The organism is Streptomyces orinoci (genome assembly GCF_003121295.1).
Taxonomy (GTDB): domain Bacteria; phylum Actinomycetota; class Actinomycetes; order Streptomycetales; family Streptomycetaceae; genus Streptomyces; species Streptomyces orinoci.
Genome location: NZ_PHNC01000010.1, coordinates 114,050 through 279,300, shown reverse-complemented (window position 1 = coordinate 279,300; position 165,251 = coordinate 114,050). Strand labels below are relative to the sequence as shown.

At 70.7% G+C, this 165,251-nt stretch carries 129 protein-coding genes, 7 pseudogenes and 5 riboswitches (1 of these 141 cut by a window edge); of the genes and pseudogenes, 80 read left to right on the top strand and 56 right to left on the bottom strand.

Translation table 11 applies throughout. The features are described 5' to 3' along the window. Window positions 1-337: 337 nt before the first annotated feature. From CV755_RS08575 to CV755_RS08565, 3 genes are all read right to left on the bottom strand, one after another. A complete protein-coding gene (locus CV755_RS08575) occupies window positions 338-1,996 on the bottom strand; it encodes an NRAMP family divalent metal transporter (protein ID WP_109279562.1) in 1,659 nt (552 codons plus the stop codon). A 301-nt stretch (window positions 1,997-2,297) separates the two neighbouring features. Then, window positions 2,298-2,471, bottom strand: a riboswitch (M-box (ykoK) riboswitch). A gap of 125 nt (window positions 2,472-2,596) precedes the next feature. Beyond that, window positions 2,597-3,964, bottom strand: coding sequence for an ABC transporter ATP-binding protein (locus CV755_RS08570; protein ID WP_109279561.1), 1,368 nt, complete (start codon window positions 3,962-3,964; stop codon window positions 2,597-2,599). A gap of 34 nt (window positions 3,965-3,998) precedes the next feature. Continuing rightward, window positions 3,999-5,675: an ABC transporter permease gene (locus tag CV755_RS08565; RefSeq protein WP_338323631.1), complete on the bottom strand. Its 1,677-nt coding sequence runs from the start codon at window positions 5,673-5,675 to the stop codon at window positions 3,999-4,001. A 343-nt stretch (window positions 5,676-6,018) separates the two neighbouring features. On the opposite strand from CV755_RS08565, the gene CV755_RS08560 reads away from it, so the two are divergent. The 6 genes and pseudogenes from CV755_RS08560 to CV755_RS08530 all read left to right on the top strand — a co-directional run bounded on the left by CV755_RS08560 (window position 6,019) and on the right by CV755_RS08530 (window position 10,959). Beyond that, window positions 6,019-7,347 carry an NRAMP family divalent metal transporter gene (locus tag CV755_RS08560; protein ID WP_161968621.1) on the top strand — a complete coding sequence of 443 codons (1,329 nt, stop codon included), beginning with the start codon at window positions 6,019-6,021 and terminating at the stop codon, window positions 7,345-7,347. 103 nt (window positions 7,348-7,450) lie between these two features. Beyond that, window positions 7,451-7,624, top strand: a riboswitch (M-box (ykoK) riboswitch). 519 nt (window positions 7,625-8,143) lie between these two features. Further along, window positions 8,144-8,368 (top strand): hypothetical protein, encoded by a 225-nt coding sequence (locus CV755_RS08555; protein ID WP_109279586.1) that lies wholly within the window; start codon window positions 8,144-8,146, stop codon window positions 8,366-8,368. An 87-nt stretch (window positions 8,369-8,455) separates the two neighbouring features. After that, the gene (locus CV755_RS08550) at window positions 8,456-8,737 is read left to right on the top strand and encodes a hypothetical protein (RefSeq protein ID WP_109279558.1); all 282 of its coding nucleotides are present in this window, start codon (window positions 8,456-8,458) and stop codon (window positions 8,735-8,737) included. Window positions 8,738-8,780: 43 nt separating this feature from the next. After that, window positions 8,781-9,461 (top strand): winged helix-turn-helix domain-containing protein, encoded by a 681-nt coding sequence (locus tag CV755_RS08545; protein WP_109279557.1) that lies wholly within the window; start codon window positions 8,781-8,783, stop codon window positions 9,459-9,461. 8 nt (window positions 9,462-9,469) lie between these two features. Then, window positions 9,470-9,712 (top strand): annotated as a pseudogene (locus tag CV755_RS35920) (ArsR/SmtB family transcription factor); the annotation flags it as partial. Between the two features lie 68 nt (window positions 9,713-9,780). Beyond that, window positions 9,781-9,958, top strand: a riboswitch (M-box (ykoK) riboswitch). Between the two features lie 599 nt (window positions 9,959-10,557). Next, a complete protein-coding gene (locus CV755_RS08530) occupies window positions 10,558-10,959 on the top strand; it encodes a VOC family protein (RefSeq protein ID WP_241561055.1) in 402 nt (133 codons plus the stop codon). An 88-nt stretch (window positions 10,960-11,047) separates the two neighbouring features. Here the strand turns inward: CV755_RS08530 and CV755_RS08525 are convergent, their stop codons facing one another. Then, window positions 11,048-15,499, bottom strand: a complete 4,452-nt coding sequence (locus CV755_RS08525) for a cation-translocating P-type ATPase (RefSeq protein WP_109279583.1) — start codon at window positions 15,497-15,499, stop codon at window positions 11,048-11,050. 200 nt (window positions 15,500-15,699) lie between these two features. Continuing rightward, the gene (locus CV755_RS08520) at window positions 15,700-16,161 is read right to left on the bottom strand and encodes a hypothetical protein (RefSeq protein ID WP_153068613.1); all 462 of its coding nucleotides are present in this window, start codon (window positions 16,159-16,161) and stop codon (window positions 15,700-15,702) included. Window positions 16,162-16,292: 131 nt separating this feature from the next. Next, window positions 16,293-16,471: riboswitch (M-box (ykoK) riboswitch) on the top strand. 254 nt (window positions 16,472-16,725) lie between these two features. Between CV755_RS08520 and CV755_RS08515 the strand changes: the two genes are divergently transcribed. After that, on the top strand, window positions 16,726-17,010 hold the full coding sequence (locus CV755_RS08515) for a hypothetical protein (RefSeq protein ID WP_109279555.1): 285 nt from the start codon (window positions 16,726-16,728) through the stop codon (window positions 17,008-17,010). Between the two features lie 97 nt (window positions 17,011-17,107). Here CV755_RS08515 and CV755_RS08510 read toward each other — a convergent pair whose 3' ends face one another. Further along, window positions 17,108-18,859 carry an NRAMP family divalent metal transporter gene (locus CV755_RS08510; RefSeq protein ID WP_109279554.1) on the bottom strand — a complete coding sequence of 584 codons (1,752 nt, stop codon included), beginning with the start codon at window positions 18,857-18,859 and terminating at the stop codon, window positions 17,108-17,110. Window positions 18,860-19,188: 329 nt separating this feature from the next. Next, a riboswitch (M-box (ykoK) riboswitch) is annotated at window positions 19,189-19,365 on the bottom strand. A gap of 934 nt (window positions 19,366-20,299) precedes the next feature. On the opposite strand from CV755_RS08510, the gene CV755_RS08505 reads away from it, so the two are divergent. The 4 genes from CV755_RS08505 to CV755_RS08500 all read left to right on the top strand — a co-directional run bounded on the left by CV755_RS08505 (window position 20,300) and on the right by CV755_RS08500 (window position 22,810). Beyond that, window positions 20,300-21,472 carry a hypothetical protein gene (locus tag CV755_RS08505; RefSeq protein WP_109279553.1) on the top strand — a complete coding sequence of 391 codons (1,173 nt, stop codon included), beginning with the start codon at window positions 20,300-20,302 and terminating at the stop codon, window positions 21,470-21,472. A gap of 560 nt (window positions 21,473-22,032) precedes the next feature. Further along, window positions 22,033-22,164, top strand: a complete 132-nt coding sequence (locus tag CV755_RS36655) for a hypothetical protein (RefSeq protein WP_277751789.1) — start codon at window positions 22,033-22,035, stop codon at window positions 22,162-22,164. Continuing rightward, entirely contained in the window at window positions 22,161-22,301 is a 141-nt protein-coding gene (locus CV755_RS34550; RefSeq protein WP_161968619.1) for a hypothetical protein, read from the top strand. Before CV755_RS36655 ends, CV755_RS34550 begins: the two co-directional genes overlap by 4 nt. A 47-nt stretch (window positions 22,302-22,348) precedes the next feature. Then, window positions 22,349-22,810: an SRPBCC family protein gene (locus CV755_RS08500; RefSeq protein WP_109279552.1), complete on the top strand. Its 462-nt coding sequence runs from the start codon at window positions 22,349-22,351 to the stop codon at window positions 22,808-22,810. Window positions 22,811-23,196: 386 nt separating this feature from the next. Here CV755_RS08500 and CV755_RS08495 read toward each other — a convergent pair whose 3' ends face one another. Both CV755_RS08495 and CV755_RS08490 read right to left on the bottom strand, forming a co-directional pair. After that, entirely contained in the window at window positions 23,197-23,661 is a 465-nt protein-coding gene (locus tag CV755_RS08495) for a tyrosine-type recombinase/integrase (protein ID WP_109279551.1), read from the bottom strand. A gap of 182 nt (window positions 23,662-23,843) precedes the next feature. Continuing rightward, complete coding sequence (locus CV755_RS08490) at window positions 23,844-24,830, bottom strand: pirin family protein (RefSeq protein ID WP_109279550.1); 987 nt, start codon at window positions 24,828-24,830, stop codon at window positions 23,844-23,846. Window positions 24,831-25,367: 537 nt separating this feature from the next. On the opposite strand from CV755_RS08490, the gene CV755_RS08485 reads away from it, so the two are divergent. The 19 genes and pseudogenes from CV755_RS08485 to CV755_RS36900 all read left to right on the top strand — a co-directional run bounded on the left by CV755_RS08485 (window position 25,368) and on the right by CV755_RS36900 (window position 47,932). After that, window positions 25,368-26,531: a phage tail sheath family protein gene (locus CV755_RS08485; RefSeq protein WP_109279549.1), complete on the top strand. Its 1,164-nt coding sequence runs from the start codon at window positions 25,368-25,370 to the stop codon at window positions 26,529-26,531. A gap of 39 nt (window positions 26,532-26,570) precedes the next feature. Beyond that, a complete protein-coding gene (locus tag CV755_RS08480) occupies window positions 26,571-28,106 on the top strand; it encodes a phage tail sheath family protein (protein WP_109279548.1) in 1,536 nt (511 codons plus the stop codon). 35 nt (window positions 28,107-28,141) lie between these two features. After that, window positions 28,142-28,582 carry a phage tail protein gene (locus CV755_RS08475; protein ID WP_109279547.1) on the top strand — a complete coding sequence of 147 codons (441 nt, stop codon included), beginning with the start codon at window positions 28,142-28,144 and terminating at the stop codon, window positions 28,580-28,582. 36 nt (window positions 28,583-28,618) lie between these two features. Next, a complete protein-coding gene (locus CV755_RS08470) occupies window positions 28,619-29,035 on the top strand; it encodes a hypothetical protein (RefSeq protein WP_109279546.1) in 417 nt (138 codons plus the stop codon). Continuing rightward, entirely contained in the window at window positions 29,032-29,190 is a 159-nt protein-coding gene (locus tag CV755_RS35070; protein WP_164503275.1) for a DUF6760 family protein, read from the top strand. The genes CV755_RS08470 and CV755_RS35070 overlap by 4 nt, the downstream gene beginning before the upstream one ends. A gap of 969 nt (window positions 29,191-30,159) precedes the next feature. Next, window positions 30,160-30,627 (top strand): hypothetical protein, encoded by a 468-nt coding sequence (locus tag CV755_RS08465; protein WP_109279545.1) that lies wholly within the window; start codon window positions 30,160-30,162, stop codon window positions 30,625-30,627. A 56-nt stretch (window positions 30,628-30,683) separates the two neighbouring features. Next, a complete protein-coding gene (locus tag CV755_RS08460) occupies window positions 30,684-31,115 on the top strand; it encodes a phage tail protein (protein WP_109279544.1) in 432 nt (143 codons plus the stop codon). 14 nt (window positions 31,116-31,129) lie between these two features. Then, window positions 31,130-31,837, top strand: a complete 708-nt coding sequence (locus CV755_RS08455; protein ID WP_109279543.1) for a CIS tube protein — start codon at window positions 31,130-31,132, stop codon at window positions 31,835-31,837. 6 nt (window positions 31,838-31,843) lie between these two features. Continuing rightward, the gene (locus CV755_RS08450; RefSeq protein WP_109279542.1) at window positions 31,844-33,559 is read left to right on the top strand and encodes a VgrG-related protein; all 1,716 of its coding nucleotides are present in this window, start codon (window positions 31,844-31,846) and stop codon (window positions 33,557-33,559) included. A gap of 36 nt (window positions 33,560-33,595) precedes the next feature. After that, the gene (locus CV755_RS08445; protein ID WP_109279541.1) at window positions 33,596-34,012 is read left to right on the top strand and encodes a GPW/gp25 family protein; all 417 of its coding nucleotides are present in this window, start codon (window positions 33,596-33,598) and stop codon (window positions 34,010-34,012) included. Beyond that, complete coding sequence (locus CV755_RS08440) at window positions 33,993-35,555, top strand: baseplate J/gp47 family protein (RefSeq protein ID WP_109279540.1); 1,563 nt, start codon at window positions 33,993-33,995, stop codon at window positions 35,553-35,555. The genes CV755_RS08445 and CV755_RS08440 overlap by 20 nt, the downstream gene beginning before the upstream one ends. Before the next feature lie 31 nt (window positions 35,556-35,586). Beyond that, window positions 35,587-39,147 carry a phage tail protein gene (locus CV755_RS08435; protein ID WP_109279539.1) on the top strand — a complete coding sequence of 1,187 codons (3,561 nt, stop codon included), beginning with the start codon at window positions 35,587-35,589 and terminating at the stop codon, window positions 39,145-39,147. Then, a complete protein-coding gene (locus CV755_RS08430; RefSeq protein WP_109279538.1) occupies window positions 39,144-39,923 on the top strand; it encodes a Pvc16 family protein in 780 nt (259 codons plus the stop codon). The genes CV755_RS08435 and CV755_RS08430 overlap by 4 nt, the downstream gene beginning before the upstream one ends. After that, window positions 39,920-42,049, top strand: coding sequence for an ATP-binding protein (locus CV755_RS08425; protein WP_109279537.1), 2,130 nt, complete (start codon window positions 39,920-39,922; stop codon window positions 42,047-42,049). Before CV755_RS08430 ends, CV755_RS08425 begins: the two co-directional genes overlap by 4 nt. Then, a complete protein-coding gene (locus tag CV755_RS08420; protein WP_109279536.1) occupies window positions 42,024-42,371 on the top strand; it encodes a hypothetical protein in 348 nt (115 codons plus the stop codon). Before CV755_RS08425 ends, CV755_RS08420 begins: the two co-directional genes overlap by 26 nt. Window positions 42,372-42,378: 7 nt before the next feature. After that, window positions 42,379-44,763 carry an eCIS core domain-containing protein gene (locus tag CV755_RS35915; RefSeq protein ID WP_422070521.1) on the top strand — a complete coding sequence of 795 codons (2,385 nt, stop codon included), beginning with the start codon at window positions 42,379-42,381 and terminating at the stop codon, window positions 44,761-44,763. Then, window positions 44,745-45,399, top strand: a pseudogene (locus CV755_RS35540) (dihydroxyacetone kinase subunit DhaK); the annotation flags it as partial. The gene CV755_RS35915 and the pseudogene CV755_RS35540, both read left to right, overlap by 19 nt. Window positions 45,400-46,102: 703 nt before the next feature. Continuing rightward, window positions 46,103-46,780: a phosphatase PAP2 family protein gene (locus CV755_RS08400; RefSeq protein ID WP_109279535.1), complete on the top strand. Its 678-nt coding sequence runs from the start codon at window positions 46,103-46,105 to the stop codon at window positions 46,778-46,780. An 864-nt stretch (window positions 46,781-47,644) separates the two neighbouring features. After that, on the top strand, window positions 47,645-47,932 hold the full coding sequence (locus tag CV755_RS36900) for a PadR family transcriptional regulator (RefSeq protein WP_338323633.1): 288 nt from the start codon (window positions 47,645-47,647) through the stop codon (window positions 47,930-47,932). Window positions 47,933-47,948: 16 nt separating this feature from the next. Here the strand turns inward: CV755_RS36900 and CV755_RS08385 are convergent, their stop codons facing one another. From CV755_RS08385 to CV755_RS08360, 6 genes are all read right to left on the bottom strand, one after another. Next, window positions 47,949-48,890 (bottom strand): LppY/LpqO family protein, encoded by a 942-nt coding sequence (locus CV755_RS08385; RefSeq protein ID WP_153068611.1) that lies wholly within the window; start codon window positions 48,888-48,890, stop codon window positions 47,949-47,951. Between the two features lie 115 nt (window positions 48,891-49,005). Continuing rightward, the gene (locus CV755_RS08380; RefSeq protein ID WP_109279533.1) at window positions 49,006-49,503 is read right to left on the bottom strand and encodes a DoxX family protein; all 498 of its coding nucleotides are present in this window, start codon (window positions 49,501-49,503) and stop codon (window positions 49,006-49,008) included. Between the two features lie 109 nt (window positions 49,504-49,612). Further along, the gene (locus CV755_RS08375) at window positions 49,613-50,890 is read right to left on the bottom strand and encodes an APC family permease (protein ID WP_109279532.1); all 1,278 of its coding nucleotides are present in this window, start codon (window positions 50,888-50,890) and stop codon (window positions 49,613-49,615) included. A 660-nt stretch (window positions 50,891-51,550) separates the two neighbouring features. Continuing rightward, on the bottom strand, window positions 51,551-52,357 hold the full coding sequence (locus CV755_RS08370) for a tetratricopeptide repeat protein (protein WP_109279531.1): 807 nt from the start codon (window positions 52,355-52,357) through the stop codon (window positions 51,551-51,553). A 126-nt stretch (window positions 52,358-52,483) separates the two neighbouring features. Then, entirely contained in the window at window positions 52,484-54,391 is a 1,908-nt protein-coding gene (locus CV755_RS08365; protein ID WP_109279530.1) for a lactonase family protein, read from the bottom strand. 195 nt (window positions 54,392-54,586) lie between these two features. Continuing rightward, window positions 54,587-55,042, bottom strand: coding sequence for a hypothetical protein (locus tag CV755_RS08360; protein ID WP_109279529.1), 456 nt, complete (start codon window positions 55,040-55,042; stop codon window positions 54,587-54,589). A 968-nt stretch (window positions 55,043-56,010) separates the two neighbouring features. Here CV755_RS08360 and CV755_RS08355 point away from each other — a divergent pair. The 11 genes from CV755_RS08355 to CV755_RS08310 all read left to right on the top strand — a co-directional run bounded on the left by CV755_RS08355 (window position 56,011) and on the right by CV755_RS08310 (window position 77,134). Then, window positions 56,011-56,835, top strand: coding sequence for a lipase family protein (locus CV755_RS08355; RefSeq protein WP_193553373.1), 825 nt, complete (start codon window positions 56,011-56,013; stop codon window positions 56,833-56,835). A gap of 787 nt (window positions 56,836-57,622) precedes the next feature. Then, complete coding sequence (locus CV755_RS08350; protein WP_241561052.1) at window positions 57,623-63,346, top strand: type I polyketide synthase; 5,724 nt, start codon at window positions 57,623-57,625, stop codon at window positions 63,344-63,346. Window positions 63,347-63,352: 6 nt separating this feature from the next. Next, a complete protein-coding gene (locus CV755_RS35905; protein WP_241561051.1) occupies window positions 63,353-65,539 on the top strand; it encodes a type I polyketide synthase in 2,187 nt (728 codons plus the stop codon). A 315-nt stretch (window positions 65,540-65,854) separates the two neighbouring features. Next, window positions 65,855-68,548: an aldehyde dehydrogenase family protein gene (locus CV755_RS08345; RefSeq protein WP_241561050.1), complete on the top strand. Its 2,694-nt coding sequence runs from the start codon at window positions 65,855-65,857 to the stop codon at window positions 68,546-68,548. Then, window positions 68,545-70,242, top strand: a complete 1,698-nt coding sequence (locus tag CV755_RS08340) for a thiamine pyrophosphate-binding protein (RefSeq protein ID WP_109279527.1) — start codon at window positions 68,545-68,547, stop codon at window positions 70,240-70,242. Before CV755_RS08345 ends, CV755_RS08340 begins: the two co-directional genes overlap by 4 nt. Then, window positions 70,239-71,480, top strand: a complete 1,242-nt coding sequence (gene fabF, locus CV755_RS08335) for a beta-ketoacyl-ACP synthase II (RefSeq protein WP_206608398.1) — start codon at window positions 70,239-70,241, stop codon at window positions 71,478-71,480. Before CV755_RS08340 ends, fabF begins: the two co-directional genes overlap by 4 nt. A 10-nt stretch (window positions 71,481-71,490) precedes the next feature. After that, entirely contained in the window at window positions 71,491-73,461 is a 1,971-nt protein-coding gene (locus CV755_RS08330; RefSeq protein ID WP_206608397.1) for a condensation domain-containing protein, read from the top strand. Further along, window positions 73,458-74,705 carry an aminotransferase class I/II-fold pyridoxal phosphate-dependent enzyme gene (locus tag CV755_RS08325; RefSeq protein WP_109279524.1) on the top strand — a complete coding sequence of 416 codons (1,248 nt, stop codon included), beginning with the start codon at window positions 73,458-73,460 and terminating at the stop codon, window positions 74,703-74,705. Before CV755_RS08330 ends, CV755_RS08325 begins: the two co-directional genes overlap by 4 nt. Before the next feature lie 41 nt (window positions 74,706-74,746). Further along, window positions 74,747-75,004, top strand: a complete 258-nt coding sequence (locus tag CV755_RS08320) for an acyl carrier protein (protein WP_109279523.1) — start codon at window positions 74,747-74,749, stop codon at window positions 75,002-75,004. After that, window positions 75,001-75,762, top strand: a complete 762-nt coding sequence (locus CV755_RS08315) for an SDR family NAD(P)-dependent oxidoreductase (RefSeq protein WP_109279522.1) — start codon at window positions 75,001-75,003, stop codon at window positions 75,760-75,762. Before CV755_RS08320 ends, CV755_RS08315 begins: the two co-directional genes overlap by 4 nt. Before the next feature lie 115 nt (window positions 75,763-75,877). Next, window positions 75,878-77,134: an MFS transporter gene (locus CV755_RS08310; protein ID WP_109279521.1), complete on the top strand. Its 1,257-nt coding sequence runs from the start codon at window positions 75,878-75,880 to the stop codon at window positions 77,132-77,134. Window positions 77,135-77,256: 122 nt separating this feature from the next. On the opposite strand, the gene CV755_RS08305 is transcribed toward CV755_RS08310, so the two are convergent. After that, window positions 77,257-77,673, bottom strand: coding sequence for a VOC family protein (locus CV755_RS08305; RefSeq protein ID WP_109279520.1), 417 nt, complete (start codon window positions 77,671-77,673; stop codon window positions 77,257-77,259). 9 nt (window positions 77,674-77,682) lie between these two features. Further along, window positions 77,683-78,138 (bottom strand): helix-turn-helix domain-containing protein, encoded by a 456-nt coding sequence (locus tag CV755_RS08300; RefSeq protein WP_161968617.1) that lies wholly within the window; start codon window positions 78,136-78,138, stop codon window positions 77,683-77,685. Window positions 78,139-78,266: 128 nt separating this feature from the next. On the opposite strand from CV755_RS08300, the gene CV755_RS08295 reads away from it, so the two are divergent. After that, window positions 78,267-80,654, top strand: coding sequence for an ATP-binding cassette domain-containing protein (locus CV755_RS08295; protein ID WP_109279580.1), 2,388 nt, complete (start codon window positions 78,267-78,269; stop codon window positions 80,652-80,654). A gap of 244 nt (window positions 80,655-80,898) precedes the next feature. On the opposite strand, the gene CV755_RS36650 is transcribed toward CV755_RS08295, so the two are convergent. Next, window positions 80,899-81,924, bottom strand: a complete 1,026-nt coding sequence (locus CV755_RS36650; protein WP_109279519.1) for an Lrp/AsnC family transcriptional regulator — start codon at window positions 81,922-81,924, stop codon at window positions 80,899-80,901. A gap of 148 nt (window positions 81,925-82,072) precedes the next feature. Between CV755_RS36650 and CV755_RS08285 the strand changes: the two genes are divergently transcribed. Then, on the top strand, window positions 82,073-83,656 hold the full coding sequence (locus CV755_RS08285) for an MFS transporter (RefSeq protein WP_109279518.1): 1,584 nt from the start codon (window positions 82,073-82,075) through the stop codon (window positions 83,654-83,656). A gap of 70 nt (window positions 83,657-83,726) precedes the next feature. Here CV755_RS08285 and CV755_RS08280 read toward each other — a convergent pair whose 3' ends face one another. Next, on the bottom strand, window positions 83,727-84,647 hold the full coding sequence (locus CV755_RS08280; protein WP_109279517.1) for an NADP-dependent oxidoreductase: 921 nt from the start codon (window positions 84,645-84,647) through the stop codon (window positions 83,727-83,729). A 230-nt stretch (window positions 84,648-84,877) separates the two neighbouring features. On the opposite strand from CV755_RS08280, the gene CV755_RS08275 reads away from it, so the two are divergent. Further along, window positions 84,878-85,471: a putative immunity protein gene (locus CV755_RS08275; protein ID WP_109279516.1), complete on the top strand. Its 594-nt coding sequence runs from the start codon at window positions 84,878-84,880 to the stop codon at window positions 85,469-85,471. Window positions 85,472-85,685: 214 nt separating this feature from the next. Next, window positions 85,686-86,186 (top strand): SRPBCC family protein, encoded by a 501-nt coding sequence (locus CV755_RS08270; protein WP_422070520.1) that lies wholly within the window; start codon window positions 85,686-85,688, stop codon window positions 86,184-86,186. Between the two features lie 68 nt (window positions 86,187-86,254). Here CV755_RS08270 and CV755_RS08265 read toward each other — a convergent pair whose 3' ends face one another. After that, window positions 86,255-86,890 (bottom strand): hypothetical protein, encoded by a 636-nt coding sequence (locus tag CV755_RS08265; protein WP_109279514.1) that lies wholly within the window; start codon window positions 86,888-86,890, stop codon window positions 86,255-86,257. Then, window positions 86,887-88,326 (bottom strand): alkaline phosphatase family protein, encoded by a 1,440-nt coding sequence (locus CV755_RS08260; protein ID WP_109279513.1) that lies wholly within the window; start codon window positions 88,324-88,326, stop codon window positions 86,887-86,889. Before CV755_RS08260 ends, CV755_RS08265 begins: the two co-directional genes overlap by 4 nt. A 452-nt stretch (window positions 88,327-88,778) precedes the next feature. On the opposite strand from CV755_RS08260, the gene CV755_RS08255 reads away from it, so the two are divergent. Next, the gene (locus CV755_RS08255) at window positions 88,779-90,383 is read left to right on the top strand and encodes an ABC-F family ATP-binding cassette domain-containing protein (protein WP_193553372.1); all 1,605 of its coding nucleotides are present in this window, start codon (window positions 88,779-88,781) and stop codon (window positions 90,381-90,383) included. A gap of 105 nt (window positions 90,384-90,488) precedes the next feature. On the opposite strand, the gene CV755_RS08250 is transcribed toward CV755_RS08255, so the two are convergent. Beyond that, entirely contained in the window at window positions 90,489-91,085 is a 597-nt protein-coding gene (locus CV755_RS08250; RefSeq protein WP_109279512.1) for a dihydrofolate reductase family protein, read from the bottom strand. A gap of 108 nt (window positions 91,086-91,193) precedes the next feature. Beyond that, a complete protein-coding gene (locus tag CV755_RS08245; RefSeq protein ID WP_109279511.1) occupies window positions 91,194-91,985 on the bottom strand; it encodes a LysR family substrate-binding domain-containing protein in 792 nt (263 codons plus the stop codon). 57 nt (window positions 91,986-92,042) lie between these two features. Here CV755_RS08245 and CV755_RS08240 point away from each other — a divergent pair, with 57 nt between their 5' ends. After that, on the top strand, window positions 92,043-92,441 hold the full coding sequence (locus tag CV755_RS08240; RefSeq protein ID WP_109279510.1) for a DUF5997 family protein: 399 nt from the start codon (window positions 92,043-92,045) through the stop codon (window positions 92,439-92,441). 162 nt (window positions 92,442-92,603) lie between these two features. Here CV755_RS08240 and CV755_RS37090 read toward each other — a convergent pair. Then, window positions 92,604-92,855 (bottom strand): annotated as a pseudogene (locus CV755_RS37090) (cytochrome P450); the annotation flags it as partial. Between the two features lie 140 nt (window positions 92,856-92,995). Between CV755_RS37090 and CV755_RS08230 the strand changes: the two are divergent. Next, window positions 92,996-93,529 (top strand): annotated as a pseudogene (locus tag CV755_RS08230) (phosphotransferase); the annotation flags it as partial. 22 nt (window positions 93,530-93,551) lie between these two features. Here CV755_RS08230 and CV755_RS08225 read toward each other — a convergent pair. Continuing rightward, on the bottom strand, window positions 93,552-93,812 hold the full coding sequence (locus CV755_RS08225; protein WP_109279509.1) for a hypothetical protein: 261 nt from the start codon (window positions 93,810-93,812) through the stop codon (window positions 93,552-93,554). A gap of 110 nt (window positions 93,813-93,922) precedes the next feature. Then, a complete protein-coding gene (locus tag CV755_RS08220; RefSeq protein ID WP_241561049.1) occupies window positions 93,923-94,246 on the bottom strand; it encodes a toll/interleukin-1 receptor domain-containing protein in 324 nt (107 codons plus the stop codon). A gap of 87 nt (window positions 94,247-94,333) precedes the next feature. On the opposite strand from CV755_RS08220, the gene CV755_RS08215 reads away from it, so the two are divergent. Continuing rightward, complete coding sequence (locus CV755_RS08215) at window positions 94,334-95,527, top strand: ArsB/NhaD family transporter (RefSeq protein ID WP_109279508.1); 1,194 nt, start codon at window positions 94,334-94,336, stop codon at window positions 95,525-95,527. Between the two features lie 159 nt (window positions 95,528-95,686). Here CV755_RS08215 and CV755_RS08210 read toward each other — a convergent pair whose 3' ends face one another. From CV755_RS08210 to CV755_RS34915, 3 genes are read right to left on the bottom strand one after another with little or no spacing between them, the layout of a single operon-like run. Then, window positions 95,687-96,271 (bottom strand): TetR/AcrR family transcriptional regulator, encoded by a 585-nt coding sequence (locus CV755_RS08210; protein ID WP_109279507.1) that lies wholly within the window; start codon window positions 96,269-96,271, stop codon window positions 95,687-95,689. A gap of 9 nt (window positions 96,272-96,280) precedes the next feature. Next, window positions 96,281-97,654: an amidase gene (locus CV755_RS08205; protein ID WP_109279506.1), complete on the bottom strand. Its 1,374-nt coding sequence runs from the start codon at window positions 97,652-97,654 to the stop codon at window positions 96,281-96,283. Continuing rightward, the gene (locus CV755_RS34915) at window positions 97,641-97,829 is read right to left on the bottom strand and encodes a hypothetical protein (RefSeq protein ID WP_109279505.1); all 189 of its coding nucleotides are present in this window, start codon (window positions 97,827-97,829) and stop codon (window positions 97,641-97,643) included. The genes CV755_RS08205 and CV755_RS34915 overlap by 14 nt, the downstream gene beginning before the upstream one ends. Before the next feature lie 158 nt (window positions 97,830-97,987). On the opposite strand from CV755_RS34915, the gene CV755_RS08195 reads away from it, so the two are divergent. Further along, window positions 97,988-98,887: an MBL fold metallo-hydrolase gene (locus CV755_RS08195; protein ID WP_109279504.1), complete on the top strand. Its 900-nt coding sequence runs from the start codon at window positions 97,988-97,990 to the stop codon at window positions 98,885-98,887. Window positions 98,888-98,928: 41 nt separating this feature from the next. Here CV755_RS08195 and CV755_RS08190 read toward each other — a convergent pair whose 3' ends face one another. After that, window positions 98,929-99,420 (bottom strand): MarR family winged helix-turn-helix transcriptional regulator, encoded by a 492-nt coding sequence (locus CV755_RS08190; protein WP_109279503.1) that lies wholly within the window; start codon window positions 99,418-99,420, stop codon window positions 98,929-98,931. Window positions 99,421-99,543: 123 nt separating this feature from the next. On the opposite strand from CV755_RS08190, the gene CV755_RS08185 reads away from it, so the two are divergent. Together CV755_RS08185 and CV755_RS08180 are read left to right on the top strand one after the other, a co-directional pair. Beyond that, window positions 99,544-99,957, top strand: a complete 414-nt coding sequence (locus tag CV755_RS08185; RefSeq protein WP_109279502.1) for a hypothetical protein — start codon at window positions 99,544-99,546, stop codon at window positions 99,955-99,957. 23 nt (window positions 99,958-99,980) lie between these two features. Beyond that, window positions 99,981-101,201, top strand: a complete 1,221-nt coding sequence (locus CV755_RS08180; protein WP_109279501.1) for an FAD-dependent oxidoreductase — start codon at window positions 99,981-99,983, stop codon at window positions 101,199-101,201. 5 nt (window positions 101,202-101,206) lie between these two features. Here the strand turns inward: CV755_RS08180 and CV755_RS08175 are convergent, their stop codons facing one another. Continuing rightward, entirely contained in the window at window positions 101,207-101,593 is a 387-nt protein-coding gene (locus tag CV755_RS08175; protein ID WP_109279500.1) for a hypothetical protein, read from the bottom strand. A gap of 87 nt (window positions 101,594-101,680) precedes the next feature. Here CV755_RS08175 and CV755_RS36895 point away from each other — a divergent pair. Next, a pseudogene (locus tag CV755_RS36895) lies at window positions 101,681-101,959 on the top strand (winged helix-turn-helix transcriptional regulator); the annotation flags it as partial. Window positions 101,960-102,204: 245 nt separating this feature from the next. Here the strand turns inward: CV755_RS36895 and CV755_RS08165 are convergent. From CV755_RS08165 to CV755_RS35365, 3 genes and pseudogenes are all read right to left on the bottom strand, one after another. Next, window positions 102,205-102,765, bottom strand: coding sequence for a cysteine hydrolase family protein (locus CV755_RS08165; protein WP_109279499.1), 561 nt, complete (start codon window positions 102,763-102,765; stop codon window positions 102,205-102,207). A gap of 159 nt (window positions 102,766-102,924) precedes the next feature. Next, window positions 102,925-103,069 (bottom strand): annotated as a pseudogene (locus CV755_RS35885) (alpha/beta fold hydrolase); the annotation flags it as partial. 193 nt (window positions 103,070-103,262) lie between these two features. Next, entirely contained in the window at window positions 103,263-103,448 is a 186-nt protein-coding gene (locus CV755_RS35365; protein WP_193553371.1) for a hypothetical protein, read from the bottom strand. Window positions 103,449-103,541: 93 nt separating this feature from the next. Here CV755_RS35365 and CV755_RS37085 point away from each other — a divergent pair. Further along, window positions 103,542-103,670: pseudogene (locus CV755_RS37085) on the top strand (helix-turn-helix domain-containing protein); the annotation flags it as partial. A 528-nt stretch (window positions 103,671-104,198) separates the two neighbouring features. Here the strand turns inward: CV755_RS37085 and CV755_RS08145 are convergent. The 7 genes from CV755_RS08145 to CV755_RS08115 form a co-directional block, all read right to left on the bottom strand. Continuing rightward, a complete protein-coding gene (locus CV755_RS08145; RefSeq protein WP_241561048.1) occupies window positions 104,199-105,368 on the bottom strand; it encodes a GDSL-type esterase/lipase family protein in 1,170 nt (389 codons plus the stop codon). 122 nt (window positions 105,369-105,490) lie between these two features. Beyond that, window positions 105,491-106,072 carry a papain-like cysteine protease family protein gene (locus tag CV755_RS08140; protein WP_109279497.1) on the bottom strand — a complete coding sequence of 194 codons (582 nt, stop codon included), beginning with the start codon at window positions 106,070-106,072 and terminating at the stop codon, window positions 105,491-105,493. 251 nt (window positions 106,073-106,323) lie between these two features. Continuing rightward, on the bottom strand, window positions 106,324-107,313 hold the full coding sequence (gene sbnA, locus CV755_RS08135) for a 2,3-diaminopropionate biosynthesis protein SbnA (RefSeq protein ID WP_109279578.1): 990 nt from the start codon (window positions 107,311-107,313) through the stop codon (window positions 106,324-106,326). Between the two features lie 35 nt (window positions 107,314-107,348). Continuing rightward, the gene (gene sbnB / locus CV755_RS08130; protein ID WP_109279496.1) at window positions 107,349-108,422 is read right to left on the bottom strand and encodes a 2,3-diaminopropionate biosynthesis protein SbnB; all 1,074 of its coding nucleotides are present in this window, start codon (window positions 108,420-108,422) and stop codon (window positions 107,349-107,351) included. After that, complete coding sequence (locus tag CV755_RS08125) at window positions 108,419-109,417, bottom strand: TauD/TfdA family dioxygenase (protein ID WP_109279495.1); 999 nt, start codon at window positions 109,415-109,417, stop codon at window positions 108,419-108,421. The genes sbnB and CV755_RS08125 overlap by 4 nt, the downstream gene beginning before the upstream one ends. Before the next feature lie 37 nt (window positions 109,418-109,454). Continuing rightward, a complete protein-coding gene (locus CV755_RS08120) occupies window positions 109,455-112,628 on the bottom strand; it encodes a non-ribosomal peptide synthetase (protein WP_109279494.1) in 3,174 nt (1,057 codons plus the stop codon). Next, entirely contained in the window at window positions 112,625-115,144 is a 2,520-nt protein-coding gene (locus CV755_RS08115; RefSeq protein WP_422070519.1) for a Pls/PosA family non-ribosomal peptide synthetase, read from the bottom strand. The genes CV755_RS08120 and CV755_RS08115 overlap by 4 nt, the downstream gene beginning before the upstream one ends. A gap of 928 nt (window positions 115,145-116,072) precedes the next feature. On the opposite strand from CV755_RS08115, the gene CV755_RS08110 reads away from it, so the two are divergent. Next, window positions 116,073-118,292 carry an NADP-dependent isocitrate dehydrogenase gene (locus CV755_RS08110; RefSeq protein ID WP_109279492.1) on the top strand — a complete coding sequence of 740 codons (2,220 nt, stop codon included), beginning with the start codon at window positions 116,073-116,075 and terminating at the stop codon, window positions 118,290-118,292. A 100-nt stretch (window positions 118,293-118,392) separates the two neighbouring features. Further along, window positions 118,393-120,810, top strand: a complete 2,418-nt coding sequence (locus tag CV755_RS08105) for a sensor histidine kinase (RefSeq protein WP_109279491.1) — start codon at window positions 118,393-118,395, stop codon at window positions 120,808-120,810. Here CV755_RS08105 and kdpC read toward each other — a convergent pair. The 5 genes from kdpC to CV755_RS08080 form a co-directional block, all read right to left on the bottom strand. Then, on the bottom strand, window positions 120,804-121,454 hold the full coding sequence (gene kdpC / locus CV755_RS08100) for a potassium-transporting ATPase subunit KdpC (protein WP_109279490.1): 651 nt from the start codon (window positions 121,452-121,454) through the stop codon (window positions 120,804-120,806). The two genes, CV755_RS08105 and kdpC, sit on opposite strands and share 7 nt — an antisense overlap. Before the next feature lie 20 nt (window positions 121,455-121,474). Further along, a complete protein-coding gene (gene kdpB, locus CV755_RS08095) occupies window positions 121,475-123,541 on the bottom strand; it encodes a potassium-transporting ATPase subunit KdpB (protein ID WP_109279489.1) in 2,067 nt (688 codons plus the stop codon). Further along, entirely contained in the window at window positions 123,541-125,205 is a 1,665-nt protein-coding gene (gene kdpA, locus CV755_RS08090) for a potassium-transporting ATPase subunit KdpA (RefSeq protein ID WP_109279488.1), read from the bottom strand. The genes kdpB and kdpA overlap by 1 nt, the downstream gene beginning before the upstream one ends. Then, window positions 125,205-125,294 carry a K(+)-transporting ATPase subunit F gene (gene kdpF, locus CV755_RS08085; RefSeq protein WP_109279487.1) on the bottom strand — a complete coding sequence of 30 codons (90 nt, stop codon included), beginning with the start codon at window positions 125,292-125,294 and terminating at the stop codon, window positions 125,205-125,207. Before kdpF ends, kdpA begins: the two co-directional genes overlap by 1 nt. Window positions 125,295-125,703: 409 nt before the next feature. Continuing rightward, on the bottom strand, window positions 125,704-126,507 hold the full coding sequence (locus tag CV755_RS08080; RefSeq protein WP_109279577.1) for an SAM-dependent methyltransferase: 804 nt from the start codon (window positions 126,505-126,507) through the stop codon (window positions 125,704-125,706). 266 nt (window positions 126,508-126,773) lie between these two features. Between CV755_RS08080 and CV755_RS08075 the strand changes: the two genes are divergently transcribed. Next, on the top strand, window positions 126,774-127,877 hold the full coding sequence (locus tag CV755_RS08075) for a PP2C family protein-serine/threonine phosphatase (RefSeq protein ID WP_109279486.1): 1,104 nt from the start codon (window positions 126,774-126,776) through the stop codon (window positions 127,875-127,877). 31 nt (window positions 127,878-127,908) lie between these two features. Next, window positions 127,909-128,811, top strand: a complete 903-nt coding sequence (locus tag CV755_RS08070) for a phenylalanine 4-monooxygenase (RefSeq protein ID WP_109279485.1) — start codon at window positions 127,909-127,911, stop codon at window positions 128,809-128,811. Here the strand turns inward: CV755_RS08070 and CV755_RS08065 are convergent. Both CV755_RS08065 and CV755_RS08060 read right to left on the bottom strand, forming a co-directional pair. Continuing rightward, the gene (locus CV755_RS08065) at window positions 128,798-130,849 is read right to left on the bottom strand and encodes a phosphocholine-specific phospholipase C (RefSeq protein WP_109279484.1); all 2,052 of its coding nucleotides are present in this window, start codon (window positions 130,847-130,849) and stop codon (window positions 128,798-128,800) included. The two genes, CV755_RS08070 and CV755_RS08065, sit on opposite strands and share 14 nt — an antisense overlap. A gap of 235 nt (window positions 130,850-131,084) precedes the next feature. After that, on the bottom strand, window positions 131,085-131,786 hold the full coding sequence (locus CV755_RS08060; protein WP_109279483.1) for a lysophospholipid acyltransferase family protein: 702 nt from the start codon (window positions 131,784-131,786) through the stop codon (window positions 131,085-131,087). A 187-nt stretch (window positions 131,787-131,973) separates the two neighbouring features. Here CV755_RS08060 and CV755_RS08055 point away from each other — a divergent pair, with 187 nt between their 5' ends. Continuing rightward, complete coding sequence (locus CV755_RS08055; RefSeq protein ID WP_109279482.1) at window positions 131,974-132,675, top strand: metal-dependent hydrolase; 702 nt, start codon at window positions 131,974-131,976, stop codon at window positions 132,673-132,675. Here CV755_RS08055 and CV755_RS08050 read toward each other — a convergent pair. Continuing rightward, window positions 132,644-134,863, bottom strand: coding sequence for a HelD family protein (locus CV755_RS08050; protein ID WP_241561057.1), 2,220 nt, complete (start codon window positions 134,861-134,863; stop codon window positions 132,644-132,646). The two genes, CV755_RS08055 and CV755_RS08050, sit on opposite strands and share 32 nt — an antisense overlap. A 309-nt stretch (window positions 134,864-135,172) precedes the next feature. Here CV755_RS08050 and CV755_RS08045 point away from each other — a divergent pair, with 309 nt between their 5' ends. The 3 genes from CV755_RS08045 to CV755_RS08035 all read left to right on the top strand — a co-directional run bounded on the left by CV755_RS08045 (window position 135,173) and on the right by CV755_RS08035 (window position 138,726). Next, window positions 135,173-135,628 carry a cyclic nucleotide-binding domain-containing protein gene (locus CV755_RS08045; protein WP_109279480.1) on the top strand — a complete coding sequence of 152 codons (456 nt, stop codon included), beginning with the start codon at window positions 135,173-135,175 and terminating at the stop codon, window positions 135,626-135,628. Between the two features lie 203 nt (window positions 135,629-135,831). Beyond that, the gene (locus CV755_RS08040) at window positions 135,832-138,216 is read left to right on the top strand and encodes a phosphoketolase family protein (RefSeq protein ID WP_109279479.1); all 2,385 of its coding nucleotides are present in this window, start codon (window positions 135,832-135,834) and stop codon (window positions 138,214-138,216) included. A 108-nt stretch (window positions 138,217-138,324) separates the two neighbouring features. Then, the gene (locus CV755_RS08035) at window positions 138,325-138,726 is read left to right on the top strand and encodes a hypothetical protein (protein ID WP_241561047.1); all 402 of its coding nucleotides are present in this window, start codon (window positions 138,325-138,327) and stop codon (window positions 138,724-138,726) included. Window positions 138,727-138,753: 27 nt separating this feature from the next. Here CV755_RS08035 and CV755_RS08030 read toward each other — a convergent pair whose 3' ends face one another. After that, window positions 138,754-139,095 (bottom strand): hypothetical protein, encoded by a 342-nt coding sequence (locus CV755_RS08030; protein ID WP_109279477.1) that lies wholly within the window; start codon window positions 139,093-139,095, stop codon window positions 138,754-138,756. A 216-nt stretch (window positions 139,096-139,311) separates the two neighbouring features. On the opposite strand from CV755_RS08030, the gene CV755_RS08025 reads away from it, so the two are divergent. From CV755_RS08025 to CV755_RS08010, 4 genes are all read left to right on the top strand, one after another. Beyond that, window positions 139,312-140,076, top strand: a complete 765-nt coding sequence (locus CV755_RS08025; RefSeq protein WP_109279476.1) for a polysaccharide deacetylase family protein — start codon at window positions 139,312-139,314, stop codon at window positions 140,074-140,076. 24 nt (window positions 140,077-140,100) lie between these two features. Continuing rightward, on the top strand, window positions 140,101-141,114 hold the full coding sequence (locus CV755_RS08020; RefSeq protein ID WP_241561046.1) for an ArsR/SmtB family transcription factor: 1,014 nt from the start codon (window positions 140,101-140,103) through the stop codon (window positions 141,112-141,114). A gap of 141 nt (window positions 141,115-141,255) precedes the next feature. Next, window positions 141,256-141,945 carry a serine hydrolase gene (locus tag CV755_RS08015; RefSeq protein WP_206608396.1) on the top strand — a complete coding sequence of 230 codons (690 nt, stop codon included), beginning with the start codon at window positions 141,256-141,258 and terminating at the stop codon, window positions 141,943-141,945. A gap of 291 nt (window positions 141,946-142,236) precedes the next feature. Beyond that, the gene (locus tag CV755_RS08010) at window positions 142,237-143,019 is read left to right on the top strand and encodes a hypothetical protein (protein WP_153068609.1); all 783 of its coding nucleotides are present in this window, start codon (window positions 142,237-142,239) and stop codon (window positions 143,017-143,019) included. On the opposite strand, the gene CV755_RS08005 is transcribed toward CV755_RS08010, so the two are convergent. Beyond that, window positions 142,998-143,333 carry a helix-turn-helix domain-containing protein gene (locus CV755_RS08005; protein WP_109279473.1) on the bottom strand — a complete coding sequence of 112 codons (336 nt, stop codon included), beginning with the start codon at window positions 143,331-143,333 and terminating at the stop codon, window positions 142,998-143,000. The two genes, CV755_RS08010 and CV755_RS08005, sit on opposite strands and share 22 nt — an antisense overlap. Window positions 143,334-143,740: 407 nt before the next feature. On the opposite strand from CV755_RS08005, the gene CV755_RS08000 reads away from it, so the two are divergent. The 6 genes from CV755_RS08000 (at window position 143,741) to CV755_RS07975 (ending at window position 150,698) form a co-directional block, all read left to right on the top strand. Next, a complete protein-coding gene (locus CV755_RS08000; protein WP_109279472.1) occupies window positions 143,741-144,394 on the top strand; it encodes a DUF4360 domain-containing protein in 654 nt (217 codons plus the stop codon). Between the two features lie 240 nt (window positions 144,395-144,634). Further along, window positions 144,635-145,216, top strand: coding sequence for an ATP-binding protein (locus CV755_RS07995; RefSeq protein WP_109279471.1), 582 nt, complete (start codon window positions 144,635-144,637; stop codon window positions 145,214-145,216). A gap of 120 nt (window positions 145,217-145,336) precedes the next feature. Next, on the top strand, window positions 145,337-147,421 hold the full coding sequence (locus tag CV755_RS07990) for a SpoIIE family protein phosphatase (RefSeq protein WP_109279470.1): 2,085 nt from the start codon (window positions 145,337-145,339) through the stop codon (window positions 147,419-147,421). A 311-nt stretch (window positions 147,422-147,732) separates the two neighbouring features. After that, window positions 147,733-148,410 (top strand): DUF4956 domain-containing protein, encoded by a 678-nt coding sequence (locus CV755_RS07985; RefSeq protein WP_109279469.1) that lies wholly within the window; start codon window positions 147,733-147,735, stop codon window positions 148,408-148,410. After that, window positions 148,407-149,231 (top strand): polyphosphate polymerase domain-containing protein, encoded by an 825-nt coding sequence (locus CV755_RS07980; RefSeq protein WP_241561045.1) that lies wholly within the window; start codon window positions 148,407-148,409, stop codon window positions 149,229-149,231. Before CV755_RS07985 ends, CV755_RS07980 begins: the two co-directional genes overlap by 4 nt. Window positions 149,232-149,324: 93 nt before the next feature. Beyond that, complete coding sequence (locus CV755_RS07975) at window positions 149,325-150,698, top strand: cryptochrome/photolyase family protein (RefSeq protein WP_109279468.1); 1,374 nt, start codon at window positions 149,325-149,327, stop codon at window positions 150,696-150,698. A 26-nt stretch (window positions 150,699-150,724) separates the two neighbouring features. Here the strand turns inward: CV755_RS07975 and CV755_RS07970 are convergent, their stop codons facing one another. Together CV755_RS07970 and CV755_RS07965 are read right to left on the bottom strand one after the other, a co-directional pair. Continuing rightward, window positions 150,725-151,588 (bottom strand): DUF72 domain-containing protein, encoded by an 864-nt coding sequence (locus CV755_RS07970; RefSeq protein ID WP_109279467.1) that lies wholly within the window; start codon window positions 151,586-151,588, stop codon window positions 150,725-150,727. Between the two features lie 252 nt (window positions 151,589-151,840). Continuing rightward, on the bottom strand, window positions 151,841-153,250 hold the full coding sequence (locus CV755_RS07965) for a short-chain fatty acyl-CoA regulator family protein (RefSeq protein ID WP_109279466.1): 1,410 nt from the start codon (window positions 153,248-153,250) through the stop codon (window positions 151,841-151,843). Between the two features lie 339 nt (window positions 153,251-153,589). Here CV755_RS07965 and aceA point away from each other — a divergent pair, with 339 nt between their 5' ends. From aceA to CV755_RS07950, 3 genes are all read left to right on the top strand, one after another. Beyond that, a complete protein-coding gene (aceA, locus tag CV755_RS07960; RefSeq protein ID WP_109279465.1) occupies window positions 153,590-154,876 on the top strand; it encodes an isocitrate lyase in 1,287 nt (428 codons plus the stop codon). 208 nt (window positions 154,877-155,084) lie between these two features. Then, window positions 155,085-156,674 (top strand): malate synthase A, encoded by a 1,590-nt coding sequence (aceB, locus tag CV755_RS07955; RefSeq protein ID WP_109279464.1) that lies wholly within the window; start codon window positions 155,085-155,087, stop codon window positions 156,672-156,674. Next, a complete protein-coding gene (locus tag CV755_RS07950) occupies window positions 156,671-157,564 on the top strand; it encodes a 3-hydroxybutyryl-CoA dehydrogenase (RefSeq protein ID WP_109279463.1) in 894 nt (297 codons plus the stop codon). The genes aceB and CV755_RS07950 overlap by 4 nt, the downstream gene beginning before the upstream one ends. 242 nt (window positions 157,565-157,806) lie before the next feature. On the opposite strand, the gene CV755_RS34545 is transcribed toward CV755_RS07950, so the two are convergent. Continuing rightward, window positions 157,807-157,959, bottom strand: a complete 153-nt coding sequence (locus tag CV755_RS34545; RefSeq protein ID WP_161968616.1) for a hypothetical protein — start codon at window positions 157,957-157,959, stop codon at window positions 157,807-157,809. A 367-nt stretch (window positions 157,960-158,326) separates the two neighbouring features. Here CV755_RS34545 and CV755_RS07945 point away from each other — a divergent pair, with 367 nt between their 5' ends. The 3 genes from CV755_RS07945 to CV755_RS07935 are packed head-to-tail and all read left to right on the top strand — an operon-like array spanning window position 158,327 to window position 160,358. After that, window positions 158,327-159,037, top strand: a complete 711-nt coding sequence (locus CV755_RS07945) for a DUF4142 domain-containing protein (protein WP_241561044.1) — start codon at window positions 158,327-158,329, stop codon at window positions 159,035-159,037. Window positions 159,038-159,058: 21 nt separating this feature from the next. Further along, a complete protein-coding gene (locus CV755_RS07940) occupies window positions 159,059-159,685 on the top strand; it encodes a class F sortase (RefSeq protein ID WP_109279462.1) in 627 nt (208 codons plus the stop codon). A gap of 40 nt (window positions 159,686-159,725) precedes the next feature. Further along, complete coding sequence (locus CV755_RS07935; protein WP_109279461.1) at window positions 159,726-160,358, top strand: hypothetical protein; 633 nt, start codon at window positions 159,726-159,728, stop codon at window positions 160,356-160,358. A 54-nt stretch (window positions 160,359-160,412) separates the two neighbouring features. On the opposite strand, the gene CV755_RS07930 is transcribed toward CV755_RS07935, so the two are convergent. Further along, on the bottom strand, window positions 160,413-162,005 hold the full coding sequence (locus CV755_RS07930; RefSeq protein ID WP_241561043.1) for a carboxylesterase/lipase family protein: 1,593 nt from the start codon (window positions 162,003-162,005) through the stop codon (window positions 160,413-160,415). A 341-nt stretch (window positions 162,006-162,346) separates the two neighbouring features. Here CV755_RS07930 and cynR point away from each other — a divergent pair, with 341 nt between their 5' ends. Next, window positions 162,347-163,255 (top strand): transcriptional regulator CynR, encoded by a 909-nt coding sequence (gene cynR, locus CV755_RS07925; RefSeq protein WP_109279460.1) that lies wholly within the window; start codon window positions 162,347-162,349, stop codon window positions 163,253-163,255. 446 nt (window positions 163,256-163,701) lie between these two features. Continuing rightward, window positions 163,702-164,118, top strand: a complete 417-nt coding sequence (panD, locus tag CV755_RS07920; protein ID WP_109279459.1) for an aspartate 1-decarboxylase — start codon at window positions 163,702-163,704, stop codon at window positions 164,116-164,118. Window positions 164,119-164,131: 13 nt separating this feature from the next. On the opposite strand, the gene CV755_RS07915 is transcribed toward panD, so the two are convergent. Both CV755_RS07915 and CV755_RS07910 read right to left on the bottom strand, forming a co-directional pair. Next, on the bottom strand, window positions 164,132-164,872 hold the full coding sequence (locus CV755_RS07915) for an alpha/beta hydrolase (RefSeq protein WP_109279458.1): 741 nt from the start codon (window positions 164,870-164,872) through the stop codon (window positions 164,132-164,134). Next, window positions 164,869-165,251, bottom strand: the end of a protein-coding gene (locus CV755_RS07910) for an MFS transporter (protein WP_109279457.1). The gene runs 997 nt beyond the window's last position; 383 of the gene's 1,380 nt are visible here — the last part of the coding sequence; its start codon lies beyond the right edge, outside the window — the gene reads right to left on this strand; the stop codon is at window positions 164,869-164,871. The genes CV755_RS07915 and CV755_RS07910 overlap by 4 nt, the downstream gene beginning before the upstream one ends.

The following is a 165,251-nucleotide window of genomic DNA, read 5'->3' as shown; positions in this document are numbered from 1 at the left end:
TCGACGAACTGGGCGGTTCAGGAGGCTTCATGGCGCTGCTGCGCGAGGAGATGGGCCAGGTGTGCGTACGGGTCGTACACGGCATGCTGAGCCACTGCCGCCGGGTAGCCGCACGGATCGTCGAGCAGGTACAGGCGCTCGGTCCGGTAGTGCAGGATCAGGGGTAGGTGCGGGCACGCGCGGTCGCGGGTACGGACACCCGTCCGGTGTTGTGGCCGGTGGGGATGGTGAGTTCGGCGAGGAGACGCATGAACATGCCCTCCCTGGTTCTCGAGTGGGTGTCGGGGTGGCCCCCGGGCGGCGGGAGGGGAAGACAACCGCCGCCCGGGGACGTCTGTCAGTGGCCGTGACCGGTCGCGAGCTGGACGACGTGGATGATCACCAGGACCATGGCGACGACCAGGTAGGCGCGCAGGGCGGACATGCCGATCTTGCGGCCGGTGGACATGACGGGCTTGGGGAGTTCCTCCAGCGGGGGCATCCGCCAGTTCTCCTTGCCCGTGCGGTCGATCGGGGCGGCGAGGGCCCAGCCCGTCTTGCGGCGGCGGACCTCGGCGTAGCCGATGGCCAGGATGCCGGCGACGCCGCAGACAGCCATGATGTCGAGGATCGCGCCGGAGGTGATGTCGGGGAAGGCCACCGCCGCGGTCAGGATGATGGACAGGACGACGAGGATGCCGACGACGAGCGAGGTGAAGGCGTTGGTCCAGCGGCCGTTGGCCCAGGGGCCGAGGACGGCCTTGTCGTTGCAGAGGAGGAGCAGGAAGACGGTGGCGGAGGGCAGCAGTACGCCGGCCAGGGTCTGCACGCCGGTGGTGATCAGGCCGAGCGGGGAGCCGGGGATGATGACGATGACCGCGGCGAGCAGGATGACGCCGGCGAAGATGGCGTAGAAGCCCTTGGCGCCGCGCACCCCGTGGTGCAGGGAGTGCTTGAGGCCGAGGACGTCGCCGAGGGCGTAGGCGGTGGACAGGGAGACGGCGGAGGCGCCGATGATCGAGGCGTCGAGCAGGGCGATGGCGAACAGCACGCCGGCGACCTTGCCCACGTGCGCTTCCAGGCCCTTCGCGATCCCGGCGGCGTCGTCGAAGTTCCCGAACTCCGGTGTCCCGGCGAAGGTGGCGGCGGTGAAGCCCATGATGGCGGCGGCGCCGATGACGACGATGACGATGCCGATCCACAGGTCGGCCTTCTCGTACTTCATGAAGCGCGGGGTGATGCGCTTGTCGATGACGTAGGACTGCTGGAAGAACAGCTGCCAGGGAGCGACGGTGGTGCCGACGATCGCGATGATCAGCAGCATGACGTCCGCGAGCTTGGAGTCGTGCGGCATGCCCGGGACGACGAAGTCGTGGGCCATGGTCCCGGTGCTCGGGTGGATCATGAAGTAGATCGGGACGAGCAGCAGCGAGCCCGCGCACAGGAAGACCGAGACGCGCTCGAAGCGCCGGAACGAGCCGGTAGTTGCGGCCGCGATGACCGCGACGGCGGCCACCAGGACGGAGATCGTCTTGGGCAGTCCGAGGTAGCCGACCGCGAGGGTCACGCCGATGAACTCGGTGACGATCGTCAGGGCGTTGAGCAGGAAGAGGTCGATGACGGAGAACGCGCCCCAGAACTTGCCGAACCGCTCCAGGATCAGCCGCGCGTGGCCGACGCCGGTGACGGCGCCGAGGCGCAGCACCATCTCCTGGTTGACGTAGAGGACGGGGACGAGCAGCAGCAGCGTCCACAGCAGGCTGGTGCCGTAGTTCTGACCGGCGTTGCCGTAGGTGTCGAAGGCGCCTGCGTCGTTGTCGCCGACCATCACGATCAGGCCGGGGCCGATGATCGCGAGCAGGGTCTTGAGCTTGGCGGAAAGCCCCTTGCGGGGGGCGGTGTCGTCGAGCTTGATGGTGCCGAGTGCACCGTGGATGTCGCCGACGTGTGCGTCGTCGAGCACCGCGGTGCGCTGTGGTGGAGTCGGCGGCGTGGCGGTGGTGGTCAGGTCGGTCATGAGAGCCTCCCGGGTCCCCCGGCGGGGGAGGTGCGTGGCACGCAGCAGCTATCCCCCCTGCGAGCGGGCAGCACAGACACCCGGGGCGGCACGATGCCACACGGGTGTGAGAACTGTGGTGCGCATGCGCGCAGGGAAGGTGGCTACCGCGTACCGGAGATCAGCGAGGACATACGGATACGGGGCCGACTGTGGCCCGGACTACTGCAACTGCTGCCATCCATGTCTCTCGCCTCCTCCCGGCCGGGGCGCACGCGGGCGCCGGACGACACGGCAAAGAGCGGACCGGTCTCGTATGACCGGCTCACCCCAACTCGTCAGAGCTTTGGCACTCCACGGCGTAATCCCCTTGTGGGGGCAGCCACTTGGGGTCACCCCTTAGGCCGGGGAGACCTGTCCTGACCCTGGGCGTCTCTCGACGTCGTGGGGTCAGTGGCCTGTGTCCATGAAGACGCCTCACCGAACGAGGTGTCTCAAACTTTTCGAACGGCGAGAGCCTATCGCCATACTTGCGTAAGGACGCAAGTGCTTGACTCAAGCTTGACCCCGCCTCCGCGGCCGGAACGCGGCTTCGCTCTTCGGCGGCTCGCCGTTGTGCGGCTACAGCGCGGCCTGGGCACCGGGCTCCAGGGTCAGTTGGCCGTCGTCGTGGTCGTAGTCGTACAGCTCGGCGTAGCGGCCCCAGTCGATCGCGGTCTCCAGCTGGTTGCGGGCCTCCTCGGCGGAGAAGCCGCGCCGGAGCAGGTCCAGGAAGAAGCCTTCGCGCAGGGTGTGGCCCTCGGTCGCGGCGAGGGCCTGGACGATGGCGCGGATCAGGGGTGCCCGGGTCGCGGCGTGGCGGGCGAAGAGCTTCTTGCTGGTGAGGATGTCGGCGGCGGAGAACTCGCGGCCGGTGCCGGTGATGGCGAGCCGTGGGCCATCGACCCGGGCGAGGCCGAGCATGACGGCGGCGTCGACGAGGGGGAGGAGGTCGTCGACCTCGAAGTTGAGCTCGTCGGCGATCTCCGCCAGGCCGTCCTCGCCCCCGCGGGCGATCAGGATCTCCAGCAGGCCGGCCAGGCCGCCGACGCTGACGTCCGGCAGCGGGGCACTGATCGGGGTCGGCGCGGGTGCCGGGCGGGGCGGTTCGCCCGCCGGTGCTTCGACGGCCTGGGCTGCTGCTGCCTCGCGGCCGGTGAGGATGGCGTAGACCGTGTCGACCAGGGTTTCGAACCGGGGGTGTTGGCGGTCGCGGGGCCGCGGCAGGCCGACGGTGAGTTCGGCCTGGATCCGGCCCGGGTTGGAGGAGAGCACCAGGATGCGGTCGGCCAGCAGCACGGCCTCTTCGATGTTGTGGGTGACGATCAGGATCGACTTCACCGGCGCCTCGTGGCCCTCCCACAGGCCGACGAGCTCGGTGCGCAGGTTCTCGGCCGTCAGGACGTCCAGGGCGGAGAACGGCTCGTCCATCAGCAGGGCGTCGGGTTCGACCACGATGCCGCGGGCGAAGCCGACGCGCTGGCGCATGCCGCCGGAGAGCTCCTTGGGGTAGGCCGATTCGAAGCCGTCCAGGCCGATCAGGTCGATGGCCTTCAGAGCGCGCCGGCGGCGCTCCTCCTCGCCGACGCCCAGGGCGGCGAGGCCGAGTTCGACGTTCTGCTGCACGGTGAGCCAGGGCAGCAGCGCGAAGGACTGGAAGACCATCGACACGCCCGGGTTGGCGCCGGACAGTGGCGTGCCCCGGTAGGACACCGAGCCGGCGGACGGAGCGATCAATCCGGCCACGCAGCGCAGCAGGGTGGACTTGCCGGACCCCGACTTTCCCAGCAGGGCGACGATCTCTCCTTCGGCCAGGTCGAAGCTGATGCCGTCCAGCACCGGCAGGGAACTGCCCTCGGGGGTGGTGAACGCCTTGGTCACCGAATCGGCCCGGATGATCACCTCCCCGGCCGGACGGGGGCTCACGGTGGGGGCTTCGCTGCTGGTCACGAGTGTCTGCCTCGCTGGGAGCGGAGAGAAGTGGTCATAGGGCGTATCGGGTTTCGGCCAGTCGGTACAGGCGGCGCCAGAACAGCCGGTTCACGACGACGACGTACACGCTCATCGCGAAGATGCCCACCAGGATCCTGGGGAAGTTCCCGGTGGCGGTGGCCTCGGTGATGTAGGCGCCCAGCCCGGTCGCGGTCAGGTGGTGCTGTCCGTAGTCGACGACCTCGGCGACGATCGAGGCGTTCCACGCCCCGCCCGCCGCCGTGATGCCTCCGGTGACGTAGGACGGGAAGACGGCGGGCAGGATGAACTGCCGCCAGCGCAGCCATCCGCTCACCCGGAACGTGATCATCGCCTCCCGCAGGTCGGAGGGGATCGCCGAGGCGCCGGCGATGACATTGAAAAGGATGTACCACTGGGCCCCCAGCGCCATCAGCAGGATCGCCCCGAAGTTCAGCGAGATCCCGAGCGCGAGGAAGGCGGCGGTGGCGAAGGGGAAGAGGAAGTTCGCCGGGAAGCTGGCCAGCACCTGCACGACCGGCTGCGCGAACCGGGTCACCCGGGGGGTCATCCCGATCCACACCCCGACGGGCACCCAGACCAGCGTCGCGACGATGCTGAGCACCACCACCCGCCCGAAGGTGGCCGCACCCAGCGCCAGCGCATGGCCGAACGCGCCCAGGCCGACGGTGGAGTCCACGTAGCCGAACGCCTTCCAGGCCCCGTAGACGACGACTGCGCTGACCACCCCGGCGAAGAACACGTCTCCCGTCCGCTCCCGCGCCGGCGAGATCCCGATGGCGTGTTCGGCCACCCCGAACGGCCGCATCAGCCGGTCGAGCGCGGGCCAGAGCGGCTTCAGCGGACGGCCCAGCAGCCGTGGCACCTCCGACCGCCGCAGGAAGTCCAGCACCAGACTGCGGGGATGCTCGGCGGCCTCGGACTCCTCCACCCGGAACCGCTCCGACCAGGCGGTGACCGGCCGCCAGAACATCACGTTCACCCCGATCACCAGGACGACCATCACGCCGCTGGCGATGCCCACCTTGCCCAGATCCCCCTCGGCGATGGCGGCGGCGGCGTACGAGCCCATGCCGGGCAGCGCGTACTGATGGTTGAGCACAGAGATGGACTCCGAGGCGGCCAGGAAGAACCAGGCTCCGCCGAAGCTCATCATCCCGTTCCAGACCAGCGGGATCACGCCGCTGGGGACGTCCAGCTGCCAGAACCGCTGCCACTTCGTCAGCCGCATCACCCGTGCGGCCTCGTCCAGCTCCCGGGGCTGGGAGACCAGCGAGGCATAGAAGGCGAAAGTCATGTTCCACGCCATCGCCGTGAAGATCGCAAAGATCGAAGCACACTCCAGCCCCAGCGACGAGCCCGGGAAGAGCGCGATGAACGCGGTCACCGTCACCGAGAGAAAACCGAGAACGGGCACCGACTGCAGGATGTCCAGCACCGGCAGCAGCACCTTCTCCGCCCTGGGCAGCCGGGCCGCAGCCGTGGCGTACACAAAGGTGAACAGCACCGAGGCCAGAAGAGCCACAAACATGCGCAGCAATGACCGAACCGCGTAGAACGGCAGGTTCGACGGGGCCGTGGACACCGCTTTGGGCGCGGTGCCCGGCAGGAAGGGGGCGTTGAGCGAGGGCGCCAGCCGCAGCAGCCCGTACAGCAGCGCGACCAGCGCGATCACGACCACCAGGTCCACCCACCGCAACGCAGGCCGCCGCCACACCCCTTGCGAAGGAAATCGGCCTGTATCGGCCATCAGCCGCCTCCGGGCACGCACCGGACATCATGTCCGGGCCAGCAAACCACGCCCCGCAAAGCGGTCCTTCGCATATCGAATGCCGACACATCGACGGTCGCCCTTCAGAGCCCGCCCGGCCCGCCGGACGGCGGTCCGTGACGCCTCGGACGCACACCATGTGATGTGCAAGGGCGTACCGGGGCTTGGCCGTGGTTCCGCGCACTGCCAGTACCGCACCAGTGCCTTGCGCGCCCCCGATAGACAGTTCGGATGTTCAGGTGACATGGCAATCGTTTTAGGCATGGCGTATGAACCGGAGTTCCACAGCGGCCTGCCTCATGAGTGCCCGGACGCGCTTGCGGACATCGGCCTCGTATCGGCGCCCTCCGGCGTTCCCGCCGCGTCCGGCCGGAACTGGGGAATACGGATACGTACTCTGGGGCCCGGTCTGATCGCCGGGGCGTCGGACGCGGATCCCACAACGGTGGCCACCCTCGCGGTGATCGGGGCGAGCACGACATATGCCATGGGCTGGTTGGTTCTCTCGCTGTTCCCACTGCTCGTGGTGATCCAGACGATCGCCACCCGGGTGGGACTGGCCTCCCGCCTCGATCTGCAGGGCACGGTCGCCCTGGTCCACGGCCGGTGGGTGCGGTGGCTGCTGCTCGGCTCCGTGCTGGCGGTCAATATCGTCACCATCGCCGCCGACCTGGAGGCCGGCGCCGCCGCCCTGGGGCTGCTCACCCGAGGGGACTGGCACTGGTTCGTCGCCCCGCTCTCCGCTCTGCTGCTGGCCGTGGTGCTCGCCCTGGGGCTTCAGGTCCTCCAACGCGCACTGCGCTACCTATTGTTGATCCTGTTTGTGTACGCGGCGGCGGCCGTGCTGGCCCGTCCCGACTGGCCCGCGGTGGCCGTCGGCACGCTGGTGCCGAACCTGCGGTGGGACAAAGACCTCGTCTTCGGCGCGATGTCGCTGATCGGCACGACCGCCACCAGCTACGTCTACATCTGGCAGACCATCGCCCAGAGCGAAGCCCGCACCCCCTGGACCGGCTATCGGCTGCGCCGCTTCGACGCTGTGGCCGGCTGCTTCTTCGCCACCGTGGTGTTCTGGTTCATCCTGATCGCCACCGGGGCCACCCTGGGCACCCGGCATCTGGCCGTCGCCACCGCTCAGGACGCCGCCCAGGCCCTGCGCCCGGTCGCCGGGGACTTCGCCGGGGACCTGTTCGCCCTCGGCCTGCTCGCCTCCACTCTGGTGGCCCTTCCGGTGATCATTGCCACCACCGCCTACATCACCGGCACCCATCTCAACTGGCCGCGTGGCCTGTCCCTGCGCCCGCGCCAGGCCCCCAGGTTCTTCGCCGCCATGGGCATCTCCATCGCTCTGGGGACCGGGGCGGCCTACACCTCCGTCCCCCCGATCACGATCCTGTACTGGGCCGGGATCATCGGAGCCATCGGCACGCCCATCGGGCTCGTCCTGCTGCTCAAGGCGGCACACCATCCCCAGGTCATGGGTGACAAGACGGTCGGGCGGCGGCTGCTGGCAGCCGGCTGGGCCGTCGCCGGCCTCATCGCCGTGGTCTGCGGGGCGGGGCTGTGGCAGATGCTTCAGGCCGTCCCCTGACCCGCGCCCCTGCGGGATGCCCGCCGCCGCCATCGATGGCGGCAAGGCCAGGCCAAGAGTTGCGTAGACGCGCAACTACGGGCACACTCATGGAGGTTTGAAGAAGGCACCTCGTTCGGTGAGGCGTCTGTACGGACACAGGCCACTGACCCCACGACGTCGAGAGACGCCCAGGTTCAGGACAGGTCTCCCCGGCCCAAGGGGTGACCCCAAGTGGCTTCCCCGGCAAGGGGATTACGCCGTGCAGTGCCAAAGCTCTGACGAGTTGGGGTGAGCCGGCCGATGGAGGCCGGTCCGCTCCTTGCCGCGTCCGTCACGGCGCCCGTGTGCGCCCCGGCCGGGAGGAGGCGAGAGAACATGGATTGCAGTTCCAGTAGTCCGGGCCACAGTAGGCCCTGCCTCCGCCTGTACTCGCTCCGGCCCGGCATGCGGTAAGCACCCTCTCCTGCGCGCACCCGCTTCACTGCCCTGGCACCCGCGCGGCCTCACACCGCTCCGGGCCGGTCGGCCTGCACGCTCGCGGGGGTGAATCACCACCCCATGCCCGAACCCTGCCCGCTGTAGGCGACAACGATGCCGACGCCTTCGGCAACCGGCATTCCATCCGACGTCCTCGGGGCGGCGGGGTGCACCAACGCCCGCCGTCACCAGCACCCGACCACCGACTGCCCAAGGAGAAGGGAGGGCACCCGTGCGCCTTCTCACGCATCTCACCAAGCCCCCCGCGCCGGCCCGCCGGTGCCCGCACAGCGTCGGCCACAACCCCGCCCGCTGCCCCGAACACGCTTGCCCGCACGTGACCTTGGTCCTGGGCGACGGACCTGAGCGGGCCTACCGGCTGGACGACCCCAGCACCTGCGACCGGCCGTACGCCGCGCACGCCGCGTACGACCCACGGGTGCACCTCGCCTACATCCTCGCGCAGCAGGGACACGACGCGCACTGGCTCTCCCGCTTCACCGGCCTGCCGCTGCCCGCCGCGCGCCGCATCGCAGGAGCCGCCGCACTGTCCCGCGCCTGACCCGCCCTGCACACCGAAACGTTCTGCCGTCCCTTGGCCGCGCCCTGCCCTCCCGCGGGCACGCCGCCTTATGGAGGTGACCTCTGCATGTCCGTCCTTACCGTGCTGCACACGCGCATTCACACACGTCGAGAACACCGCGCGGCCACGCGCAGGCCCGGCACCCTCCGGGGCTTCGCCGCCAAGGTCGTGCGCCGTATAGCCGACAGCCCTCTCGACAGCACCGTCCTGCGCGCGGCTTCCGCCCCGGCGCCGGCCACCTGGGGCGTCCCGGACGAGCAGGCCGAACGCCCGCACGCCCACTGGCGCATGGTCACCGGCCCCGACGGCCGGCGACACCTCGAAGCGGCCTGGCACCTGGCCCACTGACCCACCAGCAGCTCTCCTGGAAACAGGAATTGGAGACACCGACATGTACTTTCCGTCCGGCCTCCTGCAGGAAACCGTCGAGCGACTCATCGACAGCGCCCCGTACGCGGCCACCAACGTCCCCCTGCACGGCGTCGCGCACGTCATGTGCGACACGGCCGAGGAGCCCCGCGTACGGGCCCGGCTCACCCAGGCCCTGACCGGCCCCGACGTGCGCCTGACCGAGGTGTCCAGCCGAAGCGAAGCGCCCGGCTCCGCACTCCTGGAAGCTGCCTTCGACACGCGGGGCCCCATCACCACCCCCCTGTCACAACTGCTCTCCCTCGTCTGGCTGGATCCCGCGGTCAGCGACCTGCACTGGCACCTGGACCGCCGGCCGACGGCAGTTCCCGACGATGCGGAGTCTCCGCACGCGCCGACGCATCGTGTGGGCGGCCTGGTACTCGACCTGGAACGTCGTGCGGTCTCGGCGGACGGCAGGCCGGTCAAGCTGACCTGCATGGAGTTCGAACTCCTCGCCTACCTGGCCACCCACCCTCAACGTCCGCACGGCCAGGAACAGTTGATGGAGATGGTGTGGCAGCGGGACGCCGACGGCGAGACGCGTACGGTGGACACGCATGTCGCCCGCCTCCGGCGCAAGCTCGGCTCCCGTTACGGGGCGGTCATCGCGGACACCGGGCGGGGCGGTTACGTGTTCGAACCGTCGAAGGCGGCGGCGTGAACAACATCATGGCCCCGAACCCCTTCGAAACCGTCCGCATGGTGATGGTGCTGAAGGCTGTGGCCGATCCCACCAGACTCCGGCTGCTGCGGGCGCTGAGCCAAGGAGAGCGGTCCGTGGGACAGCTCGCGGAACTGGTCGGTTCCCCCTGGGCCGCGGTCTCCCAGCACCTTGCCCGGCTGCGGGCCGTGGGTCTGGTCGCCTCCCGGCGTGACGGGACGCGGATGTTCTACCGGACCGCGGACGGGCACGTTCCCGCCCTGCTGGAAGAAGCCGCGCTCGCAGGCCGCTGGGCCCCAGCCGCACAGGACCGGAACGCCGGGCACCTCGTTCGGCGAGACGTCTGTACGGACACAGGCCACTGACCCCACGACGCCGAGAGACGCCCAGGGCCAGGACAGATCTTCCCGGCCCAAGGAGTGACCACAAGTGGCCTACCCGGCAGGGGAGTTACCTACGCCTTGCAATGCCAAAGCCCTGACGAGTAGGGGAGAGCCGGCCGACTGTGGACTGGTCCGCTCCTTGCCGTGTCGTCCGGCTGCGGACCGCGTCCTTCCCTCCGGACGCCTGACTCTGGGCGACGGGACCGAGCGCCTGTACCTGCTCGACGACCCGGACGGCTACCCGGCGGCAATGGTCCGGTGTGCCGTCTACGACCCGTATGTGCACCTCGCTTACCTCCTTGCCTGCCAGGGGCACGGCGCCTCCTGGCTCGCCCGCTTCACCGGACTGCCGCTGACTGCCACCGTCACCATCACCGAGGTCGCCGCGCTCACACACGCCCGACGCACTGGCACCCCACCCCCTGCTTCCTGCTGCCGACCTGGACACCAACTCGCCGATGTCCAGGCGACATTGACCGATCAATTCAGGAGGTGCCCATAAACCTTCTGCCTCGCCCGTGTTTCCGGCGGCCCAGAACCCTCCGCATCCCGCCACTGCCGCACCGGAAAGGCTGCTCGTCCGGCTCGCCCGCGAACCCGGGGTACATGACGTGCGCCGGCACCTGCTCACCGGGTCCCACAGTCGGACGGCCCGGGTCTCCGCGGCGCTCCATGAACTTCGGAATGCACTTCGGACGAGAGGAGGGACAGTCGTGACTTCCGCAACCATCCCCGACTTCGCTTTCGATTTCACCTTCGACGGTGTGCACCACCTTCACCTCGCCATACCGCCGGGCGGCGAGGGCCTGAGCCGGGTGTTCTGGGGAGACCTCCTGGGGATGACCGAGCTGGAGAAGCCCGTGGAACCGGGGAGCCTGGGCGGATGCCGGTTCCGCGGCGGCCGCCTGGAGGTCCATCTGTTCGTGGAGAGCGACTTCCGCCCGTTCCGCGAGGCGCGTCCGGCCATTCTCGTGCGCTGCCTGGGGGATCTCGCCCGGCGCCTGGAGGACAAGGGCCACCCGATCACCTGGGAGGACGGCCTCCCCGGCTTCGACCGCTTCCACACCTTCGACAAGGTCGGTAACCGGCTCGAGTTCCTGGAACCGTGTTCCTGAAGTCATGAACACTCCCGGAAGAACTACGGGTTGCCCGGCACGGAGCTCTGCTGTCGCAGCGCGCCGTGCCCGATCCGCGGGCCGGCTGTCAGCGGGTGATCTGCACGACCGGCCTCAGCCTGTCCGCCAGTTGGGACAGCAGCCGTTCGGCGGGTGGCAGCAGCCAGGGGGAGAGGGCGGCAGTACCGACCGCTGCGCCGACCCCTGTCCAGGCCACCGGACCCAGCGGGGTGCAGCCGAAGAAGTGGCTGACCACCGGTGTCTGGACGATGCCGGCGAGGACGAGGGCGGAGCCGGCCGCGGTCGCCAGGACCAGGGGGCTGCGCTGCCGGCCCCGGACGGTCTGGGTGAGCTGAGCACCGACCACACCGCACAGGGCCATGGTGCTGGTGCGCCGTGCCGAGCCCGGGGTGAGGCGGCCGATCAGCCATGCCGTGGTCGCGCCGAGGCCGGTGACCAGGCCGCGTTGGCGGATCTGGCGGGTCAACGGGGCGCCGAGGGCGGCGATGCCCACCGGTGAATCACCGGGCGGAGACGTTTCTTCACCTGGCTCCTCGTCCTGCGGTGTGACCGCCACCGCCATCGCCGGGAACATGTCGGTGAGCAGGTTGACCAGCAGCAACTGCCGTGTGGACAGCGGGGATGCGCCGTCGAGCAGGGTGCCGAGCACGGTGAAGCCCACCTCGCCGAAGTTGCCGCCGATCAGGATGCTGATGGCGTCGGCCACGCTGCGCCACAGGGCCCGGCCCTCGGCCACTGCGTCGACGAGGACGGACAGCTCGTCGCCTGTGATGACCAGATCGGCCGCGTTGCGGGCCGCGGCCGACCCGCGTGCCGCGATGCCCACGCCGACGTCGGCGGCGCGGATGGCCGCGGCGTCGTTCGCCCCGTCGCCCACCATGGCCACCACGCGCCCCGCCTCCCGGAGCGCCTCTATGACCTGGAGCTTCTGTTCCGGGGCGACGCGGGCCACCACGCCGCAGTCCCGCAGCAGTTCGGCCCGGCCCGCCCGGTCGAGGGCGGAGAGCCGGTCGCCGGTGACGACGGTGACGTCCTCCGGCCAGCCCAGGGACACCGCGATGGCCCGGGCGGTCTGCGGATGGTCGCCGGTGAGTATCACCGGCCGCAAGCCGGCCCGGCGCAACCCGGCCACCAGAGGAGCGGAGCCGGCCCTCGGGGTGTCGGCCAGCGCCACGAACCCCAGGAACTCCAGCCCTGTCAGGGGCTTGTCCAGCATGTCGGGCGCCTCGTCGGGGGTGAGCCGGCGCCGGGCGACGGCCAGCACGCGCAGCCCTCGGCCCGCCAGGGACTGCGCGGCTTCCTCCGCATCGGCGGGGAGGTCCGGGCAGCACGTCAGCACGATCTCCGGTGCGCCCTTGACCACCAGCAGGTGTGCGTCGCCGTCCGTGATGTGCCCGACGGCGGCGGCGTAGCCGCGGCTGGCTTCGAAGGGCCGGGCGTCGGATTGGATCCAGTCCGGGTCGTCCTGGGCCGCGGCCAGTACGGCCTCGTCGGTGGCATGCGCGTGTACGCCCGTCTCGTCGGGACGGGGGCAGGTGCGGGCCGCTGCCTGCAACACCGCGGCGGCTTCGGGGGCGTTGGCGGCGTGGATGGTGCCCTGGGCGGTGACGAGGTGTACGACGTGCAGGCGGTTCTCGGTCAGGGTGCCGGTCTTGTCGAAGCAGATGGTGTCGACCCGGCCCAGTGCCTCCAGGGCACGTGGCGTGCGCACAAGGATCCCGCGTTTGCTGAGTCTGCGCGCGGCGGCCAGCTGCGCGACCGTCGCCACCAGTGGGAGACCCTCCGGGACGGCCGCCACCGCCACTGCCACGCCGCCGCCGACGGCCTCGCGCACCGAGCGGCCGCGCAGCAGGGACAGTGCCGTGACGGCCGCCCCGCCGGCGAGGGTGAGCGGCAGCGCCTTCTTCGTCAGTTCCTGCAGCCGTGCCTGCACCCCCGCCGCGGCCGGAGCCCGTGAGGCCAGGGACGCGGCGCGTCCGGCCTGGGTCTGGTCACCGGTGCCCACCACAACGGCCCGGCCGCGGCCGGCAACCACGGTCGTGCCTTCGTGGATCATGCAGCCGCGGTCCGCCACGGCCGCACGGGGTGTGGCGGCCACCTGCTTGCGGGTCGGCAACGACTCGCCGGTCAGGGCGGATTCGTCGACCTCCAGGTCGGCTGCTTCCAGTAGTCGGGCATCGGCCGGCACGACATCGCCGGTGGCCAGCTCGATGACATCGCCCGGCGTCAGCCGGGCGGCGTCCACGATCGCCGTCGTCCCCTTCCGGGCGTCGGTGACCCTCCGGGCCGTCTGCCGCTGCCCCATCGAGAGTTCGGCCAGGGCCCGTTCGGCACGCAACCGCTGCACTCCGCCCACCAGAGCGTTCATCCCCAAGGCCCCGGTGACCAGGAGCGCATCGATGCCGGATCCGAGAACCGCCGAAGCGGCCGCGCCGACCGCGAGCACGGGGGTGAGGGGATCGTCGAGTTCCGCGCGCACGGCCGTGAACAAGGACATCGTCATGCGCGCCGGTGCGAAGACCGGCAGCCGGGCCGCGGCAGCCGCGCTCGCGCGCAGCCCGGACAGCGCGGTGGGTGTGCTCCGGGGTGTACTGGCCAGCCGGGACAGTGCCTCATCGGGTTGCAGGGTGTGCCACGATACGCGCGGTCCGGGGCGGGGAGCCTCGCGGCCGAGCGCCCCGTATGCGTACCGCCAGCCCGAGAACAGGGCTGCGCCGGCAGCGGTGTTGACAGGGCCGATCCGGATCCCGGCCGGAAGGAGCGCACGCCGGGTGGGCGAGCTTCCCGTGACCACCAGGAGCCCGGACAGCGCCGCCCCCGACTGGGCGAGGATCTTGGAGCGGCGGCTGACGGCTCGCGCCGCGGAGGCGGCTGCCAGCAGCCGCCACACGCCCTCCAGACCGTTCAGCGCCAGGAGGTCGGCGCCCCAGACCACGGCGCTGCGCCCATCGGTGACGGACACGGCGAGGTCACCGGCCAGCAGCCCCGCGAGCACCTCATGGCCCCCGGCGTCCTCGTGGCCGATGCGTGTGACGGTCATCACCGCTTTGCCGTCCGCCTGCAGCTCGCGTACGACCTCGGCCAGAGGACGCCCGGAGTCCACGACAGTGTCCGCCAGCGCGGCAAAGTCGCCGAGCGAGGGATCGTCGACCATCACGACGTTCAGGCCGGCCCGCCGCGCCGCGTCCAGCACCGCCTCGGCGAGCGGGTCGAGCTCCCATCCGACCAGCACGGTGCCGACGTCCTCGCCGCCCATGGACGCGATCATCGAACCGGTATCGGCCGACTCACCACCGGATGCCGAACGCAGGCTCATCGCAGGCCGGTTGGCGTCATCTGCCGCGTCCTCGGTGCCGCGCAGCGCCGCGGTCGCCGCGTGCCAGAGCCGGTCGTGGTCCCACGAAGACGTACTGGGCTCGACATCGAGGACCGTCCGCCGTGGGCCGCGCAGAGCGCCGGGGTGAAGAACCACGGTGTCCACGAGCTCCAGCCGGCGCAGCCGCTCGACGCTGCGGACCAGCACTCCGCCCTGGGCCAGGGCACTTCCCGCAGCGGCCGTGAAGGCCGCCGGGCCATAGCGCGCAGCCTTGGGCGATCCGGCCAGGACCGCTTCAGCCGCCCCGGCAAGGCTGCGGGTGAACACCAGCGTCGCGGCCGCTCCCACCAGACTGCCCGTGACCGCGGTGTCGGCGTACTCCTCGCCCGGATTCTCCCGCAGCGGGGGCCGGGGCAGCCCGGCTCCGGACAGGCTCGGCCGGTCCGGTACGCAGACGCTGTCGTGAGCGGCGTCGAATGCGGCGGCGCGGGCCAGCGCTTCCGTCAACTGGCCCGCCCGCAGGGCCCCGTCCAGCACGAGCGCGGTCGGCGACTGGCCCAGGCCGTGCGTGGCGGCATTGACGGCCGCCAGCAGCAGGTCGGTGCCTTTCACGCCGAGCCGTCGGCGCAGCGCGCCACGCACCCGGGAGTCCTCCCGCAGCAGCGTCACCGCCGCAGTGACCAACCGCGGGGACTTCTGCAACCGCATCACCCGCGCCGTCACCGCCGTGGCGATACCCGCCGCATCACAGGCCAGGACCGCAGCCGCGGCGCGCACATCAGCGGTGCCCCCAGGATGCGGAGAGTACGGTTCCTCCTTCCCGCCGGAGTGCTCCAGCCCGTAACGGGCGGCCAGCTCCGCCGCCCGGCGCTCGACAGCGCCGGCCCGGGTCTCCTCGGTCACCCGCACCACCAGCCGGGACAGACCGCCGTCCCAGTGGGCGAGGAGCACATCGGGATGCTCCAGCAATGCGGCCGCCACCTTCTCCGCGGCCTCCGCCGGCCACGGCACATCGGCGGCCTCGGGGTGCGGGCGCAACGGCAACTGGAGCCGGCTGCCGGAACGCCAGCAACTGTCGCCGGGAACAAGCGCGTTACGGGCCACCCGGGCCACGCGCACGGCCGTGGCCGACGCCTCGGCCACTCCGCTCGAGGCGGCGCGCACACCGGCTGATGCCAGCTCGGTCGTCCCGCGCCACAGCATGTCGGGCGGTGGCGCGAGACGGCTCGCGGCCCGGGCCGGAGCGGTGAGCAACGAACCAAGACCGGCCACGAGCACGCCGGTCGGCAAACGCAGAACCACTGTCCTACTCTCATGAGATGTCCACACCGGTCATGGTCACGGTGCGGAGAAAGGATGCTGTGCCCGGGACGGCCGGGCAGCCGGTGGCTACTTCCCGGCAGTCAGCCGGCCTTCTGACCCGAAGGCGCTCCGGCGTCGATCGGCACCGGACCGTTCCGCCGGCCGTTCGCCGGGGACGATGAGGTCTTCGGTGTGCCCTTCACCCGCTTCGGGGCAGTGGAGGCAATCGTGGGCGAGTCCTGCCGCTGACCGGTCGGCGCTTCCCCCGCCTCACTGTTGCTTCTGGGCCGCTGCTGTGTCAGCCATACCACTGCGGCGCCTGCCGCCGCCACCGGCCACTCGACGAGCCCCGCCGCACCCAGGATGCCCACACCGGCATACACCGCGACCCGACGTGCCCGGGGAGACACCGAACCGACCACGTCCAACGTCCCGTTCACGGCCTCCTTCACCAGGCCGGCACCGGGCACATGGTCCATCACCGCCTGCACGGCCCCCAACGGACCGAACTGCCCCGCCGCATGTGACGAAGACGAAGACGGTATATCGGCGCTCTCACTCATGGAATCTCCCGTTCCGGATATGAACGCGGCTCCGACTTGAACCCGTCCATCGGCGTTTACCTGCGCCATCTCCCGTTTCCCTAAACGTGGCTTGACAGTACTCATGCGCCTTCGCGATTCTCGATGTAAACGCAGCACCTCGTTGGGCGAGGCGTCTGCACGGACACAGGCCACTGACCCCGAACGTCGAGAGACGCCCCGGGTCAGGACAGCTCACTCCGGATTAAGGGGTGCGCCCAAGTGGCTGCCCGGCCAACTCCGGCCGGGAATACGCCGTGCAGTGCTGAAGCCGTGACGAGAGAGGTGCCTTCCCGCGTCGCGGGGGCTCCTCGGCCCATGTCCGGCACCCTCGAGTGCCCAGGCCGCGAGGAGGTGAGGGGCTTGAGTCCCTGGCATAGTCCGGAGCCCGCTTCCGGCCCAACTCGCCCGTCACCACTCACCCGTCGCTGACGCCGCCGACGCCGACCTCCGCGCACTGCCCCTGCCCGTAGGGCTCCCGGGCATGCTGTGCGGGCTGTCCCGTGCACCCGTCCGTGACCGGGTACGTCCTGTCCGGAGACTGCTGTGCGCATCCAACTCACGTGGCCGAACACTGCCGATGCCCGCCTGACCTTCACCATCGCCCTGCCCGACTTCACCTCCGACTCGATCCGCCCCACGCTGCGGCGGACCCTGGCCTACGCCGAGCCCGTCCTCGCCGGCGCCGCCGACGTTGCCGGCGCGGGCCTCCTCGCCCGGCTGATGCTCCCGCTGACCCTCCACATCGTGCAGCAGACACTCGAGAACCCCGCGCGGGATACGCAACACAGCGCGGGCCGCACCCCCGTTCCCGTGGGGATCCCCGCCTGACCCTGTACCGAGGCCTGGGAACATCCGTGGCATGGCAGGCCAACTCGTCCCGCCACAGCGGACGGTCGGCCTGCCATGCCGTTGCCCGACGAGACCGTCAGTTCCCGCCGGCCAGTTGGGCGATCCTGACGATGACCAGGACGACGGCCACCACCAGATATCCACGCAGGGTGATCAGTCCCGCTTTGCGCAGGGGTGAGAACTTCGGCCGCGTCAGGGTGGACAGCGCAGGCATACGCCAGGCCATCCGCTCGGTCTCCAGCAGGGCCTTGAGACCGGCCTTGTCCAGCGGAGCGGGTGCGACCGTCCCGCCTCGGTCCGCTGCGCGGAGCCGTGCGGCGGCCTCCGCCGCGGCAATGCGGGACTCCTGGCGCGACCGCAGGGCCACGAGGATTCCGCCGATGAGGCCGAGGGCGGCACCGGCGGCGAAACCGGTCTCCAGCTGTGTCGTGGTCAGGTCGGGAAAGAATGTGGCCGCGGTCAGGGCCAGCGAGAGCAGCACCAGACACCAGACGATGACGCCGGCCACGACGTTCTGCCGGACGCTGTTCACCCAAGGGCCCAGCACCGGACGGTCGTTGCACAGCAGGACCAGAAAGACGGTCGCCGACGGGAGCAGCACGCCCGCCAACGCCTGCACCCCTTGGGTGATCAGACCCTGGACATGGTCGTCGGAGACGAGGGTGACCGTCGCGGCAATGCCGATCAGGAGCGCGTAGCCGACGTAGAACAGCGGCGCCTCGGAGACCTTCCAGTGCAGCGAGTGCCGCTTCTTGAACGTGTCCCCGAGGGAGTACGTGGTGGCCAGGCCTACGGCGTTGGCACCGATGAGGGCCGCGTCCAGCAACAGGATCGCGAACAGTGCCCCCAGCGTCGATCCGCCGTGTTTGCGCAGCCCGTCCGCCACACCCGAGGCGTCACTGAACTGCCCCGCCAGATCCGTGCCATGGAACACGAAAGCCGACGTCGCCATGATCGCCACTGCCCCGGCCATGACCACTGCGATGCCGATCCACAGATCGGCGCGCTCGTAGCGGATCCAGCGCGGGGTGATCCGCTTGTCGACCACATTGGACTGCTGGAAGAACAACTGCCAGGGAGCCACCGTGGTACCGACGATCGCGACGATCAGCAGCAGCAGTGTCGAGTCGAGCCCGCCCGGGAACTGCGGGATGAGCCCCTGCGCGGTTGTACCCAGCTTCGGATGGGCCAGCAGCGCCATGGGGAACATCACCACGTTCATCGCGATGAGGGTGAACAGAAACCGCTCCCACCGCCGGAAGGACCCGCCGGCCACCACGGCGAACAGCAGCACCGCGGCCAACGGGACCGCGACGTAGTTCGGTATTCCGAAGTAGCCGAGTGCCTGCGAGACCCCGATGAACTCCGTCACGATCGTCAGCGCGTTGACCAGGAACAGATCGCCGACACTGAACGCGCCCCAGAACTTCCCGAACCGCTCGAAGATCAGCCGCGCGTGACCGACCCCGGAGACCGCACCGAGCCGGACCACCATCTCCTGGTTGACGTAGAGCACCGGGACCAGCAGCGCCAGCGTCCACATCAGCTTCATGCCGTAGTTCTGGCCGGCCTGGGCGTACGTCGCCACGCCGCCCGCGTCGTTGTCGCCGACCATCACGATCAGACCGGGACCCATGATCACCAGGAGCGTCCGCAGCCGGTGTCCCCAGGAGCCCCGCCGGCCGGTGTCGTGAAGGCCGATCGTGCCCAGGGCACCGACGATGTCCCCGGTGTGGGCGCTGTCCAGGACAGCCGTACCGCTCGGGGCAGCACTCTGATCCTTCCTGGGATCCGGCCCCGGGTCCGGACGCACGGTGTCGTAGTACATGTCACTACCTCCCAGAACTGCGAACGGGCGCACTCGGGCAGGCCCGTATGGAGACATGGCGAAATACCGCCTCGAGAGGGCAGGCGAAAAGCGCGTGACGGCACGGCGGACGGCAGCCCGGGCCGGAGCACGGAGAGCCGCTGCTTACCGGAACGCTGAATTCACGCCATATGCACGTGCGTTACACGCGATGAGCGGGCTCAGAAGAGCGCCGTGGTGCGCCCGGAACGAGAGCGACACCACCTATGACCGTCAGGACTCATCCTGACCACCCCCAATCCAGCACCCGCCGGCAACCCCCGAGCACGGGGAAGGCCGGCCTTCCCTGGATGACACCCTCCACGTAAGAGCTTCGGCACTGCACGGCGTATCCCCACCCTGCGGGCGGGAAGCCACTTGGGGTCACCCCTTAAGCCGAGGAGACCTGTCCTGATCCTGGGCGTCTCTCGACGTCGTCGGGTCAGTGGCCTGTATCCGTGCAGACGCCTCACCGAACGAGGTGCCTATTTTCAGCCACTGCGGACGTTACCCCAAGCGCGCCAACGCGCAAGTGAACGCGAAACCAAGAACTCACCATAAAACGATGGTCAGTTGCAGGTTCCCATGCCCGGGTAACGGGTTGGTCGCCGGCGGCATGCCGGGATGATGCCGACGACCATGCAACCCATGTTGAAGGCCGGACGGTCAGCGCTCGAGTGCCGACAGCCTGCCGCGTCGGCGGCCTGATGACAGGCCCAGTGCGGCCTCGCCGATAGGCGGACAGAAGGCAATCGCCAGCGGGGGGTGGGCCGGCTCGAAGGGTGTGGGGCTGTCCCGGACTGCGGGATGGCATCGTCCGACCGCGGACTCGGCGGTTCGCCTCGCGCGGCGTTACGTTGGTCTTGTGGTCGGCTGACAATCCCTGAACTGCGAGCGGCGACCGAGGTGACAGAGACCCTGGAGACCACTTGGGGACCCAGGTCATGCGCGTAGAGGAACAGCCAGGACGTTACTCAGCGAAGTATCACGGTAATTGGCCCTGGATGTCGGTGATCTGACGGCCTCGCACTTCTGGGGGTCAAGGGGTCGGTGTGGTTTCGTCTCAACGGTCTCGGGGCACGGCAGCACGAGCGTGGTGGTGGGGTGCAGCCGCAGCGGACGTTGGAACCCGGCTCAGTCGCCCGGTCAACCGCTGCCCGAGACGCAGGTCGCGCCGGAGCGGTCCCACTCCTCGTCGCTCATTACAGGGCGCATCCTCGCAGCCGGGCCGAGCCGGGGTGCTGTGTGCGGTGCGGGAGGCGTTCGGTGCGGCTCCCCGCTCGCGGATTCAGGACGAAAGCATGTCCATCATGACAGGTCAGCGCCGTTTTTCGTAGGACGGAACGCACAGTTCGCGAGGCTTGTCCGGTCCGTTCCCCGCCTCTCAGAATCTCCTTTGTGCGTCATCCGGAGACAGGGGGAATGGTGACGGTCGATCACGACGCGGTGCTTCGGGCCCGTGTGCTGTTGCTGGGGTCCGGCCGGCCGAGTCGGGCCGAACTGGTCGGTGCGTACCGGGTTTTGGCCGAGGTGAGTCCGAAGGCGTACGTGCCGAAGTTGGTTGACGCCCTGCTCGCGCTGCGCCACGAGAGCCGGGATCCGAAGGCGGGCGTCGCGCTGGCCGCCGAGGCTTCCCGGGCCGCTCGCAGGATGGAGGTCGGGGCACCGGACCGGGTGGAGCGGCTGCGCCGGGCCCTGGACGCCTGCCAGGCTGCCTTGTTCGCCCTCGGGCGCAGGGCGGAAGGGCGCGCGATCTGTGCGGAGCTGGCCGAGGCCGGCCGAAGCGAGTCTCTGGCGCGGGTTCTGGCCGAGGAGGGGCGCTTCAGGGAGGCCGCGGAGCTCGACGAAGAGGCGGCCCGGAACGGAATTCCGGAGCACTCCTTCTGGAACATGGTGCGGTGGGCGGCGAACCTGGAGGGCGCCGGCCTGCATGACGCCGCATCGGCCGTCTTCGGCGAGCTCCTGGAGGAGACCCGGTGCGAGGCGGCCGGACAGCGCACCGCTTTGGCGATACTCACCTGGGAGTTGGTTCACTTCTCCCGGATGCGGGAGACCGTCGGGGATGGGGTGGGTGCTGCGGCCGCCCGGCGGGAGGCTTTGGGTGTCCTGGAGGAGCTTGCGACCACGGGCGAGCCGAAGAACTGGAGTTGCATCCTGGGGTGGTGGAGGACGCTCTTCGTCCTGTCGGGACGGGCAGCCGAACCCGCCGCGAGCTCCGAGTCCCCGATGCCGCCGTTCGGCACGGAGCTCGGATGGTCGCGCGACGTGCGGGATGGTTTTCTCGGCATGCTGCCGGGCCTCGAAGCGGAGGCGGCGAGACTGCGCGAGGCCGGCCGGCTGCCCGAACTGGCCGACGTCCAGCGCAGGATCGCCATCCGCGCGGCCGTCCGCGACGGCGGCCGCCCCTACCTGTTCGAGGAGCGGTTCAGGCCGTACTTCGACGAGGGGGTGACGCTCGCCCGCCGCCTGCCCGACAGTCCCGCACGCCTCGCCCGCGCCCTCACCGACCGGTCGATGTTCCTCGTCGCGGCACGATCCTTCGAACCCGCGCATGCCGACTTCGCCGAAGCGGTCGCCCTTCTCCACGATCGCTGATCGCACCGCCCGGCCGCCGCGTCCCCGTGCTGGGCACGAGGACGTGGGCCAGGCCGCCGCAGTGCCACCGGTGCCGAGCCCCGGGCTGAAGCAGCCGATCCCAGCCTTCAACAGGGCTGGGATCGGCTGCTTGACCTCCGAGTCCATGTGCCCCAAGAGGACTGAGACGCTTGCCCAGTTGCCCTGAGGTGATTGTGGGCCCGACGGACCCACCGCCACGGGGGCAGCGGCCCACCTGCGTTCGGCCGCGTCGACAAACACGGGTGATCATAATTACCTGCGCGCGGCACCGACGCCCGATATCCGAAGCTCGGACCGATACTCATTTCCCCTTCGGGACCAGGGTCCGAGCTCTCAACTCCGCCGCTGAGTTGCTTGAATTGTGCACTGCTCACGCACCGCTGAAGATCCGCCCTCGCCGCCTCCCGCATGCCTGATCGGCAGGGGCAGCTGAAGGCATCAGCAAGACCGTGGCGATGACAATCCAGCTGATCTTGGCTGGCGCAACCCGGAGAGGGTTTTACGCACACTGCGGCGCGGCCCGTGTGTAGGTGGCCAGCATGTCCGCGCTGACATGCATGCTGCTGTTGCCCAGCGACGCCACCCAGATTGTTTTCGACTGGGTGAACGAGAGCCGCTCGGGCAAAGCGAGTGAGAGCCACCTTGCTCCTTTCGTGGAGCGCGCGGTGTGACCATCAAAACCGTGATGGGCATTGAGATTCGGAGCCACCTCGTTCGGGTGATGTTCCCGTCACCGCAGTTGGGTGGCGTGACGCGCATCACCGTCGGCGATGTCACATTCTCGGACGGCGTGCTGTCTACCTGTTAGAGGCGGCGGTCGTTGCGCGCCGCTGCCGGCCAGGAGAGGGGACGAAGATGGAGACCTTGACCGTTCGACGCGTCATCGCAGCGCCGATCGCGGAGGTGTTCGACTGGTGTGCCACGACCACCAACTACACCCGCTCCCCACTCATCCTCAGGGCACGGCTGGCCCGGCCGGGTGTGGGTGCGCCGTACGGAGTGGGCGCGGTCCGGCTGCACACGTGGGCGATCGGCTGGTTCCGTGAGCGGGTCACCGCCTACAACCCGCCGTACGACTTCGACTACACCGTCGAACGCAGCTTCCCGCCGTCCCGGCACGAGCTCGGCCGCATGACTTTCACCGAGGTCGCCGGGGGGACCGAAGTCACGTGGACGACCACCTTCCAGGCCCGCCTCCCCTTCGGCGCGGCCATCACCCGCGTGCTCGCCAAACCCGTCGTCGCCTATACCTTCGGCAAGATCCTCGACGTCGCCGGCACGGCACTCACGGCTGGCCCTGCGGCCCGTCGCAAGTGATCGCTACCCCGGCCTCCCGACCTGACCGTGATCAAGGACCACAGCGTGTCGTGGCCAATCGGAGCAGTCGACGACGTTGCTGCGAATGTGGCGTGTGGCGTCCTCAACCGGGGTGGCTCTCAATCTTGTTGTCCAAACCGGTGGCTCTCCTTCCCGCCGCCCAACTGGCTCTCAAGCGACGAGACTGCCCCGACTTATGTGAGGCAGGACAGGAGCAAAGGCGTGTCCGATGCATCATGTGGCCGGCCCGCCGAAGACGCGCCAATAACAGGCCCGATGCGTCTCGGTCAGTGAAGAGCAGAATGAACTGCGGCAACAGCGGGAGTGAATGCTTCTCGGCTCAGTCGGCGAGACTTCCGAGTGGCTGCCGTTCGTGGTGACGCCGTTCAGACAGCCCTCCTCAGGCGCCGCCCGCCGGGAAAGTCAAGTTGATGACGTGCTTCTGAACTGGACTCATATTGGGACCAGTTCGGGACCACACCACGCACGCCATCTTGTATGTACGCAGGTCGGAGCCCACTTTCGCAGTGATGCGAAGGTGGGCTTTCGGTTGTTTGGGGCGTGGTGGTCGCATTGTGGTCGCGGACCAGGACTCGGGGGTGCGAGGCGGAGGGCGAACTGGCCGCTGGTGCAGGGGAGTGGAACGGGACGGCTTCGTGGGCGAGGTGGGCGTAGACGTTGGCGGTCGTCGACAGGGTGGGGTGCCGCAGCGTCTTCGATACGACGGTGAACGGGACGTTCCCGGTGATGCTCAGGGTGGCGGCGAGGTGTCTCAGGTCGTGGATGGTGATGCGGGAGACGCCGGCTTCATGGCGCGCTTCCGGAAGCTTCTTGCGGGTGAAGAGAGCCATGACGAGTTCCTTCGAGAGCTGTTTCAAGAGGGTTATGAGGAGGTTGGTTGGAGGGCAGCCGGTCCGGCGGGAGCCAGGGGGCCGGCTGCGGTGGCGGGCGGAAGGAGAGCCGGCAGTGGCGCCGGCCGCCTGAGCCGGCCCGGGTGTGGTGGTCGGCTGACTTCGGGGCTGTCGCCGGCGGCTTACCGTGCGAACCGTTCCGGCCTGTCGGCCGGGATGACGCCCAGGCGGCCCGCCTGGAAGTCGTCGAAGGCCTGGGCCAGTTCGGCTTGAGTGTTCATGACGAACGGGCCGTAGTGGCGCATGGGCTCGCGCAGGGGCCGGCCGCCCAGGAGGACGACCTCGAATTTCTCCGTACGGGAGTCCTGGCGCTCGGCGGCACGCAGCGTCACGGTCCCGCCGGCATCCGCGCCCTGGTCGTCGCGGAAGACGACGGTCTGGCCCTCGGCGAAAGGACGTCCCTCGGCGCCGGCGGTGCCGTGGCCGGCGAGCCCGTACGCCAGGGCGTTGAAGTCAGCTCGCCATGGCAGTGTGATCTCCGCACCAGGGTTCAGCGAAAGATGGATCATGGTGATCGGGGTGTGGGTCGCGCCCGGGCCGGTGTGGCCCGCGACGTCTCCCGCGATCAGCCGGACCAGTGCCCCGCCGTCGGGGGAGGTGAGCAGCTTGACGCTGCCCGCGCGGATGTCCTGGTACTTCGGGGCGATCATCTTCGCCTTCGCGGGAAGGTTGACCCACAGCTGGAGGCCGTGGAACAGCCCGCCGCTGAGCACCAGCTCCTCGGGCGGCGTCTCGATGTGCAGCAGGCCCGAGCCGGCGGTCATCCACTGGGTGTCGCCGTCGGTGATGACGCCACCGCCGCCGTGCGAGTCCCGGTGTACGAACGTTCCGTCGATGATGTAGGTGACCGTCTCGAAGCCGCGGTGGGGGTGCCAGGGGGTGCCCTTGGGCTCTCCGGCCTCATAGTCCACCTCGCCCAGCTGGTCCATCATGATGAACGGATCCAGGCGCCGGTGGCTGATACCGGCGAAGGCGCGGCGGACGGGGAATCCCTCGCCCTCCAGACCGCTCGGGGCAGGGGACACGGCCAGCACAGGACGGGCCACGGCACCCTCGGGCGCGATCACGCGCGGCAGGACCAGCGGGTTCTCCACAGTCACAGCGGGCATTTCGACCTCCTCGGTTGACACATCCAAGTTAGTTGAATGTTGAACCAACTGCAAGGGTGGTCTGCCGCGGCGGCGACCCCCGCCATCCGTGCGCCCGCCACACCACCGACCCGCCGCACGCCACGCGGGTGGCGGGGGTCACCTCGCTGTGCGGCTGGCGGTGCGGCAACCGGTCAGCAGGACACCGACGGCCGGCGCGGCAAGCCGCGCCCGGTTGCGGACAAGCGGCGTGCGTCCAGGGCACACACCTCACCTGTGCTCCGTGCAACGGGGCATGGCCATCTCTTCGACGGGGAGCCGGTGAAGCGGAGGCCGACACGCGATACTGGAGGACGCGCGCATCGCGTGAACCGCGCGGGCCAGGAAATCGCCCAGCCGCGGTGCGCTGTTCAAGCGAGCTCAGCTGTTGCTCTTCGCTCCTGCCCCGCACATCGCACCGGCTGATCGCCGCGGCCGCCGGGCATTTGATTCCGGGTGCGTGCGGGGAAAGTTCCACCGAGGTCCAGCACGTTCCCTGCCAGCGGGAAGGAACGGTCAATGGCCCAGGAAAGCAGGACGCCCGGCGTCTATGTCGATGAAGTCCCGGGCGGAGCCCGGCTCATCACCGGTGTCGCCACCTCGGTCGCGGCCTTCATCGGAAAGACAGGAAAGCCCGCGAACGCGCCGGTGCTGGTGCGCAGTTACAAGCAGTACACGGAGACGTTCGGCGCCCCGTCCGGAAGTGACTACGGCTACCTGGCGGACGCCGTATACGGGTTCTTCGCCAATGGCGGAGCTTCCTGCTATGTGGTCGGGGTGGACAACATCTCCGCTGATGACATCCGGGGAAGCGCCACCAGCCGTACCGGCCTGGCGGGACTGGCCACGGAACCCACCGTCACCATGGTCGCCGCCCCCGACCTCGCACACACGAATTACGCGTCGGAGCGTAAGTCATGCCAGCAGGCCATCGCCGGGCACTGCAAGGAAATGGGGAACAGGATGGCCATCCTGGACCTCCCGGTGAAGACCCCACCGGACCGGGTGGCCGACCTGCTGGCCGGCCTCAAGACGGACGCCGCCGCCTACACCGCCGTGTACTACCCGGCCTTGGAGGTCCCCTGGCTGTCGCCGGACGCCCGCAAGGAAACAAAGCGGTATGCGCCGCCCTGCGGTCATGTGGCTGGGGTATGGGCCCGCGTCGACGACGAACGCGGAGTGCACAAGGCCCCCGCCAACGAGGTGCTGGCCGAGGTCGACGGGCTGGAGTACGAGGTCTCCGCCGCCCGGCAGGGCGGCCTCAATGACAAGGGGCTCAACTGCATCCGCACCTTTCCCGGCCGGGGTGTTCTCGTCTGGGGCGCCCGCACCCTGGCCGTGGACACCGAATGGCAGTACCTGAGCGTGCGACGCCTGGTGTGCTACCTGGAGGAGTCCATCCGCCTGGGTTCGCTGTGGGCGGTCTTCGAGCCGAACGACGAGCGGCTGTGGTCGGGGCTGCGCCGCAATGTCACCGCCTTCCTGACCGATCTGTGGCGGCGCGGCGCCCTCCAGGGGCAGACACCCGAGCAGGCCTTCTTTGTGCACTGCAACGAGATCAACAATCCCGAACGCGACCGCCTGGCCGGGCGGGTGACCTGTGACATCGGCGTCGCCCCGGTGCGACCAGCGGAATTCGTGCACTTCAAGGTGGTCCAGCTCACCGCGCAGACCGGAGCCTGAGCGCGGCGCGAACCGCGCACCCCGGAAGGAGTGGTCCAGATGACGACGCCACAGGCGCCCGGCGTCCAGGTGCGGGAAATTCCCAGCGGCGTACGGCTGATCACCGGAGTCTCGACGTCGGTCGCGGCCTTCATCGGTCTGACCTTCACCGGACCGGCCGGTCCCGGCACGCCGGAGAAGGTGTGGAACTGGGCGGAGTTCACCGAGAAGTTCGAGTACCGCTTCGACGAACTGTGCGCCTTGGCCGCCCAGTTACGGACGACTGCCGAGCGAGCGGACCGGCTCGCCAAGGAAATGACGAAGCTGGCCGCCAATGACGAGAAGGCGGCGCAGCTCGAGCAGGACGAAAAAATCAAATACGAGGCACTGGAAAAGGACAAGCAGTACTGGGAACAGGAGTACGTCTCCCTCAAAACCAAAGTGTCCGCCGTCTTCGCCAAGGAGACCGGCAAGTACACCAACACCCGGGACAAGGAATACGAGACGCAGGCCGGCGCGTTCCGTCCCAAGCCGGATCCCGCACTCGCCACACTCAGGGCCGATCTCGCCGCCCTCGATGCCGTTGTGCGCAAGTACCAGCTCATGCGTCAGGCCGTGCGCTGCTACTTCGACAACGGAGGCGGCCCCTGCTACGTGGCGAACATCGATGCCGCCGACTCCAAGGGTGTGGCAGGAGCATTCGAGGACGCCCTGACCGCGCTGGTGGACATCCGGGAAGTCTCCATCGTCGCCGCCCCGGACCTGTGGACCATCACCGACGATGGCACGGCGCAGACCCCCGCGGCGCGCATCCAGAAATACCGTGGTCTGCAGAGCAAGATGGCCGGGCACTGCCACACGATGCGCAATCGCATGGCCATCCTCGACGCACCCCCGGACATCCAGCCGACCCAGGTGAAGGAGCAGTATTTCGACGCGACCCCCGGCTTCACCACGGAGGCTCGCCCCTATGCCGCCCTGTACTACCCCTGGCTCCATGTCCCGGTCTCCGGTCCGAGCCCGCTGCTGGTGCCGCCCTGCGGCCATGTGGCCGGGGTATGGGCCCGGGTCGACGACGAACGCGGTGTGCACAAGGCCCCCGCCAATGAGGCGCTGGTCACGGTGGCCGCACCGCAGTACCCCGTCACGGATGGCCTGCAAAAGCTGCTCAACCCCCTCGGCATCAACTGCATCAGGCAGTTCCCGCAGCGGGGCATCCTGATCTGGGGTGCGCGCACCCTGACCGAAGAGACCGACGCCGACTGGCGCTATGTGAATGTGCGCCGACTGGTCTCGTTCATCGACGAGTCCATTCTCCAGGGCACCCAGTGGGCGGTCTTCGAGCCCAATGACGAGCGGTTGTGGACGGCGATCCGCCGCAATGTCTCGGCATTCCTCACCGACCTATGGCGGCAGGGAGCCCTCCAGGGAGCCACCGCCGACCAGGCCTTCTACGTGAAGTGCGACGAGGCCAACAACCTCAAACCCTCCGTGCTCGCGGGCAATGTCATCTGCGATGTGGGCATCGCACCGGTCCGGCCGGCCGAGTTCGTCCACTTCCAGGTCACCCAGCTCGCCGGCCGGAACGCCGGCTGAACCGCGGCCCCCTCCCCGGGAAAGGACTCACGGCAATGCTGAACGGCGATGCGCTGGTCACCTTCACCTTCGGCCTGGAACTGGGAAAGTTCCAGGTGGAAACGGTGCAGGACGTGAGCGGACTGACCATGGAACAGGATGTGGTGGAGATCAAGCAGATCACCTCCACCGGCCATCTGCTGATCCGCAAACAGCCCGGAGCGCGCAAGAGCGGCGAGGTGACCATCACCCGCGGACTGGACAAGAGCAAGGTCTTCACCAACTGGATCAAGCTCACCCTGGAGAAGGGCGATCTGGAACACGCCCGCGAGAACGTCACCATCGCGCTGAAGGACGCCAACCGGAAGACGGTCCGGCGTATCCAGCTCACCAACTGCTGGGCGAGCCGGTGGGAGGGACCCACCCTGGACGTGGGACAGTCGGCCGCCGCCACGGAGAAGGTCACCCTCACCTTCGAGGACATCACCGTCGAGTAAAGGCCCCGCTCCGCCCGACCGATCCTGGAGCCGCGCATGCACCAGACATCCGCCCTGCGAACCGCCGTGGGTCCCGCTCGTTCCGAAGACGGCGGATTACGCACGGAATTCGACTTCGAATTGCCGGTCGGATACATCGACGACCGGGGCACCGTCCACCGCAAAGGGGCGATGCGCCTGGCCACCGCCCGCGACGAACTTGGCCCACTGGTCGACCAGCGGGTCCGGGAGAACCCCTCCTATCTGGGAATTGTGCTGCTGAGCCTGGTCATTGTGCGGCTCGGAACGCTCCCGGCGGTATACCCGGAGATCGTGGAAAGCCTGTTCGTCCAGGACCTGGCTCATTTGCAGGACCTCTATGCGCAGATCAACGGCTTGGCGGCACCGGCCTCCTGCCCCTCCTGCGGCACGGCCGTCAATGGCTCCGGCGGTGACCGCCTGGGGGAATCATGACCCACCCGCCCGAGCGGCTGAGGGCGGAGATCGCGTATATCGCCTACCACTTCCACTGGTCACAGCAGGAGATCCTCGATCTCCCGCACATGGAACGCCAGTGGTATGCGGGCGAGATCGCCAGGCTCAACTCCCTTGCACCGGGCGGCGGGTGAGCGGTCATGACGATGGCGGCCCTACGGCTGGTCACCCGGCGGGGATTCACGTCGTCCGCCGCCCGCTTCCGATGGCCGGGCAACGGCCTGGCGTCCTTTCCGAATGTGCTGGGCAGGCTGGACCGCCGGCCGAGGCGGCGGCCGAGGGCCGGGGCGGGCGAGACCGCGTGGCAGCCGGCCGCCGCGGACCATGGCGGCGGAGCCAGGGCGATGCCGCTGCCTCCGGCGGCTATGCGGACGGTGAGCGTACCGCGCATGCCGTCCGTCCGCCGCGGGCCCGTTCAACGGCTCCGCGACGACAACACCGAAAGGCCGCCCGGCCCCGTCCGTAACCCGCTCCGGGCCCAGCAACCGCCCTGTATCGCACCGCAGTTGTTGGCCGGGCCGCCATGGACACCGGTGCGTGCTGCGGGGTTCGGATCCGCAGCCGGAAACCCGCGAGCGGGCTGGATGCCGCCCGCCGTCCGGGTCAACTATCCCTCAGTCATAGGCTGGTTGACGAAGCCCGCTGCCATGCGGGGGCGCCCGATCCAACGCCCGCTGTCGGCTTCCCGGCCCCGGGCGATGGCTCGGCGACCGACTGCCGCCGGTCCGACGGCGTACCAGCCCGGCGGCGAACCACACCGCCCGGCAGGCACCGCCCGGGCGCCGTCCGTACCCGGGGCCCAGGCGACGGCTCCGCGGCCGACCGCCGCCGGTGCCGCGCAGCCGACCGGCGGCAAGCCGGCGCACCCGCCGGGCACCGACCTGGTCGTACGGCGGCTTGTCCCCCGCACCGCCCGGCCGCCCAGGGGCACCCCATGGCTGGTTGACCAGTACCGGACCACGGACCCGGGGCAGTGCTCGGAGCCACGGCTCGCCGCATCCCTTCCCGGCATCAGGAGGCTCCCCGAGGTCGTCCGGGACACCCCGACCGTTCCCCTGCCGATGCCCCCTCACCCGACCCGGCCGTCACCGCAGCCGGGCCGGATGCGCACCGAGCCGTTCCCGCCGCGCCGCGGAGCCCGGCCATCGCCCGCCGCCGCGCACCCGGCAATCACCGTGGTGCAGCGCACGGCCGCCGGGCCCGATGCGGCCTTCCCACCGCGCCCCGCCCCGCCCCGTACCCACGCCCGCACAGCCCCGGCACCGGCCGCCGCGACACCGCCGCTCCAGCCCCCACCCGCCCCAACCGCCGTGCAGCGGTCCCCGCAACTCCCGGCCGGCCTCCCGCCGGTCACCCTCGCGCGGGACCAGAACCGCAACGACGGTGCGAGCTCCTTGCCGTCCCCCCGGACCACACCGGCCCCGACCGCCGCGGAGATCGTCAGGGAGATCGTCCGCTGCCACCTCGACGAACTCGCGGAAGCCCTGCACCAGCCACTGCTGCGCCGCAGCCGCGCCGCTCTGCACACCGAACGGTCCCGGGCCGGACGGACCACCCGCGTGCCGCCCTGAGCCCGGCGGCCGCACCAACGCATCGGCATCCCACGCCCGATCCGGAGGAACCAGCCGTGACCGACCATCCGTTCGCGACCAGTGTGCTGTTCCGAGTGACGATCGGCTCCCTGCTCCTCGGCTCCTTCACCAGCTGCGAGGGGCTGGGCTGCGAAGTGGAGTACGAGGAACGCCAGGAAGGCGGCCTCAATGGACACATCTGGAAGCTGCCGACCAGGATCCGCTACTCCAACATCACCTTGACCCGGCCGCTCACCCGTGACACGACCAGGGTGTGGCAGTGGGTGAGCCAGCAGGCCCGGCGGCCGGTACGGGTCAGCGGGGAGATCGTCGCCCTCAAACCGGACCGCGAGCCGCTCGCCCGCTGGGTGCTCGACGGAGTGACACCGGCTCGCTGGCAGGGGCCGTCGTTCAGCGCCGAGGAGTCCAGGGCCGCCATGGAGACGCTGGAGCTGGCCCATCACGGCTTTTTGGAAGTCACGGCCTGAAGGGGAGAACAGCGATGCAGAACTCGGCCAACGCCGGACTCGTACGCGCCGCCCTGGTGATGTTCGAGCCGCCCGGTAGGGGCGGGACCGGCCCGGGCCGCCAACGCGCCCGGCTCAAGCTGAGTTTCAACCCGGAACGGCTGAGCTTGAGCCGGTCGGCCAGCTACCCCAGGACGCCCTCGCGTGGCACCGAGACCGCCGAGATGCCGGACTATGCCGGGGCCGATCCCCGGTCGCTGAGCGTGGAGTTGTTCCTCGACGCGGGCGATGACCGCGGCCATGTGGTCCAGGGCCAGGTCGAGTTGTTGATGAGCTGCTGCGCACCGACCCGCGCCAGCCTCTCGTCGGCCCCCTCGCCGCCCTGGGTGCGGCTGGAGTGGGGCAGGTCCCGTAGCACCTGCTTCAACGCCTATGTCACCCGCGTCGATGCCACCTATACGCTCTTCGACCGCGATGGCACCCCGCTGCGGGCGGTCTGCCAGGTGGCACTGGAGGAGGTCGGCGGCCAAGTCGCCCGGCAGAACCCCACATCGGGCATCCCCACCCCGCTGCGAGCCCACCGTCTGGTGGCGGGCGACACCCTGGCCTCCCTCGCCTGGCACACCTATGGCGACCCGGCCGAGTGGCGGACCATCGCACGAGCCAATGACATCGACGACCCCTTGCGCGTCCGGCCCGGAACCGAGCTGATCCTCCCGGCCCTGACGGAAGAAGGGAGTTGAGCGCCTGTGAGCACGCGTGACTACGGTTCCGAACTCCGCATCCAGGCGGGAGCCACCACGCTGGAACCCTCCTGGGCCGCACAACTCGACCACGGCTATGTGCAGACCGGAACCGAGCGCCCGGCCTGTGCCTGGCTGCGCTTCCGCGACCCAGGCCACCGGTTCCTCTCCGCCACCGGCATCACCTTCGGCACCCGGCTCACCGTCTCGGCCACCACCGCCTCCCGGCCCCGTCCGGTGCGCCTGTTCACCGGTGAGGTGACGGCACTGCGCACCGACATCGACGGCACGGGGACGTTCACCGTCATCCAGGCGCTCGACCGGGCCCACCGGCTGTGCCGGGGACGGGTCGTGGCCGCCTACGCCGAGGTCGGCATCGAGGAGGTGCTCTCCCAGGTAGCCCGGAGGGCCGGGCTGCGGGCTGGCACCGCCGAGGGGCCCCGGTCCCGGTTCACCCACCTCACCCAACCCAACGTCAGCGACTGGGACTTCCTGCGCGCCCTCGCCCGGCAGAGCGGAACGCGGGTGGTCGTGGACGACAGCGGCACCCTGTCGCTGCGGCGTCCCGCCCCGGCCACCGGCGCCCCGGATCCACGGCGCGGGGGCGCCGACGGGCCCGACGTGCTGCGCGCCGGCGTCAACCTGCTGAGCCTGCGCGCCTGTCTCACCAGCGCCGGGCATGCCGGACGAGTCGAGGTACGCGGGTGGGACGTCACCGGCAAAAAGGAGGTGATGGGCACGGCCCGGGCGGACGGCAGCAAGGAGCTGGCCCTTGGCACCACACCACGCCGCGCCACATCCTCCTTCGGCGACCGCACCCTGACGGTCACCACGATGGGTGTCGGCACCCAGGCCGACGCCGAGTCGGCGGCAGCCTCGCTCGCCGCCTCGGTCGCCGCGGGATTCGCCGAACTGGAAGCCGTCGCCTCGTTCTCACCGCGGTTACGGGCCGGAACCCCCGTCGCGCTGGCCGGGATCGGCGAGCCGTTCACCGGTCGCTACACACCCACCGAGGTACGTCATGTCTTCGACCCCCTGAAGGGCTATCAGACCTGGCTGTCCTTCGGCGACGGCGCACCCTGGCCGGACCCCGCCCAGGAGGCCGGCGGTGTCGAAGGCCACGGCAGTGGACAGATGCCCGGGCTCGCCACCGCCGTGGTCAGCAATGTCAAACACCCCCAACTCCCCGACCAGGGCTGGGTGAAGCTCCGGCTGCCCTGGCTCGGCAAGAACTATGAGACCGACTGGGTGCGCACCGTGCAGGCGGGCGGTGCGGGTGGCGGCGGCATGATGCTGCCCGAGGTCGGCGACGAGGTGCTCATCGGGTTCGAGCAGGGGCGGCTGGAGCGGCCGTTTGTGCTGGGCGGTCTGTACAACGGCAAGGACAAGCCCAGCCCGGACGCCAAGGTGCCGCTGGTCGCCTCATCGGGCAAGGTCAACCGCCGTTCCCTGGCGGACCGGTCCGGTGACCGGATCGATCTGCTGGACGCCGCCGAGGGCGACCGCGGACTGCGGCTGGAGACCGGCGACGGCAAACTCACCGTGTTCCTCGACCGGCAGCAGACGGCGATCACCATCACCAGCGGCGGCACCGTCGAGATCAAGGCCGAAGGCCCACTCACCCTCTCCGGCAAGGGAATCACCCTCGACGCGGGCGGCGAAGAACTCGGCCTCAAGGCGGGATCAGTCCGGATCGAGGCGAACTCCGTGGACATCCAGTGAGGGAACTCGCCGAGCGAGAAGGGATGACGACGACCGATGGAGAAGCTGATCGGTGCCGGATGGTCGTATCCGGGGCGCCGCGTCCGGGACACGGGCGGGGTCGAACTGGTCCGGGGCGTAGCGGAGATCGAGCAGGCCATCCGGCTCATTCTCACCACGGTGCCGGGTGAGCGGCCCATGCGCCCCGATTTCGGCTGTGAGGCGTACGCCTTGGTCTTCGACCCCATCGACGGGGCCACCGCGGGACGGGTCTCCTATGACGTGCGCACCGCGCTGGAACGCTGGGAGCCACGTATCGAGGTCATCGCCGTGGAGGCGCACACCGACACCGATGCCGGCGAGGACGGCCGGCTGTGTGTGGAACTCACCTACCGGGTACGGGCCGACGGACAGACCCGGACCCTTGTGGTCCCCTTCTACACGGTCCCGCGCCATGACGCCCCGGGGCGGTGAGATGAACGGCCACGGTCCCGTTCCGGACCTCGATGACCTGCGCTTCCAGAACCTGGTCGACGAGGCCAAACGCCGGCTGCGCCAACGCTGCCCGCAGTGGTCCGACCACAATGTCTCCGATCCGGGCATCGCCCTGCTCGAAGCCTTCGCCTACCTGGTGGACCACCTGTCCTACCGGCTCGACCGGCTTCCCGAGGCGGGGATGCGGGCGTACCTGCGCCTGCTGGGCATCACCCCCTGGCCTGCGCAACCGGCCCACGGCGAGGTGGAGTTCCGGCGGCAGGGACTGGGCGAGAAGGTGCGGCAGCTCGACAAGGGAACCCGGGTCCGCACCAAGAACCAGCCGCCGGTGGTCTTCGGCACCCTGCGCCCCGTTGTCCTGCCCGGAGTGATTGCCCTGGCCGCCGAGCAGGCGGTGACCCAGACACAGGATGGCGGCCGGACCTTGTGCAGCATCAATATCGATGAGACGGCTTCGGTGGACGAAATCGCGACGGGGGCATCCGGTGCATGGCGGATCTTCCTGACGACGTGCGAGGCCCCGGTGGAACTCCAACTGTTGACGGGTGACAATCCGCTGCTCTTGTCGGAGTCGAAGTGGGAAGTGTGGCGGCAAGGAGGATGGAACTCCACGGCCGTAAAGACGGACCAGACCACAGCCTCGATCCCTCCTCAGAGGGACACCGTGGTTCTCGGGGACGGATCCGGCCGACGCCGCCATGAAGCACATATGCTCCGCTGTACATTCCCCGAACCCATGAGCATGGTGGTGACCTCCGCGGCGACCTGCTCACCACCGGTGCCCGTGGTACAGGTCAGCCCGCCGGGCGCCGCCGCGCCGGGCGCATCCGGCAATGTACCGGCGGGTGCCATCTGCCAACTCGTCTCCGAGGAGGCGCGGAGCGAGATCAGGGTCAGCAATGAGAAGGCGACACACGGCGGCGTCGATGAGCAGGACCACACCCAGGCGTTGACCCAGGGCGTCGCGCCGCCCCGCCGAGCGGTCACCCTGGCCGACCATGAACGGATCGTCCGCGAACGCACGGCCGGCATCGGCCGGGTGCACGCGATGCCCGGCACACCGCCGTTCGACGTCCATGTGCTGATCGCTCCCGCCACCACCGTGCACCCGCTGACCGGCAAGGACCTCACTCCCTCAGCGGAGTTGCTGGCCCACACCGCCCATGTGCTGGACCGGTCCAGGCTGTTGGGTGACCGGATCGAACTCGGAGGATTCGGCGTCCGCGAATTCGGTCTGACGGTAGAGGTGAAATGCGTCGCATCGGAAATGCCCCGGTCCCCGCAGGGGGGCATCGAACGCGAGCTGCGCCGGTATTTCCACCCGCTCACCGAACCGGGCCTGTCCCGGGCGCCGGGAACCGCCATCCGGCTGGGCGAGGTGTACCGGGTGCTGGGCGGCCTGCGCTGGATCGACGAGATCGAGTCCGTCGCGTTCAGTGGTGCCTCGGGCAACGCTGAACAGGTCGCCGTGGCTTCGCATGAGATCCCGCTGCTCAAGTCCCTGACGGTCACCTGTCGTTGAACACCCCCGGCCAGGGGAGAGGGAAGAGCCGATGGCCCAGGACGTTCCCAAAGTCAGTGACGCTCTGCCCGCCGTCTATGCGGCGGACCCGTTGGTCAAGGAGTTCGCCAAGCGCCTCGATGAGCTGCTCGCCCCGGTCTTCGGCTTTCTGGACACCCTGCCCGACCGCTTCGCCCCCCGGTCGGCCCCTGCCGACTCGCTTGCCTGGCTGGCATGGTCGGTGGGAGCACCCGTCGAACCGGGCTGGGACGACGCACTTGTGCGGACGGCCGTGGAGACGGCGGCCGAGTATGCGGCGGGCGCCGGCACGGCCGATGCCCTGCTGAACGAAGCGCGTCAACTCCACGGCTGGGAATTGACGCTCGAAGAACCGGGCGGCGTCGTCCTGGCCGGCCAGACCGCGCCGGCGCGGTTCACCGGTGCGCGGGCGGTCCGTGTCGTCGCCCAGGCAGACACCGGAGCCGACGCGGAGCAGCGGCGGCGGCTGGCCCGGCTGGTGGCCCGGCACTGCCCGGCCCATCTGGGCGGTAGGACGGAGGTGGCGGGTGCTAAGACGAAGGGATCCGCCGGGCAGATCCCGGCCGCCGCCACGCCGGTGCTCCGGCAACCCGCCGAGCCCGACCATGCCACGGAAGCGCCGCAGCAGGCAGGGAAGTTGACCGTCGATCCCGGCAGCGCGTTGATCGAGGTCTGCACCGCGATCGCCGACGAGCTGCGCCAACGCCTGGCGCGCGTACCGGAGAAGCACCGGCTGGCCGCCCTGGAACGGGTGGGTGTGCGCCCCCACCCGGCCGCCCCGGCCCGTACCGAGATCACCTTCCGGCTGTCGGCGCCTGCCGTCACCGAGGTCGTCGTGCCGGCGGGTACCCAGGTCGCCACCGCGCCCACCGGCGGCCCGCCGCCGGTCGTGTTCACCACGCTGACCGACGCGCGCTTCCACGGTTGCGCGCTGCTGCGATCCGGTGTGGCCCGGGACATCAGCTGGCCGGGCGGGGTGGTGACGGCGGACCTCGATCCCTTGGGGCTGCCCGCACCGTTGAAGGCCGGTGAAGGTGTGCTGATCCTGGCGCGCGGCCTCGCCCCGGGGCAAGTGCTGACGCTCGGCGTCCAAGTACCCAAGGACAACACCGCTGTTACGGCAGGGGAATGGCAGGCATGGCATGGGGCGGGGTGGGCACCGTGCTCGGTGGTCGAGGACACCACGGGCGGGCTCACCCGGAGCGGTCAGGTCACGCTGAGGGTGCCCGTCTGTGCCCCGGCCAGGACCCGGCTGACCGGGCACTCCGCGAACGCCGGTCCCACGCGGTACGACGCCGATCTGCTGCGGTACGCCCTGTCCGGGGAGGCCAAACGCGGCCTGTCGGTCAGCGCGCTGGAACTCCGTACGCCCACCACCGCCACCGTGCCCGCGGTGCAAGGGGAACTGATCGACGGCGAGGTGCTGGGTGTCTCGGACGGAACCCCCGGCCAGCGCTTCTCCTTCGCTCATCCACCGCTGCCGGAGGGCTGGCCCATCGTGGTCGAGGTGATCTCCGGCGAAGGCGAGCTCACCTACTGGGAGTTGGTGGACACCTTCGCCGACTCCGGCCCCGCCTCCCGCCACGCCATGGTGAGCGGGGGCACCGGTGAGCTGGCCTTCGGCCCGCGGGTGACCGAACCCGGCGGCCCGCGCCAGTACGGGGCCGTTCCGCCTTCCGGGGCGGTGATCCGGGTACGCCGGTACCTCACGGGCGGTGGCTCGGCCGGAAACGTCCCCGCACGGGCGCTGACCGTACTGCGCACCCCACGGCCCGGGGTGGCCGCCGCCTGGAACGAGAACCCGGCCACCGGCGGGGCCGACCCGCAGCCGCCCTCGCGGGCCTACCGCCCCCCGATGGGGCTGCCCGCCCGGTGGCGCGCCGTCACCCGGCAGGAATACGAGCGGGTGGCCGTCGATGCCGGGGCCGGGGTGGCAAGGGCGCATTGCCTGCCCGCCGGTGCCATGGCCCTGCTGGACCCGGTGGGGATCCAGGACAGCGCCCAACCGAGCCTTACTGAGGTCGGGTTCACCCTCGCCGATGATGTCCGGGACCGGGCCGGGACGGTGGAGATCCCCAGGGGCACGGCCCTGGAAGGCAAGGTCGTCCGTCTCTCCCGGGAAGAGGTCAAGGTGACGGTGGAAACCTCACAGTCGCTGAGGCTGGGGCCCGAGACCGCGGAACTCCGGCCACTGCCGCCGCTTTTGGAGCCACCGCGGGTGTCGGAACGCTTTCTCGTGGGACTGCCGTGGGACGCGCTGAGCGCCACAGCCGGGGTGCTGGTACTGCGGGTCCGCTTCGACCAGATCACCCTCCTTCACGAAAAGGACAGCGCCACCTTGGCCTGGGAGGTCTGGAGCGGCGCATGGAAGCACTGCCACGAGCACACACTCGCCGTCGGCAAAGACAAACGCACCACGGTCCCCGCGGTCATCAGCATTCCGGTCAAGGACTTTCCGGGCGCGGGACCGGTACCGCCCGAGGCCGGCCCGTCTCCGTCCCGCGGACACTGGCTGCGCTGCACCGTGCGTAAGCCGGCCGGCATCGCATTCGTGGTCCGACAGGTGGCGGCGGTACGCGCCCGAGGCGTGGTCAACGCGATTCAGGTCAAGCGGCATGGAGACATCGAGGTGACGATCGGCGGTGACGGCCGTGTCAAGTCCCCTCTGCCGACTCCCTGGTACGGCCCCCCGCCGGTCATCTCGACCTCGGCGAAGGGGAATTGGCGGGTCGTCGAATCCTTCCTCGCCTCGGGCAGGAACGACCGCCACGTGGTCATCGACCGGAACACCGGGCAGCTGTACTTCGGGCCCGAACTGACCGAAGAGGATGGCACATCGGTCCGATGCGGTGCCCGGCCGGCCGCCGGCACCGCGCTGACCGTCAAGCATTACACCACCACTCTGGGTAACCTCTCCGAGGGTCCGCACTTCGTGGACACCCAGCTGACGCTCCTCACCTCGGAGCACAAGACATCGGTGACCGCCCGCCCGGCCGGATGTTTCACCGGTGGTGCCCATGCCCACACCCGCCCGCGCCCCACCGGCGATGTCCATCTGCTCGTCATCCCCGCGGTCACCCCGGACGCCATCGGCCGCATTGCCTACGACCGGCTCACCCCCTCCCCGGAGGTCACCGAAGCCGTGCGCCGGGCACTGCGGCGGGTGCAGCCACCAGGGGTGACCGTTACAGTCGGCCCGCCCGGCTATGTCTGGATCCAGGTGCGAGCGGTCCTGGAAGCCGAGGCGCATCTGCCGCCCGCCGCGCATGAGGGACTACGGCAGGCCGCACTGTCCGCCCTGTACCGCTACTTCAGCCCCCTGGACGGCCCCCATGGCGCCGGCCGGCCGCTCGGCCGCCCGGTGCTCCTCGGCGAGGCCTACGGGGAACTGTCCAGGCTGCCGGGGGTGGCGCTGGTCCGTACGGTCACCTTGCATCGCGTCGACCCGGCCACCCATCAGGCCGGAGACGCCGTCGAGAAGGTTGTTGTGGGCCCGTACGCCACGGTGTTCTCCGCCGGGCATGCCATCGGCGTGGTCACCGCGGCACCGTTGGGGAAAGGAACGGGGAAGTGATCGACGGCATCGACGCGCTGCTGACGGACAAGGCCGAGAGCGCCATGCGGCTGATGGGCACGGCATGCGACATCACCTTCGACATCCCGGACGGAGCCTGGGCGAAACAGCGGACCGGCGAGGGAAAGCCCGGCCGGCCGGAGATCAACTTCTATCTGTACGAGGTGCGTGAGGACACCGGCAGGCGGCAGAACGGGATGATCCGGCTGGTGGAAGAGGCGACGGATCCCAACCGGCTCACGCCCCTGCCCGACGACGCCGGCGGCACTCGCGCCCGTTACCGCGCCTGGCACCAACCACCTCGCTATTTCCGCCTCTCGTACATGGTGACGGCCTGGTCGAGTGACCCGCTCCAGGCCCACCGGATGCTGGAAGCGATGCTCACCACGCTGGCCCGCGAGGAGAGTCTGCCGCTGTATGTCAGGGAGGACGGGACCTCGCCGTTCAGCCCGGTCTGGCCGTCCCCCTCGGACGACCCCACCATCGGCCAGAATGTGGCCAGGCTGCGTCCGCTCACGCTCCTCACCCTCGCCCAGCCCCCGGAGAACCGCAGCGTCAGCGAGCTGTGGTCCGCGCTGGGCACCGCACCCCGCCCGTTCGTCGACCTGGTCGTCACCGTTGCCCTGGAGACCTTCACCGTACGGGTCCTGGACGACAACCGGGACTATCCGCAGCGGCTGCGCTACGGCCGGGTCCCGCACACCGGTGCACCGGGACCGCTGCCCGAGCAGCGGGAGATCATCCCCAAGGACCGTTGGGCCAAGGGGGAACGATGACGGCCGATGAGTCCCTGGCACATCTGCGCGGCCGTCTCGCGCTGACCGGGCAGCGGGTCAGCCGGGCGGTAGCGGAGCGCGCGGCGCGGGAACCCGGCCGGATCGCGGACCCCTACCGAGGGTTGTATATAGACGACGACCTGGCCAACGCCCTGCTCACCTCCGCGCCCCGTGGCCCGCTGCCCGGTGACCCGGCGGAGCGGGCACGCCTCGCCGCCGTCGAAGAGGCCGCCGACCGGGCGGAACGAGCCGGGGCGCGCATCCGACTGCGCTCGCTGGCAGGCGAGTTCGGGCTCACCGCGCTGGACACGGACATTCTGCTGACCGCGCTCATCCCCGACCTGGACGCCCGCTTCGAACGCCTCTATGGCTACCTCCACGACGATGTCGCCGCCCGTCGCGCCACCATCGGACTCGCCCTTGAGCTCAATGGCAGGGATCCGGCCGATGGCGCGGCCCGTTCCCGCTTCTCCGGCACCGCGCCCCTCCGCGCCGGACGGCTGCTGGAGGTGGAGGACACCCAACGACCTTTCCTCACCCGGGTGTTACGGGTCCCGGACCGGATCACCGCATATCTGCTGGGTGATGACCAGCCGGGCGCGGAACTGGCCCCATTCGCCCGTCCTTCGACCCGGCCGGCGGCCGAGGCTCCCGGCACCGTCCGCGCGCTCGCGCGACGAGTCGCCGCCCTGCTCACCGCCGCGCCCTGCGCCCTTCATCTCCACGGGAACGACACAGCCGGTGAGTCGGCCCTGGCCGCCATGGGGCGGCCGGCGCTCCTCGTGGGCCTTCCCGCACTGCTCACCCAGCCGCGGGCAGCGGCTCTCGCCGAGGAGGCGGTGCGCGAGGCGCGGCTGACCGGCGCGGGGATGGTGGTCGGCCCGGTCCAGGGCGACATCTCCCCGGAGGCAGGCCGGGTGCTCACCGTGCTGATGTCGGCCGCCTCGCACCTCCCCGTGGTGTTCACCGGCCCGGACGACTGGGATTCCCGCTGGTGTGCCGAGCCGCCCCTGAGCGTCCGGGTACCGCCCCTCACGCCCGCCGAACGCTCGGCATTGTGGCGGGCCGAACTCAACGGCCAGGCTTGCACCGTCGATCTGCCGCCGGACGCCATGGATGCCTACCGCCTGGGGGCGGAGGACATACGCCGGGCCGTTCGGACCGCGGCCCGGTACGCGGCCCTGGACGGCGGGCCGGTGCGCCCCGCCCAGCTGCGGGCCGGTGTGCGCGCCACAGCCGGGGCGCGGCTGAGGCGGCTGGCCCGCCGGGTGGAACCCGCCGTGGACTGGGCCGACTTGGTGGTGGACGACGCCACCCGCCAACTGCTGCGCGAACTGGCCACGCGGGCCCGGCACCGGGACCGGGTGCTGGGGGAATGGGCGATGCGACCCGGCGGCGGACGCGGCCGGGCGGTCTGCGCGCTCTTCGCCGGCGAGTCCGGCACGGGAAAGACGCTGGCCGCGGAGGTCATCGCCGCGGACCTGGGGCTCGACCTCTATGTCGTCAATCTGGCCGGGGTCGTGGACAAATACATCGGTGAGACGGAGAAGAACCTGCAACGGGTCTTCGACGAGGCGGACGCCCTCAACGCCGTGCTGCTCTTCGACGAGGCCGATGCGTTGTTCGGCAAGCGGTCGGAGGTCGATGACGCCCATGACCGCTATGCCAACATCGAGACGGCCTATCTGCTCCAGCGCATGGAGGCATTCGACGGCATCGCCATTCTCACCACCAACCTTGCGGCCCATATCGACCCGGCCTTCACCCGCCGCCTCGATGTGCGGATCACCTTCTCCGCACCCGACCAGACCCAGCGCACCGTTCTATGGGAACGCTGCCTGCGCCCGGGACTGCCCCGCGACCCCGAAGTCGACCTGGCCCGGCTGGCCCAGGACTTTCCCATGACCGGCGGCAGCATTCATGCCTGCGCGGTCACCGCCGCCTACCGGGCGGCCGGGGAGAACCGTGCGGTGACCATGGCGGATCTGCTGGACGCCATCCGCGGGGAATTCCGCAAGCTGGGACGGCTCGTCCTGGAGGAGGACTTCCGCAACCGCGATTCGCGCGCCTTGACGGCGTCGGCTTTCCGGGGAGGAACGCATGCAGGTACTCACGGCCTCGGCTGACATCCGCTGCCCGCACCAGGGAAAGGTCCAACTCGCCGCCTCGCAGCAGAAGTTACGCATAGCGGGCCAGTATGCGCTGGTGCTCACGGACCTCACCGGGAAGCAGGTCGCCGGTGGTCCGGCCCAGGGCTGCGCCGTCCAGGACGTCAGCCCCAACAAGAAGTGCACCGCCACGGTGAGCGCCGTGACCGGCGCGGCCACCAAACTCCGCATCGGCGGCCAACCAGCTCTGCTCGGCAATGCGAGCGGCCTCGTAATCGGCGTCCCGGGCGGCCTGTTCACCGTCCGGGACCCCGGGCAGCAGAAGACGACCGCGGTGTAACGGCCGAATGCGACGCGAAAGGGAACGGGCCATGAAGAAGACCCGGCGTGCCGGCACTCACACCGGCGGGCCGACGACCGACGTCCCCGAACACACCACCGTGCGGGGCGATATCCCTTCGTCCCCGCTCGCCGGGCTGCTCGGCCTGCAACGCGCCGCGGGCAACGCGGCAACGGCCGGGCTGCTGCGAGGAGGAGGCGGCGGCGCGGCACGCGTATGGAGGCCGCTGCGCGCTCCCGGACAGCCTCTTGACTCGCGTGTCCGTGCCGAGTTGGAACCACGGATGAACGCGGACTTCTCGGATGTGCGGGTGCACACCGGCCCCGCCGCCGACGAAGCGGCCGCCTCGGTCGGCGCCCGCGCCTTCACCGCCGGGTCCCATATCGTCTTCCGGCACGGCCAGTACGCTCCTGACAGCCGCCAGGGCCGGCAGGTGCTCGCTCATGAACTCACCCATGTGCTCCAGCAACGCGCGGGAGCGGTGGCCGGGGTGGACCGCGGGGACGGCATCCGCGTCAGCGAGCCCACGGACCGGTATGAGCGGGCCGCGGAGGCGGTGGCGCGCGGTGTGCTGACGGAGTCGCCGCCACTGGGCGGCCATTGCGCGCCGGGCGCCCCCGCGAGCGGGGGCCAACTGGCGGTGCAGCGGGCCGGGGAGGAGACGGCAACGGGCGCGCAGGGCGGCCGGCTGTCGGTGCCGACGAGCGCCCGCGGGATCGAGTGGGACTGGCCGGGCGTGGGGGAACAAATCATCGTCAAGCTTCCCAAGCGGCTGTTGCAACAGAAGCACATGACCTCCATCAAGGAGAGTCTGCTCAAGGAATATCTTGTGAGCCAAACGAAGAGCCTTCTCGAAGGCTCCTTGTCGGTCAAGATCGATTCGATTAGGAACAAGCACCTGTCGAAGAATTGCCATATCGAGGTGACGCTGACCCGTGTTGGCGTGGAACATGTCGTGGGCCCGGAGGAAGTACAGCACAGGGTGAACTACCGGCAGGGCCGCCGGACGGCCGAACAGCGCGGGACCGAAATGGCGGTCACGGCGGGGATCGGCGCGACGAAGAACTACCTGACGGGTGCCACCGGCCCTGCGGGTATTTCCGGCAATGTGCTCCCTTCCGCTTCCGGCACATACCGGACCACCAACTCGACTACGCGGGAACAGAATTACGAGAGGGGCGAGGAGGTGGGACACGCCAAGGACGGGTACAAGTTCCGCATCTTCTGTGATGTCAGCTTCACATTGACCATGCCGAACCAGACGATGACGCCCTGGAAAGGTCCCAAGAAGACGGAGCTATTGAAACGGAATAAAGTGCCCATCGATTTCGGACTTCCTCCGGATCTGGCCAAGGAAAGGCTCCGCGACCTCGGCTTCTCCTTCGAGTTCGCGGAGTACCTCGTGGGATCACGGCGGAGGCTTCCGCCGGCTCTTCGGTCGCCCCGCGAAGCGGAGAGTGAGCCGGGCTTCGACGTACTACTGAACGCACTATTGGCGGAGAACCACGTACCGGACGGTCTCGCCAAGAAGTTGCTCGAAAATCCGTCGTCCGTGCCGGAAGCGATGCACGAGGCGTTCAAGGCCCGGCAGAGGATTCCGGACGAACTGTTGAGCGCCATCGACAAGAACGTGCCGGTGCCGCAGAAGCTGCTATCCCTCTGTGCCGAGGGGCGAACGATTCCACCCTTCCTCCTCAAACGGGTGGCAGCGGGTCAGGCGAACAACCTGCTGCTCGATGAGGAGTTGGGAGAGGAGCGCTCGCCGGCCGAGTCCGAGTATGCCCGCTCGTACGGGCAGGGACTGCTCAACGTTCTGAAGACAGATGAGGTGCCCGACCAGCTGATCCGGGCCGTACTGCGCGGAATCAAGTTCTCGCCCACCGTGTTCAAGGCACTGGAAGGCGGGGCGAAGATACCGCGGGTCGTACTGGACGCCATCGAGGAGGAGAAGAGGGTCGCCGAGGGGTTCCTGTCCAGGCTCGACATGGCGTATGAGGCCGGCCTGGCGCCTGCGGCACTGGTGGCGGTCGCCCAGCCGGATGCCCCGGACCACGTCTGGGACGCGATGCTGTGCAAGGAGGTGGACCCCCGATACTGGTCGGCCGTACGGAAACATGGCGACCTGCCCGGGCAGTTGGTGAGCGCGGTGGTGGAGGGGGTGGCGGTCGAGCCGGCCGTCCTCATCGCGGCGGAGCAGGGATACTTCGGGAGCAAGAGTCGCGAGCAGTGGGAAACGGTGCTGGATGCCGTGGATTTCCGGCTCGAACTGAGCCCTGGGGTGCGTCAGGCGCTGCGGAATGCGAAAGAGATCCCCGCTGCCGAGCTGGAGGAGCTGCGGCAAAGGCTGCGAGTCGCTCGGGGGGAGGGCGAGGAGTTGAGCGACTACAGGTGACGGGCCGGACGGGGACACGCTACGGGCACCCCGTCCGTCTCCGGTCTCGGCGTTCGGGCCGCGAGCCGTTGCATGTGGGGTTCGTGGGGCCCGGGATGCTGGACGCCGCCTGCCCTGGGGAGGTGTTCACCTCGCCGGGGCCCGATCGGATGGTGCGGGCGGCCGCCGCCGTGGACAGCGGCCGGGATTGCTGTCCGTGGTCAAGAACTACACCGGCGACGTGCTCAACTTCAACATGGCCGCCGAGCTCGCCAAGGAGGGGTCGCCGCTGGAGCGGGTGGAGGCCATCGCGCACCGGGTCAACGAGCGGTAGGCCGGCTTCGGGGCGGGCCCTCACCGCGTGTGAGACGTCGGCGAAGGGCAGACAGATTGGCGAACTCCCGCCCGGCGACGGGAAGTTGGAGATGGGCATCCCGGCAAACCGGGCCGCTACTCGTCCTGGCCAACGGGGCGGGCTGCACCCCGCTGATCCAGCTGTACGGATACGCGGCGGAGGTGCATCGGGCGCCCGGCGAGCGGCGGTTGTCCGTCGCCCGCACGCTCGTCGGCAACTACGTCACCTCGCTCGACATGGCGGGGACCATGGTGACCATCTGCCGGCTGGACGATCTAAGCGGACCGTGGTCGTCGGCTTGAGCGTCATGGCCTTGGCCTGGAGCCAGGTGCTCAGGTAATCCGCAGCCGTCTGGTTCGGGTTCGCGAGGGGGCCCGCGCCTGCGGTCTCGATCAGCCTCCGCAGGGCCTTCGCGGCTGTGTCCTGGTCGGGGAAGCCGCCGCGACGGACGGTGTGGCGCCCTGGGATGCCTCGGGGGATGTCGACGCCGAAGGTCCAGGCGCCGTGATCAGGATCGGCGAGAAGCAGTGGGCAGCGTGATCCGAGCTGCTTGTGCTGGTGATCCCGGCAGCCGCAGCGCCGGTATACGGGCCCCCGAGAAGTGGCGGAGCGCAAGTTCAGTGCGGGCCTCGGCATCCCGCGGGCCGCCACCTTCCTCACGGGAGGCGGTCGAGTCCTCGGATGTCATGATCACCATCGGCAGCGGGAACGCCTGCCCGTGCTTCCCCGGCAAGCGGTACCTGGACTGGAAGCTCGACGACCCCGTCGGCCAGGGCGTCGACGCCGTGCGCTCGATCCAATGACGTGATCGAAGAGCGCGTGCACGGCTTGCCGGCAGAAGTCGGTGTTGAGGCTGGCGCGTGACTCTGTTTTCCTGCCCGATTTGACTCTCCCCGGCCCGTCCGGTCCTACCGGTGCACTGAGGTGGTTCACATATCTGGTTCGGATATCGTGCTCCGATTGCGACGCGGCGGAGACTGCCGCGTACGGGTGGAAGGGCACGGTGTGACCTCGTACAGGAACAAGCTCGTCGGCGGTCTGGTGCTGCTGGTCGCGCTGATAGGGCTGGGCTTCGCGGTGAAGACCTCGGCGTTGACCCGCAGGGACATCTCGATGGACGAAGAAGTGGCAGCCTGGCGGGACGGGGCGCTGACGGCGCTGGCCAAGGGGGCCACGCACGCGGCCTCGTCCACGGTGGGAATGGCCCTCACTTTGCTGATCCCGGCAGCGTTGTGGCTGTTGCACCGGCGATGGGATGCCGTGCGGACGCTGTTGGTGATGGGTGGTGCGCTGGCGGTCGCGTTCGTGGTGAAGGTCGCGGTGTCGGAGCACCGGCCGCCGAGGCGGTTGTGGGTGATCCCTCCGGACAACGCGCAGAGCTTCCCCAGTGGCCACACCACCGTCGCCGCGGCCCTCGCGCTGGCTGTGGTGCTGCTGGTGCGGGGTCCGCTGCGGGTCCTGGTGGCGCTCGCCGGCCTTGCTGTCACGGCGGTGGTGGCCTTCGCCCGCGTCTACCTCGGTGTCCACTATGTGCCTGACGTCATCGGCGGCGCACTGAGTGCCGTGGTCGCCGCCCTGCTGGCGTGCGCGCTGATGGAACTGCCACCTGTGCGAGGCCGCTTGGACGCTCTGGAAGCCGGGTCCGGAGGCCGGGGCCGTCACGCCGGGAGCCGTGGCCGGTAGGAGCCGGTTTCGCCGATATCGCATGCCGATACAGGCAGGCGCGGCAGACTGGTGCGGGGGATTTTTCAGCATTCGTGGCCCTGGTGGCAGGGGTGCCGTCCCGGATGTGTGGCGTGCCCTGGGGGGTGCGCGCCGAGGAGCGGGGGATGCAGTGACGTAGTCGCTTCCAGGGCAGCACGCTGCCCGGACATGGGTGCCGGGCGGGCCGGGCGGTTTGGTGGTGGTGACCGGGGCCGGGCCGTACGGGCTGTCGGTGGCCGCGCATCTGCGGGCCGCCGGGGCCCGGGTGCGGGGTCTTCGGCGAGGTGATGGGCAGTTGGCGGCATGCGATGGCCACCGGCATGTTCTTGAAGTCCACCCCCGCCGCCACCGACCTGTCGGCCCCGGTGCCGGGCGGGCGGCTGGCGGACTTCCGCCGCGAGCAGGGCGAGTCGGAGCTGACGGAGCTGACGCCGATCCCGTGCGAGGTCTTCGTCGGGTACGGGATGTGGTTCGCCGAACGGTTCGTCGGCGAGATCGAACCGGCACGGGTGGTGTCGGTGGAGCGTGCCGGGTCCGGTTTCACCGTCGAGTTGGAAGACGGTGAGCTGATAGCGGCGGTGGCCGTGGTCGTCGCCACCGGGCTGGCCCCGCTGGCGTACATCCCGCCCGGACTGCGGCACTTGGCGCCGGAGGGACCAGGACCTGACACGGCGCTGTCGCACACCAGCCACCACAAGGTGCGTTCGAGTCCTCGGTCGGCGGGCTGTACTTCACCGGGTCCCTGGCGGCGCCCATGTCCGGGCCGATGCTGCGCTTTGTCGCCGGGACCGCCTTTGCCGCCCGCCGCATCACCGCCCGCCGGGCCCGGACCGTCACGCTCCGCTGACCGGCGCCTCGCCCGGGGGCGGGGAGGCACCACAGCGGTGCGGGAGTTCCAGCGGGGCGCGGTACGGCTGCACATCCTGCACCACGCTCAGCCCCGGCACGCTGTACCCGACCCTGCACCGCCTGGAAGCCGACGGCCTGCTCGTCTCGGAACAACGTGTGGTCGATGGCCGTACCCGCCGCGTCTACCGCGCCACCCCCGCCGGCCGGAAGGCGCTGGCGGAGGACCGTAAGGCGTTGCGCGAGCCGGCCCGCGAAGTCCTCGGCGACGACACTCCCGCCTGACCGTCCGCCCGGCTGGTCAGCTGTGCGGGGCGTGCATCTGGTCGAGGCCGGCTCGCAGTGCGCGGGCGAGGGTGGAGGCGTCGCCGGTGGCCCAGAAGTGCGCGTAGAACAGCCGGGGTTGCTCATGGAGCATGTGGTTGTGCAGCTCGATGATCTCCAGGCCGTGTGAACGCAGCGCCTTGATCACGGAGTTGACCTGATCCGCCGTCATGGCGAAGTCTCCGTTGACGGCAGCTCGTCCGTCGCCGAGCGGCTGGAACATCAGGAGGGTGGACGCCTCCATCAGGTAGGGCAGGACCGTGTCCGCCCGGGTGTCGGTCACCTTCTGCGCCACGGGGACGTGGAAGTGGTAGGTCCCGTGCTCATTGCTGCCTTTGGTGCCGATGATGCGGTCCAGTGCGGCGGTGTCCAGGTCGACCGGCTGCTCCTTCTCCTCCGGCTGTTGCCGGGGGATGCCGGTCTGGGCGAGGGCGTCGTGCACGGTACGGGCGGTGGCGACGGGGTCGCCGTAGCCTGCGTAGTGCAGCCACCACAGGCGAGGAGATTCGTCCTGGAGGTGCTTGTGGATCGCCGTGACCTCGACGCCGCCCTGTTCCAGGCGGTCGGCGACCTTGTGCACTTCGTCCCCGGTGAGGGTGGTCTCGCCGATCAGGACCGTCTTGCCGGGCGTGGTCTCGTGGAAGGATGCCTCGGCCCCGAGCTCCATCCCGGGGTTCTCGGTGACGTCGGCGTTGACCACGTGCAGGTCGGTCCGCAGCCACGAGGCGGTGTGTACGCCGCCTTCCTCCACGGTGAGCGGCCGGCCGATCGCCCGGCCCACCGCGCCCCAGTCAACCGACTCCGACGGCGCGGCACCGGCGGGGCCGGAGTCCGTGCAGCCGGAGGCCGGCGTCAGGCACAGGCCGACGGCCAGGGCGAGTGCCGCCGAGCGGCGGGCGGGACGGATGCGAAGGGCCACGCACGGCTCCTCGGGGGTCTGGAAACGGTCAGCTGCCTGCCCACCCCCTTGCCTGCGGGTCCAACACCAGAGCACTCCGATCCCTCAGACGCATGTCCGACGAGGCGGCGGAGCTTCACCCGTGCTCAGGACCCGCGGGACGGCCGCGGCCGGTGCTCAGGCGGGCGTCGAGGGACCAGGTGCCCGCACCCACGATAAGCAGGAAGAGGCTGCCGCACAGCTGGGCGAAGTCCAGGCGGGCTTCATGGGCGAAGTCCCACCAGCCGGACTCGCCATGGAAGAGCCCGGAGCCGCCCCACAGGATCGGCACCTTGGTGATCAGCAGTGCACCGAGCATGTCCACCACCATCGGCACCGCCGCGAGCCGGGTGAGCAGCCCGGCCAGGATCAGCACTCCGCAGAGGATCTCGAACACCCCGTCCAGCGTGGCGAAGAAGTCCGGGGCGGGGATGCTGGCCTTGTCGAAGCGGCCCGTTCCCAGCGCGTGCTCGCGCAGAAACTTCAAGATGCCCTCGACGAGGAAGACCGCCCCCACATACAGGCGGATGAGCACCACCGAGCGCGGCGCGGTGGTGTCGATCAGCTTCGCCGGCCAGGTACTGAGCTGCGTCATACGCGTCGGCCCCTTCGCCTCGGCGATGTATCGGACACCGATATCGTCCCGCGAGCCGCTCGCCGACGAATCGGCTTTACGCCCATCCGGCGTAGTCCCGTGCCCGCGGCTACGGCTCCCGGCGTGAGGCGAGGCCCGCCCGCACCCCGTACGCGGCCACACCAGCGGCCAGGATCACCGCGCCCCAGAGCACCGAGGACACCGGCAGGGCGAAGGCCAGCACCAGGCAGCCGGCCAGCCCGGCGGCCGGGACGACGCGGGCCGGACGCCCCTCCTGCGGGGTGAGGGTCCAGGCGGAGGCATTGGCGACGGCGTAGTAGACCAGCACCCCGAAGGACGAGAACCCGATCGCCCCGCGCACATCCACCGTCGCCGCCAGCACCGCCACCACCGCACCGACCGTCAGCTCCGCCCGGTGCGGCACCTTGAACCTCGGATGCACGGCAGCCAGGGCATGCGGCAGGTGCCGGTCCCGGGCCATCGCCAACGTGGTCCTGGAAACACCCAGGATCAGTGCGAGCAGGGAGCCGAGCGCGGCCACGGCGGCGCCGACGCGCACCACCGGTGCCAGCCGGCCGGCGCCCGCGGTCCGGACAGCCTCCGACAGCGGCGTGACGGCATCGGCCAGCCGCTGCGGTCCGAGCACCGCCAGGACGGCGATGGCGACGAGGGCATACACGGCCAAGGCGATGCCGAGTGCGACCGGGATCGCGCGGGGAATGGTCTTCGCCGGATCACGGACCTCTTCGCCGAGGGTGGCGATGCGCGCGTACCCGGCGAAGGCAAAGAACAGCAGACCCGCCGCCTGGAGGACCCCGCCGAAGGACGCATCGATGCCGACGTCCAGGCGCGAGGCGTCCGAGGAGCCGGAGGTGAGCGCGGCGACCACCACGGCGGCCAGGACGGCCAGCACGACGGCCACGATCACCCGGGTCAGCCAGGCTGACTTCTGCACCCCCGCGTAGTTCACCGCCGTCAGCACCACCACCGCGGCCACCGCGACCGCGTGCGCCTGCCCCGGCCACACGTACGAGCCGACCGTCAGGGCCATCGCCGCGCAGGACGCGGTCTTGCCCACCACGAAGGCCCACCCCGCCAGATAGCCCCAGAAGTCGCCCAGACGTTCGCGGCCGTAGACGTAGGTACCGCCCGAGGCCGGGTAGCGGGCCGCAAGCCGGGCGGAGGAGGTGGCGTTGCAGTAGGCGACCACGGCAGCCAGGGCCAGGCCGAGCAGCAGCCCGGAACCAGCCGAGCGGGCAGCCGGGGAAAGGGCGGCAAAGATGCCCGCGCCGATCATCGAACCGAGGCCGATCACCACCGCATCGGACAGCCCCAGCCGCCGGTGCAGCTCATCCGGCATCCCGCCAACTGCCGACGGCTTGCTCATGGTCCGCTCCCCAGGACGCCCCAGCATTATGGGATCCGATTATCGAGAGACGATATAGGGAGCCGGACAGCCCCAGATCCTGGCGATGCCCCCTCGGAGGGAGTCGGCCAGGCGCCACTTCGCATCCAGGGGCGTGTGGAGGGAAGGCTGTGCTTCGTCCTGGGCAGCGAAGCCTTCACGCGGTCGTCTTCCGAGGTTGTGTGTCCTCGGGAGCGGCGTACGGGTTCCTGTCCGTTCCGGCAGTTTGATCCGGTGGCACGGTGAGGGTTCACATTGGCGGACGACCCGGAGCGCGTCGGCTCGAACCGCTCCCAATGTCAGACCCCTTGCGACTCTCGCCGGCAAGGAGACAGCGGACGCTGCCGGCCAGGAGCGGACAGCCCTGGCCGGAGCAAGGATCACCCGTCGGCGGCGGGCCGCGCAGAACGAGCAGGCGTGGTACCTGACCGTCCTGACCACGCGGTCATCTGCTGGCACCCCGTGTACGACGGCGGGCCTTATGACAACCCGCGTGCCACCCCGCCGCATTGACGACGACACCCTCACGCACGACTTCCCGGCCCGCAGCTCAGCGGTCAGCTTCTACCGGCGAGATCCATGAGGACCACGAACCCGGGCCCGGCCGGCTCGACACCACCGGCCGCCGCCCCTTGCGTACCGTCACACCCGGCGACGCCGATGCGTAACCGCGCCTGATGACACCTCGGTGAAGCGTTCGCCGGGGGCAGGTGGCCGAGGCCTGACGCGGGGTGAGCAGGAGGTCTTTGTAGGCGTGATGACGGCGCGCCGCGGTGCGGTGGTGGAGCAGGTGGGCCGGCCGCTGGGCCGGCCCGCATCCATGAGGACGCGGGCGAGCGTGTCCTGGATGATCTCCCGTTCCACACGGACTCCGCCGATGCGCTCGGACGGGTCGCCCAATGCGGTGAGGAGATCGACGGCCGCTCTCGCGCTGCCCGTCGTGATGTGGGCCAGCGCCAGGGCCACCGGGGCGAGCACCTCGGCGTAATCGGGGCGGGCATCGCCTGCGGCCCGGCGGGCGAGGGTGTGCAGGGCGTCGGTATCACTGGCGGCAGCGAGTCCCAGGGCCAGCTGGAAGGTGTGGAAGACCTCCGCCCAGCCGCCGGGTTCGGCCAGCAGCCGGTGGATGTGGTCCAGCTCGGCGGTACGGGCCGGGGCCTGCCCGGCGAGGAGGAGACGCCAGTTGGTGGCCGGGCGCATGCCGACATCGCCGTGGTGCAGTTCGGTGTCGGCACGGCGGCGGGCGTCGGCGAAGTCACCGGCGGCAATGGACTGCAGGGCGGCGTGCCATTGCAGATGGCGGCGCTGTACGGCGTGGGGGCCGGCGGCGAGCCAGGTGTCGATGAAGGCGGTGCAGGCGGGGCCGGTGCCGTGGCCGTGCTCGGCGTGCGCGCGGGCGTGGACGGCCGGTCCCGAGCGGGGGTTGAGCTGCAGGGCATGCTCGGCCAAGGCCCAGGCGTCGTCGGAACGTCCCTGCTCGGCCCGCGCCCCGGCCAGCCAGGACGCCCACGGCCACGACTCCGGCCCGGCCGGCGCGTACTGCCGCTCGGCGAGAGTGCGGAAGAGCGTCCTGCGCTATGACTTCGCCGAGGAGCCGGGGGTCACGCCGGGGAGCCGCAACAGCTTGCCCTGCCGGTTGCTGACGTAGATCCAGCCGTTGTCGTGGTCGAGCCCGATGCCGCAGACCGTGCCGAGACCGTCCGCCATCACGCGCTGAAGCCCCTTGGCCTCGCCGTCGGCCACGCTGACCTCACGCAGCTGGCCGCCGGCCGAGTCGGAGACGTATGCGTTGACCGTGCCGTCCAACGCCACACGGACGCTGTTCCCCAGGCTACTGGCGATGGAGCGCGGGGCGCCGCCGTCCGCGTTCAGATCGACCTCGTACAAGCCGCCCTGGTCGTACTGCCCGATGTACGCCTTGCCCCCGTTCAGCGTTACTCCGGCGGCCCTAGGCACGCTCCAGCTGCGCCGCTCCGCCGCCGGGGTGCTGTTCAGGTCGAACTCGATCAGCTTTCCCCTCTCGACATCGGTGACATAGGCCTTCTTGCCCGGCAGATCCAGCGCGACGCCGTAAGCGTTCATTCCCTGGGCGACCATGACCGGGGAGGCGGAACGGTCGGACAGGTTCACCGTGAACAGGCGCTTGCCGCTGTAGTCGGTGACGTAGGCCTTGTTGCCCGGCAGGTCCAGGGCCACATCGTTGACCTGTCCCAGGTTCTCCAGGACCCAGTCCGTGCGGCCGTCGGCGAGATCGAGCTTGTACAGCTTGCCGCCGTTGTAGCGGTCGGTGACGTATGCCTTCCGGTTCGCCAGGTCCAGCGCCAGACCATCGGCCGTTCCCAAGCCGGTGGCGAGCTCGACGGGAGCTTTTCGGGGGCTCTCCTGCTCTGTGCTGTCGGCCTTGTGAAGAGGGTGGTCTTTCTTGTCGAAATTGAGCGTTTCGAGTTCGAAGACCTCGTGCACCCCGGCGAGGGTGGATACGACCTCGGCTTCCCCCCTCTGCAGGAACGGCCTGCCTTCATCGGTCAGGTCGAAGGCCTCCGCGGTCGTGCCGGTCTCGCCGAGCTTCCAGGCGATCACCCTGGAATATTTCGGTTTCTGGGCCTGCGGGCCGTCGGGACGGATTTCCTTGACCTCCACCGGCTCGGGGTAGTACAGGGCGACCCACCCACCGAACGAAACGGGGTACTCGTAGTCGAACCTTCTCACCTGACGTCGCTGCGTGGCCAGGACGTCCACCCGGCTGCCGACGTCCCCGCTCAGCGTGGACGACGTCTTGAACGAAGTGGTCAACGAACCACTGACAGAAGCGGTGATCCCGAGCATCAGCTGCGCCGACAATTCCCCGGTGCCCGTGGCCGAACTTGTGGCCGTGCTGGTACTGGTCATTTGCGACTGGGACTCCGCGTCGGCGCCCTGATTGTCCTTGCTGTTCTTCACGGTGGCCTTCTCGGACTGGTTCATCGCCATGCTCTTCTGCAGCTGCTGCTGCAGCGATGCGCTGACTTTTGCTCCGAAAGTGAGCTGCACCTGCCCCTGGAGCGACCAGCTGATGGTGTTCGAGATCGAGAATTCAACCGTGTGTGACCATGTCTTGGGGACCGGGTCGGTTCGATTGACGTACGTCTGCTTGGAGATCACGTCAGGAGGGGGCTGTACGATGTCGCCGCGCTCCTCGACGAGTGGTACTCCCACCGTCATATAGGCACGCCACCCGCGCTCGTGTGCCGCGGCCTCCGCAGGGGGAAATTTACTGAATCGCTCCTTGTTCAAAGAAAACCCGATGGGGGAGATGTACCGGTCCGTTCCGTCAGCCGATTTCCTCTCGGCCTTCCTCTTCAGTTTTTCCCGGTCCCGCTCCAGGATGGCATCGGCCTTGTCGGCGATGCTCAGCTCCTTCAGGTTGCGCTTCGTCAGCGGGTGACGAATAAAACGTTCGCCGAGATAGGCTGTACTCACGTTGTTCTTGGTGGCGCCGCCCATGCCCTTCGGCCTCCTCGCGCGGTAGAACTCAGCGATGTATCAGTGGTGTTTGTGCCTTGCTTCCGTCCCGGCGTGACTGGATGAAAACCCGTCAGACTGCCGAAGGGGTCCGCGTGCTGACGTGCAAGGGCCGAGGCCTGGTACCGGGACTTCTGGACGACCCGCCGGCGCTTGAGTCGGCCACTTGATCGGCCCTCACCCCTTGGCCGGCCCCTCGTCGGACCTCTTGGCGTTCCTGACTGCTTCGCGGTTTTCTTTTTTCAATTCGTCCAGCCGCTTGTCACCGGCCTTGGGCTGGTCTTCATCCCTGATCTCCACCTTCACCTTCTTGAATGCCTCATCCTTGGTCGAAGACGCCATACCGGATGTCGATTCAGGGTTCTCGCTGGTTTCCCGCTGTTTGTCGGAAACTGTCTGGGTGCTCTTGAACAGCGGGGCGAGGAAACTGTTCATGATGCTGAGCGCTTCGGGTGACGTCTCGCGCATGATCTTCGGGTCGCGTACAGCTTCGGGGATGCCGTCGTAGAGTTCCGGATCGACCCCTTCCCGTTCGGGCCGGGCGCCAGGAATTTTTTCGGAGACCTTTTGAGCGGATTCTTCGGCGGACTTGGCTCCACTTCCGCCGCTGTCGAAGATGTTCTTGAAAGACATGAACTTCCCTCCGCTTCCTCCGGGTAGGCACGGAAACACCCCTTGTGAAGAGGGGGGGATCTCTCTCGCCATGAGCAGCCTGACCGAGGTCTTCGCATTGTGAAGAACTCGTGCGCCCGGCGCGGTGGGAGTGTTACCGGGTTCGTGTCACCCGCTGTATGCGCCAGGATCACCGTGTGCATCACTACCCCTCCGGTGATCGATCCATCCGGCTCGGGACCTGCGGTTTCTCGCCATTTCCCCCGGCTGTGACGTTGCTCTTCGCGTCACCATGGTGGCCGGAAATGATTCCTATTCGAGTTCTATTTGAATGATGCCCTGATATGGCACCCACTGTGACCTGCGGTGACCAGCTTGGAGGTGCCTCTGCAGAGCGCCATCGAACTGCCGTCTGTGCCGAGTTCTGGCTAAATCGATGATCTCTGATATTGAGCCGGAGCCGGCGGTCCTTCTGCTTCTTGGCCGGGGGGTGAGAGTCAGAGGCGGAGATATGCATCTGCCGGCGCCCCGCGCCGGGGTTGGCAAGGCCGTCACCGTCGCCCCGCCCCGTTGTCCACCACGACGACATGGTTGCGGCGACGCTGCTCACCCGTTCCATCGAGCCCGCCGACCTGAACCGGGCCGCGCTCGGGCTCACCCTGTGGCGTCTCCTCGACGGCCGGCCCTCGCCCCATATGCCCCCAGTTACGGTTCATCAGCCGGGGCGTGACGCTGATAGCGCCACGAGGGACGGGGATTGGTGGGTTCTGTCCAGCCGTCCGAGGCCTGCAGGTCGCTCGGGCGGTGGTTGTGGACGGGTGGGGGCAAGCGACCGCACTGCGCTCTGCGGAAGTCGCCCCGTCCACCCGCTCGAGGGAATCTGGGCGCGGTGACCGCTGCCGACCGGGCGTGGACGCTACTAAGGGACCGGTCTCGTAGCGGGGTGATCCGCCCATGCGAGGCGTGAACGCAGAGCGAAAGGAGCCCGTATGTCCGCACCGTCCGCGATCGACCACCGCTCGTCCGCCGGTTACAGCCTCCCCCTGGCCTACTGGCTGGCCCAGGCATCCGACCTGGCCTACAAGGACGAGGCCACCATCGAATCCGTGATCCGTGACTGGGGTTTCGACCAGGTGCGCCACCATCGGACGCGGTTCACCCCGCCGTTCCCGCTGGAGGACACTCAGGCGTACACCGCTGCCAGCGACCACATGATCATTACCGCCTTCCGTGGTACCGAACCGGCGCAGATCCGTGACTGGCTGTCGGACGCCACTACGCCACCGTGGCCGGGGCCGGCCCGGACGGGCTACGTCCACTACGGCTTCGCCGAGGCCCTCCAGTCGATCTTCCCGAGCCTGAAGGACGCCCTGGCCGAACTGCGCACCAACAACCAGTCGGTGTGGTTCACCGGCCACAGCCTCGGTGGCGCGCTGGCCATGCTCGCTGGTGCACGGATGTATCTGGAGGAGCCGCGGCTCCAGGCGGACGGTGTCTACACCTACGGCCAGCCCCGCACCTGCGACCGCGTCCTGGCGGACGCGTACAACAAGGGCTTCCAGAACCGCATGTACCGCTTCGTCAACAACGACGACATCGTGCCGCAGCTCCCGCCCGAGCCGGTGTTCACCCATGTCGATGCGCTGCGGTACATCGACTCCGCTGGGAAGCTGCACGAGTCGAGGGGGTTGCTGGGTGGTCTGACGGACCGGGCCACGGGGCTGGCCGCGGACACCTTCGCGTCTGCCACTGCCGGGACCCGGGACCACTCGATCAAGCGCTACATCGCCGCGATCGGAAAGAACTTGACCTGATGGGAGCCGAATTCCGCCCGGCCAAGGGTGCGCAGACGGCGTTTAGCCGTTGATGGTCGGGCTCCTGAACGACGGCTCACCCGTGAACCGCTGAGTCGTCGTCCGGTGTTGGCGCTCGGCGGCTCGATGCGCATTAACTGAACGAACTGTCCCGGCAATTTGCCCTGTTGTCAGGGATAGGGCGGTCTTGCGCTTGAGCGGGACTCAAGGGGTCTCGGCTGCGGTGACACGGGAACGCGACGGCCCCGTCGATGGGTCCGGACGTGGCGTTCTGATCGCGGGCCGTGCAGGCTTGTGGTCGAGCCGGTGGTGCGGGACGACCGTATCCGGGGTGCTCGAGAGTGCGGCGAGGACGCGGTGGGCAGTGACCGGGCCGTGGCCGGCGGCGAGCTGGGCTCGTTGGCCAGGCGGCCAGGGGCCGTCTGATGCGGATTGGCCGGGAGTCCCGCGCCCGGGGTTTCGATCAGCCTTCGCAGGGCCCGCGCCCGGTCCCGGGAAGCAGCCACGGCGGACGGTGTGGCGTCCGGGGAGCGGGAGGGGCAGCCCGTGGCGAGCGAGGCCCTGATGCCGATGCGCGGGATTTCCGCGGATGTCTTGGGTGTCAACCCGGCGGCCCAAGCGACTCGTTGGGCACGTACGCTTGCGCACTGGACTGGCCTCACACCCTCGTGGAGCAGGTCGCGATGTGGCCTGGTCCCTGTCCGCGCGGTCGGTAGCGCATATGTGCGGCCGAGTATGTTGGCCAGGGCGGGGCGGCCGCGGTGCGGGTCCGGGGGGAGGCGGCCTTATGGGCGAGGGTATGGAGCGGGTGCGCGGCGAGTTGGTCCGGCCGGTGCCCGGTGCGTTGAAGGAGCATGCCGCACGGGGGCCGGGCCGTATCGCCTACGAGGACGCGCGCCGGAGCGTGACCTATGGGGAACTGGAACGGCGGACCGCCCGGCTGGCAGGTCACCTGCGGCGGATGGGCGTAGGGCACGGTGACCGGGTGGCGCTCTGCATGGGCAACCGGGTGGAGTTGGCGGAGAGCTGGCTGGCCGTACTGCGGGCGGGGGCCGTGGGGGTGCTGCTCGACCCCGGCTCGACGGAGGCCGAACTGGCCCATCTGGCCGGTGATTGCGCCCCGGTGCTGGTCGTCACGGAGGCCGCTCTGCTGCCGGCGTTCGGACACGCCGCGCCGGGGGTGCGGACGCTGGCGGTGGGCACGGCCGCCTTCGAGGAGCTGGCCGGCAGCGACCCCGGACTCCCGCCGCGCGATGACCTCGGACTCGATGAACCGGCCTGGATCCTCTACACCTCGGGTACCACCGGGCCGGGCAAGGGCGTGGTGTCCACCCAGCGCGCCGCACTGTGGTCGGTGGCGGCGGCCTACGTTCCGCTGTGGGGGCTGGGACCGCAGGACCGGCTGCTCTGGCCGTTGCCGATGGCTCACGCCTATGCCCACTCCCTGTGCCTGCTGGGGGTGGTCACGGTGGGGGCCGGCGCCTACCTTCTCGACCGCGGTGCCCGTCCGGCGGACGCGCCGGCCGACCGCCCGTTCACCCTCCTCGCCGGTGTGCCCGCCACTTACCGGCTGCTGCTCGACGAGCTGTCCCACAGCTCCCGGCGGCCGCTGCCGGGGCTGCGCCGCTGTGTGAGCGCGGGCGCGCCCTGCCCGCCGGAGCTGCGCTCGGAGGTCCAGCGGCGGCTGGGCGTTCCGCTGCTCGACGGTTATGGCTCCACCGAGACCTGCGGGAAGATCGCGGTCACCCCCTTCGTCGGCGCGGGGCCGGAAGGGCTGCCGGTGCCGGTGCCCGGCGTCGAGGTACGGGTGGCCGATCCGGCGACCGGCGAGGACGTCGCCGACGGGGGAGAGGGTGAGATCCGTGTACGTGGCCCCCAGTTGATGACGGGTTATCACCAGCGCCCCGAGGAGACGGCCCGGGCTCTGCAGGGCGGTTGGTACCGCACCGGAGACCTCGGCCGGCGCACCCCTGACGGCGGTCTGCGGGTCACCGGCAGGGTCGAGGACCTGATCATCAGCGGCGGTGAGAACGTCAACCCCTCAGAGGTCGAGCGGGTGTTGCTGGACTGCGCCGGGGTGGGGGACGCGGCGGTTGTCGGGCGGCCGCACGATGTGCTGGGCGAGGTGCCCGTGGCGTTTGTCGTGCCCCGCGCCCCGGGTCTGGACACCGATGCCCTTCGGGCCGTGTGCCGGGCACGGCTGTCGGCGGTCAAGGTGCCCCATGAGTTCCATGAGACGACCGAGCTGCCCCGGACGCGCTCCGGCAAGGTCCAACGGCGGGCGCTGGCCGGGCAGTCGGCCGAGCGGGCCGCGGCATTACGCGCCACGGCCACCTCGGCGCTCCTCGAACGGCTGCGGCCCTTGCCCGCGTCCGCACGCCAGGAAGCGGTGCTGCGCCTGGTGCTCGAAGCGGTGGCCGAAGCCGGTGCCATGCCGGGAGAGGACGTGGACCCGCAAGCGCCCTTCGCCGGGCTGGGGTTCACCTCCCTGGCGGGCGTACGGCTGCGCGACCGGCTCGCGGCGGCCACCGGACTGGCCCTGCCCACAACGCTGGTGTACGACCGGCCGACCCCCGCCGCCGTGGCGCGGAGCCTGTACGCCACCCTCTTCGGCGGCCCGGAGACCGCACCGGCAGCCGGAACGTCCCCTGCCGGCGCGGCCGGAGAGCCGCTGGCCGTGGTCGCCATGGCCTGCCGCTATCCGGGAGCCGACGGCGATGTCACCTCTCCCGAGGAGCTGTGGCAGCTGGTCGCGGACGGAACCGATGCGACGTCCGGCTTCCCCGCCGACCGCGGCTGGGACCCGGCGGGGATCCATGACCCCGACCCGGACCGCCTTGGCACCTCCGTCACCCGCCGGGGCGGATTCCTGCGCGGGGCCGCGGACTTCGACGCGTCCTTCTTCGGCATGTCGCCACGCGAAGCCATGGCCACCGACCCACAGCAGCGGCTGCTGCTGGAGATCTCCTGGGAGCTGTGGGAGCGGGCCGGCATCGATCCGCTCACCCTGCGGGACAGCGACACCGGAGTGTTCGTCGGCGTCATGCACGACGACTACGCCGGACGCCTGCTGCACCAAGGGCCCCACGAGCTGGAGGCACACCTCGCGCTGGGGTCGGCCGGCAGCGTGGCCTCCGGCCGTATCGCCCATCACCTGGGGCTCCGCGGGCCCGCCGTGACCGTGGACACCGCCTGTTCGTCCTCGCTGGTGGCCCTGCACTGGGCGGCGCGGGCGCTGCGCTCCGGCGAGTGCGCGCTGGCCGTGGCCGGGGGAGTCACCGTGATGGCCACACCGGCGTCGTTCGTCGCCTTCAGCAGGCTGCGCGCGCTGGCGCCGGACGGCCGCTGCAAGCCCTTCTCCGCCACGGCGGACGGCACCGGCTGGGGCGAGGGCGCGGGCCTGGTGCTGCTGGAGCGGCTGTCCGACGCCCGGCGCAACGGCCACCCCGTGCTGGCCGTGCTGCGCGGCTCGGCCGTCGCCTCCGACGGCGCCTCCAATGGGCTCACCGCCCCCAGCGGCCCGGCCCAACAGGACGTCATCCGGCGGGCGTTGGCCGACGCCGGGCTGTCCCCCGCGGACATCGACATGGTGGAGACGCATGGCACCGGCACCGCACTCGGCGACCCCGTCGAGGCCCGGGCGCTCCAGGCCGCCTATGGGCAGGACCGCCCGGCGGACCGTCCGCTGTGGCTGGGCGCGCTGAAGTCCGTCACCGGGCACACCCAGGCCGCGGCCGGGGTCGGCGGCGTCATCAAGACCGTCATGGCCATGCGCCATGGGCGGCTGCCGCGCATCCTGCACTGTGCCCGGCCGACCCCTCAGGTGGACTGGGCGGCGGGCGGCGTACGGCCGTTGACGGAGGACCGGGCGTGGGCGGCGGCCGGCGGACAGCCCCGCCGTGCCGGGGTGTCGGCGTTCGGGATCGGTGGGACCAATGCCCATGTCATCCTGGAAGAAGCCGTCCCGGCGGGAGTTGCCGCCGGGCGGGGCGCCGGCGCCGTGGCCCTCGCGCCGCCGCTGCTGCTGTCCGGCGCGGACCCGGACGCGCTCCGCGACCAGAGCCGGCGCATCGCCGGACTGCTGCGCGGGGAGCCGGGATTGTCCCCGCTCGATGTCGCCTTCTCGCTGGCCACCACCCGCGCCGCGCTCTCCTGCCGTGCCGCTGTGGAGGCCGGCGATCGTGCCGCTCTGCTGGGCGCTCTGGACAGCCTGGCGGCGGACGGCCCGGTGCCCCGGGCGGGCGCGGTGGTCCGTACCACCACCGGGCCCACGGCCCGAATTGCCGCGCTCTTCACCGGCCAGGGGGCGCAACACCCCGGTATGGGACGTGCGTTGCACGGTATGTTCCCGGTTTTCGCGGCGTCCTTCGACGCCCTGTGCGCCCGTTTCGACGCGGCCTTCGGCAATGGCTCCCGTCCGCTGAAGGAGGTGCTGTGGGCACCCGAGGGCACCGCGGAGGCCGCAGCCCTCCACGACCGGACGGACATCGCCCAGGCGGGTCTGTTCGCCTATGAGGTGGCCCTGTTCCGGCTGCTGGAATCCTGGGGGATCCCTCCCGGCGTCCTGGCCGGGCACTCGCTGGGCGAGATCGTCGCGGCCCATGTCGCGGGCATCCTCACGGAGCCGGATGCCATCGCCCTGGTCGCCGCACGCGGGCGCCTGATGCAGCAACTCCCCGGCGGCGGGGCCATGGTGGCCCTGGAAGCCTCCGAGGAGGAGGCCCTCGCGGCGCTGGGCGGCCTCGCGGACCGGGCGGCCGTGGCCGCGGTGAACGCCCCGCGCTCGGTGGTTGTCTCCGGGGAGGAGGCGGCCGTACTCGCCGTCGCGGAACGCTTCACCGCCCGTGGCCGGCGCGCCACCCGGCTGCGGGTCGCCCACGCCTTCCACTCCCCGCTGATGGAACCGGCCCTGGCCGCCTTCGAACGCGTCGCCGCCGGCCTGGCTTATCACCAGCCGCGCATCCCGGTGATATCCGCCATGACCGGTCGCCCGGCCGCCGGGGACGAGCTGCGCTCGGCCGCGTACTGGGTACGGCATGCCCGGGAGACCGTGCGCTTCGCCGATGTGGTGCACCGGCTGACGCACGACGAACACGTCACCGTCTGCGTGGAGTTGGGCCCCGGGGCGCAGCTCACCGCGGCGGCCACCGCCGGGTCCGCCCAGGAGGACGGCCGGGCACCCGTGTTCCTCGCCACCGCGCGGAGCGGTGCCCCGGAACCCGCCGCGCTGCTGTCCGCCGTGGCCAGGCTGCATGTGGAGGGCATTCCGGTGGACTGGCACCGGGTGTACGAGGGCAGCGGCGCCCGGCGGGTGGACCTGCCGACCTACCCGTTCCAGCGCCGACGCCACTGGCTGCCCGGCGGCGCCGCGCCGTCCGTGCCGCCGGCCGATGACCGTGCTCATCCACTGCTGACCGGGGCCGTCACCCTGCCCGGCACCCAACGTCTGCTGTGTACGGGCGAGTTGTCCGGCAGGGACCAGCCCTGGCTGCGCGACCATGTTGTCGCCGGGGGCGCGCTCGTCCCCGCGGCGGTGTTCGCCGAAACGGCGCTCCACGCGGGCGGGATATGCGGACTCGACGGACTGGAGGAGCTGGTACTGCTGTCCCCGCTGGCCCTCCCCGAGGGGGAGGGGCGGATACAGCTGCAGGTGGCGCTCGGTGAAGCGGACGCCGACGGACGCCGCACGGTGGATATCCACTCCCGCCCCCGGACGGCGGGCCCGCTCGGCGACTGGACTCACCATGCGACGGGACGGCTCGGTCCCGTACCGCGAGCCCCGGAGCGCGAGGGCGACGACGGGACATGGCCGCCGGAGGGAGCCGTTCCGCTGGACCTCACCGGTGCCTATGAGCGGTTGGCCGCGGCGGGACCCGCCTATGGGACGGCCTTCCGGGGCGTCAAGGCCCTCTGGCGGCACCCGGGTTCGGGTGAGCTGTTCGCCGAGGTGCGGCTGCCTGCCGAGCTGCACTCCCAAGCGCGACGCTGCGTCATCCATCCCGCCCTGCTGGACGCGGCGTTGCACGCGCCCCTGCTCGCCGAGAGGTCCGGCGGCCCCGTCCGGGTCCCTTTCGCCTTGCGGGATACGGTCGTTCATGCCGTGGGCGCCACGGCACTGCGCGTCCGGGTGCGCGGCGTCGGTGGGGACGAGTGCAGTGTTCAGCTCACCGATCCCGCGGGCGCTCCGGTGGCCCGGGTGGGGTCCTTGACCATGCGTCCGCTGCCGGCGTCCCGCGCTGCGGACGGGGCCGGGGCCCTGTACCGCCCGCACTGGGTCGGCGTTCCCGCCCCTGGCGGAGGAACGGCGTGCACCGTGACGCGGCCCGACGACCTGGGACTCCGGGCAGCGCTCGCCGGGGCCGGTACGGGCCCCGGGCCGGCCGTTGTCTCGCTGGCCACGCCGGCGGCGGCCGCGACGGAGAGCCCCGCCGAAGCCACGCACGCCCTCACCGCACGCGCCCTGCGGGTGCTGCGGGAGTATCTGTCGCGTCCGGCGGACCACGGCGGGTGACTGGTCGTGGTCACCCGCGGCGCCTTCCGCGAGGTTCCGGACCTGCCGGCGGCCGCCGTGTGGGGCCTGGTGCGGTCCGCGCAGTCGGAGTATCCCGGACGGCTCACCGTTGCCGACCTGGACGACCACCCCTCCTCCCCGTTGCTCCTGCCCGCGGCCCTGGCCACCGGTGAGCCCCAACTCTCGCTGCGCCAAGGCGCCATACGCGTTCCCCGGCTCATGACCGTGACGGGGAACCGTGACGACGCCGGTGCCCTGGACGGCGGCACCGTGCTGATCACCGGCGGCACCGGGGGCCTTGGCGCGCTCCTTGCCCGGCACCTGGTCACCCGGCACCGGGTGCGGCACCTGGTCCTGCTCGGCCGGCGCGGCCCCCGGGCGGCCGGGGCCGCGCGGCTGCGGGCCGCGCTGGAGCGCTCCGGGGCCCGTACGGACGTGCTGGCCTGCGACGCCGCCGACCGGGACCGGCTGATGGAGGTGGTCGCCCGGTACGCGTCCACCCTCACCGCCGTGGTGCACGCGGCCGGAGTCCTCGACGACGGCGTCCTGGAGGCCCTCACCCCCGAACGCCTGGACGCCGTACTGCGGCCCAAGGCGGACGCGGCCTGGAACCTGCACCGGGCCACCGAGGGCCTGCCCCTGTCGCACTTCGTCCTGTTCTCCTCGGCGGCCGGACTGCTGGGCAATCCGGGCCAGGCCAACTACGCCGCCGCCAATGCCTTCCTGGACGCCCTCGCCCACCACCGCAACGCCCTGGGCCTGCCCGCGCTCTCCCTGGCCTGGGGACCCTGGGGCGGGCCGGACGGGATGGCGGCCGCCCGCACCGACCGGCCCGGCCGGGCGGCAGACGATGTCCTGCGAGCGATGGCCCCCGACCATGCGCTGGCCCTGTTCGACACCGCCCTGGGCATAGACGCCCCGGTGCTCGCCCCACTGCTGCTCGCCCCGCCGCGGCCCACCGCCCCGCCCGGCGGCATCCCACCGCTGCTGCACACCCTGCTCCCGCCGGCTCGCCCGGCCGCGCACTCCGGGAGCGCGATGCCCGCGGCCCGGCGGCAGGGGCTCGACGCGCTGCCGGGCCCCGAGCGGCGCGCCGCGCTGCTGGAACTGGTCCGCGAGGAGACCGCCGAGGTCCTCGCCCATCCCGACGCCTCAGCCGTGCCGCCCGACCGCCCCTTCGCCGAGCTGGGCCTGGACTCCCTGACGGGCGTCCTGCTGCGCAACCGGCTCAGTGCCCGTACCGGCCTGTCCCTGGGCGCGGCCGCCGTCTTCGACCTGCCCAGTCCCCGGGACCTCGCCGACCATCTGTACCAGGTGTTGCCGGGGGAGGCGGGGCCGGAGAAGGCCGGGCCCCGACCGCCCCGGACGCTTGCCTCCCTCTACCGGGGAGTGTGCGGGACGGGCGATGTCGTCTCGGCCATGCATCTTCTCGTCACCGCCTCCCTGGCGCTGCCCGCCTTCGACGCCACCGAGGCCGCCCGCCATGCGCTCGCTCCCCTCCGGCTGGCCGAGGGCGGGGACGACGACGTTCCGGCGCTGGTGTGCCTGCCCGCCTTCACCCCCGGCCTGGGCCGCCCCTGCTTCGCCACCCTGGCCTCCCACTTCCGCGGCGAACGGGAGGTTCTCGAGCTCCGGCATCCCGCGCTCGACCGGGGAGCGGCCGTCCCCCGCACCTGGGACACCCTCACCGGACTCCATGCCGCCACCGTGCGGGAACACCTCGGGGACCGCCCCTGTATCGTCGTCGGCCACTCGATGGGCGGCTGTGCGGCCCACTCCTTGGCGGCCCGGCTGGCGGGCACCGGGACTCCGCCGGCCGGTCTCGTCCTCATCGACACCTACCATGTCACCCCGGGCGACGAGGACCGGCCGTGGCTGCTGGCCATGCCCGCCCGTCCGGCCCTTGAACTGGGCGAGCACTTCGACGGCTTGGCGGACGACACCTCGCTGGCGGCCCTGGGCGCCTACAGCCGCCTGGCCCGCGGCTGGACCCCGGAACCCATGCCGGTTCCCACCCTGCTGGTCCGCGCCACCCGGCCCCCGTCCCCGGGCGGGGGCTGGCGGCAGACCTCCTGGCCCGCTCCCTGTGCGACCGCCGATGTCCTCGGCGACCACTGGAGCGTCCTGGAGCAGGAGGCACCCGCCACCGCCGGAGCGATCAGTGACTGGCTCGGGCGGCCGGGCCTCCGGTGACAATCCCCGGGCCAACTCGTGGGCGGCCCAAGGCGCTTGGCTCAAAGTGGGCGGGCGCGTCGTCCCGCCGGTCCGGGCCGCTCGGCGGCGCCATCCGGGGCCGGGGGAGGGAGGTCCGGCCGGCCCCGGCCATCGGTGACCGGGGATGCCGCCCGCTTGACTCGCGAGCAACAATCGCGTCAGGAATTCACCGATCGAAACTGGCCACTCGTCACGCATCTCTTTGTCGCTGCATTCTCAACAACCCCACGGGTATCACGGTGCGTCGTTGCCGTACTCGACACCCGGTCCACCGGCATGCGATAGTCCAGTTAGATGTATCTTTTTAAACAAGCGGATGCCGGCCCAGGTCCGTGGGTTTATAAAAGGAGCAAGAGTTTGCTCGCTTCAAGGCGTTTGATCTCGCCCGAGGGGCGCATCTGGGATGCCGAGGAAATCGTGTCCCGTGTATTCGGTGCCACCGAATTTCTTGCCCGCCGCGGTGTCGGACCCGGTACGCGGGTGATGCTGAGCGGAGCCAATTCACCGGAATGGGTCGTCGATCTGCTCGCGCTTGTTCACCTCGACGCCTCGGTGGTCCTGGCCGATCACCGGGCCACCCGGGCACAGCGATCGCAGATCCGCGCCCGGGCGCGCGCAGTGCTCGATATCGGCGACGGCGACACCGCGACGCCGCGGCCCTTGTCCAACACGGCGGCCGTGCCCGATTTCGCGGCCTGGGCGCGGCGCCGGGACGCCGTGATCTCCTGGTCGTCGGGTACCACGGGCAGCCCCAAGGGCATTGTCCGCTCCGGCCGTTCCATCCTGGACAACCTCACGCTCAGCGCGGAGCGCATGGGATACCGGCCGGACGACGTCTTCCTGCCCGTCCTGCCGTACTCCCACCAGTACGGTCTGTCGCTGGTGCTGTGCTGGTGGCTGGGCGGAGGCACGCTTGTGGTCTATGGGCCGGCCACCCGCCTGGACCGTGCGCTTTCGGTAGGTGTGGACCATGGCCTCTCCATCGTGGACGCGGTCCCATCGACCTATTACAGCCTGCTCAACCTGCTGGACCACCGTCCCGCTCTCGCGAACGCGCTGGAGACCGTACGGGCCTGGTGTGTGGGCGGGGCGCCACTGGGGCGCGGCCTGGCGGCCCGGTTCCATGCCCGGATGGGCCGGCACCTGCTCGACGGCTATGGGGCGACCGAGGTGGGAAATATCGCGCTGGCGCCCCCTGACGATCCGGTCGGGTGCGGAAGGCCACTGCCCGGCGTGGTCGTCGAGGTGCACGACGATGACGGCAGGCCGCTGCCCAGTGGCCGGCTCGGCGAACTGGTGGTCCGCAGTGCCGGCCTGATGACCGGTCACCTGGGCGATGACGGGGAGATCGTTCCGGTGTCAAGTCCCGTGCACCGCACCGGGGATATCGGCCTGCTCGACGACGCCGGCCGGGTGTTCCCGGTGGGGCGCAAGCGCGCCGTGCACCGTGACGGTCACACCCTCTATCCCGATCACCTCGCCGAGCGGGCCGAGTCGGCCGGCGCGCGCACGGAAGTCATCGCGGTGCCCGACGAGCGTCTGGGCCGTCGCCTGGTGTTTGTGATCGCGGACCCGGACGATCACGGTCCCGCGCACTGGAAACGGGTGCTGCGCTCCGTGCTTGCCCGCTATGAGCAGCCCGACCACATTGTTGTGCTTCCCGAGTTGCCGCTGACCAGCACGGGCAAGCCCGACCTGGCCGTTCTGGAGAAGATCGCCATGACCTCGCTGCCGGTGTCCCCCCACACCACCACCGATGTCACCGCGCCCGGCTACCGCAGCCCCTTCGCCGGCCGTGCCGATGCGCTGCGCGCGGTGCGCCGGTATGTGGCCGACCACGAAGACGCGGTGCTGAGGATCCTCACCGAGATCTCGCCCCACCACACCGCCGCTGCGGAGATCCGTTCGTTCCTCGCCACCCTCGACGGAGCGGAGGAGGAGATCCGCCGGGTCCGGCCCGGCCGGGTACCGCTGGCCGCGGTCTTTATGCCCTCCAATATCCCGCTCTATTCCTATGCGCTTTATATGCTGGTGGCGTCGCTTTACAGCGAACGGATCGTCTTCCGGCCGTCCTCCGACATAAAAAGCCAGATCCAGCGATTACATGCCCTGCTGGCGCCGGTTCACGGACTGCCCATCGAGCTTTCCGGACTCAGTCAGCGCAAGTTTGTGACGGGGCCGGTGCGCGAGGCGGACCTCATCGTCTTCACGGGCGATTACTCCAATGCCGAGACCGTCCGTGAAAGGCTGGAGGAGGACCAGCTCTTCCTCTTCTTCGGCCGCGGCATCAACCCCTTTGTGATCGCGCCGGACGCCGATCTCGCACATGCCGTACAAGACGTCACAAGGATCCGGCTCTACAATTCGGGCCAGGATTGTTTCGGTCCCGATGTTGTGTTTGCGCCGCAGGGCCGCACCGAGGAATTCATCGGCCTGCTGTCCGCCGAACTGGCTTCGCTGCGTTTCGGGGAGAACAGCGATCCCGCCGCCGACTACGGTCCGATCCACTACGACTCGGCGCTGGTGAACTGCTCGGACTACCTGGTGCGTCATACGAGCCGCATCCGGCACGGCGGACGCATCGATCTGCGGTCCCGCAGGATCGAACCCACCGTTCTGCTATGGGGCTTTGACGACAAGATCCCCCTGGCCGAGATGTTCGCCCCGGTGTTCAACATCGTGTCCTATCCCGGTGCGAGGCGGTTGCGTGAACGCCTGTCGAGCCCCTACTTCAGCGAACGCGCCCTGGGAGCGATGGTCTACGGAAACGATCCGGAGACGGTGAAGGTCCTCTCCGAGCGTCACCAGACCTGCGTCAACCGGACACTGCTCGATGCCGAGGACGGCAACCGCCCCTTCGGCGGATTCGGGATGAGGGCCAACTACCTCTGCTACGGCGGCGAACGGCACGCCGGACCCCTGCTGATGTCGCAGGCCGTGGCGCGGAATCTGCCAACGGCCGCCCTTGTCGCGGTGGGTGCCAAGTGACCCGGGAGAGCAAACGGTACGCCGACGCCTGGTCCGCCGTCGTCGGCCTGCTGGTGGCGAACGAGGTGGACACCTGCTTCGGACTGCCCGGCGACGACCTGGAGTTGCTGCGCGCCCTCGACGCCGCGGGCCTGGACCTTGTGCCATGCCGTGACCAGCGCAATGCGATGTATATGGCGACGGGATACGCGCTGCAGTCGGGCCGGCTCGCGGTATGCGCACTGGGCAAAGGGCCGGCTGTCACCCACGCGGCCACCGGGCTGCTCGAAGCGCGGGAGTCCGGCGCACCGGTCCTGGTCCTCGCCGCCGGCGTGGCCGAACGGCGCCGGGGCAGCGGGGGATTCCAGGAACTCGACCAAGTCGCTGTGACAGCGCCCCTGGTGCGGTGGGCGCACCGGGTGGGGCATCCCGACCGGGTCGTACCCGCGACGGTCACGGCGCTGACCCGGGCCATGGGGCCGCCACCCGGACCGGTGTATCTGGAGATACCCGATGATGTCCGCACGGCGGAGGTCCTGGTCACCGGGCCGCAGCCAACCCTGCCCGAAACCTTGGTTGTTGAGCCCGCTCCGGTGCTGCCGGGACCGGCCCTGGCGGCGATCCGTACGAGCCGGCGTCCGGTGGTGCTGGTGGGCGGCGGAATGCGGCACCGCAACAACGACGGGGTGGTCGAGCGCTTCGCCGGACGCCTCGGGGCGGCGCTCTTCACCACCGCCTCCGGCCGCGGTGCCGTCGATGAGCGGCACCCGCTGTTCTGCGGCGTGGCGGGCCTCTACGCCGCGGCCCCCGCCCGGGAGTTGTGGTCGTCCTGTGATCTGGTGGTGTCGCTCGCCGGGCGACTGGAGGAGACGGCCGTCGAAGGCGGAACGCCCTGGCCCCCGGTCCCGGTGGTGCAGGTCAATGTGGATCCGGGCGGACTGTCGGCCGAGTTCCCGGGCCCCCGGGTGCTCGGGGACGCCCGGCACGCCGTGCTCGGCTGGACGCGGGCGCTGGACCAGGACGGCGAGGCCGAGCGCACAGCCGCGACCGGGGAGTGGGCGGACAAGGTCGCCGCCGCCCGTAAGGCCATGTCGCTGGAGGCGGAGGCGGAACTGGCCCGCGCGGCGACGCTGCCCGGGATCCGCATCGCCGAGCTGCTCGCCGCGCTCGATGCCACCGCCGGCGAGTCCCATGTGCTGGTCCAGGAGAACGGGCTGCAGGACATGTGGTCCTATGGCTTCCCCTTCCACGTCGGTGGCGGGTCCATCGTGCCGTCGGAGCAGACCCCCCTGGGCTTTGGGGCGGCCGCGGCCATCGGGGTCAAGCGGGCCGCCCCGGACCATGAGGTCACCGCGTTCATCGGGGACGGGGCCTTCCTCGCGGCCCGCGCGGACATCGCCGTCACCGCTCCCGCGCACGGCGGCGTCCTGTATGTGGTGCTGTGCAACGGCGGATATGGATGGCTGGACGCCCAGCGCGCCCGCCTCGGCCTGGACGCCGAACGCCACCCCTTCACCCGCCCGGGGGCGCCACCGCCCGCGGTGGACGGGCCGGACATCCACTGCCGGGTGCTGCGCGACAAAGCCGCGCTGACCGAGGAGATTCGCGCCGCGCGGCGGTTCTGCTCCCAGGGAGGCACGGCGGTGCTCATGGTGCCGGTCGCCCCCGATGACATCCTCCCGGCCCTCCGCGACGCCGGGGTGGTTCCCCAGTGACGGAGCGACGCCAGGTGCTGGTCACCGGGTACGGGGCGGTGACCCCGCTGGGCCACAGCGCCGAGGAGACCTGGACGGCGATGCTGGCCGGGCGCAGTGGCATCGACACCGTGGACGCGATCGATGTGACCGGTCTCGGAGTCCGGATCGGCGGCCAGGTCCGCGGATTCACGCCCGGCCGCTATATGCCGCCGACGGTCAGCCGGCGCGCGGACCCATACGCCCAGTACGCCCTTGCCGCGGCGCTGGAGGCCTGCGAGCACGCCGGACTCGTCATCGACGACCGCCTGGCGCCGCGGGTCGCCGTGGTCATCGGCAGCGGCTATGGCCCGGTGGGGTCGATCTACCGCGCCGCGAACACGCTGCGCGACAAAGGGCCACGGGCCATCAGCCCGTTCACCCAGGTCACCACCGCCATGGACAGCGCCGTCGGCGAGATCAGCATGCGCCTTGGCGCCCAGGGGCCCAGCCGTGCCCAGAGCACGGCGTGCGCCAGCGGTGCCGACGCGGTGGGCGCCGGGATGCGCATGATCAGCCATGGGGAGGCCGACATCGTCCTCGCCGGCGGCGCCGACGCCTGTGTCACCGCCGTGGACCTCGCGGGCAGCGGCAACGCCCGTGCGCTGTCCCGGCGCAACGACGACCCGGCCGCGGCCTGCCGGCCGTTCGATGCACACCGGGACGGGTTTGTGATGAGCGAGGGGGCCGCCGTGGTGGTGCTGGAGGCCGCCGAGGTGGCCGGCCGGCGAGGGGCGGCGGTCCTGGCCGAACTCGCGGGCTATGGAGCGAGTTCCGACGCTCATCACTGGACCGCCCCGCATCCGGAGGGACGGGGCGCCCGCCTCGCCGTCGAGGCGGCGCTGCGCGACGCGGGGATATCCGGGGCGGACGTGGACTATGTGAACGCGCATGGCACCGGAACCCTGCTGAACGACGCCATGGAGACGGCCGTCCTGCGCAAGGTGCTGGGCGACCGGGTCACCCGGATCCCGGTCAGCTCCACCAAGTCGATGACCGGGCACATGATCGGTGCCGCCGGGGCGGTCGAGCTGGTGGCCTCGATCCAGGCGCTCCGCACGGGTGATGTCCCGCCGACCATCAACTGTGACCAGCCCATCGACCCGGACATCAACTTTGTGCCGCACCGGGCGCAGCACCACAAGCGTCTGCGGGTCGCGCTCAGCAACTCCTTCGGCTTCGGCGGCCACAATGCCGCTCTCGTGGTCCGGGCAGTATGAGGTCCCGGCCGTGAACAGCCTTCCGGAACCGGCCCCGAGCCCCGCCACCGTCATCCGCGGCGGGCCGCTGACCTGGGTCCAGCAGTGGCACTGGTTCGAACGCACCATCCCCTCACCACGGCGGGTGAACCCGACGCCGCTCGCCGACCACTGCCATGTCCCGCCCCCGGCGACCGTCGCCGACATCCACGCGGCGCTCGCCTCCCTCACCGCCCGCCATGAGGCACTGCGCACCACGGTTGACCCGCTGCGCCCGGTACAGCATGTCCACCGCGCGGACTGGGCCCCGCTGCCGATAGACCACCTCGACATCCCCGTCGTCGATGCCGAAACCCTGGAGGCCGCCACAGCGGCGCTGGCCGCCCGCCCGATCGATCCCGAGCGCAATCCGCCCTGGCTCGCCAGGGTGCTGCTCGAGGCGGGCAAGCCGTGTGCGGTCCTGATGGCCGCCCACCATGTGGTCATCGACGGTTGGGGGCTGGCGGTACTGATCAACCAGCTGCACGGCCGGCTGCGTGGCGACGACGCACCGGCGCAGCTCCCCGTGCATCCGCTCGACACCCTGGCTGCCCAGCCCCTGGAGCGCGCCCGTGCGGCGGAGCGTGAGTGGCTGACGCGTCTGGCGAGCAACCCGACCGGTGTGCTGGCCCCGTTCGGCGGGACCGAGAACGGCACCGGGCGCCACCGCCTCCAGTACCGCTCGGTGGCCGCGTACGCCGACCTCGACCGGGTCGCCCGGCGATACCGGGTCAGCCCGGAGGCCGTGGTGCTCGCGGTGCTGGCCCATGACGTCGCCACCCGCACCGGCGAACACCGGTTCCTCGCCTCGGTGGTGGTCTCCAACCGGGCCCGGGCCGCCCTGCGGAACAGCATCGGCGTACGGGCCCTGACGGTCCCGGTACAGATCGATCTGCGCCCGGGCGCGCCGTTCGGCGAGGTGGCCGCCTCGGTCGCCGCCGCCTCCGCCGCGGCCTACCGGCACGGTCAGTGGCGCCCCGCGGAACTGGTCGCCGCCCAGGCGCGCATGGACCGCCGCCGCGGTGTGGTGACCGTACCCACCATCGAGTACAACTGCTACTCATGGCCCCGCGACTACCTGGTCCCCGGGCAGGACACCTCGCCGGACGGGGCCGACAGCTGGATCAGCAGCGCTCCCGACGAGCCCTGCGAGACGCTCTACGTTGACCTCGGCCGCGACGCGGGAGCCGTCACCCTCGATGTCACCGTCGGGGATCATCTGCTCGACGCCGGGCAGGCGCTGGCGCTGCCCGCCCGTCTGTGCGGTCTCCTGCGCGCGCTCGCCGGGGGTGCCCAGTGCCCGGTCCCGGCAGGCGCGCTCACCCCGGCCGCCCCCGGATGGTGGCGCGCCCCGCAGGGGTGGGTGTCCCTGACCAGGGTCGAAGACGTCTTGCGCGGCCACCCGGGAGTCCTCGAGGTGACGGTGGCGCCCAGTGGGGACGCCGCGGGGGAAGGCGGCCGGCCGCACCTGGTCGCGCACGCCCGCACCGTCCCCGGGGTCACCCCCGGCGACCTGCACCGCCATGTCCTGGACCACCTCGGCGAAGTGCCCGGCATTCTGGCGCCCGGCCGCTATGTCCTCTCCCCGGCCGGCCACGGATCCGGCCGTCCGTCCCACCGGTCCCGCACCGTCAACGGCGGCACGGAAACCCCGCGGGCCCCCTCCCGCCCACCCTCCACGGTCGCCGAACGGGCGCTGGCCGCCGCCGTGGCCGCGGTCGGACACAACGGCCCGTCAGCCGGCTTCGGCCACGGTCCTGCTGCCGTGGACATGAACCGTTGCCTCGCCGACCACGGAGTCACCCTGGTCGCCATCCCCCGTCTGCTGGCGCTGCTGCACCAGTCCGGCTTCACCGGGATCGCCTCGGACGAGCTGGCCGGAACGGCCTCGCTCGGCCATCTTGCCGCAGCCCTGGAGCCCTTGCCGCCCCGCGCCCCTCATGGAGGAGAAACCTCGCCATGACCGCGTCCCGCACCCCGGCACCGTCCATGGACCGCCTGGCCCCATGGGGCTTCGCCGAATTCGTGGCGGCGAACACCCATGACACGGCTTACCGCCCGCCGGTGGTGGACGGCCCCGTCGGACCGACCATCGTCCGCAACGGCCGCGAGCTGGTGAACTTCGCCAGCATCAGCTTTCTCGATCTGGAGCGCCACCTCCCGGTACGGCGTCACTTCGCCGAGGGGGCGTTCGCCCATGGCCTGAGCACCAGCGGATCCAGGATGACCCAGGGGATCTGCCGCCCGCACCAGGTGCTGGAGGAGACCATCGCCCGCCACACCGGCAAGGAGCGGGCCATCAGCTTTGCCACGGGGCTGCTGGCCAATATCGGCTTTGTCCATGCCATGAGCAGTTCCGCGCACTTCGACGCCGGGATCGAGGTACGCAACCGCGACACCGTCTTTGTCGTCGATCGTGACGTCCACTGGAGTATCTGGAAGGGCGTCGAGGGACTTGGCTATGGCCGCAATGTCCACGCCTTCCGGCACAACGACGTCTCCGACCTGGCACGGATCCTGGACCGGGTCCGGGCCCCCAAGACCGTGGTGATCGCCGAGAGCATCTACTCGGCCGACGGCACCATGGGGCCGATCGTGGAGATCCTCGACCAGTGCGACCGGCATGGCGCCATCAGCATGATCGACGATGCGAACGGCTTTATGGTCTACGGGCCCGAGCACCGTCCATACGCCCGGGAAGCGGCCGCGATCCGGGAGCGGGCCGACTTCGTCATGGTGTCGCTGTCGAAGGCCATCGGCCTGGAAGGCGGCGCGATCGCCGGGCCGGCGGCGGCCATCGACGCCTTTGAACTGCTCTCCGGCACCTCGATGTTCACCGCCGCCATCCAGCCGCCCACCGCCTACGCCGCCGAGCGCACGATCGACGTCCTCGCCGGCAAACCGGAAATCGTGGACGACTACCTGGCGCATGCCGCCCGCCTTCGCCGGCAGATGCACGAGGCAGGCACTCCGACGACGCCGACCGAGTCGTACATGCTCTCGGTGCTGATCGGGAACGACGCCGCCGCCCTCCAAATGCGGGAGTGGTTCGTCGAGGACGGCTACCTGGTGCCCGTCTTCTCCTATCCGGCCGTCCCACGGAACCAGGCGCTGCTGCGCCTGTTCCCGCACGCGGGCCACACCGAGGAGCAGATGGACGGCTTTCTGCGCACCCTGCTCGCCTACCGACGGCGCCTTGGGCTCTGACCTCGGCCCCGTCCCAAGCCCGTCCCAAGAAGGAGGTACCCGTGGTGGACACCACCGACATCCGCAACGCCATCGCCGAGATCGTCGAAGAGGTCACCGGCATCGACTCCGCCGAGGTGACCACCGAGAAGTCCTTCACCGACGACCTCGACATCGACTCCCTCTCCATGGTGGAGATCACCGTGCAGATCGAGGACAGATTCGAGGTGAAGATCCCCGACGACCTGGTCACCGAGCTGAGGACCGTCGGCGACGCGGTGAGCTGTGTCGCCGGCCGCCAAAGGGCCGGGCGGCCATGAGCATCCTCGACCGTTTCCGGCTCGACGGCCGGGTCGCCGTGGTCACCGGCGCCTCCTCCGGGCTGGGGACCGCCTTCGCCACCGCCGTGGCCGAGGCCGGTGCCGATGTGGTGCTCGGGGCGCGGCGCACCGAGAGGCTGGAGGCGGTGCGCACGGCCGTCGAGCGGCTCGGCCGCCGGGCCGTCGCCGTGCGTACGGACGTGGCCGAGCCGGAGGACTGCCGGGCGCTGGTGGACGCGGCCGTGCACGCATTCGGGCGACTGGACATCCTGGTCAACAACGCCGGTATCAGCAGCGAACAACCCGCGACGGAAGAGACCCCGGAACAGTTCCGCGAGGTCATCGACATCAATCTCAACGGTTGCTACTGGATGGCCCAGGCCGCGGCCGCGGTGATGCCGCCCGGCGGCGCCATTGTCAACATCTCCAGCATCCTCGCGCTGGTCACCGGCGGTCTTCCGCAGGCCGCCTACTCGGCGTCCAAGGCCGGGATCCTCGGGCTCACCCGCGATCTTGCCCAGCAGTGGACCCCCGGCAAGGGCATCCGGGTGAACGCCCTCGCACCGGGCCTTTTCGCCTCCCCGATGACCGACGGCTATGCCGAGGGATACCTCCAGGCGATGATGCCGCGGGTGCTCTCGGGCCGCATCGGGCAGCCCGAGGAGCTCGCCGCGGCCCTGGTCTTCCTGGTCTCCGACGCGGCGTCCTACATCACCGGCACCACGCTGACGGTGGATGGGGGCACGCACATCGCATAGGGCGAGCGGAGGTGTCCATGTTGTCGATCACTGACGCTGATATCGCGGGCTCCGAGCCGGATCCGGCCAGCTGCTCCCGCGGCACCGGTCCGCCCGGCGGCCCGGGGAGCCGGCCATGACCGCGGAGCCCGCCGCCCGCTCCCTCCCCCGCGAACCGCTCGGCGATCCGCACCTCCGCCGCCTGGTCGTGGGCCAAGGGCTGGCGGCCGTGGTCGATGCGCTGTTCATCGTCTGGCTGACGCTCTTTGTGCTCGAGCTGTCGGAACCCGGAGTCGCCACCGGGCTGGTTCTGGTGGCCGTGGCGCTGCCACGGGCGCTGCTTCTGCTTCCCGGGGGAGTACTGGTGGACCGCCTCGGTCCGGCCCGCGTCATGGCCGGCGCCTGCTGGCTCCGGGTCGCCGTCCTGCTCGCCCTGGGCGCCCTGGCCACCTTCACCTCGCCATCGGTGACCATGGTCGCGCTGCTCGGCGGGCTGCTCGGCGCCGCCGACGCCGCATACTTCCCGGGGGCCCTGGCATTGCTGCCCGCCATCGTGCCGGCGGAGAAGCTCGCCCGGGTCAACGCGCTGGTGCAGGGCGCGGAATCAGGGGGCGATCTGGTCGGCCCGGCGGTGGCCGCCGGGGCCATCGCGGCAGTCGGCTTCGATGCGACGCTCGGCGGGATCACGGCGCTGGCCGCGCTGGCCGCCGTCGCCCTCAGCACGCTTATCCGGGTGGTACGAGGCGGCGAAGGCGCCGGGGACGACGCCGGTCCGGACGGCATCGACGGTGAGCGGCTCAGCAGTGCCCGTGCCCTCGGCGCGGGCCTGGGATACGCCTGGCATGAACCGCTGGTGCGAGGAATGCTGGCAGCCATCGCCCTGATCAACCTCGCGGTGGTGGGCCCCGTGCTCGTGGGCGGCGCGGTGCTCGCCGCTCAACGCCTCGGTGGCGCGGGCTCGTTGGGCATGGTGCTCTCCGGCTTCGGTGTCGGCTCGCTGGCCGGCTCACTCATGGCCGGATGGCGGCCGCCCGCCCGGCGCGGCTGGACCGTGGTCGGCGGGGTCGCGGCGATCGGCGCGGGCATGGCCGGACTCGCCGCCGTCACCCAGGTCATCGCCGCGACCGCGGTCGTCTCGCTCATCGGCATCGGGTCCGCATTTCTCGGAGTGGTCGTCGTGGCCACTCTGCAGGAGCGAGTGCCCGGGCAACTGCTGGGCCGGGTGATGAGCCTCGTGGTGCTGGCCACGGTGGCGTTGGACCCGTTCTCCTATGTGGTCGCCGGCGTCCTGCTCCCCTACGGCACCACAACGCTGTTCCTGATCTGTGGCGGCGCCGTCCTGGCATGCGCCGGCCTGGTCGCTGCCAGCCCGGCGATCCGCTCCTTGCGCTGACCGCGTCGATCGCCGGGAACACCGTCGCCGGCCCGGGCACTGGTGGACTCTTCCGCTGCGAGTACGTCAACTCATCACTGTGCCGCCCGAGTTGGGCGGCGGCCCGGCGGGTTCCGGGCCGCTCAGCGCCTCAGCGGCTGGGTGAAGCGGAGCATATTGCCGGAGGGGTCGCGGAAGGCGCAGTCGCGGACGCCGTAGTGCTGGTCCATCGGCTCCTGGAGGACCTCGCCGCCGGCCGCCCGGATCCGCTCGAAGGTGGCGTCGCAGTCGTCGGTGGAGAAGATCACCCCGCGCAGCATGCCCTTGGCCAGCAGTTCCGCCATCGCCTGCCGGTCGGCCGGGGAGGCGTTGGGGTTGGCGAGCGGCGGTTCGAGGACGATTTCCACATCCGGCTGGGCGGGCGAGCCCACGGTCACCCAGCGCATTCCCTCGAAGGCGACGTCATTGCGCACCTGAAGGCCGAGGACGTCGCGGTAGAAGGCAAGCGCCTTGTCATGGTCGTCAACTGCGATAAAGCACTGTGCGAGCTTGATGTTCATGCTTTGACGCTACGAGGCGGCGGCGGATTCCGCTTCTCCGATCCTGACCGGTTCGCCGTTCCGCACCGGCTCCCCGTTCCTCGGCGGCCGGGTGAGGATCTTGGCGACACAGGCCGGGACCACGGCGACCGCCTCATGGCGGCGGGCCCGGTACGCGCTCGGGCTCTCACCGACCAGCTCGGTGAAGCGCGAGCTGAACGATCCGAGCGAGGTGCACCCCACCGCGAAGCAGACCTCCGTCACACTGAGGTCCCCGCGCCGCAGCAGCGCCTTGGCCCGCTCGATGCGGCGGGTCATCAGATAGTTGTAGGGAGTCTCGCCGAAGGCGGCGCGGAAGCTGCGGGAGAAGTGCCCGGGGGACATCAGGGCGACCTCGGCCAGCGCCGGAACATTCAGTGGCCGGGCGTAGTCGCGGTCCATCACATCCCGCGCACGGCGCAGCCGCACCAGGTCCTCAAGGGTCACATCCACCAGGATCGCACGTCCGTGCGGAGCGACCGGGATATTCTTCGGCCCCCTGCCGGGCGGCTCGGACGCGTGGACGGCCCCGCCCCATGGACGGACACATGGACGGACACACCGAGGGAGACACCATGAGCAGTGCCAAGCGGACGGACCCGGGCTCGCCCGCGCCGCACCGGGCCGACAGCCATGACCTGATCCGGGTGCACGGCGCACGCGAGAACAACCTCAAGAACGTCAGCGTGGAGATCCCCAAGCGCCGGCTGACGGTGTTCACCGGCGTCTCCGGCTCGGGCAAGAGCTCCCTGGTGTTCGACACCATCGCCGCCGAGTCCCAGCGGCTGATCAATGAGACCTACAGCGCCTTCGTCCAGGGCTTTATGCCGGCCCTGGACCGCCCCGAGGTGGACGTCCTGGAAGGGCTGACCACCGCGATCATCGTGGACCAGCAGCGGATGGGCGCCGACCCCCGCTCCACCGTGGGCACCGCCACCGACGCCAACGCCATGCTGCGCATCCTCTTCAGCCGGCTGGGCAAGCCGCATATCGGCCCGCCCGGCGCGTACGCCTTCAATGTCCCCTCGGTCCAGGCCAGCGGGGCGATCACCGTGGAGCGCGGGGCCAAGAAGGCGGTGAAGGCGACCTTCTCCCGCACCGGCGGCATGTGCCCGCGCTGCGAGGGCCGGGGCACCGTCACCGATCTCGATCTCGCCCAGCTCTATGACGACAGCAAGTCGCTCGCCGAGGGCGCGCTCACCGTCCCCGGCTACAAGGCGGGCGGCTGGAACTACCGGCTCTACAGCGAGTCCGGCTTCTATGACCCGGACAAGCCGATCCGTGAGTACACCAAGCGGGAGCTGCATGACTTCCTGCACCGCGAGCCCACCCGAATGAAGATCGCGGGCATCAATATGACCTATGAGGGGCTGATCCCCCGGATCCGCAAGTCCATGCTGGCCAAGGACCCGGAGGCGATGCAGCCGCACATCCGGGAGTTCGTGGAGCGGGCGGTCACCTTCACCACCTGCCCCGAGTGCGAGGGCACCCGGCTGAGCGAGGGGGCCCGACGGTCCAAGATCAAGGGGATCAGCATCGCCGACGCCTGTGCGATGCAGATCAGCGACCTGGCCGACTGGGTCCGGGGCCTGGACGAGCCCTCGGTGGCGCCGCTGCTCGCCAAGCTCCGGCACACCCTGGACTCCTTCACGGAGATCGGGCTGGGCTATCTCTCGCTGGACCGGCCCTCGGGCACCCTCTCGGGCGGCGAGGCCCAGCGGGTCAAGATGGTCGGCCACCTCGGCTCCTCGCTCACCGATGTCACCTATGTCTTCGACGAGCCCACCACCGGCCTGCACCCGCATGACATCCAGCGGATGAACGACCTGCTGCTGCGGTTGCGGGACAAGGGCAACACGGTGCTGGTGGTGGAGCACAAGCCGCAGACCATCGCCATCGCCGACCATGTGATCGACCTGGGCCCCGGCGCGGGTACGGCGGGCGGCACCGTCTGCTTCGAGGGCACGGTGGACGGGCTGCGGGCCGCCGGCACCCTCACCGGCCGCCATCTCGACGACCGGGCCGCTCTGAAGAAGACGGTGCGCGAGCCCAGCGGCAGCCTGGAGATCCGCGGCGCCTCGGCACACAATCTGCGCCGGCTGGATGTGGACATTCCGCTGGGGGTGCTGGTGGTGGTCACCGGAGTGGCCGGTTCCGGGAAGAGCTCCCTGGTGCATGGCTCGATCCCGGCGGGGGAGGGCGTGGTGTCCATCGACCAGAGCCCGATCCGCGGCTCACGGCGGAGCAATCCGGCGACCTACACCGGGCTGCTGGACCCGGTCCGCAAGGCGTTCGCCAAGGCCAACGGTGTCAAGCCGGCACTGTTCAGCGCCAACTCCGAGGGCGCCTGCCCCACTTGCAACGGGGCCGGGGTCATCTACACCGATCTGGCGATGATGGCCGGTGTCACCACCACCTGCGAGGACTGCCAGGGCAAGCGGTTCCAGGCGTCGGTGCTGGAGTACCGGCTCGGCGGGCGGGACATCAGCGAGGTGCTGGCGATGCCGGTGAGCGAGGCGGCGGAGTTCTTCGGCGGCGGCGAGGCGGCCACGCCCGCGGCCCACCGGATCCTGCGGCGGATGTCCGAGGTGGGGCTGGGCTATCTCACCCTCGGCCAGCCGCTCACCACGCTCTCCGGCGGCGAACGGCAACGGCTCAAGCTGGCCACGCGGATGGCCGAGAAGGGCGGCATCCATATTCTCGACGAGCCCACCACCGGCCTCCATCTCGCCGATATCGAGCAGCTGTTGGGCCTGCTGGACCGGCTGGTGGACTCCGGCAAGTCGGTGATCGTCGTCGAGCACCACCCGGCGGTCATGGCACACGCCGACTGGATCATCGACCTGGGTCCCGGCGCCGGCCATGACGGCGGCCGGATCGTCTTCGAGGGCACCCCCGCCGGCCTGGTCGCCGCCCGCTCCACACTCACCGGCGAACACCTGGCTGCCTACGTTGGCGCCTGACCGGGTCCTCCGCGGACATCGTGCGACGGGTTCCCCCAGTGGTGGACTTCCGCCTCCGGTGGTCAGGAACGTCGCTTGGGTGGCACCGGTCCGGGGAGTGGCGGGGCGGATCTGCCGGACGAGCTGAACGCCGGGATGTACTTGGGCCGCGGCCATCGGCAAGGTGGCCACGGCGTACCCGCAGGAGCGGCAGAACCGGTCGTGCTCGGCGTTGAGTCGGCGAGGGTGCCGACCGGGCCCCGGCTCAGTGCCCCGGCGGCTCGAAGAGCCGGCTGCCGTCGGTGAGCAGACCGGCGCGTTTGACATGGCGGAGGACCGGTACGACCTCCAGTTGCTGGACGGTCCGCAGGGCCCCGATGCGCTCGGTCACATAGGTGTAGAGCGCGCCGCGGTCGCGGCAGACCACCGAGCCCACCAGGTTGGTGGTGCCGGTGGCCGCCGCCAGCCAGGGAATCTCGGGGTGGCGGGAGAGCGCTTCGCCGGCCTCGGCCAGGTTGTGCGGAGCCACCGTGGCGAACAGCGCGGCCTGGACGGTCAGTCCGAAGTGCTCGGGCAGGATCTCGACGTCGAAGTAGATCGCGCCGGTGTCCCGGAGGTGTTCCAGCCGGCGGCGCACCGTGGACTCCGAGCGGCCGGCCGCCCGGGCCAGCTCCGGGTAGCCGGTACGGCCGTCCCGGGCCAGGACGGCCAGCATGGCCTGGTCGGCGGCGTCCAGCCGGGTCTCCTCGCCCGGGTCGGGGCAGGGCCGGGCCAGCGCCCGGGTCTGTTCCTCGGTCAGGCCGCTGTCGTCCATCCACTGCTGCCCGGTGGTCGTGGTGTAGGTGTGCAGCAGGCTCTGCGCGGTGACGCCGGTGACGTGCTGGGTACGGGGCAGCTTCTGGAGCAGCAGGGCGTCGCGCTCGTCCGCGCTGTAGGAGCGCACCACACAGGCCACCTCTGACCCACCGGACTGGATCTTCACCCAGCCGATGTCCGGGCGGCGGGCCAGCGCATCGGCGATCGGCATGGCGGCTCCGGGCGCGCACTGGATGCGCAGCCAGCTCTCGGAGATGCCGACCCGGTCGCTGAACGGCAGTCCGATGACCCGTAGCAGCCGTTCACCGTGCAGCCGCCGGTAGCGGCGCACCACGGTCTGGTCGGTGACGCCCAGGACGGCCGCCAGGCGGCTGAAGGAGGCCCGGCCGTCCAGGGCCAGCGCATGGACCAGCTGACGGTCCAGGGCGTCCAGCAGCTCGGTGGGGGCGGCCTGGGGTGCGAGTGTGGTGTTCACCTTTCCATCATGACAGGGGCCTCTGTCATGGAAATCCACCGCAAGACCGCCTCTGGGTTCGGAATCCGGCCGTCACATGCGAGCTTGGGGCATTGCTTCCCCCGGACAAGAGATTCACAAGATTCACAACGGACCAAGGAGTGCTCTGATGCGCAAGTGGCTGCCGCTGACCGCGGTGTGCCTGGGGACCTTCATGCTGCTGGTGGACGTCACCATCGTTGTTGTGGCGCTCCCCGATATGGCCGGGAGCCTGCACACCTCCTTCGCCGACCTGCAGTGGGTGATGGACATCTACGCCCTGGCGCTGGCCGCCCTGCTGCTGGGGCTGGGCTCGCTGGCCGACCGGATAGGCCACCGCCAGGTGTACATGGGCGGGGTGGCGCTGTTCGCCCTGGCCTCGCTGGCCTGCGGGCTGGCCACCGACCCGGCGGTACTGATCGCCTTCCGGGGTGTCCAGGGCGTGGGCGGCGCGGCCATGCTGGCCACCACCACCGCCCTGGTGGCCCGGCTCTACCAGGGCCGGGACCGAGGGGTGGCATTCGGCGCCTGGGGCGCGGTCAGCGGGGCCGCCTCGGCGGCCGGACCGATCCTGGGCGGGCTGCTGACCGAGTACCTGGACTGGCGCTGGATCTTCTTCGTCAACCTGCCCATCAGCGTGCTGGCCATCGCCATGACCGCCCGCTTTGTGCCTGCCCATGGCGGCGGCGCGCACGGTGGGGCAGCGGGCGGCGCCCGGGGCCGGGGCATCGACCTGCCCGGCATGGTGACCTTCACGGTGGCGGCCGGTGCGCTGACCTACGCCCTGATCAAGGGCGCCGACTACGGCTGGTCCTCCGGCCGGACCCTGGGCCTGTTCGGGCTGGCGGTGCTGGCGCTGCTGGTCTTCCTGGTGCTCGAGCCGCGCCGGGCACAGCCGATGCTGGACCTGGCGCTGTTCCGCCGGGGTTCCTTCACCGGCCTCATGATCGTCGCGGTGCTGCTGTCGGTGGCCGCGTTCTCCTACCTCGCCTACACCTCGCTGTGGCTGCAGTCGGTACGGGGCATGGGCCCGGTGACGGCCGGTCTGGCCTGTCTGCCGATGAGCGGCGCGTCCTTTGTCTTCGCCTCGCTCGGCGGGCGTTATCTGCAGGGGATCTCCCCGCGGGTGAGCCTGGGTGTCGGCATGCTGCTGATCGGGGGCGGGGCGCTGCTGATGACCGTCATCGGGGCCGGGTCCACCTGGACGGTGCTGGTGGCCGGGTTCCTGGCGACGGGCGTGGGAGTCGGCCTGAGCATGCCGGTGCTGGCCTCCACCGCCATGGCGGCGGTCCCGCCGGAGCGGGCCGGAATGGCCAGCGGTGCCGTCAACACGGCCCGCCAGCTGGGCAACGCACTGGGTATCGCGGTGCTGGGTGTGGTCTTCCACGCCGGGGTGGCCGGGTCCCTGCGCGACCATGGCAGTGCGCTTCCGGCGGATGCGCTGGCCGGCGGGCAGGCCGGGCCGCTGATCGCTCATGCGGCACCCGAGCGGCGGGGTGTGGTGCGGGAGATGGTGCATATCGCTTTCGCGGACGGGCTCCGGGATGTGTTCTGGGTGTCCGGGGCGTTGGGAGTGCTTGGTGGGGTGGTGGCGCTGCTCCTGGTCCGTCGCTCCTCGGCTCCGGCTCAGGGCGCGCCCCGCCAGGGGCGCGAGGCGGCTTCGAATGGCGGCTCCGCCGCGGGGCGCGACCAGCCACAGACGGCCCGCGCGTGAACTGAGACGGACCCTTGTCCGCGGGACTGAGGTTGCCGGTGGGCGGTGCCCGCCGCCACCGGCCGCCCGGTCACGGACGTAGCACGATCTTGCCCCGGGTGTGCTGCCGCTCCAACTCCTCGAACGCGTCCCGCACTTGCTCCAGCGGGTAGACCGCCGCGATGGGAATCTCCAGCTCACCCCGGTCGATCAGCGCCGCCAGCTCCCGGAGGACCTCCGCGTTGGCGGCCGCCGCGCTGCCCTCCGCCTTGGTGCCGTACTTCTCCGCACCGGCGAAGTCGATGATGGTGTTGATCCGGTCGGGCCGCACCCCGAGTTCCAGGGCGAGCTCGATATAGCCGTCCCCGAAGGTATCGACAAAGGCATCCACCCGGCCGCCCGAGGCGGCCCGGATCCGGTCGGCCACCCCCTCCCCATACCGGACCGGCAGCACGCCCCGCTCGCTCAGCCACCCGTGGTTGGACTCGCTCGCCAGGCCGATCACCGTGGCCCCGGCCCGCCGGGCCAGTTGGACGGCCGGCGAGCCCACGCCGCCCGCGGCTCCCGAGACCACGACCACGTCGTCCGGGGCGAGCGCCACCGCCCGTACCGCCGCATAGGCCGTGGTTCCGGCGACAAACAGCGCACCGGCCTGCTCCCAGGGGACACCCGCCGGGCGGTGGATCAGGTTCGCGGCTTCGGCCGGCACATACTCCGCATGACTGCCCCGGCGGTCGGTGAAGCCGATCACCTCGTCGCCCGGCGCGAAGCCGGTCACGCCCGGGCCCGTCTCCTCGACGGTCCCGGCGAAGTCGCTGCCCTGGCCGGAGGGGAAGGTGGCGGGCCACCGGTCGTGCAGCAGCCCTTCGCGGATCTTGGCCTCGCCGGGGTTGATCCCGGCGGCCACCACCTTGACCAGGACCTCTCCCGGTCCGGGCGAGGGGCGTTCGACATCGACGACCTGCAATACGTCGATGCCGCCGTACTCGGTGAACCGGACTGCTCTGGGCATCGTGTTCCCCTTTCGGCCTGCGGACATCCGCACGATGAAGTGGGCAACAGGACCGGGCCGCCGAGGATTCCCGCGCCCCGTGCGCACGTACCGGCGGTTCCGCCTGGTGGCAGCACGACGCCCCGCAACACATCTTGATTCAGGCCGACTTGTATGCCGTACGGCACGACCTGGCGCGCGCCCGCCTCATCCGGCGGATCAGCGCGAACCCGGGCCCGCACAATGAAGCCGTGGGAGCGGAAACGGATGAGATCGAGCTGAGCGAAGACGAGCTTCGCGAGGTGGCGGGTTATGCCGCGGACTGTGCGTCCAGGGTGCTGTCCCTCTTCGAGGTGAGCATCCCGGCCGACGCACGCCCCAGGGAAGCGATAGCCGCGGCACGGGCGTTCGCCGGGGGCGGCCGGCGCACCAACGCCCTGCGGCAGAGCGCCTGGGCGGCGTACCGCGCGGCACGGGAAGCGGCGGGGAAGGCGGCCGGGGAAGCGGCCCGCGAAGCCGCCGCGGCGGCCGCGGCCCAAGCAGCGTGCCATGCCGCGGCCGCCGCGTTCCTGCACCCCCTGGCCCGGGCGCACCAGGTGAAGCACGTTCTCGGCGCGGCGGCGTATGCGGCATGGGCGGAGGAGTTGTCAGCCGGAGCGGACCCAAGGGGCGATGCGGGGACCCTGGAGTGGGCGCGGCAACACGCCCCCGCGGCGGTCACCGCGGTCCTCGGCCGGCTGCCCGCCGCGCCTCCCGGAGGCGGACGGGCGGGCGGGCTCATGCGGGATCTCGATGCCGCGCTGCGTGGCTGTGCAGGTCGTAGCGAGGGGAACGGCCGTCCTTGAAGCCGCGCCAGACCGTGGCGGGCGGTCAGGGACCGTCGCTACGGCCGTGCAGCGGACGGCCGTTGAGCGCTCTCCCGGCGCCGGGCGGCCATAACGCATGCCTTCAGCATGGCGAACTCCTCAACCAGCTGTAGCGGAGCCCTCCTCCGCACAGCTACCGTGTCCGGCGGCAGAGCAATGGAACGGTGTTACGGGGAGGACGACAATGGTGCGGTTGGCGGACGGGCCGAAGGCCGAGGCGGAGGTGCGGGTGGCCGCGTCACCGGCGCAAGTCTGGGCTCTGGTCAGCGACATCACCACGCCGAGCAGGTTCGGCGGGGAACTGCAGGAGGCCGAGTGGCTGGAAGGCGCCACCGGGCCGGCCCTCGGCGCCACCTTCGTCGGCCGCAACCGCAATGAAAAGCTGGGCAGTTGGGAGACCGTCTCCCGGATCTGCGACTACCGCCCCGAGCGGGCCTTCGGCTGGGAGGTCCGGAGCGCCCAGGGCACCTTTGAACCCCCCGTCGCCCGCTGGCGGTTCGAGCTGGAGCCGGAGGAGGGCGGCGGCACCCGGCTGCGCCAGTCGGTCACCATCGGGCAGGGCGCCTCGTATCTGACCCGGACGATCGAGAGCCGGCCGGAGCAGGAGGAGGAGATCATCCGCCTTCGGCTGGGCATGCTGGAAGAGGGCATCCGGTCAACCCTCGACGGCATCCGCAGGCTCGCCGAATCCTGAGCCGTTGGCCGATACTTCCTTGAGCGGCCGCCCGGCGCCCCTCGCGGGGCGCCCGGTTCGGCTCTCGGTCAGTCCAGCTCGATATTGAAGTCCCAGACGGCGACCGTCTTCTGGTCGTGCCGCCAGGTCAACTGGGCGGCACCGGCCTGGAAGGTGCCGGTGAGGGTGAGGGTGGCCGGATGGCCCGGCGTGGCCGTCACGGTCGCCGCCCCGGCGGGCTTCAGGGCGATGTCCTTGCCCTGCTCGTCGCGGGAGGCGAAGTCCTCCGCGCGCACCGTGAGCGGAGCACTGGCCTGGTCGAAGGCGATGGTGAGGGTTCCGGTGGTCTGCTCCGGGGGCTTGCCGCCGGGGGTGGCGGAGGGCAGGTCCTCCTCCGGGCCCGACGCACGGACCAGCGCACTCGCTTCGGGGAGTTCGGCCCGTATGGACGACCCCATGGCGACCAGTTGCAGATGCTTCTCACCCGCGGTCGGGGTGGCCTGCGCGGCGGGCGCCGAGGGGATCGGGACGGAGCCCAGATCCCGCACCGTGTCCGAGGCCGCATCGGTGGGCCGCGAGGAGGCGGAGTGACCGCTGCCGCAGCCGGTGGCGGTGGTCAGGACGGCGGCCGCCAGGGCCAGGTGGCAGCCGGTGAGGACGAGGCGGCGGAAGCCGGACGGGCGCAGGCCCGCCCGGCTCGGCGCCGGGTGGCGCGGGACGTTCATCGGGACTGCGCGCTCCCCGAACCGTCCTTGCCCGGCGAGGGGTTGACCACCGGGTGCTCCGGGTCATCGGCCCTGGCCACCGCCGGGTAGACGACGCTGCCCGAGGGCGCGGGCGGCAGCGCCCGGCCGGAGGGGTTGTTGTAGACATCGGCGCCGAAGGGGCGCAGCCCGTCGGCCGCCGCGTACCCCAGGTGACCGTGTCCGTCCGTACCGCCGTGCTCGACCCCGAAGAGGTCTTCCATGCTGCGCAGCCAGCTGTAGTGGTTGTACGGCTGGTCGCTGATCGAACCCGGCTTGATGAAGCGGGAGATGAACAGCGCGCCGGTGATGCCGCCGCCGGGCGTGGTGTCCTGGCCGAAGGCCTGGAAGCCGGGCTGGGTGGTGTTGGGCCCGGGCAGTTCGTTGCAGCAGGCCACCACCGACTGGGCGGTGTCCGTGGGGGTGTTGAGGCTCTTGTCCTTGTTGCCGGTGTAGTCGGCAATGGAGTTGCCGTACATCTTGTACGGCGGGAAGGCCTCGTCGAAGAGGATCTGGATCATGCCGTCGTGCTGGAACGCGGGCGAGGCCATGATCTGCGGAACGACCTTCTCCAGGAACTTGTCCGAGGCGTAGAGGCCGCCCTGGTGGTTCTTGGGGTCGCCGGAGAGGTTGTCGCCCTTGCAGGTCGCGTCATGCGCGTCCGAGCAGTTGTTGGGCGTGATCCAGTTGAAGCGCGGAGTGGTGGACTCCTTCTTCAGATCCTGCGCCAGCCCGGTCAGCGCCGGGTGCCCGGCCTGAGCCGGCCGGCCCTCCAGCGGGGCGACCCGGGCGCAGTCCTTGGGGTTGTCGATCACCGAGTGGAACCAGACCGCCGGGTTGTGCTTGGGCACATACTGGTCCTTGGCCGTGGCGCCGCCCGGGTCGGGCACCCCGGGGCCGGAGGGGCTGCCGGGTATGCCGCACTGGTAGACCTTCTCCCGGTTGGGGTCATTGCCCATGTCCTGGGCGTAGACCTTCCACGGGACGTGCTTGGCGTCCAGCTGGTTGAACAGGGTCTTCACCCGGGACGGGTAGACACACCCGGAGGAGGCCAGGGTCTGTCCGTCGGCGGCCGCGGTGCCCGGCTTGACGTCCTTGTACTGCGGGCAGTCGTCCTGGTTGTCCGGCGCGGGGGCCTGGCCGGAGACCAGGCTGATGTAGTTGTCCAGGCTGTAGTGCCCGGTGCCGTAGTACTGCCGCAGCAACTCGCCGTAGCGCGGCAGGGTTTGCCACAGATAGCTGTTCTGGTTCAGCCCGGTGAAGGTGGCCTCGTAGGACTTGTTCTCCAGGATGATGGTCCACACATGGCCCGGCTTCTTGGGGCCGTTGCCGTGGGCGGGGTGCGCCGATGCCTGAGGCGCTCCCAGGCCGGCGAACACCAGCGCCGCGCCGGCGACCGCGGCCGACGCTCTGAACATCCCGGCTGCCGGCCAACGGCGGCGTGGGGAACCTGACATATCGATGTCTCCGTCTCTTCTTCCGGCGAGAGGGTACGAACTCCCTGCCGCCTGGCCGAACTCTGCACCGCCCAGTCGCGTGGGGGCGGGCAGGCGGGCGGCGCGCAGGTGGCCGCAGGGTGAACGTTGCATGACAACGCCCATGGATGTCCACCCTCGCCGCCCAGGTCAGGGGCGTAGGCGGCCCGCATTCGGCCCCAACCCGGCCCGCACCTTTGCCCGGAACGCGGCCTCGAACGCGGCCCCCAACCCGCCCGGCTCCCGGCCCGCCCCACCTCGCCCCCGGAAAACCGGATGCACCACACACCCCCCTTCCCCTACCGTGGCCGTATGTCTACGCCCCGAATTTCCTAGCTCAAGGACCCGCTTTCACGCCAGAAGTGTGTCCTTTCGCTATTTCGGAGCGTCACCCCATGCTTACCGTTCGCGATGTCGAACTGCGCGCCGGAGCACGCCTGTTGCTGTCCGGCATCTCCTTCACCGTCTCGCCCGGCGACCGGATCGGCCTGGTCGGCCGGAACGGGGCCGGCAAGACCACCCTGATGAACGCCCTGGCCGGGCTGGCCACACCCGCCGCCGGCACCATCACCGCCACCGGTCCGGTGGGCTATCTGGCCCAGGACCCCCGCGCCGCCGACCCGGCCGTGACCGTCACCGACCGGATCCTCTCCGCCCGGGGACTGGACCGGGCCCTGCACCGGCTGCGCGACGCCGAGGCCGCGATGGCCCGGGCCGCCGGCCCCACGGCACTGCGGCGGGCGATGGACGACTACGCCCGCGCCGAGGCCGCCTTCCAGGCGGGCGGCGGGTACGCGGCCGAGGCCGAGGCGGCCAGGGTGGCCGCCGGGCTCGGCCTGCCCGAGCGGGTGCTCACCGAGCCGGTGGGCGCGCTGTCCGGCGGCCAGCGACGCCGCGTCGAACTCGCCCGAATCCTCTTCGCCGGACACGACGGCACCCTGCTGCTGGACGAGCCGACCAACCACCTGGACGCCGACTCGATCGCCTGGCTGCGCGGATTCCTCCATGGCCACCAGGGCGGACTGGTGGTGATCAGCCATGACACGGACCTGCTCGCCGAAGTGGTCAACCGGGTCTTCCACCTGGACGCCACCCGCGCGGCCATCGACATCCACAACACCGGCTGGGCCGCCTATCTGGCCCAGCGCGAGGCCGATGAGCGGCGGCGCGCCCGGGAGCGGGCCAGCGCCGAGCGCAAGGCCGCGGCCCTGCACGCCCAGGCGGACAAGATGAAGGCCCGGTCGGCCACCGCCGTGATGGCCAGGAGCATGGTGCGCCGGGCCGACCGCATGCTCGCCGGACTGGAGCCGGTCCGGCACACCGAGAAGGCCGCCAGGATCCGGCTGCCCGAGCCGGCCCCCTGCGGCCGGATGCCGCTCGGTGCGATCAGCCTGGCCAAGTCCTATGGCGGCCACCAGGTCCTGGACGGCGTGGACTTGGCCGTGGACCGGGGCACCCGGCTGGTGATCCTGGGCCTCAACGGGGCCGGAAAAACCACCCTGTTGCGCATCCTGGCGGGCCAGGAGCGGCCGGACGCGGGGCGGGTGGTGCATGGACACGGCCTGCGGCTGGGCTACTTCGCCCAGGAACACGACACCCTGGCCACCGACCGCACCGTCCGCGAGAACCTCGCCGCCGCCGCGCCGCAGCTGACGGACGGCGAAGTACGGCGCGTGCTGGGGGCGTTCCTGTTCGGCGGGGACGACGCCGACAAGCCCGCCGGGGTGCTCTCCGGCGGCGAGAAGACCCGCCTGGCCCTGGCCGGGCTGGTGCACTCCGGGGCGAATGTGCTGTTGCTGGACGAGCCGACCAATAACCTCGACCCCGCCTCCCGGGACGAGGTCCTGGCGGCCGTCGGCTCCTACCCCGGCGCGATTGTGATGGTCACCCATGACGAGGGCGCCATTGACGCGCTGCGGCCGGACCGGGTGCTGCTGCTGCCCGACGCGGACGAGGACTTGTGGCACGAGGGGTACCGCGACCTGGTCTCCCTCGCCTGAACCGGACGGCACCCGCGCCCCGTCAGGGGCGCGGGCCGCTGCCGCACAGGCGGCTCCACGGCGTGGGCGCGACCGGCCGCCGCGCCCCCGGCCATCGCCCGGCGGCTACCCCTTCCGGACCGGCCGGTAGGTGCTTACATGCACCCCGGTGCCACTGGTCACCGTGGAGACCAGCTCCAGGGTGCGCAGCGCGCCGTCCTCCGGGAACATCCGCTTGCCACCGCCCAGCAGCACCGGAATGATCATGAGGCGGAGCTCATCCACCAGGTCCTCGCTCAGCAGGGTGCGCACCAGGGTGGGGCTGCCCATCACGGACAGGTCGCCGCCCTCGGTGCCGCGCAGCTCGCGGATCCGGGCAAGGGCCTGGTCGCCGGGGATGCGGCGGGTGTTCTGCCAGGTCAGCTGGGAGTCGTCCAGCGTGCTGGTCACCACGTACTTGGTGATGGAGTTCATATGGTCGGCGAAGGGGTCACCGGTCCGCTCCGGCCAGGCCGCGGCCATCGTCTGCCAGGTGCGGCGCCCGAACAGCAGGGCCTCGGTGGTGGCCGCGGCCTCGCCGATGGCGGCGCCCATCACCTCGGGGTCGAAGAAGGGGTGGGACCAGCCACCGTGGGCGAAGCCGCCGTCGGTGTCCTCCTGGGCGCCACCGGGCGCCTGCACCACACCGTCCAGGCTGATGAACTCGCTGACCACAATGCGCATTTGGACTGCTCCTCGGTTATGGGCCGTCAAAAGCCCACGGCGGCGGCGGATTTGCACGCCGTGAGGATCACCATCGCACCCACCACTGACAACGGCCCCGGCGAGCGGCTACGACCGGCGGCGCGGCTTGCCCCGGCGGGCGTTCCTGGCGGTGCCGGAGCCCCCGCGCGAACCCTTCGCGGCCGTCCCCGAACCGCCGCGCGAACCCTTCGCCGGCGCGGGCTTGCGCCGGGACCCGCCGCTCTCGGCGTGCTTCTTCTTCGGTTCGGCCGCCGCCGGGTCGGCCGTACGCCGGCCCCGGGAGCTGTTGACGGTCCGGCCGCGGACGATGCCGATGAAGTCCTCCACCAGATCGGTGGTGGCCTCCTCCGGCCAGGACAGCGCGACCCGCGACTGGGGCACGCCCAGCACCGGCCGGTAGGTGAGGTCACGGCGGTGGTACAGCCGGGCCAGCGACTGCGGGACCACCAGCAGGCCCACCCCGGCCGCCACCAGCTCGATGGCGTCCTCGGTGGTGGCCGGGCGCTCGATGGCGGGACGGCCCGGCGGCCGCTCCCAGTCCAGGGTGTCGTCCAGCGGATGGAAGACGATCTCGTCGGCCAGATCCCCGGCGGTCACCTCGTCCACCGCCGCCACGAGGTGATCCTTGGGGACCACCACCACCGTGGTCTCGGTGTAGAGGGGGATGGCGCACAGATCCGTCCCGTCCACCGGCAGCCGCAGAAAGCCCGCGTCGGCCTCGCCACGGCGCAGCACACCGGTGGCCTCGGCGGCCGGTATCTGCACCAGGTCCAGGGGGACGTCCGGCAGCCGCTGCTGCCAGATCCGCACCCACTTGGCGGGTGTCACGCCCGGGACATAGGCGAGCCGAAACGAAGAGGGTGCTTCCTTGCCTGTCACCCGGCCAGGTTACCGGCGTGGTCGGAGGCCGCGCACATGCTCGATATCCTTGGCCTTATGAAGTCGCACCAGAGCACCCAGACCATGAAGCCCGCGACCGCGGCCAAGAAGCTGGGTGTGTACCTTGACGCCACCCCCGCCGAGTTCCGGGAGGGTGCCGTCTCGCGCGACGAACTCAACGCCCTGCAGGCCGACCCGCCGGAGTGGCTGCGCGAGCTGCGCCGCAACGGCCCGCACCCCCGGCCGGTGGTCGCCGCCAAGCTGGGTGTCTCCATCTCCGGCCTCGCCCGGGGCGGCATCACCGAGGCGCTCACCACGGATGAGATCGAGGCGCTGAAGCAGGAGTCTCCCGAGTGGCTGCAGAAGGAGCGCGCCACCCAGGCCGAGGTGCGCAAGGAAGCGGCCCGGATCAAGGAGAAGAAGGAGAAGGCCGCGGAGCAGGGTCCGCGCTCCTGACCCCGTCGTCTCCGCCCCGGTCGTGCTCCGCCGCCCACCGCTCCAGACGCAGCAGAAAGCGCCGCGGCCGGTAGAAGGCCGCCGGCGGAACCGGCCGGGTGCCCGCGCCTCCGCCCGCAGCAGCCGCTGCTCTTCCGGATGCCGGGACGGCAGATACAGGGCCCAGGTCAGGGTGGCGGCCACCGTCTCCGTCCCGGCCGCCGGCACCGTCACCACCTGGTCGTGGATCTCCCCGTCGGCCAGCCGGTCCCCGGCGTCCCGGGAGGCGAACTGCACCGACAGCAGGTCGCCGTCATCCGTTCCGCCGCGCCGGTAGTCCGCGACGGTCCCCTCCACGGTCCGGTGCAGATGCCGCAGCGCCCGCCGGTGGCGCACCTGGCCGGGCAGCGGCAGCCGGCGCACCGCCGGCGGCATGAACATCTGGCGGAAGAATCCGCTGAAGGCCGTCTCAAAGGACTCCCGGATCCCGGCCGCCACCCGCTCGTCCACCCGGGAGGCGAACAGGGTGCGGGTGGGTCCGCAGGGCGAGGGCGTAGAGCACCGGGCTTTCGGCGCTGGCCGCGGACCTCGCCGGGTTCATGGCGGCGATGCGGAGCATCACCCTGCCCGGAGCGCCGCGGGCCCACCGTGGCGGGCCGCTCGCCTCGTTGGACGCGGCGACCCGGGCGGCGATCGGCCGACTGCGCACGCTCCCGCAGGAGGGCATCGACTGCGATGCCGTGACCGCCGTCTGGGAGGAGGCGCTGTGTACGCCTGACTGGGACGGACCGCCGGTCTGGCTGCACGCCGATCTGATGCCGGGCAATCTGCTGGTGGACGGGGACGGCCGGCTGGCCTCGGTCATCGACTTCGGATGCGTGGGGGCCGGTGATCCGGCCTGCGATCTGTTCCCCGCGTGGAATCTGCTGCCGGCCGATGCGCGGGCAGTCTTCCGCAGGGCGCTCGATGTGGATGACGCCACCTGGCGCCGCGGGCGGGGGCGGACGCTCTCCCAGGCGCTGATCGCGCTGCCGTACTATCGCGAGACGAATCCGGGGATGGCGTCCAATGCGCGGCATGTGATTCGCGCGGTGCTCGCGGAGGATTGAGGGGCCCTGTCAGGGGCGCTCCCTACGGGGCGATCGGGTCGTCGGGCAAGCGCCGCGCACCCGGCACATGTTCATCCAACTCGCCCGGCTCGAACCGGCACATCCCCACCACATGCCAGGCCCGGGGCGGTGGTGCCCAGCACCGCAACTCCCCGGCCGCACAGGGAAATCCGGCGGCGGACGTACCGTCCGCGACGGTCGGCGGGCCACCGATCGGCCCATGAAACAGCAGATGCAGCCGGGGAGCGATCAGACGAGTGAGGGCGTCGGTGTCGCGCAGCACGGCGGCGCCCGGCCGGCGTGCGGACTCCGCCGTCCGGCCGGGGTCCAGCCGCCGGCCCGTCCCCGGCGAGTGGCGTACGGCCCCCAGCCGCAGCCGGGCGCGCAGCCCGGTCAGACCCGGACGGTGATCAGTTTGAGGTCCGGGGTGTCGGGCTCGGCTCGCAGGGCCGCCTGCCATTCCATACGGCCGTAGCGGGAGCGCTCATAGTGGTGGAAGAGCACGGCGATGACGGCCGCGGACCGGCTGACGCCGCGGTCCATGAAGTCGGCGAAGTTGGTTCCCGGGACGAAGTCCCAGGCCTGGATGACCGTGCGGTACCCGGCCTCCTCCAGGGTCCGGGCTATCCAGGCCGCCCACGGTTCGTTGGCCGGGGAGCAGCTGATGAAGAAGTCCAATGCCCCTTGATCACCGGGTGGTTCACCGCGATCGGCCATAAACCCATGGTTCGGCCATAAACCCATGGTACGGAACGCCTGTACGCGGGCCACGGGATCGTCCGGGGGCCGTGCGATGCTCTGGCCATGTCTGTGATGAAACGTCTGCACATACTGGACTGGCTGGCCGGGGCGATCCTGGTCTGCGGTCTGCTGCTCCTGGCCACCGGTGCGCTGCCCGTGGACCACGCGCGGTCCGCGATGACCCGGATCGCGCCGTTGCTGGCGTTTCTCGGTACGGTCATTGTGCTGGCCGAACTGGCCACCCGGGCCGGGGTGTTCGATGTGGTGGCATCGGCCGTGGCCCGCGCGGGCCGGGGCAGTTACCCTGCCCTGTTCGTACTGTGTGTGGTGTTCGCCTCGCTGACCACGATGACCCTCAACCTGGACACCACGGCGGTGCTGCTGACCCCGGTGATGCTGGCCCTGGCGGACAGAGTGGGCATCGCCGCGATCCCCCTGGCGATGACCACGGTATGGCTGGCCAATACGGCCAGTCTGCTGCTGCCGGTGTCCAACCTCACCAATCTGCTGGCCGCGGACCGGGTGGCGCTCTCCCCGGCGGGGCTGGCCGCGCGGATGTGGGCTCCCCAACTCGCGGCGATTGTGGTGACCATGGGATGTCTGTGGTTGTTCTACTGGCGCTCCGGCCGGCGCGGTGCGCCGCGTTATGAGCCGCCGCGTGGGTTGTACCGGCCCGCCGATCCGGTGCTGTTCTGGGTGTGCGGGGCGGCGTGTGCGGGGTTTGTGCTGGTGCTGCTGGCCGACGCCATCCCGTTGTGGGCCGCTTCGGCGGCGGCCGCGGCGGTTGTGGTGGCGGTGTACGCGGCGCGCGAGCCGGCGGCGTTGCGGGCCTCACTGGTGCCCTGGCGGCTGCTGGTGCTGGTGCCGGGGCTGTTTCTGGTGGTGGAGACGGTCGATGTGCATGGGCTGCACGGTCTGCTGTCCTCGGCGGTGGGTTCCGACGGCGGGGTGCTCGGGGTGCTGCGGGCGGGGGCCGTTGGCGGGGGGATGTCCAATGTGCTCAACAATCTTCCGGTTTACCTGGCGGGGGAATCCGCGATTCCGGTGGGTAATCATCAGCAGTTGCTGGGGCTGCTGATCGGTACCAATGCGGGGCCGGTGGTGACGCCCTGGGCTTCGCTGGCCACGTTGCTGTGGTTCGAGCGGTGCGCGGCGGGGGGTGTGGGAGTGGGGGTCCGGCGCTTTGTGGGTACGGGTGCGGTGCTTGCGGTGACCGTGGTGCCGGCGGCTTGCCTTGCCCTTGCCCTGGTTGGGTGACCTTGCGGCTGCGGGTGGGGTGTGGCTGGTGCGCCCACGCGGCGGAGCCGCATGACGCAGCGGCCCCGCGCCCCTGAAAGGCGCCCTGGCGGGCGCTCTTGAGGGGCGCCGCCGTCCCGCGGAGCGGGGGAGGGGCAGAGGGCAGGGCGCGGGTTCCGGTCACCCGGCCGTCGGCTGTCCCGGGCCGGGGGCGCCAAGGAGGTCTGCCACCAGCCGGCGGGCGTAGGCGGCGTCGAGTCCGGCGGGCCGGAAGAGGATGCGGTACATCATGGGGGCGACCACCCGGTCCATGACCGTCTCCACCTCCGGTGTGCGTTCCCCGCGGGTGGTCGCGCGGGCGAGGATGGCGGCGACCTGTTCGGCCGCGTAGCCGGAGCACTGGCCGGCGTTACTGCCGTCCGGGTCGCCGAGCAGGGCGTCGCGGACATGGGCGCGGCCCGCGGGGGAGGCCATCTCATCGAGGAACTGCTCGGCCCAGGTGGTGAGATCGGACGAGAGATCACCGGTGTCGGCGGGCTCGGTGTCCGGACGCAGCCGCTCCACCGCCACATCGGACAGCAGCTCCCGCAGGTCGCCCCAGCGGCGGTAGATCGTTGACGGGGTGACACCGGCATGTTTGGCGATCAGCGGCACGGTCAGCGCGTCCCGGCCCACCTCCGCCTCCAACTCGCGGACGGCAGTGTGTACCAATGCCTGCACCCGGGCACTGCGCCCGCCCGGCCGCACCATCTCTCTGCGACTCATACCACCAGCTTAAAGCAAAGATGTTGCTTCAAGGGGTGCCAAGGGCAGAGCGGGCCCGGTCCGCTCATAGGCGTTACCGACCCGTAGCAGCGTCGCCTCGGCGAAAGGCCGCCCGAGCAGTTGCATACCGATCGGCATCCCCGCGCCGTCCCGGCCGACCGGCACGGACAGCGAGGGCACCCCGGTGATGTTGGCCGGGGCGCAGAGCCGCACATAGGCGTCGGAGACGCTTTCCACCATGCCGTCGGCCCAGGTGATGCTCTCCCGGCCGGACGGTACGGCGGTCACCGGGACCGTGGGGGCGGCGATCACATCCACCTCCGCCAGCATCCGGGCCCACTCCCGGCGCATCAGGGTACGGGCGCGCTGGGCACGCAGATAGTCCCCGGCGTCCATCGGCTCACCGGCTTCCAGCAGGACCCGGACATCGGCCCCGTACAGGTCGGGGGCGGTGCGCAGGGTGGGCGCGTGATAGGCGGTGGCCTCGGGCACCATCAGGCCCCATTGAGTGGCCTGGATATGGCGCGTCATCGGGATCTCCACCTCGACCAGCCGGGCGCCCAGCGCCTCCAGCCGGCCGATGGCCCGCCGGACCGCACTCTCCACCTCCGGGTCGGTGCGCTCGAAGTAGTAGTTGCGCGGCACTCCCACCCGCAGCCCCGTCAACTCCCCGGCCGGGTCCGGCAGATGGGCCGGGCCGGCCCCGGTCAGTGCGGTGAGCACCAGGCCCGCGTCCGCCACGGTGCGGGTGATGGGGCCGACATGATCCAGCGACCAGGACAGGGGTGTCACTCCCTCGGTCGGCACCAGGCCATAGGTCGGCTTCAGACCCACCACGCCATTGAGCGCGGCGGGTACCCGGATCGATCCACCGGTATCGGTGCCCAGGGCGAAGGTGGCGCCGCCCGCCGCCACGGCCACGGCCGATCCGCCGCTGGAGCCGCCGGCGACCCGGCCGGGATCCCAGGCATTGCGTGTCTGTGGCGTGGTCAGGCCATAGGCGAACTCATGCGTATGGGTCTTGCCGACGAGGATCGCACCGGCCGCCGCCAGACGGGCGGCCACCGTGCTGTCGGACTGCGCGCGATGGCCGTGGCGGACCCGGGAACTCGCGGTGGTGGCCAGACCCGCCACATCGATCAGGTCCTTCAGGCCCATGGGGATCCCGTGCAGCGGGCCCCGGAAGCGTCCGGCCGCCGCTTCCCGCTCGGCCTCCAGCGCCGCCCGGCGCGCCCGGTCGGCCGTCACCGTGACATAGGCGTTCAGCCGGGGCTCCATCTGCTGGATGCGATCGAGTACCGACTCCGTCAACTCCACGGGAGACAGCCGACGTTGACGGATCGCCTCCGCGGCCGCGGTGAGGGTCAGCTCAAACGGCCGCATCGCGCGTCTCCTCTCCCGGGAAGCCGGTGCAGGTGGTGAAGGCGGTGCAGGCGGTGAAGGCGGGCGGGGCTTCACCGAAGTCGAGTTCACGCAGGGCCGAGACGATGGAGCGGATATGGGTGGCGGTGGCCGCCACCGCGGCCTTGTGGGCCCCGGGGTCTTCATCGGCGGACATGGGGGTTTCCTCCTTGTGCAGGCTGGAGCCGCGGCCCTCGGGCCGCAAAAGCTAAACCATTGCGTTAAGCGAACATAGAGGCCTACAGTGGCTTAACGCAAACGGATTGCGTTTAGCGGTCGCTCGGCGGCAGCTACCAGACAAGGAGACGACGGAGCATGTGCACCAACCCCTCCGCCCCCGCCCCCACATGGACCGTGGGCGGCATCACCCTCCACCGCATCGACGAGACCCCCCTGCCGCCCGAGACCGGCGCCTGGCTGATGCCCGACGCCACCACGGACGTGGTCACCCAACAGGACTGGCTGCGCCCCCACTTCGCCGACTCCGCAGGAATCATGCACGCGGACAGCCACAGCTTCGCCTTCACGGTGGACGGTCTGCGCGTCCTGGTGGACACCGGCATCGGCAATGGCAAGACCCGGGCCAACCCGGCCTTTCACAACCTGCGCACCGGCTACCTGGAGCGGCTCACGGACGCCGGATTCCCGCCGGAGACGGTTGACTTGGTCATTCTGACCCACCTCCACGCCGATCACATCGGCTGGAACACCCGGGCGGAGGGCGGTGCATGGGTGCCCACCTTCCCCAACGCCCGTTACCTGGTCTCCCGTACCGAGTGGGAGTTCTGGGCCGGGTGCGAGATGGACGACGCACGGCGGCAGATGTTCGAGGACTCGGTGTACCCGGTGGAGAAGGCGGGGCTGCTCCAGCTGGCCGAGGTCCCGGAGGAGGGTGCCGAACTGGCCGCCGGCCTGCGCCTGTTGCCCACTCCCGGGCACACACCGGGCCATATCGCCGTGGAGGTCGCCGGTCATGGCGAAGCCGCGGTGATCACCGGCGACTGCATTCACCACCCCGTTCAGCTGGCGCATCCCGCCATCGGCAGCTGTGTGGACATCGACCCCGGACAGGCCGAGGCCACCCGCCGCACCCTGTTCGCCTCGCTGGCGCGCACCGGAACCCTGATGCTGGGCACCCACTTCGCACCGCCCACGGCGGGCCGGGTGCGCGCCGACGGGGACGCGTACCGGCTGACGCCCGTTCCGCCGAAGTGACCTTAGGAAGCCGGGAGTCGCAGCTGCTGTCAGGGGTTTGGTCAGCCGGCCGTCTTCGTGGGGGAGGGGAGGGCGCGCAGGCGCTGGGTGTGGCGTTGCTGGAGCCCGGCGGTGCGGGAGAGGAAGTCGGTGATCACCTCGATCTGCTCGACGCTGTAGCGGGTCAGCAGGTCGTTGCTCCCCTCCTCGATCAGGGGGGCGTACAGCTCGCGGCCGAGCCGTTCCGCCTGCTCGGTGGCGCGGACGATCGTCTTGCGCCGGTCGGTGGGGTGGGGGGAGCGGGTGATGTAGCCCGCCTTCTCCAGCCGGTCCAGCAGCGTGGTGGTGCTGCCGGTGGTCAGCCCCAGCCGGGTCGCCAGTAGCTTCGGGGCGGCCTCCTTTGTCTCCTGCATAAGGATCTCCAGGCATCGCAGGTCGGTCTCGTTGACCCCGAACAGCCGGGCGACTTCGCGGTCGAAGTCGTCCACGGCCGCCTGGTATGCGGCGATGTTCTGGGCCAGCTCGGCGGCGGCCCGCTGCTTTTCGCTTGACAATCGAGTCACTCCTCCTTCAAGCTAAATAATAGCTCGATAGCCAAGATACCCGGATGTCGAGTGGCTTGGAATTCGAGCGCACGGCCCATCATCCACACCCTCTCCCCAGAAGAAGGCATCGCCATGTCCGAGTCCCGCATGCCCCTGACCAGCGAAGAGCAGATCACCCTCAAGAAGGCCGCCTATGGCGCGGTGACCCTGGTCTCGCTGGCCTACCCGGGCGCCTGGTCTTCGACAAAGGAGAACGTCGTCGGCGCCAAGGTCCTGACCGGAGCCACCGGCGCCGTCGGCCGGATCCTGTCCGGCAAGGACAAGTTCCGCCTGGACGGCAAGAACACCGCCGACATCGCCGACGAGGTCCTTCCGGCCCTGACCGCCACCGTCGCCGCCCTGCAGATCAAGTCCCCTGCCGAGACAGAGGAGTTCCGCCGGGCGGTGACCACCGCGGTCCGGCAGGCCGCCGCCTCCACCAAGGGCGGGGCCAGCCCCGCCCAGACCGACATGATCGCCAAGATCACGGCCGCCCTCGCCATCTGATCCGAGTGAAGGAGCCGTACCGGATGAACGCCCGTCGCACCGCCCTGGTGATCGGAGGCGGCATCGCCGGCCCCGTCACCGCCATGGCCCTGCAACAGGCCGGCATCGACGCCACGATTTATGAGGCGTACGAGCAGAGCGCCGGCTTGTCCCATGGCATCTACCTGACCATCGCCGTCAACGGCATCGCCGCGCTGAAGGCCATAGGCGCCGACCAGGCCCTGACCGCCCACGGATTCCCCACCGGAGAGATCGAGTTCGCCTCCGGCACCGGCAAGCACCTGGCCACCGTGCCCAACGGCATGGCCCTGCCCGACGGCACTGTCACCCGCACCGTGCTGCGCTCCGACGTATACGCCGCGATCACCGCGGAGGCGGCCCGGCGCGGGATACACACCCTGCACGGCAAGCGTCTGACCGACGCCACCGCCACCCCCTCCGGCGGAGTTCTCGCCCGCTTCGCCGACGGCACCACCGCCGAGGCCGACCTGCTCGTCGGCGCCGACGGCGTTCACTCGGCCACCCGCACGATCATCGACCCGTCCGCCCCCGGCCCCCGCTACACCGGGCTTGGCAACACGGGTGGCTTCGCCCGGGTCGATGGTCTTGAGGGCAAATCCGGCACGTACCACATGGTCTTCGGCAAGCGCTGCTTCTTCGGCTACGCCATCGCCCCCGACGGGCAGGTCTGGTGGTTCGGCAACCCGCCCCGCAAGGCGGAGATCTCCCGCGAGGAGTTGCGCACCACCACCCCCGAGCAGTGGCGGGCGATGATGCTGGACCTCTACCGGGACGACAAGTCACCCGCCGCGCGCATCGTGGCGGCCAGCGAACCGTTCAGGGTCTTCAACCAGTACGACCTGCCCACCGTCCCCGTCTGGCACCGCGGGCCCATGGTTCTCGTCGGCGACGCCGCCCATGCCGTTGCCCCGTCCTCCGGCCAGGGTGTCTCCATGGCCTGCGAGGACGCCGTCGTCCTGGCCAAGTGCCTGCGCGATCTGCCCACTGCGGAGCGGGCGTTCGCCATATACGAGCGGCTGCGCCGCGCACGCGTCGAGCGCGTCGTCGCCTACGGCGAGCGGGGCTCCGGCTCCAAGCAGGTCGGCCCGGTCGGCCGGGCCATTCGCGACGCGATCCTGCCGGTGGTCATGAAGCGCATGGCGCGTCCCGAGGCCATGAGCGCGGTGTCCTGGCTGTTCGACCACCGCATCGACTGGGACGCGCCCGTTGCGACTGCCGCTTGACGTCTCTATTGGGAATCCTCGATGTCCGAGATGAGTTTGGTGCTGAGGTCACTCTGCACCGCCAGCCGGGTGTGCCCGGCGTCCGGGCCGGTGCCCCAGGTGAGGGTGACCGTGGTGAACAGGTGCCCGGCGCCGGAGTCGTGGTAGCGGACCGCCCAGTGGGTGGGCACGTCCTGGGCGCGCAGGACCCCGTCGGCGTGGTTGGCCTCCTCCCAGGCGGCCAGACGCCGGCGGAGGTCCTCTGTGAGGTAGTGGGCGCGGAGCCCAGCGCTCAGGTCATCGGTGCCGTCGTCGACGGCATCGATATAGGCGCCGTAGAAGTCGGCCACCCGGTCAACCGCGGAGTCCGGGCTGCCCTCGCGTACGGTGGCGTTCGCCTGATCGTCCGGCATGAAATCCCCCTCTGCATAACGCAGTTGTCCAGCTCGCTCCCTTCATGGCATCTGCCCTTCTTCTGCTGAACATAGTCCTTTCGGGCGATATATAGCCGAAGGCTAGGCTTTGGCCATTGGGGTGTCAGTGGGTCAGGCGCAGTACGTCACGGACATGGCGCAACAACGAATAACGGCCGGCCGTCTGCCCGTGCCGGCTTCGGCGGCCACCGGCACTTCCGCGAACTCCTCGCGCACTCGATCGAGGGCATCGCGTCCAACATCCTTGCCGCCCGCCTGTCGAAGCTGGTGGACGCGGGTCTGCTCACCCGGCACGATGACCCGCGCCACCGGCAGAAGATCGAATACCGGCTGACCGAGGCCGCGATCGAACTCGCGCCGGTGATGACGCAATGGGGTGCGTGGGGATCCCGTTGGCTCCCCACCACACCTGAGTTGTCGATCCGCGCCCAACTCCTCGCCGAGGGCGGCCCCGAGCTGGGGAGAGGTTTATGGCCGAACTCCGCGCCATGCACCTTCGGGGCCGTCCGCAGCCTGCCGACGGCGTCCTCGCCGAACGCACTCCGGCCTACGAACGCGCCGGAGAACGCCCCTGAGGGAAGTGCGATTCGCTATGCGGATGCGCTCGTCTTGAGCCAGTCGTCGATGGTGACAACATCCGCCCACTGCGGGAACAGCCGCTCGGTGAGCACCCGGTGTACCTCCGGGTCGGTGTCCAGGCATGCGTCGGAGAGCACGGTGAGGCCGAAGTCCAGGTCATTGGCCTGGCACAGGGTGTACAGCACCACAGCGCTGGTGGCGATGCCGGTGAGCACGAGACGGTCGATGCCGCGTGCCCTCAGTACCATTTCAAGATCACTGCCGGAGAACGCACTTGCCCGTCTCTTGGTCACCACCACATCGCCCGGCCGGGGCGCGACCTCCGGGTGGATCTCCGTACCCGGGGCACCCTCGACATAGAGGCCGTCCCTTGCGATGGCGGTGAGAGCCCTGTTGTGGGTGCCGACTTCAGGGAAGCCGGGACGCAGGGCGATGACCACATAGATCACGGGGATATCCGCCGCCCGGGCCCCGTCGATCGCCCTGCGCAGGCGTGGCAGATATCCGGAGCTGTCGTTGACGGCGTCCACGATCGACTGCTGGACGTCCATCACAAGAAGGGCGCTGCTCATGTTGTCTCCAGGATCGAAGTCAGTTGGTCGGGCACGGGAATTCAGGCGGGCAGGGCCGCGAGCGAGTCGGTGAGGAGCCGGTTGACCTCGGCGGGGCGTTCCTGCTGGATCCAGTGGCCGCAGCCAGGAGGCCGGGCCCGGCAGCGTGACCGGGTACGCCTCGCTGGTGGCGCCAGGAGTACCAGGATTCCGGGAAACCGTGCACCAGCAGGGCCAGTGGGCCCGTTCCCTGCTCTGCGAGATGTATCCGGCCTCCCGGTGAGGGCACCGAGCGGTGTGTGATTTCTGTGGCGTTCTGAGACATACGCTCCTCCCGGATGTGCGCTCCAATGAGCCTTTGTGGCTGATTGGTTGACTCGTGAATGATCATTGGGGAGAGAGTGCCGATTCGGCAATGTGCCTGTGTGGACGGGCCGTTGTCCGAGTGCGGCGGCAACTGGTCGTTTTACGCTGCGGGGAGGGCGGTGACCGGCCCGGACAGCACCCGTCCCAGGGGATCAGAGGGGCTGGCGGAGTGCGACACGGCGTTGCCAGTGCTGCCACCCGGCGTCGATCTGGCTGTGGGGCCAGGCCACCGAGTCCTTTTCCAGGCATTCCTGGTGGCTGGTCCAGTGGCGGAGCTCGCCTGCGGCCCGGGCGGTGAGCTGAATCCGGCAGGCACGTTCGAGCAGGATCGCGTACATGACCGCGTGCCGCCGTCTGCAGCGATGCTGCCGACCTTAGGAGCGGCCAAGAGTTGCGACCAGCGAAAAGAGTGCAAGTGCTGATTTCGCTTGGTGGGCAGCGTCACTGCGGCAGCCCGTCGGCTGGACCTGTCGGTGCCCGCCGTCAGCCGGGCCCTGGGACGGCTGCGAACCGCATTCGCCGATCCCCTGCCGGTGCGCCCCAGCCGGGGCATGAAGCCGACCGCGCACGCGCTGGCACTGCGTCCGCGGGTACGCGCTCTGGCCGAGGACGCGCAGAACCTGCTGGGGCCTGCCGAGGGGGACACACCAGCCGTATTGCGCCGCGCCTTCACCGTCCTGGCTCCCGGGGATCTGATTGCCTGCTTTGGCACGGACCTGCTGACCCGCGTGCGGGCCGAGGCCCCCGGCGTCCAGTTGCGCCTGCTCAGCGAGGGACGGGCGGCCGACGAGGGTGCGACGGTACGAGAGGGCGCTGCGCCTGATCGCCACCAGCGACTTCGTCGGGGTCGCGCCGGCACCCCTGGCCCCGGAGTCTGGCGGCACCACGTACACCAGGGTCCGGCCGGTGCTGGAGCGGCTGGCCGCCAAGGCGACTCACCCATCACGGCGAACGCCGCTCAGCTCGTGGCCTCGGCGGTCGGCGCGGGCCACCTCGAAGAGGACTACGCCGTACTGGTGCCGGAACAGGCACGCCGTTCCGGCTTCGCCCTGGCTTCGGGCAACGGAAACCCGACACGGAATGGCTGTTCAACCGGCGAAGGGGCCGCCCTCGCCGAACACCGACTCCGCGAACCGCTCGGCGATCCGCCGGTGACCGGCACCGTCCGGGTGCAGGGCGTCGGGCAGGGGCAGCTCGGCGAAGTCCCGTTCGCCGTAGAGGGAGAGGCCGTCGAGGTAGTGGAGGTGGGGGTCGTCGGCGGCCCGCTGGTCGGCGAGGCGGGAGAGTTCGGCCCTGATCGTCCTGAGGGTGAGCCTGGTGGGATCAGTGGGGTCGCCCAGGGCGCGGAAGCAGGCGTTGGGGGAAGCCAGGTCCAGCACGATGGGGCCGGGGGTGTCCTCCTGGATGGGGCACAGGAGGGGGGAGATCAGCAGCAGGGGGGTGTGGGGGTGCCCCTCGCGGATGGTGTCCAGGAAGCCATGGACCGCCGGGGCGAACGCGCGCAGCCGCAGCAGATCGCTGTTGACCAGGTTGATGCCGAGCTTGACGCTGATCAGATCGGCGGGGGTGTCCCGGATGACCCGGGCCAGAAAGGGGTCGAGCAGGGCGTTGCCGCTCAGCCCGAGGTTGAGCAGCTCGACGCCGGCCTGGGCGGCGGCCAGGGCGGGCCAGCTGGTGGAGGGGCTGTCCGCGCTGGTGCCATGGCTGATCGAACTGCCGTGGTGCAGCCACACCTTGCGGCCCCGGTCCGGGATGGGCTCCACCGGGGCGTCGGTGCGCAGGGCGAGCAGTTCGACGACCTCGTTCTGGGGGAGCCAGAGTTCGAGATCCTTGGGCTCGGCGGGCAGTCCGGTGAAGCGGACGGTGCCGGGCGGGCCGGGGCGGAAGGTTTCGGCGAGGGTGGTGAGGTCCATGGTGCGGACATCGCCCTCGGACACGCTGGTCCAGCCGGCCGGGCGGCCGTTGAGGTGCAGATCGTAGCGGCCGTCGGCGGGGATCGGGAGGCCCCGGTAGACCGTCCTGGTGGGGTGTACGTCCAGCTCCAGGACGGTGGCCCGGGTGCGGACGGCCAGCCGTACGCCCGAGGGCGAGGACTCGGCGCGGGCCAGGTATGCGTCGGGGAACTGCTTACGGGCCCAGCCGGGCAGCCGGTGCGGGAGGAGGCCATGGGCGGTGCGCTCCAGGTCCAGGGCGCCGCGCAGGATGCGGAGGTCGATGGGGATGTCCAGCAAGGGATTTGCTTCGGTCGCTTCGGTCACATGGGCCTGCCACTGGGGTCGGGGATCGGTGATACCGCTGGGCCGGGCCGGGAGTTCCGGCCCGGCCCAGCCCGGCAGAACGGCTACCCGCGAGCCGGTGCGCCGGAACGCGGTACGCGCCCTCAGCTGCCGATCCCGTAGAGGGAGTGGGTCCAGGAGAAGTCCTGGTTGTTCACATACCAGTCGTAGTTCGCCCAGTTGTAGCGGTAGTTGGAGGGCCAGGGGTCGCCCCAGTACACCCAGGTTCGCCGGGTGCTGTCATAGCCGTAGATGACATGCATATGGCCGCCGCCGGAGCGCCAGCCGATGCGGGTCTCTATGGGGCGGGAGTGGTTGATCTCATCGCGGATGGTGGAGTGGTCGAGGGGGTAGCCGACATAGGAGCCGGGGTTGATGCCCATCCAGTCGAAGGCGTTCTGCACATTGCCCAGGTTCGCCTGCCAGTTGGGGCACGCGGTGCCCTGACGGCGCTGGAAGGCCGCGTTGCAGAACTGGTTCTGGGTGTAGTCGCGGCCGAAGTAGGCGGCGATGGTGTTGCCCGAACCGGCCCAGCACCAGTTGTTCTTCTGCTGGGCCTGCATGGAGATATTGAGCTGGACCTCCGCCGAACCGGGCGGCTGCTGTGGTACGGCGGTCGCCGTGGCGGTGGGGACGGCGAACAGGGTGGCGGCGGCCAGGGCCGCGATCGCTGGGACACGAGTCATCGCGCTGCTCCCGTGGGTGGGGGGTGAGGGGAGGAGAGCGCGTCCGGACGCTGGGGAGAGGATCGGGCAGCCTCCGGGGGAGGGTCAACTCGCGGGGAGGGGTGGGTGTGAACGGGGGCGGGTTCGCGGTGACGGAAGCCGGAGTTCAGGGGTGGGCGGCTGTCAACGGACGTGAAAATTCACAGCGCGGAGGGAGCGGCGCAGGTGCTGGAAGGCGCCGGGCACGCCTTCCAGCAGCCGTTGCCGGGTGCTCACATCCGCCGTGCGTCCGCGGTCAGTTCGGCGTCGGTGCCGAGTACGTCCTCGCCATAGAGATCCTGCACCCAGTTGGTCTGGTAGACGGTGTCCAGGTAGCGCTCGCCGAGGTCCGGTGCGATGGCCACCGAGGTGAGGTCCCGGGCGTCATGCCGGGCCAGCCAGGAGGCCGCGCCGCTGACCACCGTGCCGGTGGAGCCGCCGAACAGAAAGCCGCGCCGGGCCAGCCGGTGGCAGGTGCGAATGGTGTCGGTCTCCTCCACCAGGACCACCTCGTCCACATAGGACTCGTCCAGCAGCGCCGGACGGACACTGGTGCCCAGGCCGGGGATCATCCGGCGGCCGGGCGGACTGCCGAAGGTGACCGAGCCCACGCTGTCCACCGCCACCACCCGCACCGGGCGGTGCGATTCCCGGAAGTAACGGGCGCAGCCCATCAGCGTCCCCGTGGTGCCCGCACCCACGAACAGCACGTCCAGCTGCGGGAATTGGCGGGCGATGGCCGGGGCGGTGGTGCGGTAGTGGGCCTTCCAGTTGGCCGGGTTGCTGTACTGGTTGAGCCAGATGTACTGGTCGTCGGAGGCGATCAGCTTATGGATGAAGGCGATCCGGGCGCCCAGCAGGCCGCCGTGCGGATCCGGCTCGGTGATGATGTGCACCTCACTGCCCAGGGCCTCCATCATCCGCCGGGTGGAGAGGTTGCAGCGGGCATCGGTGACGCAGAGAAAGCGATAGCCCCGGCTGGCCGCGATCATGCTCAGGGCCACGCCCAGATTGCCGGAGGAGGACTCCACCAGGGTGCTGTCCGGGCTCAGGGTGCCGCTGCGCTCGGCGGCCTCCACCATCGCCGCCGCGGCCTTGATCTTGATGGAACCGGCGAAATTGAAGCCTTCACATTTCAGGAAGAGTGGGTACCCGACCGTCGGCCGCAGATCGACATAGAGCTCGTCCTCGTTGAAGTCCATGGGGATGGAAATGACTCGCACGGCGCGCCCCTCCTCTGTGGTGGTGCTCCGGCCGTTCACCCGTACCTGCGCAGTTCATGGAAGAAGTCCTCGACGATGTTCAGCCGGCCGGAGCGGGCCACCTCGTCATAGACGTATTTGCCGACGGCCAGATCGAGGACTCCGAGGCCGAAGGGCGAGAAGATCACGGTCCGGTCGGTGGGTACGGAGATCCGGCCGGTGAGCACATCGTCCAGGGTGCCGGTGAGGAACCGCCGTCCGCCGCTGAGCCGTTCGGCCAGATGCGGGGAGGTTTCGGCCTTGAGACAGTGCTCGATGTCGTCAACGAAGTTGGCCGAGCCCAGCAGGATCTCCGGGGCGAGGTCGCGCAGCGAGATATGCAGCACCAGCGGGTGGTGGCCGAACCAGGACGCCTCGGTGATATGCGGCTTGCCCGCGATGGTGGCGAAGACCACCAGATCGCTGCACCGGATCAGCTGTTCCGGGCTGTGGTGCACGGTGATCCCGGCTTTGGCCCGGGACTGTTCCAGATAGGTGCGGAAGCCCGCCGCGCTCTCGGGCGCGGAGTCGTATACCCCGATCTGCTCGAAGGACCAGCCGGTGCCGGCCAGAAAGGTGTGGATATAGCGGGCGATCAGACCGGTGCCGAAGAAGCCGATCCTGGCCGGGCGTTCCCGGTCGCGGCTGAGCCGGTCGGCGGCCAGCGCCGCCGAGGCGGCGGTTCTGCTCGCGCTGATGATGGAGCTCTCCAGGCAGGCGAAGGGGTAGCCGGTGTCATGGTCGTTGAGGATCAGCACCGCCGAGGCGCGGGGGATGCCGGAGGCGACATTGGCGGGGAAGCTGGAGATCCACTTGAGGCCGTCCACCCGCATCTCGCCGCCGATGGAGGCGGGCAGGGCGATGATCCGGGCCGAGGGGCGGTCGGGGAAGCGCAGGAAGTACGACGGGGGGTTGACCGAGTGCCCGTCGCCATGCAGCCGGTAGGTGGCTTCCACCAGATCGGTCAGCTGCTGTTCGCGTCCATGCAGGGCCTGTTGGACCTGGGCGCCGGAGATCACCGCGAAGGGCGGTACGGCGATGGACTCGGCGGGCTCGGCGGGCTGGGGCGTGGTGGGGGAAACGGTGGTCATGCGGCGGTCACCTCGATGGTGGGGGAGCAGTCGGACAGACGGACCTCATCGGCCAGGGCGACCAGCACTTCACGGGGCCCCTCGAAGGGCTCTCTGCCGTGTGCGGTACGGACGTTGTCCACCAGCAGCAGATCGCCCGGCTGCCAGGGCTCACGCCGGGTGTGGGCCGCATAGACCTCATTGAGCAGGGCCACCACGTCCTCGCCGATGGGTTCGCCGTCGCCGAAGCAGGTGTTGAACGGCAGCCCGTCCGCGCCGTAGACATCCAGCAGGTACTCGCGCACCTCTTCGGCGATGGTCCACTCATTGAGGAAGGCGACCTGGTTGAACCAGCAGCGCCGGCCGGTGACCGGATGGCGCACCACGGCGCTGCGGCGCTGCCGGGTGCGCAGCCCGCCGTCCGGCTGCCAGGCAAACTCAATGGAGTTGGCGCGGCAGTAGTCCTCGACCACGGCGCGGTCCTCGGTGCCGAAGGCCTCGGCGACCGAGGCCCCGATCTCCTCGTTGTAGTTGCGGGTGAGCAGCCAGCCCTCGGTTTCGAAGCGCTTGACCAGGGCGGCGGGGAGCGCGTCCAGCACGGCCGGGGAGTCGGCCACCGTGGTGGCCCCGCCCTCGGTGGGGGCGGTGAGGCAGGCGAACAGCATCAGGCCGGGGAAGCGCAGGGCGTAGCTCATCTCGTGGTGCATACACATCTGCTGGTTCTGCGGCCACTTGGTGGCCGAGTAGGCGCCCTCGGCAAAGGTCTTGCGGGCGGCGAAGGTCTCCCGCTCGGTCAGCAGTCCGTCGGCCAGCTCCCGGAAGACGGCGCCGGTGCCGGCCGCGTCCCGCAGACCCAGGCCGCGGACCAGCAGGGAACCGTGCTCGGCCACGGCGGCCCGTAACGCGTCCCGGTGCGCGGCCGCCCAGTCGCGCGGGTCGCTGGGACCCGGCACGCGCAGCAGGGGCGGACGGCCGGGGCTCAGCTCCGGATCCGGCAGAGGGGATGGGGAGGGCATGGGGTCGGGGTTCCTTTCTCCGAAAGGTCACAAGAGGTCAGGACGGGAGGGTGGAGAGCACCGCGCGGGCGGCCCCCTGTGGGGCGGTGCGCGGGAAGTAGTGGCCGCCGTGGTCGAGTTGGTGCAGTTCCACCCGGTCGGCCAGCAGCCGCCAGTCGAGATAGCGGGTGGCGGCCTCGGGGGTGTGCGGGTCGTCGGCGGCCAGTACCGCGGTGACGGGGGCGGAGAGCCGGACGGTGGGCGGGTGGTCCAGGAGAGCGGCGAAGTAGCGGTGGGCGGCGGTGCAGTCGTGGCGGTAGGCGGCGCCGGTGTGTGCCGCCCGGTGGTCATCCGGCTCGGCCGGGCCGGGGTAACCGGCCTGTCCGCTGAGCTCCTTGGTGATCTCCGCGTCGTCCAGCCCGGCCAGCCGCTCGGCGGCGGCGCGGCGGGTGGCGGCGTCGCCGAGCAGCTGGGCGCCGAGGAACACCCGTCGTACATCCGCTCCTTGGCCCTCCAGTGCCCGTGCGGTGGCCAGGGCGGGGGCGGCGCCGGAGGAGTGGCCCCAGAGCAGCACGGGCAGGTTGCCGAGGGCGGTGATCTCCTGGGCGGCGCGCTGGACCACCTGGTCCAGCGGCGCGAAGGGGTCGCCCTCGGCGGCCGGGTCATGGCCGGGGAGTTCCACGGCGTACACCGCCAGCCCGCTGCCGCGCAGCGCTCTGGCCAGCGGCTGGTAGCCGGCCGCGGTGCCGCCCGCGTAGGGGAAGCAGACCAGCAGCGCGGCGGGCGGGCCCGCCGGGCGGGTCAGTGGCTGGAGCAGCCCGGGCCGTTGCGGCGAGTCGCCGTCGAGCAGTTGGGCCTGCTCGGCCAGGACAGGGTGGCGGGTGATGTCCTTGAGGGTGACCGCGCGGTCCAGGGCGATGGCCAGTTTCACCGCCGAGAGGGAGTCGCCGCCCCGGTCGAAGAAGTGGTCCAGCCGTCCGACGCGATCCTCGGGGACGCCCAGCACCTTGGCCCAGGCGGCGGCCAGCCGGCGTTCGGTGGCGGTGCGGGCGGCCTCGAACTCCGTCTCGCCGGTGGCGAGTTGGGCGGCCAGCGCGGTGAGTGCCTTGCGGTCGGTTTTGCTGTTGGGGGTCAGCGGGAGGGCCTGGCGCCAGTGGAAGGCGGCCGGGACCATATAGGCGGGCAGGGCACTTGCCAGCCGCTTCCGCAGGTCTTCGGGGTCCAGGGCGTGGGGGGCGGCATAGAAGGCCACCAGCTGTCTGTTCCGGCCACCGGCCGAGGCGATCACCACCGCACCGTCGCGGACACCGGGCACCCGCAGCAGGGCGTTCTCGATATCGCCGGTCTCTATCCGGAAACCGCGCAGCTTGACCTGGCTGTCCCGGCGGCCCAGGAACTCCAGCTTGCCCTCGGGCAGCCAGCGCCCGAAGTCCCCGCTGCGATAGAGCCGGTTGCCGGGGCGGTGCGGGTCCGCCAGGAAGGACTGCTTGGTGCGCTCGGGGTCGTTGACATAGCCCCGCCCCACACAGACCCCGGAGAAGACAATCTCGCCGGGGGCGCCCAGCGGCACCGGCCGCAGCCGCTCGTCCACCACATAGACATGGACATTGGGCACACAGGGGCCCAGCGGAACCCGGTCGCCCGCGGGGGGACGGTCCATCACCTCATGGTTGGTGTCGTCCGAAGTCTCGGTCAGCCCATAGGCGTTGACCAGCCGGATGCCGGGCCGGGCGGCGAACCAGCGCTGGACCAGCTCCTTCTTCAGCGCCTCGCCGGTCACCGACACACAGCGCAGGTCCGGGAGTTGACGAGGGCTGCGCTCCAGGTGGGTCAGGACGGCCTCCAGATAGGAGGGCACCACCTGGAGGACGGCGACCCGGCCCTCGGCGATCCGGTCCACAAACCGTGGGACGTCCAGGATCACTTCCTGCTCCACCAGCAGCGTCCGCCCGCCGGCCAGCAGCGCCGAGACCAGCTGCCACAGCGAGATGTCAAAGCACTGCGGGGCGGTCTGGGCGACCACCCGGCCCTCCTCGACCCCCAGGTCGGCGATCTTGGCGTAGAGGTGGTTGAGCATTCCGGCGTGCTCGCACATGGCGCCCTTGGGCTCACCGGTGGAGCCGGAGGTGAAGTAGACATAGGCCAGTTGGTCCGCGGCCACCGGGACGCCGGGGTCGTCCTCGGCGTGGTCCTCCCGCCAGGCCGTCTCCAGCAGCAGGGTGCGGACGCCGGGCAGGGAGCCCAGGGCCTCATTGAGGGTGGTGGTGCTGCCGGGTTCGGTGAGCACCAGGGTGCAGCCGGCGCGGGAGAGCATGGTGGCGATGCGGCCGGCCGGGAAGTGCGGCTCCACGGGCAGATAGGCGCCCCCGGCCTTGAAGACGGCCAGCACGGCCGCCGCCCAGCCGAGGTCGCGTTCGGTCACCACCGCGACCACGTCCTCCGGCCGCAGACCACGGGCCAGCAGGGCCCGGGCCAGGCGGTTGGCGCGGCGGTTGAGTTCGCGGTACGTCCACCGCCGCTCGCCGTGCTCGATGGCGATGGCCTCGGGGTGGCGGCGTACCCGCTCCTCGAAGAGCTCATGGAAGCGGCGGTCCGGCAGTGGGCGGCGCGGCCCGGCCAGGCCCTCCAGCTGGAAGCGGAGCTCCGCCTCGGACAGCAGGCTCTGGTGCTGGTGTTCCTGGTCGGGCGTGGTGTGCAGCAGGGTGAGCGCGGTGAGGTGGTATCCGGCGATCCGGGCTGCGGCCTCGGCGTCCAGGACCTCGGTGCGGTAGCGCAGCAGCAGGGAGCCGTCCTGGACGCGCAGCGAGAACACCGTGCCCTCGGGGAGTTCGCCGCCGTGCGGGTCCAGCAGGGTCTCGAAGGGCGGGCGTGCCAGGCCGAGCCGGCGGCGGAGCTTGTCCACCGGGAAGTCCCGGTGGGTCAGCAGCTCGGCCTCGGCGCGGCGGACGGCCGTCAGCAGGGTGTGCCAGGAGCCGGGCGCCACGCTCAGCCGGCAGGGCAGCGCCGGGCCGTCGGAGGTGACCGTATAGCCGGTGGTGACCTCCGGCTCGCCGGTGAGGGCGGCCAGCACCTTGGCGTGGGCGGCCAGCAGTTGGGTGGTGCCGGGGGCCAGGCCGGGCGGCAGGGCGCCGCGGTGTTCCGCCAGGCCCGGCACGGGCGTCCGGGTCCAGCGCGGCACGGTGGTGACACCGCCCTCCAGCAGCGTCCGCCGCCAGAACTCCTCGCTGCTCATCGGCTTCCCCCTCGCAGAGTCGGTACGGTGCTCGGCTTCCCCAGTGCCGGGGTGCCGCCGGCGCTGGCGGGATTGCCGCCCCAGCGTGCGTGGGCGGGGACCTCCTCGCCCTTCATCAGGAAGGAGTCCGGGGCGAGCACCGCGCCCTCGCCCATGGTCACGCCGTAGTGGACCAGGGCGTTGATGCCGAGGGTGCAGCCCGCGCCCAGCACGGTGCGGTCGGACTTGAAGGTGCCGTCCTCCTGTGAATGGCACTGGATCTTGCTGGAGAAGCCCAGGGTGCAGTCGTCCCCGATGGTGGTCAGGGTCCGTTCCGAGAGGTCACAGCCGTCGTCGAAGACCCGGCGGCCGACCCGGACGCCCAGCATCCGCCAGAGGAGGTTTTTGAACGGGGTGCCATTGAACGCGTTGAAGTGGCCCTGGGGGACCTTCCACAGGCGCTCGTGATGCCAGAAGTAGCGGTCGTAGATGGAGCACACGGTGGGCTCCAGCGGCCGGAAGCGGGTGAGGCAGCGCTCCATCAGCGCGTAGTAGACGGTGGTGAAGACCAGTACGGCGGGCAGAAAGGCGGCGTCCAGCAACTGGCCTGCCATGCCGTCCCGTTCGGCGGTGGCCAGCACCAGGGCGGTGACGCCGAGGAACTGTCCCCAGCGGATCAGCAGCACCAGGGCGATGGTGCGCAGGTTGTAGCGGTTCTTGGCGGCCAGGCGGCTCTCCAGCTCTCCGCCGGTGCGCAGATGATCGAAGCGGGTGTCGCGTTCCACGGTGCGCGGGATCTCGAAGCTGGGGGAGCCCAGCAGGCCGACGCCCTCGCGGAGTTCGCCGTCCAGCGGGACCATCGCCTTGGTGGCGATCAGGCAGTTCTCGCCGGTGCGGCCGCCCGAGGGGTAGGCGATGTGGTTGCCCAGGAAGTTATGGGCGCCGATGACGGTCCGGGACACCTTGAAGGAGGTGCTGGAGTAGTCGGCGTTCATGAGGGACAGCCCGTCGGCGACCATGGTGCCGCGGCCTACGGTGCTCAGATAGGGGCTCTCATGCTTGAGGCCGATGCCGAAGTTGGAGCCGGTCTGCTCGGCCTGGGACAGGTCGTATCCCAGCAGGGTCAGATAGTGCACGATATAGGAGCTGTCACCGAACAGCCAGGTGAAATAGCGGGAGTTGGTCAGCCGGGAGACCGAGCGGTGCATGGCGTAGCGGTAGCCGTACAGCGGATAGACCCGGTCCGGCTCGATGGGCAGGTGCATCAGCCGGGGGACGGTGGCCAGGAACAGCAGACCGCCGATGAGCAGCAGGCCGAAGAGCACCGCGGAGACCAGGAGCGCGTCCAGCCAGAACGCCGCCGAGGCGACCGGCTCCCGGGCGGCGTCGGACCGGCCGGTCAGGCTGGGCACCTTGTTGAGCAGCAGATAGCCGCCGGCCAGCCATAGCGGCATGGTCAGCAGAAAGGTCCGCGCCAGGAGGAACAGCGCAAAGCCGGCCCGGCGCGGCGCGCCACAGCGGGCCGGGGCCACCCTGAGGTAGTCCAACTCCGTTGGCTGGGCGGGGGAACCGTGCCAGTGGCGGCCGGCCGGCACCGCCTCGCCGTGCTGCAGGGCGGAGGCATGGCCCAGTTGGGCCCCGTCGCCCATCGAGGTGTGGATGTCCAGCACGGTCTGCTCGCCGATGAACGCGTTCCGGCCGATGGTGACCGGACCGGTTTGGATCCGGCCCGCCTCGGCCCGGTAGCAGAGCAGATAGGAGTCCTTGCGGATCACGGTGCCGCTGCCAATGGTCAGCAGATCGGTGCAGACCGGTACGAACCGGGAGAGGATGGTGACCTGTCCGCCGATTCTGGCGCCCAGGGCCCTGAGATAGAGCACATACAGCGGGGTGCCCACGAACAGGACCGCCGGGTTGGCCTGCACCAGCAGCTTCACGGTCCAGAAACGCAGATAGGCCAGGCTCCACACCGGGAATTCACCGGGCCGCCAGCGGCCCACCAGAATCCATTTGGCCAGCACCGGGAACATGCACAGGCCGAGGAAGTCGGCGCCGCCGAAGAGGACCGAACGACCGTAGACGCCCAGGCCGTCGGGGCTGTCGGCGACCCATTGATAGCCGCGGGCGCCGGCGAGGGCGGTGAGATAGGAATAGGCCAGGAAGACCAGAAACTGCAGGGTGCCGCAGACCAGGTAGCGCGGGGTGCTGCCGGGCGGCACCGGATCGGCCGGCGGAGCGGGCTCGGGGGCCGTCTGCGGAGTGTCCGCGAATGCCGTGGCCAGGCTGCGCACCGTGGAATGCCGGTAGATGTCCTTCATCGATACCGAGGGCAGGTCCGGCCGCTTTCTCACCCGGGCGCAGAAACGGGCCATCACCATGGAGTCCGCGCCGAGATCGTCGAAGAAGTGGCTGTCGGCAGGCACCTGTTCGGCGCTTACGAGATCGGCCAGGACCTCCGCGAACATCCGCTCCAGATCACCGGCGAGCGCCGGTCGCGGGGGGCCTTCGGTCGATATTCCGGCGGGTTCTCCCACCACGAGGGCTCCTTGAGTGTGAGTGAGCTGGTGCCGTTGAGATTTGTGATGTGCCGGGTGTTCCCGTGGACCGGTGGTGCATCCGATGCCTGTGTCAACTGCCCTGCGGAGCATGCCCGTTGGGCCCATGCGCTTGGGCCGGCCTCACCGCGAGGCAATGACGCCCCGCCCGGCCGGCGGTCTGTTTTTAAAGGAACCATGCGGAAATGGCCGTCACTGGCGAGATCGGCATGGCGCGGAACCTGTATACGGGTTCCCGCATCTCCGCACCCCCTCCAACGCGGTGCCCACGAGAACGTTGAAGAACGTAGGGTTGGGCCGGAGGGCGAGCCAGCGGATAAATAAGCCATTGGGAAATGACGCGTAACTATCCGCCGCCCGGCCCCTGTTGATCCATTCCGGCCCAACGGGCGTCCGGGCACTGACCACCGCCGCACAGCGCCCGCCGCCTGTTGTTTTGCGTAACACCGCTTACTCCGCCCGGTGCCCGTCTCCCTGCTCCCGCCCGGCTCCGTAAAAGGTCAGCGGCCGGTCAATGCCTGGAAAAGGGGCGCAGTTGACGGAAGCGGGCGAATGGCCGCGAGCGCGGGGGAGAAGCGGCCGAAAACCGAGCCTCACCGGCGGCCGGCGATGGCGGAAAACAGGCAGCGGGGTACGGTCAGCCGCTAAAGATTTGGCCGGTAACCGGTAATGGCCCGCTAGCAGGCACGTAACGGCGCGACCAACTCGCCCCTGACCGCCGCCGGGCGTCCCGGCGGGCGCCGTAGCGCATTGTTTACGAAGCCGTCATATGGCCGGGGGCCCACGCCGCCCGGCTGCCGCCCGGACGCCGTCCGGGCCCGGAAGCCGGGAGCGGACCGCTGTCGAGGACCGGCCGGACACGAGATATCTTGATGTCGAGCAATGTTACAGACGTGAAGCGGAGCACCCGGTGACTGACTCGACGATCATCTACACGCACACTGACGAGGCCCCCGCACTGGCGACGTACTCGTTCCTGCCGGTGGTCCAGGCGTACGCCGGCACGGCCGGGGTCACCGTGGAGACCCGTGACATCTCCCTGGCGGGCCGCATCATCGCCAACTTCCCCGAGCACCTCCAGGAGGGCCAGCGCATCGATGACGCCCTGGCCGAGCTGGGCGCGCTGGCCAAGACCCCCGGGGCCAACATCATCAAGCTGCCGAACATCTCGGCCTCCATCCCCCAGCTCAAGGCGGCCATCGCCGAGCTTCAGCAGCAGGGCTACGCGCTGCCGGACTACCCGGACGACCCCAAGACCGAGCAGGAGCGCGAGATCCGCGCCCGCTACGACAAGATCAAGGGCAGCGCCGTCAACCCGGTGCTGCGCGAGGGCAACTCCGACCGCCGCGCCCCCGCCTCGGTGAAGAACTACGCCAAGACCCACCCGCACCGCATGGGCGCCTGGTCCCCCGAGTCCAAGACCAATGTCGCCACCATGGGCGTGGACGACTTCCGCTCCACCGAGAAGTCCACGGTGATCGCCGAGGACGGCACCCTGCGCATCGAGCTGGTGGGCGACGACGGCACCACCACGGTGCTGCGCGAGTCGGTGCCGGTGCTCGCCGGTGAGGTCGTGGACGCCTCCGTGATGCGGGTGGCCGCCCTGCGCGAGTTCCTCACCGCCCAGGTCGCCCGGGCCAAGGCCGAGGGCGTGCTGTTCTCCGTACACCTCAAGGCCACCATGATGAAGGTCTCCGACCCCATCGTCTTCGGCCATGTGGTGCGCGCCTTCTTCCCCAAGACCTTCGCCGCCTTCGGCGCCGACCTGGCCGCGGCCGGCCTGACCCCCAACGACGGCCTCGGCGGCATCTTCAAGGGCCTTGAGGCGCTGCCCAACGGCGCCGAGATCAAGGCCTCCTTCGACGCCGAGCTCGCCGAGGGCCCGGCCCTGGCCATGGTGGACTCGGACAAGGGCATCACCAATCTGCACGTCCCCTCCGACGTCATCGTCGATGCCTCCATGCCCGCGATGATCCGCACCTCCGGCCATATGTGGGGCCCGGACGGCCAGGAGGCCGACACCCTCGCCGTGCTGCCCGACAGCAGCTACGCCGGTGTCTACCAGGCCGTCATCGAGGACTGCCGGGCCAACGGCGCCTATGACCCGGCCACCATGGGCTCCGTCCCCAACGTGGGTCTGATGGCGCAGAAGGCCGAGGAGTACGGCAGCCACGACAAGACCTTCGAGATCCCGGTCACCGGCACCGTCCGCCTGGTGGACCAGGCCGGCAACGCCGTCCTGGAGCAGACCGTCTCGGCCGGTGACATCTTCCGCGCCTGCCAGACCAAGGACGACCCGATCCGCGACTGGGTCAAGCTGGCCGTCACCCGCGCCCGCGCCACCGGCGACCCGGCCGTCTTCTGGCTGGACGAGACCCGCGCCCATGACGCCATGCTCATCGAGAAGGTCAAGGCGTACCTGCCGGAGCACGACACCGAGGGCCTGGACATCCGCATCCTCGCCCCGGTCGAGGCGACCAAGCTCTCCGTGGAGCGCATCCGCCGCGGCGAGAACACCATCTCCGTCACCGGCAATGTGCTGCGCGACTACCTGACCGACCTGTTCCCGATCCTGGAGCTGGGCACCAGCGCCAAGATGCTGTCGGTGGTGCCGCTGATGGCGGGCGGCGGCCTGTTCGAGACCGGTGCGGGCGGCTCCGCGCCCAAGCACGTCCAGCAGCTGGTCAAGGAGAACTACCTGCGCTGGGACTCGCTCGGCGAGTTCTTCGCCCTGGTGCCCTCCTTCGAGCAGTACGCCAAGACCACCGGCAACGCGCGTGCCCAGGTGCTGGCCGACACCCTGGACCGGGCCACGGCGGCCTTCCTCAACGAGGACAAGTCCCCGACCCGCCGGATCGGCGGCATCGACAACCGCGGCAGCCACTTCTACCTGGCCATGTACTGGGCCCAGGAACTGGCCGAGCAGACCGATGACGCGGAGCTGGCCAAGGTCTTCGCCCCGCTCGCCGAGACGCTCACCAGCAATGAGCAGAAGATCGTCGAAGAGCTGATCGCCGTCCAGGGCAAGCCGGCCGACATCGGTGGCTACTACCAGCCCGACCCGGCCAAGGCCGCGGCCGTGATGCGGCCGTCGCAGACCTTCAACCAGGCGCTGACGCTGCTGGGCTGATCGCCGCCCCCATCGGCCACCGCCCCGGTCCGGCACTCGCCGGGCCGGGGCGGCGGCCTTTCCGGGTGCCCCGGGCCGCCCGGCGGACAACCATGGAGGAATGGCAGCGCGCGGCAGACTCCGGATCTACCTGGGGGCCGCCCCAGGGGTCGGGAAGACCTACGCCATGCTGCGCGAAGGCCGGCGGCTGCGGGACGAGGGCGCCGATGTGGTCATCGGGCTCGCCGAGCCGCACGGCCGCCGGCTCACTGCCGCCATGGCCGAGGGCCTGGAGACGGTGCCCCGCCGCGTCCTGACCCACCGGGGTGCCCGGTTCGAGGAAATGGACGTGGACGCGGTGCTGGCCCGCCACCCGCAGACCGCCCTGGTGGACGAGCTGGCGCACAGCAATGTCCCCGGCAGCCGGAACGCCAAGCGCTGGCAGGACGTCGAGGAACTGCTGGACGCCGGCATAGATGTGATCACCACCCTCAACGTCCAGCACCTGGAATCCCTCAACGACGTGGTGTGGCAGATCACCGGTGTCCGGCAGCGCGAACGGCTGCCCGACGAGGTGGCCCGCCGCGCCGACCAGATCGAACTGGTCGATCTCACACCGGAGTTGCTGCGCCGCCGGATGACCCATGGCGACATCTACCCGCCCGGCCGGATCGAGGCGGCGCTGACCCACTACTTCCGGGTCGGCAACCTCACCGCGCTGCGCGAACTGGCCCTGCTCTGGCTGGCCGACCGGGTGGAGGAGGGACTGCGGCGCTACCGCGAGGAACACGGCATCGCCGCGCCCTGGGAGACCAGGGAACGCATCCTGGTCGGCCTGACCGGCGGGCCGGAGGGCGAGACCCTGGTCCGCCGGGCCGCACGGATCACCGACCGTACCCCCGGCAGCGAACTGCTGGCCCTGTATGTGGCCCCCGGCGAGGCACCGGCCGCGGCCGACCCGGCGGCACTGGCCCGGCAGCGGGCCCTGGTGGAGTCGCTGGGCGGCAGCTACCACCAGATCACCGGCGATGACGTGGCCCAGACGCTGCTGGAGTTCGCCCGGGAGGAGAACGTCACCCAGATCGTGCTGGGCGCCAGCCGGCACAGCAGGCTGGCAACCCTGCTGCGGCCGGATGTGGGACGGCGGACCATCGACGGATCCGGACCCATCGACGTCCATATCGTCAGCCATGAGGCGGCCGCCGGGCCGGCCGTGCTGTTCCGGCTGCCCAGGCCCGGCGAGGCCACCGGACCCCGGCGGTTCCGGGCGGCGCTGGCCGGGGCGGTGCTGCTGCCGCCGCTGCTCACCCTGGTGCTCACCGCCCTGCGCGGCCGGCTGGGCCTGGGCACCGGTCTGGTGCTCCAGCTGCTGGTCGTGGTGGTGCTGGCGCTGGTGGGCGGGGTCTGGCCGGCCCTGCTGGGGGCGGTGGTGGCGGCGCTGCTGGCCGACTACTACCTCACCGTGCCCGTCCATTCGCTGGATATCACGCACGGCAACGACATGGTCGCGCTGCTGGTCTTCGTGGCGGTGGCGGTGCTGGTGGGCTCGGCGGCGGGCCGGGCGTCGCGTCGCATGTACCAGGCGGTCCGCGCCACCTCCGAGGCCCAGGCGGTGAACCGGCTGGCCACCGCCATGGCGCGCGGCCGGGACCTGCCCGCCCTGGTCGAGCTGATCCGGGAGAACTTCGGGCTGCGCGCGGTGAGCCTGCTCCAGCGTGACCCGCACAGCGGCACCCCGCCGCGCTGGTTCGTGGTCGCCAGCGCCGGCGACCGCCCCCCCGAACGCCCCTATGAGGCCGATGCCGAGTGCCCGGTCGATGAGGAACTCACCCTGGCCGCCGCCGGCCAGGGGCTGACCACCGACGACCGGCAGATCCTGGCCGTCTGCGCCGCGCAGCTGGGCATCGCCCAGGCCCACGGCAGGCTCATCCGGCAGGTCGCCGAGACGGACGTCCTGGTCGCGGCGGAGCGCCGGCGGTCCGCAGTGCTGGCCCTGGCGGTCCGCGATCTGCGCGCGGTGCTGCGGACGGCCGAACAGGCCCTGGACGGGCCGGACGGCCCGGGGCCCCGGGCCGCCCGGGCGGCGGTCGCGCGGGCCGCCCAACTGGTGGCGGACCTGGGCGACTTGGGACGGTTGCACGCCGGCGCCCTGGACCTCTATCTGCGGCCGGTGGACCTCGGTGAGGTGCTGGTGGCCGCCCTGGACGACCTGGGCCCGGGCGGCCGCACCATCGAACTCGCGCTCCCGCCCGGCCTGCCCGAGGTGATCGCCGATGCCGCCCAGCTCACCCGGGTGTTCACCACGCTCGCCGCCGACGCCCTGCGGCACGGCCCGCCCGGCCGGTCACCCGCCCTGACCGCCGAGGTGCTGCCCGACCGGCTGGTCGTCACGCTGTCGGGGTTCCGCGGGCCGGAGCGAGGAGACAGCCTGCCGCTGCGGCTCTCCCGTGACCTGGTGGAGGCCATGGGGGGCACCCTGGAGGTGGGCGGCGAGGAGGTCTTCTCGGTGACGCTGACGCTGCCCACGGCCCGTCAGTGAAGTGCGGCCAGCGCGTGGTTGAGCTCGACCACATTGACATGCGGGCTGCCCAGGAACCCCAGGGAGCGGCCCTGTTGACGGGCCGCGACCAGCCGGCGCACTACCACCGGGGACAGCCCGCGGGCCCGGGCCACACGGTTGGCCTGCTCCTCGGCGTAGGCGGGGGAGATATCCGGGTCGAGGCCCGAACCACTGGCGGTCAGCGCGTCCGCGGGCACCGACTCCGGAGGCACCCCGTCAAAGGCGGCGACCGCGGCCCGCCGGGCGGCCACCTCCTTGACCAGGACCTGGTTGGCGGGCCCCAGATTGGAGGCGCCGGAGGCCAGCGGGTCATAGGGGCCGGCGCCCTTGCCCGCGTCGGCGGCCGATGGCCGGGGCTGGAACCACCGTGGGTCAGGCCGGAGTTGTTCCCCCGCGTCGGCCGGATTCCGCTTGGGCAGGGCGAAGCTCTGGCCCAGCAGCGCCGAGGCCACCGGCCTGCCGTGCTCCTCGATCAGCGAGCCGTTGGCGTGATGCGCGAAGGCCAGCTGGGCGAGGCCGGTGACGGCCAGCGGATAGGCGAGGCCGGTGACGGCGGTGAACACCAACAGCATGCGCAGGGCGGACAGATGACGCCGCATCATGGGCGGCAGGCGGACGAGCATGGGGTGTCTGCTTTCTGCCGTCAGTGGAGGCCGGGGACGAGCTGGACCAGCAGGTCGATGAGTTTGATGCCGAGGAAGGGCAGCACCAGCCCGCCCAGCCCGTACACCCAGATGTTCCGGCTGAGCAGGGCGGCCGCGGAGGAGGGCCGGTAGCGGACGCCCCGCAGGGCCAGCGGGATCAGCGCCACAATGATCAGCGCGTTGAAGATGATCGCCGAGGAGACCGCCGAGGCGGGGCTGTGCAGCCGCATGATGTTGAGCTTGTCCAGCCCCGGGTAGGCCGCCGCGAACATCGCCGGGATGATGGCGAAGTACTTGGCGACGTCGTTGGCGATGGAGAAGGTGGTCAACGCTCCTCTGGTGATGAGGAGTTGCTTGCCGATCTCGACGATCTCGATCAGCTTGGTGGGGTTGGAGTCCAGGTCCACCATGTTCCCGGCCTCCTTGGCGGCCGAGGTGCCGGTGTTCATGGCCACGCCCACATCGGCCTGGGCCAGCGCGGGGGCGTCATTGGTGCCGTCGCCGGTCATGGCGACCAGCTTGCCGCCCGCCTGCTCCCGCTTGATCAGCGCCATCTTGTCCTCGGGGGTGGCCTCCGCGAGGAAGTCGTCCACCCCCGCCTCCTCGGCGATGGCCCTGGCCGTCAGCGGATTGTCACCCGTGATCATCACGGTTCGGATGCCCATCCGGCGCAGCTCCTCGAAGCGGTCCCGGATGCCCTCCTTGATGACGTCCTTGAGATGGATCACACCCAGTACCCGGGCCCCCTGCCGGTCCTGGACCGCCACCACCAGCGGAGTGCCGCCACCGGCCGAGATCCGTTCGGTGATCCTCCCGACCTCCTCGCCGGCCGCTCCGCCCCCCTCGGTCACCCAGGCGGTGACGGCACCGGCTGCGCCCTTGCGGATCCGGCGGCCGTCGATGTCCACCCCGCTCATCCGGGTCTGCGCGGTGAACGGCACAAATGTCGCGTGCTCCAACTCGCCTTCGCCGCGCGCCCGCAGCGCGTGGCGCTGTTTGGCCAGCACCACCACCGAGCGGCCCTCGGGCGTCTCGTCGGCCAGCGAGGACAGCTGGGCCGCGTCGGCCAGTTCGTCCGCGCCGACCCCGTCCACCGGGAGGAACTCGGCGGCCTGCCGGTTGCCCAGGGTGATGGTGCCGGTCTTGTCCAGCAGCAGGGTGTTGACATCACCGGCGGCCTCCACGGCCCGGCCGGACATGGCCAGCACATTGCGCTGCACCAGGCGGTCCATGCCCGCGATGCCGATGGCGGAGAGCAGGGCGCCGATGGTGGTGGGGATCAGCGCCACCACCAGCGCCACCAGGATCACAATGCTCTGCTCGGCGCCGGCGAAGATGGCAAAGGGCTGGAGGGTGACCACCGCGACCAGGAAGATGATGGTCAGCGAGGCCAGCAGGATATTGAGCGCGATCTCATTGGGCGTCTTCTGCCTGGCCGCCCCCTCCACCAGCGCGATCATCCGGTCGATAAAGGTCTCGCCCGGCCTGGAAGTGATCTTGACGATGATGCGGTCGGACAGCACCGTGGTCCCGCCGGTGACCGCCGACCGGTCACCGCCCGACTCCCTGATCACCGGGGCCGACTCCCCGGTGATGGCCGACTCGTCCACACTGGCCAGGCCCTCCACCACATCACCGTCACCGGGGATGATCTGCCCGGCCTCCACGACCACATGGTCGCCCAGCCGCAGCTGGGCCGCCGGGACCTCCTCCTCGTCACCGGGCCCGGCCCCCGGCCGCCAGCCGGTCAGCCGCCGGGCGGTGGTCCGGGTACGGGTCCGGCGCAGCGTCTCCGCCTGGGCCTTGCCCCGGCCCTCGGCCACCGCCTCCGAGAGGTTGGCGAACACGCTGGTCAGCCAGAGCCAGACGGTGATCACCCAGGGGAAGACCCCGGGGTCCTTGACCGCCGAGAGCGTGGTGAGCACCGCACCCACCTCGACCACAAACATCACCGGGTTGTGCACCATCAGCCGGGGGTCGAGCTTGCGCAGCGCGGCGGGGAAGGAGGTCACCAGCTGCCGGGGGTCCAGCAGGCCGCCGGAGACCCGGTGCGTGGTGGCGGGCATCAGTGCAGTCCTTCCGCCAGCGGGCCCAGTGCCAGGGCCGGGAAGAAGGTCAGGCCGACCACGATCAGGATCACCCCGGTCAGCAGGCCGACGAACTGCGGCCGGTGGGTGGGCAGGGTGCCGGCCGTCACCGGCACCGGGCGCTGCCGGGCCAGCGACCCGGCCAGGGCCAGGACGAAGACCATCGGCAGAAAACGGCCGAAGATCATCACCAGGCCGAGCGCGGTGTTGTACCAGACGGTGTTGGCGGACAGTCCGGCGAAGGCCGAGCCATTGTTGTTGGCCGCGGAGGTGAAGGCGTAGAGCACCTCGGAGAAGCCATGCGGCCCCGGGTTGGCCATGGCCGCCCGCTGCCCGGGCAACGCCATGGCGATGCCGGAGCCGGCCAGCACCAGGGCCGGGGTGGTGAGGATGTAGAGCGAGGCGAACTTCATCTCCCGGCTGCCCAGCTTCTTGCCCAGGTACTCGGGGGTGCGGCCGACCATCAGTCCGGCCACGAACACCGCCACCACGGCCAGGACGAGGATGCCGTAGAGCCCGGAACCGGTGCCGCCGGGGGCGATCTCGCCCAGCATCATATTGAAGATCAGCAGGCCACCGCCGCCCGGGGAGAAGGAATCGTGCGCGGAGTTGACCGCGCCGCAGGAGGTGAGCGTGGTGGAGACGGCGAACAGCACCGACCCCCAGATCCCGAACCGCTGCTCCTTGCCCTCCAGCATCCCGCCCGCCGCGTGCCCGGCCGGACTGCTCACACTGTGCAGTTCGTTGGCGGTGGCCACGGCCACCGAGGCGGCCCAGATCAGTGCCATCACGGCGAGCAGGGCATGGCCCTGGCGGCGGTCGCCGGTCATGGTGCCGAAGGTACGGGGCAGCGAGAAAGGGATCACCAGCATCAGATAGATCTCGGCGAGGTTGGTGAAGCCGGTGGGGTTCTCCAGCGGATGGGCGGAGTTGGCGTTGTAGAACCCGCCGCCGTTGGTGCCCAGTTCCTTGATGGCCTCCTGGGAGGCCACCGGGCCGCCGGTGATGCTCTGGTGCTGCCCGGCGATGGTGGTCACCGAGTGCGCGCCATGGAAGTTCTGGATCACCCCGGCCGCCACCAGCACCATGGCGAAGACAAAGGCGAGGGGCAGCAGCACCCGCAGGGTGATCCGGGTGAGGTCCACCCAGAAGTTGCCCACCCGGTCGGTCCGTTGCCGGGTGAAGCCGCGGATCAGGGTGGCGACAATGGCGATGCCCACGGCCGCCGAGACAAAGTTCTGCACCGCCAGACCGGCCATCTGCACCAGATGGCCCAGGGCCGATTCGCCCGAGTAGGACTGCCAGTTGGTGTTGGTGACAAAGGAGGCGGCGGTGTCGAACGCCTGGTCAGGGGGCATCGGCCGCGTCCCCAGGGACAGCGGCAGCTGGTTCTGCAGCCGCAGGAAGGCATACAGGAACAACACCGACACCAGGGAGAACGCCAGCATGGCGCGCAGATAGACGGCCCAGGTCTGGTCGGTCCCGGCGTTGACACCGCCGGCCCGGTAGACCAGCCGTTCCGGGCGCAGATGCCGGGAGTTGGTCAGGCAGTGGGCGAGGTGGTCGCCCAGTGGCCGGTGGGTCAGGGCGAGGGCGCCGGCCAGGGCGAGGATCTGCAGCCAGCCCGCGAGGGTGTCGTTCATCAGAACCTCTCCGGGAAGAGCAGGCAGAAGACCAGGTAGAGCAAGAGGCCCACGGCGGTGACCAGCCCGATGACGTTCTCCGCGCTCACAGCCGCTCAACCCCCTTGACCGCCAGGCCGAGCAGGATGAAGGCCAGGATGGTGAGGCCGGTGAATGCCAGGTCCGCCATGGGCGATAACACCCCTTGCTCCGATGTCCTTTTCTGATCACTGCGTGGAGGAAACGGTAATAGCGGACACCTGTGATGGTCTTGAGGAACACGAGGGTGGCCGAAGAGCGCTTGTGAAACATCGGCGCGTGGGGGCGTCCGCGCCCCGGCGCGGGTGGGCCGGAAGTGCCGCGGGCGGACCCGGCGGACGGGGTGGGGGCCCGGGACCGCTGGGCGGACAGCGGTCAACCCAGGGGCTGCACAGGGGAGTTGGATGGTGTTCGGCAGGCGGCGTACGGTCGCGCATCAGCCGGAGGCGGCGCCCGGCAAGCGGGCGCCGGTGACCGGGGTCAGCCAATCGTCGCGGTGAGGAACCCGCCGCTGGGCGGGGTCGGGCCCGGGCGGTTGTAGCGGTCGGCCAGATCCGTGGCGGGATGGGTGGTCACCCGCCAGCCATGGTCGCCGAGCCAGTCGGTCAGACCCGGGCCCAGCCCGCCCCGCCAGAGCGAGGTGATATGGCCGATGCTGGGATCGTCCGCTCCCACGGAGGGGTCGCGGCCGCGTTCGACCATCAGCCGGCTGCCGGGGGCGGAGAGCCGGCCGACCGTCTCCAGCAAGGTGGCCGCCTGCTCGGCGGTGAGATACATCAGCAGGCCCTCCACCAGCCAGGCGGTCCGCTCGGCCGGGTCGAAGCCGGCGCCGGTCAGCCGGTCCGGCCAGCCGGGGTCCAGCAGATCCACCGGCAACGGGGTGCGTATACACCGGGGCCGGACGTCCAGCCCGGCCAGGACGTGGTGCTTGAAGTCCAGCACCGGCGGCAGGTCGAGTTCATGGAGCCGCAGCCCGGGCGGCCAGTCGAGCCGGTAGGCACGGGCGTCCAGGCCGGCCGCCAGCAGTACCACCTGGCGGCAGCCGGAGTCCGCGGCGGCCAGCAGGCTGTCGTCGTAGAAGCGGGTGCGCAGCACCGTGTGGTGGGCGAGGGCCAGGGCGAAGGGGCCGGGCCGTCCGCTCGTCGGATACCCGGAGGCCGCGACGAAGGCCGCCGCGCAGGGGTCCCGGAACAGGCCGTCGGGCCGCTCGCTCTCCCGCGCGCGGACCCGGGCGACGGCGATGGCGGTGCGGCTCACCCCGCTCAGCGGTTCGGAGGTCGTCATGGCCACGACGCTATCGGCCGGGGCCCGGCCGGTGGGGGCGGTTTCCGGCGGGGCGCCGGCCGCTTCCGCCGGCGAAGCCGGATGACACGGGCTTGAGCACCCATGTCCCTGGCGCGGTGCCAACGACTCCGGTGATGGATATGCCGCCCGCCGGATGGTCCGCCCGCCGGTCGTGCGCGGCGCGCCGCTGGGGCAGAGTGGATGACGTGGACCTTCGACAGCGCTTGGCGGACCGTGGGCAGCCATGGCAGTCGAGCCCCGCACTGATGGCGATGCCGGTCCTGCTGATCGTGGCGATCGCCGTGGTGGATGTGCATACCGGGACCAATGTGCACCTGGGGCCGCTGCTGGTGATAGCCCCGGCGCTGACCGCTTCCTTCGGCGGTCCTTGGATGGTCGCCGCCGTCGGGGCGCTGGCCGAGCTGGCCCAGATTGTCATAGCGGCCCTGCACGGCGGGCTGACCACCACCAATCACATCGCCCAGATGGTGGCCCTGGCGCTGCTCTCCGCGTTGATCGTGTTCTACTGCGCGGTACGCGAGCGCCGGGTGCGGCAGCTGGCCCAGGTGCAGTCGGTGGCCGAGGCCGCCCAGCAGGCCCTGCTGAGGCCGCTGCCGCAGCGGATAGGGCCCTTGCGGATCGCCTCGCTGTATCTGGCCGCCGAGGACGAGGCGCATATCGGCGGGGATCTCTACACCGCCACCCGGGTGCCCGGCGGCACCCGCATGATCATCGGTGATGTACGGGGCAAGGGCCTGGCCGCCATCGGCGAGTCCGCCCTGCTGCTGGGTGCCTTCCGGCAGGCCGCCACCCAGCACGAGACGCTGCCCTCGCTGGCTGCCGCCCTGGACCACAGCGTCTGCCAGTATCTGAACGACTTTGTGGAGGTGGCCGCCGACCCGGAGGAGCACTTCACCACCGCCCTGCTGCTGGACCTCGCCGACGATCTTCCGCTGATCCGGATGACCAACTGCGGCCATCCGCCGCCCCTGTTGCTCGGCGGCGGCACCGTCGTGGTGCTGGAAAGCCCGCATCCCGCACCACCGTTGGGCATCCATGGCATGGGGCCGGGGGAGGAGTCGGTGGACTCCTTCCGTTTCGGCACCGGGGACATCCTGCTGCTCTACACCGACGGGGTGATCGAGGCCCGTAACCGGCAGGGGGAGTTCTATCCGCTGGCCGACCGGGTCGCCCAGTGGACCGGCCACAGCCCCGAGGCGCTGCTGCATCATCTGCACCGGGACCTGCTGGCCCACGCGGGCGGGCGGCTGGGCGATGACGCCGCCCTGATCGCGGTGCAGCGGATGCCGGTCGCCCATGAGGGCCACCATTTGCGCAACCTTATGCACACCGGCGCCGGCGGGGAGTGAAACGCCGGACCGCCTGGGCACATTGAGTGCCATGGGCAGAACGTGGAGTGACGACCGTACCCCGGTTTCCCCGGACGGCCGCCTGGGCCCGGCCCGCCGGCACCCCGGCCGCAGCGACCCCCGCTATCTGCGGCGCCGCGAGGCCATTGTGGCGGCGGCCCGGGGGCACCGGCTGGGCGATCCCTCACCGCCGGTGGTCTACACCCCGGCGGAGCAGGCCACTTGGCGCACGGTGTGCGCGGCACTGACCGCCGCGCACCGGGAACACGCCTGCCGGGCGCTGCTGTCGGCCTGGGCGGAGGCGGGCATTCCGGCCGAGCGGATCCCCCAGCACCGGGAGGTCTCCGCGCGGCTGGCCGAGCGCACCGGGTTCCGGCTGACCCCGGCCGGCGGAGTGGTGCCCAACCGGCTCTTCCTGGGTGCCCTGGAGCATGGCTACTTCCACGCCGTGCAGTTCGTCCGGCATCCCGCCCTGCCGCTCTACACCCCGGAGCCGGATGTGATCCACGATGTGCTGGGGCATGGACTGCACCTGGTCTCGCCCGAGTTCGCCGAGCTCTACCGCGCGGTGGGCCGGGCGGCCAACCGGGTGCGTACCCCCGAGGCGCTCGATCTGGTCAACCGCGTCTACTGGTTCACCCTGGAGCTGGGGGTGGTCCAGGAGGCCGGGGGGATCAGGGCATTTGGCGCGGCCCTGCTCTCCTCCTACGGTGAGCTCGCCGCGCTCCACCGGTGCCGGGTAAGGGAGTTGGACATCCGGGCCATGGCGACCGCCCGGTATCCGCTGACCGGCTACCAGCCGGTGCTCTTCGCCGCACGTTCCCTCGATCATCTGCGGGATGTGCTGCTGCCCTTCCTGGCGGAGTTCGACGAGGACACGGGGCGGCGCCTGGGGATCACTGCGCCGCCCCGGGTACGGGTCAGCGGGTGCTGAGCGCCGGGTCGCTCACCCCCGGCTCACCGTTCTCCACATGTCCGGCGAACCGGCGCAGGAAGCCGCTGTCGTGGTCGGAGGTCACCGACAGGTCGTACCAGCGCTTGGTGTGCCCCAGGTCGAGGGTGTGCTCCTGGTGCGCGCCGGGGCGCAGCTTGATGGTCTCCCGCTTGCCGCCATAGGCGTTGACCAGGGTCAGCCGGCAGGCGGTGGAACCGGGGTTGGTGAGGGTCAGCCGCAGGCCGTGCTTGGTGTGCCGGGCCGTCACCTCGGGGCCATGGGCCTTGCCGGAGCCCTTGAAGGCGCGCAGGAAGCCATTGGGGCCGTGCACGGTCAGGTCGTAATCGCCCTTGGAGTAGGCGGTGTTCCAGGTGTCGGAGAGCTGCTTGCCGGCCGCGGCGGTGTAGCTCCAGGGGCCGTCGGTGCGGTTGGCGGAGGTGACGGCGAAGCACACTCCGGCCGCCTCGCCCCCGGCGAAGGTCAGGGTGATGCGGCCGGTTCCGGCGGCGACGGCCGCGTCCACCCGCGGGGCGTAGGGCAGCGGACGGGTCCGGCGGGAGCCCGGCTCCTGCTTGGGCAGCGCGGGGTCGGCGGGCGGCTTGGGGACATAACTGCTGTGCCGGTCGTGGTCCTTGGGGACATAGCCGGCGGTGTCCGGCAGCTCCGGGTGCGCGGTGTGCCGCAGCCGGAAGTCGAAGGCCGAGGTCAGATCGCCGCAGATGGCGCGGCGCCAGGGGGAGATATTGGGCTCGTGGACGCCGAAGCGGCGCTCCATGAACCGGATCACCGAGGTGTGGTCGAAGAGCTCGGAGCAGACGAAGCCGCCGGTGCTCCAGGGCGAGACCACCAGCATGGGCACCCGCTGCCCCAGGCCGTAGGGGCCCTCGGCGTACTGGGCGTTGCCCCGGAACCAGTCCAGCGAGGTGTCCACGGTGGAGGCGCCGCGGCTGGCGTCGGCCGGCGGGAAGGGCGGCAGGACGTGGTCGAAGTAGCCGTCGTTCTCGTCATAGGTGATGAAGAGCGCGGTCCTGCTCCACACCTCGGGGTTGGAGGTGAGCGCGTCCAGCACCTGGGAGATGTACCAGGCGCCGTAGTTGGCGGGCCAGTTGGGGTGCTCGGAGAAGGCTTCGGGTGCGGCGATCCAGGAGACCTGCGGCAGCTTCCCGGACTTCACATCCGCCCGGAGGATGTCGAAGAAGCCCTCGCCGTTCTTGGCGTTGGTGCCGGTACGGGCCTTCTCGTAGAGCGCGTCGCCCGGCTTGGCGTTGCGGTAGTTGTTGAAGTAGAGGAGGGAGTTGTCGCCGTAGTTGCCGCGGTAGGCGTCATTGATCCAGCCCCAGGAGCCCTTGGCGTCCAGGCCGTCGCCGATGTCCTGGTAGATCTTCCAGGAGATGCCCGCCTTCTCCAGGCGCTCGGGGTAGGTGGTCCAGTCGTAGCCGGCCTCCTGGTTGCCCAGCACCGGGCCGCCGCCCTTGCCGTCGTTGCCGACGTGCCCCGTCCACATGTAGTAGCGGTTGGGGTCGGTGGCGCCCATAAAGGAGCAGTGGTAGGAGTCGCAGATGGTGAAGGCGTCGGCCAGCGCGTAGTGGAAGGGGATGTCCTCGCGGGTCAAATGGGCCATGGTGCCCAGGCCCTTGGCCGCTATCCACTGGTCGTATCTGCCGTGGTTCCACGCCTGGTGACCGCCGGCCCAGTCGTGGTCCAGGCCCGCGATGAACTGCATCCCGAGGTCCTCGGCCTCCGGGTGGTACGGCAGGACGTCCTTGGTGCCGTCCGACTGGTGCCAGACCGGCTTGCCGCTGGGCAGGGTCACCGGGCGGGGGTCGCCGAAGCCGCGGACGCCGCGGAGGGTGCCGAAGTAGTGGTCGAAGGACCGGTTCTCCTGCATCAGCACCACGATGTGCTCGACGTCCTTCAGGGTGCCGGTGCGGCGGCCGGCCGGGATGGCGGCGGCCCGCTCGATGCTGCCGGACAGTGCGGTGAAGCCGGCGGTGGCTCCGGCGATCTGCAGGAAGCGGCGCCGGTTGAGTTCTGCCATGGGTGTGGTGACCTCGCGAGTCGGGGACGACTGTCTTTCGCGGGTCAGCGTGCGGCATACGGGCTTGTGGGGGAAGGCTTGACGGTGTCCGGAAGTTGAATTCCGGGTGCCGGTTGCGGTTTAACGAGGTTGGCCGGACGCCGGTGGGTGGGCCGCCGATGGGTGGGCCGCCGGTGGGTGCGGTCGCCGGTGGGTGGGCCGCCATCCGCCCGACGCGCCTGGCGGCCCGGTCCGGTCAGGCCGCCAGCGGCTGCCGGTGAGCCGTCCGCTCCGCCTTGGCCTCGGCTGCGTAACGGTCCACATATTCCTGTTCGGACAGCTTGAGGATGGCGTACATGATTTCGTCGGTGGCGGCCCGCAGCACCTCGCGCCGGTCGGCCATGTCCGCGTACTTGGCGAAGTCCAGCGGCTCGCCGAAGCGGATGGTGATGGGCACCAGGCGGGGCAGCCGGCGGCCGATGGGCTGGGCCTCAAAGGTGCCGATCATGGCGCAGGGGATCACCGGCGCCCCGGAGCGGATGGCCATCGCGGCCACCCCGACCTTGCCCTTGTAGAGCCGGCCGTCGTGCGAGCGGGTGCCCTCGGGGTAGATGCCCAGCAACTCGCCCCGGCCCAGCACCCGCAGACCCTCGTCCACCGCCGCCTGTCCGGCCTTCCGCCCGGATCGGTCCACCGGAATCTGCCCCACGGCCCGGAAGAACGCGGCGGTCAGCCGCCCCTTGAGCCCGCTGCCGGTGAAGTACTCCTGTTTTGCCAGGAAAGTGACTCTCCGCCGGAGCATCACCGGCATCAGAAAGCTGTCACAGAACGACAGATGGTTTCCCGCGATGATCCCCGCACCCGTCCGGGGCACATGCTCCAGCCCCTCCACCCGGGGCCGGAACACCCACCGCAGCAATGGCACCAGTACCACGGTCTTGAACATGAAGTAGAACAAGTCAGTGAGCTCCCTAGTACCGAGCGATCCCCCGCGCGGAGGGACGGTAGTGGGGACAAGCGCCAGGTGGGGAGAGTGCGTATTCGGCCAACTACCGTCCGTCATGAATCCGGTGGGCCTGATAGCGTCTGCCCGCCTGAGGGTGCGTCACCCTCGGTGACGCCGAGACTGGGAGAACGAACGCACAATGATGGGCCATTCACACGCGGTCAGCGGGGCATTGCTGTTCGCGGGCACCGCGGCCTGGCTGCCGGAGAAGGTGATGGGCGCTCAACTGGCGCCGCAGGAGATCCTGATGGGGACGGTGCTCTGTGCCGGTGCCGCCCTGCTGCCGGACCTGGACCACCACGACGGCACCATAGCCAACTTCCTGGGACCGGTCTCCAAGGTCCTGTGCCGCTTTGTCGCCTGGATCTCCGGCGGACACCGGCACGCCACCCACTCACTGTTCTTTGTGGCCCTGATGTCCCTGGGCAGCTGGGCCGGAGTGACCTATCTGGGACGGCCGTTCACCCTGGGCATGACCTTCTTCCTGCTGGCCCTGGCCGTGCGGGCACTGAATGTCTGCCCGCCCGGCCACGGCTTCCACGCCTGGGGCACCATTGTGGCGATGGCCGGCATAGGCACCGCCGTCATCGCCAAGTTCATCCCCTCCGCGCCCGGTTGGCTGCCCTACGCCACCGGGCTGGGCTGTATAGCCCATCTGCTGGGCGACTCCATCACCAAGCGGGGCGCCCCCTGGCTGTGGCCACTGAAGACCCGCTACGAGATCGTGGTGATCAAGCACAGCGGCAACAAGCTGGAGACCGAGATCCTCACCCCCATCATGGGCGTCGCCACGGTGGCGCTGCTGTGGTTCACCGCGCTGTCCCCGCACTCGGCCGGCTGAGACCCGCCAGCCCGGCGGGCAACTCGCCGCGGTGGAGCACCCCCAGCCGCTGGGTGGCCCGGGTGAGCGCCACATAGAGGTCGCTCGGCGCCAGCGCGGCGGGCTCGGCCACGATCACCGAGTCGAACTCCAGGCCCTTGGCCTGCCGGGGATCCAGCAGCACCACCGGGCGGGTGAGGTCCGGGGCGGCCCCGGTGGACGCCTCCGGCAGCGCCCCGGCCAGCTCCGGCAGCAGTTCGCGCGGGGCGATCACCGCCAGCCGGCCCTCCGGCCGCAGCTCCTCGGCCACCACCCGGGCCAGGGTGCCCGGCAGATCGCCGGTGCGCCGCGCCCAGGGCGCCGTACCGGTGGAGCGCACCGAGCGCGGCGGGACGAAGGAGGTGTCCCGGTGGCGCACCACCTGGGCCGCGACCTCCATGATCTCGGCCGGGGTGCGGTAGTTGACGCCCAGCCGGATGTGCTGGAACCGGTCGCCCACATAGGGCTCCAGGATCGTCCGCCAGGAGCCGCAGCCGCCGGGCTCGGCGGTCTGCGCCGGGTCGCCGACCAGGGTCATGGAGCGGGTGGGGCAGCGGCGCATCAGCAGCCGCCAGGCCATCTCGGACAGCTCCTGTGCCTCGTCCACGATGATGTGGCCGAAGGCCCAGGTGCGGTCGGCGGCGGCCCGCTCGGCCGCGCTGCGGTGGTCGGCCTCCTCATGCCGCTCCGCCAGCCGCTCGGCGTCCACCAGGTCATGCGCGGCCAGTACTTCGGATTCCTCGTCGTCGCGGTCCTCGAACTCCTGGGTACGGGAGCCATAGGAGAGGTCCAGCACCCCCTGGGCGTAGGCGATCCTTCGCTGCTGCTCGGCCTCGGCGCGGGCGCGCTCCGCGGAGTCGTCCGCGCCCAGGAGTTCGGCGGCCTCGTCCAGCAGCGGAACATCGGCGGGTGTCCAGGCGCCCGCCGTGCGGCGGATGGCGCGGGCATCGGCCTCGGGCAGATGGACCGGCTCGGCCAGGAAGTCCGCGACCAGCTGCTCAGGGGTCAGGGTGGGCCACAACTCCTCGATGGCGGCGTGCACTTGGGCGCTCTCCGCGATGGCCTTGGCCAGCTGGGCGATGTCGTCCGGGCCCAGGAAATTCGGCCCGCCATAGGGGTCCGCGCCCAGCCGGCCGGCCAGTTGGGCCGCAAGGGCGTCGATCACCGCGAAGGCGAAATAGGGACGGGCCAGGTTGTGCGGCAGCCCGGTCTCCCGGGCGCGGCGCCGGGCCGTCTCCGCGATCGTGGCGTCCAGCACCAGTTCGCCGTCCTCATGGTCGATCACCAGGGCGGGTTCGGGCACCGTCTGCCGGTCGCGGACAAAGCGGGCCAGCGCCCCGGCCATCGCCGCCCGGCCCTTGACCGCGGCCGCCTCGGGGGTGTCGGTGCCGGTGGCCCGTACGCCCGGGAACAGTTCGGCGGGCGTGGCCAGCAGCACCCCGGTCTCGCCGAGCGAGGGCAGCACCTCGCCGATATAGCCCAGGAAGGCCGGGTTGGGGCCGACGATCAGCACCGCGCGGCGGGCCAGCTGTTCCCGGTGGGCATAGAGCAGATAGGCGGCACGGTGCAGTGCCACCACCGTCTTGCCGGTGCCCGGACCGCCCTCCACCACCAGCACGCCCTGGTGCGGGGCGCGGATGATGCGGTCCTGTTCGGCCTGGATGGTCTGCACGATGTCATGCATCCGGCCGGTGCGCGCCGAGTCCAGGGCGGCCAGCAGAACGGCGTCGGCGTCCGGGCCCTCATGGCCGGTGCGCATGGTGTCGGAGAGGTCCAGGATCTCGTCGTGCAGGGCGGTGACCCGGCGGCCCTCGGTGGAGATATGCCGCCTGCGGCGCAGCCCCATCGGGGTGTGCGAGGTGGCCAGATAGAAGGGACGGGCCACCTCGGCCCGCCAGTCGATCACCAGCGGGGTACGGGCGTCATCGTCCTGCCGGATGCCGATGCGGCCGATGTGGTGGTCGGCACCGTCCTTGAAGACCAGCCGGCCGAAACACAGGCCGTGCTCCCCGGAGTTGAAGGCGGCCAGCAGCCCGGACTGCTCGGCCACCAGCACATCGCGCTCCAGCCGGGCCTGGAAGGTGCCGCCGCCCTCGGCCGGCAGGGCGGCGCGTACCGCGGCCTCGGCGCCGGCCCGCAGCTCGGCCAGGCGGGCGTGGAGCAGGTCCATGAATTCCTGCTCGTACTGCAATTCCCTGGTGGACTCGTTTGACAATTTGGCTCCCGCCCCGGTATTCTGACTTCAGTGAGTTTCTCCATGCCCTGATTTCGAGTGCGGCATGGAATCTCCCAATATACGAGATGAAAGGCCCCGGGCGTCAATAGGCCCGGGGTTTTTCGTGTATTCGGGGCGTATTCGGGGTGTATTGGAGGGGCTTGCGAGCGCCCCCGTTCGCCGCCGCCCGACATGCGCGAGCGCGCCGGGGTGGGCAGGCTGGAGCTGGAGACAGTACGGCCGCCGCGCGAAAGGGGAGCTCCCATGGCACGTGCGGGGGTGTTCGGTGCCCTGCCGAAGGACCGGCGCGAGCGGCTGATGGCCCTCGGCAGACAGGTGGCCTTCCCGGCCGACGCCAGGATCTTCGCCGAGGGCGACCCGGCGGACCGCTTCTGGATTGTGCACACCGGCACGGTCGCCCTTGACCTGCAGGTACCCGGACGCCGCCCGGTGGTGATCGAGACCGTGGGGCCCAATGAGCTGCTGGGCTGGTCCTGGATCTGCCCGCCCCGGGAGTGGCACCTGGGCGCCGAGGCGAGCAGCCCGGTACGGGCCTGGGAGTTCGACGCCGAGCCGGTGCTGCGGATGTGCGCGGAGGACCCGGTGTTCGATCACGCACTGCTCACCTATGTGGTGTCCGTGATCGGCAACCGGCTGCGTCTGGCACGTACCCGGCTGCTGGATCTTTACGGCCCCCGCAGTGGGGGTTTGCATAGTTAGCGGGCCCCATTGGGGGCACGGGGCGGCCGTGCGATATGCGGCTCCGCCGCGCGGGCGCGATCAGCCACACACAATCCGCACATGAAATTCCGCCCCGCAAGCGGAATAGCATCGCACCGCGGAAGCACCCGGCGGGACCGCCCGTCGCGAGGTGGCGCCCCCGGTGCCACAGTGGTGAGGACGCCAACCGGAGGAGCGGAAGCATGCCGCACCTGACCGACACCGAGCTCGCCGCCCTGGACGCCCACTGGCGCGCCGCCAACTACCTGGCCGCCGGGCAGATTTACCTGCTGGACAACCCGCTGCTCAGCCGCCCGCTGCGGCCGGAGGACGTCAAACCCCGGCTGCTGGGCCACTGGGGCACCACCCCCGGGCTCAACCTGGTGCACACCCACCTCAACCGGGTGATCAAGGAGCGCGGTCTGGAAGCCCTCTGCGTCTGGGGGCCCGGCCACGGCGGCCCCGCCGTGCTGGCCAACTCCTGGCTGGAGGGCAGCTATACCGAGGCGTACCCGGACATCACGCGGGACGCCGCCGGAATGGCCCGGCTGTTCCGGCAGTTCTCCTTCCCCGGGGGCGTGCCCAGCCATGTGGCCCCGGAGACGCCTGGCTCCATCCATGAGGGCGGCGAGCTGGGCTATGCCCTCTCGCACGCCTATGGCGCTGCCTTCGACAACCCCTCGCTGCTGGTGGCCTGTGTCATCGGCGACGGAGAGGCGGAGACCGGCCCGCTGGCGGCCTCCTGGCACTCCAATAAGTTCCTCGACCCGGTCAACGACGGGGCCGTGCTGCCCATCCTGCACCTCAATGGCTACAAGATCGCCAACCCGGCGGTACTCGCCCGCCTCCCGGAGGCCGAACTCGACCAGCTGCTGCGGGGGCTGGGGCATGAGCCGCTCCATGTCACCGGCGACGAGCCGCTCCAGGTGCATCTGGAGATGGCGCGCGCCATGGACACCGCCCTGGACCGGATCGCCGCCTTTCAGCACGCCGCCCGTACCTCCGGAGCCCTGGAACGGCCCCGCTGGCCGCTGATCGTGCTGCGCACCCCCAAGGGCTGGACCGGCCCCGACCGGGTGGACGGCGTCCCGGTGGCCGGCACCTGGCGCGCCCATCAGGTGCCGCTCGCCGGGGTCCGGGAGGACCCCCGGCATCTGCGTCAGCTGGAGGAGTGGCTGCGCTCCTACCGGCCCGAGGTGCTGTTCGACGCCGAGGGCCGGCCGGTGCCCTCGGTGCTGGCCTGGGTGCCGGAGGGCGACCGCCGGCTGGGCGCCACCCCGCACGCCAACGGCGGCCTGCTGCTGCGGAGTCTGCCGGTGCCCCCGCTGGAACGGCACGCGGTCAAGGTCGGCAAGCCCGGCTCAACGCTGCACGAACCCACCGCCGTGCTGGGCGAGTTGCTGGCCGAGGTGATGCGGAGCACCGAAGAGCGCCGGGACTTCCGGCTGGTCGGCCCGGACGAGACCGCCTCCAACCGGCTCCAGGCGGTCTACGACGCCACCGGCAAGGCGTGGCAGGCGACCACGCTGCCGACCGACGAGCATCTGGACCGGCATGGCCGGGTGATGGAGATCCTCTCCGAACACACCTGTCAGGGCTGGCTGGAGGGCTATCTGCTCACCGGACGCCATGGCCTGTTCTCCTGCTACGAGGCATTCGTCCACATCGTGGACTCCATGGTCAACCAGCACATCAAATGGCTGCGCATCTCCCGCCGACTGCCCTGGCGCCGCCCCATCGCCTCCCTCAACTACCTGCTCACCAGCCATGTCTGGCGCCAGGACCACAATGGCTTCTCCCACCAGGACCCCGGCTTTGTTGACCATGTGCTCAACAAGAGCCCGGAGGTGGTGCGCGTCTATCTGCCGCCGGACACCAACACCCTGCTGTCCGTGGCCGAACATGTGCTGCACAGCCGGGACTACGTCAATGTGATCGTGGCCGGGAAACAGCCCTGCTACGACTGGCTGGACCTGGACCAGGCCCGGGTGCACTGCGCCCGGGGGGCCGGCATCTGGGAGTGGGCCGGCACCGAGGACGGCAGCCGGGAGCCGGATGTGGTGCTGGCCTGCGCCGGGGATGTCCCCACCCAGGAGGTGCTGGCCGCCGCGGGGCTGCTGCGCGGCCGGGTGCCGGGGCTGGCGGTGCGGGTGGTCAATGTGGTGGACATCGCGCGGCTGCTGCCCGCGGAGGAGCATCCGCATGGCATGACCGATGCCGAGTTCGACGCCCTGTTCACCCGGGACCGGCCGGTGATCTTCGCCTACCACGGCTATCCCTGGCTGATCCACCGGCTCGCCTACCGGCGGGCGGCGCACCGCCAGCTGCATGTGCGGGGGTACAAGGAGGTGGGCACCACGACCACCCCCTTCGACATGGTGGTCGGCAATGACCTGGACCGGTACCGGCTGGTCATGGACGTCATCGACCGGGTGCCGGGCCTGGGGGTGCGGGCGGCGGCCGTACGGCAGGAGATGGCCGATGTGCGTACCCGGCACCATGAGTGGATCCGGCAGCACGGGGTGGACCTGCCGGAGGTCGTCCAGTGGCGGTGGGAGGACCGAGGGGCGGCTAAGCCGTCCGGGTGAATATGGTCCGCGAGTGTTTGGCGGTCTGTGGGTCACCGGGACCAGGACGGGCGGTCACAGCACCATACCTCTGGGACCAATGGGCGGACCGACCGGGCAGGGAGCGCTGTGAGAAGACTGGTGCGGGCGGGGACTTTCGCCGGAGCATGCGGCCTGGTGCTGTGGGGGAGCGTGAACGCGCAGGCGCAGACACAGCCCGCTCCCGGCGGGTCCCTGCTGTCCGCGGTGGCCGGTGCCGATCTGGGCACCGTCACCGAGATGGTGTCCGGGGTGGTGTGCAACAACCGCCTGGCCGACTTCAACTACAAGTCGCCGGTGATCAGGTCGCCGCACCCCTGTATCAACGGTCCGGTGGCCAGCGGCAACAGCAGCAACAGCAACAACTTTGTCAACCATGGCAATCCGGTGGACAGCGGCAATATCGAGACCGCCGCCGGTTCCACCAACAGCCTCAACTCCGCCACCGGCTCGGAGCGCAACAGCCGCAACGACACCTCCGTGATCCGCTGAGCCCGCTCCGGCCGGTGGCGCCCCGGCTCATAGGTGCAGGTCGCCGCCCCCGCCGATGTGCTGCTGGTGGTTGGAGCTGCCCGCGGCGGCGCCGGTACCGGTGGAACCGGAGTTGACCGATCCGCTGTTGTTGGCCGGGCTGCCGCTGTTGCTGGACGACCCGCTCAGCCGCACATTCTGCGAGTTGCTGGAATTGCCGCTGTTGACCGGGCCGTTGACACAGGTGCGGGTCTCGCCTTCGCAGGAGAACCCGGCCTGGAAACGGATATAGGTGTCGCCATCGGCGTCGAACGGCCCGCTGCCCCAGGCCATGGCGGGCGACGCCCCCGCACCGGCCAGCAGCAGGCCGAGGAGACCCGCGACCGCCATCTTTACGCGACTGACTGATTTCACTGTGGTCCTGACCCTCACGTTGGTGAATACCGGCAACGTTGGTGAATACCGGCAGTCTTGCTATCGGCAGCGCCCGGGGCGGCCAAGTCTGACCAGGGCCCGGTATGCCACGTTCACCCGCTATGACCACCGTATTCACCGTGACGGCCCTTTCGCCCGGCGCAGCGGGGCGCCGGGCGCCAGGATGGCGCCATGAGGCTGGTACGGACGGCGGCGCCGGCCGCCGCGCTCCTCGTGCTGCTCGCCCTGGGTGCCCCGCCGGCCACGGCAGCCGCCGAGCCCTGGCCGTACGGGACAGCGGTGCGGAGCTTTCCCACCGCCCGGCCCGAGGTGGCGCTCACCTTCAACGCCGCCTGGGACGAGGCGGGCATCCCCGAGGTGCTGCGTGAGCTGGGCCGGCGCCGCACCCCGGCCACCTTCTTCTTCACCGGCGACTTCGCCGACCGCCACCCCGGCGCGGTACGCACCATCGCCCGGCGGTACGGCATCGGCAACCACTCCTACAGCCACCCCCACTTCACCGGGCTCCCGGCCGACCGGGCGGTGCGCGAACTGATGACCACCGACCGGGCGCTGCGCCGGGCCGCGCACACCGAACCCACCCCCTTCTTCCGCTTCCCCTACGGGGAGACCACCCCCGAGGGCATCGCGCTGGCCGCCTCGCTGGGGTTCGCGGACATCGAGTGGACCACCGACACCAAGGGCTATCTGGGCACGGCGGGCGGGATGACGGTGGCCCGGGCGGTACGGCGGGTGGCCGAGGTGCTGGCACCGGGCGCCATTGTGCAGATGCATGTGGGGTCGGCGGACGGCTCCGGTGAGGTGCTGGACGCGCGGGCGCTGCCCTCCATCCTCGAACTGATCCACGACCGTGGCTACCAAGTCGTGGACCTGCGCGGCCTGTTGGGAAGGCGCCCGGGGCGGTCAATGACCGGAAGGCACCCCCCGGGTGATTGAAGGGCGCCCTGCGCAACCGGGACCATGGGATCCGTGGCACTGCGCATTCACTTCGGCAGCGACGACTTCGCCCAGACCAGGCTGGCCCAGGCCCCGGACCCGCTGTGGGAGGTACTGCTCAGCCTGCATATGCTGCAGACCGGCGATGGCCCGCTGGTCTTCGGCCAGTGGCGCAGCCGGCTGCGGGCGGGTCTGGATATGGACACCCGCCGGCTGCTGGCGCTGGCCCCGCCCCGTGGCTACTCGCCCGACTTCCTCACCCCGGCCGCCGCCGCCGGCGGGCTGGAGCTGGGCATCAACGCCCTGCAGTGCACACCCCGCGTCCGGCTGCACCAGGACCTGGCCCAGCTGGCGCGCTCCTCCGGCCGCCCGCTGTCCCCGGCGGCCCGGGACCTGGCCCGCGGCGATGTCACCGCCCTGCGGGAGCTGGGTGACGCGGTGCGCGCGTACCACCAGCGGGCCCTGGCCCCGCACTGGGCGCGCATCCGGGCCGAGGTGGACGCCGACCTGGCGCTGCGCGCCAGGGTCATCACCGCAGCGGGCGGCAATCCCCTGGAACGGCTGCTGCGGACGCTGCACCCCACCCTGGAGTGGCAGGACCCGGTGCTGATCATGCATGGCCCGCATGTGCAGGGAGATCTCCATCTGGGCGGACGCGGGCTGCTGTTGCTGCCCTCCTTCTTCTGCTGGCGCAAGCCGACCATCCTGCAGAGCGAGGACCTGATGCCGGTGCTGGTCTATCCGATCGAGCACAGCCCCCGGCAACTGGCCCCCGGCCAGGGCCGGGCCGGGCGCGGGCTGCAAGCGCTGCTGGGGCGCACCCGGGCGGTGCTGCTGGAGGCGGTGGCCGAGGGCGGCACCACCACCGAGCTGGCGCGGTGCGCCGATGTCAGCGCCGCCACCGCCAGTCACCATGTGGCGGTGCTGCGGGACGCGGGGCTGCTGGTCACCCGGCGGGTGGGCGGCTCGGCACACCACACCCTCACCCCGCTGGGCGCGGATCTGCTGGACGGACGCGGCCCCGGCCTCACGGTTTAGAGCAGGGTCTAAGCAACTGGCCCGGCGGCCCGGGGGAGTTCAGGCTGGAGGAGGAAGGCGGGCCGCCGCGGGAGACGGGGGACCTCGCGGTGTGCCGCGGCCGGAGCCGCGTGTCCGAACGGAGTTGAGGTGCCAACGGGGGTGACCGCCGGTATCGCCGTCTACGACCGGCGGTCGGGCGCCTTTGTCCACCGGCTCAACACGGACCTGCGGTTCCGGTCGGCCTCGCTGGTCAAGCTGCTGATCGCGCTGGACCGGCTGGACGCCTTCCGCTCCGCGCGGGCCATCGGGCCCGGCGAGCGGGAGCGGCTGGGCCTGATGCTGCGCAGCAGCGATGACGCGGTGGCCAGCCGCTACTGGGACACGGAGGGCGGCTCGGCGGTGCTGACCCGGACGGGCGCCCGGCTGGGCCTTCGCGATCTGGGCCCGCCACCGCCGGAGTACCCGGGGCACTGGGGGTATACGGCCCTGACCGCCGCCGATACGGTGCGTGTCTACCGCTATCTGCTGGAGCAAGCGCCGGACTGGGTACGGGAGTTGGTGCTGGGCGAGCTGCGGGCGGCCACCCCGCGGGGCACCGACGGCTGCGACCAGAGCTTTGGCATCCCGGCCGCGTTCCGCCGGCCCTGGGCGGTCAAACAGGGCTGGTCGGGCTTCGAAGGGCCCGGGGAGCCGGTGCTGCACAGCACCGGCACGGTGGGGGAGGACGACCGGTGCCTGGTGGCCGTACTCACCCGGCACCCGGCGGGCACCGGCTACCGGACGGCCTGCGCGCGGGTCACCGCGCTGTGTGCCGGGCTGACCGTGCCGGGGGCTGTCACCAGGAGCTGACCGTACTCCGGGGCTGTCGCCAGCGGCTGACCGCGCGGAGGGCCGTCATCGAGGGCTGACCGTACTCCGGGGGCCGTCACCACGGGCTGACCGTTCCCGGGGCCGTCACCAGGCCGCTGACCGCAGCGATGGGCAAGGCGATGGGCAACCTTCCGCTTCCAGCGGGGGATTGGCCGGAAGCCCGCTGTCCGGATGGCGCTTGGCCGGAACATTGCACGCGGTGAGGGGTCCGGTGGCAGCATCCTCTGGTGATCACGGCGGGGTGCCGTGCCAGGACCGGACGGGGGCCAAGTGGCAGTGCAGCAGGCGTCCTTCATCGCGGAGTGGGCGCTTCCCGCCATGGTCTGCGCGCCCGTCACCTGGGTCTGCCTGGTCTTCCGGTTCCGGGAGGAGGGGCGGCTGCTGGGCTCACCGCGGTCCTTCGGGCTGGCGGTGGCGGTGCTGCTGTGGACCTCGGCGATGGCCGCGGTGGCCAGCGGACTGGTGCTGCCCCATGCCTCCGATGTGCCGCCGGTGGCGGTGGGTGCGATAGCCGGTTCCGGGGTGATACCGCGCGGCCGCAGCGAACAGGGCGGCGCCCGGGCCGTACTGGCGGTGCTGACCCTGGGCGACTCGCTGCTGCTCCAGCAACTGGCGCTCCGGCTGCGGCTGGACCGGGCCGAGTGGTGCGACCGGATGGCCGAGGGCTTCGCCGACTGCTGGGACCTGGACGCCTTCGCGGGCGCCCTGAAGAACCATCTGCTGCACCGGGTGGATGTGCATGGGCGCACCAGCCGGGCCCGTACCCAGCTGCGGCGGGAGATCGCCGAGCGGCATGCGGCCGTACGGGCCGCCGCACAGCGCTGGATCACCATCGAGACCCGGATCGACAAGGCCTGCCAGCAGCAGGGGCGTTGTCCCACCCGGGAGGAACAGCGCCTGGTGCGGCGGGCGTTCGGGGAGGCCGAACAGTATCTGCGCTATCTGCTGGAGCTGGAGCACGCGCATGGCAAACGCAGTGACCATGGGCGGGTGCGGGAGCTGAGGGAGCGCTGTCTGGCCCCGGCCGGGGCTCAGCGCGGCAGCGGGGCGTAGCCGGTGGCGGCGGAGGCGGTCTCCGTCAGGGCGAGCGTGGGGAGCGCGGTGCCGGTTTCCGGGGCGTCCTGGAAGGTGATCTCGACCCGGGCGCCCAGACATTCGGCCACCGCGGCCAGGGTACGCAGCGTCAGGTTCTCGTCCCCGGAGAGGATCTGGCTCACCCGGCCGGGAGAGACGCCCAGGCGGTCGGCCAACTCCCTGCGGGAAAGCTCCCGTTCGGCCAGCAGCCCGGCGAGCGAGGCGGTGGCCTGCCGGGCCAGCCGGGCTCCGGCCGCCTGCTCTCCATCGGTGGTGGTGCGGCGCCATGCCATGACCGATCCCCCCTTGCGTCCCGCTTCCCGGATGTCCGGTTGTCTGACAGCAGCATGCCACCTTTAGGCTTAGCTAAATACCGGGCAGGCGATGGTTTTCGGCCAGATTGGGATTGCTGAAGGTCGCACTCCGGAGCTCTAGCCAACCCCCTGGGCGCTCCCTATCATTCCGAACGCTCCCCGTCCCCATGGGGGCCGCGCATTGTCATGGCCATGCAACTTATGGCTGTTCGCTCGCGTTCTCTCTCGCGCTCTTCGCCTCTGTCCCGGGGGCGGCACACCACCGTCCCGCCCCTTCCGCTCAAGGGGGAGCCAGTGCAGACCGGATGGGCGCATACGGGCGCCAGGGGAGCCCCCTCGTCCCCTCGGGCGGCACCGCCCGCCCGAAGACAACCGATTGGAGAGTCATGCCCGGTGGCCTTGTCACTGCTGGCGCGATCACGGCGTTAATCGCCTCGGCGTTCTCCGCCAACAGCGGATCGCCGGTGGTCACCGACCCGCCGCCAGACAAGATCGTGATCGACGTCGCTACCGTCAACGGCTCGGGATGTCCGACCGGCACCGCCGCGGTCGCCGTCTCCCCCGACAACACCGCCTTCACCGTCACCTACAGCAACTACCTCGCCCAGGTCGGCGTCGGCGCCTCTCCCACCGACTTCCGCAAGAACTGCCAGCTCAACCTGATCGTGCACGTCCCGCAGGGCTTCACCTACGCGATCGCCTCGGCCGACTACCGCGGCTACGCCCACCTGGAACCGGGCGCCAGAGGCATGGAAAAGGCCTCGTACTACTTCCAGGGCGACCCGCAGACGGTCCCCAGCACCCACCGCTTCCAGGGCCAGATGAACGACAACTGGCAGCAGACCGACTCGGTGCCGGTGGGCGCCCTGGTCTGGGCCCCCTGCGGTGAGCTGCGGAACTTCAACATCAACACCGAACTGCGGGTGGAGGCGGGCACCTCCGACCCGACCAGGACCACCAGCTTTATGACCATGGACTCCACGGACGGCAGCATCAAGACCACCTACCACTTCGCCTGGAAGGAATGCCCGTCCAAGTAGGCGCACGGCACACCGCCCTGGCGGGACGGCCGCCCGCCAGGGCCCCGGCCGTTGTTGACCCAGACTTTATTGTCCGTTCAACATGCTCTGACCTGCATTTATCACTCTCTGTCACGACAGAGTAGCGGTGAGGGTATAGACCTTTGGCGGAAATCGAGCGACTGTTGGGAAAACCACAGCGGAGCCCGGTGACGAAACCTCGTCCGATGTGCTCCGCGCCCCCGAAACGCACCAGAGCCGATGCCTGTATTCAGTCGCGACACCCTGCGTCCCCCGCATATGGCCGACGCCCTGTACGGCGCCGGGGATCTCCTCGCCGGAAGGCCGGCGGCGCCCCGGCGGCTGCTGGGCCACTGGGACCAGGGGGCGCCGGTATGCATCTACGCCCCGCCCGCCCGGTGGAACCCCCCGGCCCGGCCCGCCGACGGACCGTCCCGGGCCATCTCACTGCCCGCCTCGCCCCGCTCGGTGGCCGCCGCCCGCCGCTTCTGTGACCGCCTGCTGGCCGAATGGGGGCTGCACGACCTGGCCGGGGACGCCCTGCTGCTGCTCTCCGAGCTGGTCACCAATGCCATCGTGCATGGCCCGGAGGGCGCCGGAGACGTCGAGCTGACCCTCTCCCGTACCCCCGCCCGGCTGATCGCCCAGGTCACCGACGGCGGCGGGAGCCTGCCGCGGTGCGGCCGGGCCGGCCCGGACAGCGAGAACGGCCGTGGCATGTGGCTGGTCGAGCAGATCGCCGACGAGTGGGGACACCACCTCTCACCCGCCGGGAAGACGGTCTGGTTCACCCTCCCGCTGCCCTCCGCCCACCCCGCCTGACCGGCCCGGGGCTGCGCGCCGCCCGGATTCGGAGAGACGATGGAAGGCGCCGCGGCCTTCACAGGCGGAAGGGGGACCAGGCCGCCGCGGCGCGATGAGCCGGTGCAAGGAGGACCTGGCATGGGTACCACCGACGCCGCCCCGCCGGGCCCCGGCCGGGCGGAGGGCGAGGCGTACGCCCCCGGCGGACTGCTGGACGTCCTCAGCGTGGCCGCCGTGCTGCTCGACCAGGACGGCCGCATCGTGCTGTGGAGCCCCCAGGCGGAGGCCCTGCTCGGCTGGACCGCGGAGGAGGCACTGGGCCAGTACGCCGCCCGGCTGCTGGTCGCCGAGGAGGATGTGCACCTGGTCCTCAACCTGTTCGCCACCGTGATGGGCGAGGGCGAGAGCTGGGCCGGCGTCTTCCCCGTCCGGCACAAGGACGGCCGCCCCCGCCCGGTGGAACTGCGCAATGTCCGGCTGCAGGACCGCGAGGGCAAGTACTTCGCGCTGGGCATCGCCACCGACCGCGAGGTACTGCGCCACATCGAACGCGACCTGGCGCTGTCCCTGCGGCTGGTGGCCCAGTCGCCGATCGGCGTCGCGGTGTTCGACCCGGAGCTGCGCTATGTGATGGTCAACCCCGCCCTGGAGCGCATCCACGGGCTGCCCGCCGAGGCGCACATCGGCCGGCAGGTACGCGATGTGCTGCCCCTGGTGGACGCCGACGCGGTGGAGGCGGCCATGCGCGGCGTGCTGGAGACCGGCACCCCGCTGCTGGACCAGTTTGTGGTGGGCCGCCTGGCGGGCGAGGAGGACGAGCGGGCCCGCCTGGTGTCCTACTACCGGCTGGAGGACCCGGCCGGGCACATCCTGGGCCTGGCCGCCTCGGTGGTGGATGTCACCGACCGGCACCGGGCGGGCCTGGCCGCGGCCGAGGCCCGCCGCCGGCTGAAGATGATCGCCGACGCCACGGTGGCCGTGGGCACCACCCTCGATCTCGACCAGACCGCCCGGGAACTCGCCGAAGTAGTGGTGCCCGAGCTGGCCGACGTGGCCGCCGTGGACATCCTGGACACGGTGCTGGACGGCAACCGCTCCTCCTCCCCGCCCGCCGGGCAGCCGGCCGTCTTCCGGGCCCTGGCGGTGGCCGCCGCCGACGACCTGGGCGCCCGGGAGGCGGCCCGGGCCGCCGACCCGCCCGGACAGATCGCCAAATACGACGCCGACCGGCTGGTCACCCAGTGCGTCAGTACCGCCCGCCCGGTACTGCTGCCCCGGGTCGGCACCCGGGACCTGCTGCGCGTCGCCCGTGACGAACCCTCCGCCGCCCTGCTGGCCAGGGCCGGACTGCACTCCTACGCCGCCGTGCCGCTGATCGCCCGCGGCGAGGTGCTGGGCGTCCTGGACCTCAAGCGCACCGACCACAACCGCCCCTTCACCGAGGACGATGTGGTCCTGGCCGGCGAACTGGCCGCCCGCGCCGCCGTATGCATCGACAACGCCCGCTGGTACCAGCGCGAACGGGCCACCGCCCTGACCCTGCAACGCAGCCTGCTGCCCGAACGCCCCGAGAAACCGTCCGGGCTGGAGGTCGCCTACCGCTACCAGCCCGCCGGGGCCGCCGGGCAGGTCGGCGGTGACTGGTTCGACGTCATCCCGCTGGACGAGGCCCGCAGCGCCCTGGTCGTCGGCGATGTGATGGGCAGCGGCATCACCGCCGCCGCGGCCATGGGCCAGCTGCGCACCGCCGGCCGTACCCTGGCCGGGCTGGACCTCGACCCGGCCCAGGTGCTGCGTCACCTGGACCGCGCCGCCATCGGCCTCGGCCAGATGATCGCCACCTGCTTCTACGCCGTCTACGACCCCCGCGACGGCACCTGCTGTGCCGCCACCGCCGGCCATCTGCCCCCCGTGCTGCTCCGCCCCGGCCGCCGGCCCGGCCTGCTGGAACTGCCCAGCGGGGCCCCGCTGGGAGTGGGCGGCGTCCCCTTCGAGAGCGTCTCCATGGCACTGGCCCCCGGCGACCGGCTGGTCCTCTACACCGACGGCCTGGTGGAGACCAGGGACGCGGGCATCGACGAAAGGCTGCGCGCCCTGACCGAGGTACTGGACACCGAGCGGCTGCCGCTGGAGGACACCTGCGATCTGCTGTTGTCCTCCCTGCGGGAGGGCAATGCGGAGGACGATGTCGCGGTGCTGATCGCAGAGGTGACCCCGGCCTGACCGGGCCGCCCCGCCGCCCCCGTGCGCCGAGCTCAACTCGGCCTCCAGCGCCCCCGATTGCCCCCTTGAGTGCTTCCGCAACCCCGGTACGGCCAGTTGCTATGTGCTCGTGCGAATGACTAACGTCCCAAAGGCGCGACGGTGGTTCACGGCCACGGGGGTGCCGTGAACGCCGCCGCAATCCGGTGCGGGCTGTCGCACAACTCGCGTTCTGCTGTGGAGAATTGTTTCTCCACAGGCTCCCCATGTTTGATGGCGCGACGGCTACTCTCTGTGTTCAACTCGACACCGAACAAGGGGGGAGCTGTACCATGTATGCCCTGCATGCCCCGCATGTCCCGCACGTCCTGCCGGCCATCGCCGCCCATTGCGCACTCGATCTCACCGCCGTCTGCCTGCTGACCTTCCTCATCTACCATCCCCGGCACCGCCGCCGCGATCTGGTACCGGCCTATCTGGCCCTGAACGCCGGGGTGTTCACCGTGGTCGCGGTACTCGCCGAGGCCGGCGCCAGGGGCGGCACGGTGCTCGGCTTCGGGCTCTTCGGGGTGCTGTCCATCGTCCGGCTGCGGTCCGACGCGGTGCAGCAGGAGGAGGTGGCGTACTACTTCACCACGCTTGTCCTCGGCCTCATCTGCGGTCTGCCGCGGCTGCCGCTTGCCATGGCGGCCGCGCTCAGCACCGTGCTGCTGGCGGCGGTCTGGGCGGCGGACAGCCCACGGCTGCTGGCCCGCTGCGCCAGGGCCGTGGTCACCCTCGATACCGTGCACGGCTGCCCAGCCGCGCTGCGCGCCGACCTCGCCCGGCGGCTGGGGGAGCCGCTCAACTGGACGGTCCGGGAAGTGGACTTCGTCCGCGACCTGATGGTCGTGGATGTGCGCTACCGCGAGCCCCGCCCGGCTGCGGGCATCGGCTCCGGAGGCCCCCGCCCAGGCAGGGGCCTCCGCTCCCGCGTGCCCGGTTCGGCGCCGGTCGGGGAGCCGGTGTGAGGACGTCGCCCGCCACGCGGGCTGTTGAGGCCATCACCGAGGCCGCCGCACCCATTTCGCTCGCCGAGCTCAATGAGCGCTCGGAGCTGCTGGCCCGCTTCGACCGCAGCTATCTGGTGCCCATGGACGCCTTCCTGGCGATCGCCGAGCGTCTCACCGGCCCCCGGTGCCCCGGCGGTCCCTTCCATGCGCTGGCCATCGGCGGGCGGCGGGCCTTCCGTTACCGCTCCGTCTACTACGACACCCCTGGCCTGCGCTCCTTCCACGACCACCGGCAGGGGCGCAGACTCCGCTTCAAGATCCGCGAGCGGGTGTACCAGGACTCCGGGGAGCGGCAGTTCGAGATCAAGCTGAAGGGACGGCGCGGCAGCACCGTCAAACTCCGCCGCCCGCTGACCGGCACGGGCACCGCGCTGGACGCGCCGTACCGGACGTTCCTCGCCGACACCCTGCGGCGTGCTTATGGCATCGGCGCGCCCGGCGAACTCGGCCCTTCCCTCACCACCGACTACTCGCGCAGCACACTGGTCGCCGACGGCGAACGCCTCACCTGCGACACCGAGTTGATCTGTGCCGACCCGGAGACGGGCCGCACCGTGCGCTGCGTCCCCGGCCTGGTGCTGGTCGAGACCAAGACGGCCGGCCGGCTCGGCCGCGCCGACCGGCTGCTGCATGCCCATGGAATGCGGCCGGCCGTCTTCACCAAATACTGCGGAGCCCTTGCGGCCCTGCGTCCGGACCTGCCCGGAATCCGCTGGCGGCGTGCGGCGGGTGAGGTTTTCGGCGCTACGCGGGCAGCCAGCACGCGGGTGGCGCTGTGACCGCGACCCGGCGCAAAGGGCCCGTCACCCGCCCGGTCGAAGCGCCCGGCGCCGGTGCCGGGCGGTCACCTCCGCCCGGGAGAGGCTGAGCCCATGCGCGTCTCCATTGTCCTGTTCACCGCCGATCTGCGGCTTTCCGACCATCCGCCGCTGCGGGCGGCCCTGGCGGCGGACGCCGTCGTTCCGCTGTTCGTCCGCGACCCCGCCATCGAGGCGGCCGGGTTCGCCGCGCCCAACCGCCGCGCCTTCCTCGCCGACTGCCTGGCCGACCTGGACGCCGGGCTGCGCCGGCGGGGCGGCCGGCTGGTGGTGCGCTCCGGCGGCCTGGTGGAGCAGGTGTGCCGGGTGGTCACCGAGGCGGATGCCGGCGAGGTGCATATGGCGGCCGGGCACAGCGGGTTCGCCGCCCGCCGGGAGGAGCGGCTGCGCTCCGCCCTGGCGGCCCTGGGCTGCCGGCTGTCGGTCCATGAGGCGGTCACCGTCGTGGTGCCGCCCGGCACCGTGACCCCTGCCTCCTCCGACCACTTCGCCGTCTTCACCCCCTACTACCGGCAGTGGGCGCAGATCCCGGTGCGCCCGCTCACCAGTGCCCCGCGCCGGGTGCCCGTCCCCGAGGGGGTGACCAGTGAGCGGGTGCCCGCACCCGGCGGGAGCACCGGGAGCTCCCCGGTCCTGCCACCCGGCGGGGAGAGCGCGGCCCGCAGCCGGGTGACCGCCTACTGGCGCCGGGGCCTGGACGACTACCACACCACCCATGACGACCTCGCCGCCGACGCCACCTCGCGCCTCTCCGCCCATCTGCACTTCGGCACCGTGTCCCCGGTGGAGCTGGTGCACCGTGCGCGCCGGCGCGGCGGGCCGGGCGCCGAGGCGTTTGTGCGGCAACTGGCCTGGCGCGACTTCCACCGCCAGGTCCTCGCCGCCCGCCCGGAGGCCGCCCACGCCGACTACCGCACCAAGGGCGACCGTTGGCGCACCGAGCGCACCGCCGCCGCCGATATCGACGCCTGGTGCGAGGGCCGCACCGGCTACCCGGTCATCGACGCGGCCATGCGGCAACTCCGCCACGAGGGCTGGATGCCGGGCCGCGCCCGGCTTCTCGCCGCCAGTTTCCTGACCAAGACCCTCTATGTGGACTGGCGGATCGGCGCCGCCCACTTCCTGCACTGGCTGGTGGACGGCGATCTGGCCAACAACCAGCTCAACTGGCAGTGGATGGCCGGTACCGGCACCGACACCCGCCCCAACCGGGTGCTCAACCCGGTGCTCCAGGCCCGGCGTTACGACCCGGACGGAGCCTATGTACGCCGCTGGGTTCCCGAACTCTCCGGTGTGGAGGCCGGGCTGGTGCACCAGGTGGGGAAGCTGCCCGGCACGGCCCGCGCCGCCCTCGGCTACCCCGCCCCGGTCCTCGAACTCGCCGAGGGGCTCGACCGCTTCCGGCGGGCGCGGGGCAAGGGGGACTAGCGGGGGACGTCACTGCACCAACGGACTCAGGCACCGTCCGCCGTCCCGGCCGCCAGCAACTCTTGCATGGTGGCGGCCGCCTCCACGGCGGCGCTGCCGCAACAGTTGTTGAACAGCACATGGACCTCATGGGCCCGCCGGGACAGGCACCGTATCTCCCGCGCCCAGCCGGCCAGTTCGTCCGCCGTGTAGTCATGGCGGTACGACTCCTCCTTGGTGCCCGTGCCCCAGGCCGGCGAACGGCCGTGGAAACGGACCACGGCCAGCTCCGGCCGGGTCACCGCGGTCACCGGCGGCATACTGCGGGCCAGGCCCGGCGCGGTGTCCACCGCCACCAGCGACAGGTCATACGCGGCCAGTAGCCCGAGGGTACGGGGCAGTTCGCCGGGGGCCAGCCAGCCGGGGTGGCGGAACTCCACCGCCAGCGGAAGGTCGCCGGCCAGCGCCCGGCAGCGGGCCAGCTGTCGATGCCCCTGCTCCGAGGGCCCGGTCCAGGGCGGGAGTTGCAGCAGTACCGCTCCCAGCCGGCCCGCCGCGCGCAGCGGGTCCAGCGCCCCGGCGAAGCGCCGCCACAGCTCGGCGCGCACCTCATCGGTCACCGGGGCTCCGCGCAGGTCCGCCGGAAGCGCGGCGGACCGGACCCGGTGACCGGTCAGCGGTGCGAAGGCCTTGACGTCGAAGACAAAGCCGTCCGGAGTGCGCTCGGCCCACAACCGGGCGTTGCGGCCGCTGGGCAGCCCATAGAACGAGGAGTCCACCTCCACCACCGGGAACCGCCCGGCATAGTGCCGCAACCGCCCCTCGGCGTCCCGGGCGCCGGGCGGGTACCAGCCGCTGCGCACCAGCGCCGGATCGGTCCAGGAGCAGGTGCCGACCAGGATCCCGGGCATGGCGCGCCGCTCAGCTCCCGGCCGGGGCGCCGGTCCGGTGCGGTGCCGCGGTGGCTGCGGTCACTGGCTCTCCCTCCCATGCGTCGGCCCGCGGACATCCTCCGCGGACGAGGCGGTGAGCCGCGTCTGCCCCCGCTCCCGCCCCGGCATTCCCGGAATCCGAGAGCCCGGCCATGGAGGGCGCGTCGCCGAGTGTCCGCAGATGCGGAACGCCCTTGGCCGATCGCGCCGTTGCGGGGCGCCGGTCTCGCGTCACACGGTCCCGTCATCCTTCACCGGATAGGGCACAAAGGTGCTGCTGTTCTGGTCGATGAGCAGTTCACGCCCCAGTGGCGGCACGGCCCGCTGGGAGCAGCCGAGGCGTTCACAGACCCGGCACCCCATGCCGATCGGGGTCGCGGCGGAGGCGCTGGCGAGGTCGAGGCCGTCGGAGTAGACGAGGCGGTGGGCGTGGCGGATCTCGCAGCCGAGGCCGATGGCATAGGTCCTGCCGGGCTCACCCCAGCCGCCGCGATGCCGGGTGACGGCGCGGGCGGTCCACAAGTAGCGCTGGCCGTCGGGCATTTCGGCGATCTGGACATGGACGCGGCCGGGGGCGGCGAAGGCCTCGTAGACGTTCCACAGCGGGCAGGTGCCACCGGCCCGGGAGAAGGGGAAGCCGCTCGCCGACTGGCGTTTGGAGAGGTTGCCGGCCCGGTCCACGCGGACGAAGGAGAAGGGCACTCCGCGCAGCCGGGGGCGTTGCAGGGTGCTCAGCCGATGGCAGACGGTTTCATAGCCGAGGCCGTAATGGTCGGTGAGGCGTTCGATGTCGTAGCGCGCTTCCTCGGCGGCCGTGTGGAACGCGGTGTACGGCATGATCAGCGCGGCGGCGAAATAGTGGGCGATGCCGAGGCGGGCCAGGGCGTGGGCGGGGGAGCCGGGCTGGAAGTCCTCGGCGGCCAGCCGGCCGAGGTCATCGGCGTATTCCAGCAGGGCCAGTTGGGTCGCCACACGGAAGGCGCGGCGGCCGGGGCGCAGCCGCGGGGACAGGTGCAGGGTGCGGCTTGCCTCGTCGTAGTGGTGCAGGCGCTCACCGGGCTCGGTGGCGAGACGGATGCCGTGGACCTGGGCGAGTCTTGTGGTGAGGGCCCCGGTCACCTCGCCCGGCCGGATGCCGATCTCCGAGGCCAGGCGCTCAGCCGCGAGATCGCTTTCATGGAGGTAGTTCTGGCGGCGGTAGAAGAAGTCCCGGACCTCCTCATGGGGCGAGGCCGTGGTGCCCCGGTCGCCGTTCCGGCCGTCCGCGGCCCCGGCCAGGCGCTCGGACAGGCGCTGGTTGCGGTGGCCGAGGTCCAGCAGGACCTGGGCGACGGCGGGCATCCGCGACGCCAGCTCGGCCAGGTCGGCGGCGGATATCCGGGCCTCGGACAGCTCCCCGGCCAGTGTTTCGCGCAGGTCCGCGATCAGCCGGGTCGTATCGCGCTCGGAGAAGAATCCGGGGTCGATACCGAACACCTCGGTCAGCCGCAGCAGCACGGGCACGGTCAGCGGCCGGGAGTCATGCTCCATCTGGTTGAGGTAGCTCGGTGAGATGCCCAGCACGCGGGCGAGTTCGGCCTGACTTATCCGGCGGTCCGCACGCAGCCGCCGCAGCCGCGCCCCCGCGTATGTCCTGCTCACCGGTCACTCCTCCGCTTCACGGACCCGATTCGGCAGCCTACTTGGCCACACCCTTCACCGAGACCTTCGCAAAGTTGGCAAAAAGCGGCGGAAAGATTTGCAGAACTTGGCATTGTGCCAAGGTTGTTGACACTCAGTGCCAGTGTCAAGGTCGTAGTGCGGCCCGCCGGACACCGGCACTTGCTCGGCTTCGCTCAGCTCTCCGCTCTCGACGAGGACGGGCCGCACCCCGCAAGCGACACGTAGTGCCACCGCCGTTGATGCGGACGGCGGGATTCGCAACCAGTAAAGCCAGTAAAGCCAGTAAAGCCAGTGGAGACCGAGGAGATGGTGACAGTCATGGCAGAGGCGACCAGGACGCAGGCGGCCGGGGAACTCGCGCGGCGCTGGGCCACCGACCCTCGGTGGCGGGGCATTGAGCGCACTTACCGTGCCGAGGATGTGGTGCGGCTCTCGGGCAGCGTCCGTGAGGAGCACACCCTGGCCCGGCGCGGTGCCGAGCGCCTGTGGCGGCAGCTGCATGAGCGGGACTACATCCACGCGCTGGGCGCGCTGACCGGTGGCCAGGCCGTGCAGCAGGTGAAGGCGGGGCTCCAGGCCGTCTATCTGTCCGGCTGGCAGGTCGCGGCCGACGCCAACCAAGCCGGGCACACCTACCCCGACCAGAGTCTGTACCCCGCCAACTCCGTTCCCCAGGTGGTCCGTCGGATCAACAACGCACTGCTGCGCGCCGACCAGATCACCACCGCCGAGGAGGCCAGGGACACCACCGACTGGCTCGTACCCATCGTCGCCGATGCCGAGGCGGGCTTCGGCGGCCCGCTGAACGCGTTTGAGCTGACCAAGGCGATGATCGCGGCGGGCGCGGCCGGCATCCACTACGAGGACCAGCTCGCCTCGGAGAAGAAGTGCGGCCACCTCGGCGGCAAAGTGCTGGTGCCGACCTCCCAGCACATCCGCACCCTGAACGCGGCCCGCCTCGCCGCCGACATCGCCGATGTGCCCACCGTTATCATCGCCCGCACCGACGCCCTCGCCGCCAACCTGCTGACCAGCGATGTGGACGAGCGTGACGCCGAGTTCGCCACCGGCGAGCGTACGGCCGAAGGCTTCTACCGGGTCCGCAACGGCATGGCGCCGGTCATCGCCCGCGGGCTGGCCTACGCCCCGTACGCCGACCTGATCTGGGTCGAGACCGGCACCCCCGACCTCGCGCAGGCCCGTGAGTTCGCCGAGGCCATCCACGCGCGGTACCCCGACCAGATGCTCGCCTACAACTGCTCGCCCTCCTTCAACTGGAAGGCCGCGCTGGACGACGACCAGATCGCCAAGTTCCAGCGCGAGTTGGGCGCGATGGGCTACCGGTTCCAGTTCATCACGCTGGCCGGTTTCCACTCCCTCAACCATGGCATGTTCGACCTCGCCCGCGGCTATGCCGAACACGGCATGACCGCTTATGTGGACCTCCAGGAGCGGGAGTTCGCCGCCCAGGCACACGGCTTCACCGCGGTCAGGCACCAGCGCGAGGTCGGCACCGGCTACTTCGACCTGGTGTCCACCGCCGTCAACCCCGCCTCCACCACCACCGCCCTGTCCGGGTCCACGGAAGAAGAGCAGTTCCACTAGGCGGTGCCCGACGGCTGGGCCGTGCCGTGGCCGGGTGTGGTTCCTCCCGTGGCGGCCCCGTACCCCCGGTCACGCGTCACGTGCAGGCCGTCGGTGGCTGGTCGCGCCCACGCGGCGGAACCGCATATCGAATAACCGCCCCGCGCCCCTAACGGGGCGCCCCAAGAGCCATCAGTCCCCCTCCGCTCCCTTCCCTCAGGAGAGCCCGATGCCCACCGCACTCACCCACCGGGTCCGCGTCCTCGCCCCGCCCGGCCATCGTCACGATGAGATCCTCACCCCGGCCGCCCTGGACTTCGTCGGCCGGCTGACCGCCGCCTTCGCACCGCGCCGCCAGGAACTCCTCAAGGAACGCCGGCGCAGGTTGCTGCGGCTGGCGACGGGCTCCCAGCTGGACTTCCCCATGGTCACCGCCGCGGTCAGGGACGATCCCGCCTGGCGGGTGGCGCCGCCCGCACCCGGGCTCACCGACCGGCGGGTGGAGATCACCGGACCGCCGGACCGCCGGATGACCGTCAATGCGCTCAACTCCGCCGCCAGGGTGTGGATGGCGGACTTCGAGGATGCCACCGCGCCCCGGTGGGAGAACATCGTCGGCGGGCAGCTCAACCTGCTCGACGCCATCGAGCGGCGCATCGACTTCACCACTCCGGAGGGCAGGGAGTACCGGCTCGGCGACCGGCTCGCCACCATCATGGTCCGCCCGCGCGGCTGGCATCTGGAGGAAGAGCACCTTCAGTACGACGGCCAACCGGTGCCCGCCGCGCTCGTCGACTTCGGCCTCTACTTCTTCCACTGCGCCCAGCGCCAGATGGACGCGGGGCACGGCCCGTACTTCTACCTCCCCAAACTGGAGAACAGGTACGAGGCCCGGCTCTGGAACGACATCTTCCTGCTCGCCCAGGAGCTGCTGGGCATCCCCCGCGGCACCATCCGCGCCACCGTCCTCATCGAGACCATCACCGCCGCGTTCGAGATGGAGGAGATACTCTATGAACTGCGCGAGCACAGCGCGGGGTTGAACGCCGGACGCTGGGACTACCTGTTCAGCCTGATCAAAACCTTCGGCCACCGCAGCGACTTCCTCCTCCCCGACCGCGCCAGGGTCACCATGACCGCCCCCTTCATGCGGGCGTACACCGAACTGCTGGTGCGCACCTGCCACAAGCGCGGCGCCCACGCCATCGGCGGCATGGCCGCCCAGGTGCCGGGCAAGGACCCGGCCGCCAACGAGGCCGCACTGGCCAAGGTCCGCCTGGACAAGGAACGGGAGGCCGAGGACGGCTTCGACGGCTCCTGGGTGGCCCACCCCGCACTCGTGCCCCTCTGCCGCGAGGTCTTCGACCGCGTCCTCGGCGAACGGCCCCACCAGCTCGACCGCACCCGCGACGATGTCGAGGTGACACCGGCCGACTTGTTGTCGGTGCGGCGGATCAGCGGGCCGCCCACAGCGGACGGCGTGCGCACCAACGTCCGTGTCGCGCTGCGGTACTTCGCCGCCTGGCTGCGCGGACAGGGCGCGGTCGCCATCGACGGGCTGATGGAGGACGCGGCCACGGCCGAGATTGCCCGGGTGCAGATCTGGCAGTGGCTGCGCCACCGGGTCATCGGCCGGGAGACCGTGGATCAGGTCCTCGACGAGGAGACCGACGCGCTCGGCGCCGAATACCCGTGGGCGCCCGTCGCCGACATCCGCGCCCTCTTCGAACGGACCGCCATGACCGGCGAGTTGCCGCCGTTCTTCACCACGGACGCGTACCACCGCCACCTGGTGCGACGGACGGAGGCCGGAGCATGAGCGGGGTCATCACACGCGTCGGCGTGGTCGGCGGCGGGCAGATGGGCGCCGGGATCGCCGAAGTGTGCGCACGGGCCGGGCTGGACACCGTGGTCTGCGAGGTGGACGCGGTCGCCGCCGGCGCCGCCCGGGACCGGGTGGCAAGCTCCCTCCAACGGGCCGTACGGCGCGGCAAGCTGGAGCGGACAGCGGCGGAGGACGCCCTCGCCCGGCTCGTGTTCACCAGCGGCCTGGACCAGCTCGCCGACCGCCAGCTCGTCGTCGAGGCCGTTGCCGAGAACCCGGACGCCAAGACCGAGATCTTCGCCGCCCTGGACAAGATCGTCGAGGATCCGGCGGCCGTACTCGCCACCAACACCTCCTCCCTCCCGGTCATGCGGCTCGGCATGGCCACCGGCCACGCGGACCGGGTCGTGGGCCTGCACTTCTTCAACCCGGTGCCCGTCCTGCCCCTGGTCGAAGTGGTGACCTCCCTGCACACCTCACCGCAGGCGGCCGCCATCGTGGAGGAGTTCGCCACCCGCACGCTCGGCAAGACGGTGATCCACTCCCGGGACCGGGCCGGCTTCGTGGTCAACGCCCTGCTCATCCCCTACCTCCTCGCAGCCGTCCGGATGGCGGAATCCGGCTTCGCCACCGCCACCGACATCGACACCGGCATGGAACTGGGCTGCGCCCACCCCATGGGCCCGCTCAGGCTCGCGGACCTGATCGGCCTGGACACCGTCGCCTCGATCGCCGAGTCCCTGTACGACGAGTTCCGCGAACCCCTTTACGCGCCACCGCCGTTGCTCCAGCGGATGGTGCAGGCGGGACTGCTCGGCCGGAAGACCGGCCGGGGGTTCCACAGCTACGACCAGAAGGGCGAGCTTGGGACGACGGGGGCCTGAGGGGCTACGCAGAGTTGCGACCGCTGCCTGATTACCTGGTCAGGGGGCGATGGCGATCACCGCCGCCCTGCTGGCACCGCTCGCGGCCCGCGCACTGGCCGCCGTGTCCGCCGCCGTCCGGTTCGAGTGCTCCTGCACCGCTCCCTGCCAGCGGCTGACCCGCGCCGGCAGCCGGCCGCTCGCGCCCGGCGCCCACCCGGCGGGATCTTCTCGCGCCGGGTGGGCGCTCTCCTGCTTATGGATCAGCGGTGGCGGAACTCCGGCAGTCGCCTGCGGCCGGCGGCCGCCAACACCGCCCGTAACGGCCAGTGTTGGGAGCGGGCGCCGTCCAGGAGCGTGGCCTCGAAGGCTCGTCCGGGCGCCTGCTTGGCCATCATCGCCACCGGCAGCGGCATCCCGGCGATGACCTGGGCGAGCGGGACGCCCGGGACGACGGGCGGGCACCGTCGCCGAGGCGTCAGCCACTCTGACCGTCGCCCGCGGGACCGCCCCGGGACGGCGCCGTGCACCATTTGCCCCCGGCGGCGGGTCACACGATCGGCCGTCCCGCTGGTACCAGGCGGCGCTCACCGCCAACGCAGCGCATGCCACACGGGTGGTTTGGCTCAGCCGTTCGAGTGGTTTTCGTAGCGTATGTGTGTCATCGCGCACAGTGATGGAACTCGGGGTCCAGCACATGACGCACCCCGCTCCCAGGCGGTGCGCCGGCCGGCGGCAGCGCCTCCCCATGAGCCCTCGTCGCCGAAGACGAAAGGAACCCTTATGAGGCACGGACAGCGGGTGGCCGTCATGGCGGCCACCTTGATATCCGCATCCATGGCGGTGTCCGCCCAGGCGGCCTCCGGTGACAGCGGCAACGGGACGGACAGCGCCTTCCTCAAGACCGTCCACCAGGGCAATCTCGCGGAGATCGAGGCCGGTAACGACGCCCAGACCAACGCGGTCAGCGCCTGTGTGAAAGACGTCGGGCGGGTACTGATCCGCGACCACACCAAACTCGACGGCGACGTCATGAAGTTGTCGAAGCAGCTGGGAGTCTCGCTCCCCGCCGCACCCTCGGCCGAGCAGAAGCAGCAACTCGCCGACATCCGCGCCAAGGCCGGCACCAAAAGCTATGACAGCGCCTGGCTGTCGGCTCAGGACATGAACCACCGGGCCACTCTCGCCCTGATCGACCAGCAGATCTCCTCCGGCCACAATGCGCAGATCACCGCGGCGGCCAAGGCGGCCCGTCCCGTGGTCGCCATGCACCTGGGCCTGGTCAGCGGCGGCACCTGCCGCGAGCAGTCGGCTTCACACGCCGTTCCGGCGGGTGACGGCGGGATGACGGCCGTCACCAACTCTTCCCAGTCTTCGGCAATCACAAGTCCGACGGTCATAGGCGCCGTCGGGCTGGGCGGGGCCCTGGCAACCGGCGCCGTCGCCTGGGGCGTTCGGAGACGCCGTAACCGGACGGCACCCGGCCCGCGCTGAGCGAACAGCGAGCCGAGCACCATGGCCGTCCTCCTGGCGCGCGGCGCACTGTGTCTGGCCTGCGCGTTCGGCCTGGCGCTGGTGCCGGGGGTCTCCTCCCCGGAGGAGGCTCCCGGCACCTTCCACCGGGCCCATGCCCATGGGCTGCCAAGGGAAGCGGAAACCGCGTCGCAGGGCGGCGGGGACGTCTTGTCGCCCGCGCCGCCGGAGGCGGTGGAGATCCGCGGCCACTTCCGTGCCACGGTGGTACCGGTGGCCGCGGACGCCGATGGGGCGTTGGAACTGCCACGTTCCCCGGACACCATCGGCTGGTGGGCCCTGGGCGCCAGACCGGGCGCCCGCGAGGGAACCGTTCTGCTGGCAGGGCATGTCGATACCCGGGAATACGGACCGGGCGTATTTGCGGCCCTCCGCGATGTCCGCCCCGGCACACAAGTGGTGATCACCAGTGACGACGGTGGCACACACTCCTATCTCATCACCGAGCATCACTCCTACCCCAAGAGCACCCTGCCTGCCGGGCTGTTCACCGACACCGGCCAAGCCCGGCTGGCCCTGATCACCTGCACCGGAACGTACGACCGCCAACGGCACCGGTACACCCACAACCTGGTCCTGATCGGCAGGCCGCTGCCCGACCACGCCTGACCGAACGCGCCGCGGAGAGCGGTCCCCTAGCCTTGGCCGGATGGGGATCACCACGGCCTGGGCCATCAGCGCTCACAGCGATGCGTTCATCGAAGAACTGGCGCCGCGCATGCGGCCATTGCTCGCGGCAGAGCGTAATGATCCGTTGGCCCGTGAACGCTGGCAGCGCTGGCAAAAAGAGCCACTGCCGGACTACCGGACCTGGCTGGACGCCGAACCGGGGTCTCCCGAGGCCGGCGCCATCCACTCCTTCCTGGACCTGACTGCCGGGCAGCACATCCACGATATGTACGACGGCGGTGGCGATGACGATTTCCGGTTGATCGACGATGTCTGGGAAGTGAGCGAGGATCCGGAGCGGATGTTCATTTCCGTACAGTCCAAGACATTTGCCGTATCGGCCTTCTTCCATGCCATTGGGCCGCGCCGGGCGGCACTGTTTCCCGGCTGGTGCGGCAGCTTCCTGTTCACCTCCGCCGAGGTGCGTGCCACCCTGCCCAGGGTGGAACGCGCACTGACCTTCACCAACCAGGAACGGGCGGTGGCGATGAGCCGGCTATGGCTCGATGACGCCCCGGATGAGGAAAGCGTGTTGGACGGCCCGCTCAGGCAATGGCGTCAGGCAGCCGACGCCGGCCTCGGCCTGTGTGGTGTCTCGCTGACGATCTACTGACTCAGGGTCTCCATGTTCGGTTTCCCGGCTCGCAGCGCCCGGTCCGGCCCGGCCTCAGGGGAAGGTCTGCCAGAAGGGGCAGTGGTGGCGGGTGCCGATGTCCCTTGCCGGACCGGTGTGTTGGGGGGTGAGGGACAGAACTCCTGTGGTCGGCCAGCGCCGGGTTCCCGGGCCGTTGGGGTCGCCGGTGCGGGCGAAGCGGGTCCACGCGGCGATCATGCTGTCCGACAGCCGGCGCTGGTCGGCGGTGAGTGCGGCGGGCCTGCCGCCGAGGTCGAAGAGATAGGGCAGTTCGGCGGCGTGCACCGCGCCCAGTGGAAACGGCGCCTTGCCCGGCACGGTCACCGGCGGCGCGTGTTCATCGGCGAACTCATAGGCCCACACGGGCACTTGGCGCCGGAGCAGGTGCTGGGTGCGCAGGGTGGGGCAGGCGTAGTTCCAGTCGTCCAGGAGCGCGCCGAACACCGGTCCGCCCCGCCGGGCGGAGCGCACGGGGTAGGTGCGCACCACGGCCGCGGCCCGGGAGGGATCGGGGAAGAAGGAGGCGACCGTCTGCGGCCAGGTCCTTGGCGTGATCACCGCACCGCCCTCAAGGGCGGCGGCCGCCCAGCCATTGCCCTCGTCATGGTTGGCGCCGATCAGCACCGGCACCCGGCGTACCGCTCCCGCCGTGACGGCGGCGGCCACATCGCGGGGCAGCAGGGGTGTGCCATAGGCCGGTCGCACCTCTCCCTGGGCGGCCAGCAGCCGGGACACCGGCAGCCGCCGCAGGCAGCCCAGCACATCGGCCGCCCCGCCGCAGCCGGTCTTGCGGGCCAGCGCGGTGCCGTCGCGCTCGGCCGAGGCCAGCGGCGCTGCCGAAGGGCCGAAGGGCCGGGCAGGCGCTCCCGTGCAGGGGCCGCTTTCGATGACCGCCCGCCGGAACAGGCCAATGGAGCCCGGGGAGACCAGCTGGGCGCAGACGCTGAAGCCGCCCGCCGACTCCCCGGCCAGGGTGACATTGCCCGGGTCCCCGCCGAAGGCGCGAATGCGGTCCCGGACCCAGCGCAGTGCGGCCTGCTGGTCGGCCAGTCCGAAGGTGCCCGCCCCGCGCAGGCCGGGCAGGGCCAGGAAACCCAGCGCGCCCAGACGGTAGTTGACGGTCACCACCACGATGTCCCCCCGGATTGCCATCCGGTGGGCGTCATAGGACTGCCCCGCGCCGGTGATAAAACCGCCGCCCGGCAGCCACACCAGCACCGGCTTCGGATGGGCGGGCGCGGCGGTTGCCGGGGCAGTGACATGGAGCCGCAGGCAGTCCTCGTCAGTGCTGCCGCCGGGCACCTCACCGGCTGTCTGCGGACAGGCGCTGCGGGGCCGCGTGGCGTCCAGTACGCCACGCCAGCGGGTGACGGGCCGCGGCGGCGCCCACCGCCGGCGGCCGACCGGCGGCGCGGCATAGGGGATGCCTTCGAAGGTGCGGTAGCCGCGGTGCACGCTGCCGCGCACTGCTCCATCCGCCGTGCGTACCACCGCCGTTGCGCCGGAGACCGCTCCGCGAGCGGCCGCACCGGGTGACATCCCGCACCAGACCAGCAGGGCGACGGTCAGCACGGCCGTCAGCCGCCCGAACCGGCCTCCCGGCACCGCACGCAAGCTCTCCGCCATCCCACCAGAGTAGGAGTCGCGGGCGGGCCTGCTTACCCTTCTGCCAAGAAAGTCAGCCGCGTTGGCGGACTATGCGGCTGAGCGCTGCCCGGCCGCGGTGGTAGCGCCGCACATCGGTCCACACATTTCCGCGCCCGCCGCGCTCGACGGTCAGAGCCCGGACGCCGGCGCCGAGGCCGGCGGTCAGAGGTATGGATGGCCCGCTCGGTGACCGGGATCCGCAGGGTGCGGTAGCCGTCAGGCTCCAGGGGGCTGACGAGATCCACCATGCGTGACCTGTGCCTATAGTGTCCACGAGCTGCTAGCCATGATTCTTATTGACCACACCTATAATTTGCCGCATGGCCGTCCTGGAACTGCGTCACCTGCGCTACCTGCTCGCCGTCGCCGAACACGGCAACTTCACCCGCGCTGCCGAAGAACTGCACATCTCCCAGCCCACCCTGTCCCAGCAGATCAAACAGCTCGAGCGCACCCTCGGCGTGCAACTGCTGGACCGCACTGGCCGCACCGTACGGCTCACCGACGCCGGCACCGTCTACGCCGAGCACGCCCGGCGCGCACTACGCGACCTGGCCGCCGCCGAACGCGCAGTCCATGACGTACAGGACCTCTCCCGCGGCCACCTGCGCCTGGGTATCACCCCCACCTTCACCGCCTACCTCGTCGGCCCGCTCACCGCCGACCTCCACACCCGCCACCCCGGCATCAGCCTGACCCTGACCGAGGCGAACCAGGACCGCATTGAAGCCGCCCTGCTCGCCGACGACCTCGACCTCGGCATCGCCTTCGCCGCCCCCCACCTGCCCGGGATCGAAGCGACCCCCCTCTTCACCGAAACCCTCAGCCTTGTGGCCGCCACCCCGCATGCTCCCGCGACAGACACACCCCTGCCTGCCCGCGCCGTGAGAGACCAGCAACTGGCGCTCCTCAGCGGCGATTTCGCCACCCGCACCCATATCGACACCTACTTCACCGACCACCGCATCGCCCCCCGCATCACCGTCGAAGCCAACTCCATCCAGGCCCTCACCGAAATCGTCCAGCGCACCGGCCTGGCCACCGTCCTGCCCGACGCCATCACCCACGACCACCCCCACCTCACCCCCATCCCCCTCGACCCGCCCTTGCCCGCCCGCACTGTCACCCTCCTGAAGCGCGAAGGCGCCTACCACAGCGCCGCCACCCACGCCTTCAGCCAACTCACCCACAACCTCGTCAACACCCGCGGATACACCCCACCTCAGTGACCCGAACCAGCGGGGGCCCACTCCGCGCTTTGCGCATCGCGGACGGGGCACGGCTCGACTGGTACATACGCGATCTGCGCATCGCTGCTCCGAAATCCCGGTACGGGTTGACGGCCGCCGCTGCCACCGCCAAGCGTCAAGCATGTTGCGGCGTCGCGCCGTCCTTGGAGCGCGGTGCGAAGGCAGCGGGCGAGCTGGGTGATCCATGACTCGGTCGCCGGCCGAGTGCCGCGTGTTCCCAGTCTCTGTGCCGGCAGAGGCGGGTGGTCGGGGGTGCGGAAGCTGTTGCATAGGCTGGCGTTGTCGTCGCAGGCTCAGCGATTGGTCAGCATGAGTCCCGAAAAACTCGGGGAACGCTGCTTGGACTTGCGACTGGCTGTAGAGTGGTGAACTGCCCTTGACCTGCACAAACGCAGGCAGGGAGCCGACCTTCCGGGAGTGCCTCGATGTACCGCACCATGATGAAGTCCAAGATCCACCGCGCCACGGTGACCCAGGCCGACCTGCACTATGTGGGCTCGCTGACCATCGACGGGGACCTGATGGCGGCCGCCGATCTGCTGCCGGGGGAGAAGGTGGACATCGTTGACATCAACAATGGCGCCCGGCTCTCCACCTATGTCATCGAGGGCCCGCGCGGCTCGGGCGTCATCGGGATCAACGGTGCCGCGGCCCGTCTGATCAGCCCCGGTGACCTGGTGATAGTGATCGCCTACGGGAGCATGGACGACGCCGAGGCCAAGACCTTCGAGCCGCGGGTGGTCTTTGTGGACGAGCGCAACGCCGTGGTGGATCTCGGCAGTGACCCGGCCGCCGTGCCGGAGGGGTCCGGGCTCCTTCGCGGGGACCGCGTCGAGAGCTGACCGGACCGGCATCTCAAGCCCCGTACACCACCCCGGCCGCCTGGGCGAGCGAATGTGCTGCCAGGCGCCCGGCGGCCTGGACCTCCGCATCCGCGCTGGGCCGGCAGCGGCCGAGCGCGGGGTCGTACTCCGAGGCGAGCACTCCGGCATGGTCGGCCGTGATCTCCTCCAGCAGGACGGGCCAGTCATGCGCGGCCAGCGCGGCCGCCGCCGTCCGTGAGTGCTCCGGGCCGATCTCGGTATCACCGGTGCCATGGATCAGCCGCACCGGTACGGGCGTCGGCAGGCGCCCCGCCGCCAGGTCATCCAGCGGCGGGATCCCGGTGGTACGGGCGGGACGGTCGTAGCGCGAGGCAAGTCCCACCACGGCGGCCGGCCGCCAGCCCTCGGCCACCTCCGGGTGGAGGGCGACCCCCAGCGCGGCCGGGGCCCCGGCCGACCAGCCGGCCAGGGTGATCCGTTGCGCGTCGCCGCCCAGGGACTCGGCCCGCTCCCGGCAGAAGGCCAGCGAATCCAGCAGATGTGCCCGGCCGCCGTCGGGCGCGTCGGAGCGCCAGTCCGGCACCAGCACCACAACACCGGCCGCCGCGACGGCCGTTGCCAGCGGTCGCAGCACCTCCCGCTCGTCGGGGCCTATGCCATGCCACAGCAGTACGGTGGGCAGCGGCGCCGACGGGGCAGCGGGGCGGTAGATGTCAATGGACTTGCCGTTGGGGACGCTGGTGGTTTGCCGGTGCACATTGAGCTGATTCATGCCTGGACGCTATCAGCCGAAGTCGGCCGGGATTGCGGCGACTTGGCGGGATCGGGGGTCCGGCGGAAGGCGAACAGCGCCGACAGCAGGACCAGTCCGGCCGTCACCAGGTACACCCGGGACAGCCCCGCCGCCCCGGCCCGTCCGGCGAAGAACAGGCCGAGGACGGCCACCCCCAGCGCCTGGCCCAGCTGGCGGAAGGTGGCCAGTGCCCCGGAGGCCATCCCGGCCCGGGTGACGGGTACGGCGGCCAGCGCCGCGGCGGTGGTGGCGGGCATGCCCAGCCCCACGCCCGTCCCCATCAGCAGCAGGCCGGGCAGCAGTGCCGTCCAGTGCGAACTCGCCTGCAACAGCAGTCCATTGACCGCGCAGCCCGCGC

What these genes read in the sequence shown, in the direction of transcription:
- CV755_RS08575 (WP_109279562.1), bottom strand. Translation starts at nt 1,996, where the DNA reads ATGACCGACCTGACCACCACCGCCACGCCGCCGACTCCACCACAGCGC.
- CV755_RS08560 (WP_161968621.1), top strand. Translation starts at nt 6,019, where the DNA reads ATGGCGTATGAACCGGAGTTCCACAGCGGCCTGCCTCATGAGTGCCCG.
- CV755_RS08550 (WP_109279558.1), top strand. Translation starts at nt 8,456, where the DNA reads ATGTCCGTCCTTACCGTGCTGCACACGCGCATTCACACACGTCGAGAA.
- CV755_RS08545 (WP_109279557.1), top strand. Translation starts at nt 8,781, where the DNA reads ATGTACTTTCCGTCCGGCCTCCTGCAGGAAACCGTCGAGCGACTCATC.
- CV755_RS08525 (WP_109279583.1), bottom strand. Translation starts at nt 15,499, where the DNA reads ATGCTGTGGCGCGGGACGACCGAGCTGGCATCAGCCGGTGTGCGCGCC.
- CV755_RS08520 (WP_153068613.1), bottom strand. Translation starts at nt 16,161, where the DNA reads ATGAGTGAGAGCGCCGATATACCGTCTTCGTCTTCGTCACATGCGGCG.
- CV755_RS08510 (WP_109279554.1), bottom strand. Translation starts at nt 18,859, where the DNA reads ATGTACTACGACACCGTGCGTCCGGACCCGGGGCCGGATCCCAGGAAG.
- CV755_RS08505 (WP_109279553.1), top strand. Translation starts at nt 20,300, where the DNA reads ATGGTGACGGTCGATCACGACGCGGTGCTTCGGGCCCGTGTGCTGTTG.
- CV755_RS36655 (WP_277751789.1), top strand. Translation starts at nt 22,033, where the DNA reads ATGTCCGCGCTGACATGCATGCTGCTGTTGCCCAGCGACGCCACCCAG.
- CV755_RS08500 (WP_109279552.1), top strand. Translation starts at nt 22,349, where the DNA reads ATGGAGACCTTGACCGTTCGACGCGTCATCGCAGCGCCGATCGCGGAG.
- CV755_RS08495 (WP_109279551.1), bottom strand. Translation starts at nt 23,661, where the DNA reads ATGGCTCTCTTCACCCGCAAGAAGCTTCCGGAAGCGCGCCATGAAGCC.
- CV755_RS08490 (WP_109279550.1), bottom strand. Translation starts at nt 24,830, where the DNA reads ATGCCCGCTGTGACTGTGGAGAACCCGCTGGTCCTGCCGCGCGTGATC.
- CV755_RS08485 (WP_109279549.1), top strand. Translation starts at nt 25,368, where the DNA reads ATGGCCCAGGAAAGCAGGACGCCCGGCGTCTATGTCGATGAAGTCCCG.
- CV755_RS08480 (WP_109279548.1), top strand. Translation starts at nt 26,571, where the DNA reads ATGACGACGCCACAGGCGCCCGGCGTCCAGGTGCGGGAAATTCCCAGC.
- CV755_RS08475 (WP_109279547.1), top strand. Translation starts at nt 28,142, where the DNA reads ATGCTGAACGGCGATGCGCTGGTCACCTTCACCTTCGGCCTGGAACTG.
- CV755_RS08470 (WP_109279546.1), top strand. Translation starts at nt 28,619, where the DNA reads ATGCACCAGACATCCGCCCTGCGAACCGCCGTGGGTCCCGCTCGTTCC.
- CV755_RS35070 (WP_164503275.1), top strand. Translation starts at nt 29,032, where the DNA reads ATGACCCACCCGCCCGAGCGGCTGAGGGCGGAGATCGCGTATATCGCC.
- CV755_RS08465 (WP_109279545.1), top strand. Translation starts at nt 30,160, where the DNA reads ATGCGCACCGAGCCGTTCCCGCCGCGCCGCGGAGCCCGGCCATCGCCC.
- CV755_RS08455 (WP_109279543.1), top strand. Translation starts at nt 31,130, where the DNA reads ATGCAGAACTCGGCCAACGCCGGACTCGTACGCGCCGCCCTGGTGATG.
- CV755_RS08445 (WP_109279541.1), top strand. Translation starts at nt 33,596, where the DNA reads ATGGAGAAGCTGATCGGTGCCGGATGGTCGTATCCGGGGCGCCGCGTC.
- CV755_RS08440 (WP_109279540.1), top strand. Translation starts at nt 33,993, where the DNA reads ATGACGCCCCGGGGCGGTGAGATGAACGGCCACGGTCCCGTTCCGGAC.
- CV755_RS08435 (WP_109279539.1), top strand. Translation starts at nt 35,587, where the DNA reads ATGGCCCAGGACGTTCCCAAAGTCAGTGACGCTCTGCCCGCCGTCTAT.
- CV755_RS08425 (WP_109279537.1), top strand. Translation starts at nt 39,920, where the DNA reads ATGACGGCCGATGAGTCCCTGGCACATCTGCGCGGCCGTCTCGCGCTG.
- CV755_RS08420 (WP_109279536.1), top strand. Translation starts at nt 42,024, where the DNA reads ATGCAGGTACTCACGGCCTCGGCTGACATCCGCTGCCCGCACCAGGGA.
- CV755_RS35915 (WP_422070521.1), top strand. Translation starts at nt 42,379, where the DNA reads ATGCGACGCGAAAGGGAACGGGCCATGAAGAAGACCCGGCGTGCCGGC.
- CV755_RS08380 (WP_109279533.1), bottom strand. Translation starts at nt 49,503, where the DNA reads ATGACGCAGCTCAGTACCTGGCCGGCGAAGCTGATCGACACCACCGCG.
- CV755_RS08375 (WP_109279532.1), bottom strand. Translation starts at nt 50,890, where the DNA reads ATGAGCAAGCCGTCGGCAGTTGGCGGGATGCCGGATGAGCTGCACCGG.
- CV755_RS08365 (WP_109279530.1), bottom strand. Translation starts at nt 54,391, where the DNA reads ATGGGCGGCGCCACCAAGAACAACGTGAGTACAGCCTATCTCGGCGAA.
- CV755_RS08360 (WP_109279529.1), bottom strand. Translation starts at nt 55,042, where the DNA reads ATGTCTTTCAAGAACATCTTCGACAGCGGCGGAAGTGGAGCCAAGTCC.
- CV755_RS08355 (WP_193553373.1), top strand. Translation starts at nt 56,011, where the DNA reads ATGTCCGCACCGTCCGCGATCGACCACCGCTCGTCCGCCGGTTACAGC.
- CV755_RS08350 (WP_241561052.1), top strand. Translation starts at nt 57,623, where the DNA reads ATGGGCGAGGGTATGGAGCGGGTGCGCGGCGAGTTGGTCCGGCCGGTG.
- CV755_RS08345 (WP_241561050.1), top strand. Translation starts at nt 65,855, where the DNA reads ATGTATCTTTTTAAACAAGCGGATGCCGGCCCAGGTCCGTGGGTTTAT.
- CV755_RS08325 (WP_109279524.1), top strand. Translation starts at nt 73,458, where the DNA reads ATGACCGCGTCCCGCACCCCGGCACCGTCCATGGACCGCCTGGCCCCA.
- CV755_RS08315 (WP_109279522.1), top strand. Translation starts at nt 75,001, where the DNA reads ATGAGCATCCTCGACCGTTTCCGGCTCGACGGCCGGGTCGCCGTGGTC.
- CV755_RS08310 (WP_109279521.1), top strand. Translation starts at nt 75,878, where the DNA reads ATGACCGCGGAGCCCGCCGCCCGCTCCCTCCCCCGCGAACCGCTCGGC.
- CV755_RS08305 (WP_109279520.1), bottom strand. Translation starts at nt 77,673, where the DNA reads ATGAACATCAAGCTCGCACAGTGCTTTATCGCAGTTGACGACCATGAC.
- CV755_RS08295 (WP_109279580.1), top strand. Translation starts at nt 78,267, where the DNA reads ATGAGCAGTGCCAAGCGGACGGACCCGGGCTCGCCCGCGCCGCACCGG.
- CV755_RS08285 (WP_109279518.1), top strand. Translation starts at nt 82,073, where the DNA reads ATGCGCAAGTGGCTGCCGCTGACCGCGGTGTGCCTGGGGACCTTCATG.
- CV755_RS08280 (WP_109279517.1), bottom strand. Translation starts at nt 84,647, where the DNA reads ATGCCCAGAGCAGTCCGGTTCACCGAGTACGGCGGCATCGACGTATTG.
- CV755_RS08265 (WP_109279514.1), bottom strand. Translation starts at nt 86,890, where the DNA reads ATGAACGTCCCGCGCCACCCGGCGCCGAGCCGGGCGGGCCTGCGCCCG.
- CV755_RS08260 (WP_109279513.1), bottom strand. Translation starts at nt 88,326, where the DNA reads ATGTTCAGAGCGTCGGCCGCGGTCGCCGGCGCGGCGCTGGTGTTCGCC.
- CV755_RS08255 (WP_193553372.1), top strand. Translation starts at nt 88,779, where the DNA reads ATGCTTACCGTTCGCGATGTCGAACTGCGCGCCGGAGCACGCCTGTTG.
- CV755_RS08250 (WP_109279512.1), bottom strand. Translation starts at nt 91,085, where the DNA reads ATGCGCATTGTGGTCAGCGAGTTCATCAGCCTGGACGGTGTGGTGCAG.
- CV755_RS08240 (WP_109279510.1), top strand. Translation starts at nt 92,043, where the DNA reads ATGAAGTCGCACCAGAGCACCCAGACCATGAAGCCCGCGACCGCGGCC.
- CV755_RS08220 (WP_241561049.1), bottom strand. Translation starts at nt 94,246, where the DNA reads ATGGCCGATCGCGGTGAACCACCCGGTGATCAAGGGGCATTGGACTTC.
- CV755_RS08215 (WP_109279508.1), top strand. Translation starts at nt 94,334, where the DNA reads ATGTCTGTGATGAAACGTCTGCACATACTGGACTGGCTGGCCGGGGCG.
- CV755_RS08210 (WP_109279507.1), bottom strand. Translation starts at nt 96,271, where the DNA reads ATGAGTCGCAGAGAGATGGTGCGGCCGGGCGGGCGCAGTGCCCGGGTG.
- CV755_RS08205 (WP_109279506.1), bottom strand. Translation starts at nt 97,654, where the DNA reads ATGCGGCCGTTTGAGCTGACCCTCACCGCGGCCGCGGAGGCGATCCGT.
- CV755_RS34915 (WP_109279505.1), bottom strand. Translation starts at nt 97,829, where the DNA reads ATGTCCGCCGATGAAGACCCCGGGGCCCACAAGGCCGCGGTGGCGGCC.
- CV755_RS08195 (WP_109279504.1), top strand. Translation starts at nt 97,988, where the DNA reads ATGTGCACCAACCCCTCCGCCCCCGCCCCCACATGGACCGTGGGCGGC.
- CV755_RS08185 (WP_109279502.1), top strand. Translation starts at nt 99,544, where the DNA reads ATGTCCGAGTCCCGCATGCCCCTGACCAGCGAAGAGCAGATCACCCTC.
- CV755_RS08180 (WP_109279501.1), top strand. Translation starts at nt 99,981, where the DNA reads ATGAACGCCCGTCGCACCGCCCTGGTGATCGGAGGCGGCATCGCCGGC.
- CV755_RS08175 (WP_109279500.1), bottom strand. Translation starts at nt 101,593, where the DNA reads ATGCCGGACGATCAGGCGAACGCCACCGTACGCGAGGGCAGCCCGGAC.
- CV755_RS08165 (WP_109279499.1), bottom strand. Translation starts at nt 102,765, where the DNA reads ATGAGCAGCGCCCTTCTTGTGATGGACGTCCAGCAGTCGATCGTGGAC.
- CV755_RS35365 (WP_193553371.1), bottom strand. Translation starts at nt 103,448, where the DNA reads ATGTACGCGATCCTGCTCGAACGTGCCTGCCGGATTCAGCTCACCGCC.
- CV755_RS08140 (WP_109279497.1), bottom strand. Translation starts at nt 106,072, where the DNA reads ATGACTCGTGTCCCAGCGATCGCGGCCCTGGCCGCCGCCACCCTGTTC.
- sbnB (WP_109279496.1), bottom strand. Translation starts at nt 108,422, where the DNA reads ATGACCACCGTTTCCCCCACCACGCCCCAGCCCGCCGAGCCCGCCGAG.
- CV755_RS08125 (WP_109279495.1), bottom strand. Translation starts at nt 109,417, where the DNA reads ATGCCCTCCCCATCCCCTCTGCCGGATCCGGAGCTGAGCCCCGGCCGT.
- CV755_RS08120 (WP_109279494.1), bottom strand. Translation starts at nt 112,628, where the DNA reads ATGAGCAGCGAGGAGTTCTGGCGGCGGACGCTGCTGGAGGGCGGTGTC.
- CV755_RS08105 (WP_109279491.1), top strand. Translation starts at nt 118,393, where the DNA reads ATGGCAGCGCGCGGCAGACTCCGGATCTACCTGGGGGCCGCCCCAGGG.
- kdpC (WP_109279490.1), bottom strand. Translation starts at nt 121,454, where the DNA reads ATGCTCGTCCGCCTGCCGCCCATGATGCGGCGTCATCTGTCCGCCCTG.
- kdpB (WP_109279489.1), bottom strand. Translation starts at nt 123,541, where the DNA reads ATGCCCGCCACCACGCACCGGGTCTCCGGCGGCCTGCTGGACCCCCGG.
- kdpA (WP_109279488.1), bottom strand. Translation starts at nt 125,205, where the DNA reads ATGAACGACACCCTCGCGGGCTGGCTGCAGATCCTCGCCCTGGCCGGC.
- CV755_RS08080 (WP_109279577.1), bottom strand. Translation starts at nt 126,507, where the DNA reads ATGACGACCTCCGAACCGCTGAGCGGGGTGAGCCGCACCGCCATCGCC.
- CV755_RS08075 (WP_109279486.1), top strand. Translation starts at nt 126,774, where the DNA reads ATGGCGATGCCGGTCCTGCTGATCGTGGCGATCGCCGTGGTGGATGTG.
- CV755_RS08070 (WP_109279485.1), top strand. Translation starts at nt 127,909, where the DNA reads ATGGGCAGAACGTGGAGTGACGACCGTACCCCGGTTTCCCCGGACGGC.
- CV755_RS08065 (WP_109279484.1), bottom strand. Translation starts at nt 130,849, where the DNA reads ATGGCAGAACTCAACCGGCGCCGCTTCCTGCAGATCGCCGGAGCCACC.
- CV755_RS08055 (WP_109279482.1), top strand. Translation starts at nt 131,974, where the DNA reads ATGATGGGCCATTCACACGCGGTCAGCGGGGCATTGCTGTTCGCGGGC.
- CV755_RS08050 (WP_241561057.1), bottom strand. Translation starts at nt 134,863, where the DNA reads ATGGACCTGCTCCACGCCCGCCTGGCCGAGCTGCGGGCCGGCGCCGAG.
- CV755_RS08045 (WP_109279480.1), top strand. Translation starts at nt 135,173, where the DNA reads ATGGCACGTGCGGGGGTGTTCGGTGCCCTGCCGAAGGACCGGCGCGAG.
- CV755_RS08040 (WP_109279479.1), top strand. Translation starts at nt 135,832, where the DNA reads ATGCCGCACCTGACCGACACCGAGCTCGCCGCCCTGGACGCCCACTGG.
- CV755_RS08030 (WP_109279477.1), bottom strand. Translation starts at nt 139,095, where the DNA reads ATGGCGGTCGCGGGTCTCCTCGGCCTGCTGCTGGCCGGTGCGGGGGCG.
- CV755_RS08025 (WP_109279476.1), top strand. Translation starts at nt 139,312, where the DNA reads ATGAGGCTGGTACGGACGGCGGCGCCGGCCGCCGCGCTCCTCGTGCTG.
- CV755_RS08020 (WP_241561046.1), top strand. Translation starts at nt 140,101, where the DNA reads ATGGGATCCGTGGCACTGCGCATTCACTTCGGCAGCGACGACTTCGCC.
- CV755_RS08005 (WP_109279473.1), bottom strand. Translation starts at nt 143,333, where the DNA reads ATGGCATGGCGCCGCACCACCACCGATGGAGAGCAGGCGGCCGGAGCC.
- CV755_RS08000 (WP_109279472.1), top strand. Translation starts at nt 143,741, where the DNA reads ATGCCCGGTGGCCTTGTCACTGCTGGCGCGATCACGGCGTTAATCGCC.
- CV755_RS07995 (WP_109279471.1), top strand. Translation starts at nt 144,635, where the DNA reads ATGCCTGTATTCAGTCGCGACACCCTGCGTCCCCCGCATATGGCCGAC.
- CV755_RS07990 (WP_109279470.1), top strand. Translation starts at nt 145,337, where the DNA reads ATGGGTACCACCGACGCCGCCCCGCCGGGCCCCGGCCGGGCGGAGGGC.
- CV755_RS07985 (WP_109279469.1), top strand. Translation starts at nt 147,733, where the DNA reads ATGTATGCCCTGCATGCCCCGCATGTCCCGCACGTCCTGCCGGCCATC.
- CV755_RS07975 (WP_109279468.1), top strand. Translation starts at nt 149,325, where the DNA reads ATGCGCGTCTCCATTGTCCTGTTCACCGCCGATCTGCGGCTTTCCGAC.
- CV755_RS07970 (WP_109279467.1), bottom strand. Translation starts at nt 151,588, where the DNA reads ATGCCCGGGATCCTGGTCGGCACCTGCTCCTGGACCGATCCGGCGCTG.
- aceA (WP_109279465.1), top strand. Translation starts at nt 153,590, where the DNA reads ATGGCAGAGGCGACCAGGACGCAGGCGGCCGGGGAACTCGCGCGGCGC.
- aceB (WP_109279464.1), top strand. Translation starts at nt 155,085, where the DNA reads ATGCCCACCGCACTCACCCACCGGGTCCGCGTCCTCGCCCCGCCCGGC.
- CV755_RS07950 (WP_109279463.1), top strand. Translation starts at nt 156,671, where the DNA reads ATGAGCGGGGTCATCACACGCGTCGGCGTGGTCGGCGGCGGGCAGATG.
- CV755_RS34545 (WP_161968616.1), bottom strand. Translation starts at nt 157,959, where the DNA reads ATGCCGCTGCCGGTGGCGATGATGGCCAAGCAGGCGCCCGGACGAGCC.
- CV755_RS07945 (WP_241561044.1), top strand. Translation starts at nt 158,327, where the DNA reads ATGAGGCACGGACAGCGGGTGGCCGTCATGGCGGCCACCTTGATATCC.
- CV755_RS07940 (WP_109279462.1), top strand. Translation starts at nt 159,059, where the DNA reads ATGGCCGTCCTCCTGGCGCGCGGCGCACTGTGTCTGGCCTGCGCGTTC.
- CV755_RS07935 (WP_109279461.1), top strand. Translation starts at nt 159,726, where the DNA reads ATGGGGATCACCACGGCCTGGGCCATCAGCGCTCACAGCGATGCGTTC.
- CV755_RS07930 (WP_241561043.1), bottom strand. Translation starts at nt 162,005, where the DNA reads ATGGCGGAGAGCTTGCGTGCGGTGCCGGGAGGCCGGTTCGGGCGGCTG.
- cynR (WP_109279460.1), top strand. Translation starts at nt 162,347, where the DNA reads ATGGCCGTCCTGGAACTGCGTCACCTGCGCTACCTGCTCGCCGTCGCC.
- panD (WP_109279459.1), top strand. Translation starts at nt 163,702, where the DNA reads ATGTACCGCACCATGATGAAGTCCAAGATCCACCGCGCCACGGTGACC.
- CV755_RS07915 (WP_109279458.1), bottom strand. Translation starts at nt 164,872, where the DNA reads ATGAATCAGCTCAATGTGCACCGGCAAACCACCAGCGTCCCCAACGGC.